This is a genomic window from Sphingomonas aerolata (genome assembly GCF_003046295.1).
GTDB lineage: Bacteria > Pseudomonadota > Alphaproteobacteria > Sphingomonadales > Sphingomonadaceae > Sphingomonas > Sphingomonas aerolata.
The window spans coordinates 1-230686 of sequence record NZ_PZZN01000002.1; the positions used below are offsets into that span (position 1 = coordinate 1).

Sequence of the window (230686 nt, forward strand, 5' to 3'; positions counted from 1 at the left end):
TACTATCGCTCAAGCGATGGAAGAGTAGGTCGTCGCCAGGCATTGAAGCCCGTGCGACATGCATCACACGATATCAAAACCCATTCACAATCTCACCTACCCACGTCCCTAACCGGACCGTCGCGGGGTGGAGCAGCCCGGTAGCTCGTCAGGCTCATAACCTGAAGGTCACAGGTTCAAATCCTGTCCCCGCAACCAAATTACCTAAGCTCATATACCGCACCCCGAAAGCGTCCGCTTCCGGGGGCTTTCTGCGTTCGCGGGCCAATGCACTGGTGAACCTCACCCCGAGGGGGCACGTGAGCGTGTCAGCCGTTGGCGTCGTCGATGAGCCCGTGGATGCGCCCGAACGTCTGCGCGTAACGGGTGTCATCTTCGAGAGCACCGATCACCCGCTCGACCCTATGGCGCCAACAGCATGCCGATTAGGTGTTCAGCCGCGATCCTATGCCCGAGCGTGGTGCTTACGGCTCCGACCGAGGGCGCGATCGGCGCTGGGGGCACCGGGCACCGACAACGCCCGGTCGCTGGACCTCGTCATCGTGGGACGGCTTTCGTCGTGGGGGCCATCCCACACGGCTCGACAATCACACGCGGGATGTCGGGCGTGCCGGCAGCGGCGGTGGTCTAAGACGCGTGTCCGCTGCTTCGGACGTCGTGCTGGAATGCGGGGCGATCGATGCCCGTCCCCGACATCGCGGGGGGCGTATGGCCACACGGGCCGAGATTAGTCGTCGGTATCGGTCAATCGACTGCGCCCGGGCGCAGCGGCCGCCCCCGACGGGTGAGGGGACGACACGAGTGTGTTGCGAGGGGCAGGCCGGCCCATGGCCCGCCTGCCCCTGCGTCCTGGTTCAGAAGCGCATCGTCCCGCCGAAGGCGACGGTGCGGCCGCTGACGGTGTTGGTCATCACCCGCTTTGCGGTACCGTCGGCATATTGGACGATCGGCTCGTCGGTGATGTTGATCACGTCGAGTGTCAGCTTGAACCGGGGCGTCAGATTGACATAGGCCGAGGCGTCGAGGTTCGTGGTGCCCTTGATATATTCGCCGATATTGCCGTTGCCGCCATCGCCCCAGCGATAGCGCGAGCGCGTCGCGATCGAGCCACGCGCGCCCCAGCGATCGGTGTCGTAATAGAGCGTCGCGTTCGACGAGAATTTCGACAATGTCGGCAGCGGCAGGCGGACCGGCACGCCGGCATAGAAGACGTCGGTCGACCCGCTGGCGACCGTGACGTTGCCAAGTATGCCGAGCTTGTCGAACGGTGCGGGCAGGAAGTCGAAGTCGCGCTTCGCGGCGACCTCGATCCCCTTGATCGACGCGCCGGGGCCGTTGATCGGGCGCGTATAGTTTACCAGCACCGCAGGGTCGACGCCGACGGGCAGCAGCGCCGCCGGATAGCCGGTCGAGGCATAGGATACGAGCCGCGTTTCCGACGTGATGTACGAGTCCATGTGCTTGTAGAAAGCGCCGATCGCGAGCGATCCGCGCGTGCCGTCATAATATTCGAGCGAGGTTTCGATCGAATCGGCGATGAACGGCTTCAGATTGGGATTGCCGGCCGCGATCGTGCCGCCGAACGAGGCGAGGTTGAGCGTTCCGGCCGCGCGCATGTCGCTGAGCGCAGGGCGGCTCAGATTGCGATTGCCGCTCAGCCGGAAGACGATCGACCGGCTGAGGTCGAAGGCAAGGTTCGCCGCGGGCAGGAAACCGTCATAGCGGTTGGTCACGCTGACCGGGACGAGTGCGCTGCCGACCAGCGCGGTCCCCGCGGATCCCAGATCGGTCAGGTCATAGGCGGTGCCGGCGACGGTGCTGTTCGCGTCGACGGTCATACTCTGGCCGAGCAGCGCATAGGTGCCGGCGACATCGCCGATCACATAGGGGGCGAGCGTGCTGTCGGTCAGGACGCTGGTCGGGACGTCGGGCACGCCCGGCTTGTTCTCGTAGCTGGGCGCGACCTTGCGCTGCCAGCCGCCATTGGTGAAGCGCTTGAACCCCGCGCCCGCCTTGATCGTCGACCCCGTGGCGACGGTCCAGGCAAGCTCTGCCTTGCTGTTGTAGAATTCGCTCTCGATCCGGTCGGCGCGGGTCTCAAGGCCCTGCAGGTCCCATTGCGACGCGTCGGTGGTGTCGAAGCCATAGTCGGTCCGCGGCGAGGCGGTGTTCAGCCCGGAAAAGGAATAGCTCTTGCCGACCGCCTCGAGATAGACCTGCGCATAGCGCGACGCGAAGGTCGATCGCGACCAGCCGCCCAGGACGTTGAGGGTCAGGTTGCTGCTGAGATCGGTATGCGCGTTGAGCGCGGCCTGCCAGAAGGTCGTCTGGTCATGCGTCACCTTGGATTCGGTGCGCATGTCGACGCGGTCGAACGACGCGCCGACGATGTCGTTGAAATCGTCGAAGGTGACGCCGGTCAGCAGCTGCGTGCCCGTGACGTTGTTCGCGGCGACGCCGTTGGTCCCCGCGGCGCCGATCACGCCCGAGCGCCGGTCGTTGTTCAGCCGGCCATAAAGGAGGTCGAGCGAGACGTCGGTGCGGTCGTCGGGATGATATTGCAGTGCGGTGGTGACGCCGAGCCGTTCGCGCTTGTTGAAGAAGGTGGCGTAAGTCTGCGCACGGCTGTTCCAGACGCGCGCGGCGCCGGTCGCGCCGACCAGGAGCGCGCGGTCCGCCGCGGAGACGGCGGGCCCGACATTGGCCGCGCCGAAATTGATCTGCGACCAGTTCCAGTTGCGATAGCCGAATTCGACGGTCTCGGCGGTGCTGTACGCGACCGAGGCGAGGACACCGAAATCCCCCCAGCGATCGGATATCAGCCCGACGAGGCGCGGTGTGACCGTCTTGGTATATTGGTTCGCCTGGCCGCGGGCAGAGGCGACGACGGTGAGCCCGTCATAGTCGAACGGCTTGGCGGTGTGCAGCCCGACGGTGCCGCCGATGCCGCCCTCGTCCTGCTGCGCCGCATAGGATTTCTCGACGATCACCTTGTTGAACAGCTCGGATGCGAAGATGCTGTAGTCGAACGCGCGCGACCGGCTGACCGAGGAGCGGCTGTCCAGCCCCGACGAGGTATTGGTGAGCACCTCCATGCCGTTCAGCTGCGTGCGGGTGAAATCCGCGCCCAGGCCGCGTAGCGAGATCTGGCGACCCTCACCGCTGTCGCGGGTGATTGCGACGCCGGGGATGCGCTGAAGCGCCTCGGCGAGGTTCTGGTCGGGAAACGCGGCGATGTCCTGCGCCAGGATCACCTCCTGCGACCCGGTTGCGGCCTTCTTGATCTGCTGCGCCTTGGCGACGCTCTGACGGTAGCCCCGGACGACGATGTCGGCACCGTCATCGGCGAGGGGGTCAGGCTGCGTGGCCTGCGCGATTCCCTGGGCTTCGGTCCCGCCGGGCGCCGCGGCAGGAGCGTATGCCGTCGTCACCGGCCCCATGTGCCGCGCGACGGTGACCGTGCCGCCGACGATCCTGCCGTCGACCGCGCTGCCCGCGGTGATCCGCGCGAGCGCCTGTTCCGCGGTCATCCGCCCGCGCAGGCGCTGGCTGCGTGCACCCTGCAGCAGTGACGGCGACGTCGCGAGCTGCAGCCCGGTCAGCCGTGAAAAGGCGAGGAGCGCGTCGGCGAGACCCTGTGCGGGAACGTCGAAGCTGAACTGGCGTGGTGCCGGTGGTGCGGTCTGCGCGATCGCAGGCGCGCAGACAAAGCCGGACAGTGCGACGGACGCGAGCAGACGCCGCGCCAGACGAATTCTATGAAACATGATTTCCCCCCGAGATGGTTCGAGGGCAAGACGGGCAGGCGCCCGGAAACCCGACAAAGTATTTGGTTTCAGTTATATGACAGCGAAGTCTGATGCAGGTCGGTGTTTATACTGACGGTGGCGCTGCGCAATTTGGGGGATCGGGCGGCGTCCGCGCGAACTCCTTGTCGCACCCTCTCCGAAATTGTCACAAACGCGGCCTAGGTCGCCGGGATCAACAACCCGGACGAGCCATGCCAGCGACGCTTCCCCAGATCGACACCCGCGCGGGCGAGCCCGCGGTCGAGGACTGGCGCGCGATCGCGGCGACGCTGAGCCGCTATGTCCGTGCGCGCACCAGCCGGGTCGATGTCGTCGAGGACGTCGTGCAGGAGACGCTGTCGCGACTGGTGCACCAGGGGCGCGTGCAGAAGCTGGTCAGCATCTATGCGCTCGGCTTTCGGATCGCCGCGAATCTGTTGGTCGACCATCACCGCAGGGACCGCCGCTATGTCGCCGAACGCGCCGAGGAGCCCGTCAGCCAGGCGCCCCTGCCCGATCGGGTGCTGGTCGGCCGCGAGGCGGTCGCGATCCTCCGGGACGCGCTCGACGCCATGCCGCCGCTGCGCCGCGACGTGCTTGTCCGCCGCCGTTTGCAGGGGCAAAGCTGCGCGGCGATAGCGAGGGATCTGGGGTTGAGCCCGAAGGCAGTCGAGAAGCACATCACCCGCGGCCTGGCAGACCTCCACAAGGCGATGCCGGGAGAGGCGATCGCGTGCGGACGCGGGCGATGAGCCGCGAGAGCCAGATCGCCGAGGACGCCGCCGCGTGGATCGACCGGCTCAACCAGCCGGCGTTCGATGCCGCGGCGGGGCCGGACTTCGACGCGTGGATGGCAGCGTCGCCGCGGCACCGCGCGGTGTTCGCCGAGATGCAGGCGCTCTGGCAATCGGAGGCGCTGGTCGAGGCGCTCGGGACCGCGGCGTGCGTCCCTGCGGCCGCGATCCCGCCGGCCCCGCGGGTCGATCGCGCGCGTCGCGGTCGGGGATCGGCGCCGCGGCTGGCCGCTGCTGCCTGCGCGATACTGGTTGCGATTCTCCTGCTCGTGCCGATGCTGGCGACGACGCGCTATCGCACCGGCCCTGGGGAGAGCCGTACCGTCGTGCTTGCGGACGGGTCGCGCGTCGACCTGAGCGGCGACACCGAGCTGCATGTGCGGATTCTGCCCTGGCACCGCGGTGCCGAGCTCGTCCGCGGCGAGGCCTATTTCGATATCCGCCACGAACGCAGCCGGATGTTCCGGGTCGCGAGCGGCACCACGTCCGTCCGCGTGCTGGGCACCGCGTTCAACGTCGATCGCCAGTCGCCGACGCGCACCGCCGTGGTCGTCTACCGCGGTGCGGTCGAGGTCGGCGTCGCCGGGGAAGCGGATCTGGTGCTGCACAAGGGCGACGGCGCACGCGTCGTCGACGGGCAGGTCACGGCGCAACCCCGCATCGCGGCGAGCGCGCCCGAGTGGAAGTCGGGGTGGTTCGAGGCATCCGACGTTCCGCTCGCGGTGCTGATCGGCAAGGTTCAGCGTTACTCGGCGCGGCCGATCCTGTTGGAGGATCGCGGCCTGCAGGTGCTTCCGATCAGCGGCCGCTTTCACATTTCCGATACCGACCGCGCATTGCAGGCGGTGGAGGCGGCCTATCAGGTCGATGTCGCTTACGGGAAAGACGCGATCGCCATCCGCCCGGCGGGCGGGCCCGGAAATCCGTAGGATCGCCACCGCCCGTTCTTTTGTCTGTCGGGTTTTGCCCGTCTGCTCCGTCTTTCCGGCATAGCAGGTCGCGCTGCGACGCCGGTCGGGCGCTGCAGGCGCGCGCTGCCGCAGGGAGTGTCCTTATGGCTCAGTTCGATCGCCGCAATCTGGTCAAGGCCGGCCTTTCGCTCGCAATGCTGGGCGGGGCGGGGGCGCCGCGGCTGCTGGCGAAGGCGACGTTCACGCGCGATCCGTTCACGCTCGGTGTCGCCTCCGGAGACCCCTGGCCCGACGGGTTCGTGATCTGGACCCGGCTGGCGCCCGAGCCGCAGACCCCGGACGGCGGCATGCCGCCGCATGATGTTCCGCTCCGCTGGGACATCGCCGAGGACCCCGGTTTCCGCAAGATCGTCCGGACGGGATCGGCGGTCGCCGACGCGGCGCTCGCGCATTCGGTCCATGTCGAGGTCGACGGGCTGCGATCGCATCGGCCCTATTGGTATCGCTTCCTAGTCCAGGGCGCCGGAGCGAGCCCGGTGGGGACGGCGCGCACCGCGCCCGCGGCGGGCGTGTCGCTCGACCGGTTGCGGCTGGCGATGCTGGGGTGCCAGGATTTCGAGACGGGCTTCTTCACTGCCTATGCGCATGTCGCGCGCGAGCCCGACCTCGACGCGGTCTTCCATTATGGCGACTATATCTACGAGATGGCGACCCGGACCGAGCCCAGTCCGCGCAAGCACCTCGGCACCGAGACCTATACGCTCGACCAGTATCGCCGCCGCTATGCGCAGTACAAGGCGGATCCCGACCTGCAGGCGGCGCACGCGGCGGTCGCGTTCATCATGTCGTTCGACGATCACGAAATCGACGACAATTGGGCGGGCGCATTCGACAAGGACGGCAACCCGCCGCCGGTGTTCGCCGCGCGCAAGGCCGCGGCGTTGCAGGCCTGGTACGAGCACGTCCCCGTCCGTCGCGCGCAGCGGCCCGGGACCGGGCGCGCCTATCGCCGGTTCGATTACGGCACGCTGGCGCGGATGCACGTGCTGGACACGCGCTCGGCCCGCAGCGACCAGCTCTGCGAGCGGCCCGGGATCGCGCGGGGCGAACTCGACGCCTGCGTGCCCGTCGACCAGCCGGGGCGCACGATGCTGGGGGCGGCGCAGGAGCGCTGGCTCGACGACGGGCTCGCCAATGACGCCCGGTGGAACTTCATCGCGCAACAGGTGCTGTTCATGCCCTATGACGCGCGCAAGGACGGCGCGACTACGCCGGTGGTCGGCAAGGACAATTGGAACGGCTATCCGCTGGCGCGGCAGCGGCTCGTCGACGGCATCGCGCGGCGCGGGCTGACCAATGTCGTGATCGGCAGCGGCGACCTGCACCAGAATGTCGTCGGCTCGGTCCCGCGCGACGCGAACGACCCGGGCGGTCCCGCGATCGCGACCGAGTTTCTCGCGACCTCGATCTCGTCGGGCGGCACCGGCGGTGCGCGCTATGCAGGCGAAACCCGTGCGCTCGACCATAATCCGAACGTCAGCCTGCTCAACAACCAGCGCGGCTATCAGCTGTTCACCGTGACGCCGGACCGCTGGCTTGCCGAGGTGAAGGTGATGGATCAGGTCGATCGGCCGGGCGGGTCGATCTCCACCTTCGCCAAGTTCGTGGTGGATCCAAAACAGCCCGGGCCACAGCCGGCCTGACGCGGCTGCGCGACCCCGTGCCGACGCTCAGGGGTTCTCGATCGAGGCCTGCGTGTCCGTATGCGGCGCCTCGAACGTCGCCCATTCGCCTTCGCCATCCGGGTCGGGCCGGGGCGGTGGCCCCGCAATGCCGTCGTGATCGGGGCGGTCGCCGGTACGCGCACGGTGGAGATGGACCTTGGCGATCATGTTCGCTGAAATCGGTGCGGTGATGAACAGGAACAGCGAGATCAGCAGCTCGTGCGCGGTCCAGACGCCGAGCCGGACCTGGAAGAACACGACCGACGCCAGCAACAGCCCGCCGAGCCCCAGCGTCGTCGCCTTGGTCGGGCCGTGCAGCCGCTCCATCGTCGAGGGGAGGCGGACCAGCCCCCAGCTGCCGATCAGCACGAATGCCGCGCCGAGCAGGATCAGCCCGGCGATGACGATCTCGACGATGCCGCTCATTCGACGATGTCCCCGCGCAGGAGGAACTTGCAATAGGCGATGGTGCTGACGAACCCGACCATCGCGAGCAGCAGCGCGGCCTCGAAATAGGTATCGTTGCCGCCCATCATGCCGATCACGACGATCACCGCGATGACGTTGATCACCATCGTGTCGAGCGCGAGGATCCGGTCGGCGAGCGCGGGCCCGCGGTACAGCCGCCAGCCGTTGAGCAGCAGCGCGAGCGCGATGGCGATGGCGGCGATCTGCAAGGCTATGGCGATCATGCGAAGATCCTTAGCAGCGGCGCCTCGTAGCGGGTCTTGATCCGTGCGATCTCGGCGTCCGCGTCCGCGACGTCGAGCGCGTGGACCAGCAGGAAGCGCCCGTCGGCGGACACGTCGGACGAGACCGTCCCCGGCGTCAGGCTGATCGTCGCGGCGAGCACCGTGATCGCCTCGGGCGACGACAGCGCGACGGGCACGACCAGCCAGCGCGAGCGGAGATCGCGGTTGCGCCGGAACAGGATCAGCCGCGCGACCTCGAAATTGGCGACGACGATGTCGTAGAGGACGAGGCCGACATAGCCGAGCAGCGCGCCGCGGAAGCGGACGCGCGGGCGATCGGGCCAGAAGGGCTCGGTGAACTTGGGCAGGACGATCCCGAAGACCAGGCCGAGCAGGATCCCGCCGACCGTGATGCTGTTCGCCATCAGCAGCCAGACGACGACGAGCATCGCGGTCAGCGCGGGGTGGGGGAGGAGGCGCTTGATCATCGCGTCGCCTCCGTCAGCACCGCCGCGGCATAGCGATCGGGGGCATAGATCTGCGCGGCGGTCGCCTCGGCCTGCGCGGTCGCCCAGCCGGCACCGAGCGTCAGCAGCGCGAGCAGCGCGAGCAGCGTCGCTGGCGCAATCAGTTCGGCGCGCGACCGGTCCGCGCCGGCGATCGGGTCGGCATCGTCGGCCGCCTTCCAGAACAGCGTGCTGCCGCTGCGGGCAAAGCCGACGACGCCGATCAGCGTGGTGCCCAGCACCGTCGCCCAGATCAGCGCCCATGGCTCGGCCGTGACACTGGTCTGGAGGATGAACAGCTTGGCGACGAACCCCGACAGCGGCGGCAGGCCGACCGCGGCGATCGTCGCGGCGAGGAACAGCAGCCCGGTCGCCTGCTGGCCCGCAAAGCGCGGGCTGGGGACGATCGCGTCGCCATATTGGCCGCGGCGGCGCAGCGTTACGTCGGCGACGAGGAACAGCGCCGCGCCCGCCAGCGTCGCGTGGACGAGATAGAACAACGCGGCGGCGGTCGTCGCCTGCGTCCAGCACGATACCGCGAGCAGCAGCGTCCCGGTCGAGCCGAGGATCGCGAACGCCGCCTGTTCGCGCATCGCGCGCGCCGCCAGCACGCCGACGAAGCCGATGATCGCGGTCAGCACGGCGGCGGGCAGCAGCCAGGGCGCTGGCACCCAGGCGGCGGCGCCTGCGGCATCGCCGAAGATCAGCGGCACGACCCGGATCATCGCATAGACGCCGACCTTGGTCATGATCGCGAACAGCGCGGCGACGACCGGCGCGGTCGCGGCATAGGTGCGCGGCAGCCACAGATGCAGCGGCACGACCGCCGCCTTCAGCGCGAACACCGCGAGCAGCAACAGCCCGGCGAGCCGGATCAGCCCCTGGTCGGCCGCGCCCAGTGCGGCGATGCGCTGGCCGAGATCGGCCATGTTGAGCGTGCCCGTCAGCCCGTAGAGCAGCCCCAGCGCGATCAGGAACAGCGCCGAGCCGACGATGTTGACGACGACATAGGCGACCCCCGCCTTCAGCCGCGCCGCGCCCTGACCGTGGAGCATGAGCCCGTAGGAGGCGATCAGCAGCACCTCGAAGAACACGAACAGGTTGAACAGGTCCCCGGTGAGGAACGCGCCGTTCAGCCCGAGCAGCTGGAACTGGAACAGGGGATGGAAATGCCAGCCCTTGCGGTCGACCGCGGTGACGACCGCGTGGAGCATCACCACCAGCGCCAGCACCGCCGCGAGCACCAGCATCCCGGCGGACAGCCGGTCGAGCACCAGCACGATCCCGAACGGAGCCGGCCAGCCGCCAAGCGGATAGGCGCGGATCGCGTCGTCCTGCGCGATGCCGAACAGCGCGAGCGCGACGACCAGCATCGCGACGCAGCCGGCGAGCGACAGCGCGACGCCGACATGGCGCCGCCGCCGCATCACCATCAACGTCAGCGGCGCGATGATCGCGGGGATCACGACCGGCGCGATCACGAGATGGTCGAGCAGCGTCATGCGCGATCCTGCCCCGGGCCGGGGACGGCGTCGGCGATGCCGTCGACCTGATCCGATCCGCTTTCGAGGAAACTGCGCAGCGACAGGATGACGACCAGCGCGGTCATCCCGAAGGTGATCACGATCGCGGTCAGCACCAGCGCCTGGGGCAGCGGATCGGCATAGTCGGTCACGCCCTTGGCGAACAGCGGCGGGCGGTCGACGACGAGCCGGCCGATCGCGAACAGGAACAGGTTCACCGCGTAGGACAGCAAGGTCAGCCCGAGCACGACCTGAAAGGTGCGGCCGCGCAGCGCGAGATAGACGCCGCCTGCGGTCAGCACCGCGATTCCGCTGGCGATCAGGAATTCCAGGCTCATGCCGATGTCTCCTCGTCGGCCTGATCGCGGTTGCGCGCCGCGCGCTGCGCGACGTGGCTGAGCTGGGCGAGCGCCATCATCACCGCGCCGACGACGACGCAAGCGACGCCCGTATCGAAGAACATCGCGGTCGCCAGCTCGACCTCGCCGACCAGCGGAATGTGGAAATAGCCGAAGCTGCTCGTCAGGAACCGCGCGCCGAAGACGAGCGAGCCGAGCCCCGTCGCGGTCGCGATCAGCACGCCGACCGCGATCAGCGGATGTTCGCCGATCCGGCGGCGGTCGTCGGTCCAGTCGAAGCCCGAGGCGAGATATTGCAGCAGGATCGCGATCGAAACGACCAGCGCGGCGATGAACCCGCCGCCGGGCTGGTTATGCCCTCGCAGGAAGATGTAGAGGCCGACCAGCAGCGCGAGCGGCAGCAGCAGCCGCGTCGCCATCACGAACATCATCGGGTGGCGCTCGGGCGAATGCGGCATGTCGTGCCGCCATTCGCGTAACCGCCGCCCCGCCGTGCCGCGCGCCGCGGGCTCGAGCAACGCATAGATGGCCAGCCCCGCGATCCCGAGCACGATGATCTCGCCCAAGGTGTCGAACGCGCGGAAATCGACCAGGGTCACGTTGACGACATTGGTCCCGCCGCCGCCCGGATAGCTGTTCGCCCAGTGGAAGGACGAGACCGTGTCGCGCAGGTCGCGCGTCATCACCGCCCAAGCCGCCCAGCCGGTGCCGATCCCGGCGACCGCCGCCAGCAGCGCATCGCGGCTGCGGCGCGGCAGGCTGGAGAGTTGCGGCGGAACCTTGGGCAGCAGGTGCAGCGCGAGCAGCATCAGCAGGATCGTCACGACCTCGACCGCGATCTGGGTCAGCGCCAGGTCGGGGGCGGAAAGATGGACGAAGGCGAGCGCGATGACGAGGCCGATGACGCTGATGAAGACCAGCGCGAGGAAGCGCTGGCGTTGCATCGCCACGACGATGCCGGTCGCGACGACCAGCGCGAACCAGGCGACGACCGCGACCGGCGACGCGGGCAGCGTCGCGCGCGTCCCCGCGGGCAGCCCGCCGGGCGTCAGCGCGGCGTCGATCCCGAACAGCACCGCCACCGCGAACAGCATGAACAGATAGCGTTGCAGCGACGGCGCGTGGATCGCGAGCGAGGCGTCGCGGCTGCGCGCGACGATCGCCGCCATCGCGCCATCGAACAGCCGCTTGGCATCGAGCGCCGGCCGGCCGTCCAGCCAGCGCGCGACCGGCGCGCGGCGCCACAGCAGCAGCGCACCGATCACGACCGCGAGCGCACTCATCCCCAGGGCGGGGTTGATCCCGTGCCACAGCGCCAGATCGAGCGCGGGCGGGCTCCCGCCGATCACCGCCCCCGTCGCGGCGCGCACCAGCGGCCCGGCGATCGTCATCGGCAACAGTCCGAAACCGAGCGCGACGAGCACAAGCACGATCGACGGTCCGATCATCGCCATGCCGGGATCATGCGGGGCGGCGACATCCCCCGTCGCGCGACGCCCGAAAAACTGTGCGGTGGCGTAGCGCAGCGAATAGGCGACCGACAGCGTCGCCGCGATCGTCGCGAGCAGCGGCACGAGCCAGGACCGGCCGTCCTGCGCGGCATGCAGGCTCTGTTCGAGCATCATCTCCTTGGAGATGAACCCGCCGAGCGGTGGCAGACCCGCCATCGCCGCGACCGCCAGCGTACCGAGCGTCGCGGTCAGCGGCATCAGTGCGGCGAGCCCGCCAAGGCGACGGATGTCGCGCGTCCCCGTCTCGTGATCGACGATGCCCGCATTCATGAACAGCGCCGCCTTGAACGCGGCGTGGTTGAGGATGTGGAACACCGCTGCCGTGGCGGCGGCGGGCGTGCCGAAGCCGAGCAGCATCACCATCAGCCCGAGCTGGCTGATCGTCGAATAGGCGAGGATTGTTTTCAGATCATTGCGAAACAGCGCGACGCCCGCGCCGAAGAGCATCGTCACGAGCCCGGTCGAGGCGACCAGATAAAACCACAAGTCGCTGCCCGCGAGCACCGGCCACAGGCGGGCGAGCAGGAAGACGCCCGCCTTCACCATCGTCGCGGAATGGAGATAGGCGCTGACCGGCGTGGGTGCTGCCATCGCGTGCGGCAGCCAGAAATGGAACGGGAACTGCGCCGACTTGGTGAACGCGCCGAGCAGGACGAGCGTCAGGATCGCAGGATAGAGCGGCGACGCCTGGACGACGGCGCCGCGCGTCAGGATCGTTGCGAGCTCATAGGATCCCGCCGCCTGGCCGAGCAACAGCATCCCCGCGATCAGCGCGAGCCCGCCGCCGCCCGTAACCGCGAGCGCCATCCGCGCGCCCTGCCGCGCGTCCGCGCGGTCGCGCCAGAAGCCGATCAGCAGGAACGACGACAGGCTGGTCAGTTCCCAGAATATCAGCATCAGCAGGATGTTGTTCGACAGCGCGATGCCGATCATCGCGCCCTGGAACAGCATCAGGAACGACAGGAACCGCCCGGTCGGCTCAGCCTTGGCGAGATAGCCCTGCGCATATATCACGACGAGCAGGCCGATGCCGAGGATCAGTCCGGCGAACAGCAGCCCGAGCGGATCGAGCCACAGGCTGAGATCGAGCCCGAGCGCCGGGATCCACGCGATCCGCGCGGTCAGCGGGGTTCCCGCGAGGACCGCGGGCGCGGCCAGAAGCAGCAGCGCGAGCCCCGCCGCGCTCGCACCGGCGGCGATCCCGACATGCATGCGACGGCCGCCACGTGCGCCGAGCGCCAGCATCAGCGCCGCCGCGAACGGCAGCACCATCAGGAGCATCAGGGGCATGGCAGATCGTTTCCCGGCGACGTCACGAGACTTGCCATCGCACGATATGGCTTCCGGGTCGACCGGACTACGCCCAGCGGCCCTGACGATATCCCGGGGGCATCGACCCGCGATGCGCGTTGGTGCCGCATCGGGACTCACGCAGACCCGGAATAGCGGAGCGACCATGCGCACGATCGACTTCAGTTCCTGGCAGACCACGTTGCTGACGCTGTTCGGGCTCGCGCTGGTGACCGCGATCGGCGTCGGCATCCGCCTCGTCACGATGATGACGATCCAACAGCGCCGCGAGCGGATCAACCGGCAGATCAACGAACGGCTGCGTACGCTGATCGCGGCCTACAAGACCTTGGGCGGCTCGTTCACGGGCACGCTGACGGTCGACCCCGCGCATCGCCGCGACCTGCGTCGCCGGGGCGAGGCGGTTCCTGCCGAGGCGGCGGATGTCGCGATCGACACGGGATCGGACCGCGGCCGGCGGATCCGCGACGCGGTCGAGGCGGCGCTGTCGGACATCATCCTGCTCGGCACCGACGAGCAGGTCCGGCTGGCTGTACGGGCCGCGGGCGAACTCGCGGCGGGCCGCCCGGTCCCGACGCACGCGCTGGTCGTGTCATTGCGCGATTTCGTGCGCGCCGCACTCGATCTGGCGCCCGTCCCGACCGACCTCGTCCTGCCCGCGCAGGGCCCGACGCGGCCGGCCGCGGGCGGCGGACGCGGCAAGGGCGAGCGCGACGGCGCCTCTGCCGCCCGGGGATCGGGCGGGGGCGGTGGTGGACAGGGCGGCGGCGGCGGTGGTGGCGACACGGTTGCAGCGGGGGAGGACGCTCCGGCTCCCGGTACCCGCGCGTAACGCCGTTACGGCGCGACCTTTGCCCCATAAGCGCGCGTGAACAGATCGAGCGCGCGCGCCGCCTGCTGGCGCGCTTCCTCGGGACCGGGCATGCCGACGACCCCCCAGAGCCGCAGATTCTGTTGCGTCTGGGCGAGCAGCAGCAGGTGCATCGCCGCCTGCACCGGATCATCGGCGCGCAGGTCGCCGGCGTCCATCCGGCCGCGTAGATAGAGTGAAAGCTGCTCGATCACGATCTGCGGGCCGCGGGCATAGAAGATGCGGCCGATCTCGGGAAACCGCCCGCCTTCGCCGACGATCAGCCGGTGCAGCCGGATGTTGTCGGGATGCAGCAGCTTGCCCTGGAAGCGTTCGAGGAAATCGAGCAGCGTCGTCGCACAATCGCGCCCCGGGCGCAGCGCATCCTCGAGGCTCTGGCGGAAGTTCGACGTGACATCGTCGAGCACCGCGCTGAACAGATCCTCTTTCGACGGGAAATAAGCCCAGAGCGTCCCCTTCGACCCGCCGAGCTGCACGGCGATCGTCGACATCGAGGTGGCGGCATAGCCATGGTCGAGAAACGCCTCGCGCGCGGTCGCCACGATCGTCTCGCGACGGGCTTCGCGGTTCAAATCGCGGCGGGATTTCGGCTCGGACATAGCCGTACTATACGGTACGATTATTTATTGACAAGTCCACTACCCGGGACCATCTGCCGAGCGTACGCAGGAGTACGATGATTCAATGCGACTGATTCGATTCGCCGGCTGCACCGCAATCGCAGCCGGGCTTGCCGGCTGCGCGGTGCCCGATCTGGGGCCGCCGCCCGTCCTGGCATCCGCGGACACCTATGCATCGCGCAACAGCCTCGCGTCGAACGGCCCGGCGTCGAATGCGGCGTGGCCGGCGACGCAGTGGTGGCGGGGTTACGGCGATGCGCAGCTCAACACGCTGATCACCGAAGCACTGGCGGGATCGCCCGACATCGCGATCGCGGCCGCGCGCGTGCGGACCGCGCGCGGTGCGGTGCAGCAGGCGGGCGCCGCCAACCAGCCGCAGCTCGACGCCGAGGGCACGGTCGGGCTCAACAAGCAGAGCTACAATAACGGCATCCCCGCGGAGTTCATTCCGAAGGGTTGGAACGACACGGGCCGGCTGGCACTCGACGCAGGTCTCGATCTCGACCTGTTCGGGCGCAACCGCGCGGCGCTGGTCGCGGCGACGTCGGAGGCCGAGGCGGCGCGGCTCGACGGCGAGCAGGCGGCGCTGACGCTCGCGACCGATATCGCCGCGCGCTATGCCGATCTCGCGCGGCTCTATGCCGAACAGGACGTGCTGCAGCGAGCCAATGCGGTGCGCAGCGCGAGCGAGCGGCTGGTGAACGAGCGTGTCGCGATCGGGCTCGATACGCAGGCCGAGCTCAAACAGGCGCGCTCCGCGGTGCCGGCGTCGCGGGTCGACTTGGCCAGCAACGCCGAACAGATCGCGCTCGCCAAGAACGCGATCGCCGCGCTGCTCGGCGCCGGGCCCGATCGCGCGCTGACGATCACCCGGCCGGCGGTGCCCGTGCTCACCACCGAACTCCCCGCCGACGCGGCGATCGGGCTGATCGGCCGGCGTCCCGACGTCGCCGCCGCGCGCGCGCGCGCCGAAGCGGCGGCGAGCCGGATCAAGGTCGCGCGCGCCGATTTCTACCCCAATCTCAGCCTGTCGGGGCTGATCGGGCTGCAATCGCTCGGTCTCGACAACCTGTTCAAGGGCGGATCGAGCATCGGCAATGTCGGCCCGGCGATCAGCCTGCCGATCTTTCGCGGCGGCGCGCTGCAGGGCCAGTATCGGCAGGCGCGCGGCCAGTATGACGAAGCGGTCGGCAGCTATGACCGCATCGTGATCAACGCGCTGCGCGAGGTCGCCGATGTCGTGACCAGCCGGCGCCAGGTCGCAGCGCAGATGCGCGATGCGCGCGCGTCGCTGGTCGATGCCGAAGGCGCGTATCAGGTCGCGCAGCTGCGCTATCGCGGCGGCCTGTCGACCTTTCTCAACGTGCTGAGCGCCGAGGAAGCGGTGCTGACCGCGCGGCGTTCGGTCGCGGCGATCGATTCGCGCCGGTTCGCGCTCGACGTGCAGTTGGTGCGCGCGCTCGGCGGCGGCTTCCAACCCCTTATCCAGACCAGCGGGACACGATGATGGACACCCCATCCCACGACAGCGACCAGACTCCCGCCGAGGAGCCCAAGGCCGATCCCAAGGACAGCCCCAAGGTCGACACCGCAAACCCGGGCAAGCGCAAGCGGCTGCTGCTGATCTTCGCAGCCGTGCTGGTCGTGATCGCCGTCCTGTATTTCATCTATGACTCACTCGTCTTGTCGAAGCGCGTGACGACCGACAATGCCTATGTTGCGGCGGAAACCGCGCAGGTCATGCCGCTGGTCAGCGGGCAGGTGATCGCGGTCACGGTGAGCAACACGCAGACCGTCAAGCGCGGGCAGGTGCTGATGCGGCTCGACGATGCCGACCTGCAGATCGCGGTCGCGCAGGCCGAGGCCGATCTGGCGGGCGCCGAGCGCCGCTATGGCCAGACCGCGGCGACGGGCGATGCGCTCCAGGCGCAGGCCAATGCGCGCGGTGCCGATATCGGTGCCGCCCGCGCACAGCTGCTGCTCGCCCAGGGCAATCTCGACCGCGCGCAGATCGATTATCAGCGTCGCCAGGCGCTGGTCGCGGCGGGCGCGGTATCGGGTGATGAGGTGACCGCAGCGACGAACGCGCTGCGCACCGCGCGCGCCAATGTCGCGATCGCGCAGGCGGGGATCGCGCAGGCGACCGCGACGCGCGCCTCCGCGCTCGAGGATCGCGCCGCCAACACCGCGCTGACCCGTGGCACCACGCGCGACAACGCCCCCGAGGTCCTCGCCGCGCGCGCCAAGCTGCGCCAGGCACGGCTCGACCTGTCGCGCGCGGTCGTGCGTGCGCCGATCGACGGCGTCATCTCGCAGCGCAACGTCCAGATCGGCCAGCGGCTCGCACCCGGCACCGCGGCGATGGTGATCGTTCCCGTCGACCAGCTCTATGTCGACGCGAACTACAAGGAGGGCCAGCTGCAGCATGTCCGCGTCGGCCAGCATGCGACGCTGATCTCCGACCTGCACGGCGATGACGTCGTCTATCACGGCCGCGTCGTCGGGCTCGCCGGCGGGACCGGCGCGTCGTCCGCGCTGATCCCCGCGCAGAATGCGACCGGCAACTGGATCAAGGTGGTCCAGCGTCTGCCGGTGCGTATCGCGCTCGATCCCAAGGAATTGCGCGATCATCCGTTGCGCGTCGGGCTGTCGATGGACGCCGAGATCGACATCTCGGGCGATCGCTAGGAGCGGATCGATGGCCGCCGACACGTCCGCGCCGGTCCTGACCGGCCCGCGCCTCATCCTTGCGGGCTTCGTGCTGGCGCTGACCAACTTCATGGTGGTGCTCGACACGACCATCGCCAATGTGTCGGTGCCGCATATCTCGGGCGGGCTTGGCGTGTCGCCGACCCAGGGGACCTGGGTCGTCACCTCCTATTCGGTCGCCGAGGCGATCTGTGTGCCGCTGACCGGGTGGCTGGTCCGGCGGTTCGGGACGATCCGCGTCTTCATGGCGGCGATGATCGGCTTTGCGGTCTTCTCCGCGCTGTGCGGTCTTGCCTCGTCGCTCGGCGCGATGGTCGCGTTCCGGATCGGGCAGGGCTTTTGCGGCGGCCCGCTGATGCCGCTGACGCAGACGCTGCTGCTGACGATCTTCCCCCCGCAGAAGCGCGCGGCGGCGATGGGCGCCTGGGCGATGACGACGGTCACCGCGCCGATCCTCGGGCCGATCCTGGGCGGGACGATCAGCGACAACTGGTCCTGGCCGTGGATCTTCTACATCAACCTGCCGATCGCGATCTTCTGCATCGTCGGCGTGTTCACGCTGCTGCGCAAATCGGAGACCAAGACCGAGATCGTGCCGATCGACCGCTTCGGCCTGTTCCTGATGGTCGTGTGGATCGCGGCGCTGCAGATCATGCTCGATCTCGGGCGCGAGCATGACTGGCTGGGGTCGAGCTTCATCGTCGGCTGCGCGATCGTCGCGGCGATCGGCTTCGTCACCTTCCTGATCTGGGAGCTGACCGCGGGCAATCCGATCGTCGACCTGCGCGTGTTCCGGCACCGCGGGTTCACCGTCGCGGTGACCGCGCTCGCCTTCAGCTTCGGGACCTTCTTCGCCTCGGTCGTGATCATCCCGCAATGGCTGCAGTCGACGATGGGCTATACCGCGAGCGATGCGGGCTATGTGACCGCGTTCAACGGCGTGCTCGCGGTGATCTTCTCGCCGATCGTCGCCAAGCTGAGCAACAAGGTCGATCCGCGCGCGCTGGTGTGTTTCGGGATCTTCTGGCTCGGGCTGACGTCGGTGCTGCGGACCTTCTGGTTCAGCGGTGCGGATTTCTGGATCCTGGCGGCGCCGCAGCTCGTCCAGGGGCTGGGGATGCCGTTCTTCTTCATCCCGCTGACGATCATCGCGCTGGGCGCGGTCAATCCGGAGGAGACCGCGTCGGCGGCGGGCGTGATGAGCTTCCTGCGGACGCTGGCGGCGGCGATCGGCACCTCGATCGGCAGCACCATGTGGCAGAACAACGCGCAGACGAACCGCGCCGAGCTGACCAACATCCTCAACAATGGCGATCAGGTGATCGCCAACGCGCAGCAGCACGGGCTGAGCGCGGAACAGGGGCGCGGGCTGATCGAGCGGGTGGTCGAGCAGGAAAGCTTCGCGCTGGCGACGAACCATCTGTTCGCCTTTGCCGCGCTGATCTTCTTCGTGTCCGCCGCGATCATCTGGCTGGCGCCGCGGCCCGCCCGGCCGGTCGACCCCGCCGCCGCGCACTGATCCGGTGGTGAGAAGACGGGGGGCACCGCGGCGCCCCCCGTCCGGTCTCAGTATTTCACGCGCAGACGCGTATAGTAGAAGCCGCCGTTGAAGCCGAACGGTCCGCCGTTGCGCGGATAGACCTGGCCGTCCGACGTGCCGCCGGTGAGCGGATAGATCTGCACCGTCGAGGTCGGCTTGAGCCGGTCGGGATGCTCGTCGGTGAAGTTCTGCGCGCCGACCGCGACCGTGAAATGCTCGGCGAAGGTGTAGCTGAGCTCCAGATCGGTGACGAACTTGCCGCTGAACACCTGGTTCGGCACGCCGTTGGTCTGGCCGTAATCCTGCGCGCTGGTGAACGAGCTGTAGTAATTCTCGCGGACGTTCAGGCTCAGATTGTCGAGCGTCCAGCCGGCGTTGAAGACGACGCGGTGCTTTGGCGCGAGGTTTTCCGCGTCGATCAGCTGCGCGGTGCCGACCACCCGGGCATCGAACTCGGTAACTTTGTTGTCGTTGTAGTTATACGCCAACGAGAAGTTCAGCTCCGCCTCGCTGAACCGCGTGCGGTAGGTGCCGACGACGTCGATGCCCTGGGTCCGCGTCTTGAAGCCGTTGGTGAAATACTGGACCTGGCCGCCGACACCGACCGGCAGCAGCGCCGGCTGCGCGGCAAGGTCCGCCGCGGTGACGATGAAGGGCGAGGTCAGCCCGATCCGGTTGCGCAGGTTGATCCGGTAGCCATCGACCGTGACCGTCATTCCGCGGACGGGTTCGAGGATGAAGCCCAGGCCGTAATTGGTCGACTTTTCCGGGGTCAGGTTGCTCGCGCCATAATATTGCGCGACCGCAGTGTTGGTCGGATAGGTGCCCGCCTGGAACGCGACGCCGTTGTTGAACGAGGTCGTGACGATCGAGACGTTCGACTGGCCCGGCGACGGTGCGTGGAAGCCCGTGCCGAAGCTGCCGCGGACCGAGAAGGCGTCGGCGAACTTGTACAGCGCGTTCACCTTGCCGACCCAGGCATCGCCGAACGTGTTGTAATGTTCGTACCGGCCCGCCGCGCCGACCGTCAGCGCGTCGGTCAGGTCGGTTTCGAGCCCGACATAGGCGGCATAGGCCTTCTGGCTGAACTTGCCTGCGGTGGCGGGGCTGGTGCCCGCATAGCCGCTCGCGCCGACGCCCTGCGCCGCGGTCGTGCCGGAGGCGACGTACACGCCCGGCGCGGTCTGGGTGAAGAGCTGTTGCGCGATCGCATAGGGGCCCGCGGCATAGGATTGCGTGTCGCCCGCGGTCTGTTCGTAGGTTTCCTTGCGGAACTCCCCGCCCGCCGAGATGGTCAGCGGTGCGGCGAGACCGAGGTCGGCGGCATAGGTGAAGTCGGCGTTGAAGTTGGTTTCCTTCTGGATCAGGTCGCCAAAGTCGAAGCTGGTCTGCGTCGCCGGGCCGTAGGAGAAATTGGCCGAGTCATACATCGACAGCGACAGCTTGTTGCGCGCCAGCGTGCCGGACAGGTCATAGCTGAAGGCGCCGGACGTGCCCTTGTAGCCGAGCACCCCGTACACTTCCTGCGTCTTGCCGACGAAGCGCGGCGTGAAGCCGGCGGGGTAGAGCGTGCCGAAGCGGAAGGTGTTGCCGTCGCGAACGAAGCCGCCGCTCGGGCAGGTCGCGTTGCCGGTCGGGCAGGGGGTGAGGAAGAAGGTGTTGTTGAACGCGCCGTTCGCGCCCTGATTGCGGACCACCCCGTTCGTGTCGACCGCGGTGCTCGACACCGAGGCGCGGTAGTTGAAGCTCTGGTTGCCCTTGCTCTGCGCATAATTGGCAAAGACGTAGATCTTGCTGCTGTCGGTGACATTGATCGCCGAGTTATAGACCGACTTGAAGCCGTGCGAGGGCGAATTGCCCCAGATCTGCACGGGCAGCGGATAATTGGGGAGCTGGTTCGCAAGCGCCGGGAAATTCTGCGCGAAATTGGCGGCCGATGGGCGGGTGCGGCCGCGGCTGGTCTGACCTTCGTCGACATATTCGCCGGTGACGTTGATGAAGCCCCAGTCGCCCTTCACGCCCGCATTGCCCGCAATCTGATAGCTTTCGCCGTCGCCCGCATAATATTGGCCGGCACGACCGACCAGTTCGATCCCCTGGTCCTCGCGCAGGCCATAGTTGAGCACGCCGGCGATCGCGTCGGAGCCATATTGCGCGGTCGCGCCCTCGCGCAGCACCTGCAGATTGCCGATCGCGAGCGACGGGATCGCCGAGATGTCGGGCCCCTGCGCGCCGCGACCGAGCCCGGTGTCGCTGCCGCCATAGACCTGGACCAGAGCGGAGCGGTTATAGCGCTTGCCGTTGATCATCACGAGCACCTGATCGCCCGACAGGCCGCGCAGTGACGGTGAGCGGACGAAGGTCGAGGCGTCGGAGATCGAATTCTGCCCGGCGTAGAAGGACGGCACGATATTCTTGAGCGCGTCGATCATGTTGGCGGCGGGCTGCGACGTCAGTTCGGCCGAACTGATCACGTCGACCGGCGACGGCGACGTGGCGAGCGTGCGATCGGTGCGGCGCGTGCCCAGCACGACGATGTCGTTCGACGGCTCGGGGGTCGCGCTGGCGGCGTCGGGTACGCTTTCCTGCACGGCGCTGGCCGGTGCGGGTGCGGGCGCGGCGCCATCCTGGCCGCTGCCGGGCGTCGCTGCGAAGGTGGCGGACCCGGCAAGAAGTGCGACCGCCAGTGCGACGGTCGAGGTCGTGTATCTAATCATCCTAAGCCCCCTTTGAAAAGTGGCTCTCAGGATCCTCCCCCATCATCGCCGTTTCAGACCGCCGATTCCCCTTGGCGCGCCTGCGGAAATTGCCCTGTCACACGCAAGGACGGCCGCCTGTCCGGCTTCGTCCTTGACCTGTCCTGGCAACAAACGGCCATAGCGGTCCCGTCTTTGCAACCGAAAATACGCACGACTTTCATATGGACGTCATAATGTTGCAGAATTGACGCAATCGATTGTCCTGGTTCCAGCCAGGCAAGGGGCGGCGGACGTGGTGGGCCGGGCACCGCCACCGGGGCCAAAACCGGGTCGCGGCGGATCGGCGGCGTGCGACCGGCGGAACCCGAAACGCGGCGGATGCGGCAGCTTTCGGGTTCCGCGCAGCGCTCAGCGCGCTAAGCAGCGGACAAGGGGAACTTATCGTGTCAATTTCAGTGTCTCATCGCCTCGCCGGGATCCTTGCCGCGGTCACCAGCCTGGGTGCGTGCGTTCCCGCGGGTCGCCAGCCGATGCGTCCCGCACCGCCGCCGCTGACCGTCACGACCGTGGCGCCGGCGCCCCGGCCATCGGCGCCGACGCGGCCGTCGACCAGGCCCCAGCCCGCGGCGGACCTGCTCAACGCGGTCCAGGCGCTCGGCGCGAGCTTCAAGGGACAGGTCGGGATCACCGTGCGCGACATCGACGAGGGCTGGGTGGTGGCCTGGGACGGTGACACGCGGCGTCCGCAACAAAGCGTCAGCAAGCTGTGGGTGGCGATCGCGGTGATGGACGCCGTCGACCGCGGGCAGATTTCGCTGTCCGACCGCGTCACGCTGACGCGTGCCGACCTGACGCTGTTCCATCAGCCGATCCGCGCGCTGATCGGTGCGGACGGCTATACGACGACGATCGACGAGCTGTTGCGCGGCGCGATGACGCGCAGCGACAATACCTGCAACGACGTCCTGCTCTGGCGCATCGGCGGACCCGCGGCGATCAACCGGATGCTCGACGCCAAGGGTGTCGAGGGCGTGACCTTCGGCCCGGGCGAACGGGTCCTGCAGGCGAAGACCGCGGGGCTCGAATGGCGGCCCGAATGGGCGGGGGGCTGGGGCTTTCTCCAGGCGCGCGCAGCGATGACCTACGAGGCGCGGGCGAAGGCGCTCAACCGCTATCTCGCGGCGCCCTACGACGGTGCGTCGGCCAATGGCGTGACGCTCGGCCTGTCGCTGCTCGCGCAGGGCAAGCTGTTGAGCGCGCGCTCGACCGCGTCGCTGCTGACGCTGATGCGGTCGAGCAAGACCGGGCCGCTGCGACTGAAATCGGGGCTGCGGCCGGGCTGGTCGCTCGCGCACAAGACCGGCACCGGGCAGGACCTGGGCAGCCTGTCGACCGGCTATAACGATATCGGGCTGCTCGTCGCGCCGAACGGCCATCGCTATGCGGTCGCGGTGATGATCGCCAGCACGCGCGAGCCGATCCCGGTGCGGATGCGGTTGATGGGCGACGTGACCCGGGCCGTGGTCGCCTCGGCGGGCAATTGATCGTGCCGCCGGGGCAAGGGGCCCTATCAAGCCGTTTCGGTTATAACTTTCTTTAATAAATTCATGCGATTGGGAGTGACTTCCTGAGAGCAAAGATCGTGGTCCCCCTTTTCAATCTTCATTTCGAGCATTCGGGGTCGCTGGTCGCCGTTGCAGTCGGAATCTGCCTGACCGCCAGCTGGTCGGTGGCGATGCTCGCGATCGATCTCGATCGGACCGCGGCAGAGCCCGGCGAACCGCTCGGCTGGCGGCATGCCGCGCTCGCGCTCGCCGCGGGTCTCGGCGTCTGGGCGACGCATTTCATCGCGATCCTCGCCTATCGTCCCGACCTTCTGCTCCGCTACGACGTGCCGATCACGATCCTGTCCGCGCTGGTCGGCATCGCGCTGGTCGGCGTGCCGCTGGTCGCGGTCACCCGCCTGCGCCGCCGCGTCGCGCGGATCGCCGCGGCGACGGTCGCGGGCGCGGGCATCTGGTGCATGCATGCGGTCGGGCTGACGGGCATGACCGATTGCGTCCACGTGTTTTCCTGGCCGACGAACATCACCGGGCTGGTGCTCGGGACGGTGCTGATGGCGACGTGGCAGCTCCACCGCGGCTGGGCGCGGTCACGCACCGCCGCCTGCATGCTGTTCGCGCTCGCGATCTGCACGACGCATTTCGTCGCGCTGTCGGGCGATATCGTGATCGGCAGCATCGGCGACGTCCGCGGCAGCCTGTTGTCGCCGGGCCTCGTCGCCGCGTGCATGGCGTTCGGCGTGTCGGTCACCTGCCTCGCCAGCCTGCTGACCTTCGAGCGGTTCAGGACGACGCGCGAGGAGGAGGGGCACACGCTGAGAGCGGTGCTCGAAAGCATGTCGGACGGGCTGGTGTTCATCGACGGCAATGCCCGGTTGCAGCATTTCAACCACCGGTTTCTCGAGATGTACGCGATCCCGGACGGGGCGATCGCGCCGGGCATGACGATCACCGCCTGTATCGACATCGTCGCGCGTCATCGCGGCTGGCGGCCCGAGCGGCGCGCCGAGATCCGCGCGGCGATGCAGCAATGGATCCGGACCGACGCGACGTTCGACCGCGAATGGGCGATGGACGATGGCTGCGTCTATCGGATGCAGTGCCGTCCGATGCAGTCCAAGGGCGTGGTGCTGACCTTCAACGACGTCAGCGCTGAGCGGCAGGCGCTGCGCAACCTGACGCACCTGGCCTATCACGACCCGCTGACCGGGCTGGGGAACCGCCGGTCGCTGCGCGAGCAGAAGGAGGCGCGGATCCGGATCGGCACGCCCTTCTCGCTGCTGATGATCGACCTCGACGATTTCAAGCGGATCAACGATGCCTTTGGTCACGCGGTCGGCGACCAGCTGCTGGTCCATGTCGCGGCCGAGCTGACGCGGCTGCTGCCCCAGGACAGCTTCATCGCGCGGATGGGCGGCGACGAGCTCGCGATCCTCGCCAGCGAGACGGGTGACGCGGCGGCGGCGCTCGCCGATTCGATCGTCGCGCAATTGAGCGGCGCGGTCGTCATCAACGGCTGCCGGCTGCTGCCGAGCTGCAGCATCGGCATTTCCCACTTTTCGGGCGCCTGTTCCGCCGACGACCTGATGAAGCGCGCGGACATGGCGCTGTACGAGGCCAAGCGGCTCGGGCGGCGGCGCGCGCAGGCCTATCTGCCCGGGCTCGCCGAACGGCTCGCCGAACGTCAGGGGATCGTCGACGACCTGCACGAAGCGGTCCAGACGGGCGGCTTCGCACTCGCCTTCCAGCCGGTCGTCGATCTGCTGACCGGGGGCACGACGGGCTATGAGGCGCTGATCCGCTGGAACCACCCGGTGCGCGGCTGGATCCCGCCGGGCGTCTTCATCCCGATCGCCGAGCAATGCGGGCTGGTCGAGGATATCGGCCGCTGGGTGATGATGGAGGCGTGCCGCCACCTCGCGGGCTGGTCGCCGCATCTCAACGTCGCGATCAACATCTCCGCCGCGCAGCTGAAGTCGGAAGGGCTGCTCCACAGCCTGACGCAGGCGATCCTGATCCACGGCGTCGCCCCCGAGCGGGTCGAGATCGAGATCACCGAGACCGCGCTGATCGACGATGCGGGCCGGACCGCGGTGATGCTCGACCGGATCCGCAAGCTCGGCATCAAGGTGTCGCTCGACGATTTCGGCACCGGTCAATCGTCGCTCGCGCATCTGCGCGACTTCCGTTTCGACCGGATCAAGATCGACCGCAGCTTCGTCGCCGAGGCGGCGAATGATCCGCGCTGCATGGCGGTGCTGCGCGCGACCGTCGCGATCGGCAAGGAACTGGGCGTGCTGACGCATGCCGAGGGGGTCGAGACGCGCGAACAGCTCGACGTGCTGCACGATATCGGCTGCGACGTGGCGCAGGGCTATCTGCTCGGGCGGCCGGTCGTGCCGTTCACCGATGCGACGGCGGATTTCGCCGAGCTGCCGGGGGACACGATCATCGGCGCACCCGGCGACACCGACCCGCGATCATCGGGGGTGACGGTCGCCCGGCTCGCCGCCTGAGCGTCAGACCAGCGGCGGTCCGAACACCGACCAGCCGGTCCGGTGCGCGATCATCTCGAGCGCGCGGATGCCGAGGATGCTGTTGCCATGCTGGTCGAGATTGGGCGACCAGACCGCGATCGCCGCCCGGTCCGGCACGATCGCGAGAATGCCGCCGCCGACGCCGCTCTTGGCGGGCAGGCCGACCCGCACCGCGAAATCCCCCGACCCGTCATAATGGCCGCAGGTGATCATCAGGCCGAGCACCGTACGGTGGCGTTTGGCCACCGCGTCGGCCTCAGGATCATCGGGCGTCCGCCGCGTCGCCGCGAGATACGCGCCTGCTTTTGCAAGGCCACGGCAATCCAGCGCGATCGCGCAATTGCGGACATAGGCGGCCATCACCGCATCGGGATCGGCATGGAGATTGCCGTGATGCCGCATGAAGCTCATCATCGCGCGGTTCAGGTCGCCGCCCTCCTGCTCGGACGCCATCACGTCCTCGTCGAACGTGACGGCATCGGACCCGGTCTCGCGGCCGATCAGCCTGGCGACCGCCGGGTCGTCGCCGTCCTCGGGCCGGTGTTCGACCAGGATATCGACGACCGCCAGCGCGCCTGCGTTGATGAACGGGTTGCGCGGCACGCCCTTGGTCCGTTCCAGATCGACGATCGAGTTGAACGGGTCGCCCGACGGCTCTTTCCCGACGCGCGCAAAGACGTCGTCGCCGATCGCCGCGAGCGCGAGGTCGAGCGCGAACAGCTTCGAAATGCTCTGGATCGGGAATGCCGTCGTCGCCGCACCCGCGGTCAGCAGCGTGCCCGACGTCAGCGCGACCGCGATGCCGATCGGCCCGGGCACGGCCTCCTCCTTGCGGTCCGCCGATGCCTCGATCCGCGCGGCGTCGTCGGTGATCTCGGCGGCGATCTCGGTGATGATCTGCGCGATCGTGCTGGGCATGCGGCTCTCCTGGTGAACAGGGTCAACTCGCAGGCGGCGCGCATGATCCGTGGGCAGAGGCGCGGCGCCCTAGTCCAGCCGCGTCGACGTCCGCGCCGCCTGTCCCGCGGTCAGCAGGTCGCCGATCGCGCCCGCGGGGCCTGCCGCGGACAGCGCGGTCATCGCGGAATCGAGCCGCGCCGGGTCGAAGCCTCCGACCGGCGCGGTCAGCATCGCGAACACGGGCGCGGTGGGGAGCGCGGCGAAGGCGCGGGCATAGCGCCGGTTGAGCCGTGCCAGCGCGGCTTCCTGTCCAAGCATCGCATGGGCGATCGCCTGGCGCAGGACGATCGCCTGGCCCTCCGCGGACAGGCCGCCGCGCGCTCCGGGGGCGGGCAGCAGCGCGGTGCCGCTGGCGGCTAAGCCCGACCAGTCGCGCGCGTGCCAGTCGAATTCGGCGCGGATCGGCGTCGCGTCGCGGATGTCGGCAAGCGTCGCCACCGCTTCGGCGTGGCGGCCGAGCAGTTCGAGCGCGACCGCCTGAAGCCGGCGGCGCTCGTCCTGGATCCCGTCGGGATAAGGAATCATCGCGGTTTCGCGCAGCACGCGGACCGCAGCGTCGGGCGCGCCCGCCAGGATCCGCAGCGTCGCGACGCGGATCGACAAGGGGCCCTGTTCGACGTCGCGCTGCGTGGTGGACAGCCGGCGTTCGAGCAGTTCCGCGGCGCGGCGATAGAGCCCGGCCTGTTGCAGCCGGTCGGCGAGCATCCACACCACGCGGTCGCCGTCCGCCCCCGTCGGCATCAGGTCGCGATAGTCCCAGAGCAGACCGGCGGCGGTACCGAGCGGCATGGTCGATTGCGGCGCCACCAGCGCGACGAGATGCGCCTGGACGGTCGCCGACAGCGGCGCGGCGTCGGCGCCGACATTGCCGTAGCGCAGCAGCGCGGCAGCCGCCGCCAGCAGCGCGGGTTCGTCGCCACGGCGGGTGGCGAGGCTCATCGCCAGCGTCAGCCCGCGGCGTTCGACCATGCCCCCCCGCCAGCGGAACAGCAGCGCCGCCAGACGCCGCGCCGCGGCCGGCGGGGCGAGCGTACGCGCGGCCAGATCGGTCTCGATCGTGCCGAGCGTGGCTGCGGCGCGCTGTTCGGGATCGCCGGTGCGTGCGGCCAGATCGAACCAGCGACGGCTCGTCGCGGCGGCGCCGAGCGCACGGTCCGCCTCGCCGTGCAACAGCGCGGCCGCCGCGTCGGTCGCCGGGATGCGATCGAGCCAGTCGCGCGCCGGGCCGGGCCTCCCTGCGTCGATCGCCGCGCGCGCGGCGGCGAGGATGAAGGGGCGGCGCGCCTTGGCGCCACGCGCGTTCAGCGCGGGCATCGCACAGCCGAGCACGCCCAGCGCCGGCGCCGCACGACCCGCCTCCGCCAGGATCCGCATCCGCCACAGACAGGTCTCGGGATCGGTCGCGAGCGCAGGGTCGTCGAGCGCCGCGATCGCCGGATCGGTCCGCCCGAGCCGCCCGAGCGCGACGCCGCGCGCGCGCCGCCACGCGGCGACCTTTGCAAGCCCGGTATCGTCGGCCGCCATCACGTCGAGCACGCCGAGCGCCTCGCCGGCGCGGTCGCGCGCGATCAGGGCGACCGCATAGCGCCAGCGTGTCGCTTGCCGCGTCGCGGGCGTGGCGGTCGCGAGCGCCGCCCAGGCCGCCTGCTCGCTCATCGCGGTCCAGGCGGTGCGCGCCGGCGGCAGCGGCTGCGCGGCGAGCTCGGCGGCAAAGGGTACAGGCGCCGGGCGGGCGGGGGCGGGTAGCGACGGTTGCGCGGGCGTCGGCGTGCTCGGGTGAGGCGTGCTCGGGTGCGGCGCGCTCGGATGCGACGGTTCGGCAGCACGCGCGGCATGCGGTCCGGCCAGCCCCGCGCCGATCGCCAGCGCAATGGCGAGGCGGATCATGCGAAGGCCAAGGTCACCGCGACTGCGGCAGCGGCGGCGGCGCCAAGGAACAGCAGCGCGAACACGATCGTCGCGACCCTGTTGCCTGCAGCGGCATGATGACCATCGCCCGGTCCGGCCGCGGGCATCGGCGCGATCGCCGTTGCATCGCCGCGCCGGCGGGCGTCCGTCTCGGCACCGTTCGCGACGATCCTGACGCGCGCGGGTTTCTGATCGTGGCTCACTTGCGCTCCATCCCTCCGCTATCCTCCTATTATAGAGGCAAAGACCTGCGGATCGTCGGCATCGGCCGGCATTCGGGGCGACGTCCCGACGAAACCACAAACCGGAGCCCGAGCGATGCGCACCCGCCCTTCACCCAAGCAGATCGCGCTGCTGATCGCTGCGCTGCTGACCGCGCCAGCCATGGCGCCGGGCGCGGCGGCGTCCGAAGGGGGCGGGGCGGAAGGAGGCGGGGCGGAAGGTGAACCCGTACGGCCGTCGCCGCTGTTCGTGATGCTCGATCCACTCGACGTGCCAATCGTCGAGGGCGATCGCGCGGACGGACGGCTGAAGGTCAAGCTGGTGCTCCAGGCCGCGGATGTCGCGGGCGCGGGCGCGATCGAGACGCGTCGGCCCGAACTGCGCGAGGCGGCGCTGGTCGCGTCGATCGAATTCGCGCGGTTGCATGCCTCCGCGTCGACGCCGGTCGATGCACGGCGACTGGCGCAGGACGTCTCCACGGCACTGCGCCGGGTCGATCCGACGATCGCGGCCGTGTTGCTGGTCGAGGTGGCGGCGCGCCGCGCCTGATCGCGCTCAAGTCCGCGCGCTGCGCCGAACCCCGGCCCGGCGTGTCTCAGGCGTTGGCGTTCAGCCCGTGCCGCGTCGCGCGGGGGCGGGTCGGCAACGGGGTGACGTCTGCCACGCGTTCGGGCCGGCCGGCGCGACGGCAGGCGAAGTCTTCGATTCGCGCGCCGGTGATCCGCGGCGACAGCAGCAGCAGCGCGATGCAGTCGGCGATGTCGGGATCATGCTCGCTGCCGATCGTCTCGACGACGTCGTCGAGCGTCATGCCCGGCGCGGTCAGCGCACAGGCCGCCGCGGCGGACCACAGCGCATGCGGGTCGGTGACCGAGAGCGACAGCGAAACGCGGTAGTCCATGACCTCATCCTCTCCGGTCGTTCGTGGCTGGTCCGCCCGCCGGTTCGCTCGACCCTAGTCGAACCGGGCCGCACGGCTATTAAGGGATTACCCGTATCCAGGCGCGCCGCCGCCTGAAAACAGGCATGAAAAAACCGGGGTGGCCGATCGGCCACCCCGGTTTCCACGACCCCCCGCCGATGTGCTTGGGGGACTTGGCGGGATCGTGTCTCGTACCGGCTTACCGGAACAGCGAGGTGATCGTCTGCGGTGCCTGGTTGGCGATCGACAGCGCCTGAACGCCAAGCTGCTGCTTGACCTGCAGTGCCTGCAGCTTCGCCGATTCCTTGGCCAGATCCGCGTCGACCAGCTTGCCGACGCCGCTTTCGATCGCGTCCGACAGCTTGCTGGTGAACGTCATCTGTGCGTCGATCTTGCGCGACCCCGAGCCGAGATCGCTCAGCTTGGTGTTGAGCGAGCTGCCCAGCGTGTCCAGGGTATCGACCATCGCCTTGGCCTTGGCAGCCGTGTCGATTTCCGAATCCTGGCCGAGCACGCCGGTACCCACGCCCGCGGACGCGGTTTCCGTCGCCGGCAGGTCGATTTCCTGGTTGGCGATGGAGAGCGTATCGGGATCGTAGGTGTCGGTGCCGGTTGCCTTGTTGGTCAGCGACTGCAACGCACTCACGGTGCCGCCGCCGGTCTTGAGCAGGTTCGTACCGTTGAACTCGGACGAATCGACGATCGTGCTGATCTGGTCGCGAAGGGCGGTGAAGTCCTTGTTGTACGCAGCGCGGCTCTCGTCGCTGATGCCATCGTCCGACGCCTGCTTGGCGAGCGTCTTCATCTGGTTGACGACGTCCGAGATCTGCTCTGCGCCTGCGACCGCAACGTCGGCCACGCTCTTCGCCCGGCTGAGCGAGGAGTTGACCGCCTTGAGGCCACCCAGATCGCCGCGAAGGCCCTGGGCGATCGTGAAGGCTGCCGAATCGTCCTTGGTCGATGCGACGTTCAGGCCGCTGTTGATGCGGCTCTGGACGACGGACAGACCCTTGCTGGTCTCGTTGAGGGCCTGGAGGGCCGCCATCGCGCCAACATTGGTGTTAACGGACATTCCCATGATATTCTTCCTTCTGGAATAGTCGGTCGCTTCTGCGTCCTTGAGCCGTACGGCGGCTCGCCGACGGAGCGGTCAGATCCGACCCGCTCCTTATTCTGGGAAGAAATCCGGATAGTTGGTCGCGCTGCGCGGATTATTTGCAGCGTGGGCACGCGCCTCAGAACGGAAAGAGGGCGTCGTAGATCTGCTGGCCCCAGCGTGCCTGCTGCGCCTGCGTCAGCTGGCCGCGGCCGCCATAGCTGATCCGTGCCTCGGCGATCTGCGTGTGGCGGATGCTGTTGTCGCGGCTGATATCCTGCGGGCGCACCATGCCGGTCACGATCAGCTCGCGCAGCTCGTAATTGACGCGGATCTCCTGGCGGCCGCGGATCATCAGATTGCCGTTGGGCAGCACGTCGGTGACGATCGCCGACATCGTCATGCTGATTGTTTCCGACCGGCTGATATTGCCCGATCCGTTGAACTGCGACTTCGAATTGCCGGCGATCAGCGGATCGGGCGTCGCGACGCCGAGCCCGAGTGCTGCGGTCAGCCCCGCATTCTCGGAGCCGCCGCGCGTGCGTGCGGTCGTGTTGCCGACCTCGGCGCGGTCCTGAACGTTGATCCGCACGGTCAGGATGTCGCCCTTGCGCGCGGCGCGCTGGTCGCCGAGAAACGCACCCGCGCCCGCGCGGAACAGCGATGCGTCGGGGGGCGCCAGGGCCAGTGGCGGCGCAGCCGGGCGACGGCTCGGCTGGCCGAGCGAATCCTCGGTCAGCGGGGTGTCGACCGCGGTCATCTCGCTGAGTTTCGGCGCCTTGCCGATCGTCTTGAGCTGGCCGATCGTGCCGCAGCCCGACAGGGCGGTCGCGCCGGCGAGGATCAGGAACATTGTCGCGGGTCTGGTCATCGCATGTCTCCTCATTGCGCGGCGACGCGGACGCTGCCCGCGCCCGTGACGACGCCGTCGACGCTGTGGTTGGTGGACAGCGTGACGACGCGGACGACATCGCCTAGGCCGCCCGCCGCCAGCGCCCGCGCCGCGGTGGTGATCGCAAACCCGCGACCCTGGAGCGACAGCGTCACCGCCTCGCCGCGGCGCACCAGCCGGGGCGCGACGAGATCGCCGGCGCGGACCATCGTGCCCGCGGGCAGCACGCGCACCGCCTCACGCCCGCTCGCCGCGTCCGCCGCCAGCACGCCGCGCGCGGCGACCGCGGCCCGCGGCTGCAGCTCGAAATCGGTCGCGCTCAGGATGTCGCCGCGCGCGATCGCGCGGGTGAGCACCGCGACGGGCGTCTCGACGGGATCCGCCGCCTGCGCCGGGGACGCAGCCCCCGATGCCAGCAGCAGCGCGACGGCGATTGCCAGGCGGCTCATCGGAGCTGGCTCGAGGTCGCGAGCATCTCGTCCGCGGTCTTCACCACGCGGCTGTTCATCTCATAGGCGCGCTGCGCGGTAATCAGCGCGGTGATCTCCGACACCGGATTGACGTTCGACGCCTCGACAAAGCCCTGCAGCGTGTCGCCAAAGCCCGGCTGGCCCGGCGCGGCGACGGTCGGCTGCCCGGACGAGGCGGTTTCGAGAAAGAGGTTGCCGCCCTGCGCCTCGAGCCCCGCCTCGTTGACGAAGGTCGCGAGCTGGATCTGGCCGACGGTCTGCAGCGCGGGATCGTTGGCGAGCTTGACCTGGACCTCGCCGGTCTTCGAGATCGCGACGTCAACCGCCTCGGGCGGGATGACGATCGTGGGTTCGACGCGGAAGCCGTCCGCGGTGACCAGCTCGCCCTGTTCGGACAGCTGGAACGATCCGTCGCGGGTGAAGCCGATCTGCCCCGAAGGCAGCGTCACCTGGAAATAGCCGCGCCCCTGGATCGCGATGTCATAGCGGTTGCCGGTCTGGTTGGGCGCACCCTGTTCGGTGATGCGGTAGACGCCACCGGTCTTCACGCCCGCGCCGATCTGGATCCCGGTCGGCACCTTGGCCTGGCCGTCGCCGCCTGCCGCCGAACCCGGGCGCGTCTCCTGCTGATAGAGCAGGTCCTGGAATGCCGCGCGCTGGCGCTTGAACCCGGTGGTGTTCATGTTGGCGAACGTCAACACGCCGGGCTATGCGCGCGAGACGGTCGCGTTGCAGACGGGGGTCACCGCAGGCCGCGTCAACGGCGTGGTGGTCGGCGAACCCGGCCGCGTCGCGGACAAGTTCCTCGAAGCGACCGTCTATGGCCGCAGCGGCGATGCGGGCCGCGCCGAGGTCGAGGCGGGCTATCTCGACCGGTTGCAGTCGCTGCTCGGCGCGACCGGGTCCGAATCCGCGCTGCCCGCGCGGCTCGACGCGATCGCTGCGACCGCGACCGCGATGGCGGGCGCCAATGGCGGGTCCGCGGTCACCGCGCCCTTTGTCGGCATGGTCGAGGACGCGATCGGATCGATGCGCCAGCTCGGTCGCGACGTCGACGTCCTGCGCGGCGATATCGAGGGCGAGGTCGGTGACACGGTCGAGCGGGTCAACGCGCTGCTGCGCACGGTCGACACGCTCAACGATTCGATTTCGCGGCTGCAGGGGCTGGGGCGCAGCGCGTCGGGCCCCGCCGACCGCCGCACCACCGCGCTCGAGGAGCTCAGCGCGCTGATCGGCATCACCGCGCGCGAACAGCCGAGCGGGCGGGTGACGATCGATACCGCCTCGGGCGTACCGCTGCTCGACCAGCGGCTGCGCCAGCTCTCCTATCCCGCCAGCGGCGTCGGCAGCGCGCAGCCGGTCTATCCGACGATCGACGTCCGGTTCGCCGAGGCGGACGGCACGCTCGGCGCGGCGACCGGGACGACGCTCGACACGCCGGCGATGGGCGGGCGGCTCGGCGGGCTGCTCGACCTGCGCGACCGGCAGTTGCCGGCGTTCTCGGCGCGGGTCGAGACGCTGTTCGCAGGACTCGCGCGGACGATCAATGCCGCGTCCAACACCGGCTCGGCGGTCCCGCCGCCCGCGATACCCACCGGCCGCGCGACCGCGCTGACCGGTGGCGACCGGCTGGGGTTCACCGGTGCGGCGCTGATCGCGGTGACGCGGTCGGACGGCACGATGGTCGCCGGCACCACGCTCGACTTCGACGCGCTCGGCGCGGCCGCGACGGTCGACGATGCGATCGCGGCGATCAATACCGGCCTGGGCGGTGCGGCGACCGCGTCGTTCGCCAACGGCACGCTCACCATCGCCGCGACCGGGGCAGGGACTGGCGTCGCCATCGCGCAGGACACCGCGCGGCCGAGTGCGCGCGCGGGGATCGGCCTGTCGCACTATTTCGGGTTGAACGACATCGTCCGCAGCGACACGAGCATGCTGGTGCCGTCGGGGTTCACCACCGCCGATCCGCATCGCTTCGCCGCCGGCGAGGCGGTCGATTTCGCCTTGCGCGATTCGTCGGGCCGGCTGGTCGCGCGCTATGCGCTGACGGGGGCGACGGGGCCGAGCTATGGCGACCTGATCGACGAGCTCAACGCCAGTCCGCTCGGCGGCTATGGCCAGTTCGCACTCGACGACGCCGGGCGCCTGCGGTTCTCGGCCACCCGCGCCGAATCGGGGGCGATGCTCTCGGTCCTGTCCGACACGACCGACCGCGGCGGCACCGGACGCGGCTTTGCGGCGATCACCGGGCTGGGCGCGGCGGGGGCGGGGCTCGACAGCGCCGGGGTCCGCCGCGACGTCCTCGCCGACCCGACCCGCCTCCCGCTCGCACGGCTTCAGCCCGTCGCGGTGGGGACCAAGGCGCTCGGGCCGAGCGACCGGCGCGGCGCGACCGCGCTGGTCGATGCGCTGGCGAGTGCGGTCGATCTCGGCGATGCGGGGACGATGACGATCGCGCGCTTCTCCGCGGTCGTGCTGGGCGATGCGGGATCCGCCGCGTCGCGCGCCACCGATCGCGCGGACCAGATGGGCGCACGCCGCGACGACGCGATCAACCGCCGCGACAGCGTCTCGGGCGTCAATATCGACGAGGAGCTCGGCCAGATGGTCGTGCTCCAGAACAGCTATGCCGCCGCCGCGCGCGTCATGACCACCGCGAGCGAGATGTACGACACGCTTCTCGGCATGATCAGATAGGACCAGCATCGATGACCCGCATCGCCACCATCCCGCTCCAGCGGACGCTGACCGACGCGGTCCAGAAGGCGCAGCAGCGGCTCGCGCAGACGCAGCTGCAGCTCAATTCGGGCAAGAAGGCGAAGGACCTCGCCGATCTCGGCAGCGCCGCGGTCCGCACGTTGTCGGCGCGCAGTGCGCTGTCGATGCAGGCGGCGCAGAGCGCGGCGACGACCCGGCTCGGCACGACCTTGTCGCTGTACGAGGCCAATATCACCGCGATCGACACGATCGCCGGCGATCTCCGGACACAGCTGATGACCGCGGTCGGCACCGGCGCGACGCCCGCGCTCGGCAGCGCGATCGAAAGCGCCTTCAGCCAGTTCCGCTCCGCGCTCAACGCGACCGACGGCAGCGAGCCGCTGTTCGCCGGCGCGCAGGGCGACGCGATCCCGTTCAAGCCCGCGACGCTCGCCGAGACCGCGGGCACGACGACGCAGGCCGCATTCGGCAATGACGACGTCCGCGCCTCGGCGTCGATCGGCGGCGGCGCGACGCTGACCTATGGCGTCACCGCGAGCGAGCTCGGCGACGGCGTGCTCGCCGCGTTCCGGACGCTGGCCGAGGCCGGGCCGATCGGCGCCAGCCCCAGCGCAGACCAGGCCGCGGCGCTCAAGACCGCGATCGCGCAGCTCGACGCCGCCTTGCCGCAGGTCCGCGGGCTCAACGCCGCCAACGGCCTCCGCCAGGCGCAGATCGAGACGCTCGGCGCGCGCGCCGCCGATCGCGCCGCGCTGCTCGAGAAGATCGTCTCGGACAACGAGGACGCGGATTACGGCCAGATCTCGATGGACCTGATGCAGCGCAAGACGATGCTCGAGGCGAGCTATTCGGTGTTCGGCAAGGTCGCCGGCCTCAGCCTCGTCGCCTATCTGCGCTGACGCCCGCGGCTCGGGCACCCGGCGCCGCAGCGGTTGCGCCTGCCGTCTGCGCGAATTACGGCGAGCTTTTCCCGTTCGGTCCGGAGACCTCCCCTTGAGCACGCCTACCTATGACGTCGTCGCGATCGGCAATGCCATCGTCGACATTCTGAGCACCGCCGACGACGCCTTCATCGCCGAGATCGGTGTCGCCAAGGGCTCGATGCAGCTGATGTTCTCGTCGGAAGAAGCCGATGCGCTCTACGCCAAGATGGGGCCGGGCATGGAAATCTCGGGCGGGTCGGCCGCCAACACCGTCGCCGGCGTCGCTGCGCTCGGCGGCAAGTGCGGTTTCATCGGCCAGGTCGCCGACGACCAGCTCGGCCAGGTCTTCGCGCATGACGTCCGCAGCATCGGCATCGAGTTCGCGACCCCGGTCCGCGCTGGCGACCCGACCACCGGCCGCTGCCTGATCTTCGTGACGCCCGATGGCCAGCGGACGATGAACACCTTCCTCGGCGCGGGCCAGTATCTGCCCGCCGCGGCGATCGACACCGCGATGATCGCCGACAGCGCGATCCTGTATCTCGAGGGCTATCTCTGGGATCCCGAAGAGCCGCGCGCCGCGATGCGCGCCGCGATCGATTGCGCACGCGGTGCAGGCCGCAAGGTCGCGTTCACGCTCAGCGACGTGTTCTGCATCTCGCGCCACGGCGGCGATTTCCGCCAGCTCCTGTCGGACGGCCTGATCGACATCCTGTTCGCCAATGAGAGCGAACTTGCGGCGCTTGCCGAGACCGAGGATTTCGACGCGGCGGTCGCGAAGATCTCGGCGCAGGTCCCGACCTTGGTCGTCACCCGCGGCGAACACGGCGCCTGCGCGATCCAGAACGGCACGCGCGCCGAAGTGAAGGCCGAGCCGATCGCCAAGGTCGTCGACACGACCGGCGCGGGCGACCTGTTCGCGGCGGGCTTCCTCCACGGCCAGGCACAGGGCCACGACCTTCACGCCTCGCTCAAGCTCGGTGCGGTCTGCGCGGCCGAGATCATCAGCCATGTCGGCGCCCGCCCGATGGTCGACCTCAAGGCACTGGCCAGCAAGCATATCGGCTGACGAACCGAACCGTCATTCCCGCGGAGGCGGGAACCCATACTGGCCGGCCGCGCGATAGACTCGCAACCGCTGGAGGATAGGGATCCCCGCCTTCGCGGGGATGACGCCTTTGGAATTAGGCACAAAAAAAGGGCCGCGGGAGTTTCCTCCCCCGGCCCTTTTTGCTGCGTCCCGTCTCAGTGGCTGCCCGGGGGCGCCATGTCGATCGGCTCGCCGCCATCGGCCATCCCGCGCCCGAGATAGCTCTTGCGGTAGCCATAGAGGAAATAGATCACGAGGCCGACCGCGCCCCAGATCGGCAGCACCGCCATCGCTTCGTAGGGAAGCGAGAAATACAGCCCGATGCAGCCGACGATCGTCAGCGGCGCGACGATCCAGGCCGCCGGCGTGCGGAACGGACGATGCCGGTTCGGCTCGCGCTTGCGCAGGATCAGCAGTGCGATCGCGACCATCATGAACGCGTAGAGCGTGCCCGCATTGGCGATGTCCGCGAGCTGCCCGACCGGCAGGAACGCGGCGGCGAACGCGACGAACACGCCGGTGATTGCGGTGACGATGTGCGGCGTCTTCCACTTGGGATGCACGCGGCTGAGCACTTCGGGCAGCAGGCCGTCGCGGCTCATCACGAAGAAGATGCGCGTCTGGCCGAACATCAGGATCAGGATCACCGACGGCAGCGCGAGACCGGCGGCATAGCCCATCCAGTTGCCGACATTGGCATAGCCGACCTGACGCAGGACATGCGCCAGCGCCTCGTTCGAACAGACCAGCGCCTGCGCATTGGCGGGGATCAGGCAGGCGCGGGCGAGCTCGGCCGACCCGGTGGTGAACGGCACGCCGTCGGCGCCGAACAGCGGCTGTCCGCCGATCGTGCCGATCGCGCCCGCTGCGACCAGCATGTAGAACACGGTGCAGATGCCGAGCGAGGCGATCAGCCCGATCGGCACGTTGCGCTGCGGATCCTTGGTCTCCTCGGCCGCGGTCGAGACCGCGTCGAAGCCGACATAGGCGAAGAAGATCGTCGCCGCCGCGCCGACCACGCCCAGCCCGTTGCTGCCGAGGATGCCGGTGGGGAGGAACGGCTCGAAATTAGCGCCATGCGTCTTGGGCAGCGTCAGCGCGACGAACGCGGTCAGCGCGACGACCTTGATCGTCACCAGCACCGCGTTGACGCGCGCGCTCTCGGTCGTGCCGATCATCAGCAGCCAGGTGATCAGCAGCGAGATGACGACCGCGGGCAGGTTGATGAACCCGCCCGGCATGTACGGCCCGTGCGACAGCCAGGTCGGGAGTGTTATCCCGAACGTCTCGTGCAATATCGAGCCCGCGAAATAGCCGGACCAGCCGACCGACACGGCACTCGCGGCCACCGCATATTCGAGGATCAGCGCCCATCCGACCGTCCAGGCGAGCAGCTCGCCCATGACCGAATAGGTGTAGGTATAGGCGGAGCCCGCGACCGGGGCCATCGCCGCGATCTCGGCATAGCAGAGCGCGGCGACGACGCAGACCGCGCCGGCGACGACGAAGCTCAGGATCATGCCCGGCCCGGCCTTCTGCGCGGCGGCCGAGGTCAGCACGAAGATACCCGTGCCGATCACGCAACCGATGCCGAGCATGGTTAGCTGGAACGCGCCCAGCGATCGGTGGAGCGATTTCTTCTCCGCCGTCGCCAGAATGGCGTCCAGTGACTTAACGCGACCAAAAATCAATTCGGTTCCCCCCGGGGGTTGTGAGGGCCGGTTCACTGGCCCCCTTGCTCAAGCCGGGAAGCCTAATGGCAATTTTATTACGCGCAATCCTTTAGTGGCGGAAAGCCGCGCTATCCGGCCAGCATCGGGCCAAGCGGACGCCCGCCAAAGACATGAACGTGCAGATGCGGCACCTCCTGATGCCCGTGCTGGCCGATGTTCGCGAGCAGGCGATAGCCCGGCTCGACCAGCCCCGCGGCGCGCGCGACCGTCCCGACCGCGCGGATGAACCCGGCGATCTCCGCATCGCCCGCACGCGCGGAGAAATCGTCCCACGAGACATAGGCGCCCTTGGGAATCACCAGCAGATGCGTCGGCGCCTGCGGGTTGATGTCGTGGAACGCGATCGCGAAGTCGTCGTCATAGACGCGGTTCGACGGAATCTCGCCGCGCAGGATCTTCGCGAAGATGTTCTGGTCGTCATAGGGTTGGGTGGCGTCGATCGGCATGGGGCTTGCTCCTTTCGGAGCATCCTACCAACCTTCGTCATCGCCGCGAAGGCGGGGATCCATATCCTCGGCGGATCACGATCCCGCGGCACGGCCAGCCAGTCCGGATACCCGCCTTCGCAGGAATGACGGAGTTGGCGGGTCAGCCGGTCCGTGCGGCCTTCTCGACCAACCCGCCGACTCCTTCGCGCCGCTCAAGCTCGGCCCGCACATCGTCGAGGCTCAGCCCGGCGTCCGCCAGCAGCACCGCGAGATGGAACATCAGGTCGGCGGCTTCGGGGACGATGCTTGCCTCGTCGCCCGAACAGGCCGCGATCACCGTCTCGACCGCTTCCTCGCCGAGCTTCTGCGCGATCTTGGGGCGGCCGCGCGCGAACAGGCTGGCGGTGTAGGAGGTGTCGGCGGGCGAATCGCGGCGCGCGCGGATGGTCGCCTCCAGGCGGTCGAAAACGGGGTCTGCCATGCCGCGCGTGCTGACGCAGGCGCGCGGGCGGGTCAATCCTTTGCGCGCGGCGGCCGCTTCAGGAACCGCTTGCGCAGCGCGCGGCGGACCAGCCAGACGCCGATCGCGGCGACCGCGAACAGCGCGATGTCCGACGCTTCGGGGCCGGTGCGCGGATGCACCACGCCGCTATGCCCCGACTGCACCGCGACCAGCGGCAGCGTCGCCATGCCGGTCAGGCCGACCGCAAGGGGGTCCGCACCGGGATCCCCGCAGCCGCCAGCGCGGCATGCGCGTCGCCGATCGACGCCTGGCCGAAATGGAAGATCGATGCGGCCAGCACCGCGCTCGCATGCCCGTCGCGGATCCCGGCGACCAGATCGTCGAGCCCGCCGACCCCGCCGCTCGCCACGACGGGCACCGCCACGCGGTCGGCGATCGCGCGGATCAGCGCGAGGTCATAGCCGCTGCGCGTCCCGTCGCGGTCCATCGAGGTCACCAGCAGCTCCCCGGCGCCGAGGTCGGCGAGCTTCACCGCATGCGCGATCGCGTCGATCCCGGTCGCGCGCCGGCCGCCATGCGTGAACACCTCCCAGCCTTCGCCCGAGCGCCGCGCATCGACGCTCGCGACGCAGCACTGGCTGCCGAAACGTTCGGCGATATCGGCGACGAGTTCGGGCCGCTCGACCGCGGCGGAATTGACCGCGACCTTGTCCGCGCCCGCCAGCAACAGCGCGCGCGCATCGTCCGCGGTCCGCACGCCGCCGCCGACCGTCAGCGGCATGAAGCACACCGCGGCGGTCCGCCGCACGACGTCGAGGATCGTGCCCCGGCCCTCATGGCTCGCGCCGATATCGAGAAAGCACAATTCGTCCGCCCCGGCGGCATCATAGGCGCGCGCCTGCTCGACCGGATCGCCCGCGTCGCGCAGCTCGACGAAGTTCACGCCCTTCACGACGCGGCCATCGGCGACGTCGAGACACGGGATCACGCGTGCGCGGACGGTCATGCGGGGTCTCGAAGAAGTGGTTCACGCGGAGACGCGGAGACGCGGAGACGCGGCGAAGCCGCGAGGAAAACGATCTCGCGCAGAGGCGCAGAGAACGCAGAGAAGCTCGTGCGGGCAGCAGCGTGTAGGATTTCATCGCCTGCGAGGATGGAGGGACCGCTGACGCGGTCGGCTCTGCGTCTCTGCGCGAAACCACTATCTCCGCGTCTCCGCGTCTCCGCGTGACCCCTCATGCCGCCTTCGCCACGCTCAACGCCGCCGCAAGATCGAGCCGCCCGTCGTACAACGCACGCCCCGTGATCACGCCCTCGACCCCGTCCCGCACATGCAAGGCGAGCACGTGGATCTCGGCGATCCCCTTGACCCCGCCGCTCGCGATCACCGGAATGTCGACCGACCGCGCCAGGTCGACCGTCGCCTCGACGTTGCAGCCCTTCAGCATCCCGTCGCGCCCCACGTCCGTGAACAGCAACGACGCCACCCCCGCATCCTCGAACCGGCGCGCGAGATCGACCGCGCTGGTGGTCGAGACGTCGGCCCAGCCCTTGGTCGCGACCATGCCGTCCTTCGCATCGACCGCGACGACGATCCCGCCGGGGAAATCCTTCGCCACGCCGCGCACGAAGTCGGGATCCTCGAGCGCCGCGGTGCCGATCACGACCCGCGACACGCCCAGATCGAACCAGCCCTCGACATTGGCACGCGTGCGGATCCCGCCGCCGAGCTGCACATGCCCCGGAAATTGCGAAACGATCGCGCGCACCGCGTCGCCATTGACCGACGCGCCCGCAAACGCGCCGTCGAGATCGACGACGTGCAGATACTCGGCACCGGCGCTCGCGAACAGCATCGCCTGCGCCGCGGGATCGTCGCCATAGACGGTCGCGCGGTCCATATCGCCCTCGGCGAGGCGGACGACTTGCCCTGCCTTGAGGTCGATCGCGGGGAAAACGATAAGGCTCACGGCCGCCACTCCAGAAAACGTTCGAGCAAGGCCAGGCCGTAGCGCTGGCTCTTCTCAGGATGAAATTGCACGCCGATCATCGTGTCGCGGCCGATCGCCGCGGTGACGGGGCCGGCGTGATCGGTGGTTGCGAGCACGTCGGCGCCTTCAAACGCGAAGCTGTGCAGGAAATAGGCCTCGCCCGGCGCGATCAGCGGATGCGCGGTCGCCGGCACGACGTCGTTCCAGCCCATATGCGGCACCTTCGCGTCCATCGTCCCCGGCTCGAGCCGTCGAACGCGCCCCGGCACCCAGCCGAGCCCGGCATGCGTCCCCATTTCCTCGCCCGCGTCCGCCATCAGCTGCATGCCGACGCAGATGCCGAGGAACGGCGCGCCCTCGTCCCGCACGCGGCGGTTCAGCGCCTCGACCATCCCCGGCACCGCGCGCAACGCCGCCGCGCATGCGCCATACGCGCCGACGCCGGGCAGCACGATCCGGTCCGCTTTCGCAACGACGTCCGCGTCGGCGGTGACGATCAGGTCGCTACAGCCCGCGGTGCGCAGCGCGTTCTCGACCGAATGCAGGTTCCCCGCGCCGTAATCGATCAGCGCGAGCGTCACAGTATCCCCTTGGTCGACGGGATCGCGTCGGCCTTGCGCGGGTCGATCTCGATCGCGGTGCGCAGTGCGCGCGCGACGCCCTTGAACGCGGCCTCGGCGATATGGTGGTTGTTGGTGCCGTACAGCGTCTCGACGTGCAGCGTGATGCCCGCCGCCTGCGCGAAGCTGTGGAAGAAATGCTCGAACATCTCGGTGTCCATGCCGCCCAACCGGCTCTGCGAGAACAGGTCCTTCCAGACGAGCCAGGGACGGCCGGAGATATCGAGCGCCACCCGCGTGAGAGTCTCGTCCATCGGCGACAGCGCATCGCCGTAGCGCGCGATGCCGCGCTTGTCGCCGAGCGCCTGCGCGAACGCCTGGCCGATCGCGATGCCGGTATCCTCGACGGTGTGATGCTCGTCGATATGCAGGTCGCCCTTGGTGCGGACGTGCAGGTCGATCAGCGAATGGCGCGAGAGCTGTTCGAGCATGTGGTCGAAGAAGCCGACGCCGGTCTCGACGTCGTAAACGCCGGTCCCGTCGAGGTTGATGGTGACGTCGATCGCCGTCTCGGCGGTGGAGCGGGAAATCGTGGCGGTGCGCATGCCACCTCCCATAACGTGCGCCACGACGCATGCAATCTTGACCACGATCCGAATACCGCTACCCAAGGGGAATGAGTGATGGACTGCCCGATAGCCTGATTCCGTACGACGAGATCGTGCAAGAAGCCCTGCGTGCCGTCGTCGGCCGCGTGCTCGGTTCCGTGTCGGAGGCCGGCGGGCTTCCCGGCGAGCATCATTTCTACATCACCTTCAAGACGCAGGCGCCCGGCGTCGACATCCCCAAGCGGCTGATCGAACGTTTCCCGGACGAGATGACGATCGTCATGCAGAACCGCTACTGGGACCTCGTCGTCGACGACGAGCGCTTCTCGATCGGCCTGTCGTTCAACCAGGTCCCGTCGAAGCTGGTCATCCCCTATTCGGCGATCACCGCATTCCAGGATCCCGCGGTCAGCTTCGAACTGCGCTTCCAGGCGCAGGAAGGCGCGGACGAGTCGCTCGGCGAGCATGACCCGGCCGAGAATGACGGCCCGACCGCGGTGCCGATTGAAGACGGCTCGAACGTCGTCGCCGTGGATTTCAAGCGGAAGAAGTGAGCTGGAGCGAGGCGATCAGGCAAAGCTGATCGCCGGTCGCAAAGCGACGCGAACGGCCGGCCGACGCGCACCGCGCGGTCGACGACATGGGATTTACTCCCATGTCGGGCTTCTGCTGTACGCCGCCATACCGGAACAAGCCCGGCATGACGGCGTAGGTAGGCTATGACCAACACCCGCACAGAAACCGACTCGATCGGCCCGATCGACGTCCCCGCTCAGGCCTATTGGGGCGCACAGACCGAGCGATCGGTCGAGAATTTCCCGTTCGGCATCCGCGAACGCATGCCGATCGAGATCGTCCACGCGCTCGCGCTCGTCAAACAGGCCGCCGCCCGCGTGAACCGCGCGCACGGCCTCGACGCCAGCATCGCCGACGCGATCGACGCCGCCGCACAGGAGGTGATCGACGGCACGCTCGACGACCAGTTCCCGCTCGTCATCTGGCAGACCGGCAGCGGCACGCAGTCGAACATGAACGTCAACGAGGTGATCGCCGGCCGCGCCAACGAAATGCTCACCGGCACGCGCGGCGGCAAGTCGCCGGTCCATCCCAACGACCATGTCAACATGAGCCAGTCGTCGAACGACAGCTTCCCGACCGCGCTCCACATCGCCGCCTCGCTCGCCGTGACGCGCCGGCTCTTTCCCGCGCTCGACCGGCTGCGGACCGCGCTGCAGGCGAAGGCGGATGCGTGGGACGACATCGTCAAGATCGGCCGCACGCACCTGCAGGACGCGACCCCGCTGACGCTCGGGCAGGAATTCGGCGCCTATGCCAATCAGGTCTATCGCTGTGGCCGCCGGATCGAGCCGGGCGTCACCAACGGCACCAACCGGCTCGCGCAGGGCGGCACCGCGGTCGGCACCGGGCTCAACGCGCCCAGGGGGTTCGCCGAGGATTTCTGCAAGGCGGTCTCCGACCTGACCGGCCATCCGTTCATCCCCGCCGAGAACAGCTTCGAGGCGCTCGCCTCGAACGACCCGCTCGTCCATCTGTCGGGCACGCTCAACACGCTCGCGGTCGCGCTGACCAAGATCGCCAACGACATCCGCCTGCTGGGCAGCGGCCCGCGCTGCGGCTTTGGCGAGATCGACCTGCCCGCCAACGAGCCCGGCAGCTCGATCATGCCCGGCAAGGTCAACCCCACCCAGTGCGAGATGCTGACGATGGTCGCAGGCCAGGTGATGGGCAACCATGTCGCGGCCACCATCGGCGGAATGCAGGGCCATCTCGAGCTGAATGTCTTCAAGCCGCTGATCGGCGCGAACGTGCTGCGCTCGATCGACCTGCTCGCGACCGCGATGGAGGGCTTTGCGGAGCGCTGCGTCGACGGCATCGAACCCAATCGCGACCGCATCGCCGACCTGCTCGACCGCTCGCTGATGCTCGTCACCGCGCTCGCCCCCGAGATCGGCTATGACGCAGCGGCGAAGATCGCCAAGCACGCGCATGTCGAGGGGCTGACGCTGAAGGAAGCCGGCCTCGCACTCGGGCTGGTCGATGCGGAGACGTTCGACCGGGTCGTGCGGCCCGAATCGATGCTCGGCCGCTAACGCTTCCCCACCCTGAAACCGTTCGTGCTGAGCGAAGTCGAAGCACCGTCGCTTGCGGCACACCCTTCGACGTCGCTCAGGGCGAACGGACGGGGGAGGGGCGCACCTGCGGGGAACCCAAACGCGGTTCGCGCGCTAACCCGCCACACGCGAAGGAGAAATTACGTGGGCGCAACGACCATAGGCGCGCTGATCGGCGCAGGCATCGACTCGCTCAGCGGCGATGACGGCAATGCGGACGGCGCGATCATCGGTGCGGTCACCGCCAACGTGCTCAAGATCGTCGTGCCGCTGGCCGTGACCTACGCGATCGGCTGGGCGGTGTTGCGCGGTGCAGCGGAACTCAAGGACCAGGTTTTCGGAGAGGTTAAGTCATGATCGGACGTATCATCAGTGCATTGGTTGGCCGCGAAATGGGTCGGCGCAGCGGCGGCAGCGGCGGCACCTCAGGTGCGGTCAAGGGCGTGGTCGCGATGAGCGTGCTGCGTCGCATGGGCCCGCTCGGCATGATCCTCGGCGGCGGCTATGCTGCCAAGAAGGCGTATGACCGCAACCGGGCACGCAAGTCGGGCTACTGATCCGCCGCCAGAATGACACGCGCGGGCTGTGCATGGGTTGACGCCCATGCGCAGTCCGCGGCAAGGGCGCGCATGCCCCACACACTTCCGTCCGACCCGCATGGTTTCCGTCGCCGCGGCGTCCTGTTCGTCCTGTCCTCGCCATCGGGCGCCGGCAAGTCGACGATCGCGCGCCGATTGCTCGCCGACGAGCATGAGCTGGAGATGTCGGTCTCGGTGACGACCCGCGCGATGCGACCGGGCGAAGTCGACGGCAAGGACTATCATTTCACCGATCTCGAGGGCTTTCGCGACATGGTCGCGAAGGACGAATTCCTCGAATGGGCCCACGTCTTCAACCACCGCTACGGCACCCCGCGCGCGCAGGTCGAGGAGATGCTGGCGGCCGGCAAGGACGTGCTGTTCGACATCGACTGGCAGGGCGCGCAGCAGCTGTTCCAGATCGCGGGCGGCGACGTCGTCCGCGTCTTCATATTCCCGCCGTCGATGGAGGAACTCCACCGCCGCCTCACCAGCCGCGGCACCGACTCGACCGAAGTGATCGACGCCCGCATGTCGCGCGCCGCGAACGAGGTCAGCCACTGGGACGGCTATGATTACGTCCTGGTCAATGACGACGTCGACAGCTGCATCCGCGGCGTGAAGACGATCCTTGCCGCCGAACGCCTCAAGCGTTCGCGCCAGACCGGCCTGATCGGCTTCATCCGCCGCCTGACGCGCTGACCCCCCGTCATCCTGGATCGAGTCCAGGATGACGAAACCCTACAGCATCCCCAGAAACGCCACGCCACGCGCGAATTCCTGGCGCTTGAGCTCGCGCAGCTGCGCCGCCTGCCAGTCCTCGCCCCACATCTCGATCGACCAGTCCTCGTCGATCCCCGCCGCCGCCCAGGCCGCATCGCCGTCGATCTCTCCCTCGACCAGCGCCAGCCCGATCACCAGCGACCCCGTCAGCGTGACGACCGGCGACAGCCCGGCAAGGTGGAAATCGTCATGCGCCGCGACCGCCTCGTGCAGCCGCGCGATCGTCGCGGGGGCTTGCGCGACGTGCATCACCCCCGCCGTCACCGCGAACGTCACGTCGTACCGCGCGCGCGCCCAGTCGAGCAGCGGGTCCCAGCGCGCCGCCTGCCGCTCGACCAGCGGCGGCGGCCCGTCCGCGCGGTAGCAGAGCAGGTCGCTCTCGCCATAGGCCGCCAGCCGCTGCGCGAACTGCGCCGGATCGTTCGCGATCGGATCGGTCGCGGCATTGGCGAGGCCCGTCAGCGGCATCGTCCGCGGATCGATCGTCTCGCCGACGCTGCGCCATTCCTCCGCGACCGCCTGCGCCAGCGCATCGGTCGGCAGCGCGAGCGGCCGTCGCCCGGGGGTGCGGACCGGCTTGCCGTCGAGCGTCACCACGCGATCCGCATCGATCGCGACGTCTGTCCAGAATCTCTTCATGCGTCCTGTCCGGTCATTCGGTGGGCGTGCGCCAGCGCTGCGCCAGGCTGCGCGGCACGATCGCGATCATCGCCATCGCCGACAGCACGATCGCGGTGCCGAGGATCTTCGGCCCCCAGCTATAGGCGCGCGCGATCAGCACCAGCCCGAGCACCGCGCCCGCCACCCCGGCAAGTCGCACGCCGACCAGCACGAACCAGCGCCGCTGCGCCAGGCGATCGGCCTCCGTCACGACGCGGTCACCAGATGACGCAGCGCCGGTACCGTCTCGGCGACGACGTCCGCACCGGCATCCGCCAGCTCGTCGACCGCGTGATAGCCCCAGGTGACGCCGACCGCGCGCGCCCCCGCGGCGCGTGCCATCGCCATGTCATAGCTCGTATCGCCGATCATCGCGGTCGTCGCCGGGGTCGCGCCCGCCTCCTTGATCGCCGCGAACAGCATCGCCGGATCGGGCTTCGACGGATGCCGGTCCGCGGTCTGCAGCGTCACGAAGCGGTCGGCGATGCCGTGCGCGGCGAGGACATGCGCGAGCCCGCGGTCCGACTTGCCCGTGGCGACGCCCAGCATCCAGCCATCGTCGGCAAGCGTCGCCAGCACGTCGGCGATCCCCTCGAACAGCGGCTCCTCGATCAGCTCGCCGCTCGTCCGCATCGCATGGAACGCGGCCTTGTAGTCGGTGGCGAGCGTGCGGTGCAGCGCCTCGTCGCCCTGCGGCACCAGGATCTGCATCGCCTCGACCAGGCTGAGCCCGACGATCCGGCGAATCGCGGCGCGCGGCGGCGGGACGAGCCCGGCCGTCTCGAACGCCCGCTCGCACGCGACGCAGATATTCGCCTGACTGTCGACGAGCGTCCCGTCGCAATCGAACACGGCGAGGCGGATCATGAGATTTTCCAGCGCATCCCCGTCTCGTAGATCAGCCGGGCGAACGAGGGAACGCCAAACCGGAACGCGCATCGTCATGTTCCCCCGCAAAGGCGGGGGACTCGGACCCAAGCAGAACTGCCGATCATGCCCCCTGGACCCCCGCCCCCGCGGGGGAACGGGCAGGAAGGCGGAGCCTCACCATCACCATAACCACCACCCCGGCGAAGGCCGGGGTCCAGTTGGGCGACGGTGCTAACGGCGCACAGCACCCGGTTACTGCAAGCTCTCCAACTGGACCCCGGCCTTCGCCGGGGTGATATTGGGTATGGGGCGAGGTTGGTTCGCTAGATGGCCGCGACCCCCGCCTCCGCGGGGGAACGGGCAGGCGGGCACCCCCTCACCATAATAACCACCCCGGCGAAGGCCGGGGCCCAGTTGGGGGACGGTGCTAACGAAGCGCAGCACCCGGTTACTGCAACCTCTCCAACTGGGCCCCGGCCTTCGCCGGGGTGGTAGTGGATATGGGCGAGACCACCCCGCTAGATCATCGCGACCCCGGCCCACTCCGGGGCCCACTCGGCTTCCCCCCCGGACGACCGCGGCCACCAGGCTTGCCACCCTCGACCCGCGGCCCACTCCTGGGCGCACCGAATTTCGACCCCGCGCCCGTCCGCGAACCACCCGTCTTCGGCCCCGCAGGCTTGCCCCCCGCGGTCTTCTCCTCGACCACACCGCGCCCGCGACGTTCGCCGCGGCGTTCCTTGCGGACCGACTTGGCATGCGCCCGCGCGCGCGACTTGATCTCCTCGCGCGACGGCGCGGTCTTCTCGTCGAGCACCAGCGCATCGCCGAGCGACTCCTCGAAGCCCAGCTGCTTCAGGCTTTCCGCGAAATGCGTCGGCAGTTCGGCGGTCACGTCGATCGACCCGCCATCGGGATGGTCCACCTTGATGCGGCGCGCATGCAGATGCATCTTGCGCGAGATCCCGCCGGTCAGGAACGCCGCCGCACCGCCATATTTGCCGTCGCCGACGATCGGATGGCCGATCGCCGCCATGTGGACGCGCAGCTGGTGCGTGCGGCCGGTAAAGGGCTGCAGCTCGACCCAGGCGGCGCGGTTGCCCGCGCGCTCGATCACGCGGTACCGGGTCCGCGCGGGCGCGCCCTCGGCCTCGTCGACATGCATCTTCTCGCCGCCGGTGCCGGGCTGCTTGCCGATCGGCAGCTCGATCATGCCGTCCTCGATCGACGGCACGTCGACCACCAGCGCCCAATAGACTTTCCGCGCAGTCCGCCCCGAAAACGCCTTGGCGAAGAACGCCGCCGCGCGCGACGTCCGCGCCACCAGCAGCGCGCCCGACGTATCCTTGTCGAGCCGGTGGACCAGCTTCGGCCGGCCCTCATTGTCATACTGGAGCGCATCGAGCAGCCCGTCGACATGCTGCGTCGTCTTGGTGCCGCCCTGCGTTGCCAGACCCGGCGGCTTGTTCAGCACGAACGCCTGGAAATCCTTGTGGATGACCATCGCCTGCGCGGCTTCGGTTTCCTCGTCCGACAGGATCACGCGCTCGCGCACGCGCCGCGGCGCGTCCACGTCGGCGGTGGCCTTGTCGGCTTCGGGCGGCGGCACGCGCAGCATCTGGCCCGCCGCGATCCGGTCGCCCGGCGTCGCGCGCGCACCGTCGACGCGCAGCTGGCCGGTCCGCGCCCACATCGCCACCGTCGTGAAGCTCGTCTCGGGCAGATGCCGCTTGAACCACCGGTCCAGCCGGATGCCGTCATCGTCGAACCCGACGTTGAACTCGCGGAAATTCGTATCGCTATCGTGTTTGCCCGCAGTCATGCGACGGCCCTTACTGCGGAGAGACCCGCGAACAACGCGGCGATCGAACCGATCACCGACACCAGAACATAGCCGAGCGCGAGGCCCGGCGCGCCACGCTCGATCATCGTGACGACGTCGAGCGAGAAGGAGGAAAAGGTCGTGAACCCGCCGAGCACGCCGACGCCGAGCAGCAGCCGCCAGCCTTCGGGCGCCGAATGGCGCGCAAGCACGCCGACGAGCACGCCCATCAGCAGCCCGCCGACGAGATTGACCGCCAGCGTGCCAAACGGATAGCCGGCACCGAGCAGCGCGGTCATCGCGCGCCCGGTCAGATAGCGCGCGCCGGATCCGACCGCGCCACCGACCATGACATAGAGAAGGGGAGACATGCCCGCGCCCTAGCGCGAATCGCGGAAAACGGAAAGCCGCGCTTGACGGGGATGCGCGGCGCTCGCCCTTGGGCGCGGCGGCGACGGTCAGCGCCCGGCGTTGGAGACCAGATCGACGTCGCTGACCCCGTCCATGCGCGGCGTGACATACACACTATAGGCATCGCCGCCGCGCAGACCGCCGAGTACGTGCCGGCGGCCATCGCTGCGGTGGTCGGCCGAATAGCCCGTGTCGGCGGTGCGGGTATAATAGAAGTCGAGCAGCCGCTGCGGCGTGGCCCGACTCGAAAAGTGCACGACGCGCAGCCGGCAGCCGGCCTGGTCGGAACCTGCCGCCTCCGACAGTTGCGCATCGGGATAGAGCGGCAGGTCGGCGGGCAGGCGATTCGCCCACAGCGCCGAATAGCCGATCGTCCGCGCGCACGCCGCCGCGTTCGGAAACGTCTGCCGCTCGGCCAGCGCGCCCAGCGTCAGCGCCGCGTCGGCCTGGCGGCAGGCGGAACAGTCACCGGCAGCGGCGGGCGCGCGTTTCAGCGTACGTGGATCGACCGTATCGGCGCGGCGGCCCGCTTCCTCGGGTGGCATCGCCCCGCCCATCGGTTCGGGCGGCGGGCGGATCGCGTCGTCGTTCGACGACTGGGTCAGCGTCGGGTCGACCATGATCTGACCCGCGAGCGCGGCGTTCAGCGCCGGGTCGCCCGCATTGCCGTTGCCAAGGTCCGCCTCCAAGTTCGTCGCGTCCTGCTGATCATCGACCGCGGGCTCGCCGCACGCGATCAGCGCGAGCGGCAGGGCAAACGCTAGGGCGGGCAGGCGGATGGTGCGGGCGGAACGGGTCATCACCCGGCATCAATGCGGGAGTGCGGGTGAAGAAAGCGTTGTCGCGGTACGCTTGGTCGGCCGGCCCGCGATCTTGCCTGCGACCGGTCGAGACGCCATGTTTGGGTCATGCTCAACCTCGTCTCGATCCTCATCGGCCTCGTCACCCTCGCGCTGGGTCTCGTCGCCTTCTTCCCGCTGCTCGGCTGGATGAACTGGCTGGTCATCCCGATCGGCATCGTCGGCGCTGCGGTGGGTGCACTGTCGTCGAGCAATGCCGGGCGCAATCTCAACATCGTGCTGATCATCATCTTCACGCTGCGGCTGATGCTCGGCGGCGGCATCATCTGATCACAGGAGTCTTGGGGTCAGCGGCAGCGAATCCGGCCGCGATCGACCGACCGGCCGGGCAGCGCGCCGCCGCGCGTATCGACCAGCGTGCCGATCAGCCGTGACTCACCGCGTGCGATAATATTGCCAAGGACGCCGCCGGCAAGCCCGCCGGTGATCAGCCCGGTCGTCCCGTCCTCGCGGCGGCAGTAATAGCGGCCATCGGCGCCGCGATACAGGCGATCCGCCCGGCTCAGCCGGCGCACCTCGTAATAGCGGCCGTCGCGAAAATACCGGTCCGCGAAATAGCCGCGCTGCCCCGGTTCGGGGCGATCATGATCATAGGCGCGGTATCGCTGCCAGTCGCCGGCGTCGCGTCGTGCGCCGCCGGCGATCGTCTGTGCACCGGCCGCGGCGGCACCAGCGACCCCCGCCTCTAACCCCGCACCGAGCAGGACGAGGGCGACGGTCGCGGCGATCCGCATGCCGGCGCGTCGATCAGGCAAGCGTGTGGTCGAGCGTGATGTCGGCGTTCAAGACCTTCGACACCGGGCAGTTCGCCTTGGCATCCGCCGCGATCGTCGCGAACTCGTCGGCCGAGATGCCCTCGACCTTCGCGTTCAGCGTCAGCGCCGACTTGGTGATCTTGAACCCGTCGCCATCCTTGTCGAGCGTCACCTTCGCGCTCGTCTCGAGCGTACCCGCCTCATAGCCCTTGGCCGCGAGCGCAAAGCTCAGCGCCATGGTGAAGCAGCTCGCATGCGCGGCGGCGATCAGTTCTTCGGGGTTGGTGCCGGGCTCGTTCTCGAACCGCGTGTTGAAGCCGTAAGGCGAGTCGGACAGGACGCCCGACTGCGTCGAGACATGGCCCTTGCCGCTCTTGCCAAGGCCTTCATAGCTGGCCGAACCGCTGCGTGTCGTCATTTTCGGATCCTTCGAAACATGAAAAAGGGCGCCGCGGTTTCCCGCGACGCCCCCCTTCAACGCATCAGTCCGCAATGCGGTGCGTGGTTTAGCGGCAACGACGATTATTGTTGCTCGTGCCCTTGTCGATCGCGCGACCGGCCAGGCCACCCAGGACCGCGCCGCCGAGCGTGCCGACCGTGCGGTCGCCGCGCGTGTCGACCGTGCGGCCGAGGAGCGCGCCACCGACGCCGCCGATGATCGTGCCGGTCGTGCCATTGCTCTTCTTGCAATAGGTCCGGCCGTCGCGACCGCGCCATTCGCGCTTGCCGCGCTGCGCATCCGCGGCCGAGATCGGCACCGCGAGCGTCGGCAGGACGAGGGCGGTCGCGCTGAGTGCCATGATCAACTTACGCATAAAATCTACTCCCGTTTGTAATGATCTGTGTCCGTAACGGCCGGCGTTTACCCCCGGTTGCATGAACCCAAAACAACGTCGCGTTCATCTTCGCTCCGGGCATCCTGGGTCGTGCAGGGCACGCGATTTGTCCCCGTTATCCACAGCAAGTTATCCACAGGCTGTGCACAAAAGGATAAGACCCGGCAAAATTCGCCGCGCATACGGGCTGTCCGGGCACTTTTCCCCGTTATCCACAAAGAATTATCCCCGCCTGTGGATAAGTTGGTCGTCAGCCGGGAAATGGCGCAAAATCCGGTCGCGGCTGCACCCTCGCTTGTGTCGCGCGCCACAGCGGCTAGGCCGGGGGGATGCTGCCCGTCACGATCCTGTCGCCCGACGTCCTCCCCGCCGCTGCGCGCTGGCTCGATCTCGCCGGGCTCGCGGTGTTCGCCGCCTCGGGTGCGCTCGCTGCGGCCAAGCGCGGGCAGACCGTCGTCACCGCGATCTTCTTCGGGCTGATCACCGGGGTCGGCGGGGGCACGGTGCGCGATCTGCTGATCGACGCGCCGGTCTTCTGGGTGCACGACGCGCGCGCCGCCAGCATGTGCCTGATCGTCGCGCTGGTGATCTGGATCACGCCCGAACGCTGGTGGCGCGACGAGGCGCTGGGCTGGTTCGATGCGATCGGGCTCGCCGCCTATGCGGTGTTCGGCGCGGCCAAGGCGCTCGGCTACGGCGTGCCGCCCGTGCCCGCGGTGCTGATGGGGGTGATGAGCGCCTGTTTCGGCGGGATCATCCGCGACGTGCTCGCGGGCGAACCCTCGATCCTGATGCGCCCCGAACTCTATGTCACCGCAGCGGCGCTCGCCTCGGCGAGCTATGTCGGGTTGGTGCTGCTGGGCGTGTCGATCGGCTGGTCCGCGGTCGTCGCGGCGAGCGCGGGGTTCAGCCTGCGCGCCGCCGCGATCCGCTTCCACCTCGCGCTGCCCGCCTACCGCGCACGCCGCTAGTCCGCAGTCAGCCCCGCACGACACCGACCTCGGCAAAGCGGCGCGGCTCGACCGGCGGCACCGCCGCGTCGTTCAGCGCGCATTGCCAGTGGCCGACATCGATCCACTGGCCGTTCTTGTACCCGACCGCGCGGTAGACGCCCGCGCGGCGGAACCCGACCGATTCGTGCAGCCGGATCGATCCGTCATTGGGCAGCGCGATCACCCCGATCGCCTGGGTGAAGCCTTGCGCGCGCAGCGTGTCGATCAGCGCCTCGTACAACAGCCGCCCCGCACCCTGGCGCTGCGCCGCATCCGCGACATAGACCGTGGTCTCGACGACGAAGCGATAGGCGGCGCGCTCGCGGAACCGTCCGGCATAGCCGAAGGCGATCACCCCGCCCGCATCCCCCACCGTCGCGACCAGCCAGGGATAGAGCCCGTCCGACGCCGCCATCCGCGCGCGCATCTGCCGCGTGTCGGGCGCCTCGGTCTCGAACGAGACCGTCCCCACCAGCACGTGCGGCGCATAGATCGCGGCGATCGCGGCGGCGTCCTCGGGTCGCGCCGCCCGGATCGTGATGGCCCCGGCCGTCCCGATCGTGGGCGACGCGCCTGGCATTACAGGCCGATCCGCGCGAGCAGCAGGTCGAGCAGCCGCGCGTCGCCGCCGTCGCCGGCACTCGGGCCGATGCCGCCGCATTCGAGGCAGCGTGCCTGGATCGACCCCGATGTCGCCAGCCGCTTCATGTCGCCGACCGCGCGCGCGACCATCTGGCGGCGGTCGAGCGCGATCCGGCCGAACGCGTCGCTGCCGGTCGTGGTGTCGTCGTCGCCCGTGTCGAAACCGGCGGCGAGCTGGGCAAGCACGCCCGGCGGCTTTTCGAGATATTCGGCATGGATCTTGGCGGGATCGAGCTTGGCGCGGCGGGCGGCCTCGGCGATCGCGTCCTTCAGCGTGCCGAACCGGTCGACCAGCCCGATCTGGCGCGCGGTGCCGCCGTCCCAGACGCGGCCCTGGCCGATCGCGTCAACCCGCGCGGGGCTCAGCTTGCGCGACGCGGCGACGCGCGCGATGAACTGGCGATAGCCATTCTCGATCCCCGCCTGCATCAGCGTGTCGAACATCGGCGTCGTGCCGCCGGTGATGTCGGGCTGCCCCGACAGCGGCGTCGTCTTCACGCCGTCGGTGGTGACGCCGATCTTGGCGAGCGCGGTCTCGAATGTCGGGATGATCCCGAAGATGCCGATCGACCCGGTGATCGTGCCGGGTTCGGCGAAGATCACGTCGGCCGGCGTCGACACCCAGTATCCGCCCGACGCGGCGAGCCCGCCCATCGACACGACCACCGGCAGGCCCTTCTTCTTGGCCTCGAGGATCGCGAGCCGGATCCGTTCGGACGCCAGCACCGACCCGCCCGGCGAATCGACGCGCACGACCAGCGCCTTGAGGTTCTTCTTGGCGAGCCCGTCGAGCATCGCCTTCTCGATCGTCTTGCCCGCCGCGGTGCCGGGACCGCCTTCGCCGTCGACGATGTCGCCCGCCACGGTCAGCACGCCGATCGCGTCGCCGCCGGTCGGCAGGGGATTGGCCTTGACCCAGGAATCATAGGTGATGGTGTTGAAACTGCCCGCAGGCTTGCTCGTGTCGGCGCCCGCGATCGCGGCGACGCGCTTGCCGAACGCGGTACGGTCGCCGAGCTTGTCGACGATCCCTGCGCGCAGGTTCGCGGTTGCGATGTCGCCATTGGCGGCGAGCACCAGGGCGTCGGGACGCGCGAGGAACTGCGCGATCTGCGCCTTGGGGCGGGCCTTGGCGACCGCTTCGCGCCACTGGTCGTACAGCGTGCCGTACAGGGCCTGGCTCGCCGCGCGCGCATCGTCGCTCTGGTCGGTGCGCGTATAGGGCTCGACGAACGACTTGTAGCGGCCGACGCGGTAGACATGCGTCGTGATCCCCAGCTTGTCGATCAGCCCCTTATAGTAAAGCTGGTTGCCGCCCGGCCCCATGAACAGCGTGCCGCCCAGCGGATTGACCCAGACCTCGCTCGCATTGGCCGCCAGCCGGTAGCTGCCGTCGGTATAGGCGGTCGCATAGGCGAGCACCGGCTTCTTGGCGGCGCGGACGCGCGCGATCGCGTCGCCGATTTCGCCCAGCGCGGCGGGATAGGCCCCGGTAAAGCCGTCGAGATCGAGCACCAGCGCCTTCACCCGGCCATCGGTCCGCGCGGTATCGATCGCGCGCACCACGTCGCGCAGGCGGAACTGCTTCGGCGTATTCTGTCCCGACAGCGCGGCAAAGGCGGCGGGTTCGGCGGGCTGCTCGACGATCGAGCCGTTCAGGTCGAGCACCAGCGCGCCGTCCTTGATCGCCTTGGTCCCCGGCCGCGCATTGAGCGCCGCGAAGACCAGACCGAAGAACAGCAGCATCGCGATCAGGACGAGTGCGTCCTTGATCCCGACCAACAGCTTCCATGCGCCGCGTACCAGCTTCACCTGCGTCTCCTCATACCGGCACGGCCGGTTGGTGCGATGCCGGCAACGCCGGTTCACCGTCGACGATAGCCGCGTGTGTCATGCGGGAGCAATACGCTTATCTTTGGCACGGCGGTCGCCCGCCGGCGCTGCGCCGCGCGCGCGCCGGTAACCGCAATCCGTTATCCTGACGAAAGTCAGGACCCAGAGCCAAGCCGGACAGCGCCCCGTAACCCTGGATCCTGACCTGCGTCAGGATGACGAGTGGAAAGGGCAGGGCCGCCAACCCCGCCCGCCGCAACCGCCCTCCGCACAAACCTCCGGCCCGATAACGCCGCACCGCACCCCAATCCCGTCATCCTGACGAAAGTCAGGATCCAGAGCCAAACAGGACAGCGCCTCGCAACCCTGGGTCCTGACTTTCGTCAGGATGACGGGGGCGGGGCGGAGGCGGGGACCGCCGACCCCGATCTTCCCCAAAAGGACCAATCCACTGGCCAGCCAGCCCCGCCAGCCCGCCCGCGCCCCGCCGCGCCGCCTCGCGCACCACCCGGGCAGATCCCAGGTGTCCCACGCCGCAAATCCCGCTAGGGGCGGCCGGGTGATCGAATCCGTTCCTATCGCCACCGGCCCGGCGCCCGCCGATGCCCGCGCCGAGTTTCGCGCGCTGCTGCGGCTTGCCACCCCGCTGGTCGGGGCGAACCTGATCCAGATGGCGGTGTCCGCGGTCGACGTGATCTTCGTCGCGCGGCTCGGCACGGTCGATCTTGCCGCCGCGACGCTCGGCGTGTTCGTCTTCAACCTGCTGATGTTCGCACTGATCGGGCTGACCAGCGCGGCGGCGCCGCTGATCGCCGCCGAACTCGGCCGCCGCGCGCATGCCGTGCGCGAGGTCCGGCGCAGCGTGCGGATGGCGCTGTGGCTCGGGATCCTCGGTTCGCTCCCCGTCATCCTAGTCCTCACGCAGGGCGAAACGCTGATGCGGCTCGCCGGCCAGGACCCGGAGGTCGCGCGCCGCGCCGGCCGGTTCATGACGATCATCGCCTTTGCGCTGCTGCCCGGCGTGCTCGCGGGCGTCATGCGCACCGCGGCGGCGGCGCTCGGCCGGCCGGGCTGGGCGTTTCTCGTCACCGGGCTTTCGCTGCTCGTCGGCATCGCGGGCAACTGGCTGCTGGTGTTCGGCAATCTCGGCTTCCCCGCGCTCGGGCTGGAGGGCTCGGCGCTCGCCAGCGTCGCCAGCCTCGGCGTGATGATGATCGCGTACGGCGTGATCCTGACGACCGACCGGCGGCTGCGGCGCTTCCACCTGTTCGGCCGCTGGTGGCGGACCGAATGGTCGCGCTTCCACGAGATCGTCCGGCTCGGCACGCCGATCATGCTGACCTGGATCTTCGAAGGCGCGCTGTTCGGCGGCGCGGCGCTGCTGATGGGGCTGATCGGCGTCGCGGAGGTCGCGGCGCATGCGATCGCGCTCAACATTGCCGCGGTCGCGTTCCAGGTGCCGTTCGGCGTCGCGCAGGCGGCGACGATCCGCGTCGGCATGGCGTACGGCGCGCAGGACCGGGTCTGGATCACCCGCGCGGGCAATGTCGCGCTGGTCGTCGGGATCGGCTTCATGGCGGCCAGCGCGCTGCTGATCTGGGCGGTGCCGCGGCTGATGATCGGCGTCTATGTCGATCCCGACCTGCCGCAGAACGCGGTCGTCGTCGCGCTCGCGCTGCGGTTCCTCGGCGTGGCCGCGGTGTTCCAGCTCGTCGACGGCGCGCAGGCGGTCGCGGCAGGCGTGCTGCGCGGGTTGCAGGACACCCGGACGCCGATGCTGATCGCGCTGTTCGGCTATTGGGTGATCGGCTTCGGCACCGCGATCCTGCTCGGCTTCCGCACGCCGCTTGCGGGCGAGGGGGTGTGGTGGGGGCTGTTCGCAGGGCTCGCGGTCGTGTCGGTGCTGCTGCTGTGGCGCTGGTCGCGGCGTGATCGGCTGGGGCTCGTCCTGACCCGCGGAATGTAACGATTGACGCGATTTTCGATTGGACGCCCGTTGACGATGCCGGGGACGCGGCACATATGACGGCTGTTGGCACTCGATATCGTCGAGTGCCAGAAATCTGTCACAAACCTAAAGGACATGGATCCCATGAACTTTCGTCCGTTGCACGACCGCGTGCTGGTGAAGCGCCTCGAAGCCGAAGAGAAGACGGCTGGCGGCATCATCATCCCCGACACCGCCAAGGAAAAGCCGCAGGAAGGCGAAGTCGTCGCCATCGGCACCGGGACCCGCGCCGAGAACGGCACGATCACCCCGCTCGACGTCAAGGCTGGCGACAAGATCCTGTTCGGCAAGTGGTCGGGCACCGAGGTCAAGGTCGACGGCGAAGATCTGCTGATCATGAAGGAATCGGACATTCTGGGCATCGTCGGCTGACGCCGACGTGGCCTGGATCGCCCTTTAGGGCTGGTCCGGACCGCGCTCAAGAATACCTTTTTCGTCTCAACATTCACAACATTCGTTTGAAAGGGTAGCTGACATGGCTTCCAAGGACGTAAAATTCGGTCGTGACGCGCGGGAGCGCATCCTCCGCGGCGTCGACATCCTCGCCGACGCGGTCAAGGTGACCCTGGGGCCCAAGGGCCGCAACGTCGTCATCGACAAGAGCTTCGGCGCACCGCGCATCACCAAGGACGGCGTCACCGTCGCCAAGGAGATCGAGCTCAAGGACAAGTTCGAGAACATGGGCGCGCAGATGCTGCGCGAAGTGGCCTCGAAGACCAACGACATCGCCGGTGACGGCACGACCACCGCGACGGTCCTGGCGCAGGCCATCGTCCGCGAGGGCATGAAGTCGGTCGCAGCAGGCATGAACCCGATGGATCTGAAGCGCGGCATCGATCTCGCCGTCGTCAAGGTCGTCGAGGACGTCAAGGCACGTTCGAAGCCGGTTTCGGGTTCGAAGGAAGTGGCGCAGGTCGGCATCATCTCGGCAAACGGCGACCGTGAAGTCGGCGAGAAGATCGCCGAAGCCATGGAGAAGGTCGGCAAGGAAGGCGTGATCACCGTCGAGGAAGCCAAGGGTCTCGAATTCGAGCTCGACGTCGTCGAAGGCATGCAGTTCGACCGCGGCTATCTCTCGCCCTACTTCATCACCAACCCCGAGAAGATGACCGTCGAGCTTCAGGATCCCTACATCCTGATCCACGAGAAGAAGCTGTCGAACCTGCAGGCGATGCTCCCGATCCTGGAAGCCGTCGTTCAGTCGGGTCGTCCGCTCCTGATCATCGCCGAGGACATCGAGGGTGAGGCTCTCGCCACGCTCGTCGTCAACAAGCTGCGCGGTGGCCTGAAGGTCGCAGCGGTCAAGGCACCGGGCTTCGGCGATCGTCGCAAGGCGATGCTCGAGGACATCGCGATCCTGACCAAGGGCGAGATGATCTCGGAAGACCTCGGCATCAAGCTCGAGACCGTCACGCTCGGCATGCTCGGCACCGCCAAGCGCGTCACGATCGACAAGGACAACACCGTCATCGTCGACGGTGCCGGCGATCACGAGACGATCAAGGGCCGTACCGAAGCGATCCGTCGCCAGATCGAGAACACCACCAGCGACTATGACAAGGAGAAGCTCCAGGAGCGTCTTGCCAAGCTCGCCGGCGGCGTTGCCGTGATCAAGGTCGGCGGTTCGTCGGAAGTCGAAGTCAAGGAGCGCAAGGACCGCGTCGACGACGCGCTGCACGCAACCCGCGCAGCCGTCGAAGAGGGCATCGTCCCCGGTGGTGGTACGGCTTTGCTGTACGCGACCAAGGTGCTCGACGGCCTGACCGGTGCGAACGAAGACCAGACGCGCGGTATCGACATCGTCCGCAAGTCGCTGACCGCTCTGGTTCGCCAGATCGCGCAGAATGCGGGTCATGACGGTGCGGTGGTTTCGGGCAAGCTGCTCGACGGCAACGACTCGAACATCGGCTTCAACGCCGCGACCGACACCTACGAGAACCTGGTGGAAGCCGGCGTGATCGATCCGACCAAGGTCGTCCGCACCGCGCTGCAGAACGCGGCATCGGTCGCAGGCCTCCTGATCACGACCGAAGCGGCCGTGAGCGAAATGGCCGAAGACAAGCCCGCCATGCCCATGGGCGGCGGCGGCGGCATGGGCGGCATGGGCGGCATGGACTTCTGATTTCGAACGGGAGGAGCGACGCTCCTCCCGACACGAAATCAGAACGGCCGGCGGGCTGGGCGGCGAAAGCCCCCAGTCCCGTCCGACGAAAAGGGCCGGCTTTGCCGGTCCTCCGTTCCGACCAAGACGACCCAAAGCAAAAGGGCCGGGGAGCGATCCCCGGCCCTTTGTCCGTTCTCACTATTGGCGAAAAGGCCTCAGCGGTTCTTCATCGCCGCGATCAGCTTCTTCACTTCCTGGCTGCGACCCCGCGGCATGATCAGCACGTCGTTGCCGCTCGCCACCACGATCAGGTCCTCGACCCCGACCAGCGCGACCTTGACGCCGTCGCTGCGCACCAGGCAGTTCTTCGTGTCGATCGCCAGCACGCTGCCGTCGCCATCGCCGCGATGCGCATTGCCGTCCGCGTCGCGCGCGCTGATCGCATGCAACGCGTCCCAGCTGCCGACGTCATTCCACCCCATCGCCACCGGCACCACCGCGACGCGGTCGGCCTTTTCCATCACCGCATAGTCGATCGAATCATCGGGCGACGCGGCAAAGGCCTCGGCGTCGGGATAGATCCGCGTGCCTTCGCGGCGGGCGAGCTTCATCGCATCGGTCGTCGCGACCAGGATGCCGGGATCATGCTGCGCAAGGGCAGCGAGATAGGCGTCGGCGCGGAACAGGAAGATGCCGCCATTCCAGGCATGATCGCCCGAGGCGAGCATCGCCTCCGCCTTGTCGAGCGGCGGCTTCTCGACGAAGCGCGCGACGCGGTGGACACCCGCGGCCAGCTCCTCGCCGACCTGGATCCAGCCATAGCCGGTTTCAGGCGCGTCGGGGGCGATGCCGAACGTCACCAGCCAGCCCTGCGCGACCATCGGCAGCGCCGCGGCGATCGCGGCGTGGAAGGCGGGCAGGTCGGCGATGACGTGATCGGACGGCATGACGAGCATCGCGTCGCCGCTGCCGGCACCGGTCTCGCCCGCGGCGATCGCCGCGAGTGCGATCGCGGGCGCGGTGTTGCGGCCCATCGGCTCGAGGATGAGCGCCTGTGCCTCGGCGCCTGCATCCTTCAGCTGCGCTTCGACCAGATCGGCATGCGCGGCGTTGGCGACGACGATCGGCGCCGCGAAGCGTTCGCCCTGCGCGCGGCCTGCGGTCAGCTGCAACATGGTCTGGTCCGCGGTCAGCGCGAGCATCTGCTTGGGCATTTCGGGACGCGACATCGGCCACAGCCGGGTGCCGGAACCGCCGGACAGGATCACGGGTATAATCGTTCGAACTGTCATGCGACCTCCACTCGGGAGACCGTATAACGACCAATCCGGGACTTCCAATCGCAAACCACCCCGCCAGCGCGCGGTCTTCAGCCTTTGTTTGCGAATTGGTGCAAAGAGACAGCTAGGTGTCGGGTGCGTTTACAGTCACCCTGTCGGGATCCCGCCGAACGATGATCAGGCTCTTCAAACACTACGTCCCCTATGCGGTGCTGCTGCTCGGCATCGTCGACGCCGTGCTGCTGGTCGTGGCGGGGGAGATTGGCTGGGTGGTCCGCGCGCATCAGATCGGCATGGCGGTCGAGCCGATCCACACGCGCGTGCTCCAGCTCGCGACCTTCGCCGCGGCGTTGCAGATCGCGCTGGTCGCGGTCGGCGCCTATGGCGTCGCCTCCTTCCTGTCGCTGCGGTTTGCCGCCGCGCGGCTCGCGGTTGCCTTCTCGCTCGGCGTGATCTTCCAGTCGCTGATCTTCTTCCTGGTCCCCGCGCTCACCTTCTGGCGGTCGAACCTGCTCTATGCGACGCTGATCGCGGCAGTCCTGCTGGTGACGGTGCGCGCGGTGCTTGGCCGGCTGCTGGGCGGCGACACGTTCAAGCGTCGGATCGTCGTCCTCGGCGCTGGCCATCGTGCCGCGCGGATCCTCGCGCTCTCGCAACAGCCCGGGATCAACTTCGTCGCGGCGGGCTTCGTCGCGATGGGCGAGGCGGAGGCCGTGGTCGACGGTGCGGTTCCGCGCGCCGACATCCCGAACCTGGCGGCGCATATCGTCGACCTGAACGCGGGCGAAGTCGTCCTCGCGCTCGAAGAACGGCGCAACGCGCTGCCGCTCAAGGATCTGCTCCGCGTCCGCACGACCGGCGTCCAGGTCATCGAGATTTCGACCTTTCTCGAACGCGAAACCGGGCGGATCGATCTCAACAGCGTGAATCCGTCCTGGCTGATCTTTTCCGACGGTTTTGCCAGTGGCCGGATGCTGTCGAGCGTGTTCAAGCGCGCGTTCGACATCGTCGCCAGCCTGATCCTGCTCGCGGTCACGCTGCCGATCATCCTGGTCACCGCGCTTGCGATCAAACTCGAGTCGCGCGGCCCCGCTTTCTATCGCCAGCGGCGCGTCGGCCTCTACAATCAGGGGTTCGACATCCTGAAGCTCCGCTCGATGCGGCAGGATGCCGAGATTGCGGGCAAGGCGGTCTGGGCGGCGGAGGACGATCCCCGGATCACGCGGATCGGCCGCTTCATCCGCAAGGTCCGCATCGACGAACTGCCGCAGACCTGGACCGTGCTCCGCGGCGAGATGAGCTTTGTCGGCCCACGCCCCGAACGGCCACAATTCGTCGACGAACTCGAGACCTATCTGCCCTATTATGCCGAGCGTCACATGGTGAAGCCGGGCATCACGGGCTGGGCGCAGATCAACTATCCTTACGGCGCATCGATCGAGGATGCGCGGCACAAGCTCGAATATGATCTGTATTACGCCAAGAATTATTCGCCCTTTCTCGACATGCTGATCCTCTTGCAGACGCTCCGGGTCGTTCTGTGGCCGACCGGCGCGCGCTGAACGTGGCATGATCGCGCTGCTGATCCTGTGGACGCACGCGTTGGCCGCGCTGCTGTTCGGCGCGCTCGTGTTCAGGCAGGCGCAGCGGCCGGCCGGCGGCTGGTCGAACGCGGCCTTTGTCGGCCCGCTTATCCTGACGACGCTCTGGGCCCTGGCCGTGTCGGGCATCGACTTCCGCGATGTCAGCACCCGGATCGCCGAAAGCGCGCGCACCATCGCCTGGCTCGGCTTCATGTTCGCGCTCGTACGCCGGGAACGGACCGGCAATCGCGCACTGGGTGCGGTCTATGGCACCGTCGTGGCGATCGCGGTGATCGGCGCGCTGCTCGCGGTCGTCGAACTGGTGCCGATGGACGCCGATGCGCAGGCACAGACCGAATCGGCACGGCTGGTGTTCGGGATGATGGTGGGGATCAGCGCGCTGGTGCTGGTCCATCATCTGCATCAGGCGGCACGGGCCTCGGCCGACGCGGCGTGGCACGGCGGACGGCTGGTCGTGGTCGCGGTCACGATCATGTGGAGCGTCGATCTGTTGGTGGCTGTCAGCGCCTATGTCGCGCCGCGCTGGACGCCTGTGATCGTTGCCGCACGCGGTGTCGCGATGATCGGCATGGCGCTGCTCCTGCTGGTCGCGGTCACCCGTCGCGGTGACTGGACGTTCGCAGTGTCGCGGCGCGTCGCCACCCGGTCGCTCGGCGCGATCGCGGTGATCAGCTATGTCGGGATCACCGCCGTCGCGACCAGCGCCGCCGACGCCTATGGCGGCGATCATGCGCGACTGATCCAGACCGCGATCATCTGCGGTGCGACCGCCGCGCTGTTCGGGCTGCTGGCGACGTCATGGCTGCGCGCATGGGCGAAGGTGAAGATCGCCAAGCACCTCTTTCGCCATCGCTATGACTATCGCGCGGAGTGGCAGCGTTTCACCGACACGCTGGGCGCACCGGGCGACGGCGCCGCGCCGCTCGACGGACGGATCGTGAAGGCGGTGGCGGACCTGACCGACAGCCCGGGCGGTCTCTTGCTCGTCCCCGACGGCCTCGGCATGAGCAGCGCCGCCGCCTGGAACTGGGAGATGGCAACGGCGCCGGCACCAATGTCGGATCGGGCGCTGGCCGAGCGTCTTCGTCTCAGCCCGCGGATCATCGAACTCGACCCCGTACGACGCGGCACGGCCCCGGCGGAGGAAATTGCGAGCGTGCCGCACTGGCTCAGCGCGTACCCCGCCGCCTGGGCGATCGTGCCTCTGGTGCATGGCGGTGCACTGGTTGGCGCGATCATTCTCGCCCGTCCGCCGGTCGATCGCGCGCTGGACTGGGAGGATTTCGACCTGTTGCGGGTCGCGGGCCGGCAGGCGGCGAGCTACCTCGCCGAAGACCGTGCGCATGCAGCGCTCGCGGACGCGCAGCGGTTCGACGAATTCAACCGCCGCTTCGCGTTCATCCTGCACGACATCAAGAACCTCGTCAGCCAGTTGACGCTGGTCGCGCGCAACGCAGAGCGTCACGCCGACAATCCGGCGTTCCGCGTCGACATGGTTGCCACACTCCAGGACTCCGCCGATCGCATGAACGCGCTGCTCGCCCGGCTTTCACAAACGCACGCGGCCCCCAGTGAGTCGTTCCAGCCGGTCGATGTCGCAGCGCTGGTCAACCGCGTCGTCGGCGCGCGTCGCGCACAGCATCCGATCGCGGCACAGGCGACCGGACAGGTGTTCGCCCGGGCGCAGACGGCACGACTCGAACAGGTGCTCGGCCACCTGATCCAGAACGCGATCGAAGCGAGCCACCGCGACGCTCCGATCGTCGTCGCGGTCACGGCAAACGGCGCGACCATCGCGATCGACGTGATCGACCAAGGGTGCGGGATGAGCCCGGGCTTCGTCCGCCATCAGCTGTTCCGGCCGTTCGCCTCGTCTAAGCCGCTGGGATTCGGGATCGGCGCGTTCGAGGCACTGCAACTGGTCGGGGCGATGGGGGGATCGCTCGATGTCTTCAGCCGGGAAGGTGAGGGGACGCGGTTCCGCATATCGTTGCCGGCGGCCGATGCGATGGAGGCGGCGGCATGAGCGCATCGGCATCCCCTGTGGAGGCGCGCCCGGTGCTTCTGATCGTCGAGGACGATCTCGGGCTGCAGCGACAGCTGCGCTGGGCGTATGAGGGCTATGAGATCGTCGTCGCCAGCGACCGCGTCACCGCGATCGAAGCAATCCGCGCGCACGAACCCGCCGTCGTCACGCTCGATCTCGGCCTGCCACCCGATCCCGACGGCGTTGCCGAGGGCTTTGCGACGCTGCGCGAAATCCTCGCGCTGAAACCTGATACCAAGGTGATCATCGCCTCCGGGCACGGCGCCCGCGAAAGCGCGCTGCTCGCGATCGCGGAGGGGGCGTGGGATTTCTATGCCAAACCGATCGATATCGACGTGCTTGGGATGATCGTCGCACGTGCGTTCCACGTCCATCGCCTCGAGGCGGAAAACCGGCGGCTTGCGGCGCGGGTAGCAGCGAGCGGGACGGGATTTGGCGGCGTGATCGCTGCCTCGCCCGAAATGGCGCTGGTGACGCGGACGCTCGAACGGGTCGCGCCCGCCAATGTGGCGGTGATGCTGCTGGGCGCGAGCGGCACGGGCAAGGAAGTGCTCGCGCGCGGTGTCCATGATGCGTCGCCGCGCGCGCGGGGCAGGTTCGTCGCGATCAACTGCGCGGCGATTCCCGAGACGTTGCTCGAAAGTGAACTGTTCGGCCATGAAAAGGGGGCGTTCACCGGCGCGATCAAGACCACCGAGGGCAAGATCGAACAGGCGGCGGGTGGCACGCTGTTCCTCGACGAGATCGGCGACGTGCCGCTGACGCTACAGGTCAAACTGTTGCGGTTCCTGCAGGAACGAGTGATCGAGCGGGTCGGCGGCCGCAAGGCGATCCCGGTCGACACGCGGATCGTCTGCGCGACGCATCAGGATGTCGACGCGATGGTCGCGGCGGGCCGGTTCCGCGAGGATCTCTATTATCGGCTGGCGGAAATTGTTGTCCGGATCCCCTCATTAGCGGAGCGCAGCGGCGACGCGGCGCTGCTCGCGCGGCATTTTCTGCCGAAGTACGCCAAGACGATGAATGCCGGCGTAACCGGCCTCGCCCCCGATGCGCGCGCGGCGATCGATGGCTGGAGCTGGCCGGGCAATGTTCGCGAGCTCGAAAACCGGATCAAGCGCGCGGTGATCATGGCCGACGGCAAGCTGATTACCGCTGCCGATCTCGACCTCGGCGGTACCGCCGACACGGCCGACGGGCTGAACCTGCGGGCGGCGCGGGAGGTGGCGGATCGCAAGGCCATCCGTCGTGCGCTGAGCCGTGCCGGGGGCAATATCTCGAGCGCCTCCAGGCTGCTCGGGATCAGCCGGCCGACGCTGTACGATCTGCTGAAAAGCTATGATCTCCATGCGTGACCCGCGATATCCGCCGTTGCGGCGCGGACGCGCGCGCCGGCGCCGGCGTGTGTTCACGCGGAGCCATGCCCGTCTGTTGGCGATCGGGCTGCTCATGCTGGCCGTCGCGGGGACGGCGACGCTGCTGATGCTGCGGCGCGATCCCCCCGATGCGCGACGCTTGCTCCACGACGCGCGGATCACACTGCAGTCGGGCAATTACAGTGCGGCCCGGTCCAATGGGCAGGCGGCGATCGCGGCGGCACCGTCGAACGGGCCTGCCCATGTCGTCCTTGCACGCGCCCTGCTCGAACTGGGAGACGGGCTCGCGGCCGAGGCCGAACTGACCCGCGCGCGCGATGCCGGCATCGCGATCGCCACGCTCTACCCGTTCCAGGCGCAGGCGCGGCTGCTCCAGAATGACCCGGTCGGTGCTATCGAGGCGGCCGACCGCGCCGCACCGCGCCAGGCCGCCTATGCCCGCCGCATCCGCGCCGCCGCGCTGGCACTGCTCGGCAACGGCGCTGCAGCCCGCGTCGATCTCGGTCGCCTGGTGGCAGAGCAGCCTCGCGACGGGCGCAACTGGACCGCGCTGGGTCGCGTGGCGCTGGCTATGGGCGATGTCGGTACCGCCGCGGATGCTGCGACGCGTGCGGTCGTGCTGTTGCCGGATGAGCCCGCGGCGCTGACGTTGCAGGGCGAGATTGTCCGCCGGCGGTACGGCCTGGTCGCAGCACTCCCCTGGTTCGAGCGCGCGCTTGCACGCGATGCTTATTATCATCCGGCGCTGATCGAATATGCCGCCACGCTCGGCGATGCCGGGCGATATCGCGCCATGCTGGCGGCGACGCGACGCGCGCAGCGGGCGCGACCCGGCAGCCCGCAGGCGCTATATCTCCAGGCGGTGCTCGCGGCGCGCGCGGGCCGGACCGAACTCGCGCGCGGGCTGCTTCAGAAGACCGGTGGGGCGATCGATAGCCTGCCCGGTGCGATCCTGCTTAGCGGTGCGCTCGACTATGCCGAGGGGCGGTTCGAACAGGCCGGTGCGATGTGGCGCGGTCTCGCGCGGCAACAGCCGCTCAACGTCAGCGTGCGCCGGCTGCTGGGGGCCGCATTGCTGCGGTCGGGTGATCCGCGCGGCGCGCAGGAGGTGCTGAGGCCGATCGTCACCCGTGCGGACGCCGACAGCTACGCGCTCGTGCTTTTCGCGCGTGCGGCAGCCGCTACCGCAACGACGGATCGGGAGCGCGATGCTGTGGCGCAGGATCTCGATCGCGCCAACCGCGGTGCCACCGGGATGGCGACGGCCTTCGCGATCGACGATCAGGTCGGCACGCTCGACGCGGCGATCCTGCAGTCTCCGGGCGATCCGGGCGCGCTGCTGGCGGCGATCCGTGGCCGGATCCAGGCGCGCGCGCCGGGTGATGCGCTTGCCCGCGCGCGCAGCCTTGCGCGGGCAAGCCCCGGCGCGCCCGCCGCCCAGTTGGCGCTGGGCGACACCTTTGCGGTGGCGGGGCGTTACGCGGACGCTGCACCGCTCTATGCGCGCGCCGCGGATCTCAGCTTCGACGAACCGACGATGCTGCGCCTGGTCGACGCGCTGAGCCGGGTCTCGCGGCAGCGCCCGGCATCGACCGCGCTGGCCCTGTATCTTTCGCAAAATCCGCAGAGCCTCACCGGCCAGCGAATCCTTGGCCATTGGCACGTGATGGCGGGCAACTGGACCGCGGCGATCGATACGCTCGAAGCGGTGCGCCGGCGGATCGGCAATCGTGACGCGGGGCTGCTGACCGATCTCGCGCGCGCCTATGCCGGGGCGGCGCCGCGTGACGGCGCAGATACGGCAGCGCTTCGCTATGCGCGCGCCGCCTATGCGCTCGCGCCAATGAATGCAGCGGCGACCGACGCCTATGGCATCGCGCTGGCGGGCGTCGGCAAGCTTGACGGTGCGCGGCAGGTGCTGACCAAGGCGGTGGCGCTGGCCCCCGGGGATCGCGCCATCGCCAGCCATCTCGCCCAGCTCCGTTAGACCTTGTCGCACGGCGGCGGTGCCGTCATGACCGCGCGATGATTGACCCGCTCGACAGGATCGCCGCCGCCCTCGAACGCCTCTCGCCGCCGCCGCCGCCAGTAGCGGACTGTCTGGCGTTTCCCGCCTACGTCTGGCGCAACCGGGCGCTTGTCCCGATCCGCGGTTTCGCCCCGCTGCCGCTCGATCTGCTTATAGGTATCGATCGGCAGAAGCACGTGCTGCTGGAGATGGTCCGGCGTGTCGCCCGCGGCCATGCGGCGCATGACGTCCTGCTATGGGGGGCGCGAGGTACCGGTAAATCGGCGCTGGTGAAAAGCGTCGTCGCCGCGGTCCAGGCCGAACAGGGCAATGTCGCGCTGATCGAGATCGCCGACATGACCGCGCTGCCGGACCTGTTTGCGATGCTGGCACCCGTGGACCGCGCCTTCATCGTCTTCGTCGACGATCTAGGCATCGATACTCCGTCTGAGGCGCGTGTACTGAGATCCGTGCTCGAAGGCGGTGCAGAGCCACGTCCCGCCAATGTGCGTCTGGCCGTGACGGCGAACCGCCGGCATCTGGCGCCACGCGATATCGCCGAACAGGAAAGTGCCATCAATCCACGCGATTCGATCGACGACCAGCTGGCGCTGGCGGATCGGTTCGGACTCAGTCTGGGGTTTCATGCCGTCGATCAGGACGGCTATCTGGCAATCGTCGCGGGCTATGCCGCGCTGCACGATCTGCCATTTCAACCCGACGAGGCCCTGACATGGGCAACGCAGCGGGGAAGCCGTTCCGGGCGTGTTGCCTGGCAGTATATTGTTGATCTAGCGGGGCGGTCCCGGCGCGCGATCAGCAAATAACGTAAAAAGGGCCGGCGCCGAAGCGCCGACCCCCAGAACAGCTTAGTTGCTGTCCGAATCGTTGTCGTTGTCGTCCTTGACGATGGCGACAACGCCAATCGCAACGACGCCAGCTGCGATCAGACCGGCGATCACGCCAGCGCCTGCAGCCTTGTTCTTGCCGGTCGTTGCCGAACCGACGCGTGCCTTCGAAACCGACAGGCTCGACGCAGGGTTGGCAGGCGCAGCAACGGCTGCAACCGACGTGGACATCATAGCGATAGCGAGCGCGCTACCGGTCAGGTTCTTCAGCTTCATAAGACTCTCCAAAACGTACAATGGCGGGATGCTGCAACGCGGTAACATGTGTCAAGTTCCAAATGGTTCGGAACGGTTTAGCTGCCGCTATTCGCCAACCTGCTCAGCCAGTTCCAGCCAGCGGAGTTCCGCAGCCTCCTTTTCCGCGCGCGCCGCCTCGATCGCGGCGGTCAGCCTGGCGAAGGTTGCATTGTCGCGCATGTACAGGTTCGGCGCGGCAAGCTTTGCGGCATCGCTCGCGATCTGGGCGTCGAGCGCCTCGATCCGCTTGGGGAGCAATTCATAATCGCGCTGATCCTTGTAGGTCAGTTTCGCGCGGGGCGCGGGGGCCGGCGGCGCGGTCGCGGCGACCTTCTTCGAGGCCCGCTTGCCGCTGGTCTGGGTCGCACGGCGCTTTTCCCAATCCTCATATCCGCCGGCGACGACATCGACGGTCCCGGACCCGTCGAGCCCGAGCGTGATCGTCACGGTCCGGTCGAGAAAGTCGCGATCATGGCTGACGATCAGGACGGTGCCGTCATAATCGCCGATCACCTCTTGCAACAGGTCGAGCGTTTCGAGGTCGAGATCGTTGGTCGGCTCGTCGAGCACAAGCAGGTTCGACGGCTTGGCGAATTCGCGCGCGAGCAGCAGCCGGGATCGTTCGCCACCCGATAGCGACCCGATCTTGGCGTCGACCATGTTCGGGTCGAACAGGAACTCCTTGAGATACCCGTGGATGTGCTTGCGCACACCGAGCACGTCGATCCATTCGCCGCCATCGACGACGACCTCGCGGACCGTCTTTTCAGGCGCCATCAGACTGCGCTGCTGGTCGATCACGACCGCGTCGAGCGTCTGGGCGAGCTTGATAGAGCCGCTGTCGGGCTGGATCTCGCCGGTCAGCAGCTTCAACAGCGTCGACTTGCCCGCGCCGTTGCGGCCGACGATACCGATCCGGTCGCCGCGCGTCACGCGCAGCGTCAGGTCGCCGATGATCGTCCGGTCCCCATACGCCTTGGTGACGTTCTTGGCGTCGATCACCACCTTCGACTTGGTGTCGTCGCTGCCCGTCACGAGATTGGCGGAGCCCTGCGGTCCGACCATCGACGCGCGTTCGGCACGCATCTCGTGCAGCTTGGTCAGGCGGCCCTGGTTGCGCTTGCGGCGCCCGGTGACGCCGCGCAGCAGCCAATGTTCCTCCAGTTTCAGGCGCGCTTCGAGCTTTTCGGCCTGGCGCTGTTCCTCGGCATAGACCTGTTCGGTCCACGCCTCGAACCCGCCAAAACCAACCTCGGCGCGGCGGATCGCGCCGCGGTCGAGCCACAGGGTCTGCTTGGTGAGACGTGTCAGGAAGGTACGGTCATGGCTGATCACGACAAACGCGCCGCGGAAGCGCTTGAGCCAGTCCTCGATCCATTCGATCGCGCCGATGTCGAGATGGTTGGTCGGCTCGTCGAGCAGCAGCACGTCGGGGTCCTGCGCCAGCGCACGGACGATCGCCGCGCGGCGGCGCTCGCCACCCGACGCGGATGCGGCTTCACGCGACAGATCGATGCCGAGCTGGTCGGCGATCGAGTCGGCTTCGTAGCTGACCGGTGCGTCGTCGCCACCCATCACATAGTCGCGCAAGGTTGCGAAGCCGCGCAGGTCGGGCTCCTGCTCGAGAATGACGACCCGGGTACCCGGGACGATCGTCCGGCGGCCCTCATCGCCCTCGATGCTGCCGCCGAGCAGCTTCAGCAGGGTCGTCTTGCCTGCGCCGTTGCGGCCGATCAGCGCGAGGCGATCGCGCGGACCGATATGGATGTCGAGGTTGCGAAAAAGCCATCCAGAACCCTGGACAAGGCCGAGGCCTTCGAATGCGAGAATAGGTGCTGCCATGTCCGCGTCACCTAGGGTCGCCGGGTGATGCAGGCAAGTTACACTATGCTGTCGTCCTGCTGTCGTCCTCATTCACAGGCTGTTCAATGCGCCGGGCCTATGCCACCTCCATGAAGATGCTGCTGTTCCTGACCGCTTTTGCTGCTTTCCCGGTGCTGACGGGCGTCGCCGTCGCGCAGGCGCCCGATCAGCGGCATGGCGACCAGCGATCCGCCTTCGAAGCCCGCAAGACGGGGCGGTCCCTGTCGTTGCGCGAAATCGAGGCGCGGGTGATCCCGACGATGCGCGGCTCGCAGTATATTGGCTTCGACTATGATTCGGGCAGCGCCATTTACACGCTCAAGTTCCTGCGCGATGGAACCGTGATCTGGGTCGATGTCGACGGCCGGACTGGCCAGATCGTCGGCCGCACCGACCGGTAACCCGGTAGCGGGCAATTCAAGCGAGAGGATTATCATGCGCGTTCTGATCGTCGAGGACGAGCCGAATCTTGGGGCTCAGCTTAAGAATACCCTCGAGGGCGCCGGCTATGCGATCGACCTCGCAGTCGATGGCGAGGAGGGGCATTTCCTGGGTTCGACCGAGAATTACGATGCCGTCGTGCTCGACCTTGGCCTGCCCGAGATCGACGGCCTTACCGTGCTCGACCGCTGGCGCAAGGAGGGCAAGGTCATGCCCGTCCTGGTGCTGACCGCGCGCGACAGCTGGTCCGACAAGGTCGCCGGGCTCGACGCGGGTGCAGACGACTATGTCGCCAAGCCTTTCCAGAGCGAGGAACTCATCGCGCGCCTGCGGGCGCTCATCCGCCGTGCGAGCGGCAATGCCTCTTCCGAACTGACTGCTGGCGACATCCGCCTTGACACGCGCAGCGGCAAGGTGACGCGTGCGGGCGAGCCGGTGAAGCTGACCGCGCAGGAATATAAGCTGCTGAGCTATCTGCTGCACCACAAGGGCAAGGTCGTCAGCCGAACCGAGCTGATCGAGCATATCTACGATCAGGATTTCGATCGCGATTCAAACACGATCGAGGTGTTCGTGACGCGTATTCGCAAGAAGCTGGGTCAGGACGTGATCACCACGATCCGCGGGCTGGGCTACAGCCTCGAAGATCCGGACGCCTGATCCCAATCTATGACCGCGTCGACATTATCAGATGGGCCAATTCGTGTGCCCGCGGCGGTGAAGGGATCGCTTTCAAGGCGGATGATCCTGATCGCAGCGGTGTGGATTGGCCTCTTGTTGAGCGGCGGCGGGTATGCGCTCGACCGGGTCCTGGCCCAGGCGGTGACGCGCAACTTCGATGACCAGCTTGAATACGTCCTACGTTCGTTGCTCAATTCTTCGGAAATCGGGCCCGACGGCGAGGTGCTATTCTCGCGCGAGGCGGTCGCCGACCAGCGGTTCCTCGAACCAGGGTCGGGCCTCTATTATCAAGTTGCGGGAAGGGGCGCCGCCGACCTGGACTACACCTCGCGATCGCTATGGGATCGTCGGCTGGCGTTCGGATCGGCGCATGACGATCGCAATGTTCACTTTTACGACAGCACGCAGTTTCCGGATGAAAAGCTGCGGATCGTCGAGCGTGACGCGGTTATTCCGGGATCAAAGGTTCGCTGGCGGTTTCAGGTTGCGCAAAGTCGCTACGGTCTTGACGCGCAGATCACCACCCTGCGCCGTACGCTGGTTCGCAGCTTCGCGCTGCTCGCGCTCGGGCTCATCGTACTGGCTGCGCTCCAGACCTTCTACGGGCTCTGGCCGCTGCGTCGCGTACGCGAAGAGATCGGCCGGATGCGCGCGGGCCAGTCAAACCGGGTTTCCAGTGCGATGCCGATCGAGGTCGCGCCGATGGTCGAGGAACTGAACGCGCTGATCGAACATAACGAACGACAGGCCGAGGAAGCGCGACGGCATGCGGGCAATCTCGCGCATGCGCTGAAGACCCCGCTGACCGTGATCATGAACGCCGCGACTGCGCAATCGGACGATCTGGCCGATACCGTCATTCGTGAAGCGCGGACGATGCGGCGCCAGGTCGATCATCACCTTGCCCGAGCCCGTGCGGTTGGCCGGCGCGGTTCGGCGCATAGTCGCGCCGATGTATGGCCTAGCCTCGAATCGGTCGAACGTGCGGTCGCCCGTCTGTATCGGCATGTCCGGATCGACATTACCGGCGACAAGACGCTCAAGGTTCATGTCGAACGCCAGGACCTCGACGAGATGCTCGGAAATCTGATCGAGAACGCCGCCAAATATGGCGGTGGCAGCGTCTTCGTGACGGTCGGCGCGCAGGCCGGGTTTGTCGAGTTCCTAGTCGAAGACGACGGCGTCGGGATTCCCGAGGAACAGCGCGTCCGCATCTTCGACCGCGGGGTGCGGCTCGATACGGGCAAGCCGGGTACGGGTCTCGGGCTCGCGATCGTCCGCGACGTCGCCGAAATCTACGAGGGCACAGTCGGGCTCGAGGAGAGCGAGGACCTCGGCGGACTCATGGTCCGCCTGAGGCTGCCCGCCGCGAGCTGATCAGGCCGCGATCTTCATATCCTGCATCACGTCGGCGGTGATCGACAGGCTCCGCTTGCGGGCTTCGTGATCGTAGATCGCACTCGTCACCATCACCTCGTCGACGCCGGTACGCTCGACGAACGCGGCGATCCCGCGCGCGACCTTGGCCGGGCTGCCGACGGCCGAGCATTGCAGGACATGGTCGAGAATCTGATTGCCCTGCGCGCCGAGCGATTCGCGATAGCCCGCGACCGGCGGGGGCAACTGACGCGGATTACCGGTGCGGAGCGCGACGAACGACTGTTGCTGCGAACTGGCGAGCAGCTCGGCCTCGGCATCGGTATCGGCCGCGAAGACGTTGAAGCCCGCCATGACGTGGGGCTTTGCCAGCCGCGCGGAGGGGCGGAAATCGCGGCGATAGATAGCGAGGGCCGCATCGAGCGCATCGGGCGCGAAATGCGACGCAAAGGCATAGGGCAGGCCGAGCGCGGCGGCGAGCTGCGCGCCGAAGGTGCTGGAGCCGAGAATCCACATCTCGACATCCGCGCCCGCGCCCGGCGTCGCGACGATCCCGGTCTGGCCGTCATTGGCGAAATAGCTCTGCAGCTCCATCACGTCCTGCGGGAAAGCGTTGGCGTCGGTTTCGAGCGTGCGGCGCATCGCGCGGGCCACCCGCTGGTCCGAACCGGGCGCGCGGCCGAGGCCGAGGTCGATCCGGCCGGGGAACAGCGCGTCGAGCGTCCCGAACTGCTCGGCGATCACCAGCGGGGCGTGGTTGGGGAGCATGATGCCGCCCGATCCGACGCGTATCGTACTGGTCGCGGCGGCGATATGCGCGATCACGACCGCCGTCGCGGCGGAGGCGATGCCGGTCATGCCGTGATGTTCGGCAACCCAGTAACGCTGAAATCCGACACTCTCGGCATGGCGCGCGAGATCGGCCGCGTTGGCGAGCGACTGTGAAACGGTGCCGCCTTGGACGACGGGGACGAGATCGAGCAGGGAATAGCGTGTCATGCACTGGATATAGGTACCGAGCGGTAGCTTATCCAGTGTCCGCCAAATTTGCTGCGTAGCGCTCTGCTCGATCCCACCGCGCCGGCTTGTCCCTGCGCGCCACGATGCCTAGAGGTTCGCTCCGATGCTTGCCCGACTTGACCATGTCCGCAACTGGATCTTCGATCTGGACAACACGCTCTATCCGGCGAGTGCCGATCTGTTTTCGCAGGTCGACGCACGGATGACCGGGTTCATCCAGGACCTGCTCGGGCTCGAGCATGACGAGGCGCGGCGCGTGCAGAAGGGGTATTTTCACAATCACGGCACAACGCTGTCGGGGTTGATGACCGAGCATCACGTCGATCCGCACGCGTTCCTCGCGCATGTCCATGACATCGAGATGGACGTGCTGGAGCATGATGCGCCGCTGGTCGCGGCGATCGCCAAGCTGCCCGGACGCAAGCTGATCTTCACCAACGGCGACACGCCCTATGCGCTGAAAATCCTCGACCGTCTCGGGCTTGGCGCAAGTTTCGAGGCGATCCACGACATCCATGCGATGGACCTGATGCCCAAGCCGCATGCTTCGGCCTATGCAGGCGTTTGTACCGCGTTCGACATCGACCCCGCGCAATCGCTGTTCGTCGACGACATGGTCCGCAATCTGCTGCCCGCCAAGGCGATCGGCATGACGACGGTGTGGGTCGACAACGGGTCCGAACAGTCGCCGGGCGCGGAACGCGATCATATCGATTTCACCATCCCGGTGCTCGCGCCGTGGCTGGAAACCATCCTGGAGACATCATGAGCAGCCTGCAGACGATCATCGACGCCGCCTGGGACGACCGGGCAAATCTTGGTCTGGAGACGAAGGGCGAGATCCGCGATGCGGTCGACAGCGCGCTGGCGATGCTCGATGCAGGCACCGCGCGGGTTGCGGAGCCCGCCGGTGACGGGTGGCAGGTCAATCAGTGGCTGAAAAAGGCCGTGCTGCTGTCGTTCCGCCTCAACGACAATGTCGTGATCGACGGCGGATCGGGCGGCGCACCCGCGTTCGACAAGGTGCCGTCAAAGTTCGCGGGCTGGGGCGAGGCCGAGTTCCGCGCGGCCGGCATCCGCGTCGTTCCCGGTGCGGTTGCGCGCCGCGGCAGCTTCATCGCCAAGGGCGCGATCCTGATGCCGAGCTTCGTCAATATCGGCGCCTATGTCGGTGAGGGCACGATGGTCGACGCCTGGGCGACCGTCGGATCCTGCGCGCAGATCGGCAAGAACGTCCATCTGTCGGGCGGTGCCGGCATCGGCGGCGTGCTCGAGCCACTTCAGGCCGACCCCGTGATCATCGGCGACGGCGCATTCATCGGCGCGCGTGCCGAGGTCGCCGAGGGCGTTCGCGTCGGTGAGGGCGCGGTGCTGTCGATGGGCGTGTATCTGGGCGCGTCGACCAAGATCATCGACCGCGCGACCGGCGAAGTCTTCAAGGGTGAAGTGCCGCCTTATGCGGTGGTCGTGCCGGGTTCGATCGGCGGCGGGGAGGGCAAGCCCGCGCTCTACTGTGCCGTGATCGTCAAGCGCGTCGACGCCCAGACTCGGTCGAAGACGAGCATCAACGACCTGCTGCGCGACTAGACCGGTCGCGGTGATGGTCGCGCAGACACTGCTCGCGATCGTCGCCGTTTACATGCTGGCGATCCTGTGGCGGGGGCGGACGTTTCGCGTTCGCCTGCCGACACGACCGGGCCGTAGCCCCGCAAGGCGGATGACGGCCTGGGCGGTCGGGTTGGCGGTGTCGTTCGGTCTGCCCGCGCTGGTCGGCCTCGTCCTGCTCGGCCAGAACCCGCTCGCGGCGGCGCAGCCTGCGGCAATCGCGCTGGTGCCGGACGACTGGCCACGCCTGCCGATCGCGCCACTGATCCTCGGCATGGCGCTCGGCACGCTCGCGAACGCGGCGATCACGCATGTCTTGTGGCGACGCGGCCGGCGCGCGTTTCAGATCGGCACCTTCCCGGACGTTTTGCCGAAGACGCGGGAGGACATTCTCCCGGCCATCGCCCTCGCGATCAGTGCCGGGATCAGCGAAGAGCTGTTCTTCCGCCTGTTCCTCCCGCTGCTGATCGCGCTGGTGTCCGGCAGCGCGCTGGCCGGGACGATCATCGCCGCCCTCTGCTTCGGCGGGGTGCATCGCTATCAGGGGTGGCGCGGCGTCGTCGCGACGACGCTGTCGGGCGTGGCGCTGTCCGTGCTCTACGGCCTGACGAACAGCGTGTGGATGGCGATCGCGTTTCACATCGCGATCGACATCAACGCGCTGGTCGTGCGGCCGATGGCGTACGGGGCGTGGCGCGCCTAGTTCTTCATCCGCCAGCCGGTCTTGAAGATCAACGCGATCACGACGAGGCAGGTGACGAGGAACGCCGCGGTCACCGCGAGGCTGATGCCGACCGCGACATCACCTTGCCCGAAGAAGCTCCAGCGAAACCCGCTGATCAGATAGACGACCGGGTTGGCCAGGCTGAGCGTGCGCCAGGGCTGGGGCAGCATGTCGATCGAGTAGAACGCGCCGCCGAGAAACGTCAGTGGCGTGATCAGCAGCGCGGGGACGAAGTTCAGCTGTTCGAAGCCGTTCGCCCACACGCCGATGATGAAGCCGAACAGGCTGAACGCGACGGCCGTCAGGATCAGGAAGGCGAACATCGCGAACGGATGCGCGATATGCAGCGGCACGAAACAGGCGGCGGTCGCCAGGATGATCAGGCCGATGATCACCGACTTGGTGGTCGCCGCCCCGACATAGCCGATCACCATCTCCATCGCGGACACGGGCGCGGAGAGCAGTTCGTAGATCGTGCCGGTGAATTTGGGGAAGTAGATGCCGATCGATGCGTTCGCGATGCTCTGCGTCAGCAGCGACAGCATGATCAGGCCGGGGACGATGAAGCTGCCATAGCCGACGCCGCCGACCTCCTGCATCCGGCTGCCGATCGCGCCGCCGAAGACGATGAAATAGAGCGACGTCGTGAGGACGGGGGTGACGAGGCTCTGCCACAGCGTGCGCAAGGCCCGCGCCATTTCAAAGCGATAGATCGCCCAGACGCCGTGCCAGTTGAGAAAGGGGGTGTTCATGCGCGCTCTCCGACGAGATCGACGAAGATGTCCTCGAGGCTCGACTTGCTGGTTTCGAGATCCTTGAAGCCGATGCCGAGTTCGGCAAGCTTGCGCAGGAGCGAGGGGATGCCGGTATGGTCCGCCTGTGCGTCGAACACATAGCGCAGGCGCTTGCCCTCGTCCTGCAGCGACACGTCCCATTCGGCAAGGTCGGGCGGGATCGCGGTCATCGGCTCCTGCAACGCCAGATCGAGCTCGCGCTTGCCCAGCTGTTTCATCAGCGATGCCTTGTCGTCGACGAGCAGCAGCTTGCCCTTGTTGATCACGCCGACGCGGTCGGCCATCTCCTCGGCCTCCTCGATATAATGCGTGGTCAGGATGATCGTCGTGCCGCCCTCGCGCAGGCGGTGGACGAGCTTCCACATGTCGCGGCGCAGCGCGACGTCGACGCCCGCGGTGGGTTCGTCGAGGAACAGGATCTCGGGCTCGTGGCTCAACGCCTTGGCGATCAGGACACGGCGCTTCATCCCGCCCGACAATTCCATGATCTTCGCATGGCGCTTGTCCCAGAGCGACAGGTCACGCAGCACCTGTTCGATATAGGCGCTGTGGCCCGAGCGACCGAACAGGCGGCGGCTGAAGGTGACGGTGGCGAGCACCGTCTCGAACATGTCGACGTTCAGCTCCTGCGGGACCAGTCCGATGCGACTGCGGGCCTGCTTATAGTCCTGGATCGCGTCGAAGCCCGCGACGGTAATCGTTCCTGCGCTGGGCGTGACGATTCCGCAGATGATGCTGATCAGCGTGGTCTTGCCCGCCCCATTGGGCCCGAGCAGCGCGAAGATCTCGCCCTTGCGGATGTCCAGATCGACGGGGTGGAGTGCGGTGGTACCGCTTTTGTAGGTCTTCGTGACGCCCGCAACGGACAGGATCGGTTCGGTCATTGGGGCCCCTTTTAAGTGAGGGGAAGATGGGGGTGGTGGGGTGTGAAAGTAAGGCCTGACGCGACCCCATCGTCATCCCCGCGGAGGCGGGGATCCATAGACTCGGACGTTCGCCAATATGGGTCCCCGCCTCCGCGGGGATGACGAAATGGGGGTTTGCGAAGTCGGCTTATCCGGCGCGGGCGGCGGCGACCGCCTTTTGCAGGTCCTCGAGCGGCAGTGCGCCGGACAGGATGCGGTCGCCGACCACCCAGCTTGGCGTGCCCGTCATGCCGAGCTTGGCCGCGGTTTCCATGTTCTTGCCGATCTCGGCATCGGCGGTCTTGGTGAAGCCTGCCGGATTGATGTCGACCCCGGCCTTCGCCGCTGCCGCCGCGATCGTCGCGTCGCTGACCGGGCCGCCGGCGTAGAGCGCATCGTGAAAGGCTGCGAACTTGCCCTGTTGGGCGGCCGCGAGGCTCGCGCGGGCAGCGACGCGGCTTTCCGCGCTGAGGATCGGCAATTCGCGAAAGACGACGCGGACCTTGGGGTCTGCGGCGATCAGCTTTGCGATCATCGGCAGGCTCGCGCGGCAATACCCGCAATTATAATCGAAATATTCGACGAGCGTGACGTCGCCCTTGGGGTTGCCCGCCCAGGCGCTGCCGAACGGCGTGACGATCGCGTCGCGGTTGGCAGCGACCGTCTTGCCCGATTCGCGGTCGCGCAGTTTCTCCATCGCTTCGGGCAGGATCTCGGGATGCGCGAGCATGTAATCGTGGACGATCGCCTCGACCTGCGCGCGCTCGACGCCACCGCCCTGGCGATCATAGCCCCACACCGCGAATCCGCCCAGGACCGCCCCGACCGCCGCGATGGCGGGCAACATCATCTTGTTCATCGGCGCCGCTTATACTGCTTGGGATTGTCGTCCATCTCGTTCTGCGCGGCCATCGCGATATCCTGCGCGCGGATCCAGTCGGGGGTGTTGGCGGGGATGTTGGCGAGCGCATATTGCGCGCTGGCCGATGCGGTCCGCATGTCGCCGCCCATGCTCGCGCGCTCGGCGGTGGCGAGCGCCGCGCGAGCCGTATCACCGGTCAGCTCGTAGACGGTGCCGAGCTGCATCCAGGCGAAAGGATTCTGATCGTCGCGGCCGACCGCGGTGCGCAGGACCTTCGTCGCCTCGGGATAATTCGCCTTGTTCTCGGTCGCGATCAGCGCGTGGCCGAACGTCGTGGCGATCAGCGGGTTGTTGCGCGAGCCCTCGGTCGCCTCGCGCAACGGGACGAGCGACTCGACCGGCCTGCCAGCCTCGAGCAGGATCTGGCCCTTGATCTCGAGGAAATAGGGATCGTCGGGCTTCGCCTTGACCAGCGCATCCGCCTCGGCATCCGCTTTGTCGGGATAACCCGATTTATGATAGGCATAGGCCCGCGCGTAATGCGCGTAGATCGACTGGTCGCTCGGCGGATAGCTTTGCAGCGTGCGCGGCGCGGGCAGGACATAACCGGCAAGCTTTGCCTTCACGCGGCGGAAGCGTTCTTCGAGCGCAGCATCGGGCTTGTTCGCCCAGGCGGGCGACGCCTGCAGATCCGCGGTCAGCGCCGAGACGCGCTCGCCCGACAGCGGATGCGACTGCATGAACGGGTCGATATTGGCGGTGCCGAAGCGATATTCCTGCTGCTGCAGCTTCTTGAAAAAGCTCAGCATGCCGCGGCCGGTGACGTTGGCCTCCCGCAGATATTTCGCGCCGCTCGCATCCGCGGTGGATTCCTGCGTGCGACTGAACGCCAGGTAATTGCCCATCGCGGCCTGTTGTCCGGCCGCCATGATCCCCGCGCCCGCCTCGCCGCTGCCCGCCGCCATCGCCGCCAGGCCGAGCACCATCGAGAGCAGGTACATGCCCATCGCGGGTTTGGTCCCGCGATCGGAGAGGACGACATGACCGTCGGCGATGTGGCCGAGTTCGTGCGCGATCACGCCCTGGACTTCGTTCGCATTGTCCGCCGCCTGGAGCAGGCCCGAATGGACATAGACGGTCTGGCCGCCCGCGACGAACGCATTGATCGAATCGTCGTTGATCAGCACAACCTTGACGTCGCGCGGCGACAGGCCTGCCGCCGTGATCAGCGGGCCGGACATTTCGGCGAACATCGTTTCGGTTTCCGCATCGCGGAGGATCGACTGCGCCTGTGCGGGTTGCGCCCAGAGCAGGAGGGTGGCGGTCAGGGCCGCGACGAAGCGCTTCATATCGCGCAGTATCGTCGATCGGCGGCGGGGGAGCAATGGCGGGGACGACGAGGTGCGCGGCGCCGACGCCCGATGGTGAGCTGCAGGACGTAGCACGACCCAAGCGGCCGATCGCCGGAACCAATTGGTCCGAATGCGCCGAAATGAAAACGGGCGCGACCTTTCGATCGCGCCCGTCTCAACGGCTATGCTCCGGCGTCAGCCGAAGGTGCGCTGCCACCAGCCACGGCGCGGCGCGCCATCGGGGTCGTCGTTCGTGCCCGGCGCGTCGGCGTCCTGCGGCTGGACCTCGACCTGCGGCGGCGTGGTCTCGACCGGCGCGGCAAGCACCTCGCTGGTCGGGGCGGCGTCGCCGGCCTCGATCACCGCGGCCTTGCGCGGCCGACCACGCGGCTTGGCGACCTTGGCAGGGGCCTCCTCGACGGCTGCGGGCTCGACCGCCGTATCGCTCGCCTTGCGACGCGCGCGCTTGGGCTTCGGCGCGGACGCCTCCAGCGTCTCGGCAGGCGTGGCGCCAACCTCGTCCATCGTCGCATCGGCAACCGCCTCGCGACGACGCCGTGCAGGCTTGCGCGCCGGCTCTGCCGCAACCGGATCGGGAGCGGCCTGTTCCTGCGGCTCGGGCGTGACGGGTACTTCGGATACGACCGGTTCTGGTGCCATGGTCGTCTCGTCGGCCGTCTCGACCGGACGCGGTTTGCGACCCCGACGCGACTTGGGCGCCGTTTCGGCGACCGGGTCAGCGTTGATCGTCGCGGCGGCCGCACGGGCGCGCGGGCGACGACGCATCTTGGGAGCCTCGGCGACCGGCGCGGACGGCGCCTCCTCGAACACCGACTCGGCCCCGGACGTCTCGACCGGCGCAAATGCCTCCGGCTCGGGCGCCTCGGCGATCAGTGCCGCGGTGTCGACGCTGCTGACGGCAATCGACTCGCCCGTCTCGGCGCCGGTCTGCTCGCCGCCCTGCTCGTTGCGCCGACCACCGCGACGTCCGCGACGTCCGCGACGACGACGGCCTTCGCCTTCGACGCCATTGGCCTGTTCGGCCGGAGCCGTACCTTCGATCTCCTCGCCACCGCCGACTTCGACGATCTCGCCGACGCCTTCGTCAATTTCCTCGACATTGGTGTCGACGTCGGTGTCGACGTCCTCTAACGCGCCATCCTCGCTCGTACCACCGACGGCGCCGTCCTCACCCGGGCGTGCCCGGCCCCGACGACCGCGGCGGCGACGGCGCTTCTTGCCGCCCTCGCCATCGGCATCGCGGCCCTCACGTGGCGCGGTCTGCTCACGACCACCTTCGCGGCCCCCCTCGCGACGACGCGGCTGTTCGGCCTCGGCCTCTTCGACCTCGTCCTCCTCGATCTCGTCCTCGATCTCCTCGGGAAGATCGTCCTCGTCCTCTTCGATGATCTGGACGAACTTCGGCGGATGCGCGGGCGGCGGGCCACTGGCCTCGACCGTCATGTGCGCGCCTTCCTCGTCCTGGCCGGGAATGATCTCGACGATCACGCCGTAGCGATCCTCGATCTCGGCGATGTCGGCACGCTTGCGGTTGAGGATGTAGACGGCCGCTTCCTGGCTCGCGCGCAGCGTCAGCAGCGAGCCGCGACCGCGGGCGGCCTCGTCCTCGATGAGGCGGAGCGCGGAAATGCCCGACGACGATGCGGTGCGGACGAGCCCGGTGCCCTCGCAATGCGGGCAGGCGCGGGTCGACGCTTCGAGCACGCCGGTGCGCAGCCGCTGGCGGCTCATTTCCATCAGGCCGAACGACGAGATGCGGCCGATCTGGATGCGCGCACGATCGTTCTTCAGCGCCTCCTTCATCGCCTTCTCTACCTTACGGACGTTGGAATTGTTATCCATGTCGATGAAATCGATGACGACGAGCCCGGCCATGTCGCGCAGGCGCAGCTGGCGGCCGATTTCCTGTGCGGCCTCGAGGTTGGTCGCGGTCGCGGTCTGCTCGATGCTGTGCTCGCGCGTCGAGCGGCCCGAGTTGATGTCGATCGAGACGAGCGCCTCGGTCGGGTTGATGACCAGATAGCCGCCCGACTTCAGCTGGACGACCGGATGGTACATCGCCGACAGTTGGTCCTCGACGCCCGCGCGCTGGAACAGCGGCACGGGGTCGGCGTAATGCTTGATGCGCCGGGCGTGCGTCGGCATCAGCAGGCGCATGAACTCGCGCGCCTGGCGATAGCCGTCCTCGCCCTCGACGATGACCTCTTCGATTTCCTTGTTGTAGATGTCGCGGATCGCGCGCTTGATCAGGTCGCTGTCGCCGTAGACGAGCGCGGGTGCCGACGCCTTGAGCGTGGCTTCGCGGATCCCGTCCCACAGGCGGGCGAGGTAATCGAAGTCGCGCTTGATCTCGACCTTGCTGCGCTGCAGCCCGGCTGTGCGGACGATGCAGCCCATCGAGGGCGGTAGCTGCATGTCGGCCATGATCGACTTCAGGCGCTTGCGATCGCCCGCGTTGCTGATCTTGCGCGAGATGCCGCCGCCGTGGCTCGTATTGGGCATCAGCACGCAGTAGCGGCCGGCGAGCGACAGGTACGTAGTCAGGGCTGCGCCCTTGTTGCCGCGCTCTTCCTTGACGACCTGGACGAGCAGCACCTGACGGCGATGGATCACGTCCTGGATCTTGTAGCGGCGGCGCAGGTTCATGCGACGCTCGCGCAGATCCTCGACCGCGGCCTCGTCGCCGTTCGACTTGCGCTTGCGACGCGGGGCCTCGCCGGTCTCTTCGCCGCCTTCGAGCTCCTCGGCGACGTCGGGATCTACCCCGCCATCGTCCTCGAAGCGCTCGATATCGTCCTCGTCGTCACCCTCTTCGTCGTCCGCGTCATAGTCGGCGCGCAGCGCGGCCTCCTCGGCGGCATGCTCTGCCTCTTCGCGGAGCAGCGCGTCGCGGTCTTCTTTGGGGATCTGGTAGTAATCGGGGTGGATCTCGCTGAACGCGAGGAAGCCGTGGCGATTGCCGCCGTAATCGATGAACGCCGCCTGGAGCGACGGCTCGACCCGCGTGACCTTGGCGAGGTAAATGTTGCCCTTGAGCTGCTTGCGCTCGGCGCTTTCGAAATCGAATTCCTCGATCCGGTTACCCTTGACGACGGCGATCCGGGTTTCTTCCCGGTGGCGTGCGTCGATCAGCATACGCGTTGTCATAATAGATTCTCCGCGCGCGCGCCGGGCCTGATGGCAGCCGTCGCGCGCTTGATGGTGGTGCGGTCGGACACGGACGCCCGGACTCGCGGAAGGTATGCGAAACTGCCTCTGCTCGACGCGCATGCCGCGGGAACTCACCCTGCGGCGCCCGCACGACCGCGATCCCGTCGGCGAAGGCCGATCGGTGAGCGGGGCGGGGGGAATGCGTCATTCGAGCGTCAACCTGAAATTGCCGCGCCGTCGAGGATCCGAAGGCGGGCGTTGAGACCGGCGCGTCGCTGGCAAACTCTAGCGACGCACGGGTGCACGGCAGGACTAGCACCGCATTGCAGATCCCGCAACTGGCCCGGCGCGGGGCCGTCCGAAGCCTTGAAACCCGCCATTTTCACAGGCTGTATTTCCGCGCGGCGATTTGTCCGGCAGCCGCGCCGGCAGCCACGGATATGGGAAAACCAAGGCAAACAGGCTATTAACCCTGCTCCGCAAGATCCTCTTGCGGGGGCGTGGCGTAGGGGTGTCGCTTCGGTCGGGTTCGACCGATCCAGGGAGTGTAGCATGGCTTTTCGCTGGACCGGCAGCGCGGTCGCACGGCATGGACGCAGGATGGTTGCGATCATCGCCCTGCTGCTTGGCTGGCTGTCTGGCGTTCCGGCGTTGGCGGCGACCGTCCAGAGCATCACGATCGGCCGAACGCAGATCGTGATCCGCTTCGATTCACCGGTCGGCAGCGGCGTGAGCCAGATCCTGACCGGACAACGGCAGATCGCGGTCGATATCGCAAACGCGAAGCCCGGCGGCACCGCCAGGCCGGGCGGTGTCGTGACCCGCATCACGCAGCGCCGGCACGGCGGCACCGGGCTGCGGATGCTGTTCGACCTGGCCAAGCCGGTGATCGTGGCCGATGGCGGGTTCGATTCGCAGGGACGCGAACTGACGCTGGCCTTGCGCCGCGTCGACGATGCGACGTTCGCGCAAGCCAGTATCGCCGGTCCGCTGAATTTCTTCCCGTTCAACTTCGCTGCGCGTCCGGCGCCGCGGTACAAGGTGTCGATCCCGGTGCCGCCGCGCGCGCGCGGGATCACGCTGCCGCGGGTCGAGGGCGACGACATGCGTCCGCTGGTGGTGATCGACGCCGGGCATGGCGGGGTCGATCCCGGCGCGATCGGCCCTGACGGACTTCGCGAAAAGGACGTGACCCTCAAGGTCGCCAAGGCGATCCGTGACGCGCTGCTCGCTTCGGGCCGGGTGCGCGTCGCGCTGACGCGGAGCGACGACCGGTTCCTCGTGCTGCGCGAGCGGTACGGCGTCGCACGACGGTTGAAGGGGGACCTGTTCATATCGGTCCACTGCGACAGTACCGGATCCGAAGGCGCGAGCGGCGCGACTGCCTATACGCTGTCCGAGGTGGCGTCCGACAAGGAGGCGGCGCGGCTAGCCGCGCGGGAGAACAAGGCGGATGTGATCTCCGGGGTGAATCTGGGCGAGGCGCCTGCCGACGTGTCGTCGATCCTGATCGACCTGACGCAGCGCGAGACGATGAACGCGTCGGCCACGTTCGCGCGGTTGCTGGGACGCGAGGCCAAGCCGTTGATGCCGCTCAAGCCGAACTTCCACCGCATGGCGTCGCTGATGGTGCTCAAGGCGCCCGACATGCCCTCGATCCTGTTCGAGACGGGCTATATTTCGAACCCGCAGGACGCGGCGTTTCTCGACAGCGACGAGGGGCGGCAGCGGATTGCGGAGAGCGTGACGCGCGCGGTCACGGTGCATTTCGCGCGGCGGATGGTGGCGCGCTGATCCGGCCGGTTGCGCTCACGGCAAGAGCGCGGCATCCTGACGGCTAGGACCCCGGCGGAGGCCGAGGCCCGGTTGGAGGACGTTCCGACTGGGCTTCGGCCTCCGCCGGGGCACGTGTTTCTGGTTAGGACGATCTGATGACCGACGCGACGCGGGGCGTATCCGAGACCGGGCCCGAGACGAGCATGCGCGAGCTTACCTTTCGCGGGGTCGTGCTCGGCGCGATCATCACGCTGCTGTTTACCGCGGCGAACGTCTATCTGGGTTTGAAGATCGGGCTGACCTTCGCGACGTCGATCCCCGCCGCGGTGATCTCGATGGCCGTGCTGCGGCTGTTCAAGGATTCGACGATCCTCGAGAACAACATCGTCCAGACGATCGCGTCCGCGGCGGGCACGCTGGCGGCGATCATCTTCGTGCTGCCCGGCCTGGTGATGATCGGCTGGTGGCAGGGGTTCCCGTTCTTCACCACCGCGGCGATCACGATGTTCGGCGGTGTGCTCGGCGTGCTGTTCTCGGTCCCGCTGCGCCGTGCACTCGTCGTCGACACGGTGCTGCCCTATCCGGAGGGCCGCGCGGCCGCCGAAGTGCTGAAAGTCGGCGCGGGCAGCCGTGAGGGCGGCGAGGAGAGCGCGCGCGGGCTCGGCATCATCGTCGTCAACGCGCTGGTGTCGGCCGGGTTCGCGATCCTGACGCAGACCAAGCTGGTCGCTGCCGAGGCCGCGACGTGGTTCCGCGTCGGCGCAGGCGCGACCGGGATTTCGGGTGGACTGTCGTTCGCGCTGCTGGGCGCGGGGCATCTGGTCGGAATCTCGGTCGGGATGGCAATGTTTACGGGCGTGGTGATCGGCTGGTGGATCCTGCTGCCGATCCTGACCTCGGCGGGAAGCGTGACCGGCACCGCGGAGGTGATCGCGACGACCGTGTTCCGGTCGGACGTGCGGTTCTTCGGTGCGGGCGTGATCGGCGTCGCGGCGATCTGGACCTTGCTCAAGATCGCAGGACCCGTGGTCGGCGGCGTGCGATCGGCGCTGGCGGCGTCGGCAGCCAAGCGCGGCGGCGAAGTGCTGGCACTCGAGGAGCGTGACATCCCGATCGGGATCGTCGGGATTGCATCGCTGGCGATGCTCGTGCCGATCGGGATCCTGCTGTGGACTGTCCTCCAGGGCGGGCCGCTCGAGGCGTCGGCGGTCGGGCTGATCGCAGGGAGTCTCGCGTTCATCCTCGTCATCGGCCTCGTGATCGCGGCGGTGTGCGGGTACATGGCGGGGCTGATCGGCGCGTCGAATTCTCCTGTGTCGGGCATCGGTATCCTCGCCATCCTCGCCGCATCGATCCTGCTGGTGTCGTGGTTCGGTCGTGCAGTCGAGCCGGGGACGACGCAGGCGCTGGTCGCCTACGGCCTGATCGTGACGGGCGTGGTGTTCGGCATCGCGACGATCTCGAACGACAATCTCCAGGATCTGAAGACCGGGCAGTTGGTCGGTGCGACGCCGTGGAAGCAGCAGGTCGCGCTGCTGATCGGCGTGGTGTTCGGGTCGATCGTCGTGCCGCCGGTGCTCAACCTGCTCGGCAGCACGCTTGGCTTTGCTGGCGCGCCGGGGGCCGGGCCCAATGCGCTGGCCGCACCGCAGGCCGCGCTGATCTCGGCGCTCGCCAAGGGCGTGCTGGGGGGCAATCTCAACTGGGCGATGATCGGCTATGGCGCGATGACCGGTGTCGCGGTGATCGCGCTCGACGAACTGCTGGGCAAGGCGGGCAGGCTGCGGTTGCCGCCGCTGGGCGTCGGGCTGGGCGTGTATCTGCCGATGGCGGTGACGTTGCCGGTCACGATCGGCGCGGTGGTCGGCTATGCCTATGACCGCTGGGCCGACCGCGCGCGCGATCCCGAGCTTGCCAGGCGGATGGGCGTGCTGACCGCGACGGGGATGATCGTCGGCGAGTCGCTGTGGGGTGTGGGGTTCGCCGGGATCGTCTATCTCACCAACCAGGAGACGCCACTGGCGCTGGTCGGGGAGGGGTTCGTGCCCATCGCGCTGGTCGGCGGAACCCTGCTGTTCGCGCTGCTGACCTGGGTGATGTACCGGCGGACGATGGCGGTGTCGCGATAGAGGGTGTTTTCTCGCGAAGGCGGGGATCCAGACTGGGCTCCCGCCTTTGCGGGAGAACAGGATACACGCGTGCGCCGAGGTATTTCGCACCACCCCGGCGGAGGCCGGGGCCCAGTTGGGGAGGTCGACGTAACGGAGGGCCGTTAGTCGTTACTACCGTCCCCCAACTGGGCCCCGGCCTTCGCCGGGGTGGTGGTTGGGGTGCGGGGTAGCCTCACTTCATCGCGGCGAGCATGTCCGTGATCTTGACGAAGGCGAAGCCGATCGAGCTGTCCGCGATGCCGTAAGGCAGGAACAGCGCATCGCCGTGGCGCAGCGCGCCGCAGCTGTAGACGACATTGGGGACATAGCCCTCGCGGTCCTGATCCTTGGCGGCGAGGATCGGCTGCTGCGTGCGGCCGATCACCTTTGACGGGTCGTCCTTGTCGAGCAGCACTGCACCGATCGAATATTTGCGCATCGCGCCGACGCCGTGCGTGAGCAGCAACCAGCCCTCGTCGAGCTCGATTGGCGGGCCGCAATTGCCGATCTGGACGAGCTCCCACGGATAGAGCGGGGTCAGGATCTTCTCGCCGTCGTCCCAGTCGGTCAGCGTGTCCGACTTCAGCAGGAACAGGTTCTCGCCGTCCTGCCGGCCGATCATCATATACTGGCCGTTCACCTTACGCGGGAACAGCGCCATGCCCTTGTTACGCGCGGCGGGGCCAGTCATCGGGACGAGATCGAACGCGCGGAAATCGCGCGTCCGCATCAGTTCGGACTGGATGACCGAACCGTTATAGGCGGTGTAGGTGCCGATCCATTCATAGTCGCCATTGTCGTGCTGGAAGCGGACGATGCGCAGATCCTCCAGCCCCTTCGACTGCGCCTGCGTGATCGGGAAGATCACCGTGCCGCTGAGCGTGCTGTCGCGGTGGCGATAGACGGTGACGGGGCCCTGCGGCATCTCGTCCTCGCCGCTGCCGACCGCGTCGGTCGCGGTGGCGAAGGGCGGCTCGGGCGCGAGCTTCATCAGATTCTGGTCGGTGATGATGCCTTCGCGGAAGGCGACCGACGAGATGTGACCTTCGCCGACCGCGCGCATCGACATCAGGATGCGCAGGCTGCCCGGCGGCATCCCGGACTGGTCGAAATGCGGCACTGCGCTGGGGTTCATCAGCGCGGCGGCGGCATAGCTGTATTCATGACAGAAATAGGCGCCGATCAGCTGGCGCTTCTCGTCACCGATATCCGCGCCGTTAAGCCCGAGCATGTCCTCGATCTGATCGTAGCGCGTCATGAAGACGCGCCGCGTCTGCCAGTGCCGCGCCTCGAAATCCTTCAGCACCACCTCGAGCTGGATCCGCGCCTCGGCGCTCGTCATCTCGAGGACTTCGCCGACCAGTCGCTCGGTACGACTGGGTGCGCCGGCATTGCCGGCCCAGGCGATATGAAAGGGCCGGACGACGACCCGTGACGGGTCGGCGTGCAACCGCAGCTGGTGGGTAAACAGGTCCATCGTGCTTATGCCTCGCGTGCCGTTCCACCTTGGGACGCCGACGCTAGCGAGGCTATGCGACGACGCGCGAGGCTCCTGCCACGCTTTGGGCTGCGTTTGATACCCCCGAAATCGCACAATTGGCCAATTGCAGCGCCAAAATCGACTCTGCACCCTGGTTGCGGTTCAATCCCGTCGGCATCAATCCATCGAAACAGCCACCATCGGCAATGCTCGCGAGCGGCAGATTGAGGTCATTCCCGCCCAGGAACCAGCGATAGGCGCGCTCGGCCTCGTCACGCCAGCGCAGGTCGCCGGTGGCCTCGAACGCCGCCATGCAGGCATCGACGGTGGCCTGTGCCTCCAGCGGCTGCTGGTCGAACTGCAGCGGATCCTCATAGGAGCGTCCGAAGCTTTCCGTACCAACCGCGCGGAAGCGACCCTCGGGCGAGGTCTGCTTGGCGACGATCCATTCGAGTGTCGCCAGACCGCAATCGATCAGGTCCTGGCGGCCGAGCGCCTGGCCCGCACGGATGAGCGCCTGTGGCAGGCGCGCATTGTCATAGGCGAGGACAATCTCGAACCACTGCCACTCGGGACGCCGCGTCTTCTCGAGCAGTGCCAGATGGACATCCGGGAACTTTGCCAGGATCGACAGCGAGAGCTGATGCCCGGGGCTGGCCTCGAGCATCGCCGCCGCGCCGAGCATCGCAAAGGCCTGAGCGCGCAGGCTGCCGAGCTCGAGTGCACAGGATGCGGTCGAGTCATACATCGCCGTCGCCCAGTCGCGATGCTTGGCCAGCTGTGCATCGCGTGCGGTGATACCGAGCGCCCAGACGGTGCGACCGTTCGAATCCTCGGACCCGACATCCTCGCACCAAGTTCGGTCGAAGCTCATGAAGTTGCGGAAGCGGCGCTCGTCGGGGTTCCAGGCATATTGTACGAACGACGCATAGATCGTCGTCCACTTGTCACGCTGGACCTCATCCATGTCCGGCATCGCACTCATCAGCATGAGCGCACGGCAATTGTCGTCGATGCAATAGCCATGCCGGCGATCGGGGATCGAGTAGATCGAATGCTGGAGCATGCCCGTCGAATCACTCATCCGTTCGACGGCCGCGAAGTCAGGCGCAAGCGGCTTCAACGGGGGCGAAGGCTTGGCCAGACGAAAAGGGCGTGCCGCGACCACCGCGCGGATCTCTGCCATCGATGTTTCGGCAAGCTGTGGCCAGATCATCGTACGACCGCGCGCATAGGCGCGTTCGGCCAAGCGATGGCGGTCGCGATCACTCGACAGCAGCATGTCGATCTCGCGCGCGAAGGCGGCGACATCTCCGAACGGGACAAGAACGCCATGCCCATCGGCGAGGATTTCCGTCGCATGGACGTACGGGGTCGAGATGACGGGCTTGCCGACGCCGATGGCGTAGCTAAGCGTGCCCGAGGTGATCTGCGCCGGGTTGGTGTAGGGCGTCACATAGATATCTGCCGCCTGCAGATAGCTCAGCAACTCGTCATGTTCGACGAACGCGTCGATGAAGGCGACATTGCCCGCTACGCCACGGGCTTCGGTCAGCGCCTTAAGACGATCACGATAGGCCTCGCCCTGATGCGCGACGAGATTGGGGTGCGTCGCGCCGAGCACGACGTAGAGCAGATTGGGATGGCGTTCGATGACCGCGGGCAGCGCCTCGATCACCGTTTCGATGCCCTTGTTCGGCGCAAGCAGTCCGAAGGTCAGCACGACGTTGCGGCCTTCCCAGCCGAATTGCGCCTTCAGCGTGTCAGGTTCGACGAGGTCACGATCGGGCACGCCGTGCGGGATCATCACGATCTGCCGCGGGCTGGCGCCATAGACGCGCTGGAGGATATCGCGGCCACGCTCCGCCATCACGATGACGCGCGCGGCACGGCGCAACAGGCCCTCCATGACGCGGCGTTCGTCGGGATTGGGGCGTTCGAGGATCGTGTGCAACGCAACGACGACCGGCAGCGTCGTACGGTCGAGCAGCGCGAGCAGATAGTCCCCGGCCGGGCCACCATAGATGCCGTATTCGTGCTGCACCCAGATTGCCTGGGCGCCGCTCGCATCGATCTTGCGCGCGGCATCCAGATAAGCGGTCAGGTCGGTTTCGGGGATCGTTCCAACGACTTCCGGCGGATACTCGTACAGGCCAGGATGATCATCCATCGCATAGACGTCGACCGCGACCTCGGGAAAGCGCGCCCGCATCGCGGTGAACACATCCGTCGTATATGTCGCGATACCGCACCGCCTCGGCAAAAAATTGCCGATGAGTGCCAGCCGCGTGATCTTGGTCCCGTCCGCCGGTAACGCCATACCCTGTCCTTTGTCTGAGCGCGCATAACGGGCTAACCCGGCATCGCGCTCACCCCCAACGGCTGACAAGGTATGAAAGTTGCATTAATATTGCACTGCAACACACGCTTTGATATTAAACTTTATCAATCTTGCTGCATGCGGCGACGGCGTCAGCCACGCCCGCGATACGGGGCGACGCCCTGATCGGGCAGCCAGAGATCGGCGGGGGGTGCGGACGACTGCCAGAAGACGTCGATCGGGATCCCGCCGCGCGGATACCAATAGCCGCCGATCCGCAGCCAGACCGGCTTCATTTCGTCGAACAGCCGCTCGCCGATGCCGACCGTGCAGTCCTCGTGGAAGCCGGCATGGTTGCGAAAGCTGCCCAGGAACAGTTTGAGCGACTTGGATTCGACGATCGTCTCGCCGGGGACATAATCGATGACGAGATGCGCGAAGTCGGGCTGACCGGTAACCGGGCAGAGCGAGGTGAATTCGGGCACCGCGAACCGCACCAGATAGGTCCGGCCGACGCGCGGGTTGGGCACGTAATCGAGCACGGCCTCTTCGGGCGAGGCGGGGAGGGCGCTGTTCTGGCCCAGATATAACGGGTTTGTAGGAGCGGTCATGGTCCGCCATGTAGGATGCGATGCGCTCCAAGAAAACCACGCTCGTGCCGATCCTCGGCGACCAGCTCTCGCTGCAGATCGCGTCGCTCAACGGGGCCGACCCGGCGGCGACGATCGTGCTGATGATGGAGGTCGCCGACGAGACGACCTATGTCCGCCACCATCGCCGCAAGATCGCCTATATCCTGTCGGCGATGCGGCATCACGCCGAGGCACTGCGCGAGGCGGGCTGGACCGTCGACTACGTCACGCTCGACGATCCGGAGTCGACCGGCAGCTTCACCGGCGAGGTCGCGCGCGCGATCGGGCGGCATGATCCGGCGCGGATCATCGTCACCGAAGCGGGCGAGTGGCGCGTTGCGGGGATGCTGGACGCGTGGGAAACGCTGTTCGGCCTGCCGGTCGAGATCCGCGCCGACGACCGCTTCCTCGCCAGCCATGCCGAGTTCGAGGCCTGGGCGGAGGGGCGCAAGCAGTTGCGGATGGAGTATTTCTACCGCGAGATGCGCCGCCGCACCGGGTTGCTGATGGATGGCGACAAGCCCGAGGGGGGCGAGTGGAATTACGATGCGGACAATCGCAAGCCGGCCAAGGCCGACCTGCTGATGCCGCGCCCGCTCTCCTTTGCCCCCGATGCGATCACGACCGAGGTGCTCGCGATGGTCGCGGCGCGGTTCGGCGAGCATCCCGGCAGCCTCGATGCGTTCGACTTCGCAACGACGCGTGAGGGCGCGCTCAAGCAGCAGCGGCATTTCCTCAAGCACGCGCTGCCGCGGTTCGGGGATTATCAGGATGCGATGCTGACCGACCAGCCGTTCCTGTGGCACGCGGTGCTGTCGCCCTATATCAATTCGGGGCTGCTCGATCCGGTCGATCTGTGCCGTGCGGTCGAGGCGGAATATGCCGCCGGGCGTGTCCCGCTCAACTGTGCCGAGGGGTTCATCCGCCAGATCATCGGCTGGCGCGAATATATGCGCGGCATCTACTGGCGCGAGGGGCCGGAGTATGTCGAGCGCAACTTCCTGGATGCGAGGCGAGACCTGCCGGGCTTCTACTGGACCGGCGAGACCGACATGCACTGCCTCTCGCAGGCGATCGGACAGACGCTCGACCATGCCTATGCGCATCACATCCAGCGGCTGATGGTGACGGGCAATTTCGCGCTGCTGATCGGCGCGGACCCGAAGCAGGTCCATGAATGGTATCTGGAGGTCTATGCCGATGCGTATGAATGGGTCGAGCTGCCCAATACGCTGGGCATGAGCCAGTTCGCCGATGGCGGCCTGCTCGGGTCGAAGCCCTATGCGGCGTCGGGCGCGTATATCAACCGGATGTCGGATTATTGCGGGCATTGTCGCTATGACGTGAAACAGCGCGTCGGGGAGAATGCGTGTCCGTTCAATGCGCTGTACTGGGATTTCCTGGTGCGCAACGCGGACAAGCTCGATCGCAATCCGCGGCTGGCGATGCCGTATCGCAACTGGGCTAAGATGAAGCCGGCGGACCGGGACGCGACGCTGGCGCAGGCAAAGGAATTTCTGGCGCGGCTCGACGGCTGAGCGCTACATTTGCCGTCAGGACGGGTGTAACGCCGTCGATAGGAGTAGGCGGATGCCGCATTTCGGCGATTACCAGAACGCGATTTACAACGCCGGTCTGAGCGGCGTGATCCCGAAGCTGCCGGTCGATTACGCGACGCTCGAACAGCGCGCGAGCGCGGCGATGCCGCCATCGGTGCTGGGCTATGTCCAGGGCGGCTGCGGCGACGAATTCACGCAGGACAACAATGCACATGCGTTCCGCCACTGGGGCATGACGCCGCGGATGATGGTCGATTGCAGCAGGCGCGACCTGTCGGTCGAGCTGTTCGGGATGCGGCTGCCGAGCCCGGTCTTCATGGCGCCGGTCGGGGTGATCGGAATCTGCACGCAGGACGGTCACGGCGATCTCGCCGCCGCGCGCGCCTCGGCCGAGACGGGGGTGCCGCTGATGGCGTCGACGCTGTCGAACGATCCGCTCGAAAGCGTGGCGGGGGCGCTGGGCGAGACGCCGGGGTTCTTCCAGCTCTACACGCCCAAGGACAAGGCGCTGGCCGAGAGCCTGGTGCGCCGGGCCGAGGCGGCGGGGTATAAGGGGATCGTCGTCACGCTCGACACCTGGGTAACGGGATGGCGGCCGCGCGACCTGAACGTCGCGAACTTCCCGCAGCTGCGCGGCGCGGTGCTGATGAACTATTTCTCAGACCCCGTCTTTCGCGCGATGCTCGCCAAGCCGCCCGAGGAGGATGGCGCGGCTGCGGTGCGGCAATGGGCAGGCGTGTTCGGCAAGGTGCTGACCTGGGACGACATGGCGTGGCTGCGCTCGCTGACGACATTGCCGCTGATCCTGAAGGGGATCTGCCATCCCGACGATGCGCGGCGCGCGATCGATGCGGGAGCGGATGCGATCTATTGTTCGAACCATGGCGGGCGGCAGGCCAATGGCGGGATCGCGGCGATCGACATGCTGCCGGGTGTGGTCGCCGCAGCGGGCGACGTGCCCGTGCTGTTCGATTCAGGGATCCGGTCGGGGAGCGACGTGGTGAAGGCGATCGCGCTCGGCGCGCGCGCGGTCGGGGTCGGACGGCCCTATGCGTATGGCCTCGCGCTCGATGGGGCGGCGGGGGCGGCGCATGTGCTGCGGTGCCTGCTGGCGGAGGCGGATCTGCTGATGGCGGTGAATGGCTGGCCGACGATTGCCGATGTGCGTGCGGCCGGCGCGGTGCGGATCTAGCGCGGCCCGGCGAGGAAGGGGGCGAGCGCGTCCCAGGCGGGCTGCTTGGCGGCGCGGCCGATCGTGTGGAGCGGGCTGCTCGACGGCAGCGCGACGATCTGCGGGCCGAGCGTTCCGAGCCCCTGTCTTAGGCCGAGCTTCAACGCGGTGGCGCCGTTGAACGCGATCGCGCGGAGGTCGGGCAGGCGCGCGACCAGCTCGGCGACCGCATTGTCCTGCGCATCGAGGATCGCGGCGTCGGTGCTGCCGACGCGGTGCGCCGATCCGATCACGTCCCACAGCGCCACGCCCGCATCGCGCAACGCGACCAGCCGCTCGTCATAGGCCAGCGCGACCAGATCGCGCGCCACGACCCCCGACATCAGCGCCCAGAATTGGTTCTGCGGATGCGCATAATAGCGAGCTTCGGCGAGCGAACGGTCGCCGGGCAGGCTGCCGAGCACGAGCAGCCGCGCATCGTCGGCGGCCACGGGCGGGAAGGAGGATTTACGCGTCATCGTGCGCGACGACGTGGCGATTGCGCGCGATCGTGCAAGCATTCTATGCAGACGCGCATGAAGATCCTGCTGTCCGCAAGCCTCGCCGTGCTCGCTCTTGCAAGCGCCCCCGCCACCGCCCGCCAGCTGACCATCGACGATGTCGTCAAGCTGTCGCGCGTGTCCTCGCCCGCCGTGTCGAAGGACGGCCGCTGGCTGGTGTGGGAGCAGCGCGAGACCGATCTCGCCGCTGATCGCGGGCGGTTCGACCTTTGGCGGCTCGACCTGACACGCAAGGGTGCGAAACCCGAGCCGCTGATCGCCGAAGCCGATGTGAACGAGACCGGCGCGCAATTCTCCGCCGATGGCGCAACCGTCTATTACCAGTCGGACAAGGGCGGCAGCGACGCGGTCTGGTCGATCGGGATCGCCGGCGGCACGCCGCGCAAGCTGACAAGCTTCGAGGGCGGTTTCGGCGGGTTCAAGGTCGCACCGACCGGCGACAAGCTCGTGGTGTGGGCCGATCGCAAGCCCGGCGCGCCGAGCCTTGCGCCCGCGATGGTCAAGAAGGACCCGAATGCCGGGGCGGGGCGGACCTACGACCAGCTGTTCGTGCGGCACTGGGACACATGGTCGAACGGCGACCGGTCGCAGCTGTTCGTGCTGCCGCTGACGGCCGCGGGCGCAGCCGGCGACGGCGTCGCGGTGACGGGCGGTCTGATCGGCGATGCGCCGTCAAAGCCGTTCGGCGGTGGCGAGGAAGTGTCGTGGAGCGCGGACGGCAGAACGCTGTATTTCGCACTGCGCGAGGCGGGGCGGATCGAGGCAATTTCGACCAATCTCGACATCTTCTCGGTCCCCGCGGACGGTTCCGCAGCGCCGGTCAACCTGACGGCGGCGAACACCGGCATGGACAATCTGCCGACGGTGTCGCCCGACGGCCGGACGCTCGCCTGGTTCGCGATGGCGCGCGCGGGGTTCGAGGCGGATCGCCAGGTGCTGATGACGCGCGATCTGGCGAGCGGTCAGGTGCGCGCGGTGACGCAGGGCTGGGACCGCTCGGTCGCGTCGATCGCGTGGAGCCCCGACAGCAAACGCCTCTACGTCACCGCCGACGACACGCAGGAAACGCCGGTGTTCGCGGTCGATCCCGTGACGGGCAAGGTGACTCGCCTGACGCAGGAGGGCCATGTCGGTGCGGTCGTGCCGACGCCGAAGGGCGTGGTCGTCGCGATCAACAGCCTGACCGCGCCCGACGACTTTTATGCGCTGGCGGTGAAGGGCACGCGGATGCCGAAGCCCGAGCGGCTGACCTCGGTCAACGCGACAAAGCTCGCGGGCATCGACATGCCGACCGTCACGCGGTTCAACTTCAAGGGCGCGAACGACGACACCGTCTGGGGTTATGCGGTGAAGCCGTATGGCACCACGGGCAAGGTCCCGGTCGCCTATATGGTGCACGGTGGCCCGCAGGGGTCGAGCAACAACAGCTGGTCCTATCGCTGGAACCCGGCGGTGTTCGCGGGCGCGGGCTACGGGCTGGTCGCGGTCGATTTCCACGGGTCGACGGGGTACGGCCAGGCCTTCACCGACGCGATCAGCAACAATTGGGGCGGCTGGCCGCTCGAGGATCTGCAAAAGGGGCTGGCGGCGGCGACCGCCAAATTCGGCTGGCTCGACGCCGACCGCGCCTGCGCGCTCGGCGCGTCCTATGGCGGCTATATGATGAACTGGATCGAGGGGAAGTGGCCCGACCGGTTCAAGTGCATCGTCCAGCATGACGGCGTCTTCGATGCGCGCGCAATGGCGTACGAGACCGAGGAGCTGTGGTTCGACGAGTGGGAGCATGGCGGCAAGACCTATTACGAGGATCCCGCCGCGTTCGAGAAATGGAACCCGGTCAACTTCGTCGCCAACTGGAAGACGCCGATGCTGGTGATCACCGGCGAGAAGGATTTCCGCATTCCGTACACGCAGGGGCTGGCGAGCTTCACCGCGTTGCAGCGGCGCGGGATTCCGTCACGGTTGCTGGTCAACCCGAACGAGAATCACTGGGTGCTGAAGCCGAAGAACAGCCTGCAATGGTATGGCGAGGTGATCGGCTGGATGGACAAGTGGACGGCGAAATAGGGGGCGCATTTCCCACGCCCTACCGGGCAGGCTGCTTCCCCTACGCCGTCATCCTGACGAAAGTCAGGATCCAGGGTAATGGGCGCTGACGTTCTTGGCTCTGGATTCTGACTTTCGTCAGGAGGACGGGAATGGAAGGAGCCGCTAGCCGCTCAGTGCGCCTTGGGCTTCTTCACCGCGTGGAGGCCAAGTGCGATCGCGCCACCGAGGATGAGGCCGACGACGCCCGACAATGCGGCGTTGACCACCCAGTTCACCACGCCCTTGGCGACCGGCACCGCGGCGGCGGCGCCTGCGGCGGTGTCGTGGATGAAGTGCGGGATCGTCGTCAGCCCGAAATCCTCGATCCCGTGGACGATGATCTGTCCGCCGACCCAGACCATCGCCGCAGTGCCGACCACCGACAGCACCGACATGACGACGGGCATGCCCTTGACCAGGCCGCGGCCGAACGCTTGCACGGCCGGGCTTTTCCGCTCGGTCAGATGCAGGCCGATATCGTCCATCTTCACGATCAGCGCGACGACGCCGTAGACGAGGATCGTGATCGCGACGCCGACCAGTGCAAGCACGATCGCCTGTTCCCAGATCGGTTCGGCGGCAACGTCCGACAGCGCGATGACCATGATCTCCGCCGACAGGATGAAGTCGGTGCGGATCGCGCCCGACACCTTCTGGTCCTCGAGCGTCTTCGGATCAATCGGGGCGGTGGCTTCGGCTTCGGCATGGCCGCCGCCGAGCGCTTCGAGGATCTTTTCCGCACCCTCGAAGCAGAGATAGGTCCCGCCAAGCATCAGCAGCGGGGTCAGGGCCCAGGGTGCGAACGCGCTGAGCGCGAGTGCTGCGGGGAGGATGAAGAGCAGCTTGTTGCGGAACGAGCCGAGCGCGATCTTGCCGATCATCGGCAATTCACGCTTCGGCGAGAACCCGACCATGTAGCGCGGCGTGACCGCGGCATCGTCGACCACCACGCCGATCGCCTTGCTGCCCGCCTTGCCGGTCGCAGCACCGATATCGTCGAGGCTGGCCGCGGCCAGCTTGGTGATCCCGGCAATGTCGTCGAGCAGTGCGACCAGTCCTGTGGGCATCGATGGGTCCTTCGCGTGATCGGTAAGAGGCGGCAATAGCCGGTCCGCGGTAACGTGACAGCGATGTCATGCAACGGGTTTCGACCTTGCGCAAAGTGCGTGACGCGCGGAATGGTTGCGCGGTGACGCACATCACGACGGGATCGAGCATGACAGACGACTTCATCACCAACCTGCCCAAGGCCGAACTGCATCTGCATATCGAGGGCAGCCTCGAGCCCGAGCTGATGTTCGCGCTCGCCGAACGCAACAAGGTCGCGATCCCGTTCAAGAGCGTCGAGGACGTGCGCGCGGCCTACAGCTTCACCAACCTTCAGACCTTTCTCGATATCTATTATGCGGGCGCGGCCGTGTTGAAGACCGAGGAGGATTTCCACGATCTGGCGCTCGCCTATTTCGACCGGGTCGCCCAGGACGGCGTGGTCCATGCCGAGATCTTCTTCGATCCGCAGACGCACACGCATCGCGGAATCCCGTTCGACGTCGTCGCCAACGGCCTGTTCGCAGGCATCGATGCGGCGCGGGCGAAGCACGGGATGAGCATCGGGCTGATCATGAGCTATCTGCGGCATCTCGACGAGGAGGATGCATTCAGGACGTTCGAACAGGCACAGCCCTGGCTCGACCAGATGATCGGCGTCGGGCTCGATTCGTCCGAGATGGGGCATCCGCCATCGAAGTTCGCGCGCGTGTTCGAAGCATCGGCGGAAGCCGGGCTGCTGCTGTGCGCGCATGCCGGCGAGGAAGGCCCGCCCGCCTATATCCACGAAGCGCTCGACATCCTGCGCGTCGACCGGATCGATCACGGCAATCGTGCGCTCGAGGATCCGGTGCTGGTCGCGCGGCTTGCCCGCGAGGCGATGACGCTGACCGTGTGCCCGCTGTCGAACGTCGCGCTGCGCAACGTCGACCGGATCGAGGACCATCCGATCGACAGGATGCTCGATCTCGGCCTGCGCGCGACGATCCATTCGGACGACCCGGCCTATTTCGGCGGCTATATTGGCGAGAACTACCGCCAGACCGCGCGCGCGCGCAATTTGTCGCGCGGGCAGATCGTGACGCTGGCGCGCAACAGCTTCCTCGGCAGCTTCCTCGATGACGAGGCGATCGCCGGGCATCTTGCAACCCTCGAGGCCTATGTGACCGCGCATCCGTGATCCGGCGCTTTCTATCGATCTTCGAGCCGTTCATCCTGATGCTGCTCGGCACCGTCGTGCTGGCGAGCCTGTTGCCGGCGCGGGGACAGGCGGCGACGATCGTCGGCTATGTCGCCGACGTCGCAATCTTCCTGCTGTTCTTCCTTCACGGCGCGAAATTGTCGCGCGCGGCGATCTGGGACGGACTGCGCAACTGGCCGCTCCACCTCGCCGTGCTGGGGGTGACGTTCGTCGCCTTTCCCGCGCTCGGACTTGGGCTGACCGCGTTGCCCTTCGTCGACGCGCGGATGGCGACGGGCGTGCTGTTCCTGACGCTGCTGCCCTCGACGGTCCAGTCGTCGATCGCCTTTACCGCGATCGCGCGCGGCAATGTCGCGGCCGCGGTCTGCAGCGCATCCTTTTCCAACCTGCTCGGCATACTGATCACCCCCGCGCTGGTCGCGCTGCTGATGCGGAATGCAGGCAATGCCGGCGCGATGTCGATCGAAAGTGTCGAGACGATCATCGTCCAGCTGCTCGTGCCGTTCGTGGCGGGGCATGTGCTGCGGCCCTGGATCGGCGCATGGGTGACGCGGCGCAAGGCGATGCTGACGATCGTCGATCGCGGATCAATCCTGCTCGTCGTCTATGGCGCGTTCGGCGCGGCGGTGGTCGAGGGCCTGTGGAGCCGGGTGTCGCTCGGCGATCTGCTCCTGATCGGGCTGCTCTCCTGTGCCCTGCTGGCCATCGTGCTGGCGCTGACGCTGACCATCGCGCGGCTGATGCGGCTGCCGCGCGAGGATGCGATCGTGTTGCTGTTCTGTGGTTCGAAGAAGAGCCTGGCGTCGGGGGTGCCGATGGCCGGCGTGCTGTTCCCTGCGGCGCAGGTCGGTGTGATCTTGCTGCCGCTGATGCTGTTCCACCAGATCCAGCTGATCGCCTGTGCGGTGATCGCGCGCCGCTATGCAGACCGGGCGGATGCGCGCGTGGAGGCGATGGCACCGGTGGCGTAACTGCCTTGGCTTATTTGCTTTTCCACGCGCGAAACGACATGGTCGCGGCTTGACGGAAAGGCCCATCATCTGTGACTGATACCGCGTTGGACCTTACGGCCTGCGATCGGGAGCCCATACACATTCCTGGCGCGATCCAGCCGCACGGGCTGTTGCTCGTCGCCGATGCGGAAAGCCTGCGCGTCGTTGCGGGCGCGGGCGATATCGAGACGCGGCTGACCCCCGACTGGCTGGGCGCGGACCTCGCGACGCTGATCGGCCAGGACGTCACCGCGCTGCTGGCGGAGCGGTCGGGGCGCGGGAGCATGATCGGCGCCGCGGTCGGCACGCTGGTCGCAGGTACCAGCGAGCAGTTCCACATGGTCCTGCATGCGAGCGAGGAACACGTCCTCGTTGAGCTCGAACCCGCCACGACGGCGCCGTCGAGCGCTGCGACCGTGCTCGGCTGGCTCGATTCGATGGCGACCGCGTTCGAGCGATCGGGCAATCTCCAGGCGCTGTGCGAGCAGGCGGCGGTCGCGTTCCGGACTCTGACCGGGTTCGACCGCGTCATGGTCTATCGCTTTCTCGACGATGAATCCGGGCGCGTGATGGCGGAGGATCGTGATCCCGCGTTGCACAGCTTCCTCAACCATCATTTTCCTGCGACCGACATCCCGAAACAGGCGCGCGCGCTGTATGTCCGTAACCGGACGCGCGCGATCCCGCATGCGGTCTATACACCCGCGATCCTGCGCCCTGCTGGGTTCGAGAGGCTCGATCTGAGCGACGTCGCGCTGCGCAGCGTGTCGCCGATCCATCTGCGCTACATGACCAACATGGGCGTCGCGGCGTCCGCGTCGATCTCGATCGTCAAGGACGGGCTGTTGTGGGGGATGATCGCCTGCCACAGCATGACGCCGCGGACGCTGGCGCCCGATATCCGCGCGACCGCGAGCACGCTGGCGAGCAGCCTCGCCCGACAGATCCGCGCGAAGGAGGAGGCCGAGGGATACCGCGAACGCCTGCGGCTGCGGTCGGTGGAAGACGTCGTCGTGCTCAAGATGGCCACCGAGGGCAGCGCACAGCGGACCGCGGCGGCGGTCGGCGACGACCTGCGCCGGATGCTGGCGAGCGACGGCTTCGCGCTCGTCCAGCACGGCGCGGTGCAGCGCGACGGCCAGTGTCCGGACGACAGAGACGTACTGGACCTGGTCGAGTGGATCCGCAGCCGCGGGACAGGCGACATCGTTGCAACGCATGCGCTGTCGACGCTCTACCCGCCTGCGGAACGCTATCGGTCGACGGCGAGCGGGCTGCTTGCGATGCCGCTGATCGACGAGGGCGCGGTGCTGTTGTGGTTCCGCGCCGAGCGGATCACCGAGATCGAATGGGCAGGCAATCCGCATAAGGCGACGTCGGGCGATCCCGCCGAACAGCTGACGCCGCGCACGTCGTTCGCGTCATGGACCGAAGAGGTGCGCGGCGAATCGCGGCGCTGGTCGCTTGAGGAGATCGAGGCCGGCTATCGGCTGCGTCGGATGTTCCACGACAGCTATGCGAGCAACCGGATGCGCGCGCTCAACCGCGAATTGCAGCGGACGCTGGCCGAAAAGGACGTGCTGATCGAGCAGAAGGACGTCCTGATGAAGGAGGTCAATCACCGTGTGCAGAACAGCCTGCAGATGGTCTCCGCGTTTCTCGCACTGCAGGCCAAGGCGGCGGGCGACGCCAACGTCACCGCGCATCTTGCCGAGGCGCAGGCACGGCTGTCTGCGGTCGCGCTGGTGCATCGGCGTCTGTACCGCGACGACCAGGTCCAGTCGGTCGACCTCGCGCGCTATCTCGAGGAACTGGCGGGCGACATGAAGGGGACGCTGGGCCAGGAGTGGGGCGCGCAGATGCGGCTCGACCTCGCGCCCGTGCTGATGCCGACCGACCGTGCGGTCAATGTCGGGCTGATCCTGACCGAGCTCGTCATCAATGCGAGCAAATATGCCTATGGCGGGCAGCCCGGCCCGATCCTGATCGCGCTCGAGCAATATCGCAATCAGATCCGGCTGATCGTCGCGGACAAGGGCGTTGGTCAGACCGGCACGCGCGTCGGGTTCGGCAGCAGGATGATGAACGCGGTGGTCGGACGTCTGTCGGGATCGATCGCGCAGCAGGACAACATGCCCGGGCTACGCGTGATCATGACCGCCCCGATCGAGGATTGAGGCTTAGCGCGCGGCGGCGGCGCGGCGGTACAGGTCGAAGGTCGCGCGCGCGCCGGTGATCGCCTCGTCGATCCACGTGTCTGTTCCAGCGAGTGTCGCGGCGCGGTCGAGTGCACCGAGCAGCTCGCGCCATTCGCCCGACAGATGCCGCGCGCCGAGATAGGTGGTCGGCAGCCCGTCGGGCACGGTGCGCGCAAGCATGATGCCGCCGAGCCGCGACCCCTCCACGACATAGAGCGCGCCCCAGGCGGCGGCTTCGCCCGCGGGCAGCGCGAAGGGCAGCGGTGGCGGCATCGTCTTGCCCAACGCCGCGAGGTCGGCGGCGAGGAGGGGCGTGCGGGCGCGGAAGTGGGGCAGGCCCGGGACGGCGGCGAGCGCGTCCTCGGCTGCAGGAAGCGCGAGCGCGTGCGCATGGAGGAACGCACGATAGCTGTCGGGCGCGGCGAGGTCGAAGTCGCCATAGGCGGTGTCGACGCGGTCGTGATCGCCGCCGGTCGCGCCGCGCAGCGCGGCGACAATCGAACGTGGCGGGTCGTTCAGCAGCATCGGCCACCGCCCTTGCCGCCGTAGCGCGCCTGTTCGCGGTCACGGAAGAACGCCGCGGGATCCATCGCCGCATGGCCGGGGTGATGCTCGGCCATGTGCTGCAGATAGGCGGCGTAGGAGGGCTGGCCGACCATCATCAGCGCGGTCTCCCGCGCGCGTGCCAGCAGATGCCGGATGCGCGGCGTCATTCGGCCGGGACCAGCATGGGCGGAACTTCGGTCACGGTCGGGCGATCGACCTTCAGCGCTGCGCGGCAGCTGCGGATGCCGAAGGCGAGGATCGAGACGACGACGCCGAGGAACAGCGCGATCAGCGCGGCATCGATTCGGTCGTTGAAGATGATCCGCTGCATCTCCGCCATCGTCTTGGCGGGCGCCAGGATCTCGCCGCGCGCTGCAGCGTCCGCGAACTTGGACGCATGCGCGAGGAAGCCGACCTTCGGATCGCTCGAGAACAGCTTCAGCAGCCCCGCGGTGATCGTGCACAGGCACAGCCATGCGGCGGGCAGGATCGTCACCCAGGCATAACGCTGGCGCTTCATCCGGAACAGCACGACCGTGGCCAGGATCAGCGCGACCGCGGCGAGCATCTGGTTCGAGATGCCAAATAGCGGCCACAAAGTGTTCACCCCGCCGAGTGGATCGGTCACGCCCTGATAGAGGAAGAAACCCCAGGCGGTCACGCACAGCGCGGTCGCGACGATGCCCGGGCCGATCGCCGAGGCGTTGCGGAACGACGGCACCACGAGCCCGATCAGGTCCTGCAGCATGAAACGGCCGGCGCGCGTGCCGGCATCGACCGCGGTCAGGATGAACAGCGCCTCGAACAGAATCGCGAAGTGGTACCAGAACGCCTCCATCGCCTGACCACCGATCAGGTTGCTGAAGATCTCCGCCATCGCGACCGCGAGCGTCGGCGCGCCGCCGGTGCGGCTGATGATGGTGGTCTCACCGACATCACGTGCGGCCTGCGCCAGCGCCTCGGGCGTGATCGCAAAGCCCATATTGGTGACCGCGGCGGCCGCCGACGCTGCGTCGGTCCCGAGCACCGCGGCGGGGCTGTTCATCGCGAAATAGATGCCGGGATCGAGGATCGTCGCACCAACCAGCGCCATGATCGCGACGAAGCTCTCCATCAGCATCGCGCCATAGCCGATAAAGGGCGCGTCACCCTCGCTGGCGATCAGCTTGGGCGTGGTGCCGCTGGCGATCAGCGCGTGGAAGCCCGAGACTGCACCACAGGCGATCGTGATGAACAGGAACGGGAACAGCCCGCCCGACCAGACCGGACCGCTGCCGTCGATGAACTTGGTGAGCGCGGGCATACGCAGCGGCGGTGCGACGACCGCGATGCCGATCGCCAGCGCGACGATCGCGCCAATCTTGAGGAAGGTCGACAGGTAATCGCGCGGCGCGAGCAGCAGCCAGACGGGCAGCACCGACGCGACCGCGCCATAGCCGACCATCAGGATGCACAGCTGGACCGGGGTCAGCGTGAAGACCGGGCCCCAGAAGGCGGATTCGGCGACCTGGCCGCCATAGACGATCGCGAGCAGCAGCCCGATGACGCCGAGGATCGAGACCTCGCCGATGCGCCCCGGACGGATCCAGCGCGTGTAGATCCCCATCGCGAAGGCAAGCGGGATCGTCGCCGCGACGGTGAACAGTCCCCAGGGGCTGCCCGCGAGCGCGCGCACGACGATCAGCGCGAGCACCGCGAGGATGATGACCATGATCGCAAAGGCACCGATCAGCGCGATCGTGCCCGCCACTGCGCCCATTTCCATGCGGATCAGCTCGCCGAGCGAGCGGCCGTCGCGGCGCATCGAGATGAACAGGATCATGAAGTCCTGCACCGCGCCCGCCAGCACGACGCCGGCGAGGATCCAGAGCGTGCCGGGGAGATAGCCCATCTGCGCCGCGAGCACCGGCCCGACCAGCGGTCCGGCGCCGGCGATCGCCGCGAAATGGTGGCCGAACAGGACGTTGCGGTCGGTTGCGACATAATCGAGCCCGTCCGCGCGGCGGATCGCCGGGGTCGGGCGCGTCGCATCGAGCTGCATGACGTTGCGCGCGATATAGCGGGCGTAGAAGCGATAGGCGATCAGGTTGACCGAGACCGATGCGGCGACGATCCACAGCGCGTTGACATGCTCGCCGCGCTGGAACGCGACCACCGCGAGCGCGCACGCCCCGAGCAGGCTCATCGCACCCCAGCCGATCTTTTCGCGTAACGTCATGCGGTTGCTCCCCCGTCCGGTCCGTGTACCAGCCATCGCGGATTTGGCGGGGGAGCGCTAGGGGGGAGCGCTAGGGGGAGCCGCCTCAGACCTGCGAGTGGTGGCCCTTCAGCTCGTCGCCGACGATCCGCACGACATGCAGCACGTTGGTCGAGCCCGGCGTACGGAACGGCACGCCCGCGAGCACGATCACGCGGTCGCCCGCCTTCGCCATGCCGTGGCGCAGCGCCATGCGCTTCGACTTGGCGACCATGTCCTCGAACGACTCGACGTCGCGGGTGTGGACCGCATGCGTGCCCCACAACAGGCCGAGACGGCGCGCGGTGTCCTGGCTCGGCGTCAGCACCAGCAGCGGCACCGAGGGCCGCTCGCGCGCGATCCGGCGCGCGGTCGAGCCCGAGGTGGTGAAGCAGATGATCGCGACCGCTGAAACCGTCGCGGCGATGTTCTTCGCCGCCTCGGCCAGCGCGTCGGCCGTCGTCGGATCGGGCTTCATCACGGTGAAGTGCATGCGGTCGCCGTGCTCCGGGTCCGCCTCGACCGACACGCCGATCGCGTCCATCATCGCGACCGATTCGACCGGCCATGCACCCGCGGCGCTTTCCGCCGAGAGCATGATCGCATCGGCACCGTCATAGACCGCGGTCGCGACGTCCGAGACCTCGGCGCGCGTCGGCGAGGGCGAGGTGATCATCGATTCGAGCATCTGAGTCGCGACCACGACCGGGCGGCCCATGCGGCGCGACACCTCGACGATGCGCTTCTGCAGCGGCGGCACCGCCTGCGGGGGCATTTCGACACCAAGATCGCCGCGCGCGACCATCACGCCGTCGCACGCCTCGACGATCTCCTCGAGCCGCTCGATCGCGGCGGGCTTCTCGATCTTTGCGAGCAGCGCGGCCTTGCCGCCGATCAGCTTGCGTGCCTCCCACAGATCCTCGGGACGCTGTACGAACGACAGCGCGATCCAGTCGACGCCCTGGTCGACCGCGAAGTCGAGATCGCTGCGGTCCTTCTCGGTCAGCGCGGCCATCGGCAGCACGACGTCGGGGACGTTCAGCCCCTTGTTGTTCGACAGCGCACCGCCGACCTCGACGCGCGTCGTGATTTCGCGCGGGCTGTGCGAGACGACGCGCAGCACCAGCTTGCCGTCGTCGAGCAGCAGGCGCGCGCCCGGCTCGATCGCGGCGAAGATCTCGTCATGCGGCAGCTCGACGCGGGTCGCATCGCCCGGCGTCGTGTCGCGGTCGAGCACGAAGGTCGAGCCGGTTTCGAGCACCGTGCGGCCGCCGTCGAACTTGCCGACGCGCAGCTTGGGACCCTGAAGATCGGCGAGGATCGTCGAGGGACGACGATATTGCTTCTCCAGCGCGCGAATCGCCTGGATCACCGCGATCTTCGACTGCTGGTCGCCGTGGCTCATGTTGATGCGGAACGCGTCGGCGCCGGTGCGGAACAGCGTCGCGATCATCTCGGGCGTGCTGCTGGCAGGGCCTAGCGTCGCGAGGATGCGGACTTTGCGCGAGCGGGGTGCGATGGCCATGGTCATGCGTTGCGTTTCCTGGGGGAGGTCTTTGCCGCCACGGGCCTTAAACCCTATCTCGGTGGGATCAACTACGGAGCATACGAATGAACCACGATAGCGACACGCTGGACACACTCGACGATGCCGTAGCGGCGCAGGCCTTTCGCCGGCTGATCCGCCACCTGCGCCACCGCGACGATGCGCAGAATATCGACCTGATGGGTCTGGCGGGATTCTGCCGCAACTGCCTGTCCGACTGGGTCGAGGAGGCCGGTGGTCTCGACAAGGATGCGGCACGCGAGGCTGTGTACGGCATGCCCTATTCGCAGTGGAAGGCGCAGCACCAAGGCGACGCCACGCCCGAGCAGCTCGAGCGGATGAAGGCCAGCGTCGCCAAGAATGCGGTCGTCTGACCCGGGGTCGCTTGAGCCGCGAACGGTTACCGCCTAGACGCGGCGCCGCACTTGCAGCGGCGCGATTCATCGGCGGTCCTTGGACCCCGGTCGCCGCATGCGGGTCTGTGTTTCGAGCGAATGGGGACGAGTATCATGACGGACGAACGCCAACACGGCATGGGCGGCGGCGCGGTCGCAGCGGACGAACTGCGCCTGCTGATCGAGCGCGCCGAGCGTCTCGAAGAAGAGAAGAAGGGTATCGCGGACGACATCAAGGACGTGATGGCCGAGGCCAAGGGTCGTGGCTACGACCCCAAGGCGATCCGCAAGATCCTGTCGATCCGCAAGAAGAAGAAGGAAGAATATCAGGAGGAGGAGGCGATCCTCGAAGTGTACCTCCAGGCACTGGGGATGATCTGAGGATCGGTCTCTGCGCGGTGTCTCCCTCGCGATGCGTCATCGACGCCGGGGTGGACGCCGCGTCAACGTCGACGCGGTACCGGTGAGCCATGCTCGTATCGATCGCTGCGGCGTCATTTCTGTTTCTGTTGATCAACGCGGTCACGGTCGCCGCGTTCGCGCTGGACAAGCGCCGATCGCGCGGCGGCGCATGGCGCATCCCCGAATCCCGTTTGCTCTGGTTCGCAGCGCTCGGTGGCAGCCCCGGCGCCTTCTGGGCGCGCCGTCGTTTTCGCCACAAGACCCGCAAGCAGCCGTTCGTCGGCCGGCTGCAGATGATCGCGATCGTGCAGATCGGCGTGGTCGCCGGACTGGTCTTCGCTTTCGCGTTCTAATTAAGCCGCCTCTGCCGGCAGCGTCGTCCAGCCGAGTCCCGGGATCGTGATCGAGCGCTTGCCCGCCAGGTCTGTGCGGCAGACGATCAGGTTGCGGCTCTCGATATAGCCGATCAGGCGCTTCACCCGGCCAAGCGAGCTGGTGCCATAGGTCGCGGCGATGCGCGCGTCTGAGGGGCAGGGTTCGCCCTCGCGTGCGGCGCGTGCGACCAGCAGGAACGCGCCGAGCATGTCGTCGGGCAGCCCGCTGGCGACATCGAGCGCCGCGGTCCACGCCTCGTCGGTCATGTCGAAGATCCCGGCGCGTGCGCAGCTCAGCCGGCGGACGAAGCCCGGCAGATCGAGCGGGGGCTTGGCGAGGCCGCCCATCCGGCATCGCACCTGGAAATCCTGGAACAGCACCGAGGGCGGGCGCAGCATCGATTCGGGATCCTCGACGATCGCGCGGAACACGTCGGCATAGACCGCCTCGACCTCGTCGTCGGTCTTCTCGGGCGGCGGGGGCGCGGCGGTGCGCGGCTCGGGCGGGCGGGCGATACCGTCGAGCAGTTCTTCCGCCGGCACGCGCCGCGGCCGCGAATCGAAGAGCAGGCCGAGTTCGGGCGCGTCGACCACGGGCTCGGAGAGCAGGTCCTGCAGGTCCATCGGCGCGGCGCTGGGCAGCGGGGTCAGCTTGGGGCTGCCGCTGCGCGCCGAGGTGGCGACGTCGCCGATCTTCACGGTGATGGGGCGGCGCGAGACCGCGGGGCCGAGCGCCATGAAGGTGCCGCGCTGGAGGTCGCGGATCGCCTCCGCCTGACGCCGCTCCATGCCGAGTAGATCGGCGGCGCGTGCCATGTCGATGTCGAGGAAGGTGCGGCCCATCAGGAAGTTCGACGCTTCCGCTGCGACGTTCTTCGCGAGCTTCGCCAGACGCTGGGTCGCGATCACGCCGGCGAGACCACGCTTGCGGCCGCGACACATCAGGTTGGTCATCGCCGCGAGCGAGGCACGGCGTACCTCTTCGGACACTTCGCCGCCGGTGACGGGCGCGAACATCTGCGCTTCGTCGACGACCACGAGCACCGGATACCAATGCTCGCGCGGGGCATCGAACAGCGCGGAGAGGAACGACGCGGCACAGCGCATCTGCCCTTCGACCTCGAGTCCCTCGAGGCTGAGCACCGCGGACGTCCGGTGTTCGCGCAGGCGGGTGGCGATGCGCGCGATCTCGCGTTCGCTATAGTCGCCCGCCTCGATCACGACATGGCCATGCGGGCCCGCGAGCGTCACGAAATCGCCCTCGGGATCGATCACGATCTGCTGGACATGCCCCGCCGACCGTTCGAGCAGGCGGCGCAGCAGATGCGATTTTCCCGATCCCGAATTGCCCTGCACCAGCAGGCGCGTGGCGAGAAGTTCCTCCAGGTCGACGCCGACGGCCGTACCATTGCCGTCGGTGCCCATATTCACGCTAACCGTCATGCCGCGCGTTTGGCAGGTGCGGGCGCATCGGGGCAAGGAGTCTTTCGCGGGTCTCGTCGCAAGCGCGGTTTTGCGCGCTGGCTTAATCCGCAATCGCGGTTACGCCTTTCGCCATGGCTACATCCTCTCCGCTCGACGATCTCTCGCACCGCCTGCTCGGCAAGCCCCCCGGCGAGCTCAACGACGAGCAGCGCCGCGTGCTCGCGGGGATCGAGGCGGGGACCACGGTCAGTCGCGACGCCGCCGACCTGGCCGACGAACGCGCGACGTTCGGCGAGCGGCTATCGGACCGGGTTGCGGCGGTCGGTGGGTCGTGGGGGTTCATCATCGCGTTCACTGCGGTGCTGCTCGGCTGGATGATCCTCAATTCGGACATCCTCACCCATTTCAACGCGGCGTTCGATCCCTATCCCTACATCTTCCTCAACCTGCTGCTGTCGACGGTCGCGGCGATCCAGGCGCCGATCATCATGATGAGCCAGAACCGGCAATCGGCGAAGGACCGGCTCGCCGCGAGCCTCGATTACGAGACCAATCTTCGCGCCGAGCTCGACATTTTGCGCGTGCATCACAAGATCGACCATCTGGTGCTCGCGCGGCTCGACGCGATTGAGGGAAAAATCGATGCTCTGGCGAAATCGGGTGCCGGAGCCTAAGAGCGGCGCATCAGCTATAGAGGCACAGATGGCAGGCCATTCCAAATATAAGAACATCATGCATCGCAAGGGTGCGCAGGACAAGAAGCGCTCGTCGGCGTTCAGCAAGCTCAGCCGGGAAATCACGGTCGCGGCCAAGATGGGCCTGCCCGATGTTGACATGAACCCGCGCCTGCGCGCCGCGGTGAACGCGGCCAAGGCGGCGTCGCTGCCCAAGGAGAACATCCAGCGCTCGATCGACAAGGCGAGCCGCGGCGATGCCGAGAATTACGAAGAGATCCGCTATGAGGGCTTCGGGCCGGGCGGCGTGTCGCTGATCATCGAGGCGCTGACCGACAACCGCAACCGTACCGCAACCAACGTGCGCGTCGCGGTCGGCAAGAATGGCGGTAACCTAGGTGCCGGCGGGTCGGTCAGCCATGCGTTCGACCGCGTCGGGCTGATCTCCTATCCGGCGAGCGCGGGCGATGCCGACACGGTGTTCGAGGCAGCGCTCGAGGCGGGCGCCGAGGACGTGACGTCGAGCGAGGACGGGCACGAGGTCTGGACCGCGCAGGGCGATCTGCACGAAGTCGCCAAGGCGCTCGAGGCGAAGCTCGGCGAGGCCGAGGGCGCGAAGCTCGCCTGGCGTCCGCAGACGATGGTCGCGGTCGATGCGGACGATGCGGCGACGTTGTTCAAGCTGATCGACGCGCTCGACGATGACGACGACGTGCAGACGGTGTGGGGCAATTACGAGATCTCGGACGAGATCATGGAGACGCTGGGTTGATTCGTTGGGGTTGAGATGAAGAAGGTGTTTTCACGCGGAGACGCGGAGGCGCGGAGAGTTGCCCTGCGCGGGTTCGTCTTCCGCGTCAGCGGCCTATCGCCGATCGGCCAGCCCGACGGCATGAAGGTCGCGCTGACGCGCGACGGCCGCAAAATGCGCACCCCCTCCGCGTCTTCGCGTCTCCGCGTGAACCCACCTTATTCCCTATGATTATTCTAGGACTCGACCCCGGCCTCGGCACCACGGGCTGGGGTGTCATCCGTGCGGACGGTAACCGGCTGAGCCATATCGCCAATGGCCAGATCAGGACTGATCCCTCGATGGCGCTGCCGCGGCGGCTGACGGCGCTCTACTCCGCATTGCTTGACGTGATCCGCGCCGAGCGGCCGGATGGCGCTGCGGTCGAGGAGGTGCTCGGCAACGCCAATGCGCAGTCGACGCTGAAGCTGGGGCAGGCGCGCGGCGTGGTGCTGCTCGCGGCGGCGGGGGCGGGGCTGCATATCGGCGAATATCACCCCTCGACCGTCAAGAAAGGCGTCGTCGGCACCGGCGGCGCGGACAAGAAACAGATTCAGGCGATGATGGCGGTGTTGCTGCCCGGCGCGAAACTCGCCGGCCCCGACGCCGCCGATGCGCTGGCGGTGGCGATCACGCATGCGCATCATGTCGCGAGCGCGGCGGCGCTGTCGCGACGCACGGGAGTAGGCGCATGATCGTCCATCTGAAGGGCCGGCTCGACTCGACCGGGATCGACCATGCGGTGATCGACGTCGGCGGGGTCGGCTATCTGGTCGGCGCGTCGGCGCGCACGCTGTCGGCCCTCGGGCCGATCGGCGAGGCCTGCACCGTCTTCACCGAACTGCTGGTCGGCGAGGATTTCCAGCGGCTCGTCGGATTTTCGAGCGCGGACGAGCGCGACTGGTTCCGGTTGCTGACTGCGGTGCAAGGCGTCGGCGCGCGGGTTGCGCTCGCGATCCTGTCCGCGCTTGAACCCGTCGACCTGTCGCGCGCGATCGTCAGCGGCGACAAGGCGATGGTCGCGCGCGCGAACGGCGTCGGGCCGAAGCTCGCCCAGCGTATCGTCATGGAATTGAAGGACAAGGTCGGCGGGATCGCGCTCGGGCTCGGGCCCGCGGTGGTCAATGCGGCGCCAGGGGCGTCGGCGGATGCGGTGTCGGCGATGCTCAACCTGGGGTTCCGGCCTGCCGAGGCGAGCGTCGCGGTGGCGGCGGCGGACGAGGAACTGGGGCCGGGCGCGACGCTCGACGCGCTCGTCCGGCTGGCGCTGCGCAAGGCGTCGAAGCCCTAGCCTCAGTCGGTCTTCGGCCGTTTGGCGGACCGGCGGGGCGCGGGGCCGGGGCCGAACGCGTCGAGCGCATCGGCATTGGTGCGGCCCCAGTCGTAGAGCAGATTGACCGGCTCGACGAACCGCCTGCCGAGCGGCGTCAGACTATATTCGACCGCGGGGGGCATCGTCGCGAGCACGTCGCGCAGGATCAGCCCGCTGGTTTCCATGTCGCGCAGCGTCTGCGTCAGCATCTTCTTCGAAATGCCGGGCAGGCTGCGGTGGAGGACGCCGGTGCGCGCGCCGCCCTCGTGCCGCGCGTCGAGCGTGTGGAGGACCATGCTCGTCCATTTGGTCGCAAACAGGTCGAGCACCCGGCGCGGAGCGCAGTCCTCACGCCAGTCGTCGGTCACGGGGGCAGGATCGTGATCGGGGGGCGTGGTTGTCATACTGGGTCCCTGAACGTCACTGGGTCCCGAAAGGTGCCCGGGGCCCCGAATGGTGCCGTCTAGAACGCGTCGCGGGCGATGCCTAGCTACTGCGTTCAAGTGAAACGGAGAATGACGATGGCCCGGACGGCATTGGTGGTTGGCACGAGCGGTATTGTCGGCAGCGCGACGGCGGCGCTGCTGATCGAACAGGGATGGACGGTCCATGGCCTTGCGCGGCGTCCGTCCGCCCAGCCCGGCGTGCACCCGGTTGCTGCCGACCTGAGCGACGCTGCGGGTACCGCCGCCGCGCTGAAGGATCTGGCGCCCGACGCGGTGTTCGTCTCGACCTGGTCGCGCCAGGCGACCGAGGCGGAGAATATCCGCGTCAACGGCGCGATGGTCCGCAACCTGCTCGACGGCCTGCGTCCCGCCAAGTCGGTGCGGCATGTCGCGCTGGTGACGGGCCTGAAGCATTATCTCGGGCCGTTCGAGGCGTATGGTAAGGGTGTGCTGCCGCAGACGCCGTTCCGCGAGGAGCAGGGCCGGCTCGAGGTCGAGAATTTCTATTATGCGCAGGAGGACGAAGTGTTCGCGGCGGCCGAGCGCGACGGCTTCAGCTGGAGCGTGCACCGTCCGCATACGGTGATCGGCAAGGCGGTCGGCAATGCGATGAACATGGGGACGACGCTGGCGGCCTATGCGACCCTGTGCCGCGAGACCGGGCGGCCGTTCCGCTTTCCGGGATCGGCGGCGCAGTGGAACGGGCTGACCGACATGACCGACGCGCGTCAGCTCGCGGCGCAGCTCGTCTGGGCGACGACGACGCCCGAGGCGGCGAACCAGGACTTCAACATCGTCAATGGCGACGTGTTCCGCTGGAGCTGGATGTGGTCGCGGATCGCCGAATGGTTCGGGATCGAGGCGGCGCCGTTCGACGGGACGGTCGTGCCGCTCGAGGAGCAGATGGCCGATGACGCGGTCGTGTGGCAGCGGATCGCCGAGCGCGAGGGGCTGGTCGAGGTCGATCTCACGCGCCTCGCCTCGCCGTGGCACACCGATGCCGATCTCGGCCGGCCGATCGAGGTCGTCACCGACATGGGCAAGAGCCGGCGGATGGGCTTTACGCGCTATCAGCCGACCGACGACGCGTTCTTCGACCTGTTCGCGCAGCTCCGCGCGGACCGGCTGATCCCGTGAATTCGGTAGGCCGGTCGGGCGGGACGCGCGCGACGGGGTGACAGGGGCGGGCGTGAACGGGTAGGGAACGGGCTTGATGACCGATGCCGAACGCCTGCTCACGCCAGCCCGCCGCCCCGAGGACGTGGATGCGGCGCTGCGCCCCAAGAATCTCGACGAATTCGTCGGGCAGAAGGCCGCGCGCGAGAATCTGCGGATCTTCATCCAGGCGGCCAAGGCGCGCGGCGATGCGCTCGACCATGTGCTGTTCTTCGGGCCGCCGGGGCTCGGCAAGACCACGCTCGCGCAGATCGTCGCGCGCGAAATGGGGGTGGGGTTCCGCGCCACCTCTGGGCCGGTGATCGCCAAGTCGGGGGACCTTGCCGCGCTGCTGACCAATCTCGAGGATGGCGACGTGCTGTTCATCGACGAGATCCACCGGTTGCAGCCCGCGGTCGAGGAGGTGCTGTATCCGGCGATGGAGGACCGCGCGCTCGACCTGATGATCGGCGAGGGGCCCTCGGCACGCAGCGTGCGGATCGACCTGCCGCGCTTTACTTTGGTCGGCGCGACGACGCGGCAGGGGCTGCTGACGACGCCGCTGCGCGATCGCTTCGGCATCCCGGTGCGGTTGCAATTCTATACCGTCGACGAGCTCGAGCGGGTGGTGACGCGTGCGGCCGGACTGCTCGGTCTCGCGATTTCGAAGGACGGGGCGATGGAGGTGGCGCGGCGCGCACGCGGCACGCCGCGGATCGCCGGGCGGCTGCTCCGCCGGGTTCGCGACTTTGCCGACGTCGCGGGCGCCGAGATCGTCGATGCGCGCACCGCGGACGCCGCGCTCAACCGGCTCGAGGTCGATGCGCTGGGGCTCGACGCGATGGACCGGCGCTACCTGATGATGATCGCCGACATTTATCGCGGCGGGCCGGTCGGGGTCGAAACGCTGGCCGCGGGCCTCAGCGAACCGCGCGACACGATCGAAGAGGTGATCGAGCCCTATCTGATCCAGCTCGGCCTCGTCGCGCGTACCGCGCGCGGGCGGTGCATGAACGCGGGCGGGTGGAAGCATCTCGGACTTAACCCCCCGGTCGGGAGCCAGGACGGGCTGTTCGACGTTTGAGGCGGGGCATGCAGCAATGACGATCGACCGGGCTTGCGCAGAAGAATACTTTTGTTGCGTGGCACCCAAGCGCTTGATCTGGTAGCTCCTCCCCATGCCCGTTTCGGCCGCCGCCTCCGCCCGCGAGATCCTCACCAGCCTTCACGACGTGATGGCCGCGCGCACAACCGCGCAAGCCAAGCTCAATTCGGTCGTCGGTATCATCGCCGCGGCGATCGATAGCGAGGTCTGTTCGATCTACCTCCTGCGCGAAGGCGTGCTCGAGCTGTTCGCGACGCGCGGCCTTGCGCAGGAGGCGGTGCACGTCACCAAGCTGGCGCTGGGCGAGGGGCTGGTCGGCACGATCGCGCAGCAGGTCGAGGTGCTCAATCTCGACGAGGCGGCGAGCCATCCCGATTTCGCCTACAAGCCCGAGACCGGCGAGGAGCGCTATCACAGCTTTGCCGGGGTACCGATCATCCGGCGCGAACGCGCGGTCGGCGTTCTTGCAGTGCAGCATGCCGAAACGCGCAAATATCAGGACGTCGAGATCGAGGCGCTGCAGACCGTCGCGATGGTGCTAAGCGAGCTGATCGCCAATGCCGGGCTAATCGACACCGCGGGCGGCGGGTCGGATCGCCCGCAATCGACCGCGGCGATGCGGATCCCGGGGCAGAAGCTGGTCGACGGGATGGGTGCGGGCTTTGCCGTGTTCCACCAGCCGCGCATCCATATCGAGCATACCGTCGCCGAGGACACCGATGCCGAGCGGCACCGTGTCTATGCCGCGTTCGACAAGATGCGCGAAGGCATCGAGCGGATGACGCGCGAGGCCGAGTTCGGCGTCGGCGGCGAGCATGAGGAGGTTCTCGAGACCTACAAGATGTTCGCCTATGACGAGGGCTGGGCGCGGCGGATCAACGAGGCGATCGATTCCGGCCTGACTGCGGAGGCGGCGATCGAGCGCGTCCAGCAGCGCACCCGCCAGCGGATGCGGCAGATCGACGATCCGCTGCTCGCCGACCGGATGCACGATCTGGAGGACCTGGCGAACCGTCTGCTGCGGATCGTGTCGGGCCAGATGGGTACCGCGGCGCAGATGGGGCTCAGGCAGGACACGATCCTGATCGCGCGCAATCTGGGGCCGGCCGAGCTGCTCGAATATGACAAGCGCCGGTTGAAGGGCGTGATCCTCGAGGAGGGATCGCTCACCGCGCACGTGACGATCGTCGCGCGGGCAATGGGCGTGCCGGTGCTCGGCCGTGTCCGCGACGTCCGCCGGCTGATCGCCGAGGGCGACCTGCTGCTGCTCGACAGTGCCGACGCCAATGTGTTCGCGCGACCCTCCGCGGCGATGGAGGAGGCGTTCGAGGCGCGGCTTGCGCTGCGGCAGAAGCGCAGGGCGGCGTTCGCGGCGCTGCGCGACGTGCCGCCGATCACGAAGGATGGCCACCGGCTGACGCTGATGGTCAATGCCGGGCTGCGCGACGATGCGGCCGCGCTCGACATCACCGGTGCGGACGGCATCGGCCTGTTCAGGACCGAGTTCCAGTTTCTCGTATCCGCGACGCTGCCGCAGCGCGAGCGGCAGCAGCGACTGTATCGCGAGGTGCTGGAGGTAGCGGGCGATCGGCCGGTGATCTTCCGGACCGTCGATATCGGCGGCGACAAGGCGCTGCCCTATCTCAACAAGGCCGCCGCGGATGAGGAGAATCCGGCGATGGGCTGGCGCGCGCTGCGGCTGGGGCTCGAACGCGACGGGCTGATGAAGGTGCAGGCGCGCGCGCTGCTGGAAGCGGCGGCGGGGCGGACGCTCAACGTCATGTTCCCGATGGTCAGCGAGCCCTGGGAGTTCGACGAGGCCAAGGCGCTGTTCGAGGCGCAGCGGAGCTGGCTGGCGGGGCGCGGGCGCAAGCTGCCGACGACGATCCGCTACGGCGCGATGCTCGAGGTGCCAGCACTTGCCGAGATGCTCGACATCCTGCTGCCCAAGATCCAGTTCCTGTCGGTCGGCACCAACGACCTGACACAGTTCCTGTTTGCCGCCGACCGCGCCAATCCCAAACTCGCCGAGCGCTATGACTGGCTGAGCCCGTCGATCCTGCGGTTCCTTGCTCGGCTCGTCGAGCCCGCGCGCGCCGCCGGTGTCGATCTCGGCGTATGTGGCGAGATGGGCGGGCGGCCGCTCGAGGCGATGGCGCTGGCGGGGATCGGGATCGACCGGCTGTCGATCACGCCGGCGGCGGTCGGGCCGATCAAGGCGATGGCGCGCTCGCTCGATCTGGCGGCGATCACCGCGAAGATGACGGCCCTGCTCGCCGATCCACCGCGCGACATGCGTGCCGTGCTGACCGACTGGGCAACGGAAAACGGGGTCGAGCTGGCCTGATGCGCGGGTTTCGCTAGGGCCTTCGCGTTGACATGGGTTATTGGCTCTGGAACATGACCCGCCTTGATGGGCGCGCGCTACAGCCCATAATCGGAGACAAGAATGGACGACGTCGCAACCGGGCAGATCCCTCCGCCCGCCTCGCCCGAACGGGCCGGCGATATCCTGCGTGCAACGCGCGAGGCACAGGGGCTGACGATCGCCGATGTCGGGGGCCGGACGCGCGTGCCGCTGCGGCATCTCGAGGCGATCGAGGCGTCTGATTACGCGACTTTGCCGTCGTCGACCTATGCGGTCGGGTTCGCCAAGGCCTATGCCCGCGCGGTCGGCGCGGACGAGGTGCGGGTGGCCAATCTCGTGCGCGCCGAGCTCGGCAAGATCGTGCGCCGCACGCCCGAATACGAACCCTATGAAATGTCCGATCCGTCGCGGGTACCGTCGCGCGGCGTGGCGGTGATCGCGCTCGGCATCGCGCTGGCCGTGCTGATCCTGGTCGGCATCTGGTACGGGACCGACCTGTTCCGTGGCGGCGCGACCACGTCCGGGTCTGCGGCGGGATCGGTGGCGACGGTCGCCGAAGTGCCCAGCCCGACGCCGGCCTCCCCCGCAGCGACGCCCGCGGCGCCGGCGCTGGAGACCGGGCAGGTCACGCTTGCCGCGACCGACGAGGTGTGGATGCGCGTCTATGATGCCGACAACAAGACGCTGTATCTGGGGACGATGAAGGCCGGCGACCGGTTCGACGTACCGCGCGACGCCAAGGATCCGATGATCAATGTCGGACGCCCGGACAAGCTGACGGTCACGCTTAACGGCTCGAACGTGCCGCCGCTGGGAACCGGCGAACGCGCGATCAAGGACGTCCGCGTCGGCGCCCCGGCGATCGCCGCACGGCTCAACGGCGCGCCTGCCGTGAGCGGTGGCGATGCCGCTGCCGAGGGGGCGCCGGGCAATGCATCGGGAACGCCTTAAGGCTGGCGACAGGAATGATGTTGCAGCTATATCGCTCGTCTTATCCAGTGCCCCGGGGGGTATAGCCCATGCATAAATCCATCATCGTCGGCATCCTGCTTGCCGGTGCATCGCTGCCCGTCGCGGCATCCGCGCAGTCGAACGTCGAAGGTCGTGTCGGCAAGCTCGAAAGCGAGATGCGCGCGGTCCAGCGCAAGGTGTTCCCGGGCGGGGCAGGGCAGCTGCTGCAGCCCGAGGTGACGGGTCCGCAGACGACTGCAGGCCCCGGTCCTGGCACGCCCGCCACCAGCGCGGTCGCCGATCTGGCGCAGCGCGTGACCTCGCTCGAACAGCAGATTGCGTCGATGACCGGGCAGGTCGAGCAGACCGAGTACAAGATCCGCCAGCTGCAGGAGCAGTTCGACGCGTATCGGCGCGCGACCGACGACCGGATGAAGCTGATCGAGACGGCCCGGACGAACAGTGCGCCCGGTGCAGCCGGAACGGCCGTCGAGGGCACGGGTGGTCCGGACGAGGACGCTGGGCCGCCGGCGCGGCCATCGGGGGCCACCGCCGCCGCGCGGCCAGCAAACGCGGTCGAGAAGCCGTCGACCGGCAATCCGGCCGAGGACGAGTATCTCTACGGCTATCGGCTGTGGGCGGCCAAGAGCTATGCCGAGGCGCAGACGCAGCTGAAGAAGGTGGTTGCGACCTATCCGAAGGACCGGCGTGCGAGCTATGCGCAGAATCTGCTTGGCCGCGCCTATCTCGACGAGGGCAAGCCGAGCCTCGCGTCGATGGCGTTCTACGACAATTACAAGAAGATGCCCGATGGTGAGCGGGCGTCCGAAAGCCTCTATTATCTCGGCCAGTCGCTGACGAAGCTGAACAAGTCCGCGGATGCGTGCAAGGTGTATGACGAGCTCAACGACGTTTATGGCGCCAAGCTCTCACGCGACATGACCGCCAAGGTCGCTGCCGGACGCGCCGCCGCCAAATGCAAGTAAGCGTGCATCGCGGCGTGTGGTGGCCGGCAGGATGAGCGATCCTGTCCTCACCGAGGAGGCCCAGCGTTTTGCAGCGGAGGTCGCAAGGCTTGGCGCGGGGCTGACATCGCCCGTGCTCGCGGTGTCGGGCGGACCCGACAGCATGGCGATGTTGACGCTTGCGCAGGAATCGCTCGGGACCGGTTTCACCGTGGCCAGCGTCGATCATCGTCTGCGCCCCGAAGCCGCGGGCGAATCGGCGATGGTGGCGGCGCATTGCGCGACGTTCGGCATCCGCCACGCGACGCTGGCGCCGACCGAGCCGATCACCGGGGCGAGCATCCAGGCGCAGGCGCGCACTGTCCGCTATGCGCTGCTCGCGGACCATGCGCGCGCGATCGGTGCGGGATGCGTGCTGACCGCGCACCATGCCGACGATCAGGCCGAGACGTTCCTGATGCGCGCCGCGCGCGGATCGGGACTGGCGGGGCTGGCAGGCGTGCGCGCCCGGACCGAGGTCGCTGGCATCCCCGTCATCCGGCCGCTGCTCGACTGGCGCCGGGCGGAGCTTCGCGCGATCGTCCGCAGGGCCGAGGTGCCGTTCTTCGACGACCCGTCGAACCACGATGATCGGCATGACCGCACGCGGTTTCGTCGGCTGCTCGGCGCGAACGAATGGCTCGGCACCCCCAATCTGGCGCGCGCAGCTGCGGCACTGGCGGAGGCGGATGCCGATGTTCGCGCGGCGGTCGAATGGCTCTGGGCCGACCGTGCGAAGGTCGCGGCGGGCGAGGTCCGGCTGACCGTCGGCGACGTGCCGCGCGAGTTGTTGCGCCGCATGGTCCGGCGCGCGATCGGCGTGGTGCGCGACGCGGTGACGGAGGCCGCACGCAACGATGCCGGGCAGGACACGGACGCCACGATCGAGGGCGACTGGAGCGCGGCGGTCAATATCGAACGGCTGCTCGATGCGTTGATCGCGGGCAAGCGCGCGACTCAGGCGGGGGTGATCGCATCGCCCCGCGCGGGCGTCTGGCGCTTCCGCCCCGCGCCGCCGCGTCGCTCGGTGTAGATTCGTCCCGCGCGGACACATTGATTGCTGCCAAGTCGCGGCTTGTTCCATTGCCATTAACCTGCGCGCGCTTATCTTGTAGGTTCGAAAGGTATCCGGCACCCATGAACGACAATGACAATCGAGGGGACAACCGCGGCAACAAGCCACAGGGCCCCGAAAATGGCAGCCCGTGGATGAAGAGCCTGCTCATTTGGGTAGGCATTCTCGTCGCGTTGGCGCTGTTCGTGACCATGTTCGACGGCCGCACCGCGACCTCGAGCGGCAACACGATCGCCTATTCGGCGTTCCTCGACAAGGTCGACGAGGGCACCGTCAAGGACGTGAACATCTCGCGCGACATCATCTCGGGTACGTTGTCGAGCGGCGAGAAGTTCAAGGCCTATCCGATCCAGGACGCGACGCTGGTTCCCAAGCTGCGCGAAAAGGGCGTGGCGATCAGCGCAAAGCCTGAGGAAGGGCCGTCGATGCTCGCCCTGCTCCTCTATCAGTCGCTGCCGTTCCTGCTGTTCCTGGGCATCGCCTTCTTCGTCCTGAAGCAGATGCAGAAGAATTCCGGGTCGGGCGCGATGGGCTTCGGCAAGAGCCGCGCGAAGATGCTGACGCAGAAGGAAGGCAAGGTCACCTTTGCCGACGTCGCGGGCATCGACGAAGCGCGTGAGGAGCTGGAAGAAATCGTCGAGTTCCTGAAGGACCCGACCAAGTTCGCCCGCCTCGGCGGCAAGATCCCCAAGGGCGCGCTGCTGGTCGGCTCGCCCGGTACCGGCAAGACGCTGCTCGCCCGCGCGATCGCAGGCGAGGCGGGTGTACCGTTCTTCACAATCTCGGGCTCCGATTTCGTCGAGATGTTCGTCGGCGTCGGCGCGAGCCGCGTCCGCGACATGTTCGAGCAGGCCAAGAAGTCCGCGCCGTGCATCGTCTTCATTGACGAAATCGATGCGGTCGGTCGTCATCGTGGCGCCGGTCTCGGTAATGGGAATGACGAGCGCGAGCAGACGCTGAACCAGTTGTTGGTCGAGATGGACGGCTTCGAGGCCAACGAAGGCATCATCATCATCGCCGCGACCAATCGTCCCGATGTGCTTGATCCTGCGTTGCTGCGTCCGGGCCGCTTCGATCGTCAGGTCGTTGTGCCGCGCCCGGATATCGAGGGCCGGATCAAGATCCTCGAAGTGCACATGAAGAAGGTGCCACTGGCACCCGACGTCGACGCCCGCGTCATTGCGCGCGGTACGCCGGGCTTCTCGGGTGCCGATCTCGCCAACCTCGTCAACGAGGCGGCGCTGCACGCGGCACGCAAGGGCAAGCGCCTGGTGGCGATGGCCGAATTCGAGGAGGCCAAGGACAAGGTCATGATGGGCGCAGAGCGTCGCTCCATGGTCATGACCGACGACGAGAAGCGGATGACTGCCTATCACGAGGCCGGCCATGCCGTCGTCGCGATGCATGAGGCCGCGTCGGATCCGATCCACAAGGCGACGATCATCCCGCGCGGTCGTGCGCTGGGCATGGTCATGCGTCTGCCCGAGCGTGACAGCTACAGCTATCACCGCGACAAGATGTACGCGAACCTCGCGGTGTCGATGGGCGGTCGCGTCGCCGAGGAGGTCATCTTCGGCTACGACAAGGTCTCGTCGGGCGCGAGCGGCGACATCCAGTACGCCACGGGTCTGGCACGCGACATGGTCACGCGCTGGGGTATGTCGGACAAGGTCGGCCCGCTCGAATATGGCGAGCCCGAGGGTGAATCGTTCCTCGGTTACTCGTCGAGCCGTCCGTCGCGCATGTCGAACCAGACCGCGCAGCTGATCGACGACGAGATCAAGCGGATCGTCGAAGGCGGTCTCGATCGTGCCAAGCAGGTGCTGAGCGATCATGTCGACCAGCTCCACACGGTTGCGGGCGCGCTGCTCGAATATGAGACACTGACCGGTGACGAGATCAAGCAGCTGATCGCGGGCGAAGATCTCGACCGGCCGGATCCGGGTGCGAAGGCGAGCCTCGTACCAAAGGCGGGGACGTCGATCCCCAAGACCCGGCGACCCAATGGGCCGTTCGGAACGCCCACCCCGCTAGGCGCCTGATCCGGTTCAGCGGCTAGTCAGCTAAATGCCTCCATGGGCGGTCTTTTCTTCGGAAAGGCCGCCCATGTCGTATGTGCTTCCCAAGGCCGTGATTGCCGCGATGCTCGTGGGCGGGATGGCGATGCCCGCGTCCGCGGCGATGACCGTGGGGACGTTTCTCGCCCGCGCCAATGCTTTGCGTGATCAGGGGCCGATGGCGCTGATGTCGCCCGATTTTCCCGCGCTGAAGGCCGAGGCGAAGGCCGCGACGACGCAGTTGAAGGCCGAGCGTGCGGCACGCGCCGCGGCCGGCAAGCCGCCGATCGCCTGCGTCCCCGAGGGGGAGTCGGTGGGGATCATGGACATGCTCGACGGCCTGTCGGACTTGCCGGCGAGTTATCAGAAGCGGCCGTTGAAGGACGGCTATGCGCGCGTGCTGGCAAACTTATACCCTTGTCGGTGATCGGGTAAGCCGGACGCGGGGAGGGGCTCGTCGAGGCGAAGCCGAGCAACCGCTGGCGGCCAGGTCTACTCCGTCAGGCCGTGCAGCAGGATCAGCACAACGAACGCAATCAGCACAGTGAACGCGAAGGTGAGCAGCGCGACGGTACGCCAGCCCGCGGAAACCTTGCCTAGCGTATAGGCACCACGGAGCTGCGCGAACATGTGGACGGGCGGGACGAGCAACGCCGCCATCACGATCCACCCGCTCGCCAGCCCCGCCATGCCGCCGAGCATCAGCGCGATCACCAGCAGCATCATGAACGCCAGCGAATAGGTCACGAAGACCGCGTGATCGTAGAGATGGTGCTTGCGGCGCCACAGGAACAGCAGCGCCATGAACGGCACCGAGAGCGGGATCAGTCCCCAGCTATATTTATACGCGCTCGACTGGAGTTTGTAGATCATCAGGCCGGGATTGGCGTTCGCCTTGGCGATGCCGTGGTCGAGCAGTGGCCAGCCGGTCTTCTTCACGTCGGTGAAGGTGAAGTCGTCCGTGTCGCGTCTGGTCGTGCCGCTTGCGCTCGTCAGCGCTCGGATGCTGCCGCGCAGGACGAGTGCCTGCGTATCGAGATCGGTGGTCGACTGACCCGTGCGCACCGCGATCGCGCGGTCCCGCTCGATGCGGGCAAGGTCGCCACGGGCCTCGTCCAGCCCGTGTGCGAGTTCGGCGCGGTTGCGCGTCGTGGGGGCGGCGATCTGCTCGGTTATCTCGCCACCGACCACGCCGATCGTCGCGAACATCAGGAAGACGGTGAACAGGAACAGCGCGAGCGGCGAGACGAACCGCGCGCGCTCGCCGTTGACGTAGCGCCGGGTGAGCGTGCCGGGATGCAGGACGAGCAGCGGCAGCGTGCGCCAGATCTTGCCCTCGAAATGGAACACGCCGTGCGCGATCTCATGCCCGATCGCGCCGAGTGACCGGTGGACATGCGCGGCCTGACCGCAGGCATGGCAGTGCGCGCCGATCAGCGCGGTGCCGCAATTGAGACAGAGCGCGCCCGGTGCATGCGTTCTGCCGATTGCGGTCGATTCGCCAGCACATCGTTCGAACGCGCGTCCGACCAATGCCCCCGTGGCGATGTCCGCCGCTGCCCCCATGTCCCCGTTCATAACGCAAGCGTAACGCAGCCCGGGCGTTGGCGCGAGTCGGTTTGGCGTGATAGTCGGATGGCATGACCGACCTTCCCGGCGCCGAGACGCACCCCGCAACCCTGATCGCCGACATGGGCGCGCGCGCGCGCGTCGCATCAGGCGTCCTCGCGGCGCTGCCGACTCCGCGCAAGGCGGCAGCGCTGGTGTCTGCGGCGGCAGCGCTGCGCGACGCGGCGGCGACGATCGAGGCGGCGAACCGCGAGGATATGGCGCGCGCGGCCGCCGCGGGGCTGTCGGGGGCGCTGCTCGATCGGTTGCGGCTCGATCCCGGGCGGATCGCGGCGATGGCGGACGGCGTCGCCGCGGTCGCCGCGCTGGCCGATCCGGTCGGCCAGATCATGGATTCGCGCGCACGTCCCAATGGCCTCGTCCTGAGCCGGGTCCGCGTACCGATCGGCGTGATCGGGATCATCTATGAAAGCCGGCCGAACGTGACCGCCGACGCCGCCGCGTTGTGCGTGATGGCGGGCAATGCCGCGATCCTGCGCGGCGGATCGGAAGCCGTCGCGAGCAATCGCGCGATTCACGCCGCCCTGATCGAAGGCCTCGCCGCGGGCGGGGTCCCCGCGGATGCGGTGCAGCTGGTCCCGACCACCGACCGCGCGGCAGTCGGCGCGATGCTTAAGGCAGTCGGCGCGATCGACCTGATCATTCCGCGCGGTGGCAAGAGCCTGGTCGCGCGTGTCCAGGCCGAGGCGCGCGTGCCGGTGCTCGCGCATCTCGACGGGATCAATCATGTCTATGTCGATGCATCCGCCGATCCCGCGATGGCGGCGGCGGTGGTGGTCGATGCGAAGATGCGCCGGACCGGCATTTGCGGCGCGATGGAAACGCTGCTGATCGACCGCGATTATGCGGCGGCGGCGGTGCTGATCGAGCGGCTGGCGGCGACGGGATGCGTCGTGCGTGGTGATCCGGACGCCTGTAAGCTGGTGCCCGAAATCGCGGCGGCGGACGCGGCGGACTGGGATACCGAATATCTCGACGCGATCGCCGCGGTCGCGATCGTCGACGGGCTGGACGGCGCGGTCGCACATATCGCGCGGCACGGGTCGCACCATACCGATTCGATCGTCGCGGCGGATGTGGACGTCGCCGAGCGGTTTCTCGCGCAGGTCGACAGCGCGATCGTGCTGTGGAACGCCTCGACCCAGTTTGCCGATGGCGGCGAATTCGGGCTGGGCGCGGAGATCGGCATCGCCACGGGGCGGCTCCACGCGCGCGGCCCGGTCGCGCTGGAGGGGCTGACGACCTACAAGTGGATCGGGCGCGGCACGGGGCAGGTGCGCGGGTGAGGTGTCGGGCCGATCGGCGTCGCGCGTGACGCCATGACCCGCATCGGCATTCTCGGCGGTTCGTTCAACCCGGCACACCGGGGGCACCGCGCGATCACGCTGTCGGCGATCGAGGCGCTCGCGCTCGACGAGGCGTGGTGGCTCGTCTCGCCGGGCAATCCGCTGAAAGAGGCGGCGCGCGACATGGCGCCGCTGGCGGCGCGGCTCGCCTCTGCCCGGCGGATGGCGCGGCGCGCCCCGATCCGCGCCACCGATATCGAGACCCGGCTCCACACCCGCTACACGCTTGACACGATCCGCAAGCTCAGGCGGCGCCATCCGAAGATCCGCTTCATCTGGCTGATGGGCGCGGACAATCTCGCCGACTTCCACCGGTGGAAGAACTGGCGCGCGATCGCCCGCGAGGTTCCGATTGCGGTAATCGCTCGGCCGGGATATGACGGGCGCGCCCTCGCGGCCCCCGCGATGGGTTGGCTGCGGCGCTTCCAACGGCGCACAGACCATGCGAAGAGCTGGACGACGTGGAGATTGCCGGCCCTTGTGCTGTTGCGCTTCCGACCCGACCCGACCTCCGCAACCGGCCTGCGCGCCGAAAATCCCGACTGGTTCCAGCATGTTGCCGGGCCGGTAACCTGACCCAGGAGCTGACTTGGCCACTTCCCCTACTGCCCCTCGCGCGACCGACCCCGAAGAGGTTGAGGCGCTGCATCGCCTGATCCTCGCGTCGCTCGATGACGACCAGGCGGTCGAGACCATCTCGATCCCGCTCGCGGGCAAGACGAGCATCGCCGATTACATGGTGATCGCCAGCGGCCGTTCGACCCGCCAGGTCGCCTCGATGGCACAGAAGCTGGCCGAGCGTATCAAGGCCGAGTTCAAGCGTCCGGTAAAGATCGAGGGGCTGCCGACCGCGGACTGGGTCCTGATCGACGCCACCGACATCATCGTCCACCTGTTCCGCCCCGAAGTCCGCAGCTTCTACAATCTCGAGCGGATGTGGGCGTTCGGCGATGCGCCGACGCCGCCGACCGCTCCGTTCGCCGACCTGTCCGACCAAGACTGACCCGGGTGCGCGGGCGATGCTGCTGCATATCGTCGCCCGTGGCCGAATCGGGCGATCGCCCGAAGCCGAACTCGTCGATCGCTATCTGAAGCGGATCGCCTGGCCGACCAAGGTGTCCGAGCTTCCCGACACGGGGGGGCGGATTCCCCCGGTCGGCGACCAGACCCGGCGGATCCTGCTCGACGAGAAGGGCGACGTGCTGTCGTCCATGGCGTTCGCGCGCGTGCTCGAGCGGTGGCGTGACGACGGCGTGCGCGAGGCCCGGTTCATGATCGGTGCGGCCGACGGGTTCGACGACGCCGCGCGCGACGAGGCCGACCTGCTGGTCTCCTTCGGCCGCGCGACCTGGCCGCATCTGCTCGCGCGGGCGATGCTCGCCGAACAGCTCTTCCGTGCGACGAGCATCCTGGCCAACCACCCGTATCACCGCGAAGGCTGATCGTGCGGATCACCGCGTCATCGCGCCTGTCATCGGCGGTGCTGTTGCTGTTCGCGGCAGTCGCCCTTGGTCTTGCCGCCACCCCGCGCGCGAGCGCGGCGGCGACACCGCAGCAGCGACTGATCGAGGCAAGGCGCGGCGCGCGGATCGCGGCGATACGCGCCGAGCGTCTGGCCGCCGCCGCGTCGCAGGAGCGCGATGCGGCCGAGCGCGCCAGGGCCGAGGCGCGCGCAATGGCGGCAAGGATCGACGCGACCCGCGCCGATATCGCCGCCGCACGGATCCGCCTCGCGATCCTCGAACAGTTGCTCACCGAACAACGCGCGGCCCTGGGCGTCGTCCAGTCGCCGATCGCGCGGTTGCTGGCGGCGCTGCAATCGCTGGCGCGGCGGCCGACGATCGTCGCGGTCGCACAGCCCGGATCGGTCGATGATCTGGTTCATGTCCGCGCGGTTCTGGGCACCGCCTTGCCCGCGGTCCGGCTACGGGCCGACGCGGTGCGCACCGCGCTCCGGCGGACCCGGCGCCTGCAGGCGGGCGCAGCGCAGGCGGCACGCGCGCTGCGTGACGGACGGATCCGGCTCGAGGCACAACGCGTCGCGCTCGCCAAACTCGAGGCGACGCATCGCCGTCGCAGCCAGGCCCTGGGGCGCGGCGCGATCGGCGAATCCGATCGCGCGATCGCGCTGGGCGAGCGCGCGCGCGACCTGGTCGACAGCCTCGCCGAGTCGGGCAGTGCGGAGGCCACCGCGCTCGACCTGGCGGCGCTGGCAGGGCCGGTGGCGCGGCCGCTTGCCCCCGGCAGCATCCCCGCCGCCCGTGTCCGCGGTGCCTATCGCCTGCCCGTACGCGGTCGGCTCGTCACCGGCTTCGACGCGGTGTCCGATGTGGGCGTGCGATCGCGGGGCCTGACCTTTGCGGTCGCGCCGGACGCGCGCGTGGTCGCGCCGGCGGCGGGCATCGTCCGTTACGCTCGGGCGTTTCGCGGTTATGGCCGGATCGTGATCCTCGATCACGGCAATGGCTGGACGACGCTGTTGACCGGGCTCGCCGAAACCGGGGTGAGACCGGGCGTCCGCGTCGCCGCCGGATCGCGGATCGGCACCGCGCCGGGGGGCGAGGATCCGCTGATCACGGTCGAGCTTCGGCGGCGCGGGCGACCCGTCGACGCGGCCGCATTGATCGGCTAATCAACGACGAACCGGTCGGGCGTCCATTCGCCAGACCGCGAAGACCGTCGCGGCTTTGCTCCGCGCGCGCTATACCGCTACGCTGTGCCTTCCCCCGGTTTCAGGACCTTAGATGCCACGTCCGATCCTTACCGCTACCGCCATCCTCGGCGCGCTGACCCTCGTGCCGCTGGCCACCTCGGCGATGGCGGCGGTCGATACCGACACGTATCGCGAGTTCGACCAGTTTCTCGACGTCTTTAACCGCGTGAAGGCGGAATATGTCGACAAGGTCGATGACAAGACGCTGATCAAGGGCGCGATCCAGGGGATGCTCGCAAGCCTCGACCCGCATTCGAGCTATGTCGATGCGCTGGATTACGAGAATCTGCGGATCATGACCGAGGGCAATTATGGCGGCCTCGGCCTGACGGTGCAGATGGAGGACGGCGCGATCAAGGTCGTCACCCCGCAGGAGGATTCTCCCGCGGCGCGCGCGGGCGTGAAGTCGGGCGATTACATCACGCACATCAACGGCAAGCTGATCTACGGCGATTCGCTCGACGAGGCGGTCGCACAGATGCGCGGCAAGCCCGGCAGCAAGATCACGCTCGGGCTCGTCCGGCCGGGCCGCGACAAGCCGCTCGACGTGTCGATGCTGCGCGAGATCATCGTCCAGAAGCCGGTGAAGTGGGAGGTGCGCGGCGATGTCGGTTATATCAACATCAACACCTTCAGCGAGAATACCGGCGCGGACACGCGCGCGGCGATCATGGCGATCGACAAGTCGCTGGGGCATCGTCCGCTCGGCTATGTCGTCGATCTGCGCCAGAATGGCGGGGGGCTGCTGACCCAGGCGATCGCGGTCAGCGACGCGTTCCTGGATCATGGCGAGATCGTATCGCAGCGCGGCCGCGAGAAGACGGATATCGAGCGCTACTACGCCAAGCCCGGCGACGACGCGCATGGCCTGCCGGTCGTCGTGCTGACCGATCCGGGGACCGCGTCGGCCTCCGAGATCGTCGCCGGCGCGCTGCAGGATCACCACCGCGCGCTGATCATGGGCGAACGCACGTTCGGCAAGGGATCGGTCCAGACCGTGCTCCAGCTCGGCCCCGAGACCGCGTTGCGCCTGACGACCGCGCGCTACTTCACGCCGTCGGGCCGGTCGGTCCAGGAGGGCGGGATCGAACCCGATATCCGCGTGCCGCAGATCAGCGATCCCGATCACAAGGCGCGCCCGGTGTTCCGCGAGGCCGATCTGCGTCGTCACCTGATCAACGAGGTCAAGGCCGACAATGCCGTGCTCGAGGAAGATACGAAGGATGATCCGCGCTTCTCGGCGACGCCCGAGGCGCTGAAGAAGCAGGGGGTCGAGGACTTCCAGCTCTATTATGCGCTGAAGACAGTCGCCCGGCTCGGCGGCGCCGCGCAGGTCGCCGCCGCGACCAAGGCACCTGTCAAGTGAGCGTACGCCGCGGGCTGGGGATGACGAAGAACGAGGAGATCGCCCGGTCGATCGCGCTCGTGCTGCCGCTGCTGCTGTTGCTGGGGGCGCTTGGATCGCAATATCTGGGCGGGCTCTATCCATGCGAGATGTGCCATTGGCAGCGCTGGCCGCATTATTCGGCGGTGTTGCTCGCGGCGGCGACGTTCGTGGTGCCGCAGCGCTCGCTGCGCGCCTCGCTGGTGCTCGTTGCGGCGTTGCTGATCGGGATCAGCGGCGCGATCGGGCTGTTCCATGCCGGGGTCGAATATCACTGGTGGAACGGCATCACCGCCTGCACCACGACGGTGTCGATGGCGGGCACGACGCCGGCCGAACGGCTCGCCGCGATCATGAACGCGCCGATGGTGCGCTGTGATTCGGCGCAGTGGTCGCTGGCGGGGATTTCGCTCGCCGGGTTCAACGCGATCTTTTCCCTGGGCGGCGCGATCACCATCTTCGTGCTGATGAGGAAGACACGATGACCACCGCGACCCCGATCCCGACCGTCCCGCGCGGCACCGGCTGGAAGCCGGGCGATCGCAAGCATCCGAGCGAGGCGATGGTCCGCGTCGACCAGGCCGGCGAATATGGCGCGATCCGCATCTATGCGGGGCAGCTCGCGGTGCTGGGCGACCGGCATCCGTCGTCGCGTCTGATCCATCACATGGCGCAGCAGGAGGAGCGCCACCGCGCGTTCTTCGACCGGATGATCGTCGAGCGGCGCGTGCGGCCGACCGTGCTGCAGCCGATCTGGAAGGTCGCGGGTTTCGCGCTCGGCGCTGTCACGGCCGCGATCAGCCCGCGTGCCGCGATGGCCTGCACTGCGGCGGTCGAGACCGAGATCGACAAGCATTATGCCGAGCAACTCGTCGCGCTGGGCGACAGCGATCCCGAACTGAGCGCGGCGATTCTCGATTTCCAGGCCGAGGAGCTGGAGCACAAGGCGACCGCGATCGCTGCCGGGGCGGAGGAAACCCCCGGCTATCCGGTGATGAGCGCGCTGATCCGGCTGGGGTGCAAGGTCGCGATCGCGACCGCGAAACGGATCTGACCGCGGCGCCGGCCGTTGGGACTGAAACGCGTGGCGTTGCGGCGTTCAGCCTAGGGCCACCGACGATCGCCGATCCTGTCGGCCAACAGATACGGATTATGGGAGTGGTGCGTATGAGGATGATGATGGCGGCGGCCCTGCTGGTCGCCGGCCCGGTGGCTGCGCAGACGGTGACGTCGGGTGCGGCAATCCCGGCCAAGCCCGGTGCCCCCGCAGCCAAGCCCGCGTCCGCGCCGGGTGAGGTGTCGCGCAGCGCGCCGGTCAACGGCGTGCTCACGCTGTTCGGCAACGAGCGCTGTCCGACCAATGCACAGGGCGAGGAAATCGTCATCTGCGTGCGTCGCAGCGCTCAGGAGCAATATCGCGTCCCCAAGGAGTTGCGCGAATTCGCCGTGACGCCCGAAAATGAGAGCTGGGCGGCCAAGGCGCAGGGCACCCTCGGCACCGGTGTCGGTGCGAACAGCATCGGCAGCTGCTCGACCGTCGGCCCGGGCGGTGCAACCGGATGCTTCGGCCAGCGCGTTCGCGAAGCGCGCCGCGAAAACAAGGAGCGCGCAGCCGAGGTGCCCGTCCTCCCCTAGGCTGCCGCGACTGGTTTGCGTGCAGACGTCTGACGAAGACCTGCGCGCGCTTGCCCGGCGTCGTGGTTACGGGTGACGCTTCAGCCCGCGGACGCGGTGCCAGATGTAGAAGCCGACCAGCGCGATCAGGACGATGCCGATCAGCAGGTCCGCGCTGTGGAAGGCGGCCTTCACGCGTGGATCGCTGTCCCATTTGTCGCCGAGCTTCATGCCGACCCAGGCAAGCCCGAAGCACCACGGCCAGGAGCCGATGAAGGTGTAGAGGTGGAAGGGCACGAGCTTCATCCGCGCGACACCCGCCGGAAAGGCGATGAACGAGCGGATGACGGGGAGCAGACGCCCGATCAGCACCGCCATGCTGCCCCAGCGCGTGAAGAACCGGTCCGCCGCATCGAGCTCGCCCGGCCCGATCAGGACATAGCGACCCCAGCGCTCCGCCATCGGTCGACCGCCACGCTTGCCGACCTCATAGGCGACGATCGAGCCGAGATTGCACCCGATCGCGCCCGCGGTGGCGGCGAGGTACAGGTCGAACCGGCCGGTCGACACCAGATAGCCGGCGAACGGCATGATGATCTCGGATGGAAGCGGAATACACGCGCTTTCGATCGCCATGAGGATCGCGATTCCGACATAGCCGCCGGACGAGATCACCCAGATCGTGAAGGTGGCCAGCACGGCCAGAATCTTTTCGAACATGGCGCGGGGATTTGCGCGATGCGGCGCGCGAAGGGAAGGGCCAATCGGTTCGCCTAAGCCAGCCGCGCGCCGGCCATCCGCAGATCCTCGACGAATCGCGCATATTCCTCGTCGGCCTGAACCTTGTCCGGCAGGCGCAGCAGGTAACTGGGATGGACGGTGATCCATGCCTCGCCGCCGCCGGGAAGCTGCAGCGCGCGGCCGCGTTCCTTGCCGATCGTCATCACCTTGCCGAACAGTGATCGCGCTGCGGTGGCGCCGAGCGCGACCGTCACCTTGGGCGCGACGAGCATCTGCTCTTGCTCGATCCACCACCGGCAGGCCTCGATCTCCCCGGCGCCGGGCTTGGCGTGGATGCGCCGCTTGCCGCGCTGTTCGAACTTGAAGTGCTTGACCGCGTTGGTGACATAGGCGCGGCTGCGGTCGAGTCCCGCCTCCGCCATCGCGCGGTCGAACATCTGACCGGCGGGGCCGACGAACGGCCGCCCGGCAAGATCCTCCTGGTCGCCCGGCTGTTCGCCGACGAACATCAGCGGCGCGTCGATCGGCCCCTCGCCGAACACGGTCTGGGTCGCGGGCTTGTAGAGCGGGCAGCGGGTACAGCCCGCGGCCTCGTCACTTAGCGCCTCCCAGGCGATCATGCTGTTGCCACCGACGACGTCGCGGGCGCGCTCGATCATGCCGCTCTCGCGCGCCTGTGCGGTGGCGATCATGCCGGGGACGAGATCGGTTTCGGGCATGTTCTTCCAATATTTGCGGGGCATTTCCTTCAACATCGCGCCGATCTTGACGCGCGCGGGGTTGAAGGTGCTGGCGTAATAGGTCTTCCAGACCTCTTCGGTCGGATCGCCCTCGGGTGCGTCGGTCTTCTTGGCGCCTGGCCCCTCGCTGAGCATCGTCCCGTCCCAGTGGATCGCGACCTCGGGGGTCAGGATCGACCAGCGCATGCTCGCGAAGCGATTGACGAAGAAGGCGGCGTTGGCGCGGACGATGTGGTGATCGGGTTCGAACCAGGCGACGAACCGGGTTTCGCCCTCCTCCTCGACCTCGCGGAAGCGCAGGAACGCGCGCATCTTGTGGATGTCGCGGCGGACGTCCTTCGCAATCCGGTCAAGCCGTCGCACGAGAGGATCGGCCCGATCCTCGATCAGCTTGGGTTCGCGGCGCAGGCGGTGGAGCAGCGTGTAGAGCAACGCGAACCGCTCCGGATCGCTGCCGAGGATGACGCTGCGGGCAAGATCAAGGAACGCGCGCGGGACCGAGACGGTCGCGGAGGCAGCCCGCGGCGCGGATGCTGCAGGAGGATCCGGTGGCACCGTCCCGAACAGGTCGGCGGGGGCACTGCCGACCTGCCACACGACATCGTCGGGTGGCACGTCATCGGCCATCAGGCCGCGCGCTGCATCGCGCCAGCCATCGAAATCGTCCGGTTCGGCAAGGGTTACGACGCGCATCGCCGGTTCTACGCCGGGTAGCGGCGCTTGTTCCGCCGCGCTTGTATCTCGACCCCGGCGGATCGCCGTCCTATTTTATGGTGATGACCCAACAGACCTCAGCCCCGGAACCCGCTCGTCCGCTGATCGGGCGCGATACACGCCTGTGCATGTCCTTGTCCGCGCGACCGGGCAATTTCGGGACCCGGTTCCATAATCGGCTCTATGCGCTGACCGGGCTCGACTATGTCTACAAGGCGTTCTCGACCCGCGACCTGGAGGGCGCGGTACGCGGTATCCGGGCGCTCGACATTCGCGGCTGCGCGATCTCGATGCCGTTCAAGGAGGCGGTGATCGCGCTGCTCGACGGACTCGCGCCCTCGGCCGCGGCGATCGACAGCGTCAACACGATCGTGAACGACGATGGCGTGCTGACCGGGCACAACACGGATTATGCCGCGGTCGCGGCGCTAATCGTGGATATCGACCCGGCAACGCGGTTCGTGCTGCGCGGGTCGGGCGGGATGGCGAAGGCGGTCGCCGCGGCATTGCGCGACACGGGGTTTCGCAACGGCGTGATCGTCGCGCGCAACGAACCCGCCGGGCGTGCGCTGGCCGATCTCTATGGCTTCGCATGGGCCGCGGATCTTCACACCGAAGAGCAGGCGGACCTGCTGATCAACGTCACGCCGATGGGGATGACCGGTACCGATGCGGATGCGCTCGCCTTTCCGCCGGCGATGATCACGACGAGCGCCATTGCGTTCGACGTCGTGCAATATCCCCCGGAAACGCCGTTCCTGCGCGCCGCAGCAGCGGCGGGGAAACGCTGCATCACCGGCACCGAGGTCGCGATCCTTCAGGCGCTCGAGCAGTTCGTGCTCTACACCGGCGTCCGCCCGAGCGACGCACAGGTCGCGGACGCCGCCGCCTTCGCGCGGGCTCACGGCTGAGCTCCGGCGGCGATTTACCCTTGTGATCGGGCAGGGGCGGCACAAGATATGCTGCACTGCACCATTCACGGAGCCGGGCGTCAAGGCGTCGGGCGCGCATGACGGGACGATCGATGGCCAGGCTTTCGGAAACACTCGCGCAACTGGCGCAGGCGCAACGCGCCGCGGCGGCGCGCTTCGCCGAGCAGCCGGAGGGCGAGGACTCACGCCTGCGCCCGCTCGAATCGTTCGGCGCAAATCCCGGCGCGTTACGTGCGTTGACCTATGTGCCCGAGGCGACGTCCGACCGGCGGATGCCGCTGGTCGTCGTTCTCCATGGCTGTACGCAGACCGCCACGGGGTATGACCGGGGGGCAGGCTGGTCCGATCTTGCCGACCGGCACGGGTTTGCCGTGCTCTATCCCGAGCAGCAGCGCGCGAATAACGGCAATCTCTGCTTCAACTGGTTCGACGCCGAGGATATTCGCCGCGGTGGCGGTGAGGCGCAGTCGATCCGGTCGATGATCGCGACGATGGTCCGCGACGTCGCGATCGATCCCGACCGCATCTATGTGACGGGATTGTCGGCCGGCGGCGCGATGGCTGGCGTAATGCTCGCCACCTATCCCGAGCTGTTCGCCGCCGGGGCAATCATCGCGGGGCTTCCCTATGGCACCGCGACCTCGATGTCGCAGGCGCTCGACCGGATGCGCGGGCGCGGCCTGCCCGCCGATCCCGCGCTGGCCGCACTGGTCGACGGCGCGGCGCCGGCCGGCGGACGCGTGCCGCGCGTCTCGGTCTGGCACGGCGATGCCGATGCGACCGTGGTGCCAGCCAATGCCGATGCGATCGTCGCACAGTGGCGCGGCGTGCACGGTCTCGCCTACGCACCCGACGAGGTCGAACAGGTCGAAGGCCATGCCCATCGCCTATGGCGCGACGCGCAGGGCCGTGCCGCGGTCGAGGAGTATCGGATCCGCGGGCTGGGCCATGGCACACCGCTGGCCACGACGGGCGCCGACGGCCTCGGCCAGCCGGGTCCGCACATGCTGGAGGCGGGGATCTCGTCGACGTTGCACAGCGCCGCGTTCTTCGGGCTGATCGAGCGCCCATCGGCGCGCGCGGCGGCGACCCGCGCGAAGCCGAAGCCCGCATCGCCGCGTCCGCACCCATGGAGTCACAGTCCGGGCCGATCGCAGGTCGGCGACATGATCAACGGTGCGCTCCGCGCTGCGGGGCTGCTGCGCTAGCCACAGGAGCGGATCCGGCAATGGTACGGGCGGGCGGCGCAGGCCGTGGCGCCAAGGATCGATCGAGATCCGCGCCAACCGCGAAGGCGGCAGCTTGCGGGGCGGCAATCCACTGTTATACCTTGGTATAACAGTCGTCGTATCCCGGGGGAAAATCCATGTCGTTGAAGCTCTTGGCCCTAGCTGGCGTCGCCACCGCCGCGCTTGTCGCGCCGGTTGGCGCGCAGGTCGCAAAGCCTGCACCGGTCGCCACGCTCGTCACCTCGGTCGATATTCCCTATCAGCAGTTCACGCTGAAGAACGGGTTGCGCGTGATCGTGCACACCGATCGCAAGGCGCCGGTCGTCGCGGTATCGGTCTGGTATGACGTCGGGTCGAAGCACGAGCCGCAGGGCCGCACGGGCTTTGCGCATCTGTTCGAGCATCTGATGTTCAACGGCAGCGAGAATGCGCCGGGCGATTTCTTCGCGCCGCTGAAGGAGGTCGGGGCGACCGACTTCAACGGCACGACCTCGTTCGACCGGACCAATTATTTCGAGACGGTCCCCGCCGCCGCGCTCGAGCGCGCGCTGTTCCTCGAGAGCGACCGGATGGGGCATCTGACCGGCGCGATTACGCAGGGCGTGCTCGACGAGCAGCGCGGCGTCGTCCAGAACGAGAAGCGCCAGGGCGACAACCAGCCTTACGGCCTCGTCCAGTACAAGCTGTTCGGCGGGCTCTTCCCCGCGGACACGCCCTATGGCCACACCCCGATCGGGTCGATGGCGGATCTCGACCGCGCCAGCCTTGCCGATGTGAAGGACTGGTTCCGCTCGCATTACGGGCCCAACAATGCGGTGCTGGTGCTCGCGGGCGATGTCGATGCGGCGACCGCAAAGCCGCTGGTCGAGAAATATTTCGGCGATATCAAGACGGGCCCCAAGTCGGTCCTGCCGACCGTCACCGTGCCGACGCTCGCAGCGCCGGTGAACGAGGTGATGAAGGACCGTGTCGCCGCGGTGATGATCACCAAGAACTGGGCGGTGCCGGGGATGCTCGATCCCGATGCCGCGGCGCTCGACGTCGGTGGTACGGTCTTGGGTGGGCTCGCCTCGTCGCGGCTCGACAATGCGCTGGTCCGCAAGGAGAAGCTCGCGGTCAACGTGTCCGCCGGCTATAGCGATATGGCGCAGATCGGCATGTTCACGATCCGCGCGATCGTGCGGCCGGGCGTCGACCCCGCGGTCGTGTCAAAGCGGCTCGACGAGATCCTTGCCGACTTCCTGAAGACCGGACCGACCGCGGACGAGATCCAGCGCGTCCAGACCCAGGCGGTTGCGGGCCGTATCCGCGGCTATGAATCGGTCGGCGGGTTCGGCGGCAAGGCGGTCGCGCTGGCGGGCGGCGCGCTCTATGCGAACGACCCGGGCCGCTACAAGAAAGAGCTGGCGGCGATCGCGGCGCAGACGCCGGCGAGCGTCAAGGCCGCCGCGACGCGCTGGCTGACGCGCCCCGCCTATACGCTGACCGTGGTCGACGGCGAGCGCGACAAATATGAGGAGGCGGTCGTACCGCCTGCGGTCGCGGTGAAGCCTGCGGCCGAGACGCCGGTCAAGGGCACGCGCGCCGGCGGTATTCCCGCGGTCGGCACGCTGACCGGGCTTGCCTTCCCTGCGGTCGAGCGCGCGCGGCTGTCGAACGGGATCGAGCTTGTCTATGCGCGGCGCGATGCGGTGCCGATCACGCAGGCGGTGCTGAGCTTCGACGCGGGCTATGCCGCGGATGTCGCGGACAAGCTCGGCACGCAGCAGCTGACGCTGAGCGTGATGGACGAGGGGACGCGGACGCTCGACGGCATCGCGCTGGCCGAGGCGCGCGAGCGGCTGGGCGCGTCGATCGGGACGGGCACCTCGCTCGACCGGACGACGCTGTCGATGAGCGTGCCGAGCGCAAACCTGACGCCCGCGGTCGCGCTGTTCGCGGATATCGCGCGCAATCCGGCCTTCGCGGACGAGGAGGTCGGCCGGGTCCGCAACCAACAGCTGGCCGGCATCCAGCAGGAACTGACCAGTCCGCAGGGCCTGGGCAACCGCGTGATCGGCAAGCTGATCAACGGAGACACCCCTTACGGCAAGGCGATGGGCGGTGGTGATCCGAAGGCGGTCGCCGCGCTGACGCGCGCCGACCTGATCGCGTTCCAGCAGGCGTGGCTGCGCCCCGACAAGGCGAAGATCTTCGTCGTCAGCGACCGCCCGCTCGCCGAGGTCAGGGCGGTGCTCGACCGCGGGTTCGGCGACTGGACGGCGCAGGGGCCGGCGGGCGTCAAGAGCTTCCCGACGACGCGCACCCCGCTGACGCCGAAGATCGTGCTGGTCGACCGGCCAAACAGCCCGCAATCGCTGATCCTCGCGGGCCAGCGGACCGGGTTGAAGGGCAGCGACGACATGCTGGTGTTCAACACCGCGAACGATGCGCTGGGTGGCAGCTTCCTCAGCCGGATCAACATGGACCTGCGCGAGGAGAAGCACTGGTCCTATGGCGCAGGCGGGCGGTTCCAGACGGCCGCGTTTGATGCGCCCTATGGCATCTCGGCCGGGGTGCAGGCGGACAAGACTGGTCCGTCGATCACCGCGCTGCAACAGGACGTGACGCAGTTCGTGACGACCAAGCCGATGACCCAGACCGAATTCGGGCTGGCGATCGACGGCGGGATTCGCGCGTTGCCCGGCAGCTTCGAGACGTCGGGCGCGGTGCTCGGCGCAATGCAGCAGAATGATTTGTTGAAGCGCCCCGACGATTATTACGCGACGATCACGCGACGCTACGGCGCGCTGACCTTGCCGCAGCTGAACACCGCGATCGCGGGAGTGATCGACGTGAAGAAATTCACCTGGGTGGTCGTCGGCGATGCCAAGACGGTCAAGCCGCAGCTTGACAGCCTGGGGTTGCCGGTCGAGGTCGTGAGCGCGGCTTCGGTCGCGGGGCTGCCGGTGGTTCCGGTGACGCCGCTTGCGGCCAAGGCCAAGTAATCGAAGGAGAGAATAGCATGGCAAATGTCGATGGCAGCTGGGATTGCGTCGTGAAATCGCCGCTGGGCGATCAGAAGATGACGCTGACTGTGAACAGCGCGGACACCAGCTTTTCGGGCGCGGTGTCGGGTGCGATGGGCGGCATGGATGTGACCGGCGAGGTCGATGGCGACACGCTGAGCTGGAAGCAGGCGATGACCGTGCCGATGCCGATGACGCTCGACTGCAAGGCGACCGTCGATGGCGACACGATGACCGGCACCGTCGGTGCAGGCGCCTTCGGCAGCTTCCCGCTGTCGGGAACGCGCACCGCTTGATCGCCTCTGGCATCATGACGTGACGAAGAACGGCCCGTCTTCCCGGTGGAAGGCGGGCCGTTTGCATTTCGGAGAGTGGGATGAGTTTGAAGATCCATCGCCGTGCGGTGCTCGCCGGCACGATGCTGGGCGGCGCGGCGTCGCTGGTACCGGCGCTCGCGCAGGCGGCCGAGGCGCCCGCGACGCCGCTGTCGCGACTGTTCGACCAGCTCGTCCAGGCGCAGTTGCGGCGCAGTCCCGAGAGCGCGACCTCGCTCGGGCTCGACACGGGTGCCAATGCCGATCTGCGTGCCAAGCTGTCGGACCAGTCGGCGACAGGGATCGCCGCGGCGCGGACGCAGACCAAGGTCGAGCTGGCGCAGCTTGCGGCGATCGACCGCGCCGGGCTGTCGCCGGCGGAGCGGATCGACCTCGATTGCGTGGTCTATACGCGGCGGTCGGCGGCGGCGGTGCAGGCGTTCGATTTCGGCGGCACGTCCTATGGCCCCAGCCCCTATGTCGTGTCGCAGCTCTCGGGTGCGTATCAATCTGTGCCCGATTTCCTCGACACCAAGCACCGGATCGAGACGAAGGGCGACGCCGACGCCTATCTGCAGCGGCTCCAGGCGTTTGCCGGACAGATCGACGCGAACACTGCGCGGATGCGGCATGACGCGGGCGTCGGCGTGGTCGCCCCCGATTTCATCCTCGACCTCGCGCTCGACCAGATGACCAAGACGCGCCAGCCCGCAAGCGAGGCGCTGGTCGTGCAGAGTCTCGTCCGGCGCGCGGCGGCCAAGGGGCTGGGCGAAAGCTATGGCCGCGATGCCGCGCGCATCTATGACGCGGCGGTGCTGCCAGCGCTCGACCGGCAGATCGCGGCCACCCGCGACCTCCGCCGGACGGCCACGCATGATGCGGGGGTGTGGAAGCTGAAGGAGGGCGCCGCCTTCTATCCCGCCGCGTTGCACGCAACGACGACGACCAATTTGTCGCCCGACGAGGTGCACAGGTTCGGGCTCGACCAGGCGAAGATGCTGTCGGCGCAGCTCGATACGCTGTTGCGCAAACAGGGGTACAGCAAGGGAAGCATCGGCGCGCGGATGGCCGCGCTCTACAAGAATCCCGACCAGCTCTATCCCAACACCGATGCGGGCAAGCGCGAGGCGATCGCCTATTGCAACGACCGGCTCGCGGCGATCCGCGCGAAGCTGCCCAGCGTGTTCGAGCGGATGCCACCTTATGGCTTCGAAGTGCGGCGCGTGCCTGCGCAGACCGAGGCCGGTGCCGCCGCGGCGTTCGCACAGCCGCCCGCGATCGATGGCTCGCGGCCGGGGCTGGTCTATTTCAACCTGAAGGACAGCGCCGACTGGCCCAAATTCTGCCTCGCGACGACGGTCTATCACGAGGGTCTGCCGGGGCATCAGATGGAGAGCGGGCTTGCGCTGTCGAACACCCGGCTGCCGCTGATCCGCAAGATGACGAGCTTTTCGGGCTATGGCGAGGGCTGGGCGCTCTACGCCGAACAGCTCGCGGACGAGATCGGGATGTATGACGACGATCCGCTCGGGCGGCTCGGCTATCTGAAATTCCAGCTGTTCCGCGCGAACCGCTGCGTCGTCGATACGGGCATCCATCACCTGCGCTGGACCCGCGAACAGGCGATCCGCCATTTCATCGACGCGGAAGGCGAGGCGGAGGGCTTCGCGACGCGCGAGGTCGAGCGCTATTGCGTCAACCCGGGCCAGGCGGCGAGCTACAAGCTTGGCCATTCGGTGTTCGTCGATATCCGCGAGCGCGCCAAGGCGAAGATGGGCACGACGTTCGACCTCAAGGCCTATCATGCGGCGGTGCTCGCTTATGGGCGCGTACCGCTCGATATGCTGCGCGAGATCGGCGATGCCTGGATCGCGAAGGGCTGACTGAAGGACACGCTCAGCGGCGGGCCGCGTAATTCTACGTAATCGCCCGTTAAAGCCTGACCATGCAAGGGGAGGGGGATGCCGAGCGCTCCCCCTCGATGACACGTGCCGTCCGCCCAAGGCCCGATCCGGTCATCAGCGTCGTCATGCCGGTGTATAATGGCGCAGCCTTGTTGCCCGCCACGCTCGACAGCCTCGCCGCGCAGTCTTTCACCGATTTCGAGGTGATCGTCGTCGACGACTGCTCGACCGACGCGACCCGCGCCTGCGTCGCGGGCTGGTCCGATCCGCGCGTCAGGCTGGTGGCGATGCCGGTCAATGGCGGCCCCGTGCTGGCGCGCAACGCCGGGGTCGCTGCAGCGCGGGGCCGCTATATCGCCGCGCTTGATGCCGATGATCTGTGCCGCCCCGACCGCTTTGCCCGCCAGGTCGCGTATCTGGAGGCGAACCCGGCGACCGTGCTGCTCGGGACGGCGGCGGACCTGCTCGTCGACGGCGTGATCGGGCCGTCCGAGCATGCCGCGATTACCACGCCGATGCTCATCGACTGGCTGACGGGAATCGAGAACCCGCTGATCTGGTCATCGGTCATGATCCGGGGCGACCCGGCGCGGCGGCTCGATCCGTTCATGCGGCCCGAGTGGCTCTATGCGGAGGATTTCGACCTGTATCAGCGGATCCGCCGATTCGGCGCGATCGCGCGCCTCGACGAGCCGCTGATGGTGTACCGCGTGCACGCGGGCGGAGTATCGAAGCGGTTCACCGAGCGGATGGAAACCGTGGCTGCGGCGATTCTGGCCGAGCGGCATGCGGATCTGTTCGGCGAACAGGCGGACCGGATCGCGGCGCTGATCGTGGCGCACATCCTGGCACGGCGCGCGGTGCGCGATCGTGCTGCGTTGACGACGCTGGGCAGCGCACTGGGGGCGATCCAGGCCGAGTTTCTCGCACGGCATCACTGTTCGGGGGAGGATCGCCGGCTGATCCGATGGGAAGCCGCGCGGCGCTGGCGCGGTGTCGGGCGGGCCGGCCTGCGCGCGGGGACTTTGGGGGTCGCCGACCTGCTTGCCGCACGGCCGGCGCATCTCGGGCTCGGCTATGCCGGGCTGCCCGCGCTGCTATGGTCCGGGGCGATCGGCGGCGTACGCCGCGCGATGCGCCAACCGGCGCGCGTGCCTTAGACCTTGGCGGCGAAGATCATCCGACCCTGACCCAAGCGGGCAAACACCTGATCGAGATCCTTCTCGCCGACCGCGAAGCAGCCCTGGCTGCGGCCGAGCATGCCGTGCGACGCGATCATGTCCTTGTTCGCATACCAGGCCGAATGGACGACGATCGCCCGACCGAGTGCGTTGTTGTTGGTGCGATCGAGGCCGATCAGCCGCTGCGACCGACCATGTTTGCCGACATAATAATCGTCGGTCACGAAGGCGCCTTCCGACGACGCATTCGAGCCGAACGCGTTCGAGAAGCGCTCGAGATAGCCGGTATGCGCCGGGTCCGACCCGCTGCCGTGCGACACGAGCAGCGACGTGCTGCGGCCGCTGGCGAGGTCGACGAAGTGGAACCGCGGCTGGGACGACGAGGCGGTGAAGTCGGCGATCGCGATCCGGTCGTGATGCGGGATCCGGCTGCCGTTACGACCCAGCGCGGCCATCGCCTGGCGCAGCAATTCGGGGCGCACGACGCGCGACGACGAAATCGGCATCGCCGGGGAACGCGGCAATGGTGGCTGAGTCATCGGCTTCAAATCGCGTGCCGTAAGACGTTGTGTTGCAGATACCGCACTCGGAACTGCAAGTGCACCGGCCAATACAAGACCGTTCTTTAGAATGGCACGACGATCTCGCCGTGCGCCCTGTTCATCGTACATCGAAATTCCCGAAAAACCCCAATCCCGTGACCCTCTCTATAGCGTAGAAATGATGAACATTCCTCAACCATTTCCACCAGTTGTCGTGATGTTCCTTCTGTCCGCCCCGGGAAGGAGGCAGTTCGTCGTAGGCGCGTGCGCGGCGGGGTGACTCTCCGGCTGGCCAGCGGCGTCGGAGCGGGTTGCCATATCAGGCGACACGATCGGTCCTGACGCGGCACATCCGATGCGCGGTCTTCGGGCGTTTCTATGGGAAGTACGGGCGCGCATCGTCGTGCGCGCACGGTTCAGCGTGGGGGCGTTTCGCCCGTAGCGGCAATCGGCAGGCCAAGCTCGACGAGTCGCGAGCGGAAGCTGGCGGCATCGGTGAAGAGCACCGATTCGATCTCTAGCGCGCGTGCGGCGGCGATATTGGCCGGATTGTCGTCGACGAACACCGTCTCGTCCGCACGCACGCCGAATCGATCGAGCGCGAGCCGATAGATGGCGGGGTCGGGCTTCACCATCTTCTCGTCGCCCGACACGACGATGTCGCGGAAGCGGTCGAACATCGCCGATTCGCGCGCGCGAAACGGCGGCCAGAATTCGTGGCTGAAATTCGTGATCGCGAACAGCGGTACGTCGGCGGCGTCGAGATCGCGGACGAGTTCGTGCATCCCCGCAATCGCCGGGCCGATACTCTCGTTGAAGCGCGGGCCCCAGACGGCGATCAGGTCGGCATGCTGCGGATGCAAAGCGGCAAGCTCCGCCGAGGTGTCGGCGAAGTCGCGACCAGCATCATGCTGGAAATGCCAGTCGATCGTGACGACATCGCGCAGGAACGCGTCGAGCGCCCGATCGTCATCGATCAGGCGCTCGTACAGGATCCGGGGACCCCAATCGTACAGGACACGACCGACGTCAAAAATGACGCTGGTCTTCAGGGGTTTAGCCCTGTCGTGCCTTGAAGCGACGGTTGGTCTTGTTGATGACGTAGGTACGGCCACGACGACGGATCACGCGGTTATCGCGGTGACGATCCTTGAGCGACTTCAGGGAATTGCGGATCTTCATGATCGATTCGCTTCTTTTCAAATCTAGGTGTGCGGAAAGACGGGATCGCCTAATGGCGGGGTGTGTCCAAGTCAAGCAACAGACGCACTCGATCCGGCCGGGAACCCTCCCGGCCGGTCTAAGCGTTACTGTAGCGCAACATTCTAAGGAAGTCCCGATGGCGGTTCGTTCGATCATGGTTCTCGCGCTGGCGGGCGCATCCCTCACGGCCTGCGCGACCGGTCCGTCGCTGCCGCCGACCGAGGTGTTGCGCTATCACCTCGGCGAGCCGCTCGACCGCGGCACGATCGCGGTCCAGCCGCTGACTGCGGGCGCACCGGCGAGCCTCGAGTTCAAGAGCTATGCCGCCGCCGTGCAGGGCCAGCTGATCAAGGTCGGGTACAACCCGCCCGCGCCGGGGACGAAGCCGCTGCTGGTCGCGACCGTCGCCTTCACGCGTACCACCCAGGCGGGGCCGCCCAAGCGGTCGCCGTTTAGCGTCGGGATCGGCGGCGGTGGCTTCAGCGGCGGCCGGGGCGGCGGCGGTGTGGGGCTCGGCGGCGGGGTCGGCTTCCCGATTGGCGGGGGCGGCCGCGATGCGATCCTGGTCACCGAGATGGCGGTGACGATCAAGCGGTCGCTCGACCAGTCGCCGGTCTGGGAGGGGCGCGCGCAGACCTTCGCCGACGCAAGGAAGCCCGATGCGACGAGCCAGATCCAGGCCGAAAAGCTCGCCAGCGCGCTGTTCGCGGGGTTCCCCGGCGAGTCCGGTCGCACTATCCAGGTGAAATGAACGATCGCCCGATGACCGCCGCCGCCACCACGCCTCTCGCCATCAACGCCGCCTTCGATGGCGGCAATATCCGCCTCGTGCGGGTCGATGGCGACCGGATCGACCTGGAAATCGTCAAGGACCGCGACTCCGACTATTTCCAGTGGTTCTACTTCCGCGTGGCGGGGGGGGCGGGCCGCACGCTGACCTACCGGATCCTCAATGCTGGTAGTTCGGCCTATCCGTTCGGCTGGCCCGGCTACAAGGCGCGGGCGAGCACCGATCGGCAGGCGTGGCGGATGATCGAAACGCGCTACGCCGATGGCGTGCTCGAATTCGACTTCACCGCCGAGACCGACCTCGCCTGGTTCGCCTATTTCGCGCCGTACACGATGGAGATGCATGCGGCGCTGATCGCGCGGACCGCCCTGCTGCCGGGCGTCACGCACCGCGAGCTTGGCCAGTCGCTCGACGGGCAGGCGATCGATGCCTTCACGATCGGCACCGGGCCCAAGCAGGTGTGGATCTATGGCCGCCAGCATCCCGGCGAATCGATGACCGAATGGTGGATGGAGGGCGCGCTGGAGCGGCTGACCGATTCGGCCGACCCGGTGACCGCGACGCTGCTGGAAAAGGCGACGTTCCACGTCGTGCCGAACATGAACCCCGACGGCACGTACCGCGGGCATCTGCGCACCAATGCAGCGGGGGTGAACCTCAACCGCGAATGGGCGACGCCGAGCGCGGAAAAGAGCCCCGAGGTGCTGTGCGTCCGCAACGCGATGGACGCGACCGGCGTCGACGTCGCGATGGACATTCATGGCGACGAGGCGATCCCGGCGAACTTCATCGCGGGCTATGAGGGCATCCCGTCCTGGACGGATGCGCATGGCGAGAAATTCTACGATTATGGCCGCCGTCTCGCGGCGCACACGCCCGACTTCCAGACCGAGAAGGGCTATCCCAAATCCGCGCCCGGCACCGCCAATCTGTCGATGTCCACCAACCAGCTTGCCGAGCGCTTCGGCGCGGTGTCGATGACGCTCGAGATGCCGTTCAAGGATCACGACGCGAATCCCGATGCCGAATATGGCTGGTCGCCGGAACGGTCGAAGCAGCTTGCGCATGCCATGCTCGAGACGCTCGCGGATGTAATCGACGCGATCTGATCCCTAACCGTCAGCCTGACTTTCGTCAGGATGACGGTTAGGGGGGCAAACGCCGCATTTCCATTTTGTCCCTCGCCATTGCAGGAGCCCGCATGCCCAAACTCGTCCTGATCCGCCACGGCCAGTCCAGCTGGAACCTCGAAAACCGTTTCACCGGCTGGTGGGACGTCGACATGACCGCCAAGGGCGAGGCCGAGGCCAAGGCGGCAGGCGAGCTGATGGCGGCCAAGGGGCTCGATTTCGACCAGACCTTCGTCAGCCTGCAGACGCGTGCGATCAAGACGCTGGACATCGCGCTCGAGGCGATGGGGCGGCTGTGGCTGCCGGTCGAGAAGGACTGGCGGCTGAACGAGCGGCATTATGGCGGGCTCACCGGGCTCGATAAGGCCGAGACCGCGGCCAAGCATGGCGACGCGCAGGTCCATATCTGGCGCCGCAGCTTCGACGTGCCGCCGCCCCCGCTCGAGGATGGCAGCGAGTTCGACCTGTCCAGGGACCGTCGGTATGACGGCATCGCGATTCCGAAGGCTGAAAGCCTGAAGGACACGATCGATCGCGTGCTGCCCTATTGGGACGCGCGGATCGCGCCGGCGCTCAAGGATGGGCAGCGCGTGCTGATCTCGGCACACGGCAATTCGCTGCGCGCACTGGTCAAGCACCTGTCCAACATCCCGGACGACGAGATCACGAGCCTCGAGATTCCGACGGGTCAGCCGATCGTGTACGAACTGGACGCGGACCTGAACGCGACCGATCGTTATTATCTGAGCGAGCGGTAAGCCTTTCTTCTCGAAGGCCGGGGCCCAGTTGGAAAGGTCGCAGTAACGGGGCGCCGTGCTTCGTTAACGGCATCCCCCAACTGGACCCCGGCCTCCGCCGGGGAGTGCGGTCGGAAATGGTGGCAATCGCGTTTGCCGGTCGATCCGTACGATGCCACCAACAGCGTTGCCCTCGTCCCCCCGCGTCGCTAGGCACGGCGCTTCCTGAAGCGGGGGGCGAAATTGGCTCTAGTCGGCATCATTATGGGCAGCACCTCCGACTGGGAGACGATGCGCCACACCGCCGAGACGCTCGATGCGCTCGGTGTCGCGTACGAGACCAGGGTCGTGTCCGCGCATCGGACCCCGCAGCGGCTCTACGACTATGCGACGACCGCCGCCGATCGGGGCCTGAAGGTTGTGATCGCGGGCGCGGGCGGCGCGGCGCATCTGCCCGGCATGGCGGCCTCGATGACGCACCTGCCGGTGCTCGGCGTGCCGGTAGAATCCAAGGCGCTGAAGGGCATGGATAGCCTGCTATCGATCGTCCAGATGCCGGGCGGCATCCCGGTGGGCACGCTGGCGATCGGCAAGCCCGGCGCGATCAACGCGGGGCTGCTCGCCGCGGCGATCCTCGCGACCGCCGACGATGCGCTGGCCGAGCGGCTGAAAGCCTGGCGCGCCGCGCAGACCGACTCCGTCGCCACCGACCCAGCCTGAAAGACGCCGACATGACGCCGCTTCCCCCCGGATCGACCATCGGCATCCTTGGCGGAGGTCAGCTCGGCCGGATGCTTGCCACCGCCGCGGCGCAGCTCGGCTATCACACGCATGTGCTCGCCCCCGACCAGGAAAGCGTCGCCGCGCAGTCCGCCTCGACGATGACGCGCGCCGATTATCACAACCGCATCGTGCTCGCCGATTTCGCCGACGCCTGCGACGTGGTGACCTATGAATTCGAGAATATCGCGGTCGAGCCGGTCGAATGGCTCGCCGACCGCGTTCCCGTGCATCCGAGCCCGCGCGCCTTGCGGGTGGCGCAGGAGCGGATCGGCGAGAAGCGCTTCGTCGAGAGCGTCGGTGGCCGGCCCGCGAAATGGGCGGCGGTCGACAGCCTCGCGAGCCTGCGCGAGGGACTGGCGCGGGTCGGGACGCCTGCGGTGCTCAAGACCGCGCGGTTCGGCTATGACGGCAAGGGGCAGGTGAAGATCGACGCGCCCGAGGGTGCACAGGACGCTTGGGATGCAATCGGCGGCCCCGCGGTGCTCGAGGCGTTCGTGCCGTTCGAGCATGAATTCTCGATCCTGATCGCGCGCGGGCTGGATGGCAGCATCGTCCGCTACGCGCCGCCGCTCAACCTCCACCGCGATGCGATCCTGCGGCACTCCACGGTGCCCGCGCCCGCCGCGGTGCTGGCGCAGGCGGACGAGGCGGCGGCACTCGCCGAGCGGATCGCGACCGAGCTCGACTATGTCGGCGTGCTGGCCTGCGAATTCTTCGTCGGCGCGGACGGGCCGGTGTTCAACGAGATGGCGCCGCGGGTGCATAATTCGGGGCACTGGACGATCGAGGGCGCCGAATGCTCGCAGTTCGAGAACCATATTCGCGCGATCTGCGGTTTGCCGCTCGGCGCGCCGACGCTGACCGGGCGCGAGGCAACGATGGAGAACCTGATCGGCAGCGACGTGGATCGCTGGCGGGACCTGCTCGCCGAACCGGGCGCGCATCTCCACCTCTACGGCAAGGGGACGGCGCGGCCCGGCCGCAAGATGGGTCACGTCACGCGGGTGCGGCGCTAGGCGCGGCACCCGCTGCGCGTCACTTCGCCGGGGGCTTGCCCGCGAGATCCTGAACCGCGTGCGCCAGCTCGATCCACATCGCGCCTTCGGGAATGACATATTCATTCTCACCCCAGAAGAACGGCCAGTCCTCGTGATTTTCGGGAAAATCGGGTTTCACGATCAGGACACCCGGCACCACGCCGCCGGCGATGAACGAGAAGTCGGCGCGGTTGTTGCCGTAGGCGACCTCCTTGGATCGTGTCCCGACGCCCGACACGAACGAGATGTCCGAACCGGGGTGATGCCCCAGCAGGAACTCCGCACCGCGGAACACCGGATCGGCGGGCATGATGTCGGGAAACGCCTTGTGCAGCGCATAGGCGTTCAGCGCACCAGCGATCACCGTGCCGCTTCCGGCCCAGCCGCCCGTCGTGATCGGCACGCCGAACGGGTTTGCCGCGGCGGCCTTGACCGTCGCCGCCGCATAGGCGCGGACCGCGGGGATCATGCCCTCGCGATAGCTTTGCGGCATGAGCGGGATCGCGGCGACGGCGTCGCGCAGGTTGAACGCGAAGCGCCGCTCCATCGCCGGCCATAGCGTCTGGACCGCGGTGGCATAGCGCGGGTCGCGGGTCGTGCGCAGCAACTCGACAGCGGCGGCGAACCGCTCCGAGTCGAGCGGGCCCCCGGTGGTGTTGCCATGCTGGTACAGGTCGGGGGCATGCGTCTGCTCCTCCGCCCAGACGCGCGTCGCGATTCCCAGCGCCGTCTTGGCCAATGCCGGATCGGCTTCGGCAAGGGAGCGCGATGCGGCGGCGAGCGCGGCGATCGAGCCATAATTGAGCGCCGAAGCCTTGGTCGTGAAGGCCCAGCGATCGTCGGGCGTCCCGCGGCGGCCACCGCGTTCCTCGCCGAGCTTCAGCGCCGGATCGTGGATCAGTCCGTCGGTCTTGGTCGATGCGTCGCCGAGATGCGTATATTGCGCGACGTCGGGCTCGACGATGCCGTGAATCGCATGGCCGACCGCATCGAACTGGGCAACGAGCTGCAGCGTGCCGTGGCGGATCTGCTGGAGCAGATCGGGCGTGCCGTCGGGGACGTGGATCTCGGTCCGGCGACGGGTCCAGTCGACCGCGGTCGTGTCGCGCGTGGGGCGCCATTGCTCCCAAGTGTCGACCAGCGACCGAACGACCTGATATTGTGACTGGGTGCGGATGTCGAAATCGCCAGCGTCGAACCAGCCGCCGACCGCGAGACCGGGGATATGCTCCCCCGGCTTGTACTTTGTATCGGTGGTCGGACCCTGCGCGTAGAGATCGATATGTTCGTGGTTCAGCGGCGCCTGGCGCGCATCGTCGCGGTGCGCGTCGCCATGCCACACGCGATAGCCCTCGTTCACGTACATGTGATCCATTGCGACGGGGAAGTAGACGTCGAGCGTCGGATGCCATGCGCCCGCATAGACGTCGTCGGCGATGCGGAACGGCGCGGTGCGCGTTGCGCCATATTCGAGCATGTAGAGCCCGGGCTGGCGGACGTCGCTGAAGTCGAGCTGCCGGTAATTGTAGCGCAGATAATCGCCCCAGCGGGTCGCCGGTGCGGTCTTGACCGCGGTCGTGCTGCCATCGGTGCCGACCCGGAGCAACCGCGCCGGTGCCGTCGTGCGATCGTTGCGATCGAGCTCGATCGTCGCGACCTTGCGTGCGCCGGGGGCATAGCCGAGCTGCGAATGCGCGATCACGGGCGCGCGCAGCCAGCCCGGGACGCTGTTCGGCTGGACCTCCCATTCGAGCACGGTCCCGGTTCGCCCGGCGGGGATGAGCGAGCGGAGCACGAACCAGCCATTTTGCGCCTGATTACGACCGTCGAACAGCTGCACCGGCGCGCTCGAGCGGATCGTCACGCGGCGGGCGGGATCCTCGGGCGCGAGGACTAAGCGGGTGCCCTGCGCAATGGCGTTCGGCTCTGCGCCCGGCCCCTCGGCGCGACCGCTCGCCGCATTGCGCTGTGGCGTCGCGGTCATCGTGTCGGCGGGGTGCAGCGGGAAGACGCCGCTGCGATCGTCCGCGATATAGCCGTGGTGAAAATAGGCGGCGGGGAGGAATTCGAGGTTGAATCCCGCCTTGCCCGCAAGCGCCGCGGGAACGGGCGCGTCGAGGATCACCGCCAGCGCGACGGCCGCGCCCTTGGTCGAGGAGCGGATCCGGTATCGCCAGTTATAGTCGGGATATTCGAGCGTGACGGTGACGGTGCCGGCCGCGCGATCGACCTGCCGGTCGACGAATCGCGCGGTCGCATCCCATTGCCCCGGCGTGGCGGACAGGCGCACGTCGCCATTGGTCGCGATCCGTTCGCCCTGCTGGATGATCTCGACGCCGCTGATCTTCGAATCGGCGAACAGCCCGTCATACCAGTTCGAGAAGACCAGCACGTTGACGGCCGGCGCCTCGTAATAGCCCGCCTCGCCAAGCGTCGGTGCAACCGCGTCCGGGCGCGCGGCCCGACCTGTGTGGGCAGGCGCGATGCGTGGTCGTGCGGTGGCATCCTGCGGGGCTGCGGCATCGCGCGGCAGCGCGCGCGCCACGCCGGGCGTCGCGGTCGAAACCAGTGTCCCCAGCAGGCAAAACCAAGCCGTTCCCGTCATATACCCTCTCCCAAGTCCCGGTATCGCCGATTGCTGATCGGTCAATCTTACTCAGACTATAGCGCTAACTTTCGACGGCGCTACCATGTCATCAGGCCTTGGAAAGCCAGCCGATACGCGGCTGGACATGATAGCGGTATCGACTTACGTTCCCGCCTTACGAGCAGGGCAGGCATCGGGCGAAGGCGCCGGTGGATCGACCCGATGCCGTGGCGGAGGGAGAGAGATGACGGGGCTCATCATCGATCGGCGTCGTGCACCGCGGGGATCGCTTGTGCACTGGGCATGCGTGCCGTTGCTGGCAGGCCTGTCGCCCGGCACGGCGGCGGAGCCTTTGGCGACGCTAGGTCCGGACTCAATCGCCGTCGTGGCGGATCCCCAGACTGCGGCCAGACCGATACCACCTGCGCTGGCGCCCTATTTCACGGCGGTGCCGGACGCGGCGACCACGCCCGATCGCGACGGCTTTCTGCGCCGCTGGCTATTGCTCGAACCGATCGCCAAACCCAACCGCACGAACACCGGCTTTACCGCCACCTATGTCCGGCAGGCCCTGGCCGCATCCCAGCCTGGGTCGCCGGCCGCAATCCCGAGGGACGGGCAGATCAAAGAGGCCGCTGCGCTACTGCGCTGGCATGCACTTGATTCGAAGGGGTTTGACGTCAAGCTGTTCGACTTCGCCAAGGCACTGGGGGCGCCGACCTATGGCGTGATATTCTGGGCGGTGACGATCGTCGACAGCCCCCGCGAGCAGCGCGACGTCCGCCTGGCGGTCGGTTCGAACGCGGCATCGATCTGGTGGCTGAACGGCACCGAGGCGGTCGGGCTGTTCAACGACCGTCGCATGGTGATGGACGACGTGCTGTCGGATCGCCTGACGCTGCGCAAGGGACGCAACGTCATCCGCGGCGCGGTGATCAACGGCCCCGGGCTGAGCAGCTTCTGCGTCCGCTTCGTCGACGAAGCCGGCCGCCCGATCACCGATCTGACGACCCATGTTCGATAGCCCCCGTCGCGATACCGCGGTTCGGCAACAGGGAGGTCTCCGGATGCGGTGCGGACTGATCGCGGTGTGCCTCGGGTTTGCGGGCGCAGCGCCCGCCGCCGCGCAACTGGCGGGCGAACCCTTCATTCACGATCCCTCGACGGTCACGCTGTCGGACGGGAAATACTACACGTTCGGCACCCGCGGCGGCGGGCTGGTGTCCGAAGACGGCTGGACCTGGCGTGGCGGCCCCGAGCGGCCGGGCGGCGGGGTGGCGCCCGACGTCATCAGGATCGGCGACCGCTATTACGTCGCCTATGCGGTCGGCGGCGGGGGCATGGGGGGCGGCCATGCCAGCCAGGTCAAGATGATGTGGACGCTGTCGCTCGATCCGGCATCGCCGCGTTTCAAGTTCCACGACATCGGCGTCGTCGCGTCGAGCGACGGTGTCGAGACCGCGGATGCGATCGATCCTGCGTTTCTCTACGCCGAGGGGCGGTTGTGGCTGACCTACGGCACCTATTTCGGCCCGATCCGGATGATCGAACTCGACCCGAAGACGGGACTGCGCATGGCGGGCAACGTGCCCGTCGACGTGGCGATCGACATGGAGGCCACCGCGATGCTGTATCGCGACGGCTATTATTATCTGCTGGGGACGCACGGCACGTGCTGCGACGGACCCAATTCGACCTATCACATCCGTGCCGGCCGGGCGCGCAGCCCGCTTGGCCCCTATCTCGACCATATGGGGATCCCGCTGCTGCGGGGCGGCGGCAAGATGGTCGTCAGCGCGCGCGGTCGCCGCATCGGACCGGGGCATTTCGGACGGATCGCGCTCGCCGGCGGGGTCGAGAAGCTGTCGCTCCATTATGAAGCCGACATGGATCGCAGCGGTCGGAGCGTCCTTGCGATCGAACCCCTGCGGTGGACGGGCGGCTGGCCGGTCGTGGGCGAGACGGTGGCGCCGGGCACCTATGAGATCGCCTCCGAGCGCAGCGGCTATGCCTTGAGTCTGGCGACCGATAGCGTCCGCATTCCGTTCGACGTCCGCCGCAGTTTCATGGCCGCCGCGACCGATCCGGTCGGGCCGATCCCCGACCAGACGCTGGCTCAGGATTCTGCCGACTGGCCACGCGGGCGGATCCGGGTGGATCTGGCGGACTATCTGGTGCGGCCGCATCAGTTGTGGACGATCACGCCGGTGCCCGCGGCGGGGGGCTATTTCGGCGCCCCCTATTACCGGATCGCGATCGCAGGCACGTCGCGCATGCTCGCCGCCACCCCGAACGGGGAGGTCGAGACGATCACCGCCGCCACCGCAGGCGCCGAGCCCCTATGGCAGATCGATCAGCTCACCGACGGCAGTTACCGGATCAAACCGAAAGCCGTGCCGGGCGACGGGCGCGATCTCGCGCTGGTCGCGATCGGTGCGAGCACGCCGACCCTTGCGGCATTCGATCCGGCAAGCCCGGCGGGACGGTGGACGTTCAAACGACCCTGATACGGCCATCGGTCACCAACCGCGGTTGACGGATGCGTAGAGTCGACTACTCCTACTATTAACTTCAAAAGACGGGGCTTCGCCAAGGGGCCGAAAGGGAGAGCATGAACCGGATCAGTCCTCGCATCGCACGGTCGTGCGCCATCCGCCCTCGTCGCGTGGGACGCATCACCGCCGCGTCGCTGCTCGCGCCGCTGATCCTTGCCGGCACGGCCCTCTCCGGCGGCGCCGCAGCGCAGACCCTGTCGGCGGAGACGGCCAGTGCGACATTGCAGGCCGACAAGCCCGGCCCGCAGATCCACCGCGACGTGTTCGGGCAGTTCGCCGAGCATCTCGGTCATGGCATCTATGGCGGCATCTGGGTCGGCAAGAATTCGCGGATCCCCAATGACGGCGGCTACCGGCGCGACGTGCTCGCGGCGATGAAGGCGATCAACGTGCCGATGGTGCGCTGGCCCGGCGGCTGCTTTGCCGACGAATATCACTGGCGTGACGGGATCGGCGCGACCAAGTCGCGGCCGACCAAGGTCAATACCAACTGGGGCGGCGTCAACGAGGATAACAGTTTCGGCACGCACGAATATTTCGGGCTGATGGACCGGCTGGGCGGCAGCACCTATGTCTCGGCCAATGTCGGCAGCGCACCGCCTGCCGAGACCGCGCAATGGGTCGAATACATGACCGCGCCGCAGGGTACCACGGTGCTGGCCAAGGAGCGCGAGCGCAACGGCCACGCCGCGCCGTGGAAGATCCAGTATCTCGGCATCGGCAACGAACTATGGGGCTGTGGCGGCAACATGCGTGCGGAATATGCCGCCGACCTGACCAACCGCTATGCCCAGTTCGCCAAGTCCGCCAACGGTCCGATGCTCAAGATCGCGAGCGGCCCGAGCGATTCCAACTATGAATGGACCGAGGCGATGATGCGCATCGCCGGCAAGAATATCGACGGACTCGCGCTGCATTACTACACGCGTCCGCGCGACAAGAACTGGGCCGACAAGGGGCCGGCGCTGGGCTTTGCCGAGCGCGAATGGGCAAGCACCATGGCGCACACGCTGCAGATGGAGGAGTTCATCACCAAGCATTCGGCGATCATGGACAAATATGATCCCGCCAAGCGCGTGATGCTCGCGGTCGACGAATGGGGGACATGGTATGACCCGACGCCGGGCAGCAATCCGGGCTTTCTCGAGCAGCAGAATTCGGTGCGCGATGCGGTCGTCGCGGGGCTCAACATCAACATCTTCGCGCGCCATGCCGACCGGGTGAAGATGGCGGCGATCGCGCAGATGGTGAACGTGCTGCAGGCGATGCTGCTGACCGACGGCGCCAGGATGGTGAAGACGCCGACCTATTGGGTGTTCGACCTGTACAAGCCGTGGCAGGGCGCGACCTCGTTGCCGATCACGCTGACATCGCCCTGGTATCACAAGGACGAGGTGGCGGTGCCCGCGGTCAGCGCGTCCGCGGTGCGCGACGCGGCAGGGCAGGTGCATGTCGCGCTGGTCAACCTCGACCCCAATCGGGCGATGCCGGTCTCGGTCGCGATGACGGGGTTGCAGGCGACCCAGGCGAGCGGCCGGATCGTCACCGGTCCGACGATGGACGCGCATAACAGCTTCGATTCGCCGGATGCGGTGACCCCGCAGCCCTTTGCCGATGCCCGGATCGCGGGCGGGACGCTGAGCGTGACCGTCCCGGCAAAGTCGGTGCTGGTGCTCGATCTGCGCTGACCGGCCGGCCGGGCATGACGTGTTCGGCAGTGACGATGGATGGGGGATGCGATGCGGAGTCGTGGTGGAACGTGGCTGCTGGGTGCGGCGCTGGGGCTGGCATCGATCGGGAGTGCGGGCGCGCAGGTGAAGACCCCGGCGCCCGCGGTCGTGGCGGGGGCGAAGGCCGTCACGGTCGAGCGCATCACCGTCCATTCCCCCGCCATCACCGGCAATCTGGAGGGGAATAGTCCCGACCGCGCGGTCATCGTCATCCTTCCGCCCGGCTACCGGACCAGTCCGGGCAAACGCTATCCCGTGGTCTATGCGCTGCACGGCTATTCGATCGGCGTCGAGCAATGGATCGGCGAGATCCATGTGCCGCAGACGATCGAGGGGGCGTTCGCCAAGGGCGTCCGCGAAATGATCGTCGTGCTGCCCGACAGCAAGACGGTGCACAACGGCTCCTTCTATTCGCGGTCGGTGACGGTGGGCGATTTCGAGGCCTTCGTCGCGCACGACCTGGTGGCCTATGTCGACACGCATTACCGGACGATCGCGGATCGTCGCAGTCGCGGCCTCGCGGGGCATTCGATGGGTGGCTATGGCACCGCGCGGATCGGGATGAAGCATGCCGATATTTTCGGCGCGCTCTACATGATGAGCCCCTGCTGCCTGTCGACGCGCGCGCTGGGCACCCCCGATGCCGCGGTCGAGGCCACGATCCGGGCGCTGAAGTCGCCCAACGACGGCGCGACACTGCCCTGGGGCGTGCGGGCGCAACTCGCGACCGCCGCCGCCTGGTCGCCCAATCCCAAGGCCCCGCCGCTCTATCTCGACCTGCCCGTCAAGAACGGCCAGCCCCAGCCCGACGTGACCGCGCGCTGGGCCGCCAACGCCCCGCTCGCCATGCTCGACCAATATGCCGGTGACCTGCGCCGCTATGCCGCGATCGGGATCGACGTGGGGGACCGCGACGGATTGAAGGATGACGCGGTCAAGTTTCACGAGGCGCTCGACCGCTACGGTATCGCCAACAGCTTCGCGATCTATCCGGGCGATCATACCAGTGGCGTTGCGGGACGTGTGCAGGACCAGATGATGCCGTTCTTCGCGCGCGCGCTGGCGTTCGGCAAATGAAGGCGGGATCGGCGTTCGCCGCTGGCCTGCTCCTCGCGACCGCGGCCTCGGCGCAGGTCTGGCGGTCGGATCAGGGCGATGGCAGCTACCGCAACCCGGTGCTCTATGCGGACTATCCGGATCCCGACATCATCCGCGTCGGTCGCGACTATTATTTCGCGTCGACGACCTTTGCGAACACGCCGGGGATCACGATCCTGCACAGTCGCGACCTGGTGAACTGGACGATCACGTCGCATCTGGTGCCGCGTCTCGAGGGTCGGCCGCAATATGACCTGGTCGGCGGCAATGCCTATCGCAAGGGGCTCTATGCCTCGAGCCTGCGCTATCACGCGGGTACCTATTATCTGGCCAATACGCCGGTCGGGCAGAATACGCGGATCTGGTATGCCAGGGACGTCCGCGGCCCGTGGCGCTACCATGAGCTCGATCGCCAGGCGTTCGATCCCGGCCTGTTCATCGAGCCCGACGGCCGCGCCTATCTCGCCACCGCGAGCACCGCCGACGGGACGATCACGCTGCTGACGCTCGACCGCGCGCTGGCGCACGTCACGGCATCGCGCAAGGTCCATTATATCAAGGGGGCCGAAGGGTCGAAGCTGCTGCGGCGTGGCGACTATTATTATCTGTTCAACGCGCTGCCGCCGCGGCTCGCGCTCTCCGTATCGCGGTCGCGCAGCCTGTTCGGGCCGTGGGAAACCCGCGACCAGATCGACGACACGACCGGCGGGCATCAGGGCGCGCTGGTCGATCTGCCGGACGGGCGCTGGTTCGGGTTCGTGATGGAGGATAGCGGCGCGATCGGGCGGATGACCAATATCAGCCCGGTCTTTTGGCGCGACGACTGGCCGGTCTGGGGTACGCCCGCCGCGCCAGGCCGCGTGCCGCGTCAGGCAGCCAAGCCAATCGCGGGCCATCGCTTTGCCGAGCCTGCGACGTCGGACGACTTCGGCGGGCGGCTGCTCGGGCTGCAATGGCAGTGGAACCATAATCCCGACCCGGACCGCTGGTCGCTTGCCGCACGCCCCGGCTGGCTGCGATTGCGCCCGACCGTGGCGGAGCGGTTCTGGTCCGCGCGTAACACACTGACGCAAAAGGGGCAGGGGCCTGCGAGCCGCGGCGAGGTGAAGCTTGATATCGCTCGTCTGGCACCCGGCGATCGCTGCGGCTTTGGCACCCTGGGACAGATCAGCGCGAACCTGACCGTGACGCGCGACGCGAACCGCCGGGCACGGGTCGCGATGGAAGTGACGACGGACCGGGTCGAGGGCGCGCAGACCGAAACGCGTGCCACCACCGACCTGCCGCAGGGCGATACGCTGTGGCTGCGCACCGACATGGATTTCACGACGAGCCGGGGCCGGGTCGCCTATAGCGCAGACGGTGTTCGCTGGACTGGCCTCGGCGGTGACTTCCCGCTCGCCTTCGCATGGCAGACCGGGACGTTCCAGGGCGAGCAGTTCGCGCTGTTCTGCTACGCACCCGCCTGGAGCGAGGGCTGGGTCGACATCGACAGCTTCCGCCTCTCGCGACTGACACCGTCGGGCAACGCGCCACGGTAGGCGAAGGCCGGTCGCAGCCTATCGCAGCAGCGCCGCCTCCGCCCAGGCGACGGGTTGCGTCGCGGTCGAGGTGCTGCCGCGAGCGACGAGTTCGACGATCCGCACCCCCTTGATGTCCGCGCGCAGCGGCGCGGCGACCATGCCGAACGCCATCGCCGGCGAGGTCGCGAGCAGGCGCCCGTCGCCCCAGACCTCGAACGTGACCGTGCCTGCCTTGGGGGTGCCGGAATCGTTGACGCCGACCTTCGTCGCGAAGCGCGTGAACCCGGCATTGCGCACCTCGAGACGCGACTGGCCGAGCACGCCGAGCCCCGTGTCGAAGTCCGTCCCGGCGATCCGCAACAGCTTGCCATAGGGTGCCCGGTCCGCCTCGGCCCCACCCCAGCCGCCATATTGCGGATGCTCGCCCGGGCCGTGCGTGCCGATCCAGGGGGTGATCGAATGGTGGATGGTCGGATCGGCCTGCGGCGATGCGACCCCGTCCACCGCCGGATTGACCCGCCCGGTCTGTTCGGAAAGATAGAGCCCGTCGGCAAGGCGCCGGGTGCCCGCGGCGCGGAATACGCGCGTCTCGTGCGGGGCCAGCGACAGGGCCATGTCCTTGCGGAAGCTGCTGTCCGCCTTGCTCCACAGGTCGCGCAGGCGGACATCGGTATCGGGGCGCAGCTTGAGATGCTCGGCGGTCAGCGTCGCCTTGGCGGGCTGCGCGGTCCGGTTGACGACGGCGACGCCCTTGCTGCCGTCGGCCAGCGTCTTGACGAGGATCTGCACCTCGTCCGAGTCATAGGCGAGCACCGCCTGGTTGCCGGCCGGGTCCTGGTTCAGCCCGACGATGTCGGCATTGCCGAAGATCGCGAGCAGATCGGGCGTCAGCTTGCGCAGGTCATAGCCGATGATCAGCGGCGAGTTCAGCATCGCCCAGAGCGTGAAATGCGCCCGCGCCTCGACGAGATGGCTGCGATCGAAATCCCCCGACCCGACGAACAGCATGTCGGCGTCGTTCCACGACCCGGGATGCGCATAGAGCGCACGGTGCGTCACGGTGTCCATATTGGTCAGCATGCGCGGCCAGAGCGGCTGGATGTCGTCGCTGGTGCGCGAGGTGTTGCCGACGTCCTTCCCCCAGGCGCGCACGTCGCCCGCGCCCCACAGGCACAGCGAATAGACATAGGGCCGTCCCCCCGCCTCGGCGCGGATCGCCGCCCCGACATCTTCGTAGAGGCGGCGGATACCCGCCACGTCGGACCGGCCGAGCGACTGCATGTCGACCAGCGGCGGCAGCGCGCGATACAGGCCCGATCGCACGCGCGGCGCATCCGCGGGCAGCCCCCGGATACCGCAGGCATCGACCTTGATGAAATCGAAATTCCAGTCGCGGAAATAGGTCTTCATGTCCTGATCGACATGGCCGTAGAGCCCGACTTCGCGTTCGGCGACGCTGCCTTCGGGCTGGTTCTTGAAATCGGGGGTGTAGATCTGTCCGCAGCTGTTGCGGCCGATGTCCGAATAGATCCCGGCCTTCAGCCCCATCGCGTGGAGCCGGTCGGTGAGCGGGCGGAAGCTCGTGTCGGGGCCGGTCGCCGCAGACGGGAAGTGGCTGGTACGGATGATCATCCGTCCGTCGGGCTGGCGGCGCTTGAGCCACCAGCCGTCGTCGATATTGACGTAGCGATAGCCGAGCGTTGCCAGCTTCGTGTCGACCAGCGCCTGCGCGGAGGCGAGCACCTTCTCCTCGTCGACATCGCTGTTGAACGCGTTCCACGAATTCCAGCCCATCGGCGGGACGGGGGCGTGGCCATCGGCGTTCGCGCTCCACCGGCCGGTCGCCGCAAGCGGATCGCGCGGGGCGGCGTGGGCGGGCGAGGCGGCGGCACCGGCGAACGCGAGCGCGGTGCCGAGCAGCAGGATCGAGCGGGCGATCATAGCGGCAGCGCCGCGGAAGCGCGCGCGGTGAAGCGTGTCGTCGCGCCCGGAGCGCCGGTGCCGGGCTGGCCCGACCCCAGCGTCACGCGGTACGTGCCGGCAGCGACCGATCGCGTGCCGTCGAGTGCGACCGAACTCAGGTCGCGCGGCGAGAGGTCGAAGCTGAGCATGCGGGTTTCTCCGGGGGTGAGGTCGACGCGGCGAAATCCGCGCAACGCGATCCGCGGCGTGCCGGGCCGGTCGGGAAAATCGAGGTAGAGCTGCGCGACTTCGGCGCCCGCGCGCTTGCCGATATTGCGGAGCCGCGCGGTGACGCGGATGCCGGTCTCCGCCCCGCCCGGCGCGGGTTCGACCCGGACCGAGTCATAGGCGAAGCGCGTGTAGCTGAGCCCCGCCCCGAACGGATAGACGGGCGTGCCGGTGAAATAGCGATAGGTGCGCCCGGCCATCGCATAGTCGCCGAACGGCGGCAGATCTGCGACGCTGCGGTAGAAGGTCAGCGGCAGCCGGCCCGACGGATTGGTCCGGCCGGTCAGGATATTCGCCGCGGCGAGCCCGCCCTGTTCGCCCGGATACCAGGCCTCGAGGATGGCGGCCGCGTGATCCTTGGCCCAGGCGAGATTGATCGGGCTGCCGTTCATCGCGACCAGCACGATCGGCTTGCCCGCGGCGCGTGCCTGTTCGAGCATCGCGATCTGGTCGGCGGGAAGGTCGAGCGTGGTCTTGTCGCCGCCGGCGAAGCCCGGGACGCTGACGCCGGTTTCTTCGGCTTCGAGATCGGAGGTGAGGCCGACGACCGCGACGACGATGTCGGCGGCCGCGGCGGCGCGTTTCAGCGCGGCGCTCGGATCGTCCGATACGCGTTTCCAGACGAGATCGACGCCGCCGCCGTCGACCTCGATGCGGTAGCGTCGCCCGGCGGTGAGCGTGAGCGTCTTCATCCCGGGCAGATCGTTCCAGCGCGCCTTGCGACGGTCCGACACGACCACCCCGTCGACCGCCAGCACGCCGCCCGCCCCCGACAGGCCGAGGCGATAGGTGCCGGTTTCGGGGGGAATGAGAAATCCGGTGCGGATCGTCCGGTGCACGTCCGCGACCCCGGCGAGCGCGAGCTGACGGTCGCCGACATCGGGTTCGATCCGGGTCACGACGGGGGTGTCCCGATAGCGCACCGCCGCGACGATCGCGTCGCGCGTGCCGGGGGCAAAGGCGGCAGGCAGCGGGGTGACCGGGTTGTAATAGCGTGCGAGCACGCCCGGCTTGCCGTCGGGGGTCTGCAGCGCGGTGGTCGGAACGCGGTCGCCATCGGTGACGGACTCGCCGAACGGGACCAGCGTGATTCTGTCACTGCCGAGCGTCGTGCGCAGGCCGTCGACGATCGAGACGGGCGGTCCCGACAAGGGCGATGCGTAATTGCCGCGCAACACGCGCGTGGCGTCGCCCAGCGGCCCGATCACCGCGACCTTCGTCCCGGCGCGCAGCGGCAGGACGCCGTCATTCTTCAGCAATACCATCGACCGTTCGGCGGCGGTCAGCGCGAGCCGGCGATGCTCGGCGGCACCGACCGCGTCGACCGGCACCGCCGCGGGCGCGCCGGCCAGACCGGGCAGATCGCCGGTGCGGTAGCGCGCCGCGAACAGGCGGACGAGGCTGCGGTCAATATCAGCCTGGGTGACGAGGTCGCGCTGCAACGCGGTGCGATAGCGGGCGTCGAGCCCCGCCGTGTCGCTCAGCGTATCGCCGCTGCACTCATTGTCGACACCCGCGCGCAGTGCCGCGGCGACCGCGGCCGCGCCATCGGGGGCATATTTGTGGTTGTCGGCAATGTCCTTCACCGCGTCGCAATCGGACACGACATAGCCCGAAAACCCCCAGGCGCCGCGCAGATGCGTCTTGAGCAGCGGGTCACTGGCACAGGCGGGCTGGCCGTTGATGCGGTTATACGCGCACATGACCGACCCCGCCTGTCCGTCGACGATTGCTGCGCGGAACGCCGGCAGGAACGTATCCTCAAGGTCGTGCGCGGAGACATAGACATTGGCCTGGTGCCGCGTGGCTTCCGGCCCGCTGTGGACGGCGAAATGCTTCGGCGTGGCGATGACCTGCGGGTGCTCGGGATCGGGGCCCTGCAGGCCACGGACGAAGGCGACGCCCATCGCCGCGGTCAGGACGGGATCCTCGCCATAGGTTTCCTGCCCGCGCCCCCAGCGCGGATCACGGAAGATGTTGATGTTGGGGGACCAGCTGTCGAGCCCGGTGCCGATATGCCCGACCCGCCCGGTTTCGCGCGCCAGCGTGTGAAGCCCGCGGACCTCGGTGCTGATCGCGCCGGCCACCGCCTCGACGAGCGGCGCATCGAAGCTCGCGGCCAGACCGATCGGCTCGGGAAAATTGGTCGTCGCGATCGGCCCCATCGCGCCGTGGAGCGATTCGGTCCACCAGTTATAGGCTGGAATGTCGAGCCGCGGGATGGCGGGCGCGACGTTGAGCAGTTGGGGCAGCTTCTCGTCCGCGCGCAGCTGCGCGACGAGCGCGGTGGCCATGACCGTGGCTTGGTCGGGCGCGGCCGGGCTGGTCTGCGCAGCGACCGGGGCCGCGACGAGCGCGATTGCAAGCGCAAGCGACGGGCGGGTCGCCGCGCGCCGGGTGGGTATCGAACTCTTGCGCATCATCGTCTCCCCCATGCTCGCAGGACGCCGCCGCCGGCGCATCACGATAGCGGCGTTTCGAACGGGCCGACGGGCAGCCCCGCATCGTCGACCAGATTGATCGCGGGCGCGTCCGACCAGGCATAGCGGACCCGCGTGACGGGCTGGCCGTCGCCGGGCAGCGTCACCTGCGAGCCGACGACCGTGCCGGATGCGTAGCGACAGCTTGCGGCGGCGGCACCGCACAGCTCGAACCCGATCGCCGCGCGCGCGCTCTTCGCGTGCAGCGCGCCGGTCACGCCGGAAAAGTCGAGCGCGACGCCACCGCCCGCTGCGCGCTGCGCACGGGCGAGGGCCGGGCCCGAGGGTGCGATCCGTTCGCCATAGACCGTCGCCCGCATGACCTGGGCAAGGCGTTGCCCCACCGCATGTTTTTCACCCGGATGGATGTCGAACGCATCGCCGATGTCGAGCGTGACCGCGACGCCGGCGTGGCGGTCCGCGGCGGCGACGCGACGTTGCGCATCGCGCACGGTGGCCCAGCCGCTCTCGCCTGGCGCAAAGGACGGTGCGCCGTAGCCAGCGAGCTGGGCAATGGCGAAGCCGGCCTGCGGGCTGCCGAGACGCGTGCGCCAGTCGGCGATCAGCGCGGTGAGACGCTGATCATAGCCCGGTATGCCGGTGTCGGACTCGCCCTGGTACCAGGCGATCCCGGCGACGCGCGTCCGGCCGAGCGGTGCGATCATCGCATTGTAGAGCGTCCCGGCGCCGTTGATGTCGTCCCACGGCACCCGAGGGGCGGAACCCGCGATCCGCCGCGCCTTCGCATAGCGCCAGCCATCGCCGAGCGGCACGCTGCTCCCGTCCCCGAAGGTGATACGCATCGTGTCCGCAGGACCGGTCATCCCGCCATAGGCATAGACGTCGTCGTCGTTGACGGTGATGACGTTGCGCCCAGCCTTCAGCGTGCCGACGGGCAGCGCATAAACGCGCGATTGTGAGGCGAGGCTGCTGCCGCCGACACCGATCCCGTTGACCCAGGTCCGGTCGGCATCGTCGATCGTCCCCAGCACGAGCGTGGCGGGACCGCGCGCCTGTTCGGCGGTGATCTCGACGCTGCGCTGATACCACAGCATGCCGTTGTAGCTGGCGAGGTCGGCGATGCCCCAGGTTTCGAAATTGGTCATCTCGGGCACCGCCTGCCAGTCGAGCGTGGCGCCGGGTTGCCACGGCTCGCGGCCGACCGCGTCGCCCGATCCGGTCCGCCACCATGTCTCCCACAGCGTCATCGCACGCCGGTTCGCCGCCCCGGGATCGCGGGCATAGAGCGCCAGCAGATCCGCCTGGTCGCCGAGCCCCGCCTGCCGCAGCGCGGGATCGCTCATCCACGCGCTGATCCGCGATCCACCCCAGCTCGAATGGATCGCACCGATCGGCACGGCCGCCCTCCGCCGGAGCGCCTGCGCCATGTAGAAGCAGGCCGCGGAGAAGGCGGGCTGGCTCGCCGGGCCGGCGACGGTCCAGCGCACCGCATCGTCGAGCCGCGCGACGGGCGTCGCGGCGGCGCGCTTCGGGATGGTCAGCAGGCGCAGGCCGGCGTCGACGGGTGCATGCGCGTCGGGGATCAAGTCCTGCGCCTCGCTGACCGCCAGTTCCATGTTGCTCTGGCCCGAGCAGAGATAGACATCGCCGATCAGCACATCGTGCAGCACCGCCGCGCCGCTCTGCGCCGCAATCGTCAGATCATAGGGACCGCCGGCGTCGAGCGCGGGCAGCTCCGCGGCGAAGCGGCCCTTTTGGTCCGCCTTTGCCGTGACCGAACGCCCCGCCAGCGTGATCATCACCGTCTCCCCCGCCGCCGCGTCGCCGGTCAGCGCGATCGGCTGACCTCGCTGGATCACCGCGTGATCGGTCAGCACGCCGTCGAGGCGCGGGGCGGCCAGCGCGGCGGACGCGCTGCTGGCGAGAAGGACGGCGATGGCGAGACGCACAGGCAGGCGTTGCATGATTCGATGGGTCCTCTGGCAGGTCAGACGGGCTGGAGCCCGGAGCGAACGAAACGGTGGATACGATCGCGGTGGTGAGGCGGGCTGGCCACCAGACGGTGTGTCGGGGCGTCGTTTTCGATCGAGCCGGGCATCACCGCCGTGCGTGCGCGGAGGCTGACGACTATGTCGTTACCAGCCCCGTCTATCGCGGGCAGGGGTAGCGTGTTGCTCTGAATGGCAATGTCTTGCGCGAAGGCGGGCAGCGCGCAGGTCAGCGCGGCAACGCTGATCACGTGCGCGACTGCAGGGCCACGGCGGGCGAGCGTCGGGTTTTGGGCCGCAACGGTGGAAGCAGCAGACGTCGTCGAGCCCATCCTGACCTCCCCTCATGGGTCGCATTGCCTCATCGTGCGTGGGGCATGGGCGACCGAATTGCATGTCTCCGACTTCAGAAGGAGATGCGCAATTTAGCATTTGCGATAGCGCTCACACTAACCCGGATGTCGGGCTTTGCAAGTATTTGTCCGAGTGAATCCAACACAGCTCTCAAATGCCGGAGCGCCATGCGATCTGGAGTATGATTGACAAGACTATAGGCTGAATGGCCGCCCGGGTGAGGCTGGACCATGAACGGCATGATGCGGTGGCTGAACGCACGTGAACGCCTGCCGCAAAGTACGGTTCGGCGTTGCAATATCAGAAGAAAAATGGTGCCCGGAGACGGGGTCGAACCGCCGACACTGCGATTTTCAGTCGCATGCTCTACCAACTGAGCTATCCGGGCATCGTCCGATCGGGATCGGATGAAGGGCCGATCGTGCGATCGGAAGGGCGCGTTTAGTCGGGCTCTTCACCGCTGTCTAGCCCCGTTTGCGATATTGCGCGACCGGGGATGCGATAGCCTTCGCCGAGCCATTGCAGCAGGTCGCGGTCGCGGTGTCGGCTCGAGCAAAAGGGGGCGTAGTCGGGGACGGCGGGCTGGCCGCAGATCGGGCATTTCACGGCGGGCATCAACGGCTCTCCAGATCGTGGACGACGCCCGTACGACGGGCGAGCGTCGCCAGCCAGTCGGGGTGCGCCATGAGGCGGGCATGGACCGCGGCGGGCAGCGCATGGCGCCGCGGGGCGGTCGGCGGGGTGCGTTCGAGCGTGCGCAACGCCGCGCGGGCGGCGGCGCCGACCGGATCGGCGCGCAGGATCTCGGGGATCGAGGCGCGGGCGCGCGGGCGGATGATCTGCAGAAAGCCGAAGCCGTTGACCGCGGTGCGCTCGAACGGGGGCGGCAGCGTCGCGTCGATCGCCGCGGCGACGGCGTTTCGCTGCGCCTTGCCCGCGATGGTGGGGAAGTCGACGCCGATCGAGCCGCCGATCCCGTGGCGGCGGATCGCGCGCGCGACGGCGTGCGCGGCGGCGACCGCCAGCGGGTCGAGCGGCGGCGCGCCGTCGACATCGAACAGCGTCATCGCCGGCGTCGGGGACAGCCGCAGCGCGCCGAGCGGGAAGACGATCTCGCCGCTCATCGCCTCGTCGAGCAGTTCGGACCAGCCGGCGGCCTCCAGCGCATCGGGCTCGTGCGCGCGCGGGGCGTGGATCGGCAGGCCGGTCGCGACGAGACGGTCGTACAGCGTCGGCGCGGCGCAGGGTGGGCGATCGGTGGCGTTCGCCTTGGCGAGCTTGGCGCGGCCGGCCTCGGGCAGGGCCTCGCGGACGATCTCGACGGTCAGGCTGGCGCCCTGCGTGATGCCGGGCGGCAGATGGCTGACCAGCGCCTCGCCGCCGTCGAGCGCGATGCGGCCGCGCCCGCCGCCCAGCGCCTCGACGAGACGTGCGCGTGCGACATGGCCGACGCGCAGCGCCACGTCGTCGCGCTCGATCAGTGCCTCGACGATCTGGTCATTCTCGACCAGCGCGGCGCGGTCTTCGCCGATGCCGGCTTCGTAGAGCCAGACGGGACCGGGTTCAGGCAAGCGCGAGGCCGGCGGTCTTCAGCAGCGCGCGGGTTTCGAAGAGCGGGAGCCCCACAACCCCCGAATGGCTGCCCGAGAGAAAGCGCACGAACGCCTCCGCGCGGCCCTGGATCGCATAGCCGCCCGCCTTGCCCAGCCCTTCGCCGCACGCGATGTAGTCGTCAATCTCGTCGCTCGACAGCGGCTTGAACGCGACGATCGTGTCGGCGAGGCGGGTGCGGACGGTGCCGGCGGCGTCGATCACGCAGACCGCGGATAGGCAGTGATGACGTCGCCCGGACAATTTGCCGAGCAGGTCGCGCTGGATGTCGGGCGTGTCGGCGGGCGGCAGGATGCGGCGGCCGAGCGCGATGGTGGTGTCGCCGGCGATGACGATCTCACCCGCCGCACGATCGACCGCGCACGCCTTCTCGACCGCGAGACGCAGCGCATAGGCGCGCGGCACTTCGGCCCGGTGCGGGCTTTCGTCGATATCGGGGGACGCAACGCGCGACGGCACGACGCCAAGCCGCGCCAGCAGGTCGCGGCGGCGGGGCGAGGAGGAGGCTAGGACGAGCACAATTGCCTCGATCTTGCTGCACGACCGCGGACGACCCGCGGCCAGCGCTTATTTGAAGCGGTAGGTGATGCGACCCTTGGTCAGATCATACGGGGTGAGCTCACACAGCACCTCGTCGCCGACCAGCACGCGGATGCGGTTCTTGCGCATCTTGCCGGCGGTGTGACCGAGAATCTCGTGGTCGTTTTCGAGCTGTACCCGGAACATCGCGTTGGGGAGGAGTTCCACCACGCGGCCGCGCATCTCGAGCAGTTCTTCCTTGGCCAAATATAATCTCTGAATTGGGGGAATTTCGGGACGAGCGCCCTTACCGCAGGTTCGCGAAAAAGGAAAGCACGCCCGAAAGGCGCGCATGGCCCTTATGCCCATACGCGCCCGTCAGACTTGGATGTCGGTGTTTGCCGCGTCCGAAACAAGGGCGCGTCACAGCAGCCCGGGCTGTGTGCCGGTGGCTTCGCGCGCGGCGCGGCGGAAGGCGGCGCGGTCGACATTGGGGATCCGCGGCCGCTTGCCCTGGAACAGGTCGGCGAGCGTCAGGATCTGAAGCCGCGGGAACGTCTCGTCGACGCCGGCGCGGTAGATGCCGACCGCGGCGGCGCGGCGCTCCATCTCGCGCGTGGGCCTGGCGTTCATGATCAGCACGCCGATCGGCGCCTTTTCGCGCGCGATCGTCGCGGCGAGCGTCTCGACCATCGTCACATCGGGATTGAGCCCGCCCTTGACCGAGACGATCGCGCGGTGCGTGACCATCTTTCCTGCGGCGACATCGTGATCGTTGAAATAGATGAGCCCGTCGATCCCGCCATCCGCCCCCTTCTTGCGGCCGCCGAAGGGGAGCGCATCGACCAGCGACACCGCCCACCACTGAAACTGGTATTTGTCGCGCAGCGCCAGATCGCGTGCGGAGGCGAGGTCCTTGGGGGTGCCTTCGACCGTGAAGGTGACGCGGGGAAACGCGTCCTTCATGCGCTTTTCGATCAGCGAAATGGCGAGATGCGTGATGTCGATCCCGGTCCATTGCCGGCCCATTTTCTGCGCGGCATGGACCGCCGTGCCGCAGCCACAGAACGGATCGAGCACCACGTCGCCTTCGTTCGACGACGCGCCGATGATGCGTTCGAGCAGGGCCACCGGCTTCTGGGTCGGATAGCCGAGACGCTCCCGCGACACCGGGGCGATGATAGGAATGTCCCATACGTCGTTCATCGCGACGCCTGGCGACGTGCCGCTTTCCTGCGTGGGATTGCGGGTTCCGTCGGGAGCGAAGGTCACTTTCTGCATCGCCCCGCGCCAACGTTTGATCGAACTCGCCGACGGGGGCATCGTCAGAACGTTGAACAGATTGCCCGTTTCGGTCTTACTGTAGAACAGCAGGCAGTCGTGCATCCGTTGAAAGCGGTGGGAGACCGTCGGCCAGCGCCGATAGCTCCAGATGATCTCGTTCTGAAACTGCCGTTTGCCGAACGTCGCGTCGAGAAGAAGTTTCAGATAGTGGCTCGCGGTCGGGTCGCAGTGGAGATAGAGGCTGCCGGTCGGTTTCAGAACACGGTGCAGTTCGAGCAGCCGCACCGCCATCATCGCCAGATACGCCATCATGTCATTGTCGCCGAGAAACCCGCGCATCGCGTTGAGCAGGTCGAACGCCTTGGTATTGCCGCTGCGCGCGACCTGGTCGAAGGCTTCCTCGGCGCTGTCGTTCCAGTGCCAGCTGTCCTCGAACGCCTCGATCTGCGCGTTCGAGGCGCGGCCGTCGGGTTCCTTGAACAGGATGCCGTAGGTCGCGTTCGAATTGAACGGCGGGTCGAGATAGATCAGGTCGACGCTCTCGTCGGCGATCTCCTTGCGGAGGACGGCGAGATTGTCGCCATAGAAGAGGTGGTTCTCGGGGCGGTTGCGCATCGGGGCAGGATGCGGGGGCGCAAGCCGGTCCGTCCAAGCCAGATGCATCCGCGGACGGTCTATCGGGTCCGTTACGGCGGTATTGGCGGGGGGGTGTTACGGAGGGGGCAGCGCGTGCCGCCCCCTCCGTCAGGCTGCACCTGCTACCTCCCCCTTGCGGGGGAGGATCGTCGGGTCAGCCCACCCCGCCGCCGGCCAGCGCGGCGAGCAGCAGCAGCGCGACGATGTTGGTGATCTTGATCATCGGGTTCACCGCGGGGCCCGCGGTGTCCTTGTAGGGATCGCCGACGGTGTCGCCGGTCACCGCGGCCTTGTGCGCCTCGGATCCCTTGCCGCCGTGATTGCCGTCCTCGATATATTTCTTGGCATTGTCCCAGGCGCCGCCGCCGCTCGTCATCGAGATCGCGACGAACAGCCCCGAGACGATCACGCCGAGCAGCATCGCGCCGAGCGCGGCGAAGCCCGAGGCCTGGCCGGCGACCGCGGTGATGATGAAATACACCGCGATCGGCGACAGCACCGGCAGCAGCGAGGGCACGATCATCTCGCGGATCGCCGCCTTCGTCACGAGATCGACGGTGCGCGCATAATTGGGGCGGCTGGTGCCGAGCATGATGCCGGGATTGTCGCGGAACTGCGCGCGGACCTCCTCGACGACCGCGCCCGCCGCGCGACCGACCGCGGTCATCCCGAACGCGCCGAACAGATAGGGCAGCAGCGCACCGAGCAGCAGCCCGACGATGACATACGGGTTGCTGAGGCTGAAATCGACCGTGACCTGCGGGAAATAAGTCGCGAGATCGGTGGTATAGGCGCCGAACAGGACGAGCGCGGCGAGCCCGGCCGAGCCGATCGCATAGCCCTTGGTCACCGCCTTGGTGGTGTTGCCGACTGCGTCGAGCGCATCGGTCTTTTGTCGGACGTCATCGGGCAGGCCCGCCATCTCGGCGATCCCGCCGGCATTGTCGGTGACCGGGCCATAGGCGTCGAGCGCGACGACCATGCCCGCCTGGGCGAGCATCGCGGTGGCGGCAAAGGCGATGCCGATGATCCCGGCGAGCTGGTAGGCGACGATCACCGCGACGACGATGACAAGGGTGGGCAGCGCGGTCGATTCGAGGCTGATCGCGAGCCCCTGGATGACGTTGGTGCCGTGGCCGGTCTCGGATGCCCTGGCAATCGACTGGACCGGGCGGTGGTTGGTGCCGGTATAATATTCGGTGATCCACACGATCAGCCCGGTGACGACCAGCCCGATCATCATCGACCAGAACAGGTCCATGCCGGTGAAGCTCTGCGTCAGCGACGGCGCGGCCTGGGTGGTCAGGTCGTCGGTCGCGGGATCGAGATAGCCCGCGCCGCCGATCACGCGGTGGAGGTCGCCAAGCACATACTGCGTGGCGAGGTAGATGGCGGGGATCGACAGGATCGTCGAGGTGAAGAAGCCCTTGTAGAGTGCGCCCATGATGCTGCCGCCGCCGAGCCGGACCATGTAGGTGCCGATGATCGAGGTGATGATGCACACGCCGCCGACCAGCAGCGGGAGCGTCATCAGCCGCATCAGCTCGGCGCCGCTCGCCTGGATCAGCAGCGCGATCGAGATCATCGTGACGCCCAGGGTGACGACATAGGTTTCGAACAGATCGGCGGCCATGCCGGCGCAATCGCCGACATTGTCGCCGACATTATCGGCGATGACCGCGGGGTTGCGGGGGTCGTCCTCGGGAATGCCCGCCTCGACCTTGCCGACCAGATCCGCGCCGACGTCCGCCGCCTTGGTGAAGATGCCGCCGCCGAGCCGCGCGAAGATCGAGATCAGCGAGGCCCCGAACGCCAGCGCGGTCAGTGCCTCGACGATGATCCGGTCGTTGGGCGCGTGACCCGCGGGGCCGGTGAGGTACCAGAAGAAGGCGCTGATCGCGAGCAGCCCGAGCCCTGCGACGAGCATGCCGGTGACCGCGCCAGAGCGGAACGCCATGGTCAGCCCGGCCTGGAGCGAGGTGCGCGCGGCCTCTGCGGTGCGGACGTTCGCCCGGACCGAGATGTTCATGCCGACATAGCCCGCGACCCCCGACAGCACCGCGCCGATGACGAAGCCGATCGTCGAGATGACACCGAGCGTGGCGAGCAGGATGGCGGCGACGATGACGCCGACGATCGCGATGGTCGTATACTGGCGGCCGAGATAGGCCTTTGCGCCCTCCTGGATGGCGGCGGCAATGTCCTGCATCTTCGCATTGCCGGGGGATGCGGCGAGCACCTGCCGACTGGTGACGAAGCCATATAGGACGGCGATGACGCCGCAGATCATGGCCAGATAGACGGTCGTCATACGGCACTATCCCTTTTTTCAGTTCCTCCCCGGTCTCGGCTTTGCCGAGTCCCGTCAAAGGAACCTATCAGTGCAGGGGTATTGCGCAAGCGACCGTCAGGCGCGGTGCTCATAGCCTAGACTTGGCGGCAGCGGGACGGGCGTGCCGGCATCGTGAAGGACCAGCCCCGATCCCGTCAAGAACGCCCCTATTCGGGTGGCATCGGTGGCGAAATCTTCGGGCGCGGCGAACAGCAGCTGATAGTCGTCGCCTGCGGTCGCCGCTGCGACCCGATCGCCTGAATAGGCACGATAGGCGTCGGAGAGGGGGACGGCCGCGAGATCGATCGCGACGGCGAGGCCGCTGGCGTGCGCCATGCGGGTGGCATCGATGAGCAGGCCGTCGGACACGTCCATCATCGCATGGACCTGGCGGGCGAGGCGGCGGCCGTCGGCGAGGCGGGGCTGCGGGCGGCGATACGCGGCGAGGAGTTCGGCCGGGCCAGACTTGCCGAGCGCGATCGCCAGTCCTGCCCCGGCATCGCCGATCTTGCCGGTGACGTAGAGCGCGTCCCCCGGCTTCGCGCCGGCGCGGGCGGGGGCGGCGGCGTCGCTGCCGAAGGCGGTGACGGTGAGGATGCGGGGTGCTCCCGGGGGGAGGGTGACCGTGTCGCCGCCGATCAGCCGCGTGTCATGGGCCGTAAGGATGTCGGCGAGGCCTTCGAGGAACGTGCGGTCCCATGCGTCGTCGCCGAGCGGGTAATTGAGCAGGATGCCCTCGGGAACCGCGCCCTTGGCGGCGAGATCGGAGAGGTTAGTCGCGACGAGCTTCCACGCGACGTCCTGTGGCGGGTCGGTGGGGAGGAAATGCACGCCCTCGACCAGCGTGTCGGTGGTGACGACGAGGGGCCCTGCGTCGAGCAGCGCGGTGTCGTCGTTCAGGCCGCGTGCCGCGGGGTGGAGCGGGAGGCGGCGCAGCGCGGCGATGAACTCGGCTTCGGTCATGTCCTCCGCCAATACAGCAGCGTCATCCTGACGAAAGTCAGGACCCAGAGTAACGAACGCTCCGTCCTGTTACTCTGGGTCCTGGGTCGAGCCTAGGATGACGATAGATTACGCCCGAACCTCTTTCGCGATGCCGTCGAGCAGGCCGTTGACGAAGCCCGATTCGCGCTTGTCGTAAAAGGCGTGCGCGACGTCGACATATTCGCTGATCACCGCGGCGACCGGCACGTCCTTGCGCGCCAGCAACTCGTAGGTGCCGACGCGGATGATCGCCTTCATCGGCTTGTCGAGGCGGGCGAGCGTCCAGCCCTTGGCGAGCTTGCCCTCGATCAGCAGGTCGATCTCGCCGCTGCGGGCATTCGCGCCGGTCACGAGGTCGTCGAAGAAATCGACGTCCGCCTCGGCATATTCGACGTCTTCGATCGTCGCGCCGAGCCGGTGCTGGTGGAATTCGTTGAGCAGGACGGGCATCGCGGTGCCCTCCATCTCATGCTGGTAGGTCGCCTGGACGGCGGCGAGTCGCGCGGCGGCGCGTGCCTTGGTGCGGGGAGCGGTTCTGGACATAAGCGGTTGCCTGTACGCGCGGGGGGGCTGCGTGTCAGCCCTTCGCGTTTCGGGCGTGTCTAAGCGAAGAAGATTGGTTCGCGCGGAGGCGCGGAGGTGCGGAGGTGTCGACCTTACCGCGCAGCGGCCCTCCAATAACCCGCTGGTGAGGATCGGGGCGGCTGCGCCGCGTACAACATCTCCGCGCCTCCGCGCCTCCGCGCGAACAAAAATCAGTGGTTGAGGCGAAGCCGCAACGCCACCGATTTTGCGTGGGCCGGCAAACCCTCGGCGTTGGCGAGTGCGACGGTGGCGGGGCCGAGTTCGCGCAGGGCGGCTTCGTCGAGTGCGAGGAAACTGGTGCGTTTCATGAAGTCGAGCACCGACAACCCGCTCGCGAACCGCGCGCGGCGGCCGGTCGGCAGGACGTGGTTCGGGCCGGCGACGTAATCGCCGATCGCCTCGGGGGTGTAGCGGCCGAGGAACACCGAGCCCGCGTGGCGGACGTGGTCGAAAAAGCCCTGCGGGTCCGGAATCGCGAGCTGGAGATGCTCGGCGGCAAGCCGGTCGACCAGCGGGATTGCGTCCGCCAGCGTGTCGACGACGATGATCGCGCCGTTCGCATCCCAGGCGACGCGCGCGACCGCCTCGGTGGCGAGCGCGCTGAGCTGGCGATCGACCGCGGCGGCGACCTTGTCGGCGAACGCCGCGTCGTCGGTGAACAGGATCGACTGGGTGGTGACGTCGTGCTCGGCCTGGCTGAGCAGGTCGGCGGCGGTCCATTCGGGGTCGTTCAGCGCGTCCGCGACGACGACGATTTCGGAGGGCCCTGCGACCATGTCGATGCCGACGACGCCGTAAACCTGGCGCTTGGCCTCCGCGACCCAGGCGTTGCCGGGGCCGGTGATGACGTCGACGGGCGCGATCCGGCCGGCGCCGTAAGCGAGCGCGGCGACGGCCTGCGCACCACCGACACGCCAGACCTCGTCGACGCCCGCGAGATGCGCGGCGGCGAGGACGAGCGGGTTGATCTGGCCGTCCGGCGTCGGCGTGACCATGGCGAGCCGGCCGACGCCTGCGACCTTGGCGGGGATCGCGTTCATCAGCAGCGACGAGGGATAGGCCGCGCGACCGCCGGGGACATAGATGCCCGCGGCGTCGACCGGGAGCCAGCGGGCGCCGAGCCGGACACCCGCGGAATCGACCGAGTCGCTGTCGAGCGGGCGCTGCTTCTCGTGATACGCCCGGATGCGCGCGGCGGCGAGTTCGAGCGCGGTGCGCAGCTCGGGCTCGAGCGCGTCGAACGCGGCCTTGCAGTCGGCGGCGTCGATCTGCCAGCCAGTCGCTTCGAGATCGTGGCGGTCGTGCTTCTGCGTGAGGTCGCGCAGCGCGGCCTCGCCGTCGCGGCGGACGGACGCGATGATCGCGGCGACGTCCTGCGTGACGCCGGCGTCCGATTCGCGGCGATCCTCGACGAGCGCGGTGAAGCGGTCGGCGAAATCGGCGTCGGTGGTGGAAAGGCGGATCATGCGGCCTGCTCCTGCTCGACGGCGCGGCGGAACGCCTCGACCAGCGGCACCACCCGTGCGCGCGTCTTCATCGCGGCGCGGTTGACGACCAGTCGGCTGGTGACGTCCATGATCCGCTCGACCTCGACCAGGCCGTTTTCCTTGAGCGTGCGGCCCGACGAGACGAGGTCGACGATGCGCGGCGCGAGGCCAAGCGTCGGGGCGAGCTCCATCGCGCCGTTCAGCTTCACGCATTCGGCCTGGACGCCGCGGGCGGCGAAATGCGCGGCGGTGACGTGCGGATATTTGGTCGCGACGCGGACATGGCTCCAGCCGCGTGGATCGTCCTTCGCCGCCATTGCGGTGGGCTCGGCGACCGACAGGCGGCAATGACCGATGCCGAGATCGACCGGGGCATAGAGTTCGGAATAGCCGAATTCGGCGATCACGTCAGAGCCGACGATGCCGAGCTGCGCCGCGCCGTGCGCGACGAAGGTCGCGACATCGAACGCGCGGACGCGGATCAGCGAGATGTCGGGGTCGTTGGTCGCGAAGCGGAGCGCGCGGCTGTCCTCGTCCGAAAACGCCGCTTCGGGATGGATGCCGGCGCGGGCGAGCAGCGGCAAAGCCTCGGCTAGGATACGTCCCTTCGGGACGGCGATGATGATCTGGGAGTCTGGCACGCGCCGGGCTTTACGATCGGGCTGGGGAGGGTGCAACCGGATCGCCCCGATCGCCACAACAATACGGCCCGGGATCGCTCCCGGGCCGTCGTGGCGCCTTAGTAGAAGAAGCCGTTGTTGACCTGTGCGACGCGACCGTTGCGCGTGTCGACCAGGACGACGTCGCGGCCATAGCGGACCCAGCGCTGATAGCCGAAGCCCGGGCGCGGCAGGCGATAGGTCTGGTAGTCGTTGATCCAGTAGTTGCGGCTATAATATTGCGGCGCGAACCGGTGGCCGACGTTGATCGGGCGATAACGATAGCCGCGCGGGCCGACATAGGCCGGACGACGATAGACGTTGGCGTGGCTGCGGCGATAGTCGCGCCAGTCCTCGCGGCGCTCCTGACGGTCTTCGCGCAACTCGCGGCGGGCATCGCGGACGTCGCCGCGGTCGCCGAAACGGCGCGCCTGCTGAAGTTCGCGCTGGCTCTGACGCACTTCACGGTCGCTGCGGCGGACTTCGCCATAGCTCTGCGCGGTGGCGAACGTGGGAACCAAGGTGGCGGCGGCTACGGCCGCGAGGATCAACTTACGCATGACTGCTCTCCTGTCTTCGTCGCCGTATCAAACGGCATGACAGGAGATTTGCTCCCCGGCCGCTGAACGGTTTCAGAATGTGCTGGTCAGGATTCAGACAGGTGGCGATCAAGGCGGTCCACCAATGCCGTCATCCTGACGAAGAGGGCGTTAAATTCCCCAGCGGCGCATTGCGGCGATCACCGCGTCGGGTTTTTCCCAGGGGACGAAATGGCCCGCATCGACCTTCTCGATCGTCAGCTCGGGGACATAGTCGGCAAGATCGAGCTGGCTCGGCAGCAGCGCGGTGTCGCGCATGCCCCAGATCACCAGCACCGGCATCTTCATCGGCGGGAAGGGCGCGTCGAGAAAGGCGGGGCGGGGCGGGGTCTCGTCCATCGCGGGGACGACGATCGCGCTGGCGCGGTACCAGTTGAGCATCGCGGTCATCGCGCCGGGCTGCGACCATTCGTCGAGATAGGCGGCCTTGTCCTTGCCCGCGATCGCCTGCGTCACGTGATGCGCGAAGGTCGAGCCGAGGAATTTCTCGAGGCCCGTGCCGGTGAGGCCCTGGTCGATACTCGTGTCGCGGAACCGGCGGATATACTGGCTCGCCTTGCGCTGTTCGGGGTCGTCGAAGATCGTCCGCTGGAAGACGAGCGGGTGGGGCGCGTTGACGATCACCAGCCGTTCGATCCGGTCGGGATGCTGAAGCGCGGCCATCCAGGCGACCGCGCCGCCCCAGTCATGCCCGACCAGCGTGAAGCGGTCGATCTTGAGCTGATCGGCGAGCGCGAGCAGATCGGCGACGATCTTGTCGGGGGTGTAGTTCGCGACGCCTTCGGGCTTCGACGAGCGCGCATAGCCGCGCTGGTCGGGAGCGATGACATAATGGTCGCGCGCGAGATCGGGAGCGATGTGGCGCCAGGTGCGGTGCGATTCGGGGAAGCCGTGGAGGAGGATGACGGGCGGATGCGCGGGATCGCCGCTGATCGCGACGTCGAGGTCGACGCCGGTGGATAGTCGGAGGCTCTGCAGCTCGGTCATGTCTCTCTCCCGCATGGTGCCCCGGATCTGGTCGGGGGTCGATATGGTCCGCACCGATAGGGGGAGTGTGCGGTACCGCGCAGGGCGGGACAAGGGCCGGATCCATTTTGCGATCCTCCCCCTGGCGGGGGAGGATTTACCTGAGGGTCAGGGGTAGCTGACCGTCTTGGGTATCGCCGGGATCTCGATCCGTTCCTTCTCGTCGCCGGGGACCTTCGGGAAATTACCCGCATTCCAGTCGCGTTTCGCCTGTTCGATCCGGTCGCGGTTCGAGCTGACGAAGTTCCACCAGACGTGGCGCGGTGTCGTGAACGCATCGCCGCCGCACAGCATCGCCCGTCCGCCGGTCGCCGAGCGCAGCGTCGCGGCGATGCCGGGGCGCAGGACGTAGAGCACCTGCGGCTCGAGCTTTACGCCCTCCAACGTCGCCTCGCCCATGGCGAGATAGACCGCGCGCTCCTCCGCCGCCGCGTCGATCGGCACGCTCGCACCCGGGTCGAGCGCGATGTCGGCGTAGATCGTGCCCGAATAGGTCGTGGTCGGCGCGCTCTGGCCCCAGAGACTCCCCATGATGATTCGCGAGCGCGCACCGTGCGCCTCGATCACCGGCAGCTGTGCCTTGGTGACGTGTTCGAACGCGGGATCGATCTCCTCGACCGCCTCGGGCAACGCCAGCCAGGTCTGGATACCCGACAGGTTGGGCCCGCCGGCGCGCTCGTCGCCGGGCGAGCGTTCGGAATGGACGATGCCGTGGCCCGCGGTCATCAGATTGACCGCGCCGGGCTCGATCCGTGCCTGCGTGCCGAGCGAGTCGCGGTGGTCGATCGCGCCGTCGAACAGATAGGTGACGGTCGACAGGTTGATGTGCGGATGCGGGCGCACGTCGATGCCCGTACCGACCTCGAGATGTGCGGGGCCCATCTGGTCGAAGAACAGGAACGGGCCGACCATCGTCCGTTCCTTGTTCGGCAAGGTGCGGTGGACCTTGAAGCCGCCCAGATCATGCGTCGAGGGCAGGATGGTCTGGAGGACGAAATCATCCAGCATGGCGTGTCTCCGTGGCGTCGAGGAGTTCGACGAGGTCCGCTGGATAGAGGACTTCGTCATGCCCCGCGATCTCGTTTCGGGAAAACCAGCGGTGACCGACGAGCAGCTTGCGCTCCTGATCGGTGAGCCCGCCTGCCGCGACGTCGCACGTATCCACGTCGACGCGGAAATAGCGTTCGTCGGCGGTCACCTCGACGCCCTCGAAGGTGCGGAAGTCGACGACGCGGCGCGCGACTTCGGGGCCGCAATCCATGTCGAGCCCGACCTCTTCCCAAAGCTCGCGGCGGGCGGCGGCGGCGTAGCTTTCTCCCGGATCGACCGCGCCGCCCGGCGTGCACCAGAGCGGCGGGCGATCGTCGGGGGTGAAGCGGAACATCAGCACGCGGTCCTGCGCATCGACGAGCAGGATGCGCGCGGCGGGGCGGGGGGTTCTCACAGCCCGAGGCACCTCCCCGGCCTTCGCCGGGAGGTGTTCGATGTGAGGAGGCGACCAAGGCTCATGCGGCGTCGAGTTCGGGATAGTGGCGGAAGATGCCGTCGGTGTTGAACGCGATCCGCCGGTCGCTGTTCAGATAGGCCCTGATTGCGGGGATCTCGGCGACCTGGTCGCGGATCCGGATCAGATTGGGATAGTCGGGTTCGAGCGTGCGCATCCGCTGCGGAAACATGTAGCGCAGCCCCTCGACGATCTGGAACAGCGAGGTGTCGGCATAGGTCCAGCGATGGTCGATCAGCCATTCGCCCGGATTGGCCTGCGCCGCATCGTCGAAGTGACCGAGGAATTTGGGCAGCCGCTCCTCACGGAACTGCTTCGCGGCGCGCGCGGCTTCGGGCTTCTGGTCGGCGTAATAGTCCATCATCGCGACCGGGTGGTGGACGTTGTGGACCTCCGCGACGAGATCGGCGACCGTCAGCTGGAGCTGGTTGAGCCACAGCCGATCGGCCATGTTCGACGGCGCGAGGTCGTGGCGTTCGCCCAGATACATCAGGATGTTGGCGACCTGTGCGATCACCAGACCATTGAGTTCGAGATAGGGCGGCGCGAAGGGCGTGCGGCCGGTGCGGTCGTTCAGATCGGCCATCAGCGCCTCGGCACCGCGATCGTGCGCCGCATCCGTATAGGGAATCTCGCCGCCCTCGAGCGCAAGCCGGACGAACTCGCCGCGGCCCTGAAGGCCGGGCCAGTACCAGAGCGTATAGGCCATCATGCCTCTCCAGGCGCGCGCGCCTTGATCGCGAGCGCGTGGATCTGCGTGCTGAGCAGTTCGGCGAGCGCGTGGTTCACGAGGCGTTGCCGGGCGACGCGGTTAAGCCCTTGGAACGCCGGTGCTTCTACCTCGACACGGAAATGCGTCTCGCCGGTGCCGTCGTCACCCATATGTCCGGCATGCAGCGCGCTCTCGTTGACGACGGTCAGATGGGTCGGGGCGAGCGCGGCGGTGAGGCGCGCGGTGATCTGGTCCTGTACGGAGCCGGTGGCGAGGTCTGTCATCCGACCTATATAGCCCGTTTTGGATAGACGGGGAGCCGGTGACGCAAGACGCGAGAAAAGAGCGCAAGGACCGGCCCAGCCCCCGTTTCCACGGGCGCGTGGAGGGCAGCGGGCGTGTGTGCATGTGGCCGGGCTGTGCCGAACCCGGCGAATTCCGCGCGCCGCCGCTCGAGGGGCCGAGCGATGGCGGGCCGCCGCAATTCCGCTGGTTCTGCCTCGAGCATGTCCGCGCGTTCAACGCAGGCTATAATTATTTCGACGGGATGACCGCGGACGAGATCCACCATGCGCAGCGGCCGATGGCGGGATGGGAACGCGAGACGCGGGCCTTTGCGCATGGCGGCGGCGACACGCCGCCCAAATGGGCGGATTTCGCCGACCCGATCGACGCGATCGGCGCGCGGTTCGGCGAGCGGATGGCGGCTGCGCGCAAGGATGGTCGCGTGCTGTCCGATGGCGAGCGGCGGTCGCTGCGCGTGCTGGGGCTGGGGACCGACACCGATCGCACCGCGCTGCGCAAACGCTATAGCGAACTGGTGCGGCGCTATCATCCCGACCGCAATGGCGGGGACCGGGCGCATGAATCGGAGTTGCAGAAGGTCATCGCCGCCTATCAGCATCTGAAGGGTGCCGCGGCGTTCGCCTGACGGGTCAGGAGGCGGGGAAGCTGGCCCCGTCCTTGGTGCCATGCGCGGTCTCGCGGTCATAGGCGACATGATAGGCATCGAACCCGGCGAATACGGCCTGCGCGGCGGCGTCCGCGGTCCGGCAGGTCGCCCCCCGGATCGCGGCCAGGATGTCGCCGCGGTGGCGATAGGTGTAGCGGACATGCCCCGCCTCGTGCCGGGCGAGCGCCGCGGCGTAGCGGTCCCAATCGACGCGCTCGGCGGCGGTCAGTCGGGCGGTCGCCGCGAGCTGTGGCATGCGGACCGTCGCCCGGTAGCGGATCGTCGCTGCGGCAAGATCGCAGCCGCCATGTCTGGTCCGCGGCCAGGACCAGCGCAGGTCCCAGCTGCTCAGCGCATCGACCCGGCGGCCGTCATGCGCATCGGTCGGCCGGGCGGCGTCGATCGCCCGGCGAACCGCCATCGCATCGCCGCCATCGACCGGGTAATAGTCGATCGTCACGTCCGGTATTCCGGCAAACGCTATATTAGCCTGCGCGCTCGACTGGCCTGTGATCCCCGCGATCGCGAGCAGCGCGACGAGGGGCCGGATCGGCGGGGCGTGGTCACGCATCGGCCCAGCGACGGAGCAGATTGTGATAGACGCCGGTCAGCCGGATCGTCGCCGGGTCGGCCATCCCTTGCGCCGCGGCGACCGCCTGCACGCCCTGGTCGAGATCGAACAGGATCCGGCGCGCGCCGTCGTCGCGGACCATCGACTGCAGCCAGAAGAACGAGGCGGTCCGCACGCCGCGCGTCACCGGCGTCACCCGGTGCAGGCTGGAGGCGGGATAGACGACCATGTGCCCGGCGGGCAGCTTGACCGATTGCGGGCCGAACTGATCCTCGATCACCAGCTCGCCGCCGTCATAGTCGGCGGGGTCTTCGAGAAAGAGCGTTGCCGACAGGTCGCTGCGGATCCGGAAATCGCTGCCGCGGCGGATACGGATCGCGGTGTCGACGTGCAGTCCGAAATCCTGCCCGCCGGCATAGCGGTTGAACAGCGGCGGGAAGACCTTCAGCGGCAGCGCGGCGGCGATGAACAGCGCCGACTGCCCCAGCGCGTCGAGGATCATGCCACCGGCGTCCCTCGCCGCGGCGGACTCCTCGGGCAATTGTTCGTTGCGCTTGGCGAGCGCGCTTTGCACGCCCGAGGTCGCGTTGCCGTCGACCCACTCGGCCGCGTCGATCAGCGTACGGACCCGCGCGACGCCGGCGGAATCGAGCACGTCCGGAATCGCGATCAGCACTGTGCGCCCTCCCGCAACGCCGCGACGCCCCGCGTGCGGAACGCCGCGATGTCGCTGGCCGCGAGAAACGCCTGCGCCTTCGTCACGAACGCGGCGTTGCCCCGCGCGCCGGCCTGTTCGAGCCAGCCGAGCGCGGCGTCGATCTCGCCCGCCGCACCGAGCATCCGCGCATGGTTGAAACAGCCGCGGAAATCGCCGCCCTCTGCCGCACTGGCATAGCAGGCCGCGGCACGCGCGAGGTCGCGGGGGCAGGCCCAGCCATCCTCGGCGAAGCTGCCGACGAAGTTGATCGCTTTCGCGCTTGCAAGCCCTGTGTTCATCGCGGCAACCTTCTCCAGCAGGGCGAGCGCGGCCGGCCTGTCCTCGGGCACGCCGTCACCCAGCGCCAGCAGCGTCGCGTAATTGTACATCGCCCAGTCAAGCCCGCGCGCAGCCGCGACCCGGTAGCATTCCGCCGCGCGCGCCTTGTCGACCGGCGTGCCCCAGCCGAGATCATAGCAGCGCCCGACCATGTTGAGCGCCATCACGTGATGCTGCGCCGCCGCCTTGACGAAACAGGCCATGGCGGCAGCCGGATCGGCCGCGACGCCGGTCCCGTCGAGCAGCATCTGCCCGTACACCGCCTGTGCCTCCGCCACGCCGGCTTCCGCCGCCTCGCGCACGAACGCCGCGCGCTCCTCCGAACTGCCGGCGAGGCGCGCGGCGATGGCGTCGGGCGAAAGTGTGTCTAGCGCCGTCACTCTGGCCCTCAGAACCGCAGGTTGACCGTGCCGAACACCGTACGGCCCGCGGCGAGCGTGGCATAGTGGCTGGCATAGGTCTGCGAGAAATAGGTCTTGTTGGTCAGGTTCTGCGCGTTGACGCTGAGGTCGATCATGTCGGTCAGCTTGTAGCTGGCCCGCGCATCGAACCGCCAGTAACCGGGCGTGCTGCGGGTGAGGACCTTGGTCGCGGGGGTTACCGTGACGACGCCCGCCGCAGTCTGCCGCGCGCTGCGATTGTCCGCATAGCCGCCGATCTGTTCGTCCATGTACAGTGCGGTGCCGCCGATCTGCAGCCGGCGCGTCACATCGACACTGGTCGTCGCGGTGAAGCTGTTCTTCGCGGTCTGCGGCACCTGCTTGCCGGTGTTGACCGACACGACGCCGGTGGTCCGCGCAGGCTGGACGACGGTCGTCACCCCGTTCGCGGTGGTCGTGATCGCGGGGGCGGTCAGCGTCGTGAAGCCGCCGTCGATGATCTTCGGGTCGAGATGCGTGAAGCCGCCGAAGACGGTCCAGCCGGGGAGAATCGTCCCGCTGACGTTGAACTCGAACCCGCGAATTCTCGTCTCGCCGATGAACGATGCGGTGTTCGTGTCGTCGAGCACGCGCGCGTTGGAAATCTCCGTCTGGAACACCGCCGCGCCGAGCTGCAGCTTCTCGGCGAACAGGCTCGCCTTGGCGCCGACCTCATAGGACTTGGTCTTTTGCGGCTTCAACAGCCCGAGCACTACGGCGGTGATCGCGTTATCCTCGCGGCCTTCGCCGAGCAGGCTGTTCGGCGGCGTCGCGGCGGTCGCGTAGCTCGCATAGAGGCTGGTTTCGGGCGTCGGCTTGAAGACGAGCCCTGCCTGCCAGTTGAAGAGGTTGTCGACGCGCGTGAGCTTCGTCTGCGTTGCGCCCGGCAGCGTGATCGTCGATTCGAACCGGTCGTAGCGCGCGCCCAGGTTCAGGATCAGCGCGGGGATCAGCGTGATCGAATCGAACGCGTAGACCGCCTTGGTATTGGCGTCGTTCTGCGTTTCGGTGGACAGCGCGCCCCGTGCGATCGGAGTCTGCGTCGTCGACGTGTCGCTCGCGTAATTGACCCAGGGCGCATAGGGATCCGGATCGAACAGGCTGACGCAATAGGAGCGCGCGATCGTCGCCGTGTTGCATCGCGGCGAGATCGTCGAGCCGTTCGCCGACACGAACGTGCCGCGGCGCGTCTTTTCCCATGAAAGCTCGGTGCCGAGCGAGAAGCTGTGCTCGATGCCGCCGGTATTGAATTTGCCGTACAGGTCGGTCTGGTCGACGATGCTTTCGCTATAGCCGTAGCGCGTGTTGCCGCGCGTCCAGACATAGCCGCCATTGGTCACGTTCGCGCCCGTATTGGTCGCGGTGGTGCCATAGACATTGCCCTGGCTGTCGTCGGGGAGGGTGAAGATGAAGCTTTGCGTGCTGTGCGTGTAGCGCGCGGTGTTGCGCAGCGTGATGCCGCCGAAATCATGCTCGACGCGGATCGTCGCCTGGTTGGTGTCGGCGTCGCGGAAGTCGCGCGCGGCCAGCCCGTAGAAGTTTTTCCGGGAGACAAAGCCTGTCTGGCCGCCCGCGGTCGTCACGGTCCCGAGCGCGGGCCGTGTCGTGACGCTGCCGGTGCCGGGGTGATTATTGATCGTGTAGAGATAGGGGATGCCGCTGTCGGGCAGTTCGCTGCTTTCCATATGATAGAAGCTCGCGGTCAGCCGGGTCGGCGTGCCGAGCCCGATCGCGACGGAGGGTGCGATGCCCCAGCGCTTCTGCCAGATCGCATCGCGGCCCGTGACGTCCTGGTCGTGCCACATGCCCTGGATCCGGAACGCCGCGGTGTCGGAGATCTTGAGGTTCAGGTCGCCGGTGACCCGCTTATAGTCCGCCTCGCCATAGCTGCCGCTGAGCGAGCCGAACGTGTCGAGCACGGGCAGGCGCGACAGGATGTTGATCGTGCCGCCCGCCGAGCCGCGGCCGCCGAGCGTCGAATCGGACCCGCGGACGATCTGGACCGACTCCACCGCGAACACCTCGCGCGTCTGCGAGGCGAGGTCGCGGACACCGTCGACGAAGATGCTGCCCTGGCTGTCGAACCCGCGGATGAAGGGGCGGTCGCCGATCGGATTGCCGCCCTCCGCGGCGCCGAAGGTGATGCCGGGCACGGTGCGCAGCGCATCCGCGAGGCTGTTCGATCCGGTCTGTTCGATCACCTCCTTGGGCAGGACGATGATCGAGCGCGGGGTATCGACCAGCGGCGCGACCTGTTTCGGGCCGGCCTCGCGTTCGCGGTGGCCGTTGACCAGGATCTCGTCGCGGTGCTGCACGTCGGCGTTATCCGCCGGGGTGGCCCTGGGCGTCGCCGCCGTCCGGTCGGCATCGGCGGCGAGCGCCGGCGCGGTCGTGAAGGCACCGATGCAGGACAGGGCCAGGAAGGCGGGCATCGTGGCAGGACGCGGCGCGACGCCCCGCGGCGAAACAGTCGACATAGTGAAACCCCTTTTGCTCTTGGAGTATCGCTATTGAGAGTCGTTCGCACTGTCAATGCTAATGCGACTGGTTCTCAAGTCGACGAGGCGAACAGCCAGCTCCGCAAGGCGCTGGCAAGGTTCGGGGGCACGTCCGCGACGATGCGCAGCGCGTCGATCTCGGCGACCAGCGCCGACAAGGGCAGGCCGAGCCGGACCGCCTCGCGCTCGAGCGCCTGCCAGAAGATCGGTTCGAGGCTGATCGACGTCTGGTGACCGGCGATCGTGATCGACCGCTTCACGGGGCCTGCAAACCCGCCGCGCGGGGGGGCGATCACGCGCGCGGTGGCCGAATGGCCGTCACTCGGTGTCGAAGAGCGATGCGAGCTGTTCGATGATCGTCCCGCCGAGCTGTTCGACGTCCATGATCGTGACCGCGCGCGCATAATAGCGCGTCACGTCGTGGCCGATGCCGATAGCGACGAGCTCGACCGGCGACCTGGTCTCGATCCAGCCGATGACCTGACGCAGATGGCGTTCGAGATAGGAGCCCGAATTTACGCTGAGCGTCGAATCGTCGACCGGCGCGCCATCGCTGATCACCATCAGGATGCGGCGTTCCTCGGGCCGCGCGACGAGCCGGGCGTGCGCCCACATCAGCGCCTCGCCGTCGATATTCTCCTTCAGCAACCCCTCGCGCATCATCAGCCCGAGCGAGTTGCGTGCGCGCCGCCACGGTTCGTCGGCACGCTTGTAGACGATGTGGCGGATGTCGTTGAGACGGCCGGGCTGGGGCGGACGACCTGCTGCGAGCCAGGTCTCGCGCGACTGGCCGCCCTTCCACGCGCGCGTGGTGAAGCCAAGGATCTCGGTCTTCACGCCGCAGCGTTCGAGCGTGCGCGCGAGGATGTCCGCGCTGATCGCCGCGATCGAGATCGGACGTCCGCGCATCGACCCCGAATTGTCGATCAGCAGCGTGACCACGGTGTCACGGAAATCGGTCTCGCGCTCGGCCTTGTAGCTGAGCGACAGCGTCGGATTGACGATCACGCGGGCGAGGCGCGCCGCGTCGAGAATGCCCTCCTCCTGGTCGAAATCCCAGGAGCGCGATTGCTGCGCCATCAGCCGGCGCTGCAGCCGGTTGGCGAGCTTCGATACCGCGGACTGGAGATGGACCAGCTGCTGGTCGAGATAGCCGCGCAGACGTGCCAGTTCCTCGGCATCGCACAGCTCGGTCGCGGCGATCACTTCGTCGAACTGCGTCGTCCACGGCTTGTAGTCGAACGCGGTGCCCATGTCCGCCATCGGGCGGTTGGGGCGGACGGGCTGCATGCCCTCCTCGCCGTCATCGCCGGGCTCGCCGTCGATGTCGTCCATCGACTCGTCGCTCTGCTCCTGGCCGTCGCTTTCCTCGTTCTGCTGCTCGGACTGTTCGCCGCGCGCCTCGACTTCGCCCTGGCCGTCCTCGCCCTGGTCGTCGCCTTCGTCGCCCTCGTCCTGCTGCTGCTCGTCGGTGCCCTCGTCCTCGGAGCCGCCCTCTTCGCTCTCCTCGGGGACCTGGTCCGCCTGGACGAGCTCGAGCTCGGCGAGCATCTTGCGCGCCAGGCCCTGGAACGTCTTCTGGTCGTCGATCGCATAGGCCAGCGCGTCGAGATCGGTCTTCTGCTCGATCCACTCGCGCACCAGCGCGAGGCCGGGGGCGGCGACCGCGGGCGATTCCTGCCCGGTCAGCCGCTCGCGCACCATCAGCCCAAGCGCGGTCGACAACGGCACCTCGTCGCGGTTGCGCGCGCGCGTGATCGGGTCGGCGCGCAGCCGGACGTCGAGCGCCATGGCGAGATTGTCGCTGATCCCGGCATAGCCGCGCGAGCCCAGCGCCTCGACGCGTGCGGTCTCGACCGCGTCGAACACCGCACGCGCGACCGCCTCGACCGGCGCGGCACGGTTGTGCAGCGCGATGTCGTGATGCTTCAGCTGAAGCGCGAAGCCGTCGGCGAACCCGCGCGCTTCCGCGACCTGTTCGGGCGGCAGCGCGCGCGCGGGCATCGGCACCTTGATGTGCTTGCCCGACTGCGCCGGCGCGTCCGCGGTGAAGGCGAGCTCGACCTCGGGCTCCTCCGCGATCGCACGCGCGGTGCCAGCGAGAACCGCCTTGAACCGGTCGAGGGGCGTTTCGTTCGCCAAGGCCTCAGGCCTTGCCCATCACGCTCTCGGGCAGGTCCTTGCCGAACACGCGCTGGTAATATTCCGCGACCAGCGACCGCTCTGCCTCGTCGCACTTGTTGAGGAACGACAGGCGGAACGCGAAGCCGACGTCACCGAAGATCAGCGCATTCTGCGCCCAGGTGATGACGGTACGCGGGCTCATCACGGTTGAGATGTCGCCGTTGACGAAGCCCTTGCGGGTCATGTCGGCGACGCGGACCATGTTCTCGACGACCTTCTTGCCGTCTGGCTTGTCATATTCGCCCGACTTGGCGAGCACGATCTGCGCCTCGACCTTGGCGGGCAGATAGTTGAGCGTAACGACGATGTTCCAGCGGTCCATCTGGCCCTGGTTGATCTGCTGCGTGCCGTGATACAGCCCGCTGGTGTCGCCGAGGCCGACCGTGTTGGCGGTCGCGAACAGGCGGAACCACGGGTTCGGGCGGATCACGCGGTTCTGGTCAAGCAGGGTCAGCTTGCCCTCGGTCTCCAGCACGCGCTGGATCACGAACATCACGTCGGGACGCCCAGCGTCATATTCATCGAACACGAGCGCGGTCGGGGTCTGCAGCGCCCAGGGGAGCAGGCCTTCGCGGAACTCGGTGATCTGCTGGCCGTCCTTCAGGACGATCGCGTCGCGGCCGATCAGGTCGATGCGGCTGATATGCGCATCGAGGTTGATGCGGATGCACGGCCATTTCAGGCGCGCCGCGACCTGTTCGATATGCGTCGACTTGCCGGTGCCGTGATAGCCCTGGACCATCACGCGACGGTTGTGCGCAAAGCCCGCAAGGACCGCGAGCGTGGTGTCCGCGTCGAAGACATAGGCGGGGTCGAGATCGGGGACGCGCTCATCCGCCTCGGAGAAGGCGGGCACCTCCATGTCGGAATCGATCCCGAACATCTCGCGCACCTTCACCATGCGGTCGGGTGCGTCGAGAATCGTCGTCTCGCGGCTGTCGGGCTGGGTATTGGGGATATCGGTCATGCTGGCCTCGTGTTCCCGGTAGCTCTAGGCCAAGCGCGGGTGAATACTCAACCGCGACGTACGCGATTGTCGGGAAGACATCATCGAACCGCCGGACGCGCGATGGGTTCCCGCCCCGCCGGGAATGTGGCGGGGCAGGGCTTCGGTTTGCGCCTATCGGCCGAGCAGCACGCGCGCCTGGCTGGCGATCTGCGCGAGCATCGCGGCGTTCGGGACGGCGGCGTGGCGTGCACGGTCGATCACCGCCTTGAACTGCGCGACGCGGGTGGCATTGCTCGCCAGCCACGTGTCGACCGCGCCCTGCGGATCCTTGGCCCCGCACCGTGCGAGGAACTCCAGCCGCAACTGCTGGAAATCGCGGGCAAGTCCGGCGATGAGAAGGCGTTCCCACGGATCCGACGGGGTGATCCGCGCGGCATTCGCCTGTGCCCAGTCGAGCCCGAGCGCCTGCCCCAGATGCGTGAAGGCGCGGGTCAGCACCGCCTCGTCGAGCGCGAGGCGCTCGCCCAGATCGGCGAGCCCGACCGCACCGTCGAGCTCGAACAGCCGGACCACCTTGATCGCGAGGTCGTGCGGGGCACCTGCCGTCTCGAGCTGCGCGGCGATGCGGTCGCTCTGTGCGCTCGCCTCCTCGAGGAGCAGCGCCTTGGTCTGGCCATCGAGATGCGTGATCCCCTTGGCGAGGCGCGCGAGTACGGCACCGGGCATCGTGCCGGGCGCGGACACGCGCAGCAGATCCGCGATCTGCGAGCGCGTGGCGACCGCCACCTCGTCGAATAGCGCGATGCGCGCGGCTTCGGGCATCGGTCGTGACTCGATGTCCGCCCAGAGCGAGGGCAGGTCGAACAGCCGTTCGGCGACGACGAACATCGCCGCGATATCGCCCATCGCCGCGCCTTCCTCCTCGGCCAGCTCGAACGGGTGGAGCACGCCGAGCCGGTTGACGATGCGGTTGGCAAGCTTGGTCGCGACGATCTGGCCGCGCAGCCGGTGGTCGTCGATCGCCTGCGCGAAATGCTCGCGCATCGCGGCCGGGAAGGCGGCGTGAAGATCGGGCTTGAGCGCGGGGTCGTCGCCGAGCCCGGCGTGCTCGATCGAATCCTGCAGCGCGAGCTTCGCGGTGGCGAGCAGCACGGCGAGTTCCGGTCGCGTCAGGCCATGGCCGTCGAGCCCGCGGCGAAGCAGGTCGTCATTGGCGGCCAGCCCCTCGACCGCGCGATCGAGCCGTCCGCTGCCCTCGAAGATCTCGATGACGCGGACATAGCTGGGCATCGAGCCCGGCCCGCCGCCGCCGCCGGTCGCACCGCCAAGACCGCCGGGTCCCGCCAGCGCGCCCGCGCCTTCGGCGATCGACAGCGCGAGCGTCTGGAGCCGGTTGTCCTCGAGCACGAGATGCGCGACGTCGTCGGTCATGCTGGCGAGCAGCGCGTTGCGGTCCTCATAGCCCAGGCGCCCCTCGATCATCTCGCGGTTGAGCGCGATCTTGATGTTGACCTCGTTGTCCGAGCAGTCGACGCCCGCCGAATTGTCGATGAAGTCGGTGTTGATCCGCCCGCCGCGCTCGGAAAACGCGATGCGGGCGGCCTGCGTGACACCGAGATTGGCACCTTCGCCGATCGCGGTGACGCGCAGATCCTCGGCATTGACGCGCAGCCGGTCGTTGGCAGGATCGCCGACCTGGACGTTGTTCTCGGATGCCGCCTTCACATAGGTGCCGATGCCGCCGAACCAGAGCAGGTCGGCGGGCGCCTTCAGGATCGCGGAGATCAGCGCGCCGGGTTCGATCTCGTCGACCGCGATGCCGAGCACCGCCTGCGCCTGGGGCGAGAGACGGATGACCTTGGCGGTGCGCGGAAAGACGCCGCCGCCCTCGGAGATCAGCGCGGTGTCGTAGTCCGCCCAGCTCGACCGGGGGAGGGCGAACATGCGCGCGCGCTCGTCCCAGCTTGCGGCGGGATCGGGGTTCGGATCGATGAAGATGTGGCGATGGTCGAACGCCGCGACGATCTTGAGCGACTTCGACAGCAGCATGCCGTTGCCGAACACGTCGCCCGACATGTCGCCGCAGCCGACGACGGTGATCGGATCGCTCTGCACGTCGATGCCGCGCTCGGCGAAGTGACGCTGGACCGAGACCCAGGCGCCCTTGGCGGTGATGCCCATCGCCTTGTGATCATAGCCGACCGAGCCGCCGCTCGCGAACGCGTCGCCTAGCCAGAAATCACGCTCGAGCGCGAGCGCGTTGGCGACGTCGCTGAACGTCGCGGTGCCCTTGTCCGCGGCAACGACGAAATAGGGATCCTCGCCGTCGAGGATCGCGACGCCCGCCGGATGGACGACCTTGCCCTCGACGATGTTGTCGGTGATCGACAGCAGGGTGCGGATGAAGATCCGGTAGCTCTCGGTCCCTTCCGCCAGCCACGCGTCGCGGTTCGACGGGGCGGGGAGCTGTTTGGGATAGAAGCCGCCCTTTGCACCGGTCGGCACGATCACCGCGTTCTTCACGCGCTGCGCCTTCATGAGCCCGAGAATCTCGGTGCGGAAGTCGTCGCGGCGGTCGGACCAGCGCAGCCCGCCGCGCGCGACCGGGCCGGCGCGCAGATGGATGCCCTCGATCCGCGGGCTGTACACCCAGATCTCGCGCCATGGCACGGGCGCGGGGAGGCCGGGGATCAGGCGGCTGTCGAGCTTGAACGCAAGCGCCTCGGCCGCGGCGGGCGTGAAGGCGTTGGTGCGCAGCGTCGCGCCGACCAGGCTATGATAGGCGCGCAGGATGCGGTCGTCGTCGATCGCGGTCACAGCATCGAGTCCCGCTTCGATCGTCGCATCGGCGTCGGCGGGATGCCCGGCATCGGCCGGATCATGCGCGGCGGCGAAGCGCGCGATCAGCGCGGTCGCGACTCTCGGCGCGCGGCGCAGCGCGTCGACCACCGTCGTCAGGCCGTAGGGCAGTCCCGCCTGGCGCAGATAGCGGAACCAGGCGCGGAACAGCACGACCGCCTGCGGGCTCATCCCCACTTCGACGATCAGCCGGTTGAACGCATCGTTCTCGGCCGCGCCTTCGAGCACCGCGGCGATCGCGCGCTCGAGCGTCGCGGCGTCGGCCTGCGCGACCGCATCGTTCGCCTCGAGCACGAAGTCGTGCACGAAGGGATCGCTGTCCTCCTGCAGCCGGGTCGGCAATTCGCCGATCACGCGGAAGCCGAAATTCTCGAGCACCGGCACGGCATCGGACAGCGGCAGCGCGCCGCCCAGCTTGTATATCTTGAGCTGGCGGTCTTCGCCGGGCGCGCTGGAGATCAGGCGCACGCCGCGCGAGCCCGGCCCGTCGAGCGCGGCGAGCCGCTGGATGTCCTCGGCGGCTTCGGCCGGGCTGCTGAGGTTGCGGTAGTTTTGCGGGAAGGCGGCGGCCCAGCGCAGCGCGAGGCGGGCGGCGCGCGGCGACGGCAATGTCTCGACCAGCGCGGCCTCGACGTCGGACACCCAGCCGCGGACCATCCGCTGCAGCCTGAGCGCGAGCGGCGCGACGTCGGGTACGCGGCCTTCGCCGCGCAGGTCGAGCGTGTAGCGCAGCATCGCGGTCTCGCCGTCCTCGAGCGCGATCGACCAGTTCAGCACGGTGGCATTCGCGGCCTCGGCGAGCATCTCGCCGATCGCGGTGCGGCGGCCGGTCGTGACGTCGTCGCGCGGCAGCCAGACGAAGCCGAACAGATGGCGGCCGAGCGGCGATGCGACCAGCACCAGCGCGGGACGCGGCCGGTCGGCCAGGCTCATCGCGGTCAGCGCGAGTTCCTCGAGCGCGTCGGGCGCGAACGCGATCACCAGATCATGGGGCAGGGCGGTGAATGCGTGGGTCAGCGCCTTGCCCGCATGGCCGCGGGGATCGAACCCGAATTTCGCCTTCATCGCGGCAAGTCGCGTGCGCAGGATCGGCACGTCGCGCGGCATCGTCGCCAGCGCCGCACTGGTCCACAGACCGCTGTAGATCGACAGCCCCGCGATCGTCTCGCCCTCGATCACCGGCACGACGACCAGATCGAGCGGGACGGCGCGGTGGACGGTCGAGATCAGGTTCGACTTCAGCAGCAGCGGGGCAAGATTGCCCGCCTCGAACCACTGGATCGCGAGCGCACGCGAGGCCTCCGCCAGGATCGGCACGGCATGCGGATTGCGCGCGATGCCGAGCGCGGCGCCGCCGCTGCCGTCGCGGTGCCAGACCTGATGCCCGAGCAGCGTCAGATGACCGTCGAGGAACCAGCGCAGCAGCGCCGCGCCTTCTGCATCGGGGCCGTCGCTGTGGAGCAGCGCGATATCGGTCGCCATCGCGCCCTGCATCGCGCGCCAGTCCTTCACCGCCGCGCGCACATCGGCGAGCACGCCGGTCAGTTCCTCGATCAGCCCGCGCCGATCGCGGGCGTCCGCGCGCTCCATCTCGAGATAGATCATCGATTCGGCGGGACCGGTGTCGCCGATCGCCTGGAGCACGCCGTCGGGGCTGCGCGTCGTGTGAACGACCGGGTGGATGATGCGATCGATCGCGATGTCCTGCGCGGCGATTGCGGCGGAAATCGAATCGACCAGGAATGGCATGTCGTCGTTGACGATCGCCAGCCGCATGCGGCGGCGCGTGTCGTCGGCGCTGATCGGTTCGAGCGCGATGGCGGGCGCGCCATCGTCGCGGCGAAGCGCCGTGGCGACGACGAAAGCCGCGGCGTGCGCCGCCTCCGTCGTGCCGAAGTCCTTGAGTTCGCCCGGAAGCGCGCGTTCGGTCAACCGGGCGGCGAGCGCGTCGGTCAGCGTCGTGGAAAGATCAGCCATGACCGCGCCTATGCGCCGGGTACGATACGACCTCAAGGCTTGTGGCAGGTGCGAACACCGCTGTTGCGGTGCAGCATTCGGATGCGCAACGGCGCCGCGCGAACACGGTTTTCTGCTACCCGATCGCGGCCATGGCCTGCGCGGTGATGGCCGCGTCGTCGGTGATCGTGCCTATGATGTCGAGCCCGCCATCCACCCCCGCGCGGGCGACGAGCAGGACGATCGCGCCGGGCTCCGCGTCGGTCCGGAGCACGACATGCGCCAGCGTGTCGGGTGCCGGGCCATCGGTCGGGCTGGTCGCCGCTATGGGGTCGGCGAATTCTGCGCTCGGCCCGTCGGCCCAGATCGGCACGCCCGGCGAGGTGGCGGGCGCGTGCCCGGTCGAGGCCAGCGACGCGCCCAGCCCCGGCATCGTCGGCGCGTGGCGAGCATAGGCGGTGAGCCCGGACGCGGGCACCGGCGCGGCGCGAACCGCCGCCTCGAGCTCGGCGGCGAGCGTCGCCTGCATCCGGTCGTCGGCGAGCTCCTTCCAGTTGATCACGCCATACAGGAAATCGATGCCCTCGTCGCTCGACGAGAACGGCATGAGGATGCCGCGGTACAGCGTCGTCCGCCCGCGACTGTTGACGAATTCGGCCTCGAACCCGATCGGCGCGCGATTCGCGATGATCTGCAGATAATGATCGGTCAGCCGCGACAGCAGCGACCGGCTCGGCACGTCGGCGATCGACGTGATCGGCCCGACCAGCCCGCATTCCTCGCGCAGCTTGGCGCCGAGATAGGCGATTCGCGGATCGTCGATCGTCATCACCGCCGCGGCATCCCGATCCGCACCCGTGCCCGGATCGGTGCGGAAGTCGAGCAGCACGCTGTGCGGGCCGAAATCGGCGATCGAGCCGGGATCGAGGTCCGCGATCGTCGGATAGGGGCGCCCCCTCAGCAGCGACACCCAGTGGTTATAGGCGCGGACATGCATCCGGCGTTCGTCCCCGCCCAGATCGAACATCACGTCGTTGACGCCCGCGTCGGTCGCCCCGCCGGGAAGCCCCGCACCGGTCTCGTCGATCTCGCCGTATTCGCCGTCCGGCTCGCGTCGCATGCCCATACCGAAAACTTCCCCGTTCACTTACGGCTGCTTGTGCACGCTGCTTGGTAAACGGCACGTAAATGCGGGTTAGCGCTTGTCACGGCAAATTTCCCCTGTTAAGCGCCGCCCCCTCGACCGGAGATATCCGTCATCGGGCCGCTTTAGCTCAGCTGGTAGAGCATCGCATTCGTAATGCGGGGGTCACAGGTTCGAGTCCTGTAAGCGGCACCACCTTAAATCGTTGAAATCCTTGAACTTTATTGGCGACTTGTCGCCTGAAGCCTCGGCAGATCTGCGTTTTGGTATCGCGGTGGTATCGCAAGCCCACGTTCCGGTCGCTTAGCCCGCCGCAGCCGGGTTGGACGACTGTGCTTCCACGTCCCCCCGGCATCGTATGATTCGCAACGCGGCCACCCCCGTGAGCCGACTGCCTCGCGCAGCGGTGCCGCGCCACAACACGTCGGGCTGGACGCTTACCTTTTCGATGCCTTCGCAAACGCCCGCTTTCGGCTCGCGCGCTTACCCTGCGACAGCGTCGTCGCACGAATCGTTGTTCACTTTCTGTTCTTGCGCTCTAAAGGGCTGGCCGGAAAAGGAATCGTCCCATGAGCAGCTTGAGGCTCCACGAATTACCGTTCGAATTGGTGCCGCGCGAGGTCCCGTTCTTCCTGTGTCACACGCCGGCCGGGTTCCCGTCACCGGCGCAGGATGACATGGAGGAACCAATTGATCTTGGTGCCTGGCTCGTTGAGCACCCCGCTGCGAGCTACATCATGCGGGTCGAAGGGCGATCGATGGCGGGCGCCGGAATCAACGACGGTGATCTGATCGTCGTCAATCGCGCCAAGCAACCCAAGGCCGGTGCGATCGTCGTCGCCTTGGTGCACGGCGAGCGGACGTTAAAACGGCTTCGGCATATGGATGGGCGGCACTGGCTCGTGCCCGAGGCCGAGGGCTTCCCGCACATCCTTGTCGACGAATATGTCGAGATATGGGGCGTCGTCGTCGGCGTGGCGCGCAAGGTGCCATGAGCGCGCCCATCGCGCTGATCGACTGCAACAACTACTACGTCAGCTGCGAACGGGCGTTTGATAGCAGCCTCGTCGGCGTGCCGGTCATCGTGCTGTCGAACAATGACGGCTGCGCGATCGCTCGTTCGGCCGAAGCCAAGGCGCTCGGCATAAAGATGGGCGATCCGATCCACCACCTGCGCGATGTGGTCCGCCGGCACGGTATCCGGGTCCTTTCCTCGAACTACACGCTGTATGGCGACATGCAGCGCCGCGTCATTGCCGCCTGCGAACCCTTCGCGCGTGACTTCGAGATCTATTCGATCGACGAGACCTTTCTGGACCTCGCCGGATTTGAGGGCAGGGACCTTGTCGACCACGCGCGTGCGATGCGGGAGCAAGTTCGTCTGTGGACGACGATACCGACATGTGTGGGCATTGCTGAGACCAAGACGCTGGCCAAGCTGGCGAATGCTGCGGCCAAGAAGGACGCCCGGTTCGAAGGGGTCGCTGATCTGCGCGATGACGCCGTTCGTCGCGAGGTTATGGATGCGTTCGCCGTCGGCGACGTCTGGGGCGTGGGCGGTGCAACAGCCAGGAAGCTCACGGATCTTGGGGTGCACACCGCGGGCGCACTGCGAGACATGCCGATGAAGCAGGCGCGCGCCGTCGGGACGGTCGTGCTCGAGCGGCTGGTCGCCGAGCTGCGAGGCGTGCCCTCGGATGCCGTCGAGTCCGTCGCGCCCCGTCGAAAGGGCATGGCGGTAACCCGCTCGTTCGGCACGCCGGTTTGCGACTTTGACCGGATGATGGGCGCCTTGTCGCAATATGCGCTGCGCGCCGGCGAGAAGCTGCGGATGCACGGGCTCGTCGCGGGGCGGCTTACGGCCTTCTTCCACACCAATCGTAACAGGCCAGATCGACCGCAATATGGGGGATCTCGCACGGTCACGCTCCATCCCATGTCGAGCGATAGCTTTGAATTGATCGCGGCAGCACGACGTGCAGCGGAAAGGGCGTGGCGCGACGGTTATGCCTATACTAAGGCCGGTATCCTGCTCGACGACCTTGTGCCTGAAGCCGAGCGGCCACGGACTCTGTTCGAGGCGGATACGGCGAAACGCGACCGCCTGATGGGAGCGCTCGACGCGATTAACGCCAAGTTTGGCACTTGGACGGCGGTGACCGCGACCCAGGGCTTTAAGCGAGAGTGGAAGCTGCGGTCAGAAATGCGGTCGCCGGCATGGACGACAAAGATTGCCGACGTCCCGATGGTCCGCGCATGAGGTTAAGGTGCGAACCGAGCATCGCAACAAACCGTTACCGACTGCCGTTCACTAACGCCCAACCCTTGCTGTTCAACGTTTTCGACCTCGGTCCCGAAAGCGGTCGTTGGTTTATATCTCCGTGAAGGCTGAAATTAGGACAATCCTGCCGTTCGCGTGACGTTAAAACGGCAGGCTCCGTCAGCAGCGGACATCCGGCACCTGTGCGAACGGGACCACAAAACAACAGAGATTAGGCCGCTTCCTGACCTGCAGCTATCAGGAAGAGTTGCTCAAGAGCGGCTGTGCGTGGAGCGTGCTACGAAAGGTCAGAATCGGCCGCAGCGGCGCGAAGCCAGTCTCGACTGTCAGCCGTCGCGCCGACCGCGTCGCCAGCATGTCAATTGGTGGTGAAACAGGCATCGACCTAGCGGTATTGGACGTGTCGTCACGTTCTGAAAATGCTATCGTGTGAGCGCTGACGGCCAACGGATGTGGGGAAATAAGCAACGTGCCAAACCCAGATCTAATCGTCTTCGACACGTCGACGCTCCCAGAATATTATGACGACGTCCATCGCATCCTCGCTCTGCCCGCCGGCCATGTCGTAACCTACGACTATAGCGCCGACCACATTTCCTCCCCAGCCGAGGCAGTCCTGCGAGACTTCGAGCCCAGTGATCGAATCCGGGCCGTTCTCGCCTATGTTCAGCCAAAGGCATATCAAAAGGGTGATGGTGCGGCAGCGAAGGACGTCCTTAGCGACCCTACGATCCAGACGCTCACGCGACTCGCCCACATCGTCGCCGTCCGGTCGTCCGAGGTCGGCGAGCGAACCAGATATTACTTCGATCTCGAACTCGCCGGGTACCCGAACGACAAGAAGACGACCATCGCGAACGATTTCGTCGATACGCTGCGCAAGCTCGGCGAGATGCCGATGAAGACCTATGTTGCCTTGCTGAACTCTACCGATGTCGGCGCCATGTTCGCGCAGAACGCCGACGACCAGGGCTTTTCCAAGGTTGTCACTGCCATGACCCAAGACGGTAACCAGTTCAGCCGCGACACGTTCTGGCGTATTACCTTGATCGAATGCCGCACGAAATCGCTCATCCCCCTGTGGCTGACAAAGCCGGCAACTATAATGCCAAAGACGGCTATCGAGGGCGAGAAGCGCGTGAGCTATCTAGAAGTAGTCGACCAATCGACGTTGTACTTTACAATCCAGTTTCAGCGCGGCGACGAACACGGTCGAGACTACCGGATGCGGAAGGTCACCGTCGAAGGCTCGCCAAAGGCCGCTTCGGATCTAATCCGCAGCAGCTTTGCCTCGCGATCCTTCGGTCAGGAGTTCGTTGCGGTAACGATCCCGGCTACATCCAGTCTCGCAACGCAGGAAGTGCGCATCCAGTTTGCGACTCAGCTCCACGATGATGATGAGGTCAAGGACTATCCCTACGGCCCGCAGCCAGCGATCCGGGTCCGTTACCGCAAGGATTTTGCGCGCAGCGCGATTGCCGTCGTCAACATCCTGCTCGCAAGCATGTTGTTTGCTTGGTCAGCGCTGGCAACCAGCTTTGCAACAGCAGTTCCAATCGCCGGTAAGATCGTGGCGCTCGAATACCGTGCCCTCTTCATCGGCATCGGCGTTTTGTGCAGCATGTACGCCTATTACCTCTGGTCCGATGACGTGGCGCTCGACAAGGTTCGCCGTACCTGAGTCGCTACGTCGCGCGCGCCGAGAGCCTAGCCGGCGCTACGTCGTGCTCGGCTGGCATTGCCGTTCGCGTCAGCCATTCGGCATAGATCTCACCGATCGCGAGACTGCGCTCAGTTGGCGGATGGTTAAGAGTCGCAACGGTGGCGAGCGCCTCTCGGCAGGCAAGCGAGACCGACCCGAAATAGTGCGAGATGACGTTCGCAGCGATAGCGCGGCGTGGAATACGCAGATGCAGCAAGGCGGCATTGAGCAAATGCTGACGGATCGCCGGATCAGCGTCATAGCCGTGAAAAGGCTGGATTCGGACATGGCTCCTGCGGATCATGTCGAATGCAGCCTCGTAGGTCGCCTGCGAGAAATGCGCAGGCACATAGTTCAAGGACCGCCTAACCGTGTGCGTGCGCTCGTAGAGTTTGGCGCGCTGGTCGGCAATCATGTCGCGTCCGAGCCGGATTCGCTCATACTGGCCGGCGCTGCCGCTCCAGATGCCAGTGGTCGTCACTCCCAAAACGCAGTTCGGATATTTGGTTTCCATATGGCCGATCACCGGATGTGAGAGTGCGAGAGCGGCGATCAATTTTCCGACGCCGTGCCGATCATATGGGGGGACGGCCATGCAAACGGCGATGTTGAAAATGGATTTCAATGCAGCGTTGCGCAACTTGATCGCAGCGTCACTCTTGATCCGCTCGCCATCAACCATTTCCGAGAGCGCTGGCCAGCCAAGATGTCGATCGCGGGCGCCGTCGAAATATTTCGGCGATTTAAGCGCAATCGCGCCCATGATTCGGTGGGGCGAAGGCGTTCGGTCGTAGATCAGGAACCTGCCGATGCGCATTGTCTTGGTTTCTGCGGCTACGGATTGACCGTAGGAGATATAGTTGAACATCGCCTGGGACGGCGCATCCACGCAGGGCACCACGTCAATCGCGAGATTGGCGAAATCCATGCCGAACGGGTCGAAATAGTCAGCGGGGAACAGGGCTTCCTGCGCGGCCAGTGTCGCGCGCATTCCACCAAGACGCATATTCAACGCTTCTTCGCGCAGGGTCGCCGAGGCAGGCGAAGTGAAGTCCGGGTCCCAAACAAAAGCAGTCGCGCTGCCGATGTCGATCAGTAGCGCATCATCTCGGCCGAACCTGACGAGATCCCGGTGAAGTTTCTTTATAAAAGCTGCGGCTGGAGAATTTCTTTTGACAGCGACGCTTCTGAGCATTCGAGTACCCCAGGTTTTGTCAGGTCGACAAAGATGATCGCCCCCGAGGGATGTCTATAGCGGAGCGGCCACTTGTAGACGACGGGCTCTTCGATCACCCAAGCATATGTCTTCGATGCGGTGCTATCTTTTTCTACATATGGCGGCCGACCGTCCGCAGCGATCTCGAGACGCTCGTGCGTCGAGAGATTTGGTGTCTTCTTGAGCGTTTCGAAATCAATCGGACCGATACAGTCGGTGATCTGACATTCGCCGATTACCAAACCACTGCCTGAGCGAATGAGCGCGATCCGGCCGCGAATCTTGGTCGGGAGACCTCGTAGCTCCCATCGTTTCCTGTGCGTGAGTAACATCGATACATAAGGCTCGCGGACCATCAAGGCCCGTTCAGGCGGCGAGGATTCGTCTTCGAGCATGCTGGTTTGAGACATGCTGCTAATGTGGCCCTTCACTCTCGGGTCGTCAAACATCGAGCGGTGAGGAATTGAGACCCGACCGGCTGGTTCGCGCAACCCGGGTAACAAGTTTTGGCAAAAGCCGACCCTGACATCAACGACGCTGAATGACTGGGGTTGGTCGGTTGCTGAAGCGTCGTGATTGACGGCGCTTGGGACATTCCCGACGTTCGCGCGCGATGTATCCAACAGCAGCTTTTGTCAGAAGCCGACGTTCGACGTTAGCTCCTGGCCAGGAGTTCGAGCCGAAACCGGATCTTGCTGTGACCAATTTTGTAACCTTAACTGTCTGATTCTCCGTTTGGCGCAGTGTGATCTGTTTTGCCCAGAAAAGTCAGCTGGTCCGAAAATGGCTGCAACCTTGGCATCTGACATCGTGCTTCTCCATCCTGGTCACCGCGGGTGGTGCGGCACCGATGGATGGAGAATGGGTCGGAGCATCTGCTCGCAACATCGAACTCACATTGGATGTCGGCTGGCCGATCGTTGGGGGAGCCTACACCATCGTATAGGTCGCATCCGACCGTTTTATTGGTACGATCAGGCCGGCATCTCGAACGACTTCGACAGCATCGAGATCACTTTGAACTTGCCGAAGAAAAGATGCACGATCGTAATGCTGCCCTCGAAATCGGGAAGTCCGAACACCTCGGCCGTATAGATGCGCTCGTTGTGCAAGCCAGGCTTGCCGAATTCCATCACGGCAAGCGGCTTGCCGCTGTAGAATTTTTCGATCCCCTGCTTCAGCGCCTTGCTGACAGAATCGCCCCCGGTGGCGAGGCTGGGGTAGATGTGGTTGATCGAGTAGTTCGCGGGCAACGAGCGTTTTTGCGAGGCGGCGATCAACCCACACGACAAAGCCGTGAAGAACTCGTCGAGCCGTTCGATCCGAACCGGGTAGGCAACCCCGCCCTCGACCTGAACAGCGCCCTCGGCGAGCATATCGCGCAATTTTCCGCCATTGAACTCAAGCTGAGGCGCGACCTTGGTGAGCCAAACTTCCCTGGCTCGATTAGCCGGCGAGGCGTGCATGCAGATCTGGGCGAGGACGTACAGGTCGTCCTTGGATTTGGCGTTGTTGTGCGCGGGGCAGGATTTGACCGTCACCAACTGGTGCTTCTCGCCTTCGGGGAAAAAGGACCGCGGCGGAATATGCTCCTTCGTCGTGCCCTTCTCCTCGCAGCCCTGGAAATAGCAGGCCATTTGTCGTCCCTCCCTTGTCGCGCTTCGCGATCGTCATCGTCATCGTCATCGTGGCCTTTGGCCGGCGATGTGTCGGATAGATATGAATTTTTGGTACGGCCGACGGTTAGATCTCGTCGATCCGCCGGTTTTCGTCCGACAGAAAGGTAAGCTCGCGCCAGTCGGTTTGGCGCGCCGGTGCCGCCGTAATAGCGCGGCGACAATGGAGCGGTGTGTGCCTTGAAATGGCCAGGCGCCGTTCTATTTGGAGGGTGTCAGGGTCGTGAGCGTATTTCAATACGCGACAAAGAACCGCTTCCGGTGAGAGTCGGGAGATCTGAACGGCTCGAACCAACGGGCTGCCGGTGACCTGTTTCGCGCGTATGCGCGGGACGGGTATCGGCATGCGGTTCTCCGATCCCGTCCTTTTCCAAAGAACCCACCACTACGATGGTTGGAGAATGACATGGGAAAGTTGCTCGAATTTCCGAACAAGCTCAGCTTAACGATACGCAGCGGCCGGCAGCACCGGATCGCGGTCAAGGTGATCGACACGATCAACCCGCGATTAACGCGTTGGGTGACCCAGTTTTTCGTACAAGAGGCTGAATTCAACGCGCATACCGGGTTTAGCGACGAGTTGGTCGCCAATGGCGACAAGCATCGGTTCGACGTCACCAGCACGCGCGCTGTTCGCCGGTTCATTGCGGGGACGCTGCATTTGGTTAGCGACGACAAGCTGGCAATATGGGTTGATGGCGTTCGTGTGTGCCCGCTCGTAACCCGCCGCGCTTAGCTTTGGGTCGAGCGGAGGTCCTTCGATCTCCGCTCCTTTCGTTTCACCCGTACAGTTTTCTAAGTTTGCCTAAGCCATCAGGGTCCCGCACTGCGCCACTGAGCGCTGATCACCTCGCCGCTAGGTCGCCGTCGTGGATCTCTACCACTGCCGTACCGCTGAAATTGCCCACGCTTTCGCAAGGCGCTGGGTTGCGCTGCGAGGAGGCTTCAGCCGCGAGGAGACGAGGATTTGGAAGCGACATCGTGCCGAGTTTAGCCATCACAGGATCCTTGGCCTCAGCGAGTTTGCTCAACAGACGGTGAATGTCGGTGTGGCGCTTACTCACCTTCTCCTCGCAGAGCGCGAGCACCATCTCCACCAGATATTCGGCGCGCCTCGCCAATGCGGCGCGGTTGTGCATCCGACTGGACAAGAACCCAAGCTGGCGATCGCGATCGGAAGGCCGAAGCACCAACGCCTCTTCGAGCAGCGGGGCGCCATCGACCGGCTGCCCCTTCCCGAAATGCGCGATTTCCTTGTCGCGAAGTTGCATAAGTTCGCGATGCACTGCCCGTAGATCCGTCGGTAGCTTGCCCTCGCCAAACCATTTTCTTCGAGCGATCGGCTTCGTATCCGTCGCTCGTGCATAGAGAATGATGGCGTTGGTCATCAGCGAGCCGACGATCGTCGTCATGTCGTCGTCACTCAGCGGTGTTTCGTCACCGGCATGCGTCAGACGACGCAGCAAATTCAGACCGAGCAACGCCTCCCGCAGATCTCTGTGCGCTGATGACACGGCAGCGGCGCGTTCGATCGCCTCGACCAGGTCGGGGTGCTGCCCGTCCGCGCTAAGAACGGTTGCGAGCTCAGATAGATTATAGACGGTGGCGGCGGTCATCCGTCCAACGTGGCAGCGGCCGGGAGGTTTGACTAGCCTCCCCGACCGACGCCGTCAGTCCAAGGTTGCCACGATTGGTTCGGCTGGGATTACTGGCGGCCTGCACGAATGTCCCGGATTAGGGCGCATTCCTGACCGTCTAAATCGAGTGATCTATAGGCAGCTTTTGTCAGGAGCAGACGTTCACAGTAGCTGATCCGAACGACCGGCTTTGGTCGCTGGCCGCCACCCCCCGGCGACTCTCATGACCGGTAGCTATCGCTTCCTACCCAAAGGCGCTCAAGCAGAGATTCTCCCAAACTAAGTTCGCCATTATCGGCCGCATCAAGCGAACGGCATAGTTACGTAAGTGGGGTTAGGTCCGCGGTAGTTGTAAAAACTGCGACCGTAACTCGGTGACGAGTTGTTCCTATCGCCTTCAGGCGAAGACTCTGGCAGCGAGACCAGATGAACCGGCTTGCCTTTCTCGCGCTCGCGGTTGCGGGTCTCTTCTGGGGCCTCGGCTTTCCGCTTGGGAAGCTCGTGCTCCGCGAAGTGACCCCTGCACATATGGTGCTGCTGCGCTTCGCGGTTTCCACCATTGTAGCGTTGCCTTTCGCGCTGGCGAGCGTCGAGGCGCGTGCGTTGTTCAGATCGCCGCCAGTCTTGTTGGCGGGGGCGTTCTACGGTCTTGCCTTCATTGTTCAGTTCGAAGGTTTGGCGGGCGTCACCGTGACGCTTGCAGCTTTGTTGGTCGGGGCAATGCCCGCGTTAATCGCGGTAGCGGCGCATCTGATGGGCGAACGCGTAAGCCGAGCGTCTTGGATCGGGGTGGCGGCGGCCACGACTGGGGCTGCACTGATCGCGGGAAAGCCGGGCGGCGCGGGCACTGCGATTGGCATCGCTCTGTCATTGTTGTCCCTTCTTATCTTTCTCACCTGGCTGCTGGTTCTAAAGCGCGTGCCGGTCACGCGGCCGGCGATGGCCGTGCCCGCGGTGACGCTGGTCGTCGCGACCGTCACGATATTGCCGATCGCGTTGTTCCTCCACGGGCCCCCGCCGCTCGAATTAAGCACGTCGACCTGGGCTGGAATCCTGGGGCAGGGGCTGCTCTCGACCTTCCTGGCGACCGCGGCGTGGCAATACGGCGCGACGCGCGTCGACAGCGCTAGTGCTGGCGTGTTCATTAACATCGAACCCTTGGTCGGTGCCACGCTTGGCATCGGCTTGTTCGGCGATCCGGCGGGGTGGCCGCTCCTGCTGGGCGGGGTGTTGATCGTCTTGGGCAGCGTCGTTGTCGTCAGGGGTGAGCGCGTGGATTCCAGTCATGTCACCGATGCAACGCATGGTCTGACGTTGGACTAGGTCGTTGTCGGGCGTCGACGTCCCAGTGCATCACGTCGAGGTCGCTCCGGCCGCCTTGTTCGCCGACGAGACGGTGCGGCTGTCGAGATAAAGCCTTTTCGCATTGAATCGGATTTCCATCGGCTTGGCGGTCAGCTAACCGGCGCCGAACGGCTCCGTTAGTGACTCGGGCTCCCCGTCAGATCTCGCTCGATTGCACATGCCGGGACGTCGCAACGTAGCATGACGCGGAACAAGCCTCGGATCAGGCAGCTAGGTCGAAGACGACAGGTTTGCGCTGGTTGACCAAATGGACCTTAGTGAGCTTCCCTACGTCGCTCCAAAACGCCTCTACGCCTTCGACGAATTGGGTCAAATATTCCGGTCGCAGATGGCGATAATGTCGATTGTTGGTCCCAGTGCCGCGATGGCCGGCCGCAGTTTCGATCTGCGCTTCAGGCACGCCACGTCGGTGCATTTCGGTGCTGGTCGTATGCCGAAGCGTGTTTGGTGATCCCAAGCCCACAAGCTTGGGTCTTGGTGCGGTTTCGCCCAGCTTGTGCCGCGGCGGCAGCCAGATCGGGGAGCCTTCCTCATCGATCGCTTGATGACAGATGCCAGCTGCAATAAGTGTCTTGCTAAAGGCAGTCTTAATCCTATCCGTGGGCAGGTATTCGAACCACGGCTCACCAGTGCTTGGGTCGAGATGCCGCTTTTGCCACTGTATCGCACGGCCGTGATAGAGATCTAGCCATGGTGCGAGCGTAGGGCAAATGGGAACAATCGAGCGCCGCTTCTTGGTTTGCTGACGACCAGGGGCATTGAAATAGATCAGCCCGTCGCGAACCTGCTGATCCTTGTTGAGTTCGAGAACGGCCTCAACCCGAGCGTTTGTGCTCAGCATGATCATTGCAAACATATGAATGTGCTGGCGGTCTTCCCGAGACCAAGCTGCCTCAAGTAGGCGTGCGACCTGCTCCACGCTGTATACAAGGTCGCGGGGTTCGGGCTTGTGCTTGACGTCCGGGACAAACGGCGCCGAGGCGATCATGTTGCGTTTCCAGGCCCAATTTAGAGGCTGACGAAGTGCCGCGGTGTCGCGTGAGATGGTGTGACCGCTGACGCCCTGCTTTGCACGCCATGCGTGGAAGCGTTCAACAAGCGCGGAGCTGATGTCGGCGACGGTTGGTGGTCCAGGAAGGCGACCTGTGGCCTGCTCGTTCTCGAAAAACGCCAACCAGTGGCCCGCCCCATTGGCATACCGCACGGGGTCCGAAAGATTGGGCTGCGCATGGTTGATAAGCCAGTCAGCCATCAGCTTCTCCACATAAACTTGCCCGATCGGCGCCTCGACGGGTTTCTGCGTCGCCAGATAGTGTTCGGCTAGGGCGTCTTGAGCTGCTTTCGGCGGGTGACTTGCGTCACCGCCGCCAATGCCGATCGACTTGCGGCAAGTCCGACGCTCGCGTCCATCTGCGGTGGTAGCATACCAGCAGATGGCCCAGTCATCTCGATCGGCGCGATACCAGAGCCAATAGGCGCCGAGCTCGTGGCGTTTTGTTGGAGCAGCTTTTGTGGTTCGGTTACGTGATTGTCTTGCTGGCATAGGGCGTTGAGCTCTTCGGCTTCCATGGTTGCGATGATGGGGTACAGTCTGGCGTCCATGAGGACGCGGACGTGGCAGGGATCCAAATGAAGGCGAGAGCCGTTTCGTGCTGCCTTTCTTATCCTGCCGGCGAGTTCGCTGCATAAGGTCATGTGTGTGTTATATTGCACACATTGTGTTCTGTCGAGTGGGAACTGCTAGGCGGAGGGCAATGGAGAACCATAGTGAACGAGCCTGATGCCGACGCAGCATACCGCGATAGTGCAGCCGCAAAGCTGTTAGCTGAAGGGCTCGCTAACGCTGCGAGCGAGCGAGGGCTGAGCCAAAGAGCCATAGCAAAACAGCTCGGTTACAAGCAGTCCGTTGTCCTGAGCCATATGGCACTCGGAAGAGTGCCGATACCCATTGAGCGTGCCGAGCAGTTCGCCGAGACATTGATGCTGGATAAGCAAACCTTCCTCGTGGCCGTGCTACATCAGCGCTATCCGAAAGTAGATTGGAGGTCGATGCTGTCACCGCCGCGGGTATCAAATGCTACTGACGACCTTGTGGAGTCCCTTGAGGCAATCCTTGACGGCCCGCTTGACCTGCTCAGTGACAAGCAGGCTCACGTCATGCGCGAAGTGGCGTCAGACAAGAATGCCTCGAACCGATGGCTTTCCGTTCATGAGATACCAGCCATATCATTACTGCGATCATTGAGGCCCAAAATATGGTCTGACGGACTTTCTCCTGCCGATCGTGAGGCGGTTCGACAGGCGCTGACTTAACAACAGTCTCACTAATAGCGCTGGTGCGTGTTTTGGCGCACACGCATGAGTGTGCTGACGGGATGGGATCCTTCAATAAATCGGAGGAGGCTTTCGACTGCGCGTCGCGCGCGATCACCGGGGGTATGCAATTGGGTGACGTGCCACGGACTGCGCAGTCTTGATAAGGGCGCTGCGCGCATCGCCGCGAGTTTGAACAACCTGCTACCACGTAATGCATACACATTTTTAAAGGTTAGCGTTGGTGTGGTTATGTGTACGGTTTCCCCCCACCCACCTCCTATCTCTAAGATAGAGGTGCTATTTATCGTGACGGTGTTTCGTAGGGTACCGTCTACGCGCTCTGGCCAGTTTGCAGGCCATATATCGAGCCGCGGCGGTAATAATACCCAGCGATTTCGTAGGCGGGTAATTCGTCGGATTAGGATAAATCTCGTAGGGGGTTATTTGCTGACCAATCAAGCGCTTCCTTCGGCGAGAATGCTGGCCAGACTGGCCCGTTTGCTTCCGGCAACAGTCGCGTTTCGAGTACCGCAATTCGCTTCAGCGCGCGTGTCACCCGGTCACGTAGCACTTCCCGCTCAAGCCCGTAGTTTCTGCCCTCATCGGTCATTAATCCGGCGATTGAGTAGGCTGTAATCGATTTGGTTTGCGTCGCGCGGATAGAGAGAAGCGTCTTCGCCCGCCATACATCGGCGGTGAAGGCAGCGTTCGTGCCGTCTGGATCGACAGTGACGGTCTTTGGGGCTCCTGCGCTATTTGCGAACCAGTGAAACCGAACGATCCGAAAAATGCGTTCATGCTCGAGCTGCGATACTATCTCCTCGGGAACTAGATGCTCCTTGAGTTCACGTCGCGCATCACGTGCGCGTTTTTCCCGTTGTCTCCGTGCATCGTTGTCGAGGACGCGTCGCCTCTCGTCGCGGGGCCAGTTGGCTGCATATGTGTCATTTTTGCTCGTGAATGGTCCCGCTGCGACCAGCGCTTTCTCCAGCCGACCAAGAGCCTGAGGTGCGTCAATACGTTGGGTTTCACGATGATAAGCCGTGGCCCCGCCCGCGGCGCGGAATGCTTGAGCGGCGCTGGCAACCTCGGGGGATATGTTCAGTCGCTCCTCGGCTACACCCGGCGGCGCGTATCGGAGCACCGCCTTAGCGATCGTGCCGGTAGGCGAATGGATCGTCAGCATTCGCATGAGTGCGAAGACGCTGACCGCGGACCAGCTCGATGTCCGCTTGCAACAGCTGATCAAAGCAGTCCGCTGGCCGTCCTCCGCTACCACGGCGACGAGCGCGGCGGCCCCGGTCACGGCTTGCACGGCACCGCTGACATTCACCAAGGCGAAGCAAGCGAAGCCGAACGGCGCGGATCTGCTGATGTCGCTGATGTCGAGCACCGTGGCAGCCAAGGCAAAAACGGAGGAAAAGCTGACTCCGCAGGCGCCGCATCCAACTTGGTGTCGTGACGGCACCGCGCGCACCGAATACGGCGTCTATCGATCGAGTGCGAACGCGGGCGGATATGTCATGGCGCTCTACGATGCCGGCCGTGTCATCAGTGTCTATCCATCGCTAATGGGCCAGGCCGACAAGAGCGGGACCTATGCGGTGTCGCTGGAGGATGTCGAAGGGACGACGTCGGTCTTTCCGTCGTTCACAGCCCTGCCATCGCCCAAGCAGGTGTGGGATCTGGTCGAAAGTGGCAAGCGCAACGGTACGGTGAAGGGCAAGGTGATAACGATCAACCCAAAGGCGCTCTGACCAAGGCGCCTCCCTGTACCGAAGGGTCAACTGCGATTGATACGATCGATCAGCGCGGGCAGTTCGGCCAGGCTCTTCAGCGTCGCGAAACGATCCGAAAACTCAGGCGGTGATGCATGCTCATGTGCCCAGGCACCATCCTGCGGGACATAGGCGGCCCACGCGCCAGCCTCCAGCGCCGGACGCACGTCGGAGCGCATCGAGTCCCCCGCCATCACCGCCTCGGCAGGCTGCACCGCGTATCGCTCGAACAGCCGTGCGAAGGTATCGGCGGTCTTGTCGCTGACGATCTCGACACCGGCAAAGCGATCACCAAGGCCAGATGCAGCGAGCTTCGCCTCCTGATGCAACAGGTCGCCCTTGGTTACGAGGACGAGCCGACCGTGATCCGCCAAATCCTCCAGCGTCTGTGCGATCCCGTCGAACAACTCGACGGGGTGCGCAAGCAGTGATCGGCCTGCCGCTAGGATGTCCGCAACCATCATCGGCTTCAGATCGGCACCGCAAAGCTCGATCGCAGTTTCGATCATCGACAGCGTGAAACCCTTCGCGCCGTACCCGTAGAGCGGCAGGTTGCGGGCTTCACATGCTTCCAGCGCCGGGCGTGCAACATGCGCGTCGGCAAACGGACGCAACATCTCCAGCAGCGCATCCTCGGCTGCGTTGAAATGCCGCATATTATGCCAGAGCGTGTCGTCGGCATCGAGGCAGATAAGGCGTATTGTCATTGCTACGTTTTACACCCCGGCTTTCTGTCGAACCATGCCTATCTACCCACAGCGCACGAGCCTGAAACCATCAAGCCAGGCGTCCAGGAGCATCCAGGCAACGCGACCGCCATTCGATCTCACCTGAGAACAGCACCCAGGGTGGTTGCGTTTAGTTGTCAGATAGTTGCGCATTTTTTGATGGTGTAGACGCAACTCGATGCCACCCGCATCCCACCGTCAGGCATGCAATCACCGATCATCGACAACGAACGAAGGTGACATGATGCTCGACAACTCGCCCCCACCATCCGCATCCCTGAGGCTCTATCAGGTGAGCTATGAGACATGGGTCCCTCCAGTGATCGTGGCAGCCAAGTCGCCCGAACGTGCTGCGGCAATCGCGACTTACGGCCGGCCCCCGGAGCCAGGTTCACCGCAGACCATAGTCATGGACGTCACCGATGAGTTTCTGGCACTTTCGCCGATCGCCGCATCGCATGTTCAAGCCCTGATCTCGGGTAAGGTAGAGGGCGTGGTATCCTATGACGCCGAGGAGGGCTGGGCATACGAAGCCCTGCGGTAAACCAACGCTCGGTCATCAAGGCTGACGATCAGATACCGCGGTGGTGATGTGCCAGGTTCCAATCAATTTCGAGCTTGGCGCACTCCAAGCCACCCTCCGGCAATTGGCGGCGTGGTAGAGAAATCGGCAAAGTGAGGCAGCGCCGTTGGTTGCACCACGCAACCAGTCTTCCTTCAGGGCGGTCCCTACCGATCCAAGGCTCGGGGAACGCGCCTGGAGGCTCGTGACCAGGAGGAAGCGCTCACTCCGCACGTATGCGTCGACCACCGCGGGTTATGCACTTTTCAGACCCTCAATCTGAATAGGTCCACTTCGTAACTAAAAGAACAAAAAAGAACCTCGTTCCCATATTACTACGTAGTAAGTAATATACCGGAGCGCGGGAGTTTCGAGATCAAGCTCGAATCCAGCGCAACCGGAAAATCTCTAACGCGCGCGCACGCGAGCGCACACGCCTAGCGCGTATACGCGAGCACGCGCACGAGACCCAAAATCCCGCGGCGATCAGCGCGAAGCGCGGTGATGGCAATGCAGATTAAAGCTCGAAGAACGGCTTGCTGAGCACGTCCAACCGACCGATGCCATCATGTGGCATCGTTAGGCGCTGGAGCATGCATACGGCGGCTCACGCGGGGTTTCATAAGGATCAGCGACGATCGGAATACGCCAATGGCCTGTTTGAGGCCGCTGGAGCCACTCTGGGGCGCCGAAAGTGCGGCAGGGCTAGTCTGGTATTCCTGGGGCCACGATCGCCGCTGTAAGGGGCTACAAAAGGAAAACGGAAATAAACCGCAATCAGGCTACGTTCGCCGCATTTGCCAACTGGGTTGGTTCGGCCCGAACAGGGCGATGTGCACACTGGCCCGGTTACCAAGCTCCAATGGGCGCCTAAACGTCTTGACCAAGCACGGCGTAATTGGGTGGCGACCATGCTAGTGCGGCCTTCAGTGCGCTAAAATGACGAACTTTGTTAACAGCACGCCAGAAGAGATCAGCGCGACGCCGACGACCATGCCCAGCCCAGAAAGGATCCACGGGGACGTCTTCCATGTATCGAGCCTATTCAGGGCCGCCAGATGCTGTTCCAGAGACTTTTCCATGATCTGCTGATTTAGCAATTTAATCCGCTTGGCACGGCCTTCAGCCTCCCCGTCTTCTGCCGGCCAAGTGGTGGTAGTCGTCGGCTCGGATTGAGTCATGGGTCGCTTCTCCATCTCGCGCCGCGAGCGATTCGAAGGTTGACGGCTCATGCGATCCGCCATGTCGTCAGAGGATGGCTTGTCACGGGCAATTCGACAAGGCGAACCGATGACAGAATGCCATGCCGCTGCGCACTTTGGAGCAGGCCGCGCATGTTCGCACGGCCAACCGGATTGGCGCTGTGCAGTATGACCAGCTTAAGATGATCGAACGCTTTCGGCCGATCTATCGCTGCGTCGATCAGCAGATGCATACAGTGCTGGCCGCCCGGGATCTCGACACCGACTTCATCACAGCCGAGGTCATGATCGAACGAAATGATCGTTGGCTCGTGGTTCCTGAGCAACGCGCAGAATTGTGTGGCGTCACGTGCCACCAGCCAGTTGCCCGGAGGTGGCGCGCGCTCGTCGTCAAGGAAGATTTTGGGATTGATGGCAAGTGCGTTTGCCATGCGCGGAGTTGAGCGCATCAAACTATCTAAGCCGTCTTGTCGGTTACGTCGAGGAACCGCTTGAGCGCGTTGCGGATCAATTGCTCGCGCGCATCGATGAAATCGAGGAAACGATCGAACTCCCACAGCTCGGGATCATTGGGAATAAGATGCTGTTCGAAATACGTGGCGTCTCGAGTGTGCAGCCATGATGCCAGTTCTCCATCTGACTTGCCGAGATTTTCACGCTCGATCAGCAGCTGGAGATTGCCGAGGCTGTTTATTGATCGACGCATGCTCTCGATCAGCGGACCGCCCACGCCTCGCTCGCGAAGCGCTCTTTCGCTGAACGCCGCCAGTGGGAAGATATGATCGACATGGTAGCGCGACGAGGGCGAGCGGCGGCCGTCGTATAGCATGCCGAGCGCAATGGCCGTGTGCTTTTTGCCGTAGGACGTGTCGAGGAGTTTTCGCGTCCCTTCTTCGTCAAACGACAGGTGGTGACCGCGCCGCGTGCGCATGTCTTGAGCGAGCTTGGCCAGCGGGAAGTCGCGCGACGAGCGCATTTCCTCTCGGATCGTGTCGCGACAAGTCGCGATAGCCCCGTCCGAGTGGCCGCCGAAAGCGCCGTTGAACAGCGAACTAAACAACCAGCGGCGAATGCGCTCGCGATTGACGGCGTCAAATGCCGACGTCCCATCAAGTCGGTAGCCATCGATCCTCGAGATGTAATAGGCGATCGGAATCAACGTGTTTATGCTCGTCAACTGACTACCATCAAGCCCGAACCAGGCGACTAGCTCGACAGTGCTCTCCAGGGACGAGCGGATCAGATTCCAGTTCTCGCGGATGATCTGCATATTGTGCGCGGTGAAGTTGGCGACATTGTAGACGTTCGGCAAATCCGAGATGACCAGGCAGGCGCGCATCACTAGGTCCTTGTCGAAGTTGAACGCCGCACCCATGCCCTTGCTGAGTCGCTCAACTAAGCCATATATCTCGTCGCGTACGTAGCTCTTACCCCATGTTGTTGTGACGACGCTCATAAGAAGATCGGCCTTAGACAGCTTCATTCCGCCTTCGTTTGCACGAATGAAGATAGCGAGAACGCGATCAATATCCTGTACGCGCTCTGTATAATAGGAGATCGGCTCGTCGATCCATACGAGCTCGTGAAGGCGATTGATGTTGCGTTCTGCAATTTTCAGCTGCTCTGCGACAACTCTTTCACCGACATCGGCGAACAGTGTATCCCGATACGCATGCAAGCGCTCACCATCATTTATATCCAGAATATCGCCAATCTTGACCCAAAACTGCTTGTGGTCGTTGCGTGGCCGAACACAAAAAAACTTGAACCGATAACGGTTCGCTATAAGCTCATCGTCGTCACCAATCTCCTCAGGATCTTTAAAAAGATCTAGATAGAGATAGTGCGCACGAAAGATTGCGGATTTGTTGCGGCGGCCGGATTTCTCAAGAAGCGTGTATGAGCCGGCCAGCCCAATCAATAGTGAGGTCAGCCGCTGCTGCCCGTCCAATACGAAAATCACATCACGGCCGTCGGGTTCGACCTTCTGGCTCCAAGGCTCACCCTGACGGTAAGCTTCTTCGAAACGATAGATGGGCCATTGGCGACGGTTCTGCGGCTCGACCGCCCAGAACAGGAAACTTGAGATCGGGTATCCCTGCATCAAGCTGTCGAACAGGCCGACAATCTGTTCCGGCTTCCAAACATAGGGCCTCTGGATAGCGGGCAGGTATAGGGAATGGTTCACACGCCGACGTGCCTCAGCAATGGTCATAGATTGATAGTACAAGACCGGCTCCGATCACGAGATAAGACGTTATTTTTCGCGATATTGTCTGACAGGAAAGCCGCAAAATAATTCCGCAAACCGTATCGTCAACATATCAGGGAAGGACTTGTCGGCGTATGTGGGTTGTCTACTATGCAGCTTTTCACGAACTTCAGGGGCGTTCATTCAAAATACTAGAAAATCAAGACGTGAATATATATTTTTAGGAAGGGTGCATGTTGAGCGATATGCACCATGCCTTCCAGGGAACGAATGATCGGTCATCGCTGACCTTGCTACTATCAATGAATGCTTAGTTGCTTACGCGCCTGCGAAAGTTGTTAGCAAAGCCGCGCTCTGCTGATGTGGGGTTCCGGTGAGGGGGGTAATCAACAGCCGCGGGTCCACGGGAGTGTAGAGCCTAAGCCGTAAACCGCATCCTCCGGTTTCCCCGCGTTGCGTGTTCCGACACATCAATTACGTCACCTCGAAATCTACAAATTTGAAGAGGTCCTAGCCAAATTTGAAAAGGCTTGATCCGGGTGCTGCCTATCGCCGGCGTTGGAATGCTGCCCAAGCCATCCGCGGCTGAACAGGTTGTGGTAGACTTGGTGACCCTTTTCGCGCCTTATCACGGCAAGTGTCGTGAGACGGGGGCGGAAATTGGCTACAGTACCGAGTATCGAGCAGGACGAGGCGACCGTTTCGGTGTTCCAGAGCGACCTTCCCATAGACGAGAAGCTGGATCGCGCGCGGACCGAGCTCCTCGATCTCTCGGCGAGGAACCGCCTGCTCAACATGCCGCGCGCCGCGAAAGGCGCGAAGGCGGTCGAAGTCGTCGACGAGGTCAGCAGCGAGATTTTCCGCATGCTTGTCGGTGAGGCGCGCGCCTTTTCGTTCCTCGCGGGCAAGGCGGCACCCGCCGGTGAGCAAACCTACGAAGACGTGCCGGCGGAAGAGTCGGACGAGATTGCTGATCTCGCGCAACCCGAGGATGACGTCGCCGACGAACGCGGTGTGTTTTCGCGTCACGTCGACACCCGTCTTCAGACCCGGCTGACGCCCAAGGGGCTGCAAAAGCGCCTGCTCGAGCTCTACTTCGATGCGCGTACGCTGGAGGAGGAGCAGGGCGTCAACATCCTGTATCTGACCCTTGGCGCGCTGAAGTGGATCGATCCGAACAACGCCGCAAACATCCGGTTTGCGCCGCTGGTACTCGTGCCCGTGCAGCTCGAGCGCGGCAATGCGGGCGAGAAGTTCAAGCTGAGGATGCGTCAGGAGGACTACGCGTCCAACCTGTCGCTGGAGGCTTTCCTTGACCGCGCGCACGGTATCAGGCTGCCGACGTTCGAGGGCGGTGAGGATTTCGATCCCGTCGCCTATTTTAAGGACGTCGCCGAGGCCGTGTCGTCTAAACCCGGTTGGGAGGTTCAGCCCGACGTCGTCGTGCTCGGCTTCTTCTCGTTCGCCAAGTTCCTGATGTACCGCGACCTCGACCTGCAGACCTGGCCGAACGGCGGCAAGATCACCGAGCGCGCACTCGTCCGCGGACTGCTGGCCGACGGGTTCGAAGGCAGCGCGGGCATGATCCCTGAAGATGCCAACATCGATCCTTTCATCCCGCCGTCCGAGATGCTGCATATCGTCGATGCCGACAGTTCACAGGCATTGGCGGTGCATGAGGTGCGCCGGGGCCGCGACATGGTCATCCAAGGGCCGCCGGGAACGGGGAAAAGTCAGACGATCGCCAACATCATCGCGTCCGCGATCGCTGACGGCAAGACGGTGCTGTTCGTCGCGGAAAAGATGGCCGCTCTTGAGGTAGTCAAGCGCAGGCTCGATGCGACCGGTGTCGGCGATGCGTGCCTGGAGCTTCACAGCAACAAAGCCAACAAGCGTGCGGTCCTCGAGGAGCTTCGACGGACATGGGAGCTTGGCGCGCCGAAGCACCAGGATGCCGGAAGCCTACATGCCCGGCTGACGATCGCCCGGGACAGTTTGAACCGTCACGTAGAGCGCATGCATGCCCCGCATCCAGCGTCTGGTCTGACACCCTATCAGGTCATCGGGCAGCTCAGCCGGCTGCGTCAGGATGGAGAGAAGCCTGGCGACTTGTCCCTGGAGGGACCGGAGACATGGTCGATCGACGATTTTGCCGAGCGTCACAACGTGATTGGCGAGCTCGCCGAACGGATCACCCTCATCGGCCGACCTGGCGATCATGCATGGCGCGGTGTCGGCTTGTCCTCGATCCTGCCTACCGAGGTCGAGCGGCTTGAGGAGCGGCTTGGGCGCGTAATGGAGCGGCTGGCCACACTCGATGCGGCACAGAGCGCGCTTGCTGCACGTCTCGAGCTGCCGCCGATGCAATCGCTTGGCGAGGTTGGTGTGCTTGTCGTGATGGCAAACCGCATTGCACGGGCGCCTTCAATCGAGGGGCCGGCATTGGCGGACGCCGTATGGGAGCACCGTCTCGAAGAGATCGACCGTCTGCTTGCGACAGGCCATCGCTATGCTGATCTTCGATCTCATCTTGCCGCGTCCGTGTCCGAGAGTGGATGGGCGACGGACGTGTCGGAAGCGATAGCTGCGCTTCGTCCGCTGCCATCGACCTTCACGCTGCCGGATTTCGAGCAGATCGCGGCGCTCGCAACCTTGCTGCCGCGGCTGCAAGCCGAGGCGGGGGCGTTGGCACGGACGATTGGCCGCGACGCTCCCAATACAGTCGACGAAGCCCGACAGCTCGCGGCGATCGGTGAGCGGGTGGCCAACGCGCCCGATGCCGACGCCGATGCCTTCGCATCCGACGTCTGGAACTCCGGGGTCGAACGTGCCGCCGATGTTGTCGATGCCGTTGCCGCGTATGAGGATGCAGTCGCGACGACTACGGGCCAGCTGACCGATGCCGCCTGGGATATGGATCTGGCAGGCGCGCGGGTCACGCTGGCGTCGCATGGGATCGGGTTCATGCGGATATTCAGTGGGGAATGGCGACGCGCGAACCGGCTCGTTCGGTCGGTTCTGACATCGCCAACGACGCCTCTCGACGAGACGCTCACGGTGCTGGATGCACTCGCGAAAGGGCAGGCCGCGAAACGCACGATCGAGCAAGAGCATGATTTTGCCCGCTCGGCCTTTGGTGCCGAATGGCGCGGTGAGCGCTCGACGTCAGCACCGCTTCTCAGCGTGGTTGACTGGATGCGATCGCTCCGCGGTCTTGGCGCCGAACCCCGTATCATCGCAGCGCGTCGTCCCGATCGAAGCGAAATTAGCACGCGCGCCGGGCGGACGGCTGCGGTGATTGACCAAATGGTCCCTTCGCTGTCCGGTCTTTGGTCGAGCTTGAACGAGGCTCAATCGCTGGCGTTCGGTGAGGCATTGGAAGCAGACCGTGCCGATCTCGAAGCTTTGCTGACCGTCGTGACCCGGTTACATGCCGCCAATACCGCAAGCTCGGCGGTATTAGTAAACCTGCCACTCGAGCTTGATGATCGTCGCCGCCTGCTTGACGACCTTGTTGAACTCCAGGCCAAGGATGTCGGGATCGCCGATCTGGCGGATGTCGGCATCGCGGCGTTCGGAACGGCATGGCGCGGGACGGGCTCCGATTGGGGCAGTTTGCGTGTCGCCGCCGACTGGATCCAGGCGAATGGCGACATACGGCTGCTGAGTAGCAAAATCGACGACCGCGCCGCGCCCGCCGCCGACGCTGCCCGTGTCGACGCGGATACCACCGCCTTGCTCGACGAACTCAAGGCGATCGGTGAACAACTTCGGCTCGATGTGGCCGCCGCACTCGGTCGTGAGACGTTTGCCGCCACGCCGCTCGCCGATCTTAGCGCACATCTCGAGCGGTGGCATCAATCTGGCGAACGCCTCACGCAGTGGACGGCGTATCGTGACCGGGCGGAGCGAACCTCCAGCTTAGGCTGCGACGATGTTGTCAGGCGGCTGGCCGACGGTCGCCTGGGCACGGATGGTGCCGTGCCTGGGTTCGAGATGGCTTATTATGAAGCGATCTACGCGGACCAGATCAAAGCCGATCCCGACCTTGGCATGTTCGACGGCACGCTGCACGGTCGCTTGGCGCGCGAGTTCGCCGACATGGATCGCCAGCGGATCGCGACCGCAAGCTTCGAGGTCGTGAAGGCGCATCACCAGGCAGTCCCGGCACGAGACGGCGGCGCAGTCGGTCCGCTCGGCGTGCTGCGCGCGGAGATCGCCCGCAAACGCGGTCACATGCCGATCCGTCGCCTTATGGAGAAGGCGGCACCGGCGGTGCAGGCGCTGAAGCCGGTGTTCATGATGAGCCCCTTGTCCGTGGCGCAGTTCCTCGCACCCGGCCTGTTCGACTTCGATCTGCTGGTGATGGATGAAGCGAGCCAGATCCAGCCGGTCGACGCACTCGGTGCGGTCGCCCGCGCGAAGCAGGTCGTGGTCGTTGGCGATCCGAAGCAGCTGCCGCCCACCGCCTTCTTCTCGAAGATGACCGGCGGCGGCGCGGACGATGACGACGATGCAGGCACCCGCGTCACCGACATCGAGAGCATCCTCGGCCTGTTCACGGCACGCGGCCTGCCGATGCGAATGCTGCGCTGGCACTACCGCAGCAAACACCAGTCGCTGATCGCGGTCAGCAACCGCCAGTTCTACGAGAACAAGCTGTTCATCGTGCCCAGTCCTTACACAGCGGAAGCGGGCATGGGCCTGCGCTTCCACCGCATCCCGCAAGGCGTGTTCGACGCTGGTGCCACGCGGACCAACATGGTGGAGGCGAAGGTCGTGGCGCAGGCGATCGTCGCGCACGCTCGCGATCACCCCGAACTCTCGCTCGGCGTCGCGGCCTTCTCCGCAGCCCAGCGCCGCGCGATCATGGACCAGCTCGAGCTTCTGCGTCGCGGCCTTCCGGCGGAGGTCGAGACGTTTTTTCAGATGCATCACTCCGAGCCGTTCTTCGTCAAGAACCTCGAAAACGTGCAGGGCGACGAGCGCGACGTGATCTTCATCTCGGTCGGTTACGGGCCGACCGTCCCGGGCGGCCGCGTGCCGATGCGGTTCGGGCCGCTTGGCATGGACGGCGGCGAGCGGCGGCTGAACGTGCTGATCAGCCGCGCCAAGCAGCGGTGCGAAGTGTTCGCCTCGATGTCGGACGAGGACATCGATCCTGATTTCGCCGGTACCCGCAAGGGCGTCCTCGCCTTCAAGCTGTTCCTCCACTTCGCGCGCACCGGCAAGATGACCATGGCCGAGAGCACAGGCCGCGATCACGACAGCGTGTTCGAGGAACAGGTTGCCAAGGCGCTGCAAGCCAAGGGCTATCAGGTCCACCGGCAGGTCGGCCTTGCGGGCTTCTTCATCGATCTGGCAGTCTCCGATGCGGACCGACCGGGCCGCTATCTCATCGGCATCGAGTGCGACGGCGCATCGTATCACGACGCTCGCTCAGCTCGCGATCGCGATCGGCTTCGTCAGTCGGTGCTGGAAAGCCACGGCTGGACGATCCACCGCATCTGGAGCACCGACTGGTTCCAGCGGCCCAAGGAACAGATCGACCTTGTCATCGCGCGGATCGAGGCGGCCAAGGCCGAGCATGATTCCCAGGCCGCTGGCGTGAAGGCGACGCGTGCGGTGAACGTCGAGATCACCACCCTCGAACGCGAAGGTTTTACCGAGGTCGGCTTGGCCGCGCCCGATGTGGAGCCGGCGAACAGTCTTTACGTAGAGGCCGAAATCACCAGGCCCGGGCATCTGATCAGTGAGCTGCACGACACGCCGCGCGGTGCCTTGTCGGCGCTTGCGGAGGAAGTCGTGCGGATCGAGGGGCCGGTTCACGCGTGCGAGGTCGTAAACCGTATTCGCGATGCCTGGGGACTGAAGCGAGCCGGCGTCCGCATTCAGGAGGCAGTCGAAGCAGCGATTGCGGTTTCGGTTCGCGAGGGCCGCATCACGGATGATCAGGACTTTCTCGACGTGCCGGGCCGCACGCCGAAGGTCCGCGATCGCAGCGCGGTCCGGTCTGCCTTGCTACGCAAGTCCGATACGCTGCCGCCGACCGAGCTTGAGATCGCGATCCTCGAGGTCGTGCGTATCAACTACGGCGCGACCGACGACCAGGTCATGCAAGCCGCAGCCCGCGCCGTTGGCTTCAAGTCAACCAGCAGCCAGCTGCGTGAGCTGCTGGCGGAAGTGATCGGCGCGGCCATCAAGGGCAGTCAGCTGACGCGGCAAAGCGGCATGCTGGTCCTGGGGCCGGACGCGCCCGGCGTTTAGCGATCGGTCACGGCGTCCGGGCCGATCGAACAACGTCGCGTCGGTCGCGCCCGGCAAAGCTCGTTATCGATCGAGCCCGGTGACCGGGAACCCGCCGCCTACTAGGCTTAGCTCACGCCGCCGCGCGCTGGGTGATGGCGTCCGCGAGGTGGCGCTGCGTCTGCGCGGCGTCGGCGAGCCGGGCTTTCAGCGCATCGCACAGCGCCAGTAGCGCATCGACCTTGGCGACGATCCGACGCTGTTCGGCGAGGGGGGGGATGGGCACCAGTAAAGTCTCAACCCCACCTACGCGTAGATGCTCAACAGTCATCCCGATGGGCTTGTCCTGCACTCGCTCCATAAGATCGGGGGCCATAAATGTGATAAGAATGTAGCGAGCGATTATCGTTCCGGGGATAAATCTCGCGAGCATCATTCTTTGGCCTAGGCATATAAGTTCACCTTCGGGAATCAGGCACGCTTCCCCCATTGGAGCTTCGCGTGTGATCAAAAGATCACCTGCGATCGGCTTTGCTCTCAGGCTCCATTTTTCAAATGTTTCATCGTTTACAAATCTTTGGTCTTTTGCATTCAGCTGGCCATGCCTAACATTCGTTGTGCGAATCAACCTAACGCCCTCATCAGCATAGGGCGCGGTTTTATTTTTGCAGTCGATAACAAGCATTGAGCATTGCATTAAAGTCGCCCAATCCCAGCCATGCGGCAACTTTGGCAGGCCTATGGGAATCTTTTGAATATTCTGCTTTTTTAATTGAGTATTTGCTTCGGCTGCATTGGGAAAATTCTTCTTTAACAATGCTGCCCGCTGTTTTTCTACGTTTTTTAATAGCGCTGCTGCCGGCTCATCGGCTCCATCCTGGTCCGCCAGCTTCCCGCGAACGGCGAGGGCAAGGATGGTTTGCTTGAGGGTGTCGATGCTGGCGTTGGTGGTGAAGAGGGTGTCGAAATGGCGTTCCAGCCGCGCCCAGTCGCGGGCGAGATCCGTCGCGTCTGCGCTGTTCACCAGCGTCGCGAGCAAGATTTCCACCAGCGCTTGATGCGCGGCCATCGAGCCTGCGCTGTCCCGCTCCAACGCGTCGCACAGCGCCATCAACTCATCGACCTTTGCCACGATGCGCTGCTGTTCGGCTAGGGGCGGAAGGGGAAGCGGCGTCGCTTCGAAGTATGAGCGAGTTACACGCTTTTGACCCGCGGTGCCCGTCATCAATTTCTCGCCGTTACTGAGATATGAGCCGGTTTTCATAGTCAATAGCAGGTAACGACGGTTCAACTCGTTTAGCCAAGGACGAGCTACGTGAAGCTCCGTCGTGCCGGCGCCGATCCCATTCGCAAGGTTCTGGAAGATTGCTGCCTTACCATTTTCGAAGCACGGTGTAATTTTGGCTAGGCCAAGATCACCATCAGCAAATTGCGTAAAACCCTTTTTTATCTCTCCCCAGTTCCTAACTTCATCTTTATGTTTTCCAGAAACGCTCGTGGAAACCAATGTCATAGGGACGAACGAAGCGTCGACGTCGTTAGCAACAGAATTGCTCGGGTTGATTTCAGCGATGGCTGCAAGTTGAGTCCAAACCCAGCCGGGCGGCAGTGACGAGAGGTTTGACGGTAGCGCCGCAAAAGCCTTTGGCTTTCGCACTTCACCAGCTAAGATTTTCCGATTGCGAGCTTGCGCTACCTGCTTGAGCAACTCGCTCGCCGGCTCGTCCTCCATGTCTTGCGGCACGAGCTTCCCGCGCACCGCCAGATCAAGGATCAGCGCGCGCAGCCGTTCGATCCCGTACAGGCTAATCCGCTTGCCGCCGCCGCGCCCGGCGCCGCTCTTGCGCTCGATCGCACCGGTCCAGACGTCGAGATTGTCGGCCATTAACGCGGCGATGTCGCTCACGCTGGCGTCCCCGCCAGCGCCTCGGCCAAGATCGTCTTCAACTGGTCGCGCAAGTTTTGGATGCCCGCCTGCTGTTCGGCATAGGTGGCGAGCAGCGCGTCGGGATCGTGGCTGATCTCGGCGGCGCGGTGCGGGTTCTTGCAGTCGAGGTTGTAGCCGCGCGCGGCAACGTCGGCGGCGCTGATCTTCCACGCCTGCTCGGTCTCCTGGCGGCTGCGAAAGCCATCGACTTCGTCGCCCCACCAGGCTTGCTCGGCCGCGAACTCCTCGAAGCGCATCGGCTTGGTCTTGTTGTAGCTGGTCACGCCGGCCGGATAGGGGTGTTCGTAGAACCAGACGCTCTTGGTCGACGTCCCCTTGGTGAAGAACAGAATGTTGGTCTTGATCCCGGTGTACGGCGCGAACACGCCGTTGGGCAGGCGGACGATGGTGTGCAGATTGCACTCCTCGATCAGGCTGCGCTTCAGCGTAGTCTTCACGCCCTCGCCGAACAGGAAGCCGTCGGGCAGCACTACAGCGGCGCGGCCGTTGGTCTTCAGCAGGCGGATGATCAGCGCCATGAACAGGTCCGCAGTCTCACGCGTGCGCAGGTGGCTGGGGAAGTTGTTCTCGATCCCGTCCTCCTCCATCCCGCCGAACGGCGGGTTGGTGGCGATCACCGCGACGCGGTCCTTCTCGGTATGGTCGGCATAGGCGCGTGCCAGCGTGTTGCCGTGGCGGATGCCGCTGGGCGTATCGATTCCGTGCAGGATCATGTTTGTGATGCAGAGCATGTGCGGCAGCGATTTCTTCTCCACGCCGCGGATCGAGCCGCGCAGCACCTCCTCCTCGGCGGTCGACGTCACCGATTTGCGTTTGTGGTCGATCGTGCAAGTCAAGAAGCCGCCGGTGCCACAGGCGGGATCGAACACGACCTCGTGGAGCTTCGGATCTAGGCGGTTGACGATAAACTGCGTCACTGCGCGCGGCGTGTAGAACTCGCCGGCGTTGCCCGCGCTTTGCAGATCCTTCAGCACCTGTTCGTAGATCGCGCCGAACGTGTGGCGATCCTCGCTGTTGTTAAAATCGATCTCGTTGATCTTGTTGATCACCTGCCGCAGCAGGGTGCCCGATTTCATGTAGTTGTAGGTATCCTCGAACACATCGCGGATCACTTGCGCGCGCTTCGCCACGTCGCCCTGCGCGGGCAGGTCGCCCTTCAGCTTGGCGAACAGTTGCAGGTTGACGAAATCGAGCAGCTTTTCGCCGGTGTCGCCTTCCTTGTCCGCCGCCCAGTTCCGCCAGCGCAGATGCTCAGGGAGCGGGGACTTAAAATTGTCGTCGATCAGTTCGAGCTCGGCCTCGCGGTCGTCGAGAATCTTGAGGAAGAACAGCCAGACCAGCTGGCTGATCCGCTGGGCGTCCCCATCAACGCCGACATCCTTGCGCATGATGTCCTGGATGGATTTGATGACGCCGGAAACATTGCTCATTCGTGCATTCTCATTCGTTCGCGGCGTACTCGTATATCTGGTCTTCGAGCGCCCTCAGCGCGGCCTCATAAGCGGGCTTGCCGCCAAAGGCACCCCTGATGATCTCCATCGGCGTGCCCAGCGCGGTGAACGGTGCGAGGCGGAGGACCTTGGCATCCTCGATCGTCTCGACGCCCTCGTCGGCATATTTGTCGAGCAGAGCCTCGAGCACGGCGCGGGCCTTGTCGCCATATTGGGCGAAGTAATCGCGCTTCTTCACCCGCTCGGCGCGTTCGCGGCGGGTGAGCGGTGGAGCGCCGAACGCGACATGGACGAGCAGGTCGAAGTCGCCGAAATCCTTGCCTACGGTTTCGGCGAGATTGGCGAGGATGACGCCGCGCTGCTCCAGTTCGTCGATGATCGCCTGTTTGCGTTCGCTGGCGTTCCAGTGCCAGATGAACTCGTTGAGCGATTTGTATTCCTCCGTAATCTGCTTGCCGGCGTAGTCGCGGTAGGATTTGGTCACCAGCTTGCCGTCGCTACCGACATATTCGACGCGTTCGTTCATCACGCGCGCGGTGACGCCGCTGACCACGAATTTGCGGCGCCCGCCGGTGTCGTCACCGTCATCGTCATCGTCGGGATCGCCCTCGCTATCGGGGTCCCCATCATCTTCGGGGTCGGGCGGGACAGGATCATCGCCGTCGGTAGGCTCGTAGATCACCACCGGGGCACCGTCGAACGCGTCGTCCCGGAACAGCTTGGTCGCGCGCTTGAAATCCATAATCGTGAAAAAGAACTTGCCGTTGTCCTCGTCGATCCGCGTACCCCGTCCGATGATCTGCTTGAACATAGTCATCGAATTGATCGTGCGATCGATGACGATCAGCTTGCACGTCTTGGCATCGACGCCGGTGGTCAGCAGCTGCGACGTGGTGGCTATGACCGGATAGGGCTCTTCGGGGTCGATGAACCGGTCGAGCTGCGCCTTGCCCTCGACGCTGTCGCCGGTGATCCGCATGACGTATCGGCTGTTGTCCGTCGCCAGCTTGCCGGCTGCGTTGACGATCGCCTTGCGCATCCGTTCGGCGTGATCGATGTCCTCGCAGAAGATGATCGTCTTCGACATCGGGTCGGTCGCGCGGAGGAATTTCATCACCCGCTCGGCGACCAGCTTGGTGCGCTGGTTAAGGATCAGCGTGCGGTCCATGTCCCGTAAATTATATTCGCGGTCCTCGATCACGCCGCCCAAGTCGTCGACCATGCCGGGCGGCGGGGTCCAGCCGAGCACGTCGCGGTCGATGTCGATGCGGATGACCTTGTACGGCGCCAGGAAGCCGTCCTCGATGCCCTGCTTGAGCGTGTAGGTATAAACCGGATCGCCGAAATAGGTGATGTTGGAGACGTATTCGGTCTCTTTCGGGGTGGCGGTCATGCCGACCTGCACCGCGCCATCGAAATAGTCGAGGATCTCGCGCCAGGCAGAGTCTTCCGCGGCGCTACCCCGGTGGCATTCGTCGATCACGATCAGATCGAAAAAGTCTCGCGACACCGTCTTAAAGATCTTCTCGGGTTCATCTGTGCCGGTGATCGCCTGATACAGGCCCAAGTGTATCTCGTAGGCAGGGTCGATCTTGCGGTTCTTGATCTTCGTCATCTGCCCACCAAACGGCTTGAAATCGTTCACTAGCGTTTGGTCGATCAGGATGTTGCGGTCGGCGAGGAACAGGATCCGTTTGGCCGTACCGGCCTTCCACAAACGCCATATGATCTGGAACGTGGTGTAGGTTTTGCCAGTGCCGGTCGCCATCACGAGCAGGACCCGTTTCTGGCCCTTTGCTACGGCCTCGACGGTCCGATTGATTGCATCGGCCTGATAATAGCGCGGCGCCTTGCCGGAAGCATCTATGTGGTAGGATTGGCTGACCAGGTCTTGCTCGTCATCGGCGATCTGGTGAAAACGCCTGTAGCGATCCCATAGAATGTCGGGTGGCGGGAAATCGTCCAGTCCATGATCGGTCTCCGTAGGCTGGCCGGCTAGTACCGCGCGATCATGTCCAGCAAATGCGTCTCCGTTGGAGCTGAATGCGCTGGGGACGTCGAGTATCTCGGCATACCCCAACGCCTGCTGAAGCCCGCTGCTGACCGAGTGACCATTGTCCTTGGCCTCTACGACAGCCAAGGGTAGCCCCGGTTTTAGCGACAGAACATAGTCGGCGAATTTACGCTTCTTCTTGTTCCTTGAGGACAAGTTCCCGCGAACCACGATAGGTCCGGGTGCCAGCGTAACCTCTCGGCGAATTTGCAGCATCTGGTCCCAGCCTGCCTTTTTGATGGCAGGAGTAATGAAGAGGTCGCAGACATCGATTTCGCTGAGCCGCTTTTTTTCGGAAGGATCCAAGCCAACTATCCTATCAGCAAAATCAATTTACCGGCTTCTCGCCGATCGCCTTTGCTGACATCTACCAAACCATGAACCCGAGTCACCTCAATTCTAGCCGCGAGCCGAAACGCGGGCGTCGCGCGACGGCGGACGCCTGATCATGCCGATCCGACACAGCATCTGGAAGGTCGGCAGCGCGCCCGCGCCGCTCGGTGAATCCGCGTTGCCGAGCGAGGCGCTGCTCGAACAGATGATCGTCGCGGCGCCACAGATCCTTTCCGACGAATGGATGATCATCGGACGGCAGGAGGATACCGGCTTTGGCGGCCGGATCGATTTGCTCGCGATCGCCCCTGACGGCGGGCTTGTGCTGATCGAGTTGAAACGCGGGCGCACGCCGCGCGACGTCGTGGCGCAGGCGATCGACTATGCCACTTGGGCCGAGGCGCTTGATGCGGAGGCAATCGGCCGCGTCTATGCGCGCTTCTCGAACGGCGGCAATCTCGCCGCGGATTTCCGCGCGCGGTTTGGCATGCTGCTCGACGAGGCGACGCTTAACCAGAGCCTGCAAATCGTAATCGTCGCGGCCGGCCTCGATGCCAGTTCGGAGCGGATCGTCGGCTATCTCGCCAAGCGCGGGATCGCGATTAACGTGCTGTGCTTCCAGGTGTTCGACACCGATGCTGGCCAACTCCTGAGCCGCGCCTGGCTGATCGATCCGGTCGAGACGCAGGTCGCGGCGACTGTCGAAACGCGGCAGGGCGAACGCGAGCCGTGGAACGGCGAATATTACGTCTCTTTCGGTCACGGCTTGGGTCGCGATTGGGATGAGGCACGCCGGTACGGCTTTATTTCGGCCGGCGGCGGCGCCTGGTATAGCGGCACGCTTCGCCTGCTGGATCCCGGCGATCGCGTCTGGGTAAAGGCGCCGGGATACGGCTTCGTCGGTGTCGGGGTGGTCCGCGGCGAGCCGGTGGCAATGCGGGACTTTGAACTCCGCAACGGTGAAGGCGCATCGGTGCCTGCGGCGGACCTGCTTGCAAAGGCCAGCTATCATCGTGAGTTCATCGACGACCTGGACCGCTGTGAGTATTTCGTACCCGTCGAATGGATTGTCAGCGTCGGGCTGGGTGGGGCGATCCACGAGGTCGGGATGTTCGGCAATCAGAACAGCGTGTGCGCGCCGAAGACCCCCAAGTGGCGGCATACCGTCGATCGGTTGAAGACGCTGTTTCCAGCTTGGGACAAGACGAGCTTGAATAGCGCAACATAGGCCCTGTTGGGTGGCTTGCGGCTGGCAGCATGGTCGGTCAGATGTTGCGGTAAGTGGCGCTAAGCTACAGCGACGTTCAGGGGGATAGATTTGTTCAAGGGTTCAATGTGGCGCGGAATGGCGCCGATCGTCGCGCTGTGCGGTACGAGTGTTGTGAATGCGGCGGATCGAGCGCAAGTGCGTGTCGTGCGGTATGCACCGGCGCCAGCATGGGTGATAGCGGCACCCAAGGGGAGCGACGCGCCGACGCCGCCTGGAGCTCCGCTGCGTCTCATCTCTGCCGACCAGCAGGTGCGCGTGACGGACCGGGGCCAAAAGGAATATCAGGCGACCAAACTAGGTGTTTAGTCCCGGCATCTGGTGGATCGGATCGACGATGAACCGCTCAGGCTCTGAATTCCAGATTTTGGCGATGTATTCGTAAGGCGTGAGGCCGCTGAGCGTTTTGAGCCGACGGGCGAAATTGTAGGCCGCCATGAAGTCGGCGAGATGCACCCGTAACTGCTCGTGGTTTTCGTAGTGAAAACGTTTGACGGTCGCCTCCTTGATGGTGCGGTTCATCCGTTCGACCTGTCCGTTGGTCCACGGATGGTTCGGCTTCGTGAGGCGGTGCTCAATGTCGTTTGCCTCGCATATCATGTCGAAGCGCATCTGGCGCGACCAGGCGGTGTTACGGTTGCGCGGCTGCTCAGCGAACTGGATCCCGTTGTCAGTCAGGATCGTGTGGATTCGGTAGGGCACAGCTTTCAGCAAATGTTCGAGGAACTCCCACGCCGTTCGCCGATCGGCCTTGTCGACCAACTGGGTGACCGCGAACTTGCTGGTGCGGTCGATGCCGACGAACAGGTAAAGCTTACCTTCGGCGGTCTGCACCTCAGCGATATCGATGTGAAAGAAGCCGATCGGATAGCGCTTGAAGCGCTGGCGCTTGGGCTTGTCACCCTCGATGTCCGGCAGGCGGGAGATGCCGTGCCGCTGGAGGCATCGATGCAGCGCCGATCGGGTCAGATGAGGGATCGACGGCTGCAATGCGTAGAGGCAGTCGTCCAGCGGCAGCAGGGTATGCCGGCGGAACGCGACGACGGCCGCCTCCTCAGCTTGGGTCAGGGTCGTTGAATGAGGGGCCTTCGGCCCGGTCTTCAGATCCTCGACCGTCGTCCGCTTACGCCACTTCGCGACCGTCTTGGGGTTGATCCCCAGCTCCTGGCTCAACGTCGCGAGCGAAGCTTGCGATCGCTGTATTGCTGCTCTGACGGCGTGCGTGGTCGTGGCGCTCCCGTGACGTACCTGTCCCATATGGCTTCCTTCCATACTAACGAAAGGATCGCACCATCAAACCGTGGGATCAAACACCTAGGCTGGTCTATTCGATTCTGCTAAAAATGGCATCAACTTCTCGCGTTGGAAACACCGGCTACCCTACTTCATGCAGTCCGCCGGTTGTGGCCGTTTCAACGCCAGCGCGTCGTGATAGCTGCCCGCCAGCCACCGCTCATGATCACCCGGCCGCAGAATCGCGATCACGCTTCCGGGTGTATCGGCGCCACCAGATCGTTCGCATCACAGGCGGCCATTACGGAGTGGCTTATTGTCAATTTGTCGACCGAAGCCGGCGATTACGAACGGCCCACTAGCTATTTGGTGTCGCCTCCGGCTGGCGTATTATTGACATAAGCTGTCAGTCTGAAGTCGACCATCGCACCGGCTGTCCAGCAACACGTAGAGATGCCGGCATCCATGCGGAGATAGGTCTCGACCCGTTTCGGCGGGTCAAAATCATTAGTATTGCCTAATCGCGAACTTTCGAAACTGGGCACTGAGCTCTGCCGTCGCTAGGGCTACTGATACTGTCCAACGGCTATTTCTCAGGCCCGCTTCGCGACGTGTCCAGGTCGATGTCCTCGCCCGGGTTGCCGCCACCTGCGCTCGCCCCACTTCCGTGAACTTCACCAGTCTTGTTGTCGATATATGCTCGCTTACCAGCCTCGCGAGGAATGTCCCTGCCGTCAGCCTTTTCGATCGGCTCGGCTCCAGGCGCGCGGTCTCGGTTCTGCAGATGACGCTCGGCGGCATGGTCCATGCTATCGTACTCATCGCCCGAGTAACCATCACCTTTACCGAAACCGTCGTCGGCTGGATTTGCGTCCGTGGATTTTACCCGGACATTTTCGTTAGGCTTCGGCGTGCTCTCGTCAGACATGGCAACCTCTCAGTGTCGTTGGTTATCAACGCACAACCGGAAGAAAGCTCCGCGAATGTGATGAAGGCTTTGTCAGTTGACCGATACCGCGGTCGGCATAGCATCGCCTGGCCCATCAAGGGCTTGGAGATTGGCCACATGCGTACCCTGCTCGTTGCTGCCGCGTCGTTGTCGTTAATTGCTAGTGGTGCGCCTGCATTCGCCGCACCGTGTAAGGACGCCAAGGGGCGCTTCATGAAATGCCCGCCCAAAGCACCAGCCAAGCCGGCCCGGTGCAAGAGCGCGAATGGCAAGTTTGCAAAATGCGGTACGGCGGGCGCCAAGCCTGTCTGAGGCGAGACGAGCGCGGGCAATCACACCCGCGCTCGCTAGGTCAATTTCTCGCCGGCACTGTGACAACCATTGGCGCAGCCGCCGGAACGACCGCAACCGAGACATCCTCGTCGATGAAGGCGGTCACCGGTGAGCCCAGGGGAATGTCAGCGCTCGTCCCGGTCATGAAGAAACCGGCGACCGGGATCAGAACTGCGGCACCAACGACGCCAGCAGTCCCCGTCTTTCCTTTATCGTCTATCGAGCCGCTCATGCGGATCTGCCGACCATTCGCACGCACGTACAGGACGCGCCCGTTGATGCGGCCTGACTTTCCCCACATGCCCTTGTTCCTGACTTCGGTGATCTCGCCCGTTGCGGGGCTGCCGGCTGGGATCACGACGTTGCCATCGATCGTAACAGACTCCGCTGTCTCCATCTGAAAGCGCTGGCCTACTTTGAGCTTCTTACCCTTCGTGGTCAGCCCTTCGGCCATCTTAAGCGGAACCGACGTTCCGGCGCGAAGCGTTCCCGACGTCGTAGCAGCGGTCGCGACTGGACCGGTCTGCGCCTGAACTGCAGGCGCAGCAAATGTAAGCGCGCACGCAAACGCGAGAGTCGTGTTTTTCATGAATTAGCCCCTCCTGATTCGACCTCCCCAGGTCGATTTGAGAAACCTGTCGCCTAAGTCACTCGAGGTCAACGAAAGATGTGCATCGGAATTGAATGCAACGACGATCGGAAATTTACCCGGATCGAATAATAGCGAATCACGCGAGACAAGGTAAATAACTGATATAAATAAAGTTGGTTAATGCGTAGTATTTTTAAAACGCATTGTGATCGTCGCTGGCCTAGTTCCGGAACCGCGAGCGCAACGACTGTGGCGAGAGTCTCAGTGCCCGTCCTTCTCAGCAATTAACAAAATGTGTTCGATCACTTCTTGAGGAATTGGATTTGCAACCGCTAGGCCGAATTCGCCTTCTTGAGACCACGCAACCCAGCCGGAATATCGGGCAAGCTCGGGTACATCCAGCGAAAGAAAGCGTCCGACGGTAACGCCATAATCCGCCCTTATCCTGAACCCTAAAGAGGATATGTTCGTAAGCGAGGCGGCATAGATTTCCCCTCCCGGTGTAATTAGTAGTACAGCAAGACAAATTCGTGCTCGGACGGCCAATCGTCGGTCGCCGGCAAACGGCGGCGGCTCATCGACCAAATGATCATCATTACTCATTTGACAATCATGACATTGCCGAACGAAGACGTCATCGATTGGATCGCGCAGTGATGTGTCAAGTCTGGACAGCCCGTTTCCCGAGCTGACTACCCATCCGTAAGTGCATGGCCGCTGCAACCTAACAGCCGGCGCTGTGCCGTTCGACCTAAGCGCAAAGCCGGTAATAACTTTCCGTCGAGGTATAACCGACGATAGATCGGTTCGTCGCGTCTGTGATTCCGCCTGTCGACGGGCTGACAGCGGCTTAACTTTTCGTAAACCATTTTCGAGTGTTTGTCGGCTTCGTCGTTTCCCTGCGATGTAACGGAGACGAACGTGCCGACCAATGCAGACCTCGAAACAGAGTGCGATCGGGTACGGCGCATCGTCGGAGGATTGAACGATGAGCTTTCTCGCCAACGGCTCGGCGAATACGCGGCTGATCTGAGGGAAGCGCAGCATCAGCAAAGACTCGTCGACCGCGAAATGAATATTTTACGCTTCTTTGGTGGCTCACAGGTTAGCTGGGGGCGTTAATACGTTGTTCACCGTTTCCCGGCAGGACTCGGGTGGGGGACACGGTATGCGATATCGAATTTATGAGCTGGGCAGTTGTGGCGAAATCGTAAGTGGTGCGGACCTCTCCGCCTTGCACGACGAGCAATCGATTGCTGAAGCCGCCAATCACGTCAATCGTTGCGGACTCGAAATCTGGCAGGGAAATCGCATGGTCGCGGTTATAAGCCCGCCCAAGCCGCGAACTGATGATGCGCGGCCGCCTTTTTTCTCCGCTCTTGCGCTTGCCCCCACCGTCATCTTCTGACGCTGATCAATAACTTTTGAGCTTAGTTGTCGTCAAAGTTCATAGCGCGTCGTAGATTCCGCTCGGCGGCGGCGAGCGCAGCGTCGGCGATAACGAAGAGCTTATCCGGCTTGTAGGAGTACGGGCTGAGGGTGCTCCAAAAAGCATAAACTTCATTTTCTGACAGGATCGATCTTCGACACGACATTTCTAAATAGAAAGTTTCGCTTCTCGCCGCATATCAAGCTCGTCTCAAAGTCGGTCATTTGGTCGACCGCCCTTCGTATGCGTGCCCTTCTGAAGAAATAGCTGCGCTTTCAGAACGGTTCGCATCGCTATCCGGTCTCAATGTTGAT

204 protein-coding genes, 3 tRNA genes and 1 pseudogene are annotated in these 230686 nt (G+C 66.6%); 98 read left to right on the plus strand and 110 right to left on the minus strand.

Going from position 1 to position 230686, the window contains the following annotated elements; genetic code table 11:
* The first annotated feature begins 121 nt into the window (after positions 1–121).
* Positions 122–198: transfer RNA gene (locus tag C8J24_RS07415), tRNA-Met, on the plus strand.
* A 656-nt stretch (positions 199–854) separates the two neighbouring features.
* On the opposite strand, the gene C8J24_RS07420 is transcribed toward C8J24_RS07415, so the two are convergent.
* On the minus strand, positions 855–3767 hold the full coding sequence (locus C8J24_RS07420; protein WP_107931493.1) for a TonB-dependent receptor: 2913 nt from the start codon (positions 3765–3767) through the stop codon (positions 855–857).
* 233 nt (positions 3768–4000) lie between these two features.
* On the opposite strand from C8J24_RS07420, the gene C8J24_RS07425 reads away from it, so the two are divergent.
* From C8J24_RS07425 to C8J24_RS07435, 3 genes are all read left to right on the plus strand, one after another.
* Complete coding sequence (locus tag C8J24_RS07425; RefSeq protein WP_051916211.1) at positions 4001–4540, plus strand: RNA polymerase sigma factor; 540 nt, start codon at positions 4001–4003, stop codon at positions 4538–4540.
* The gene (locus tag C8J24_RS07430) at positions 4537–5511 is read left to right on the plus strand and encodes a FecR family protein (protein ID WP_146163651.1); all 975 of its coding nucleotides are present in this window, start codon (positions 4537–4539) and stop codon (positions 5509–5511) included. Before C8J24_RS07425 ends, C8J24_RS07430 begins: the two co-directional genes overlap by 4 nt.
* Positions 5512–5636: 125 nt before the next feature.
* Positions 5637–7196, plus strand: a complete 1560-nt coding sequence (locus C8J24_RS07435; RefSeq protein ID WP_107931496.1) for an alkaline phosphatase D family protein — start codon at positions 5637–5639, stop codon at positions 7194–7196.
* 27 nt (positions 7197–7223) lie between these two features.
* On the opposite strand, the gene C8J24_RS07440 is transcribed toward C8J24_RS07435, so the two are convergent.
* The 6 genes from C8J24_RS07440 to C8J24_RS07465 are packed head-to-tail and all read right to left on the minus strand — an operon-like array spanning position 7224 to position 13098.
* Positions 7224–7643, minus strand: a complete 420-nt coding sequence (locus C8J24_RS07440) for a Na+/H+ antiporter subunit G (protein ID WP_107931497.1) — start codon at positions 7641–7643, stop codon at positions 7224–7226.
* Positions 7640–7909 carry a K+/H+ antiporter subunit F gene (locus tag C8J24_RS07445; RefSeq protein WP_037531531.1) on the minus strand — a complete coding sequence of 90 codons (270 nt, stop codon included), beginning with the start codon at positions 7907–7909 and terminating at the stop codon, positions 7640–7642. The genes C8J24_RS07440 and C8J24_RS07445 overlap by 4 nt, the downstream gene beginning before the upstream one ends.
* Positions 7906–8397, minus strand: coding sequence for a Na+/H+ antiporter subunit E (locus tag C8J24_RS07450; protein ID WP_107931498.1), 492 nt, complete (start codon positions 8395–8397; stop codon positions 7906–7908). Before C8J24_RS07450 ends, C8J24_RS07445 begins: the two co-directional genes overlap by 4 nt.
* Positions 8394–9917: a monovalent cation/H+ antiporter subunit D gene (locus C8J24_RS07455; RefSeq protein ID WP_107931499.1), complete on the minus strand. Its 1524-nt coding sequence runs from the start codon at positions 9915–9917 to the stop codon at positions 8394–8396. Before C8J24_RS07455 ends, C8J24_RS07450 begins: the two co-directional genes overlap by 4 nt.
* Positions 9914–10276, minus strand: a complete 363-nt coding sequence (locus C8J24_RS07460; RefSeq protein WP_277352405.1) for a Na+/H+ antiporter subunit C — start codon at positions 10274–10276, stop codon at positions 9914–9916. The genes C8J24_RS07455 and C8J24_RS07460 overlap by 4 nt, the downstream gene beginning before the upstream one ends.
* Positions 10273–13098 (minus strand): monovalent cation/H+ antiporter subunit A, encoded by a 2826-nt coding sequence (locus C8J24_RS07465; RefSeq protein WP_107931500.1) that lies wholly within the window; start codon positions 13096–13098, stop codon positions 10273–10275. The genes C8J24_RS07460 and C8J24_RS07465 overlap by 4 nt, the downstream gene beginning before the upstream one ends.
* Positions 13099–13264: 166 nt before the next feature.
* Here C8J24_RS07465 and C8J24_RS07470 point away from each other — a divergent pair, with 166 nt between their 5' ends.
* A complete protein-coding gene (locus tag C8J24_RS07470) occupies positions 13265–13951 on the plus strand; it encodes a hypothetical protein (protein WP_107931501.1) in 687 nt (228 codons plus the stop codon).
* A 5-nt stretch (positions 13952–13956) separates the two neighbouring features.
* Here the strand turns inward: C8J24_RS07470 and C8J24_RS07475 are convergent, their stop codons facing one another.
* Complete coding sequence (locus C8J24_RS07475; RefSeq protein ID WP_107931502.1) at positions 13957–14589, minus strand: TetR/AcrR family transcriptional regulator; 633 nt, start codon at positions 14587–14589, stop codon at positions 13957–13959.
* Between the two features lie 85 nt (positions 14590–14674).
* On the opposite strand from C8J24_RS07475, the gene C8J24_RS07480 reads away from it, so the two are divergent.
* Genes C8J24_RS07480 through C8J24_RS07490 form a run of 3 tightly spaced genes read left to right on the plus strand, consistent with a single transcriptional unit; the run spans position 14675 to position 18838 of the window.
* Positions 14675–16117 (plus strand): efflux transporter outer membrane subunit, encoded by a 1443-nt coding sequence (locus tag C8J24_RS07480; RefSeq protein ID WP_107931503.1) that lies wholly within the window; start codon positions 14675–14677, stop codon positions 16115–16117.
* Positions 16114–17298 carry an HlyD family efflux transporter periplasmic adaptor subunit gene (locus C8J24_RS07485; RefSeq protein ID WP_107931504.1) on the plus strand — a complete coding sequence of 395 codons (1185 nt, stop codon included), beginning with the start codon at positions 16114–16116 and terminating at the stop codon, positions 17296–17298. Before C8J24_RS07480 ends, C8J24_RS07485 begins: the two co-directional genes overlap by 4 nt.
* A gap of 10 nt (positions 17299–17308) precedes the next feature.
* A complete protein-coding gene (locus C8J24_RS07490; protein WP_107931505.1) occupies positions 17309–18838 on the plus strand; it encodes a DHA2 family efflux MFS transporter permease subunit in 1530 nt (509 codons plus the stop codon).
* 47 nt (positions 18839–18885) lie between these two features.
* On the opposite strand, the gene C8J24_RS07495 is transcribed toward C8J24_RS07490, so the two are convergent.
* The gene (locus C8J24_RS07495; protein ID WP_107931506.1) at positions 18886–21576 is read right to left on the minus strand and encodes a TonB-dependent receptor plug domain-containing protein; all 2691 of its coding nucleotides are present in this window, start codon (positions 21574–21576) and stop codon (positions 18886–18888) included.
* A gap of 425 nt (positions 21577–22001) precedes the next feature.
* On the opposite strand from C8J24_RS07495, the gene C8J24_RS07500 reads away from it, so the two are divergent.
* Positions 22002–23102: a serine hydrolase gene (locus C8J24_RS07500; protein ID WP_244180556.1), complete on the plus strand. Its 1101-nt coding sequence runs from the start codon at positions 22002–22004 to the stop codon at positions 23100–23102.
* A gap of 98 nt (positions 23103–23200) precedes the next feature.
* Positions 23201–25636 carry a bifunctional diguanylate cyclase/phosphodiesterase gene (locus C8J24_RS07505; protein WP_107931508.1) on the plus strand — a complete coding sequence of 812 codons (2436 nt, stop codon included), beginning with the start codon at positions 23201–23203 and terminating at the stop codon, positions 25634–25636.
* A 3-nt stretch (positions 25637–25639) separates the two neighbouring features.
* Here C8J24_RS07505 and glsA read toward each other — a convergent pair whose 3' ends face one another.
* From glsA to C8J24_RS07520, 3 genes are all read right to left on the minus strand, one after another.
* Positions 25640–26575, minus strand: a complete 936-nt coding sequence (gene glsA, locus C8J24_RS07510) for a glutaminase A (protein WP_107931509.1) — start codon at positions 26573–26575, stop codon at positions 25640–25642.
* Between the two features lie 69 nt (positions 26576–26644).
* Positions 26645–28504: a hypothetical protein gene (locus C8J24_RS07515; protein WP_107931510.1), complete on the minus strand. Its 1860-nt coding sequence runs from the start codon at positions 28502–28504 to the stop codon at positions 26645–26647.
* Positions 28501–28728 carry a hypothetical protein gene (locus tag C8J24_RS07520; RefSeq protein WP_056678896.1) on the minus strand — a complete coding sequence of 76 codons (228 nt, stop codon included), beginning with the start codon at positions 28726–28728 and terminating at the stop codon, positions 28501–28503. The genes C8J24_RS07515 and C8J24_RS07520 overlap by 4 nt, the downstream gene beginning before the upstream one ends.
* A gap of 115 nt (positions 28729–28843) precedes the next feature.
* Here C8J24_RS07520 and C8J24_RS07525 point away from each other — a divergent pair, with 115 nt between their 5' ends.
* On the plus strand, positions 28844–29296 hold the full coding sequence (locus C8J24_RS07525; RefSeq protein WP_107931511.1) for a flagellar basal body-associated FliL family protein: 453 nt from the start codon (positions 28844–28846) through the stop codon (positions 29294–29296).
* 46 nt (positions 29297–29342) lie between these two features.
* Here C8J24_RS07525 and C8J24_RS07530 read toward each other — a convergent pair whose 3' ends face one another.
* The 5 genes from C8J24_RS07530 to flgG form a co-directional block, all read right to left on the minus strand.
* Positions 29343–29648 (minus strand): hypothetical protein, encoded by a 306-nt coding sequence (locus C8J24_RS07530; protein WP_107045108.1) that lies wholly within the window; start codon positions 29646–29648, stop codon positions 29343–29345.
* A 220-nt stretch (positions 29649–29868) separates the two neighbouring features.
* Entirely contained in the window at positions 29869–30747 is an 879-nt protein-coding gene (locus tag C8J24_RS07535; protein WP_031395278.1) for a flagellin, read from the minus strand.
* Positions 30748–30904: 157 nt separating this feature from the next.
* Positions 30905–31636, minus strand: coding sequence for a flagellar basal body L-ring protein FlgH (gene flgH / locus C8J24_RS07540; RefSeq protein WP_031439640.1), 732 nt, complete (start codon positions 31634–31636; stop codon positions 30905–30907).
* An 11-nt stretch (positions 31637–31647) separates the two neighbouring features.
* Positions 31648–32106, minus strand: coding sequence for a flagellar basal body P-ring formation chaperone FlgA (flgA, locus tag C8J24_RS07545; protein WP_107931512.1), 459 nt, complete (start codon positions 32104–32106; stop codon positions 31648–31650).
* Complete coding sequence (gene flgG, locus C8J24_RS07550) at positions 32103–32810, minus strand: flagellar basal-body rod protein FlgG (protein ID WP_107931513.1); 708 nt, start codon at positions 32808–32810, stop codon at positions 32103–32105. Before flgG ends, flgA begins: the two co-directional genes overlap by 4 nt.
* On the opposite strand from flgG, the gene C8J24_RS07555 reads away from it, so the two are divergent.
* From C8J24_RS07555 to C8J24_RS07565, 3 genes are all read left to right on the plus strand, one after another.
* The gene (locus C8J24_RS07555; protein ID WP_107931514.1) at positions 32809–34827 is read left to right on the plus strand and encodes a FlgK family flagellar hook-associated protein; all 2019 of its coding nucleotides are present in this window, start codon (positions 32809–32811) and stop codon (positions 34825–34827) included. The genes flgG and C8J24_RS07555 overlap by 2 nt on opposite strands.
* Positions 34828–34838: 11 nt before the next feature.
* Positions 34839–35747, plus strand: a complete 909-nt coding sequence (locus C8J24_RS07560) for a flagellin (protein ID WP_107931515.1) — start codon at positions 34839–34841, stop codon at positions 35745–35747.
* Between the two features lie 94 nt (positions 35748–35841).
* Complete coding sequence (locus C8J24_RS07565) at positions 35842–36840, plus strand: adenosine kinase (RefSeq protein WP_107931516.1); 999 nt, start codon at positions 35842–35844, stop codon at positions 36838–36840.
* Between the two features lie 176 nt (positions 36841–37016).
* On the opposite strand, the gene C8J24_RS07570 is transcribed toward C8J24_RS07565, so the two are convergent.
* The 8 genes from C8J24_RS07570 to hisB all read right to left on the minus strand — a co-directional run bounded on the left by C8J24_RS07570 (position 37017) and on the right by hisB (position 42641).
* A complete protein-coding gene (locus C8J24_RS07570; RefSeq protein ID WP_107931517.1) occupies positions 37017–38552 on the minus strand; it encodes an amino acid permease in 1536 nt (511 codons plus the stop codon).
* A gap of 110 nt (positions 38553–38662) precedes the next feature.
* On the minus strand, positions 38663–39040 hold the full coding sequence (locus tag C8J24_RS07575) for a histidine triad nucleotide-binding protein (protein WP_056408832.1): 378 nt from the start codon (positions 39038–39040) through the stop codon (positions 38663–38665).
* A gap of 142 nt (positions 39041–39182) precedes the next feature.
* Complete coding sequence (locus C8J24_RS07580) at positions 39183–39503, minus strand: phosphoribosyl-ATP diphosphatase (protein WP_031394257.1); 321 nt, start codon at positions 39501–39503, stop codon at positions 39183–39185.
* A 32-nt stretch (positions 39504–39535) separates the two neighbouring features.
* A complete protein-coding gene (locus C8J24_RS17540) occupies positions 39536–39712 on the minus strand; it encodes a hypothetical protein (protein WP_166747134.1) in 177 nt (58 codons plus the stop codon).
* Between the two features lie 5 nt (positions 39713–39717).
* Complete coding sequence (gene hisF / locus C8J24_RS07585) at positions 39718–40491, minus strand: imidazole glycerol phosphate synthase subunit HisF (protein ID WP_107931518.1); 774 nt, start codon at positions 40489–40491, stop codon at positions 39718–39720.
* Positions 40492–40720: 229 nt separating this feature from the next.
* A complete protein-coding gene (gene hisA / locus C8J24_RS07590) occupies positions 40721–41455 on the minus strand; it encodes a 1-(5-phosphoribosyl)-5-[(5-phosphoribosylamino)methylideneamino]imidazole-4-carboxamide isomerase (RefSeq protein ID WP_107932674.1) in 735 nt (244 codons plus the stop codon).
* The gene (gene hisH / locus C8J24_RS07595; RefSeq protein ID WP_107931519.1) at positions 41452–42057 is read right to left on the minus strand and encodes an imidazole glycerol phosphate synthase subunit HisH; all 606 of its coding nucleotides are present in this window, start codon (positions 42055–42057) and stop codon (positions 41452–41454) included. The genes hisA and hisH overlap by 4 nt, the downstream gene beginning before the upstream one ends.
* Positions 42054–42641 (minus strand): imidazoleglycerol-phosphate dehydratase HisB, encoded by a 588-nt coding sequence (hisB, locus tag C8J24_RS07600; protein ID WP_107931520.1) that lies wholly within the window; start codon positions 42639–42641, stop codon positions 42054–42056. The genes hisH and hisB overlap by 4 nt, the downstream gene beginning before the upstream one ends.
* Before the next feature lie 71 nt (positions 42642–42712).
* Here hisB and C8J24_RS07605 point away from each other — a divergent pair, with 71 nt between their 5' ends.
* The 5 genes from C8J24_RS07605 (at position 42713) to gmk (ending at position 46056) form a co-directional block, all read left to right on the plus strand.
* Positions 42713–43198, plus strand: coding sequence for an SspB family protein (locus tag C8J24_RS07605; RefSeq protein ID WP_031394376.1), 486 nt, complete (start codon positions 42713–42715; stop codon positions 43196–43198).
* Between the two features lie 165 nt (positions 43199–43363).
* Complete coding sequence (fumC, locus tag C8J24_RS07610; protein ID WP_107931521.1) at positions 43364–44755, plus strand: class II fumarate hydratase; 1392 nt, start codon at positions 43364–43366, stop codon at positions 44753–44755.
* A 165-nt stretch (positions 44756–44920) separates the two neighbouring features.
* On the plus strand, positions 44921–45133 hold the full coding sequence (locus tag C8J24_RS07615) for a hypothetical protein (protein ID WP_037530644.1): 213 nt from the start codon (positions 44921–44923) through the stop codon (positions 45131–45133).
* Complete coding sequence (locus tag C8J24_RS07620; RefSeq protein WP_031440271.1) at positions 45130–45333, plus strand: hypothetical protein; 204 nt, start codon at positions 45130–45132, stop codon at positions 45331–45333. The genes C8J24_RS07615 and C8J24_RS07620 overlap by 4 nt, the downstream gene beginning before the upstream one ends.
* 72 nt (positions 45334–45405) lie before the next feature.
* Entirely contained in the window at positions 45406–46056 is a 651-nt protein-coding gene (gene gmk, locus C8J24_RS07625; RefSeq protein ID WP_031394372.1) for a guanylate kinase, read from the plus strand.
* A gap of 39 nt (positions 46057–46095) precedes the next feature.
* Here the strand turns inward: gmk and C8J24_RS07630 are convergent, their stop codons facing one another.
* The 6 genes from C8J24_RS07630 to C8J24_RS07655 all read right to left on the minus strand — a co-directional run bounded on the left by C8J24_RS07630 (position 46096) and on the right by C8J24_RS07655 (position 50700).
* Positions 46096–46776, minus strand: a complete 681-nt coding sequence (locus tag C8J24_RS07630) for an ATP12 family chaperone protein (protein ID WP_107931522.1) — start codon at positions 46774–46776, stop codon at positions 46096–46098.
* Between the two features lie 13 nt (positions 46777–46789).
* Positions 46790–47008 carry a hypothetical protein gene (locus tag C8J24_RS07635; protein ID WP_037532554.1) on the minus strand — a complete coding sequence of 73 codons (219 nt, stop codon included), beginning with the start codon at positions 47006–47008 and terminating at the stop codon, positions 46790–46792.
* Positions 47005–47664: an HAD-IA family hydrolase gene (locus C8J24_RS07640; protein ID WP_107931523.1), complete on the minus strand. Its 660-nt coding sequence runs from the start codon at positions 47662–47664 to the stop codon at positions 47005–47007. The genes C8J24_RS07635 and C8J24_RS07640 overlap by 4 nt, the downstream gene beginning before the upstream one ends.
* 526 nt (positions 47665–48190) lie before the next feature.
* Complete coding sequence (locus C8J24_RS07645) at positions 48191–49489, minus strand: RluA family pseudouridine synthase (RefSeq protein WP_107931524.1); 1299 nt, start codon at positions 49487–49489, stop codon at positions 48191–48193.
* Entirely contained in the window at positions 49486–49860 is a 375-nt protein-coding gene (gene crcB / locus C8J24_RS07650) for a fluoride efflux transporter CrcB (RefSeq protein ID WP_031441014.1), read from the minus strand. The genes C8J24_RS07645 and crcB overlap by 4 nt, the downstream gene beginning before the upstream one ends.
* An 87-nt stretch (positions 49861–49947) precedes the next feature.
* Complete coding sequence (locus C8J24_RS07655) at positions 49948–50700, minus strand: hypothetical protein (RefSeq protein WP_107931525.1); 753 nt, start codon at positions 50698–50700, stop codon at positions 49948–49950.
* 108 nt (positions 50701–50808) lie between these two features.
* Between C8J24_RS07655 and C8J24_RS07660 the strand changes: the two genes are divergently transcribed.
* Complete coding sequence (locus C8J24_RS07660; RefSeq protein WP_031395999.1) at positions 50809–51030, plus strand: hypothetical protein; 222 nt, start codon at positions 50809–50811, stop codon at positions 51028–51030.
* A 17-nt stretch (positions 51031–51047) separates the two neighbouring features.
* Here the strand turns inward: C8J24_RS07660 and C8J24_RS07665 are convergent, their stop codons facing one another.
* The 3 genes from C8J24_RS07665 to C8J24_RS07675 form a co-directional block, all read right to left on the minus strand.
* Positions 51048–51515: a hypothetical protein gene (locus C8J24_RS07665; protein ID WP_146163652.1), complete on the minus strand. Its 468-nt coding sequence runs from the start codon at positions 51513–51515 to the stop codon at positions 51048–51050.
* Positions 51508–51933 (minus strand): OsmC family protein, encoded by a 426-nt coding sequence (locus C8J24_RS07670; RefSeq protein WP_031395930.1) that lies wholly within the window; start codon positions 51931–51933, stop codon positions 51508–51510. The genes C8J24_RS07665 and C8J24_RS07670 overlap by 8 nt, the downstream gene beginning before the upstream one ends.
* Before the next feature lie 88 nt (positions 51934–52021).
* The gene (locus tag C8J24_RS07675; RefSeq protein WP_037532560.1) at positions 52022–52330 is read right to left on the minus strand and encodes a glycine zipper 2TM domain-containing protein; all 309 of its coding nucleotides are present in this window, start codon (positions 52328–52330) and stop codon (positions 52022–52024) included.
* Positions 52331–52680: 350 nt separating this feature from the next.
* On the opposite strand from C8J24_RS07675, the gene C8J24_RS07680 reads away from it, so the two are divergent.
* Entirely contained in the window at positions 52681–53322 is a 642-nt protein-coding gene (locus C8J24_RS07680) for a trimeric intracellular cation channel family protein (RefSeq protein ID WP_107931527.1), read from the plus strand.
* Between the two features lie 7 nt (positions 53323–53329).
* On the opposite strand, the gene C8J24_RS07685 is transcribed toward C8J24_RS07680, so the two are convergent.
* Together C8J24_RS07685 and sppA are read right to left on the minus strand one after the other, a co-directional pair.
* Complete coding sequence (locus tag C8J24_RS07685; RefSeq protein ID WP_107931528.1) at positions 53330–53923, minus strand: GNAT family N-acetyltransferase; 594 nt, start codon at positions 53921–53923, stop codon at positions 53330–53332.
* On the minus strand, positions 53923–55797 hold the full coding sequence (gene sppA, locus C8J24_RS07690) for a signal peptide peptidase SppA (protein ID WP_107931529.1): 1875 nt from the start codon (positions 55795–55797) through the stop codon (positions 53923–53925). Before sppA ends, C8J24_RS07685 begins: the two co-directional genes overlap by 1 nt.
* A gap of 580 nt (positions 55798–56377) precedes the next feature.
* Between sppA and C8J24_RS07695 the strand changes: the two genes are divergently transcribed.
* From C8J24_RS07695 to groL, 3 genes are all read left to right on the plus strand, one after another.
* A complete protein-coding gene (locus C8J24_RS07695) occupies positions 56378–57784 on the plus strand; it encodes an MATE family efflux transporter (RefSeq protein WP_338110808.1) in 1407 nt (468 codons plus the stop codon).
* A gap of 126 nt (positions 57785–57910) precedes the next feature.
* Positions 57911–58198, plus strand: a complete 288-nt coding sequence (gene groES / locus C8J24_RS07700; RefSeq protein ID WP_031394281.1) for a co-chaperone GroES — start codon at positions 57911–57913, stop codon at positions 58196–58198.
* A 103-nt stretch (positions 58199–58301) separates the two neighbouring features.
* Complete coding sequence (gene groL, locus C8J24_RS07705; RefSeq protein ID WP_031394280.1) at positions 58302–59948, plus strand: chaperonin GroEL; 1647 nt, start codon at positions 58302–58304, stop codon at positions 59946–59948.
* A gap of 197 nt (positions 59949–60145) precedes the next feature.
* Here groL and C8J24_RS07710 read toward each other — a convergent pair whose 3' ends face one another.
* Entirely contained in the window at positions 60146–61222 is a 1077-nt protein-coding gene (locus C8J24_RS07710) for a mannose-1-phosphate guanylyltransferase/mannose-6-phosphate isomerase (protein ID WP_107931531.1), read from the minus strand.
* A 161-nt stretch (positions 61223–61383) separates the two neighbouring features.
* Here C8J24_RS07710 and C8J24_RS07715 point away from each other — a divergent pair, with 161 nt between their 5' ends.
* Genes C8J24_RS07715 through C8J24_RS07735 form a run of 5 tightly spaced genes read left to right on the plus strand, consistent with a single transcriptional unit; the run spans position 61384 to position 69072 of the window.
* Positions 61384–62772 (plus strand): TIGR03013 family XrtA/PEP-CTERM system glycosyltransferase, encoded by a 1389-nt coding sequence (locus C8J24_RS07715; protein ID WP_107931533.1) that lies wholly within the window; start codon positions 61384–61386, stop codon positions 62770–62772.
* Positions 62773–62779: 7 nt separating this feature from the next.
* Positions 62780–64840 (plus strand): XrtA/PEP-CTERM system histidine kinase PrsK, encoded by a 2061-nt coding sequence (gene prsK / locus C8J24_RS07720; protein ID WP_107931535.1) that lies wholly within the window; start codon positions 62780–62782, stop codon positions 64838–64840.
* Positions 64837–66216 carry a PEP-CTERM-box response regulator transcription factor gene (prsR, locus tag C8J24_RS07725; protein WP_208620937.1) on the plus strand — a complete coding sequence of 460 codons (1380 nt, stop codon included), beginning with the start codon at positions 64837–64839 and terminating at the stop codon, positions 66214–66216. The genes prsK and prsR overlap by 4 nt, the downstream gene beginning before the upstream one ends.
* The gene (locus tag C8J24_RS07730; protein WP_107931539.1) at positions 66209–68224 is read left to right on the plus strand and encodes a tetratricopeptide repeat protein; all 2016 of its coding nucleotides are present in this window, start codon (positions 66209–66211) and stop codon (positions 68222–68224) included. Before prsR ends, C8J24_RS07730 begins: the two co-directional genes overlap by 8 nt.
* Positions 68225–68262: 38 nt before the next feature.
* Positions 68263–69072: an ATP-binding protein gene (locus C8J24_RS07735; RefSeq protein ID WP_107931541.1), complete on the plus strand. Its 810-nt coding sequence runs from the start codon at positions 68263–68265 to the stop codon at positions 69070–69072.
* Positions 69073–69114: 42 nt separating this feature from the next.
* On the opposite strand, the gene C8J24_RS07740 is transcribed toward C8J24_RS07735, so the two are convergent.
* On the minus strand, positions 69115–69369 hold the full coding sequence (locus C8J24_RS07740; protein ID WP_031393487.1) for a hypothetical protein: 255 nt from the start codon (positions 69367–69369) through the stop codon (positions 69115–69117).
* A gap of 87 nt (positions 69370–69456) precedes the next feature.
* On the minus strand, positions 69457–71232 hold the full coding sequence (locus tag C8J24_RS07745; RefSeq protein ID WP_107931543.1) for an ABC-F family ATP-binding cassette domain-containing protein: 1776 nt from the start codon (positions 71230–71232) through the stop codon (positions 69457–69459).
* A gap of 110 nt (positions 71233–71342) precedes the next feature.
* On the opposite strand from C8J24_RS07745, the gene C8J24_RS07750 reads away from it, so the two are divergent.
* The 3 genes from C8J24_RS07750 to C8J24_RS07760 all read left to right on the plus strand — a co-directional run bounded on the left by C8J24_RS07750 (position 71343) and on the right by C8J24_RS07760 (position 73752).
* Positions 71343–71654: a hypothetical protein gene (locus tag C8J24_RS07750; RefSeq protein WP_031393489.1), complete on the plus strand. Its 312-nt coding sequence runs from the start codon at positions 71343–71345 to the stop codon at positions 71652–71654.
* A 34-nt stretch (positions 71655–71688) separates the two neighbouring features.
* A complete protein-coding gene (locus C8J24_RS07755; protein WP_031393490.1) occupies positions 71689–72354 on the plus strand; it encodes a response regulator transcription factor in 666 nt (221 codons plus the stop codon).
* A gap of 81 nt (positions 72355–72435) precedes the next feature.
* On the plus strand, positions 72436–73752 hold the full coding sequence (locus tag C8J24_RS07760; protein WP_107931545.1) for a sensor histidine kinase: 1317 nt from the start codon (positions 72436–72438) through the stop codon (positions 73750–73752).
* Here C8J24_RS07760 and C8J24_RS07765 read toward each other — a convergent pair whose 3' ends face one another.
* Positions 73753–74751: an LLM class flavin-dependent oxidoreductase gene (locus tag C8J24_RS07765; protein WP_107931547.1), complete on the minus strand. Its 999-nt coding sequence runs from the start codon at positions 74749–74751 to the stop codon at positions 73753–73755.
* 124 nt (positions 74752–74875) lie between these two features.
* Between C8J24_RS07765 and C8J24_RS07770 the strand changes: the two genes are divergently transcribed.
* From C8J24_RS07770 to C8J24_RS07780, 3 genes are read left to right on the plus strand one after another with little or no spacing between them, the layout of a single operon-like run.
* A complete protein-coding gene (locus C8J24_RS07770) occupies positions 74876–75541 on the plus strand; it encodes a pyrimidine 5'-nucleotidase (RefSeq protein ID WP_107931549.1) in 666 nt (221 codons plus the stop codon).
* Positions 75538–76359 (plus strand): 2,3,4,5-tetrahydropyridine-2,6-dicarboxylate N-succinyltransferase, encoded by an 822-nt coding sequence (gene dapD / locus C8J24_RS07775; RefSeq protein ID WP_107931551.1) that lies wholly within the window; start codon positions 75538–75540, stop codon positions 76357–76359. Before C8J24_RS07770 ends, dapD begins: the two co-directional genes overlap by 4 nt.
* Before the next feature lie 13 nt (positions 76360–76372).
* Positions 76373–77080 (plus strand): CPBP family intramembrane glutamic endopeptidase, encoded by a 708-nt coding sequence (locus C8J24_RS07780; protein WP_107931554.1) that lies wholly within the window; start codon positions 76373–76375, stop codon positions 77078–77080.
* Here the strand turns inward: C8J24_RS07780 and C8J24_RS07785 are convergent.
* The 5 genes from C8J24_RS07785 to C8J24_RS07805 all read right to left on the minus strand — a co-directional run bounded on the left by C8J24_RS07785 (position 77077) and on the right by C8J24_RS07805 (position 84170).
* On the minus strand, positions 77077–77853 hold the full coding sequence (locus C8J24_RS07785; protein WP_107931556.1) for an ABC transporter permease: 777 nt from the start codon (positions 77851–77853) through the stop codon (positions 77077–77079). The genes C8J24_RS07780 and C8J24_RS07785 overlap by 4 nt on opposite strands.
* Complete coding sequence (locus tag C8J24_RS07790; protein WP_107931558.1) at positions 77850–78779, minus strand: ABC transporter ATP-binding protein; 930 nt, start codon at positions 78777–78779, stop codon at positions 77850–77852. Before C8J24_RS07790 ends, C8J24_RS07785 begins: the two co-directional genes overlap by 4 nt.
* Before the next feature lie 169 nt (positions 78780–78948).
* A complete protein-coding gene (locus tag C8J24_RS07795) occupies positions 78949–79659 on the minus strand; it encodes a DsbA family protein (RefSeq protein WP_107931560.1) in 711 nt (236 codons plus the stop codon).
* Positions 79656–81011, minus strand: coding sequence for a M48 family metalloprotease (locus C8J24_RS07800; protein ID WP_031440079.1), 1356 nt, complete (start codon positions 81009–81011; stop codon positions 79656–79658). Before C8J24_RS07800 ends, C8J24_RS07795 begins: the two co-directional genes overlap by 4 nt.
* A 198-nt stretch (positions 81012–81209) precedes the next feature.
* Entirely contained in the window at positions 81210–84170 is a 2961-nt protein-coding gene (locus C8J24_RS07805) for an Rne/Rng family ribonuclease (protein ID WP_107931562.1), read from the minus strand.
* A 567-nt stretch (positions 84171–84737) separates the two neighbouring features.
* On the opposite strand from C8J24_RS07805, the gene C8J24_RS07810 reads away from it, so the two are divergent.
* Together C8J24_RS07810 and C8J24_RS07815 are read left to right on the plus strand one after the other, a co-directional pair.
* Positions 84738–85979: an N-acetylmuramoyl-L-alanine amidase family protein gene (locus C8J24_RS07810; RefSeq protein ID WP_107931564.1), complete on the plus strand. Its 1242-nt coding sequence runs from the start codon at positions 84738–84740 to the stop codon at positions 85977–85979.
* A 137-nt stretch (positions 85980–86116) separates the two neighbouring features.
* On the plus strand, positions 86117–88090 hold the full coding sequence (locus C8J24_RS07815; protein ID WP_244180561.1) for an OPT family oligopeptide transporter: 1974 nt from the start codon (positions 86117–86119) through the stop codon (positions 88088–88090).
* 214 nt (positions 88091–88304) lie between these two features.
* Here the strand turns inward: C8J24_RS07815 and C8J24_RS07820 are convergent, their stop codons facing one another.
* The 3 genes from C8J24_RS07820 to queF all read right to left on the minus strand — a co-directional run bounded on the left by C8J24_RS07820 (position 88305) and on the right by queF (position 92522).
* Entirely contained in the window at positions 88305–89588 is a 1284-nt protein-coding gene (locus tag C8J24_RS07820) for a glycoside hydrolase family 130 protein (protein WP_031440075.1), read from the minus strand.
* Between the two features lie 52 nt (positions 89589–89640).
* Complete coding sequence (locus tag C8J24_RS07825) at positions 89641–91911, minus strand: glycosyltransferase family 4 protein (protein ID WP_031440074.1); 2271 nt, start codon at positions 91909–91911, stop codon at positions 89641–89643.
* 152 nt (positions 91912–92063) lie between these two features.
* Positions 92064–92522, minus strand: coding sequence for a preQ(1) synthase (gene queF, locus C8J24_RS07830; protein WP_037527914.1), 459 nt, complete (start codon positions 92520–92522; stop codon positions 92064–92066).
* 20 nt (positions 92523–92542) lie between these two features.
* On the opposite strand from queF, the gene C8J24_RS07835 reads away from it, so the two are divergent.
* The gene (locus C8J24_RS07835; RefSeq protein ID WP_107931566.1) at positions 92543–94081 is read left to right on the plus strand and encodes a cryptochrome/photolyase family protein; all 1539 of its coding nucleotides are present in this window, start codon (positions 92543–92545) and stop codon (positions 94079–94081) included.
* Positions 94082–94133: 52 nt separating this feature from the next.
* A complete protein-coding gene (locus C8J24_RS07840) occupies positions 94134–95294 on the plus strand; it encodes an alpha-hydroxy-acid oxidizing protein (RefSeq protein WP_037527918.1) in 1161 nt (386 codons plus the stop codon).
* Here C8J24_RS07840 and C8J24_RS07845 read toward each other — a convergent pair.
* Positions 95291–95791 carry a DNA-deoxyinosine glycosylase gene (locus tag C8J24_RS07845; protein WP_107932678.1) on the minus strand — a complete coding sequence of 167 codons (501 nt, stop codon included), beginning with the start codon at positions 95789–95791 and terminating at the stop codon, positions 95291–95293. The genes C8J24_RS07840 and C8J24_RS07845 overlap by 4 nt on opposite strands.
* A 57-nt stretch (positions 95792–95848) precedes the next feature.
* Here C8J24_RS07845 and C8J24_RS07850 point away from each other — a divergent pair, with 57 nt between their 5' ends.
* The gene (locus C8J24_RS07850) at positions 95849–97900 is read left to right on the plus strand and encodes a S9 family peptidase (RefSeq protein ID WP_107932680.1); all 2052 of its coding nucleotides are present in this window, start codon (positions 95849–95851) and stop codon (positions 97898–97900) included.
* Between the two features lie 152 nt (positions 97901–98052).
* Here C8J24_RS07850 and C8J24_RS07855 read toward each other — a convergent pair whose 3' ends face one another.
* On the minus strand, positions 98053–98988 hold the full coding sequence (locus tag C8J24_RS07855; protein WP_107931568.1) for a DUF808 domain-containing protein: 936 nt from the start codon (positions 98986–98988) through the stop codon (positions 98053–98055).
* Between the two features lie 149 nt (positions 98989–99137).
* Here C8J24_RS07855 and C8J24_RS07860 point away from each other — a divergent pair, with 149 nt between their 5' ends.
* The 3 genes from C8J24_RS07860 to C8J24_RS07870 all read left to right on the plus strand — a co-directional run bounded on the left by C8J24_RS07860 (position 99138) and on the right by C8J24_RS07870 (position 103338).
* Positions 99138–100148 (plus strand): adenosine deaminase, encoded by a 1011-nt coding sequence (locus C8J24_RS07860; RefSeq protein WP_107931570.1) that lies wholly within the window; start codon positions 99138–99140, stop codon positions 100146–100148.
* Positions 100148–101140 (plus strand): bile acid:sodium symporter family protein, encoded by a 993-nt coding sequence (locus C8J24_RS07865; RefSeq protein ID WP_420894111.1) that lies wholly within the window; start codon positions 100148–100150, stop codon positions 101138–101140. The genes C8J24_RS07860 and C8J24_RS07865 overlap by 1 nt, the downstream gene beginning before the upstream one ends.
* A gap of 71 nt (positions 101141–101211) precedes the next feature.
* Positions 101212–103338, plus strand: a complete 2127-nt coding sequence (locus C8J24_RS07870; RefSeq protein ID WP_107931575.1) for a histidine kinase dimerization/phosphoacceptor domain -containing protein — start codon at positions 101212–101214, stop codon at positions 103336–103338.
* A gap of 3 nt (positions 103339–103341) precedes the next feature.
* Here C8J24_RS07870 and C8J24_RS07875 read toward each other — a convergent pair whose 3' ends face one another.
* The 4 genes from C8J24_RS07875 to pyk form a co-directional block, all read right to left on the minus strand.
* Positions 103342–103884 carry a biliverdin-producing heme oxygenase gene (locus C8J24_RS07875; protein WP_107931577.1) on the minus strand — a complete coding sequence of 181 codons (543 nt, stop codon included), beginning with the start codon at positions 103882–103884 and terminating at the stop codon, positions 103342–103344.
* Complete coding sequence (locus C8J24_RS07880; protein ID WP_107931579.1) at positions 103875–104072, minus strand: YbdD/YjiX family protein; 198 nt, start codon at positions 104070–104072, stop codon at positions 103875–103877. Before C8J24_RS07880 ends, C8J24_RS07875 begins: the two co-directional genes overlap by 10 nt.
* On the minus strand, positions 104069–106123 hold the full coding sequence (locus tag C8J24_RS07885) for a carbon starvation CstA family protein (protein ID WP_107931581.1): 2055 nt from the start codon (positions 106121–106123) through the stop codon (positions 104069–104071). Before C8J24_RS07885 ends, C8J24_RS07880 begins: the two co-directional genes overlap by 4 nt.
* Positions 106124–106208: 85 nt before the next feature.
* Positions 106209–107672: a pyruvate kinase gene (gene pyk, locus C8J24_RS07890; RefSeq protein WP_056408891.1), complete on the minus strand. Its 1464-nt coding sequence runs from the start codon at positions 107670–107672 to the stop codon at positions 106209–106211.
* Between the two features lie 80 nt (positions 107673–107752).
* On the opposite strand from pyk, the gene C8J24_RS07895 reads away from it, so the two are divergent.
* From C8J24_RS07895 to C8J24_RS07905, 3 genes are all read left to right on the plus strand, one after another.
* A complete protein-coding gene (locus tag C8J24_RS07895) occupies positions 107753–108061 on the plus strand; it encodes a DUF1244 domain-containing protein (protein WP_031440324.1) in 309 nt (102 codons plus the stop codon).
* A 159-nt stretch (positions 108062–108220) separates the two neighbouring features.
* On the plus strand, positions 108221–108463 hold the full coding sequence (locus tag C8J24_RS07900; protein ID WP_197975315.1) for a DUF2312 domain-containing protein: 243 nt from the start codon (positions 108221–108223) through the stop codon (positions 108461–108463).
* Positions 108464–108552: 89 nt separating this feature from the next.
* The gene (locus C8J24_RS07905) at positions 108553–108837 is read left to right on the plus strand and encodes a DUF1294 domain-containing protein (protein ID WP_107931583.1); all 285 of its coding nucleotides are present in this window, start codon (positions 108553–108555) and stop codon (positions 108835–108837) included.
* On the opposite strand, the gene C8J24_RS07910 is transcribed toward C8J24_RS07905, so the two are convergent.
* The gene (locus C8J24_RS07910) at positions 108838–110301 is read right to left on the minus strand and encodes a helicase HerA domain-containing protein (protein WP_107931585.1); all 1464 of its coding nucleotides are present in this window, start codon (positions 110299–110301) and stop codon (positions 108838–108840) included.
* 113 nt (positions 110302–110414) lie between these two features.
* Here C8J24_RS07910 and C8J24_RS07915 point away from each other — a divergent pair, with 113 nt between their 5' ends.
* Genes C8J24_RS07915 through ruvA form a run of 5 tightly spaced genes read left to right on the plus strand, consistent with a single transcriptional unit; the run spans position 110415 to position 113038 of the window.
* Positions 110415–110957 carry a DUF1003 domain-containing protein gene (locus C8J24_RS07915; RefSeq protein ID WP_107931587.1) on the plus strand — a complete coding sequence of 181 codons (543 nt, stop codon included), beginning with the start codon at positions 110415–110417 and terminating at the stop codon, positions 110955–110957.
* A gap of 28 nt (positions 110958–110985) precedes the next feature.
* On the plus strand, positions 110986–111729 hold the full coding sequence (locus tag C8J24_RS07920) for a YebC/PmpR family DNA-binding transcriptional regulator (RefSeq protein ID WP_031395214.1): 744 nt from the start codon (positions 110986–110988) through the stop codon (positions 111727–111729).
* A gap of 15 nt (positions 111730–111744) precedes the next feature.
* On the plus strand, positions 111745–111939 hold the full coding sequence (locus tag C8J24_RS07925; protein WP_107931589.1) for a hypothetical protein: 195 nt from the start codon (positions 111745–111747) through the stop codon (positions 111937–111939).
* A complete protein-coding gene (gene ruvC / locus C8J24_RS07930) occupies positions 111936–112442 on the plus strand; it encodes a crossover junction endodeoxyribonuclease RuvC (protein ID WP_107931591.1) in 507 nt (168 codons plus the stop codon). The genes C8J24_RS07925 and ruvC overlap by 4 nt, the downstream gene beginning before the upstream one ends.
* Entirely contained in the window at positions 112439–113038 is a 600-nt protein-coding gene (ruvA, locus tag C8J24_RS07935; RefSeq protein WP_107931593.1) for a Holliday junction branch migration protein RuvA, read from the plus strand. The genes ruvC and ruvA overlap by 4 nt, the downstream gene beginning before the upstream one ends.
* A gap of 2 nt (positions 113039–113040) precedes the next feature.
* Here the strand turns inward: ruvA and C8J24_RS07940 are convergent, their stop codons facing one another.
* Entirely contained in the window at positions 113041–113463 is a 423-nt protein-coding gene (locus C8J24_RS07940; RefSeq protein ID WP_107045069.1) for a winged helix-turn-helix transcriptional regulator, read from the minus strand.
* A gap of 117 nt (positions 113464–113580) precedes the next feature.
* On the opposite strand from C8J24_RS07940, the gene C8J24_RS07945 reads away from it, so the two are divergent.
* From C8J24_RS07945 to C8J24_RS07980, 8 genes are all read left to right on the plus strand, one after another.
* Positions 113581–114642, plus strand: coding sequence for an SDR family oxidoreductase (locus C8J24_RS07945; protein ID WP_107932682.1), 1062 nt, complete (start codon positions 113581–113583; stop codon positions 114640–114642).
* A gap of 76 nt (positions 114643–114718) precedes the next feature.
* Entirely contained in the window at positions 114719–115744 is a 1026-nt protein-coding gene (gene ruvB, locus C8J24_RS07950) for a Holliday junction branch migration DNA helicase RuvB (RefSeq protein WP_031440317.1), read from the plus strand.
* 94 nt (positions 115745–115838) lie between these two features.
* The gene (ptsP, locus tag C8J24_RS07955; protein ID WP_031396191.1) at positions 115839–118112 is read left to right on the plus strand and encodes a phosphoenolpyruvate--protein phosphotransferase; all 2274 of its coding nucleotides are present in this window, start codon (positions 115839–115841) and stop codon (positions 118110–118112) included.
* A gap of 102 nt (positions 118113–118214) precedes the next feature.
* Positions 118215–119084, plus strand: a complete 870-nt coding sequence (locus C8J24_RS07960; RefSeq protein ID WP_107931595.1) for a helix-turn-helix domain-containing protein — start codon at positions 118215–118217, stop codon at positions 119082–119084.
* Between the two features lie 68 nt (positions 119085–119152).
* Positions 119153–120070: a tol-pal system YbgF family protein gene (locus C8J24_RS07965; protein WP_107931598.1), complete on the plus strand. Its 918-nt coding sequence runs from the start codon at positions 119153–119155 to the stop codon at positions 120068–120070.
* Positions 120071–120101: 31 nt separating this feature from the next.
* A complete protein-coding gene (tilS, locus tag C8J24_RS07970; RefSeq protein ID WP_107931600.1) occupies positions 120102–121121 on the plus strand; it encodes a tRNA lysidine(34) synthetase TilS in 1020 nt (339 codons plus the stop codon).
* A gap of 104 nt (positions 121122–121225) precedes the next feature.
* Positions 121226–123205, plus strand: a complete 1980-nt coding sequence (ftsH, locus tag C8J24_RS07975) for an ATP-dependent zinc metalloprotease FtsH (RefSeq protein ID WP_031396187.1) — start codon at positions 121226–121228, stop codon at positions 123203–123205.
* Positions 123206–123269: 64 nt separating this feature from the next.
* Positions 123270–123647: a hypothetical protein gene (locus C8J24_RS07980; RefSeq protein ID WP_236559115.1), complete on the plus strand. Its 378-nt coding sequence runs from the start codon at positions 123270–123272 to the stop codon at positions 123645–123647.
* 65 nt (positions 123648–123712) lie between these two features.
* Here C8J24_RS07980 and C8J24_RS07985 read toward each other — a convergent pair whose 3' ends face one another.
* On the minus strand, positions 123713–124798 hold the full coding sequence (locus C8J24_RS07985; protein ID WP_107931602.1) for a DUF3667 domain-containing protein: 1086 nt from the start codon (positions 124796–124798) through the stop codon (positions 123713–123715).
* A gap of 62 nt (positions 124799–124860) precedes the next feature.
* Here C8J24_RS07985 and C8J24_RS07990 point away from each other — a divergent pair, with 62 nt between their 5' ends.
* The 9 genes from C8J24_RS07990 to C8J24_RS08030 all read left to right on the plus strand — a co-directional run bounded on the left by C8J24_RS07990 (position 124861) and on the right by C8J24_RS08030 (position 131927).
* Positions 124861–126135 (plus strand): glutamate-5-semialdehyde dehydrogenase, encoded by a 1275-nt coding sequence (locus C8J24_RS07990; protein WP_107931604.1) that lies wholly within the window; start codon positions 124861–124863, stop codon positions 126133–126135.
* A gap of 33 nt (positions 126136–126168) precedes the next feature.
* Positions 126169–126771 carry a nicotinate-nucleotide adenylyltransferase gene (locus C8J24_RS07995; RefSeq protein WP_107931606.1) on the plus strand — a complete coding sequence of 201 codons (603 nt, stop codon included), beginning with the start codon at positions 126169–126171 and terminating at the stop codon, positions 126769–126771.
* Between the two features lie 13 nt (positions 126772–126784).
* The gene (gene rsfS, locus C8J24_RS08000; RefSeq protein ID WP_031395980.1) at positions 126785–127198 is read left to right on the plus strand and encodes a ribosome silencing factor; all 414 of its coding nucleotides are present in this window, start codon (positions 126785–126787) and stop codon (positions 127196–127198) included.
* A 16-nt stretch (positions 127199–127214) separates the two neighbouring features.
* Positions 127215–127637 (plus strand): 23S rRNA (pseudouridine(1915)-N(3))-methyltransferase RlmH, encoded by a 423-nt coding sequence (locus C8J24_RS08005; protein WP_031395979.1) that lies wholly within the window; start codon positions 127215–127217, stop codon positions 127635–127637.
* A gap of 2 nt (positions 127638–127639) precedes the next feature.
* Positions 127640–128827, plus strand: coding sequence for a murein hydrolase activator EnvC family protein (locus C8J24_RS08010; RefSeq protein WP_244180564.1), 1188 nt, complete (start codon positions 127640–127642; stop codon positions 128825–128827).
* 112 nt (positions 128828–128939) lie between these two features.
* On the plus strand, positions 128940–130274 hold the full coding sequence (locus C8J24_RS08015; protein WP_031439957.1) for a S41 family peptidase: 1335 nt from the start codon (positions 128940–128942) through the stop codon (positions 130272–130274).
* Between the two features lie 20 nt (positions 130275–130294).
* Entirely contained in the window at positions 130295–130777 is a 483-nt protein-coding gene (locus tag C8J24_RS08020) for a disulfide bond formation protein B (RefSeq protein ID WP_031395676.1), read from the plus strand.
* Positions 130774–131346 carry a demethoxyubiquinone hydroxylase family protein gene (locus C8J24_RS08025; RefSeq protein WP_042466726.1) on the plus strand — a complete coding sequence of 191 codons (573 nt, stop codon included), beginning with the start codon at positions 130774–130776 and terminating at the stop codon, positions 131344–131346. Before C8J24_RS08020 ends, C8J24_RS08025 begins: the two co-directional genes overlap by 4 nt.
* Before the next feature lie 113 nt (positions 131347–131459).
* The gene (locus C8J24_RS08030) at positions 131460–131927 is read left to right on the plus strand and encodes a hypothetical protein (protein ID WP_056408911.1); all 468 of its coding nucleotides are present in this window, start codon (positions 131460–131462) and stop codon (positions 131925–131927) included.
* A gap of 66 nt (positions 131928–131993) precedes the next feature.
* Here the strand turns inward: C8J24_RS08030 and C8J24_RS08035 are convergent, their stop codons facing one another.
* Together C8J24_RS08035 and C8J24_RS08040 are read right to left on the minus strand one after the other, a co-directional pair.
* Positions 131994–132626 (minus strand): DedA family protein, encoded by a 633-nt coding sequence (locus C8J24_RS08035; protein ID WP_107931608.1) that lies wholly within the window; start codon positions 132624–132626, stop codon positions 131994–131996.
* Positions 132627–132679: 53 nt separating this feature from the next.
* A complete protein-coding gene (locus C8J24_RS08040; RefSeq protein WP_107931610.1) occupies positions 132680–134080 on the minus strand; it encodes a UdgX family uracil-DNA binding protein in 1401 nt (466 codons plus the stop codon).
* 83 nt (positions 134081–134163) lie between these two features.
* Between C8J24_RS08040 and C8J24_RS08045 the strand changes: the two genes are divergently transcribed.
* The 6 genes from C8J24_RS08045 (at position 134164) to C8J24_RS08070 (ending at position 142648) form a co-directional block, all read left to right on the plus strand.
* Positions 134164–135012, plus strand: a complete 849-nt coding sequence (locus tag C8J24_RS08045) for a shikimate 5-dehydrogenase (RefSeq protein WP_107932686.1) — start codon at positions 134164–134166, stop codon at positions 135010–135012.
* 113 nt (positions 135013–135125) lie between these two features.
* Positions 135126–136241 (plus strand): extracellular catalytic domain type 1 short-chain-length polyhydroxyalkanoate depolymerase, encoded by a 1116-nt coding sequence (locus C8J24_RS08050; protein WP_107931612.1) that lies wholly within the window; start codon positions 135126–135128, stop codon positions 136239–136241.
* Between the two features lie 158 nt (positions 136242–136399).
* Positions 136400–139249: a M16 family metallopeptidase gene (locus tag C8J24_RS08055; RefSeq protein ID WP_107931614.1), complete on the plus strand. Its 2850-nt coding sequence runs from the start codon at positions 136400–136402 to the stop codon at positions 139247–139249.
* 17 nt (positions 139250–139266) lie between these two features.
* On the plus strand, positions 139267–139566 hold the full coding sequence (locus C8J24_RS08060) for a hypothetical protein (protein ID WP_031439525.1): 300 nt from the start codon (positions 139267–139269) through the stop codon (positions 139564–139566).
* Between the two features lie 80 nt (positions 139567–139646).
* A complete protein-coding gene (locus C8J24_RS08065; protein WP_167396724.1) occupies positions 139647–141467 on the plus strand; it encodes a DUF885 domain-containing protein in 1821 nt (606 codons plus the stop codon).
* Positions 141468–141565: 98 nt separating this feature from the next.
* Positions 141566–142648 (plus strand): glycosyltransferase family 2 protein, encoded by a 1083-nt coding sequence (locus C8J24_RS08070; protein WP_107931617.1) that lies wholly within the window; start codon positions 141566–141568, stop codon positions 142646–142648.
* Here the strand turns inward: C8J24_RS08070 and C8J24_RS08075 are convergent.
* From C8J24_RS08075 to ykgO, 3 genes are all read right to left on the minus strand, one after another.
* Positions 142645–143340, minus strand: coding sequence for a murein L,D-transpeptidase catalytic domain family protein (locus C8J24_RS08075; protein ID WP_031439528.1), 696 nt, complete (start codon positions 143338–143340; stop codon positions 142645–142647). The genes C8J24_RS08070 and C8J24_RS08075 overlap by 4 nt on opposite strands.
* A gap of 287 nt (positions 143341–143627) precedes the next feature.
* On the minus strand, positions 143628–144263 hold the full coding sequence (locus C8J24_RS08080) for an HAD family hydrolase (protein ID WP_107932690.1): 636 nt from the start codon (positions 144261–144263) through the stop codon (positions 143628–143630).
* 4 nt (positions 144264–144267) lie between these two features.
* The gene (gene ykgO, locus C8J24_RS08085) at positions 144268–144393 is read right to left on the minus strand and encodes a type B 50S ribosomal protein L36 (RefSeq protein ID WP_003046794.1); all 126 of its coding nucleotides are present in this window, start codon (positions 144391–144393) and stop codon (positions 144268–144270) included.
* Positions 144394–144550: 157 nt separating this feature from the next.
* Between ykgO and C8J24_RS08090 the strand changes: the two genes are divergently transcribed.
* From C8J24_RS08090 to C8J24_RS08110, 5 genes are all read left to right on the plus strand, one after another.
* Positions 144551–145165, plus strand: a complete 615-nt coding sequence (locus C8J24_RS08090; RefSeq protein ID WP_107931619.1) for a hypothetical protein — start codon at positions 144551–144553, stop codon at positions 145163–145165.
* A gap of 11 nt (positions 145166–145176) precedes the next feature.
* Complete coding sequence (locus C8J24_RS08095) at positions 145177–146313, plus strand: M14 family metallopeptidase (protein WP_107932692.1); 1137 nt, start codon at positions 145177–145179, stop codon at positions 146311–146313.
* A 92-nt stretch (positions 146314–146405) separates the two neighbouring features.
* Positions 146406–147092, plus strand: coding sequence for a 2,3-diphosphoglycerate-dependent phosphoglycerate mutase (gene gpmA, locus C8J24_RS08100; protein ID WP_107931622.1), 687 nt, complete (start codon positions 146406–146408; stop codon positions 147090–147092).
* Between the two features lie 243 nt (positions 147093–147335).
* Complete coding sequence (gene purE / locus C8J24_RS08105) at positions 147336–147791, plus strand: 5-(carboxyamino)imidazole ribonucleotide mutase (protein ID WP_056408927.1); 456 nt, start codon at positions 147336–147338, stop codon at positions 147789–147791.
* A gap of 11 nt (positions 147792–147802) precedes the next feature.
* Complete coding sequence (locus tag C8J24_RS08110; RefSeq protein WP_031439532.1) at positions 147803–148870, plus strand: 5-(carboxyamino)imidazole ribonucleotide synthase; 1068 nt, start codon at positions 147803–147805, stop codon at positions 148868–148870.
* Positions 148871–148889: 19 nt separating this feature from the next.
* Here C8J24_RS08110 and C8J24_RS08115 read toward each other — a convergent pair whose 3' ends face one another.
* Positions 148890–151496: a glycoside hydrolase family 9 protein gene (locus C8J24_RS08115; RefSeq protein ID WP_107931624.1), complete on the minus strand. Its 2607-nt coding sequence runs from the start codon at positions 151494–151496 to the stop codon at positions 148890–148892.
* Positions 151497–151722: 226 nt separating this feature from the next.
* Here C8J24_RS08115 and C8J24_RS08120 point away from each other — a divergent pair, with 226 nt between their 5' ends.
* The 5 genes from C8J24_RS08120 to C8J24_RS08140 all read left to right on the plus strand — a co-directional run bounded on the left by C8J24_RS08120 (position 151723) and on the right by C8J24_RS08140 (position 158402).
* A complete protein-coding gene (locus tag C8J24_RS08120) occupies positions 151723–152502 on the plus strand; it encodes an acetylxylan esterase (RefSeq protein WP_244180568.1) in 780 nt (259 codons plus the stop codon).
* A 43-nt stretch (positions 152503–152545) separates the two neighbouring features.
* Positions 152546–153985, plus strand: a complete 1440-nt coding sequence (locus C8J24_RS08125) for a family 43 glycosylhydrolase (RefSeq protein WP_107931626.1) — start codon at positions 152546–152548, stop codon at positions 153983–153985.
* 104 nt (positions 153986–154089) lie between these two features.
* The gene (locus C8J24_RS08130; RefSeq protein WP_107931628.1) at positions 154090–155721 is read left to right on the plus strand and encodes an alpha-N-arabinofuranosidase; all 1632 of its coding nucleotides are present in this window, start codon (positions 154090–154092) and stop codon (positions 155719–155721) included.
* Between the two features lie 51 nt (positions 155722–155772).
* Positions 155773–156840, plus strand: a complete 1068-nt coding sequence (locus C8J24_RS08135; RefSeq protein ID WP_107932694.1) for an alpha/beta hydrolase — start codon at positions 155773–155775, stop codon at positions 156838–156840.
* Positions 156837–158402 (plus strand): glycoside hydrolase family 43 protein, encoded by a 1566-nt coding sequence (locus C8J24_RS08140; RefSeq protein ID WP_107931631.1) that lies wholly within the window; start codon positions 156837–156839, stop codon positions 158400–158402. The genes C8J24_RS08135 and C8J24_RS08140 overlap by 4 nt, the downstream gene beginning before the upstream one ends.
* 18 nt (positions 158403–158420) lie before the next feature.
* Here C8J24_RS08140 and C8J24_RS08145 read toward each other — a convergent pair whose 3' ends face one another.
* The 21 genes from C8J24_RS08145 to C8J24_RS08245 all read right to left on the minus strand — a co-directional run bounded on the left by C8J24_RS08145 (position 158421) and on the right by C8J24_RS08245 (position 179579).
* Positions 158421–160325, minus strand: coding sequence for an NPCBM/NEW2 domain-containing protein (locus C8J24_RS08145; RefSeq protein WP_107931633.1), 1905 nt, complete (start codon positions 160323–160325; stop codon positions 158421–158423).
* Positions 160322–162997, minus strand: a complete 2676-nt coding sequence (locus tag C8J24_RS08150) for a glycoside hydrolase family 3 C-terminal domain-containing protein (protein ID WP_244180570.1) — start codon at positions 162995–162997, stop codon at positions 160322–160324. Before C8J24_RS08150 ends, C8J24_RS08145 begins: the two co-directional genes overlap by 4 nt.
* A gap of 38 nt (positions 162998–163035) precedes the next feature.
* Positions 163036–164979, minus strand: a complete 1944-nt coding sequence (locus C8J24_RS08155; protein WP_208620938.1) for a sialate O-acetylesterase — start codon at positions 164977–164979, stop codon at positions 163036–163038.
* A gap of 23 nt (positions 164980–165002) precedes the next feature.
* On the minus strand, positions 165003–165335 hold the full coding sequence (locus tag C8J24_RS08160; RefSeq protein WP_107931635.1) for a hypothetical protein: 333 nt from the start codon (positions 165333–165335) through the stop codon (positions 165003–165005).
* Between the two features lie 334 nt (positions 165336–165669).
* Positions 165670–165745, minus strand: a tRNA-Phe gene (locus tag C8J24_RS08165).
* Positions 165746–165798: 53 nt separating this feature from the next.
* The gene (locus C8J24_RS08170) at positions 165799–165972 is read right to left on the minus strand and encodes a DNA gyrase inhibitor YacG (protein WP_081877796.1); all 174 of its coding nucleotides are present in this window, start codon (positions 165970–165972) and stop codon (positions 165799–165801) included.
* Complete coding sequence (locus C8J24_RS08175; RefSeq protein ID WP_107931637.1) at positions 165972–166928, minus strand: ribonuclease; 957 nt, start codon at positions 166926–166928, stop codon at positions 165972–165974. The genes C8J24_RS08170 and C8J24_RS08175 overlap by 1 nt, the downstream gene beginning before the upstream one ends.
* Positions 166921–167490 carry a Maf family protein gene (locus tag C8J24_RS08180; protein ID WP_107931639.1) on the minus strand — a complete coding sequence of 190 codons (570 nt, stop codon included), beginning with the start codon at positions 167488–167490 and terminating at the stop codon, positions 166921–166923. The genes C8J24_RS08175 and C8J24_RS08180 overlap by 8 nt, the downstream gene beginning before the upstream one ends.
* A 45-nt stretch (positions 167491–167535) precedes the next feature.
* On the minus strand, positions 167536–167754 hold the full coding sequence (gene infA / locus C8J24_RS08185) for a translation initiation factor IF-1 (protein ID WP_031441079.1): 219 nt from the start codon (positions 167752–167754) through the stop codon (positions 167536–167538).
* A gap of 156 nt (positions 167755–167910) precedes the next feature.
* On the minus strand, positions 167911–169386 hold the full coding sequence (locus tag C8J24_RS08190; RefSeq protein WP_107931641.1) for a DNA methyltransferase: 1476 nt from the start codon (positions 169384–169386) through the stop codon (positions 167911–167913).
* 175 nt (positions 169387–169561) lie between these two features.
* The gene (locus C8J24_RS08195; RefSeq protein WP_107931643.1) at positions 169562–171718 is read right to left on the minus strand and encodes a sodium-translocating pyrophosphatase; all 2157 of its coding nucleotides are present in this window, start codon (positions 171716–171718) and stop codon (positions 169562–169564) included.
* A 96-nt stretch (positions 171719–171814) separates the two neighbouring features.
* Positions 171815–172702, minus strand: coding sequence for a thiamine-phosphate kinase (gene thiL / locus C8J24_RS08200; RefSeq protein WP_107931646.1), 888 nt, complete (start codon positions 172700–172702; stop codon positions 171815–171817).
* A 108-nt stretch (positions 172703–172810) separates the two neighbouring features.
* On the minus strand, positions 172811–173266 hold the full coding sequence (gene nusB, locus C8J24_RS08205; RefSeq protein ID WP_031396492.1) for a transcription antitermination factor NusB: 456 nt from the start codon (positions 173264–173266) through the stop codon (positions 172811–172813).
* A 212-nt stretch (positions 173267–173478) separates the two neighbouring features.
* Positions 173479–174774, minus strand: a complete 1296-nt coding sequence (gene hisD, locus C8J24_RS08210) for a histidinol dehydrogenase (protein ID WP_107931648.1) — start codon at positions 174772–174774, stop codon at positions 173479–173481.
* The gene (hisG, locus tag C8J24_RS08215) at positions 174771–175436 is read right to left on the minus strand and encodes an ATP phosphoribosyltransferase (protein WP_037530845.1); all 666 of its coding nucleotides are present in this window, start codon (positions 175434–175436) and stop codon (positions 174771–174773) included. The genes hisD and hisG overlap by 4 nt, the downstream gene beginning before the upstream one ends.
* A gap of 98 nt (positions 175437–175534) precedes the next feature.
* Entirely contained in the window at positions 175535–176014 is a 480-nt protein-coding gene (locus tag C8J24_RS08220) for an RcnB family protein (RefSeq protein WP_107931650.1), read from the minus strand.
* A gap of 150 nt (positions 176015–176164) precedes the next feature.
* Positions 176165–177040, minus strand: a complete 876-nt coding sequence (locus C8J24_RS08225) for an alpha/beta fold hydrolase (RefSeq protein ID WP_056408948.1) — start codon at positions 177038–177040, stop codon at positions 176165–176167.
* Positions 177041–177187: 147 nt separating this feature from the next.
* Positions 177188–178087, minus strand: coding sequence for a pirin family protein (locus C8J24_RS08230; protein ID WP_107931652.1), 900 nt, complete (start codon positions 178085–178087; stop codon positions 177188–177190).
* Complete coding sequence (locus C8J24_RS08235) at positions 178077–178463, minus strand: NUDIX hydrolase (protein ID WP_244180669.1); 387 nt, start codon at positions 178461–178463, stop codon at positions 178077–178079. Before C8J24_RS08235 ends, C8J24_RS08230 begins: the two co-directional genes overlap by 11 nt.
* A gap of 121 nt (positions 178464–178584) precedes the next feature.
* Positions 178585–179292, minus strand: a complete 708-nt coding sequence (locus tag C8J24_RS08240; protein ID WP_107931656.1) for a glutathione S-transferase — start codon at positions 179290–179292, stop codon at positions 178585–178587.
* Positions 179292–179579 carry a BolA family protein gene (locus C8J24_RS08245; RefSeq protein WP_031396501.1) on the minus strand — a complete coding sequence of 96 codons (288 nt, stop codon included), beginning with the start codon at positions 179577–179579 and terminating at the stop codon, positions 179292–179294. Before C8J24_RS08245 ends, C8J24_RS08240 begins: the two co-directional genes overlap by 1 nt.
* Positions 179580–179701: 122 nt before the next feature.
* Here C8J24_RS08245 and C8J24_RS08250 point away from each other — a divergent pair, with 122 nt between their 5' ends.
* Positions 179702–180226, plus strand: a complete 525-nt coding sequence (locus C8J24_RS08250; RefSeq protein ID WP_081877806.1) for a J domain-containing protein — start codon at positions 179702–179704, stop codon at positions 180224–180226.
* A 4-nt stretch (positions 180227–180230) separates the two neighbouring features.
* Here C8J24_RS08250 and C8J24_RS08255 read toward each other — a convergent pair whose 3' ends face one another.
* The 9 genes and pseudogenes from C8J24_RS08255 to C8J24_RS08295 form a co-directional block, all read right to left on the minus strand.
* Positions 180231–180818: a DUF922 domain-containing protein gene (locus C8J24_RS08255; protein ID WP_107931658.1), complete on the minus strand. Its 588-nt coding sequence runs from the start codon at positions 180816–180818 to the stop codon at positions 180231–180233.
* Entirely contained in the window at positions 180811–181494 is a 684-nt protein-coding gene (locus C8J24_RS08260; protein ID WP_107931660.1) for a Fe2+-dependent dioxygenase, read from the minus strand. Before C8J24_RS08260 ends, C8J24_RS08255 begins: the two co-directional genes overlap by 8 nt.
* Positions 181488–182234 carry a tetratricopeptide repeat protein gene (locus C8J24_RS08265; RefSeq protein ID WP_107931662.1) on the minus strand — a complete coding sequence of 249 codons (747 nt, stop codon included), beginning with the start codon at positions 182232–182234 and terminating at the stop codon, positions 181488–181490. The genes C8J24_RS08260 and C8J24_RS08265 overlap by 7 nt, the downstream gene beginning before the upstream one ends.
* Positions 182235–182242: 8 nt before the next feature.
* Positions 182243–184750, minus strand: coding sequence for a TonB-dependent receptor (locus tag C8J24_RS08270; RefSeq protein ID WP_107931664.1), 2508 nt, complete (start codon positions 184748–184750; stop codon positions 182243–182245).
* Between the two features lie 74 nt (positions 184751–184824).
* Positions 184825–185067, minus strand: a complete 243-nt coding sequence (locus C8J24_RS08275) for a ribbon-helix-helix domain-containing protein (RefSeq protein WP_244180573.1) — start codon at positions 185065–185067, stop codon at positions 184825–184827.
* Positions 185068–185089: 22 nt separating this feature from the next.
* Positions 185090–186913, minus strand: a complete 1824-nt coding sequence (gene cobT / locus C8J24_RS08280) for a cobaltochelatase subunit CobT (protein WP_031393923.1) — start codon at positions 186911–186913, stop codon at positions 185090–185092.
* A 4-nt stretch (positions 186914–186917) separates the two neighbouring features.
* A complete protein-coding gene (cobS, locus tag C8J24_RS08285; RefSeq protein ID WP_031393922.1) occupies positions 186918–187922 on the minus strand; it encodes a cobaltochelatase subunit CobS in 1005 nt (334 codons plus the stop codon).
* 153 nt (positions 187923–188075) lie between these two features.
* Complete coding sequence (locus C8J24_RS08290) at positions 188076–192740, minus strand: NAD-glutamate dehydrogenase domain-containing protein (RefSeq protein ID WP_107931668.1); 4665 nt, start codon at positions 192738–192740, stop codon at positions 188076–188078.
* A gap of 286 nt (positions 192741–193026) precedes the next feature.
* Positions 193027–193839, minus strand: a pseudogene (locus tag C8J24_RS08295) (PAS domain-containing protein); the annotation flags it as partial.
* Between the two features lie 143 nt (positions 193840–193982).
* On the opposite strand from C8J24_RS08295, the gene C8J24_RS08300 reads away from it, so the two are divergent.
* The 4 genes from C8J24_RS08300 to C8J24_RS08315 all read left to right on the plus strand — a co-directional run bounded on the left by C8J24_RS08300 (position 193983) and on the right by C8J24_RS08315 (position 197825).
* Positions 193983–194058, plus strand: a tRNA-Thr gene (locus C8J24_RS08300).
* Positions 194059–194432: 374 nt separating this feature from the next.
* Complete coding sequence (locus C8J24_RS08305; protein WP_107931670.1) at positions 194433–194858, plus strand: LexA family protein; 426 nt, start codon at positions 194433–194435, stop codon at positions 194856–194858.
* On the plus strand, positions 194855–196123 hold the full coding sequence (locus tag C8J24_RS08310) for a Y-family DNA polymerase (RefSeq protein WP_107931672.1): 1269 nt from the start codon (positions 194855–194857) through the stop codon (positions 196121–196123). The genes C8J24_RS08305 and C8J24_RS08310 overlap by 4 nt, the downstream gene beginning before the upstream one ends.
* A 490-nt stretch (positions 196124–196613) precedes the next feature.
* Positions 196614–197825 (plus strand): hypothetical protein, encoded by a 1212-nt coding sequence (locus C8J24_RS08315; protein ID WP_107931674.1) that lies wholly within the window; start codon positions 196614–196616, stop codon positions 197823–197825.
* Positions 197826–197829: 4 nt separating this feature from the next.
* Here the strand turns inward: C8J24_RS08315 and C8J24_RS08320 are convergent, their stop codons facing one another.
* The 3 genes from C8J24_RS08320 to C8J24_RS08330 all read right to left on the minus strand — a co-directional run bounded on the left by C8J24_RS08320 (position 197830) and on the right by C8J24_RS08330 (position 200699).
* Positions 197830–199041, minus strand: coding sequence for a Druantia anti-phage system protein DruA (locus C8J24_RS08320; protein ID WP_146163653.1), 1212 nt, complete (start codon positions 199039–199041; stop codon positions 197830–197832).
* Positions 198990–199493 carry an ASCH domain-containing protein gene (locus C8J24_RS08325; RefSeq protein ID WP_167396725.1) on the minus strand — a complete coding sequence of 168 codons (504 nt, stop codon included), beginning with the start codon at positions 199491–199493 and terminating at the stop codon, positions 198990–198992. The genes C8J24_RS08320 and C8J24_RS08325 overlap by 52 nt, the downstream gene beginning before the upstream one ends.
* A gap of 543 nt (positions 199494–200036) precedes the next feature.
* A complete protein-coding gene (locus C8J24_RS08330) occupies positions 200037–200699 on the minus strand; it encodes a hypothetical protein (protein ID WP_107931680.1) in 663 nt (220 codons plus the stop codon).
* A 445-nt stretch (positions 200700–201144) separates the two neighbouring features.
* On the opposite strand from C8J24_RS08330, the gene C8J24_RS08335 reads away from it, so the two are divergent.
* Positions 201145–201474: a hypothetical protein gene (locus tag C8J24_RS08335; RefSeq protein WP_107931682.1), complete on the plus strand. Its 330-nt coding sequence runs from the start codon at positions 201145–201147 to the stop codon at positions 201472–201474.
* A gap of 109 nt (positions 201475–201583) precedes the next feature.
* Here C8J24_RS08335 and C8J24_RS08340 read toward each other — a convergent pair whose 3' ends face one another.
* Complete coding sequence (locus tag C8J24_RS08340) at positions 201584–202354, minus strand: hypothetical protein (RefSeq protein ID WP_107931684.1); 771 nt, start codon at positions 202352–202354, stop codon at positions 201584–201586.
* 447 nt (positions 202355–202801) lie between these two features.
* On the opposite strand from C8J24_RS08340, the gene C8J24_RS08345 reads away from it, so the two are divergent.
* Entirely contained in the window at positions 202802–203698 is an 897-nt protein-coding gene (locus C8J24_RS08345) for a DMT family transporter (RefSeq protein WP_107931686.1), read from the plus strand.
* A 244-nt stretch (positions 203699–203942) separates the two neighbouring features.
* Here C8J24_RS08345 and C8J24_RS08350 read toward each other — a convergent pair whose 3' ends face one another.
* Positions 203943–205283: a tyrosine-type recombinase/integrase gene (locus C8J24_RS08350; protein ID WP_146163655.1), complete on the minus strand. Its 1341-nt coding sequence runs from the start codon at positions 205281–205283 to the stop codon at positions 203943–203945.
* Positions 205284–205507: 224 nt separating this feature from the next.
* On the opposite strand from C8J24_RS08350, the gene C8J24_RS17315 reads away from it, so the two are divergent.
* A complete protein-coding gene (locus C8J24_RS17315) occupies positions 205508–206053 on the plus strand; it encodes a helix-turn-helix domain-containing protein (protein WP_146163656.1) in 546 nt (181 codons plus the stop codon).
* A gap of 421 nt (positions 206054–206474) precedes the next feature.
* On the opposite strand, the gene C8J24_RS17320 is transcribed toward C8J24_RS17315, so the two are convergent.
* Positions 206475–207242 carry a hypothetical protein gene (locus C8J24_RS17320; RefSeq protein ID WP_146163657.1) on the minus strand — a complete coding sequence of 256 codons (768 nt, stop codon included), beginning with the start codon at positions 207240–207242 and terminating at the stop codon, positions 206475–206477.
* A gap of 4 nt (positions 207243–207246) precedes the next feature.
* Between C8J24_RS17320 and C8J24_RS17545 the strand changes: the two genes are divergently transcribed.
* Positions 207247–207813, plus strand: coding sequence for a hypothetical protein (locus C8J24_RS17545; RefSeq protein ID WP_107931693.1), 567 nt, complete (start codon positions 207247–207249; stop codon positions 207811–207813).
* Positions 207814–207839: 26 nt separating this feature from the next.
* Here the strand turns inward: C8J24_RS17545 and C8J24_RS08365 are convergent, their stop codons facing one another.
* Complete coding sequence (locus C8J24_RS08365; RefSeq protein WP_107931695.1) at positions 207840–208541, minus strand: HAD family hydrolase; 702 nt, start codon at positions 208539–208541, stop codon at positions 207840–207842.
* Between the two features lie 262 nt (positions 208542–208803).
* Between C8J24_RS08365 and C8J24_RS08370 the strand changes: the two genes are divergently transcribed.
* Positions 208804–209106: a hypothetical protein gene (locus C8J24_RS08370; RefSeq protein WP_107931697.1), complete on the plus strand. Its 303-nt coding sequence runs from the start codon at positions 208804–208806 to the stop codon at positions 209104–209106.
* A 944-nt stretch (positions 209107–210050) separates the two neighbouring features.
* Here C8J24_RS08370 and C8J24_RS08375 read toward each other — a convergent pair.
* The 3 genes from C8J24_RS08375 to C8J24_RS08385 are packed head-to-tail and all read right to left on the minus strand — an operon-like array spanning position 210051 to position 212541.
* The gene (locus C8J24_RS08375; protein WP_167396728.1) at positions 210051–210356 is read right to left on the minus strand and encodes a hypothetical protein; all 306 of its coding nucleotides are present in this window, start codon (positions 210354–210356) and stop codon (positions 210051–210053) included.
* A complete protein-coding gene (locus tag C8J24_RS17325; RefSeq protein WP_167396729.1) occupies positions 210353–210775 on the minus strand; it encodes a cyclic-phosphate processing receiver domain-containing protein in 423 nt (140 codons plus the stop codon). Before C8J24_RS17325 ends, C8J24_RS08375 begins: the two co-directional genes overlap by 4 nt.
* Positions 210776–210783: 8 nt before the next feature.
* Entirely contained in the window at positions 210784–212541 is a 1758-nt protein-coding gene (locus tag C8J24_RS08385; protein WP_107931703.1) for a DUF262 domain-containing protein, read from the minus strand.
* Positions 212542–213198: 657 nt separating this feature from the next.
* On the opposite strand from C8J24_RS08385, the gene C8J24_RS08390 reads away from it, so the two are divergent.
* Positions 213199–218805: a DUF3320 domain-containing protein gene (locus tag C8J24_RS08390; RefSeq protein ID WP_107931705.1), complete on the plus strand. Its 5607-nt coding sequence runs from the start codon at positions 213199–213201 to the stop codon at positions 218803–218805.
* Between the two features lie 112 nt (positions 218806–218917).
* On the opposite strand, the gene C8J24_RS08395 is transcribed toward C8J24_RS08390, so the two are convergent.
* From C8J24_RS08395 to hsdR, 3 genes are read right to left on the minus strand one after another with little or no spacing between them, the layout of a single operon-like run.
* Positions 218918–220690, minus strand: coding sequence for a restriction endonuclease subunit S (locus C8J24_RS08395; protein WP_107931707.1), 1773 nt, complete (start codon positions 220688–220690; stop codon positions 218918–218920).
* Positions 220687–222162, minus strand: a complete 1476-nt coding sequence (locus C8J24_RS08400) for a type I restriction-modification system subunit M (RefSeq protein ID WP_107931709.1) — start codon at positions 222160–222162, stop codon at positions 220687–220689. Before C8J24_RS08400 ends, C8J24_RS08395 begins: the two co-directional genes overlap by 4 nt.
* A gap of 10 nt (positions 222163–222172) precedes the next feature.
* The gene (gene hsdR / locus C8J24_RS08405) at positions 222173–224542 is read right to left on the minus strand and encodes an EcoAI/FtnUII family type I restriction enzme subunit R (RefSeq protein WP_107931711.1); all 2370 of its coding nucleotides are present in this window, start codon (positions 224540–224542) and stop codon (positions 222173–222175) included.
* 142 nt (positions 224543–224684) lie between these two features.
* Between hsdR and C8J24_RS08410 the strand changes: the two genes are divergently transcribed.
* Positions 224685–225797 (plus strand): PDDEXK family nuclease, encoded by a 1113-nt coding sequence (locus C8J24_RS08410; RefSeq protein WP_107931713.1) that lies wholly within the window; start codon positions 224685–224687, stop codon positions 225795–225797.
* A gap of 336 nt (positions 225798–226133) precedes the next feature.
* Here the strand turns inward: C8J24_RS08410 and C8J24_RS08415 are convergent, their stop codons facing one another.
* The 4 genes from C8J24_RS08415 to C8J24_RS17330 form a co-directional block, all read right to left on the minus strand.
* The gene (locus tag C8J24_RS08415; protein WP_107931715.1) at positions 226134–227093 is read right to left on the minus strand and encodes an IS481 family transposase; all 960 of its coding nucleotides are present in this window, start codon (positions 227091–227093) and stop codon (positions 226134–226136) included.
* Positions 227094–227655: 562 nt separating this feature from the next.
* Positions 227656–227997, minus strand: a complete 342-nt coding sequence (locus C8J24_RS17705; RefSeq protein WP_208620939.1) for a hypothetical protein — start codon at positions 227995–227997, stop codon at positions 227656–227658.
* 373 nt (positions 227998–228370) lie between these two features.
* Positions 228371–228940, minus strand: coding sequence for a hypothetical protein (locus C8J24_RS08425; protein ID WP_208620940.1), 570 nt, complete (start codon positions 228938–228940; stop codon positions 228371–228373).
* Between the two features lie 264 nt (positions 228941–229204).
* A complete protein-coding gene (locus C8J24_RS17330) occupies positions 229205–229546 on the minus strand; it encodes a PilZ domain-containing protein (RefSeq protein WP_146163661.1) in 342 nt (113 codons plus the stop codon).
* A gap of 318 nt (positions 229547–229864) precedes the next feature.
* On the opposite strand from C8J24_RS17330, the gene C8J24_RS17335 reads away from it, so the two are divergent.
* A complete protein-coding gene (locus tag C8J24_RS17335; protein ID WP_146163662.1) occupies positions 229865–230065 on the plus strand; it encodes a hypothetical protein in 201 nt (66 codons plus the stop codon).
* A gap of 4 nt (positions 230066–230069) precedes the next feature.
* Positions 230070–230351, plus strand: coding sequence for a hypothetical protein (locus tag C8J24_RS17340; protein WP_146163663.1), 282 nt, complete (start codon positions 230070–230072; stop codon positions 230349–230351).
* The last annotated feature ends 335 nt before the right edge of the window (positions 230352–230686 follow it).

Bases quoted from the DNA above. Each gene is read 5' to 3' on its own strand.
- C8J24_RS08195 (WP_107931643.1), bottom strand. From the start codon at position 171,718: ATGACGACCGTCTATCTGGCCATGATCTGCGGCGTCATCGCCGTCCTA.
- C8J24_RS08040 (WP_107931610.1), bottom strand. From the start codon at position 134,080: ATGCGCGTCGTAACCCTTGCCGAACCGGACGATTTCGATGGCTGGCGC.
- C8J24_RS07685 (WP_107931528.1), bottom strand. From the start codon at position 53,923: ATGCCAGGCGCGTCGCCCACGATCGGGACGGCCGGGGCCATCACGATC.
- C8J24_RS08310 (WP_107931672.1), top strand. From the start codon at position 194,855: ATGAGCGCGCCCATCGCGCTGATCGACTGCAACAACTACTACGTCAGC.
- C8J24_RS08190 (WP_107931641.1), bottom strand. From the start codon at position 169,386: ATGCGCAACCGCCCCGAGAACCACCTCTTCTATGGCGACAATCTCGCC.
- C8J24_RS08145 (WP_107931633.1), bottom strand. From the start codon at position 160,325: ATGATCGCCCGCTCGATCCTGCTGCTCGGCACCGCGCTCGCGTTCGCC.
- glsA (WP_107931509.1), bottom strand. From the start codon at position 26,575: ATGCCCAGCACGATCGCGCAGATCATCACCGAGATCGCCGCCGAGATC.
- C8J24_RS08155 (WP_208620938.1), bottom strand. From the start codon at position 164,979: ATGCAACGCCTGCCTGTGCGTCTCGCCATCGCCGTCCTTCTCGCCAGC.
- C8J24_RS08055 (WP_107931614.1), top strand. From the start codon at position 136,400: ATGTCGTTGAAGCTCTTGGCCCTAGCTGGCGTCGCCACCGCCGCGCTT.
- pyk (WP_056408891.1), bottom strand. From the start codon at position 107,672: ATGACCATGGCCATCGCACCCCGCTCGCGCAAAGTCCGCATCCTCGCG.
- C8J24_RS08350 (WP_146163655.1), bottom strand. From the start codon at position 205,283: ATGCCAGCAAGACAATCACGTAACCGAACCACAAAAGCTGCTCCAACA.
- nusB (WP_031396492.1), bottom strand. From the start codon at position 173,266: ATGTCCAGAACCGCTCCCCGCACCAAGGCACGCGCCGCCGCGCGACTC.
- C8J24_RS07765 (WP_107931547.1), bottom strand. From the start codon at position 74,751: ATGACACGCTATTCCCTGCTCGATCTCGTCCCCGTCGTCCAAGGCGGC.
- C8J24_RS07485 (WP_107931504.1), top strand. From the start codon at position 16,114: ATGATGGACACCCCATCCCACGACAGCGACCAGACTCCCGCCGAGGAG.
- flgG (WP_107931513.1), bottom strand. From the start codon at position 32,810: ATGAACACCACCGGGTTCAAGCGCCAGCGCGCGGCATTCCAGGACCTG.
- C8J24_RS07475 (WP_107931502.1), bottom strand. From the start codon at position 14,589: ATGTCCGAGCCGAAATCCCGCCGCGATTTGAACCGCGAAGCCCGTCGC.
- C8J24_RS07905 (WP_107931583.1), top strand. From the start codon at position 108,553: ATGCTCGTATCGATCGCTGCGGCGTCATTTCTGTTTCTGTTGATCAAC.
- C8J24_RS08125 (WP_107931626.1), top strand. From the start codon at position 152,546: ATGCGGTGCGGACTGATCGCGGTGTGCCTCGGGTTTGCGGGCGCAGCG.
- C8J24_RS08110 (WP_031439532.1), top strand. From the start codon at position 147,803: ATGACGCCGCTTCCCCCCGGATCGACCATCGGCATCCTTGGCGGAGGT.
- prsK (WP_107931535.1), top strand. From the start codon at position 62,780: ATGATCGCGCTGCTGATCCTGTGGACGCACGCGTTGGCCGCGCTGCTG.
- C8J24_RS08020 (WP_031395676.1), top strand. From the start codon at position 130,295: ATGACGAAGAACGAGGAGATCGCCCGGTCGATCGCGCTCGTGCTGCCG.
- C8J24_RS08065 (WP_167396724.1), top strand. From the start codon at position 139,647: ATGAGTTTGAAGATCCATCGCCGTGCGGTGCTCGCCGGCACGATGCTG.
- C8J24_RS07660 (WP_031395999.1), top strand. From the start codon at position 50,809: ATGCTCAACCTCGTCTCGATCCTCATCGGCCTCGTCACCCTCGCGCTG.
- C8J24_RS08400 (WP_107931709.1), bottom strand. From the start codon at position 222,162: ATGAGCAATGTTTCCGGCGTCATCAAATCCATCCAGGACATCATGCGC.
- C8J24_RS07440 (WP_107931497.1), bottom strand. From the start codon at position 7,643: ATGAGCGGCATCGTCGAGATCGTCATCGCCGGGCTGATCCTGCTCGGC.
- C8J24_RS07860 (WP_107931570.1), top strand. From the start codon at position 99,138: ATGACAGACGACTTCATCACCAACCTGCCCAAGGCCGAACTGCATCTG.
- C8J24_RS08425 (WP_208620940.1), bottom strand. From the start codon at position 228,940: ATGAAAAACACGACTCTCGCGTTTGCGTGCGCGCTTACATTTGCTGCG.
- C8J24_RS07795 (WP_107931560.1), bottom strand. From the start codon at position 79,659: ATGAACAAGATGATGTTGCCCGCCATCGCGGCGGTCGGGGCGGTCCTG.
- C8J24_RS08095 (WP_107932692.1), top strand. From the start codon at position 145,177: ATGACCGCCGCCGCCACCACGCCTCTCGCCATCAACGCCGCCTTCGAT.
- C8J24_RS07845 (WP_107932678.1), bottom strand. From the start codon at position 95,791: ATGACGCGTAAATCCTCCTTCCCGCCCGTGGCCGCCGACGATGCGCGG.
- C8J24_RS07960 (WP_107931595.1), top strand. From the start codon at position 118,215: ATGGACGACGTCGCAACCGGGCAGATCCCTCCGCCCGCCTCGCCCGAA.
- C8J24_RS08090 (WP_107931619.1), top strand. From the start codon at position 144,551: ATGGCGGTTCGTTCGATCATGGTTCTCGCGCTGGCGGGCGCATCCCTC.
- C8J24_RS07925 (WP_107931589.1), top strand. From the start codon at position 111,745: ATGAAGAAGGTGTTTTCACGCGGAGACGCGGAGGCGCGGAGAGTTGCC.
- C8J24_RS07670 (WP_031395930.1), bottom strand. From the start codon at position 51,933: ATGACGACACGCAGCGGTTCGGCCAGCTATGAAGGCCTTGGCAAGAGC.
- C8J24_RS08320 (WP_146163653.1), bottom strand. From the start codon at position 199,041: ATGCTCAGAAGCGTCGCTGTCAAAAGAAATTCTCCAGCCGCAGCTTTT.
- C8J24_RS08075 (WP_031439528.1), bottom strand. From the start codon at position 143,340: ATGTACGATGAACAGGGCGCACGGCGAGATCGTCGTGCCATTCTAAAG.
- C8J24_RS07630 (WP_107931522.1), bottom strand. From the start codon at position 46,776: ATGAAGAGATTCTGGACAGACGTCGCGATCGATGCGGATCGCGTGGTG.
- C8J24_RS07825 (WP_031440074.1), bottom strand. From the start codon at position 91,911: ATGGCGTTACCGGCGGACGGGACCAAGATCACGCGGCTGGCACTCATC.
- ykgO (WP_003046794.1), bottom strand. From the start codon at position 144,393: ATGAAGATCCGCAATTCCCTGAAGTCGCTCAAGGATCGTCACCGCGAT.
- C8J24_RS07980 (WP_236559115.1), top strand. From the start codon at position 123,270: ATGTCGTATGTGCTTCCCAAGGCCGTGATTGCCGCGATGCTCGTGGGC.
- C8J24_RS07490 (WP_107931505.1), top strand. From the start codon at position 17,309: ATGGCCGCCGACACGTCCGCGCCGGTCCTGACCGGCCCGCGCCTCATC.
- C8J24_RS07895 (WP_031440324.1), top strand. From the start codon at position 107,753: ATGAACCACGATAGCGACACGCTGGACACACTCGACGATGCCGTAGCG.
- C8J24_RS17320 (WP_146163657.1), bottom strand. From the start codon at position 207,242: ATGCTGACGATCCATTCGCCTACCGGCACGATCGCTAAGGCGGTGCTC.
- C8J24_RS08120 (WP_244180568.1), top strand. From the start codon at position 151,723: ATGACGGGGCTCATCATCGATCGGCGTCGTGCACCGCGGGGATCGCTT.
- C8J24_RS08270 (WP_107931664.1), bottom strand. From the start codon at position 184,750: ATGTCGACTGTTTCGCCGCGGGGCGTCGCGCCGCGTCCTGCCACGATG.
- queF (WP_037527914.1), bottom strand. From the start codon at position 92,522: ATGACCGCTCCTACAAACCCGTTATATCTGGGCCAGAACAGCGCCCTC.
- C8J24_RS07850 (WP_107932680.1), top strand. From the start codon at position 95,849: ATGAAGATCCTGCTGTCCGCAAGCCTCGCCGTGCTCGCTCTTGCAAGC.
- dapD (WP_107931551.1), top strand. From the start codon at position 75,538: ATGAGCAGCCTGCAGACGATCATCGACGCCGCCTGGGACGACCGGGCA.
- C8J24_RS08410 (WP_107931713.1), top strand. From the start codon at position 224,685: ATGCCGATCCGACACAGCATCTGGAAGGTCGGCAGCGCGCCCGCGCCG.
- C8J24_RS07715 (WP_107931533.1), top strand. From the start codon at position 61,384: ATGATCAGGCTCTTCAAACACTACGTCCCCTATGCGGTGCTGCTGCTC.
- flgH (WP_031439640.1), bottom strand. From the start codon at position 31,636: ATGACCAGACCCGCGACAATGTTCCTGATCCTCGCCGGCGCGACCGCC.
- C8J24_RS07965 (WP_107931598.1), top strand. From the start codon at position 119,153: ATGCATAAATCCATCATCGTCGGCATCCTGCTTGCCGGTGCATCGCTG.
- C8J24_RS07680 (WP_107931527.1), top strand. From the start codon at position 52,681: ATGCTGCCCGTCACGATCCTGTCGCCCGACGTCCTCCCCGCCGCTGCG.
- C8J24_RS07435 (WP_107931496.1), top strand. From the start codon at position 5,637: ATGGCTCAGTTCGATCGCCGCAATCTGGTCAAGGCCGGCCTTTCGCTC.
- ptsP (WP_031396191.1), top strand. From the start codon at position 115,839: ATGCCCGTTTCGGCCGCCGCCTCCGCCCGCGAGATCCTCACCAGCCTT.
- C8J24_RS08030 (WP_056408911.1), top strand. From the start codon at position 131,460: ATGAGGATGATGATGGCGGCGGCCCTGCTGGTCGCCGGCCCGGTGGCT.
- C8J24_RS08150 (WP_244180570.1), bottom strand. From the start codon at position 162,997: ATGATGCGCAAGAGTTCGATACCCACCCGGCGCGCGGCGACCCGCCCG.
- C8J24_RS07800 (WP_031440079.1), bottom strand. From the start codon at position 81,011: ATGAAGCGCTTCGTCGCGGCCCTGACCGCCACCCTCCTGCTCTGGGCG.
- C8J24_RS08170 (WP_081877796.1), bottom strand. From the start codon at position 165,972: ATGCCCGCCGTGAAATGCCCGATCTGCGGCCAGCCCGCCGTCCCCGAC.
- purE (WP_056408927.1), top strand. From the start codon at position 147,336: ATGGGCAGCACCTCCGACTGGGAGACGATGCGCCACACCGCCGAGACG.
- gmk (WP_031394372.1), top strand. From the start codon at position 45,406: ATGCCCCACACACTTCCGTCCGACCCGCATGGTTTCCGTCGCCGCGGC.
- C8J24_RS07985 (WP_107931602.1), bottom strand. From the start codon at position 124,798: ATGAACGGGGACATGGGGGCAGCGGCGGACATCGCCACGGGGGCATTG.
- C8J24_RS08375 (WP_167396728.1), bottom strand. From the start codon at position 210,356: ATGAGCCGTCAACCTTCGAATCGCTCGCGGCGCGAGATGGAGAAGCGA.
- C8J24_RS07455 (WP_107931499.1), bottom strand. From the start codon at position 9,917: ATGACGCTGCTCGACCATCTCGTGATCGCGCCGGTCGTGATCCCCGCG.
- C8J24_RS07750 (WP_031393489.1), top strand. From the start codon at position 71,343: ATGAAGATGCTGCTGTTCCTGACCGCTTTTGCTGCTTTCCCGGTGCTG.
- C8J24_RS07560 (WP_107931515.1), top strand. From the start codon at position 34,839: ATGACCCGCATCGCCACCATCCCGCTCCAGCGGACGCTGACCGACGCG.
- crcB (WP_031441014.1), bottom strand. From the start codon at position 49,860: ATGTCTCCCCTTCTCTATGTCATGGTCGGTGGCGCGGTCGGATCCGGC.
- cobS (WP_031393922.1), bottom strand. From the start codon at position 187,922: ATGACCGATATCCCCAATACCCAGCCCGACAGCCGCGAGACGACGATT.
- C8J24_RS07735 (WP_107931541.1), top strand. From the start codon at position 68,263: ATGATTGACCCGCTCGACAGGATCGCCGCCGCCCTCGAACGCCTCTCG.
- C8J24_RS07805 (WP_107931562.1), bottom strand. From the start codon at position 84,170: ATGCTGATCGACGCACGCCACCGGGAAGAAACCCGGATCGCCGTCGTC.
- C8J24_RS07835 (WP_107931566.1), top strand. From the start codon at position 92,543: ATGCGCTCCAAGAAAACCACGCTCGTGCCGATCCTCGGCGACCAGCTC.
- C8J24_RS07420 (WP_107931493.1), bottom strand. From the start codon at position 3,767: ATGTTTCATAGAATTCGTCTGGCGCGGCGTCTGCTCGCGTCCGTCGCA.
- prsR (WP_208620937.1), top strand. From the start codon at position 64,837: ATGAGCGCATCGGCATCCCCTGTGGAGGCGCGCCCGGTGCTTCTGATC.
- C8J24_RS07470 (WP_107931501.1), top strand. From the start codon at position 13,265: ATGCGCACGATCGACTTCAGTTCCTGGCAGACCACGTTGCTGACGCTG.
- C8J24_RS08220 (WP_107931650.1), bottom strand. From the start codon at position 176,014: ATGCGTAAGTTGATCCTCGCGGCCGTAGCCGCCGCCACCTTGGTTCCC.
- C8J24_RS08160 (WP_107931635.1), bottom strand. From the start codon at position 165,335: ATGGGCTCGACGACGTCTGCTGCTTCCACCGTTGCGGCCCAAAACCCG.
- C8J24_RS17325 (WP_167396729.1), bottom strand. From the start codon at position 210,775: ATGCGCTCAACTCCGCGCATGGCAAACGCACTTGCCATCAATCCCAAA.
- C8J24_RS07655 (WP_107931525.1), bottom strand. From the start codon at position 50,700: ATGACCCGTTCCGCCCGCACCATCCGCCTGCCCGCCCTAGCGTTTGCC.
- C8J24_RS07620 (WP_031440271.1), top strand. From the start codon at position 45,130: ATGATCGGACGTATCATCAGTGCATTGGTTGGCCGCGAAATGGGTCGG.
- C8J24_RS08005 (WP_031395979.1), top strand. From the start codon at position 127,215: ATGCTGCTGCATATCGTCGCCCGTGGCCGAATCGGGCGATCGCCCGAA.
- C8J24_RS08050 (WP_107931612.1), top strand. From the start codon at position 135,126: ATGGCCAGGCTTTCGGAAACACTCGCGCAACTGGCGCAGGCGCAACGC.
- ruvC (WP_107931591.1), top strand. From the start codon at position 111,936: ATGATTATTCTAGGACTCGACCCCGGCCTCGGCACCACGGGCTGGGGT.
- gpmA (WP_107931622.1), top strand. From the start codon at position 146,406: ATGCCCAAACTCGTCCTGATCCGCCACGGCCAGTCCAGCTGGAACCTC.
- C8J24_RS07880 (WP_107931579.1), bottom strand. From the start codon at position 104,072: ATGACGCCGCGCATCCGGCATCTGCTGGCACGCGCGCGGGAGACCGCG.
- C8J24_RS08365 (WP_107931695.1), bottom strand. From the start codon at position 208,541: ATGACAATACGCCTTATCTGCCTCGATGCCGACGACACGCTCTGGCAT.
- C8J24_RS08130 (WP_107931628.1), top strand. From the start codon at position 154,090: ATGAACCGGATCAGTCCTCGCATCGCACGGTCGTGCGCCATCCGCCCT.
- C8J24_RS07785 (WP_107931556.1), bottom strand. From the start codon at position 77,853: ATGAACACCCCCTTTCTCAACTGGCACGGCGTCTGGGCGATCTATCGC.
- C8J24_RS07675 (WP_037532560.1), bottom strand. From the start codon at position 52,330: ATGCGTAAGTTGATCATGGCACTCAGCGCGACCGCCCTCGTCCTGCCG.
- C8J24_RS08060 (WP_031439525.1), top strand. From the start codon at position 139,267: ATGGCAAATGTCGATGGCAGCTGGGATTGCGTCGTGAAATCGCCGCTG.
- C8J24_RS07425 (WP_051916211.1), top strand. From the start codon at position 4,001: ATGCCAGCGACGCTTCCCCAGATCGACACCCGCGCGGGCGAGCCCGCG.
- C8J24_RS07730 (WP_107931539.1), top strand. From the start codon at position 66,209: ATGCGTGACCCGCGATATCCGCCGTTGCGGCGCGGACGCGCGCGCCGG.
- C8J24_RS07535 (WP_031395278.1), bottom strand. From the start codon at position 30,747: ATGGGAATGTCCGTTAACACCAATGTTGGCGCGATGGCGGCCCTCCAG.
- C8J24_RS07575 (WP_056408832.1), bottom strand. From the start codon at position 39,040: ATGCCGATCGACGCCACCCAACCCTATGACGACCAGAACATCTTCGCG.
- ruvB (WP_031440317.1), top strand. From the start codon at position 114,719: ATGACCGATGCCGAACGCCTGCTCACGCCAGCCCGCCGCCCCGAGGAC.
- hisB (WP_107931520.1), bottom strand. From the start codon at position 42,641: ATGCGCACCGCCACGATTTCCCGCTCCACCGCCGAGACGGCGATCGAC.
- tilS (WP_107931600.1), top strand. From the start codon at position 120,102: ATGAGCGATCCTGTCCTCACCGAGGAGGCCCAGCGTTTTGCAGCGGAG.
- C8J24_RS08335 (WP_107931682.1), top strand. From the start codon at position 201,145: ATGGGAAAGTTGCTCGAATTTCCGAACAAGCTCAGCTTAACGATACGC.
- C8J24_RS07920 (WP_031395214.1), top strand. From the start codon at position 110,986: ATGGCAGGCCATTCCAAATATAAGAACATCATGCATCGCAAGGGTGCG.
- hisF (WP_107931518.1), bottom strand. From the start codon at position 40,491: ATGACCGTCCGCGCACGCGTGATCCCGTGTCTCGACGTCGCCGATGGC.
- C8J24_RS08345 (WP_107931686.1), top strand. From the start codon at position 202,802: ATGAACCGGCTTGCCTTTCTCGCGCTCGCGGTTGCGGGTCTCTTCTGG.
- C8J24_RS08070 (WP_107931617.1), top strand. From the start codon at position 141,566: ATGACACGTGCCGTCCGCCCAAGGCCCGATCCGGTCATCAGCGTCGTC.
- C8J24_RS07900 (WP_197975315.1), top strand. From the start codon at position 108,221: ATGGGCGGCGGCGCGGTCGCAGCGGACGAACTGCGCCTGCTGATCGAG.
- C8J24_RS08225 (WP_056408948.1), bottom strand. From the start codon at position 177,040: ATGACCGAGCTGCAGAGCCTCCGACTATCCACCGGCGTCGACCTCGAC.
- C8J24_RS08140 (WP_107931631.1), top strand. From the start codon at position 156,837: ATGAAGGCGGGATCGGCGTTCGCCGCTGGCCTGCTCCTCGCGACCGCG.
- C8J24_RS07770 (WP_107931549.1), top strand. From the start codon at position 74,876: ATGCTTGCCCGACTTGACCATGTCCGCAACTGGATCTTCGATCTGGAC.
- C8J24_RS08385 (WP_107931703.1), bottom strand. From the start codon at position 212,541: ATGACCATTGCTGAGGCACGTCGGCGTGTGAACCATTCCCTATACCTG.
- C8J24_RS07605 (WP_031394376.1), top strand. From the start codon at position 42,713: ATGAGTGATGGACTGCCCGATAGCCTGATTCCGTACGACGAGATCGTG.
- ruvA (WP_107931593.1), top strand. From the start codon at position 112,439: ATGATCGTCCATCTGAAGGGCCGGCTCGACTCGACCGGGATCGACCAT.
- C8J24_RS07450 (WP_107931498.1), bottom strand. From the start codon at position 8,397: ATGATCAAGCGCCTCCTCCCCCACCCCGCGCTGACCGCGATGCTCGTC.
- C8J24_RS07990 (WP_107931604.1), top strand. From the start codon at position 124,861: ATGACCGACCTTCCCGGCGCCGAGACGCACCCCGCAACCCTGATCGCC.
- C8J24_RS07645 (WP_107931524.1), bottom strand. From the start codon at position 49,489: ATGACTGCGGGCAAACACGATAGCGATACGAATTTCCGCGAGTTCAAC.
- C8J24_RS07710 (WP_107931531.1), bottom strand. From the start codon at position 61,222: ATGACAGTTCGAACGATTATACCCGTGATCCTGTCCGGCGGTTCCGGC.
- ftsH (WP_031396187.1), top strand. From the start codon at position 121,226: ATGAACGACAATGACAATCGAGGGGACAACCGCGGCAACAAGCCACAG.
- C8J24_RS08250 (WP_081877806.1), top strand. From the start codon at position 179,702: ATGTGGCCGGGCTGTGCCGAACCCGGCGAATTCCGCGCGCCGCCGCTC.
- C8J24_RS08255 (WP_107931658.1), bottom strand. From the start codon at position 180,818: ATGCGTGACCACGCCCCGCCGATCCGGCCCCTCGTCGCGCTGCTCGCG.
- C8J24_RS07530 (WP_107045108.1), bottom strand. From the start codon at position 29,648: ATGGACTACCGCGTTTCGCTGTCGCTCTCGGTCACCGACCCGCATGCG.
- fumC (WP_107931521.1), top strand. From the start codon at position 43,364: ATGACCAACACCCGCACAGAAACCGACTCGATCGGCCCGATCGACGTC.
- groL (WP_031394280.1), top strand. From the start codon at position 58,302: ATGGCTTCCAAGGACGTAAAATTCGGTCGTGACGCGCGGGAGCGCATC.
- hisD (WP_107931648.1), bottom strand. From the start codon at position 174,774: ATGATCCGCCTTTCCACCACCGACGCCGATTTCGCCGACCGCTTCACC.
- C8J24_RS07915 (WP_107931587.1), top strand. From the start codon at position 110,415: ATGGCTACATCCTCTCCGCTCGACGATCTCTCGCACCGCCTGCTCGGC.
- C8J24_RS07855 (WP_107931568.1), bottom strand. From the start codon at position 98,988: ATGCCCACAGGACTGGTCGCACTGCTCGACGACATTGCCGGGATCACC.
- C8J24_RS08370 (WP_107931697.1), top strand. From the start codon at position 208,804: ATGATGCTCGACAACTCGCCCCCACCATCCGCATCCCTGAGGCTCTAT.
- C8J24_RS17330 (WP_146163661.1), bottom strand. From the start codon at position 229,546: ATGAGTAATGATGATCATTTGGTCGATGAGCCGCCGCCGTTTGCCGGC.
- C8J24_RS07430 (WP_146163651.1), top strand. From the start codon at position 4,537: ATGAGCCGCGAGAGCCAGATCGCCGAGGACGCCGCCGCGTGGATCGAC.
- C8J24_RS08045 (WP_107932686.1), top strand. From the start codon at position 134,164: ATGACCCAACAGACCTCAGCCCCGGAACCCGCTCGTCCGCTGATCGGG.
- C8J24_RS07885 (WP_107931581.1), bottom strand. From the start codon at position 106,123: ATGACGTTACGCGAAAAGATCGGCTGGGGTGCGATGAGCCTGCTCGGG.
- C8J24_RS07480 (WP_107931503.1), top strand. From the start codon at position 14,675: ATGCGACTGATTCGATTCGCCGGCTGCACCGCAATCGCAGCCGGGCTT.
- C8J24_RS17540 (WP_166747134.1), bottom strand. From the start codon at position 39,712: ATGGCGACGCTGCCGCTGGTCGCGGTGCAGTCGGGGCATAGCGGCGTG.
- C8J24_RS08235 (WP_244180669.1), bottom strand. From the start codon at position 178,463: ATGTTCCGCTTCACCCCCGACGATCGCCCGCCGCTCTGGTGCACGCCG.
- C8J24_RS07790 (WP_107931558.1), bottom strand. From the start codon at position 78,779: ATGACCGAACCGATCCTGTCCGTTGCGGGCGTCACGAAGACCTACAAA.
- C8J24_RS08240 (WP_107931656.1), bottom strand. From the start codon at position 179,292: ATGGCCTATACGCTCTGGTACTGGCCCGGCCTTCAGGGCCGCGGCGAG.
- C8J24_RS07910 (WP_107931585.1), bottom strand. From the start codon at position 110,301: ATGACGGTTAGCGTGAATATGGGCACCGACGGCAATGGTACGGCCGTC.
- C8J24_RS07515 (WP_107931510.1), bottom strand. From the start codon at position 28,504: ATGATCCGCCTCGCCATTGCGCTGGCGATCGGCGCGGGGCTGGCCGGA.
- flgA (WP_107931512.1), bottom strand. From the start codon at position 32,106: ATGAGCCGCCTGGCAATCGCCGTCGCGCTGCTGCTGGCATCGGGGGCT.
- C8J24_RS08245 (WP_031396501.1), bottom strand. From the start codon at position 179,579: ATGACAGACCTCGCCACCGGCTCCGTACAGGACCAGATCACCGCGCGC.
- C8J24_RS07840 (WP_037527918.1), top strand. From the start codon at position 94,134: ATGCCGCATTTCGGCGATTACCAGAACGCGATTTACAACGCCGGTCTG.
- C8J24_RS08415 (WP_107931715.1), bottom strand. From the start codon at position 227,093: ATGGGACAGGTACGTCACGGGAGCGCCACGACCACGCACGCCGTCAGA.
- C8J24_RS08340 (WP_107931684.1), bottom strand. From the start codon at position 202,354: ATGACCGCCGCCACCGTCTATAATCTATCTGAGCTCGCAACCGTTCTT.
- C8J24_RS08135 (WP_107932694.1), top strand. From the start codon at position 155,773: ATGCGGAGTCGTGGTGGAACGTGGCTGCTGGGTGCGGCGCTGGGGCTG.
- C8J24_RS17705 (WP_208620939.1), bottom strand. From the start codon at position 227,997: ATGTCTGACGAGAGCACGCCGAAGCCTAACGAAAATGTCCGGGTAAAA.
- C8J24_RS07875 (WP_107931577.1), bottom strand. From the start codon at position 103,884: ATGCTGCTGAACGACCCGCCACGTTCGATTGTCGCCGCGCTGCGCGGC.
- C8J24_RS07810 (WP_107931564.1), top strand. From the start codon at position 84,738: ATGGCTTTTCGCTGGACCGGCAGCGCGGTCGCACGGCATGGACGCAGG.
- C8J24_RS08115 (WP_107931624.1), bottom strand. From the start codon at position 151,496: ATGACGGGAACGGCTTGGTTTTGCCTGCTGGGGACACTGGTTTCGACC.
- C8J24_RS07640 (WP_107931523.1), bottom strand. From the start codon at position 47,664: ATGATCCGCCTCGCCGTGTTCGATTGCGACGGGACGCTCGTCGACAGT.
- C8J24_RS08290 (WP_107931668.1), bottom strand. From the start codon at position 192,740: ATGGCTGATCTTTCCACGACGCTGACCGACGCGCTCGCCGCCCGGTTG.
- C8J24_RS07460 (WP_277352405.1), bottom strand. From the start codon at position 10,276: ATGAGCCTGGAATTCCTGATCGCCAGCGGAATCGCGGTGCTGACCGCA.
- C8J24_RS08035 (WP_107931608.1), bottom strand. From the start codon at position 132,626: ATGTTCGAAAAGATTCTGGCCGTGCTGGCCACCTTCACGATCTGGGTG.
- groES (WP_031394281.1), top strand. From the start codon at position 57,911: ATGAACTTTCGTCCGTTGCACGACCGCGTGCTGGTGAAGCGCCTCGAA.
- C8J24_RS07945 (WP_107932682.1), top strand. From the start codon at position 113,581: ATGGCCCGGACGGCATTGGTGGTTGGCACGAGCGGTATTGTCGGCAGC.
- C8J24_RS07815 (WP_244180561.1), top strand. From the start codon at position 86,117: ATGACCGACGCGACGCGGGGCGTATCCGAGACCGGGCCCGAGACGAGC.
- C8J24_RS07465 (WP_107931500.1), bottom strand. From the start codon at position 13,098: ATGCCCCTGATGCTCCTGATGGTGCTGCCGTTCGCGGCGGCGCTGATG.
- C8J24_RS07580 (WP_031394257.1), bottom strand. From the start codon at position 39,503: ATGGCAGACCCCGTTTTCGACCGCCTGGAGGCGACCATCCGCGCGCGC.
- C8J24_RS08330 (WP_107931680.1), bottom strand. From the start codon at position 200,699: ATGGCCTGCTATTTCCAGGGCTGCGAGGAGAAGGGCACGACGAAGGAG.
- C8J24_RS08015 (WP_031439957.1), top strand. From the start codon at position 128,940: ATGCCACGTCCGATCCTTACCGCTACCGCCATCCTCGGCGCGCTGACC.
- C8J24_RS07745 (WP_107931543.1), bottom strand. From the start codon at position 71,232: ATGGCAGCACCTATTCTCGCATTCGAAGGCCTCGGCCTTGTCCAGGGT.
- C8J24_RS07760 (WP_107931545.1), top strand. From the start codon at position 72,436: ATGATCCTGATCGCAGCGGTGTGGATTGGCCTCTTGTTGAGCGGCGGC.
- C8J24_RS08230 (WP_107931652.1), bottom strand. From the start codon at position 178,087: ATGCTGGATGATTTCGTCCTCCAGACCATCCTGCCCTCGACGCATGAT.
- thiL (WP_107931646.1), bottom strand. From the start codon at position 172,702: ATGACCGAAGCCGAGTTCATCGCCGCGCTGCGCCGCCTCCCGCTCCAC.
- C8J24_RS07995 (WP_107931606.1), top strand. From the start codon at position 126,169: ATGACCCGCATCGGCATTCTCGGCGGTTCGTTCAACCCGGCACACCGG.
- C8J24_RS07525 (WP_107931511.1), top strand. From the start codon at position 28,844: ATGCGCACCCGCCCTTCACCCAAGCAGATCGCGCTGCTGATCGCTGCG.
- C8J24_RS07820 (WP_031440075.1), bottom strand. From the start codon at position 89,588: ATGGACCTGTTTACCCACCAGCTGCGGTTGCACGCCGACCCGTCACGG.
- C8J24_RS07940 (WP_107045069.1), bottom strand. From the start codon at position 113,463: ATGACAACCACGCCCCCCGATCACGATCCTGCCCCCGTGACCGACGAC.
- C8J24_RS08025 (WP_042466726.1), top strand. From the start codon at position 130,774: ATGACCACCGCGACCCCGATCCCGACCGTCCCGCGCGGCACCGGCTGG.
- C8J24_RS17545 (WP_107931693.1), top strand. From the start codon at position 207,247: ATGAGTGCGAAGACGCTGACCGCGGACCAGCTCGATGTCCGCTTGCAA.
- C8J24_RS07780 (WP_107931554.1), top strand. From the start codon at position 76,373: ATGGTCGCGCAGACACTGCTCGCGATCGTCGCCGTTTACATGCTGGCG.
- C8J24_RS07445 (WP_037531531.1), bottom strand. From the start codon at position 7,909: ATGATCGCCATAGCCTTGCAGATCGCCGCCATCGCCATCGCGCTCGCG.
- C8J24_RS08305 (WP_107931670.1), top strand. From the start codon at position 194,433: ATGAGCAGCTTGAGGCTCCACGAATTACCGTTCGAATTGGTGCCGCGC.
- C8J24_RS07740 (WP_031393487.1), bottom strand. From the start codon at position 69,369: ATGAAGCTGAAGAACCTGACCGGTAGCGCGCTCGCTATCGCTATGATG.
- C8J24_RS07755 (WP_031393490.1), top strand. From the start codon at position 71,689: ATGCGCGTTCTGATCGTCGAGGACGAGCCGAATCTTGGGGCTCAGCTT.
- C8J24_RS07495 (WP_107931506.1), bottom strand. From the start codon at position 21,576: ATGATTAGATACACGACCTCGACCGTCGCACTGGCGGTCGCACTTCTT.
- C8J24_RS07555 (WP_107931514.1), top strand. From the start codon at position 32,809: ATGTTGGCGAACGTCAACACGCCGGGCTATGCGCGCGAGACGGTCGCG.